The 228,374-nt window shown below is 65.9% G+C and carries 204 protein-coding genes, 2 tRNA genes and 5 pseudogenes (2 of these 211 cut by a window edge); 113 read left to right on the top strand and 98 right to left on the bottom strand.

Features of this window, described 5'->3' with window-relative positions; genetic code table 11:
• Positions 1–400, top strand: the 3' end of a protein-coding gene (locus J0A91_RS03920) for a LysR family transcriptional regulator (RefSeq protein WP_069203815.1). Its footprint begins 467 nt before the window's first position; only the last 400 of its 867 coding nucleotides appear in the window; the start codon falls outside the window, past its left edge; it ends in the stop codon at positions 398–400.
• 200 nt (positions 401–600) lie between these two features.
• Here the strand turns inward: J0A91_RS03920 and J0A91_RS03915 are convergent, their stop codons facing one another.
• Complete coding sequence (locus J0A91_RS03915; RefSeq protein WP_240502188.1) at positions 601–1,005, bottom strand: winged helix-turn-helix transcriptional regulator; 405 nt, start codon at positions 1,003–1,005, stop codon at positions 601–603.
• An 82-nt stretch (positions 1,006–1,087) separates the two neighbouring features.
• Here J0A91_RS03915 and J0A91_RS03910 point away from each other — a divergent pair, with 82 nt between their 5' ends.
• Positions 1,088–1,822, top strand: coding sequence for an SDR family NAD(P)-dependent oxidoreductase (locus tag J0A91_RS03910; protein ID WP_069203813.1), 735 nt, complete (start codon positions 1,088–1,090; stop codon positions 1,820–1,822).
• Between the two features lie 520 nt (positions 1,823–2,342).
• Here the strand turns inward: J0A91_RS03910 and J0A91_RS03905 are convergent.
• The 4 genes from J0A91_RS03905 to J0A91_RS03890 all read right to left on the bottom strand — a co-directional run bounded on the left by J0A91_RS03905 (position 2,343) and on the right by J0A91_RS03890 (position 8,633).
• The gene (locus tag J0A91_RS03905) at positions 2,343–2,861 is read right to left on the bottom strand and encodes a GNAT family N-acetyltransferase (protein WP_206364983.1); all 519 of its coding nucleotides are present in this window, start codon (positions 2,859–2,861) and stop codon (positions 2,343–2,345) included.
• Between the two features lie 84 nt (positions 2,862–2,945).
• Positions 2,946–4,376 carry an efflux transporter outer membrane subunit gene (locus J0A91_RS03900; RefSeq protein WP_069203812.1) on the bottom strand — a complete coding sequence of 477 codons (1,431 nt, stop codon included), beginning with the start codon at positions 4,374–4,376 and terminating at the stop codon, positions 2,946–2,948.
• Complete coding sequence (locus J0A91_RS03895) at positions 4,373–7,486, bottom strand: multidrug efflux RND transporter permease subunit (RefSeq protein WP_069203811.1); 3,114 nt, start codon at positions 7,484–7,486, stop codon at positions 4,373–4,375. Before J0A91_RS03895 ends, J0A91_RS03900 begins: the two co-directional genes overlap by 4 nt.
• Before the next feature lie 10 nt (positions 7,487–7,496).
• Entirely contained in the window at positions 7,497–8,633 is a 1,137-nt protein-coding gene (locus J0A91_RS03890) for an efflux RND transporter periplasmic adaptor subunit (protein WP_069203810.1), read from the bottom strand.
• Between the two features lie 103 nt (positions 8,634–8,736).
• Here J0A91_RS03890 and J0A91_RS03885 point away from each other — a divergent pair, with 103 nt between their 5' ends.
• Together J0A91_RS03885 and J0A91_RS03880 are read left to right on the top strand one after the other, a co-directional pair.
• On the top strand, positions 8,737–9,438 hold the full coding sequence (locus J0A91_RS03885) for a response regulator (protein ID WP_069203809.1): 702 nt from the start codon (positions 8,737–8,739) through the stop codon (positions 9,436–9,438).
• A complete protein-coding gene (locus J0A91_RS03880) occupies positions 9,435–10,484 on the top strand; it encodes an ATP-binding protein (RefSeq protein ID WP_206364981.1) in 1,050 nt (349 codons plus the stop codon). The genes J0A91_RS03885 and J0A91_RS03880 overlap by 4 nt, the downstream gene beginning before the upstream one ends.
• Positions 10,485–10,649: 165 nt before the next feature.
• Here J0A91_RS03880 and J0A91_RS03875 read toward each other — a convergent pair whose 3' ends face one another.
• Both J0A91_RS03875 and J0A91_RS03870 read right to left on the bottom strand, forming a co-directional pair.
• Complete coding sequence (locus tag J0A91_RS03875) at positions 10,650–10,778, bottom strand: acyl-CoA dehydrogenase C-terminal domain-containing protein (RefSeq protein ID WP_240502187.1); 129 nt, start codon at positions 10,776–10,778, stop codon at positions 10,650–10,652.
• An 88-nt stretch (positions 10,779–10,866) separates the two neighbouring features.
• Positions 10,867–11,459 (bottom strand): annotated as a pseudogene (locus J0A91_RS03870) (TetR/AcrR family transcriptional regulator).
• 189 nt (positions 11,460–11,648) lie between these two features.
• Between J0A91_RS03870 and J0A91_RS25180 the strand changes: the two are divergent.
• Complete coding sequence (locus J0A91_RS25180; protein ID WP_069203807.1) at positions 11,649–11,912, top strand: hypothetical protein; 264 nt, start codon at positions 11,649–11,651, stop codon at positions 11,910–11,912.
• Positions 11,913–12,092: 180 nt separating this feature from the next.
• On the opposite strand, the gene J0A91_RS03860 is transcribed toward J0A91_RS25180, so the two are convergent.
• A complete protein-coding gene (locus tag J0A91_RS03860) occupies positions 12,093–14,417 on the bottom strand; it encodes a TonB-dependent receptor (RefSeq protein ID WP_083224491.1) in 2,325 nt (774 codons plus the stop codon).
• A gap of 111 nt (positions 14,418–14,528) precedes the next feature.
• Positions 14,529–16,106, bottom strand: coding sequence for a carboxylesterase/lipase family protein (locus tag J0A91_RS03855; protein WP_206364980.1), 1,578 nt, complete (start codon positions 16,104–16,106; stop codon positions 14,529–14,531).
• Between the two features lie 152 nt (positions 16,107–16,258).
• Between J0A91_RS03855 and J0A91_RS03850 the strand changes: the two genes are divergently transcribed.
• Positions 16,259–16,939 (top strand): TetR/AcrR family transcriptional regulator, encoded by a 681-nt coding sequence (locus tag J0A91_RS03850; protein ID WP_069203805.1) that lies wholly within the window; start codon positions 16,259–16,261, stop codon positions 16,937–16,939.
• A 197-nt stretch (positions 16,940–17,136) separates the two neighbouring features.
• Positions 17,137–17,289, top strand: a complete 153-nt coding sequence (locus J0A91_RS03845; protein ID WP_169833081.1) for a hypothetical protein — start codon at positions 17,137–17,139, stop codon at positions 17,287–17,289.
• Positions 17,290–17,444: 155 nt separating this feature from the next.
• Here J0A91_RS03845 and cueR read toward each other — a convergent pair whose 3' ends face one another.
• From cueR to J0A91_RS03785, 13 genes are all read right to left on the bottom strand, one after another.
• Positions 17,445–17,828 carry a Cu(I)-responsive transcriptional regulator gene (gene cueR, locus J0A91_RS03840; RefSeq protein WP_069203804.1) on the bottom strand — a complete coding sequence of 128 codons (384 nt, stop codon included), beginning with the start codon at positions 17,826–17,828 and terminating at the stop codon, positions 17,445–17,447.
• The gene (locus J0A91_RS03835) at positions 17,825–20,101 is read right to left on the bottom strand and encodes a heavy metal translocating P-type ATPase (protein ID WP_083224489.1); all 2,277 of its coding nucleotides are present in this window, start codon (positions 20,099–20,101) and stop codon (positions 17,825–17,827) included. Before J0A91_RS03835 ends, cueR begins: the two co-directional genes overlap by 4 nt.
• A gap of 1,157 nt (positions 20,102–21,258) precedes the next feature.
• Positions 21,259–22,521 carry a PepSY-associated TM helix domain-containing protein gene (locus J0A91_RS03830; RefSeq protein ID WP_069203803.1) on the bottom strand — a complete coding sequence of 421 codons (1,263 nt, stop codon included), beginning with the start codon at positions 22,519–22,521 and terminating at the stop codon, positions 21,259–21,261.
• A gap of 19 nt (positions 22,522–22,540) precedes the next feature.
• On the bottom strand, positions 22,541–24,889 hold the full coding sequence (locus J0A91_RS03825; RefSeq protein ID WP_206364978.1) for a TonB-dependent siderophore receptor: 2,349 nt from the start codon (positions 24,887–24,889) through the stop codon (positions 22,541–22,543).
• 78 nt (positions 24,890–24,967) lie between these two features.
• Complete coding sequence (locus J0A91_RS03820; RefSeq protein ID WP_069203802.1) at positions 24,968–25,927, bottom strand: FecR family protein; 960 nt, start codon at positions 25,925–25,927, stop codon at positions 24,968–24,970.
• Entirely contained in the window at positions 25,911–26,366 is a 456-nt protein-coding gene (locus tag J0A91_RS03815; protein WP_206364977.1) for a sigma-70 family RNA polymerase sigma factor, read from the bottom strand. Before J0A91_RS03815 ends, J0A91_RS03820 begins: the two co-directional genes overlap by 17 nt.
• Before the next feature lie 560 nt (positions 26,367–26,926).
• Positions 26,927–27,346 (bottom strand): c-type cytochrome, encoded by a 420-nt coding sequence (locus J0A91_RS03810; RefSeq protein WP_069203800.1) that lies wholly within the window; start codon positions 27,344–27,346, stop codon positions 26,927–26,929.
• On the bottom strand, positions 27,336–28,232 hold the full coding sequence (locus J0A91_RS03805; RefSeq protein WP_169833079.1) for a cytochrome c oxidase assembly protein: 897 nt from the start codon (positions 28,230–28,232) through the stop codon (positions 27,336–27,338). The genes J0A91_RS03810 and J0A91_RS03805 overlap by 11 nt, the downstream gene beginning before the upstream one ends.
• Positions 28,229–28,519, bottom strand: coding sequence for a hypothetical protein (locus J0A91_RS03800; protein WP_169833078.1), 291 nt, complete (start codon positions 28,517–28,519; stop codon positions 28,229–28,231). The genes J0A91_RS03805 and J0A91_RS03800 overlap by 4 nt, the downstream gene beginning before the upstream one ends.
• A gap of 47 nt (positions 28,520–28,566) precedes the next feature.
• Positions 28,567–29,181, bottom strand: coding sequence for a cytochrome c oxidase subunit 3 (locus J0A91_RS03795; protein WP_069207003.1), 615 nt, complete (start codon positions 29,179–29,181; stop codon positions 28,567–28,569).
• Positions 29,178–31,049 (bottom strand): cbb3-type cytochrome c oxidase subunit I, encoded by a 1,872-nt coding sequence (locus J0A91_RS03790; protein ID WP_069203798.1) that lies wholly within the window; start codon positions 31,047–31,049, stop codon positions 29,178–29,180. The genes J0A91_RS03795 and J0A91_RS03790 overlap by 4 nt, the downstream gene beginning before the upstream one ends.
• Positions 31,046–32,029 carry a cytochrome c oxidase subunit II gene (locus J0A91_RS24780; RefSeq protein WP_069207002.1) on the bottom strand — a complete coding sequence of 328 codons (984 nt, stop codon included), beginning with the start codon at positions 32,027–32,029 and terminating at the stop codon, positions 31,046–31,048. Before J0A91_RS24780 ends, J0A91_RS03790 begins: the two co-directional genes overlap by 4 nt.
• Complete coding sequence (locus J0A91_RS03785; protein ID WP_150126821.1) at positions 32,026–32,466, bottom strand: c-type cytochrome; 441 nt, start codon at positions 32,464–32,466, stop codon at positions 32,026–32,028. The genes J0A91_RS24780 and J0A91_RS03785 overlap by 4 nt, the downstream gene beginning before the upstream one ends.
• Before the next feature lie 394 nt (positions 32,467–32,860).
• Here J0A91_RS03785 and J0A91_RS03780 point away from each other — a divergent pair, with 394 nt between their 5' ends.
• Positions 32,861–33,376 carry a host attachment family protein gene (locus J0A91_RS03780; RefSeq protein ID WP_069203796.1) on the top strand — a complete coding sequence of 172 codons (516 nt, stop codon included), beginning with the start codon at positions 32,861–32,863 and terminating at the stop codon, positions 33,374–33,376.
• A gap of 115 nt (positions 33,377–33,491) precedes the next feature.
• Here J0A91_RS03780 and J0A91_RS03775 read toward each other — a convergent pair whose 3' ends face one another.
• Entirely contained in the window at positions 33,492–33,872 is a 381-nt protein-coding gene (locus J0A91_RS03775) for a response regulator (RefSeq protein ID WP_069203795.1), read from the bottom strand.
• Positions 33,865–35,277: a sensor histidine kinase gene (locus J0A91_RS03770; RefSeq protein ID WP_069203794.1), complete on the bottom strand. Its 1,413-nt coding sequence runs from the start codon at positions 35,275–35,277 to the stop codon at positions 33,865–33,867. The genes J0A91_RS03775 and J0A91_RS03770 overlap by 8 nt, the downstream gene beginning before the upstream one ends.
• Here J0A91_RS03770 and J0A91_RS03765 point away from each other — a divergent pair.
• The gene (locus J0A91_RS03765; protein WP_150126820.1) at positions 35,276–36,397 is read left to right on the top strand and encodes a chemotaxis protein CheB; all 1,122 of its coding nucleotides are present in this window, start codon (positions 35,276–35,278) and stop codon (positions 36,395–36,397) included. The genes J0A91_RS03770 and J0A91_RS03765 overlap by 2 nt on opposite strands.
• 12 nt (positions 36,398–36,409) lie before the next feature.
• On the opposite strand, the gene J0A91_RS03760 is transcribed toward J0A91_RS03765, so the two are convergent.
• Both J0A91_RS03760 and J0A91_RS03755 read right to left on the bottom strand, forming a co-directional pair.
• Positions 36,410–36,574, bottom strand: a complete 165-nt coding sequence (locus J0A91_RS03760; RefSeq protein WP_169833077.1) for a hypothetical protein — start codon at positions 36,572–36,574, stop codon at positions 36,410–36,412.
• 103 nt (positions 36,575–36,677) lie between these two features.
• Positions 36,678–38,918 carry a CheR family methyltransferase gene (locus tag J0A91_RS03755; RefSeq protein ID WP_069203792.1) on the bottom strand — a complete coding sequence of 747 codons (2,241 nt, stop codon included), beginning with the start codon at positions 38,916–38,918 and terminating at the stop codon, positions 36,678–36,680.
• A 126-nt stretch (positions 38,919–39,044) separates the two neighbouring features.
• Between J0A91_RS03755 and J0A91_RS03750 the strand changes: the two genes are divergently transcribed.
• Positions 39,045–39,776: a sensor histidine kinase gene (locus tag J0A91_RS03750; protein ID WP_240502272.1), complete on the top strand. Its 732-nt coding sequence runs from the start codon at positions 39,045–39,047 to the stop codon at positions 39,774–39,776.
• Positions 39,777–39,861: 85 nt separating this feature from the next.
• Positions 39,862–40,527, top strand: a complete 666-nt coding sequence (locus J0A91_RS03745) for a Crp/Fnr family transcriptional regulator (RefSeq protein WP_169833075.1) — start codon at positions 39,862–39,864, stop codon at positions 40,525–40,527.
• Positions 40,528–40,748: 221 nt separating this feature from the next.
• On the opposite strand, the gene J0A91_RS03740 is transcribed toward J0A91_RS03745, so the two are convergent.
• Positions 40,749–41,285, bottom strand: coding sequence for a superoxide dismutase family protein (locus J0A91_RS03740; protein ID WP_069203789.1), 537 nt, complete (start codon positions 41,283–41,285; stop codon positions 40,749–40,751).
• A gap of 71 nt (positions 41,286–41,356) precedes the next feature.
• Positions 41,357–43,906 (bottom strand): TonB-dependent receptor, encoded by a 2,550-nt coding sequence (locus J0A91_RS03735; protein WP_069207001.1) that lies wholly within the window; start codon positions 43,904–43,906, stop codon positions 41,357–41,359.
• A gap of 148 nt (positions 43,907–44,054) precedes the next feature.
• Here J0A91_RS03735 and ku point away from each other — a divergent pair, with 148 nt between their 5' ends.
• The 10 genes from ku to J0A91_RS03685 all read left to right on the top strand — a co-directional run bounded on the left by ku (position 44,055) and on the right by J0A91_RS03685 (position 55,782).
• A complete protein-coding gene (ku, locus tag J0A91_RS03730) occupies positions 44,055–44,912 on the top strand; it encodes a non-homologous end joining protein Ku (protein ID WP_069207000.1) in 858 nt (285 codons plus the stop codon).
• Positions 44,913–45,041: 129 nt separating this feature from the next.
• Positions 45,042–47,492, top strand: a complete 2,451-nt coding sequence (gene ligD / locus J0A91_RS03725) for a DNA ligase D (RefSeq protein ID WP_069203788.1) — start codon at positions 45,042–45,044, stop codon at positions 47,490–47,492.
• 90 nt (positions 47,493–47,582) lie between these two features.
• A complete protein-coding gene (locus J0A91_RS03720; protein WP_069206999.1) occupies positions 47,583–50,057 on the top strand; it encodes a circularly permuted type 2 ATP-grasp protein in 2,475 nt (824 codons plus the stop codon).
• A 10-nt stretch (positions 50,058–50,067) separates the two neighbouring features.
• Positions 50,068–50,961: a transglutaminase family protein gene (locus tag J0A91_RS03715; protein WP_069203787.1), complete on the top strand. Its 894-nt coding sequence runs from the start codon at positions 50,068–50,070 to the stop codon at positions 50,959–50,961.
• Positions 50,962–51,118: 157 nt separating this feature from the next.
• Complete coding sequence (locus tag J0A91_RS03710; protein ID WP_206364976.1) at positions 51,119–52,036, top strand: DnaJ C-terminal domain-containing protein; 918 nt, start codon at positions 51,119–51,121, stop codon at positions 52,034–52,036.
• A gap of 6 nt (positions 52,037–52,042) precedes the next feature.
• The gene (locus J0A91_RS03705; protein WP_069203786.1) at positions 52,043–52,996 is read left to right on the top strand and encodes a YihY/virulence factor BrkB family protein; all 954 of its coding nucleotides are present in this window, start codon (positions 52,043–52,045) and stop codon (positions 52,994–52,996) included.
• Positions 52,997–53,015: 19 nt separating this feature from the next.
• Positions 53,016–53,819 carry an enoyl-ACP reductase FabI gene (gene fabI / locus J0A91_RS03700; protein ID WP_150126819.1) on the top strand — a complete coding sequence of 268 codons (804 nt, stop codon included), beginning with the start codon at positions 53,016–53,018 and terminating at the stop codon, positions 53,817–53,819.
• 65 nt (positions 53,820–53,884) lie between these two features.
• Entirely contained in the window at positions 53,885–54,307 is a 423-nt protein-coding gene (locus J0A91_RS03695; protein WP_150126818.1) for an endonuclease domain-containing protein, read from the top strand.
• Positions 54,304–55,383, top strand: coding sequence for a chorismate synthase (gene aroC, locus J0A91_RS03690; protein WP_069203784.1), 1,080 nt, complete (start codon positions 54,304–54,306; stop codon positions 55,381–55,383). The genes J0A91_RS03695 and aroC overlap by 4 nt, the downstream gene beginning before the upstream one ends.
• Positions 55,384–55,476: 93 nt before the next feature.
• Positions 55,477–55,782, top strand: coding sequence for a hypothetical protein (locus J0A91_RS03685; protein WP_150126817.1), 306 nt, complete (start codon positions 55,477–55,479; stop codon positions 55,780–55,782).
• Positions 55,783–55,915: 133 nt separating this feature from the next.
• On the opposite strand, the gene J0A91_RS03680 is transcribed toward J0A91_RS03685, so the two are convergent.
• From J0A91_RS03680 to J0A91_RS03670, 3 genes are all read right to left on the bottom strand, one after another.
• Positions 55,916–57,205, bottom strand: a complete 1,290-nt coding sequence (locus tag J0A91_RS03680; protein ID WP_069203782.1) for an adenylosuccinate synthase — start codon at positions 57,203–57,205, stop codon at positions 55,916–55,918.
• A gap of 76 nt (positions 57,206–57,281) precedes the next feature.
• On the bottom strand, positions 57,282–57,683 hold the full coding sequence (locus tag J0A91_RS03675; protein WP_240502271.1) for a DoxX family protein: 402 nt from the start codon (positions 57,681–57,683) through the stop codon (positions 57,282–57,284).
• Between the two features lie 44 nt (positions 57,684–57,727).
• A complete protein-coding gene (locus J0A91_RS03670; protein WP_069203780.1) occupies positions 57,728–58,603 on the bottom strand; it encodes a DUF1134 domain-containing protein in 876 nt (291 codons plus the stop codon).
• A 159-nt stretch (positions 58,604–58,762) separates the two neighbouring features.
• Between J0A91_RS03670 and J0A91_RS03665 the strand changes: the two genes are divergently transcribed.
• The 9 genes and pseudogenes from J0A91_RS03665 (at position 58,763) to J0A91_RS03620 (ending at position 64,618) form a co-directional block, all read left to right on the top strand.
• Positions 58,763–58,852, top strand: a tRNA-Ser gene (locus J0A91_RS03665).
• 50 nt (positions 58,853–58,902) lie between these two features.
• A complete protein-coding gene (locus J0A91_RS03660) occupies positions 58,903–59,409 on the top strand; it encodes a type I restriction enzyme HsdR N-terminal domain-containing protein (RefSeq protein ID WP_150126816.1) in 507 nt (168 codons plus the stop codon).
• A 67-nt stretch (positions 59,410–59,476) separates the two neighbouring features.
• Positions 59,477–60,576 (top strand): annotated as a pseudogene (locus tag J0A91_RS03655) (IS5 family transposase).
• Positions 60,576–60,914, top strand: a complete 339-nt coding sequence (locus tag J0A91_RS03650; RefSeq protein ID WP_069203779.1) for a hypothetical protein — start codon at positions 60,576–60,578, stop codon at positions 60,912–60,914. The pseudogene J0A91_RS03655 and the gene J0A91_RS03650 overlap by 1 nt, the downstream one beginning before the upstream one ends.
• 88 nt (positions 60,915–61,002) lie before the next feature.
• Positions 61,003–61,682 (top strand): annotated as a pseudogene (locus tag J0A91_RS24775) (IS5 family transposase); the annotation flags it as partial.
• Between the two features lie 126 nt (positions 61,683–61,808).
• Complete coding sequence (gene tnpA, locus J0A91_RS03635; RefSeq protein ID WP_069203776.1) at positions 61,809–62,195, top strand: IS66-like element accessory protein TnpA; 387 nt, start codon at positions 61,809–61,811, stop codon at positions 62,193–62,195.
• Entirely contained in the window at positions 62,192–62,539 is a 348-nt protein-coding gene (gene tnpB / locus J0A91_RS03630; protein ID WP_069203775.1) for an IS66 family insertion sequence element accessory protein TnpB, read from the top strand. Before tnpA ends, tnpB begins: the two co-directional genes overlap by 4 nt.
• A gap of 61 nt (positions 62,540–62,600) precedes the next feature.
• Complete coding sequence (gene tnpC, locus J0A91_RS03625; protein ID WP_083224481.1) at positions 62,601–64,154, top strand: IS66 family transposase; 1,554 nt, start codon at positions 62,601–62,603, stop codon at positions 64,152–64,154.
• A gap of 98 nt (positions 64,155–64,252) precedes the next feature.
• Positions 64,253–64,618: a hypothetical protein gene (locus J0A91_RS03620; RefSeq protein ID WP_069203773.1), complete on the top strand. Its 366-nt coding sequence runs from the start codon at positions 64,253–64,255 to the stop codon at positions 64,616–64,618.
• Positions 64,619–64,815: 197 nt separating this feature from the next.
• Here J0A91_RS03620 and J0A91_RS03615 read toward each other — a convergent pair whose 3' ends face one another.
• The 12 genes from J0A91_RS03615 to phhA form a co-directional block, all read right to left on the bottom strand.
• Positions 64,816–66,111 (bottom strand): metal-dependent hydrolase family protein, encoded by a 1,296-nt coding sequence (locus tag J0A91_RS03615; RefSeq protein ID WP_169833074.1) that lies wholly within the window; start codon positions 66,109–66,111, stop codon positions 64,816–64,818.
• Positions 66,112–66,170: 59 nt separating this feature from the next.
• Positions 66,171–68,606, bottom strand: a complete 2,436-nt coding sequence (locus tag J0A91_RS03610; protein ID WP_169833073.1) for a TonB-dependent receptor — start codon at positions 68,604–68,606, stop codon at positions 66,171–66,173.
• Positions 68,607–68,721: 115 nt separating this feature from the next.
• On the bottom strand, positions 68,722–69,741 hold the full coding sequence (locus J0A91_RS03605) for a FecR family protein (protein WP_069203771.1): 1,020 nt from the start codon (positions 69,739–69,741) through the stop codon (positions 68,722–68,724).
• Positions 69,725–70,249: an RNA polymerase sigma factor gene (locus J0A91_RS03600; protein WP_169833072.1), complete on the bottom strand. Its 525-nt coding sequence runs from the start codon at positions 70,247–70,249 to the stop codon at positions 69,725–69,727. The genes J0A91_RS03605 and J0A91_RS03600 overlap by 17 nt, the downstream gene beginning before the upstream one ends.
• A gap of 351 nt (positions 70,250–70,600) precedes the next feature.
• Positions 70,601–71,980, bottom strand: a complete 1,380-nt coding sequence (locus J0A91_RS03595) for an L-serine ammonia-lyase (RefSeq protein WP_069203769.1) — start codon at positions 71,978–71,980, stop codon at positions 70,601–70,603.
• Positions 71,981–72,191: 211 nt separating this feature from the next.
• A complete protein-coding gene (locus tag J0A91_RS03590; protein ID WP_338056959.1) occupies positions 72,192–72,512 on the bottom strand; it encodes a 4a-hydroxytetrahydrobiopterin dehydratase in 321 nt (106 codons plus the stop codon).
• Complete coding sequence (locus J0A91_RS03585; RefSeq protein WP_069203768.1) at positions 72,505–73,170, bottom strand: SDR family oxidoreductase; 666 nt, start codon at positions 73,168–73,170, stop codon at positions 72,505–72,507. The genes J0A91_RS03590 and J0A91_RS03585 overlap by 8 nt, the downstream gene beginning before the upstream one ends.
• On the bottom strand, positions 73,167–73,556 hold the full coding sequence (locus tag J0A91_RS03580) for a Rieske (2Fe-2S) protein (protein ID WP_069203767.1): 390 nt from the start codon (positions 73,554–73,556) through the stop codon (positions 73,167–73,169). Before J0A91_RS03580 ends, J0A91_RS03585 begins: the two co-directional genes overlap by 4 nt.
• On the bottom strand, positions 73,553–74,203 hold the full coding sequence (maiA, locus tag J0A91_RS03575; RefSeq protein ID WP_069203766.1) for a maleylacetoacetate isomerase: 651 nt from the start codon (positions 74,201–74,203) through the stop codon (positions 73,553–73,555). The genes J0A91_RS03580 and maiA overlap by 4 nt, the downstream gene beginning before the upstream one ends.
• Complete coding sequence (gene fahA / locus J0A91_RS03570) at positions 74,200–75,501, bottom strand: fumarylacetoacetase (RefSeq protein ID WP_069203765.1); 1,302 nt, start codon at positions 75,499–75,501, stop codon at positions 74,200–74,202. The genes maiA and fahA overlap by 4 nt, the downstream gene beginning before the upstream one ends.
• A 128-nt stretch (positions 75,502–75,629) precedes the next feature.
• Positions 75,630–76,850, bottom strand: a complete 1,221-nt coding sequence (locus J0A91_RS03565) for an amino acid aminotransferase (RefSeq protein WP_069203764.1) — start codon at positions 76,848–76,850, stop codon at positions 75,630–75,632.
• Entirely contained in the window at positions 76,847–77,713 is an 867-nt protein-coding gene (phhA, locus tag J0A91_RS03560) for a phenylalanine 4-monooxygenase (RefSeq protein WP_069203763.1), read from the bottom strand. Before phhA ends, J0A91_RS03565 begins: the two co-directional genes overlap by 4 nt.
• Before the next feature lie 94 nt (positions 77,714–77,807).
• Between phhA and J0A91_RS03555 the strand changes: the two genes are divergently transcribed.
• The 3 genes from J0A91_RS03555 (at position 77,808) to J0A91_RS03545 (ending at position 78,927) form a co-directional block, all read left to right on the top strand.
• Complete coding sequence (locus tag J0A91_RS03555; RefSeq protein ID WP_069203762.1) at positions 77,808–78,281, top strand: Lrp/AsnC family transcriptional regulator; 474 nt, start codon at positions 77,808–77,810, stop codon at positions 78,279–78,281.
• Positions 78,282–78,460: 179 nt separating this feature from the next.
• A complete protein-coding gene (locus J0A91_RS03550) occupies positions 78,461–78,730 on the top strand; it encodes a hypothetical protein (protein WP_150126814.1) in 270 nt (89 codons plus the stop codon).
• A complete protein-coding gene (locus J0A91_RS03545; RefSeq protein WP_150126813.1) occupies positions 78,727–78,927 on the top strand; it encodes a hypothetical protein in 201 nt (66 codons plus the stop codon). Before J0A91_RS03550 ends, J0A91_RS03545 begins: the two co-directional genes overlap by 4 nt.
• Before the next feature lie 165 nt (positions 78,928–79,092).
• On the opposite strand, the gene J0A91_RS03540 is transcribed toward J0A91_RS03545, so the two are convergent.
• A complete protein-coding gene (locus tag J0A91_RS03540; protein ID WP_069203760.1) occupies positions 79,093–79,728 on the bottom strand; it encodes a TetR/AcrR family transcriptional regulator in 636 nt (211 codons plus the stop codon).
• 80 nt (positions 79,729–79,808) lie between these two features.
• On the opposite strand from J0A91_RS03540, the gene J0A91_RS03535 reads away from it, so the two are divergent.
• The 10 genes and pseudogenes from J0A91_RS03535 (at position 79,809) to J0A91_RS24770 (ending at position 87,541) form a co-directional block, all read left to right on the top strand.
• Entirely contained in the window at positions 79,809–80,936 is a 1,128-nt protein-coding gene (locus tag J0A91_RS03535) for an acyl-CoA dehydrogenase family protein (protein ID WP_069203759.1), read from the top strand.
• A 9-nt stretch (positions 80,937–80,945) separates the two neighbouring features.
• Positions 80,946–82,130: an acetyl-CoA C-acyltransferase gene (locus J0A91_RS03530; protein ID WP_069203758.1), complete on the top strand. Its 1,185-nt coding sequence runs from the start codon at positions 80,946–80,948 to the stop codon at positions 82,128–82,130.
• 14 nt (positions 82,131–82,144) lie between these two features.
• The gene (locus tag J0A91_RS03525; protein ID WP_069203757.1) at positions 82,145–82,906 is read left to right on the top strand and encodes an SDR family NAD(P)-dependent oxidoreductase; all 762 of its coding nucleotides are present in this window, start codon (positions 82,145–82,147) and stop codon (positions 82,904–82,906) included.
• Positions 82,903–83,085, top strand: coding sequence for a hypothetical protein (locus J0A91_RS03520; RefSeq protein ID WP_069203756.1), 183 nt, complete (start codon positions 82,903–82,905; stop codon positions 83,083–83,085). Before J0A91_RS03525 ends, J0A91_RS03520 begins: the two co-directional genes overlap by 4 nt.
• 40 nt (positions 83,086–83,125) lie before the next feature.
• Positions 83,126–83,518: pseudogene (locus J0A91_RS03515) on the top strand (phosphotransferase); the annotation flags it as partial.
• Entirely contained in the window at positions 83,509–84,306 is a 798-nt protein-coding gene (locus J0A91_RS03510; protein WP_420852812.1) for an enoyl-CoA hydratase/isomerase family protein, read from the top strand. The pseudogene J0A91_RS03515 and the gene J0A91_RS03510, both read left to right, overlap by 10 nt.
• Positions 84,306–85,466 (top strand): acetyl-CoA C-acetyltransferase, encoded by a 1,161-nt coding sequence (locus J0A91_RS03505; RefSeq protein ID WP_069203754.1) that lies wholly within the window; start codon positions 84,306–84,308, stop codon positions 85,464–85,466. Before J0A91_RS03510 ends, J0A91_RS03505 begins: the two co-directional genes overlap by 1 nt.
• Positions 85,466–86,470: an NAD(P)H-dependent flavin oxidoreductase gene (locus J0A91_RS03500; RefSeq protein WP_069203753.1), complete on the top strand. Its 1,005-nt coding sequence runs from the start codon at positions 85,466–85,468 to the stop codon at positions 86,468–86,470. Before J0A91_RS03505 ends, J0A91_RS03500 begins: the two co-directional genes overlap by 1 nt.
• On the top strand, positions 86,467–87,243 hold the full coding sequence (locus tag J0A91_RS03495; protein ID WP_069203752.1) for an enoyl-CoA hydratase-related protein: 777 nt from the start codon (positions 86,467–86,469) through the stop codon (positions 87,241–87,243). The genes J0A91_RS03500 and J0A91_RS03495 overlap by 4 nt, the downstream gene beginning before the upstream one ends.
• Before the next feature lie 55 nt (positions 87,244–87,298).
• Positions 87,299–87,541 carry a hypothetical protein gene (locus J0A91_RS24770; protein ID WP_069203751.1) on the top strand — a complete coding sequence of 81 codons (243 nt, stop codon included), beginning with the start codon at positions 87,299–87,301 and terminating at the stop codon, positions 87,539–87,541.
• 81 nt (positions 87,542–87,622) lie between these two features.
• Here J0A91_RS24770 and J0A91_RS25175 read toward each other — a convergent pair.
• The 3 genes and pseudogenes from J0A91_RS25175 to J0A91_RS03480 form a co-directional block, all read right to left on the bottom strand.
• Positions 87,623–87,745: pseudogene (locus tag J0A91_RS25175) on the bottom strand (energy transducer TonB); the annotation flags it as partial.
• Positions 87,746–87,822: 77 nt separating this feature from the next.
• Entirely contained in the window at positions 87,823–88,290 is a 468-nt protein-coding gene (locus J0A91_RS03485) for a cupin domain-containing protein (RefSeq protein WP_069203750.1), read from the bottom strand.
• Complete coding sequence (locus tag J0A91_RS03480) at positions 88,287–89,216, bottom strand: alpha/beta fold hydrolase (RefSeq protein ID WP_069206995.1); 930 nt, start codon at positions 89,214–89,216, stop codon at positions 88,287–88,289. Before J0A91_RS03480 ends, J0A91_RS03485 begins: the two co-directional genes overlap by 4 nt.
• 110 nt (positions 89,217–89,326) lie before the next feature.
• Here J0A91_RS03480 and J0A91_RS03475 point away from each other — a divergent pair, with 110 nt between their 5' ends.
• On the top strand, positions 89,327–90,214 hold the full coding sequence (locus tag J0A91_RS03475) for a LysR family transcriptional regulator (protein WP_069203749.1): 888 nt from the start codon (positions 89,327–89,329) through the stop codon (positions 90,212–90,214).
• A gap of 475 nt (positions 90,215–90,689) precedes the next feature.
• On the opposite strand, the gene J0A91_RS03470 is transcribed toward J0A91_RS03475, so the two are convergent.
• Genes J0A91_RS03470 through J0A91_RS03455 form a run of 4 tightly spaced genes read right to left on the bottom strand, consistent with a single transcriptional unit; the run spans position 90,690 to position 96,268 of the window.
• Positions 90,690–91,769, bottom strand: coding sequence for an AI-2E family transporter (locus tag J0A91_RS03470; RefSeq protein ID WP_069203748.1), 1,080 nt, complete (start codon positions 91,767–91,769; stop codon positions 90,690–90,692).
• A complete protein-coding gene (locus J0A91_RS03465; RefSeq protein ID WP_069203747.1) occupies positions 91,766–94,336 on the bottom strand; it encodes a cation-translocating P-type ATPase in 2,571 nt (856 codons plus the stop codon). Before J0A91_RS03465 ends, J0A91_RS03470 begins: the two co-directional genes overlap by 4 nt.
• A 25-nt stretch (positions 94,337–94,361) precedes the next feature.
• Positions 94,362–95,063 carry a VIT1/CCC1 transporter family protein gene (locus J0A91_RS03460; RefSeq protein ID WP_069203746.1) on the bottom strand — a complete coding sequence of 234 codons (702 nt, stop codon included), beginning with the start codon at positions 95,061–95,063 and terminating at the stop codon, positions 94,362–94,364.
• Positions 95,060–96,268, bottom strand: coding sequence for a L,D-transpeptidase family protein (locus J0A91_RS03455; protein WP_069203745.1), 1,209 nt, complete (start codon positions 96,266–96,268; stop codon positions 95,060–95,062). The genes J0A91_RS03460 and J0A91_RS03455 overlap by 4 nt, the downstream gene beginning before the upstream one ends.
• Before the next feature lie 184 nt (positions 96,269–96,452).
• Here J0A91_RS03455 and J0A91_RS03450 point away from each other — a divergent pair, with 184 nt between their 5' ends.
• Positions 96,453–97,844: an NAD-dependent succinate-semialdehyde dehydrogenase gene (locus J0A91_RS03450; RefSeq protein ID WP_069206994.1), complete on the top strand. Its 1,392-nt coding sequence runs from the start codon at positions 96,453–96,455 to the stop codon at positions 97,842–97,844.
• Between the two features lie 15 nt (positions 97,845–97,859).
• Positions 97,860–98,891 carry an alcohol dehydrogenase AdhP gene (gene adhP / locus J0A91_RS03445; protein ID WP_069203744.1) on the top strand — a complete coding sequence of 344 codons (1,032 nt, stop codon included), beginning with the start codon at positions 97,860–97,862 and terminating at the stop codon, positions 98,889–98,891.
• Positions 98,892–99,118: 227 nt separating this feature from the next.
• Here adhP and J0A91_RS03440 read toward each other — a convergent pair whose 3' ends face one another.
• From J0A91_RS03440 to J0A91_RS03410, 7 genes are all read right to left on the bottom strand, one after another.
• Positions 99,119–99,754 carry an NAD(P)H-dependent oxidoreductase gene (locus J0A91_RS03440; RefSeq protein ID WP_069203743.1) on the bottom strand — a complete coding sequence of 212 codons (636 nt, stop codon included), beginning with the start codon at positions 99,752–99,754 and terminating at the stop codon, positions 99,119–99,121.
• Between the two features lie 13 nt (positions 99,755–99,767).
• Entirely contained in the window at positions 99,768–100,556 is a 789-nt protein-coding gene (locus tag J0A91_RS03435) for a universal stress protein (RefSeq protein WP_069203742.1), read from the bottom strand.
• A 48-nt stretch (positions 100,557–100,604) separates the two neighbouring features.
• On the bottom strand, positions 100,605–100,985 hold the full coding sequence (locus tag J0A91_RS03430) for a phasin family protein (protein WP_069203741.1): 381 nt from the start codon (positions 100,983–100,985) through the stop codon (positions 100,605–100,607).
• A 74-nt stretch (positions 100,986–101,059) separates the two neighbouring features.
• On the bottom strand, positions 101,060–101,323 hold the full coding sequence (locus J0A91_RS03425; protein ID WP_069203740.1) for a response regulator transcription factor: 264 nt from the start codon (positions 101,321–101,323) through the stop codon (positions 101,060–101,062).
• Positions 101,323–101,646: a response regulator gene (locus J0A91_RS03420; protein WP_240502186.1), complete on the bottom strand. Its 324-nt coding sequence runs from the start codon at positions 101,644–101,646 to the stop codon at positions 101,323–101,325. The genes J0A91_RS03425 and J0A91_RS03420 overlap by 1 nt, the downstream gene beginning before the upstream one ends.
• Before the next feature lie 153 nt (positions 101,647–101,799).
• A complete protein-coding gene (locus tag J0A91_RS03415; RefSeq protein ID WP_069203738.1) occupies positions 101,800–102,414 on the bottom strand; it encodes a response regulator transcription factor in 615 nt (204 codons plus the stop codon).
• Positions 102,404–104,257, bottom strand: coding sequence for a PAS domain S-box protein (locus J0A91_RS03410; protein WP_083224478.1), 1,854 nt, complete (start codon positions 104,255–104,257; stop codon positions 102,404–102,406). The genes J0A91_RS03415 and J0A91_RS03410 overlap by 11 nt, the downstream gene beginning before the upstream one ends.
• Positions 104,258–104,504: 247 nt before the next feature.
• Between J0A91_RS03410 and J0A91_RS03405 the strand changes: the two genes are divergently transcribed.
• From J0A91_RS03405 to J0A91_RS03395, 3 genes are read left to right on the top strand one after another with little or no spacing between them, the layout of a single operon-like run.
• Entirely contained in the window at positions 104,505–107,186 is a 2,682-nt protein-coding gene (locus J0A91_RS03405) for a bifunctional acetate--CoA ligase family protein/GNAT family N-acetyltransferase (RefSeq protein WP_069203737.1), read from the top strand.
• Positions 107,183–107,764 carry an NAD(P)H-dependent oxidoreductase gene (locus J0A91_RS03400; RefSeq protein WP_069203736.1) on the top strand — a complete coding sequence of 194 codons (582 nt, stop codon included), beginning with the start codon at positions 107,183–107,185 and terminating at the stop codon, positions 107,762–107,764. Before J0A91_RS03405 ends, J0A91_RS03400 begins: the two co-directional genes overlap by 4 nt.
• A gap of 35 nt (positions 107,765–107,799) precedes the next feature.
• Positions 107,800–108,450 (top strand): NAD(P)H-dependent oxidoreductase, encoded by a 651-nt coding sequence (locus J0A91_RS03395; RefSeq protein WP_069203735.1) that lies wholly within the window; start codon positions 107,800–107,802, stop codon positions 108,448–108,450.
• Between the two features lie 25 nt (positions 108,451–108,475).
• On the opposite strand, the gene J0A91_RS03390 is transcribed toward J0A91_RS03395, so the two are convergent.
• Together J0A91_RS03390 and J0A91_RS03385 are read right to left on the bottom strand one after the other, a co-directional pair.
• Complete coding sequence (locus tag J0A91_RS03390) at positions 108,476–109,480, bottom strand: lysylphosphatidylglycerol synthase transmembrane domain-containing protein (RefSeq protein ID WP_069203734.1); 1,005 nt, start codon at positions 109,478–109,480, stop codon at positions 108,476–108,478.
• Positions 109,464–111,245: a PHA/PHB synthase family protein gene (locus J0A91_RS03385; RefSeq protein WP_240502185.1), complete on the bottom strand. Its 1,782-nt coding sequence runs from the start codon at positions 111,243–111,245 to the stop codon at positions 109,464–109,466. Before J0A91_RS03385 ends, J0A91_RS03390 begins: the two co-directional genes overlap by 17 nt.
• Positions 111,246–111,427: 182 nt before the next feature.
• Between J0A91_RS03385 and J0A91_RS03380 the strand changes: the two genes are divergently transcribed.
• Together J0A91_RS03380 and mgtA are read left to right on the top strand one after the other, a co-directional pair.
• Positions 111,428–112,099 (top strand): Bax inhibitor-1/YccA family protein, encoded by a 672-nt coding sequence (locus tag J0A91_RS03380; protein WP_169833071.1) that lies wholly within the window; start codon positions 111,428–111,430, stop codon positions 112,097–112,099.
• Positions 112,096–114,609, top strand: coding sequence for a magnesium-translocating P-type ATPase (gene mgtA, locus J0A91_RS03375; RefSeq protein ID WP_069203732.1), 2,514 nt, complete (start codon positions 112,096–112,098; stop codon positions 114,607–114,609). The genes J0A91_RS03380 and mgtA overlap by 4 nt, the downstream gene beginning before the upstream one ends.
• A 37-nt stretch (positions 114,610–114,646) precedes the next feature.
• Here the strand turns inward: mgtA and J0A91_RS03370 are convergent, their stop codons facing one another.
• The 5 genes from J0A91_RS03370 to J0A91_RS03350 all read right to left on the bottom strand — a co-directional run bounded on the left by J0A91_RS03370 (position 114,647) and on the right by J0A91_RS03350 (position 118,706).
• A complete protein-coding gene (locus tag J0A91_RS03370; protein ID WP_069203731.1) occupies positions 114,647–115,444 on the bottom strand; it encodes a universal stress protein in 798 nt (265 codons plus the stop codon).
• A 124-nt stretch (positions 115,445–115,568) separates the two neighbouring features.
• Positions 115,569–116,225: a BON domain-containing protein gene (locus tag J0A91_RS03365; protein WP_069203730.1), complete on the bottom strand. Its 657-nt coding sequence runs from the start codon at positions 116,223–116,225 to the stop codon at positions 115,569–115,571.
• Positions 116,194–116,784 carry a histidine kinase gene (locus tag J0A91_RS03360; RefSeq protein WP_150126809.1) on the bottom strand — a complete coding sequence of 197 codons (591 nt, stop codon included), beginning with the start codon at positions 116,782–116,784 and terminating at the stop codon, positions 116,194–116,196. The genes J0A91_RS03365 and J0A91_RS03360 overlap by 32 nt, the downstream gene beginning before the upstream one ends.
• Positions 116,785–116,866: 82 nt before the next feature.
• Positions 116,867–117,601 carry an acetoacetyl-CoA reductase gene (phbB, locus tag J0A91_RS03355; protein ID WP_069203728.1) on the bottom strand — a complete coding sequence of 245 codons (735 nt, stop codon included), beginning with the start codon at positions 117,599–117,601 and terminating at the stop codon, positions 116,867–116,869.
• Between the two features lie 67 nt (positions 117,602–117,668).
• Entirely contained in the window at positions 117,669–118,706 is a 1,038-nt protein-coding gene (locus J0A91_RS03350) for a zinc-dependent alcohol dehydrogenase family protein (RefSeq protein ID WP_069206991.1), read from the bottom strand.
• A gap of 231 nt (positions 118,707–118,937) precedes the next feature.
• Here J0A91_RS03350 and J0A91_RS03345 point away from each other — a divergent pair, with 231 nt between their 5' ends.
• From J0A91_RS03345 to J0A91_RS03325, 5 genes are all read left to right on the top strand, one after another.
• A complete protein-coding gene (locus J0A91_RS03345; RefSeq protein WP_069206990.1) occupies positions 118,938–119,924 on the top strand; it encodes a zinc-dependent alcohol dehydrogenase family protein in 987 nt (328 codons plus the stop codon).
• Positions 119,925–119,994: 70 nt separating this feature from the next.
• The gene (locus J0A91_RS03340; RefSeq protein WP_069203727.1) at positions 119,995–120,225 is read left to right on the top strand and encodes a hypothetical protein; all 231 of its coding nucleotides are present in this window, start codon (positions 119,995–119,997) and stop codon (positions 120,223–120,225) included.
• A gap of 35 nt (positions 120,226–120,260) precedes the next feature.
• Complete coding sequence (locus J0A91_RS03335; RefSeq protein ID WP_083224476.1) at positions 120,261–120,740, top strand: Hsp20/alpha crystallin family protein; 480 nt, start codon at positions 120,261–120,263, stop codon at positions 120,738–120,740.
• Positions 120,741–120,743: 3 nt separating this feature from the next.
• Entirely contained in the window at positions 120,744–122,291 is a 1,548-nt protein-coding gene (locus J0A91_RS03330; RefSeq protein ID WP_069203726.1) for a bifunctional aminoglycoside phosphotransferase/ATP-binding protein, read from the top strand.
• Positions 122,292–122,535: 244 nt separating this feature from the next.
• The gene (locus J0A91_RS03325; RefSeq protein ID WP_150126808.1) at positions 122,536–122,748 is read left to right on the top strand and encodes a hypothetical protein; all 213 of its coding nucleotides are present in this window, start codon (positions 122,536–122,538) and stop codon (positions 122,746–122,748) included.
• 295 nt (positions 122,749–123,043) lie between these two features.
• Here J0A91_RS03325 and J0A91_RS03320 read toward each other — a convergent pair whose 3' ends face one another.
• Positions 123,044–124,663 carry an oleate hydratase gene (locus J0A91_RS03320; RefSeq protein ID WP_069203725.1) on the bottom strand — a complete coding sequence of 540 codons (1,620 nt, stop codon included), beginning with the start codon at positions 124,661–124,663 and terminating at the stop codon, positions 123,044–123,046.
• A 170-nt stretch (positions 124,664–124,833) separates the two neighbouring features.
• Between J0A91_RS03320 and J0A91_RS03315 the strand changes: the two genes are divergently transcribed.
• A complete protein-coding gene (locus J0A91_RS03315; protein WP_069203724.1) occupies positions 124,834–125,406 on the top strand; it encodes an HdeD family acid-resistance protein in 573 nt (190 codons plus the stop codon).
• Between the two features lie 57 nt (positions 125,407–125,463).
• Positions 125,464–126,789 carry an acetyl-CoA hydrolase/transferase family protein gene (locus J0A91_RS03310; RefSeq protein WP_069203723.1) on the top strand — a complete coding sequence of 442 codons (1,326 nt, stop codon included), beginning with the start codon at positions 125,464–125,466 and terminating at the stop codon, positions 126,787–126,789.
• Here J0A91_RS03310 and J0A91_RS03305 read toward each other — a convergent pair.
• From J0A91_RS03305 to J0A91_RS03295, 3 genes are read right to left on the bottom strand one after another with little or no spacing between them, the layout of a single operon-like run.
• Positions 126,786–127,235, bottom strand: a complete 450-nt coding sequence (locus J0A91_RS03305; protein ID WP_069203722.1) for a DUF4424 family protein — start codon at positions 127,233–127,235, stop codon at positions 126,786–126,788. The genes J0A91_RS03310 and J0A91_RS03305 overlap by 4 nt on opposite strands.
• A gap of 12 nt (positions 127,236–127,247) precedes the next feature.
• Positions 127,248–127,877 (bottom strand): class GN sortase, encoded by a 630-nt coding sequence (locus J0A91_RS03300; protein WP_083224475.1) that lies wholly within the window; start codon positions 127,875–127,877, stop codon positions 127,248–127,250.
• Positions 127,874–130,006 (bottom strand): marine proteobacterial sortase target protein, encoded by a 2,133-nt coding sequence (locus J0A91_RS03295; protein ID WP_069203721.1) that lies wholly within the window; start codon positions 130,004–130,006, stop codon positions 127,874–127,876. The genes J0A91_RS03300 and J0A91_RS03295 overlap by 4 nt, the downstream gene beginning before the upstream one ends.
• Positions 130,007–130,164: 158 nt before the next feature.
• Between J0A91_RS03295 and J0A91_RS03290 the strand changes: the two genes are divergently transcribed.
• Positions 130,165–130,947 (top strand): helix-turn-helix domain-containing protein, encoded by a 783-nt coding sequence (locus J0A91_RS03290; RefSeq protein ID WP_069203720.1) that lies wholly within the window; start codon positions 130,165–130,167, stop codon positions 130,945–130,947.
• 142 nt (positions 130,948–131,089) lie between these two features.
• Here J0A91_RS03290 and J0A91_RS03285 read toward each other — a convergent pair whose 3' ends face one another.
• The 8 genes from J0A91_RS03285 to J0A91_RS03250 all read right to left on the bottom strand — a co-directional run bounded on the left by J0A91_RS03285 (position 131,090) and on the right by J0A91_RS03250 (position 141,852).
• Entirely contained in the window at positions 131,090–132,289 is a 1,200-nt protein-coding gene (locus J0A91_RS03285) for an MFS transporter (RefSeq protein WP_069203719.1), read from the bottom strand.
• 12 nt (positions 132,290–132,301) lie between these two features.
• A complete protein-coding gene (locus tag J0A91_RS03280) occupies positions 132,302–132,832 on the bottom strand; it encodes a DUF3237 family protein (protein ID WP_083224474.1) in 531 nt (176 codons plus the stop codon).
• Between the two features lie 64 nt (positions 132,833–132,896).
• Positions 132,897–135,278: a TonB-dependent receptor gene (locus J0A91_RS03275; protein WP_169833070.1), complete on the bottom strand. Its 2,382-nt coding sequence runs from the start codon at positions 135,276–135,278 to the stop codon at positions 132,897–132,899.
• 70 nt (positions 135,279–135,348) lie between these two features.
• Positions 135,349–136,599: an SGNH/GDSL hydrolase family protein gene (locus J0A91_RS03270; RefSeq protein ID WP_083224472.1), complete on the bottom strand. Its 1,251-nt coding sequence runs from the start codon at positions 136,597–136,599 to the stop codon at positions 135,349–135,351.
• Entirely contained in the window at positions 136,587–138,332 is a 1,746-nt protein-coding gene (locus tag J0A91_RS03265; protein WP_069203717.1) for a tannase/feruloyl esterase family alpha/beta hydrolase, read from the bottom strand. Before J0A91_RS03265 ends, J0A91_RS03270 begins: the two co-directional genes overlap by 13 nt.
• A gap of 79 nt (positions 138,333–138,411) precedes the next feature.
• Positions 138,412–139,536 (bottom strand): glycoside hydrolase family 68 protein, encoded by a 1,125-nt coding sequence (locus J0A91_RS03260; protein ID WP_069203716.1) that lies wholly within the window; start codon positions 139,534–139,536, stop codon positions 138,412–138,414.
• 244 nt (positions 139,537–139,780) lie between these two features.
• Positions 139,781–140,785, bottom strand: a complete 1,005-nt coding sequence (locus J0A91_RS03255; RefSeq protein ID WP_069203715.1) for a LacI family DNA-binding transcriptional regulator — start codon at positions 140,783–140,785, stop codon at positions 139,781–139,783.
• Complete coding sequence (locus J0A91_RS03250; protein ID WP_069203714.1) at positions 140,782–141,852, bottom strand: substrate-binding domain-containing protein; 1,071 nt, start codon at positions 141,850–141,852, stop codon at positions 140,782–140,784. The genes J0A91_RS03255 and J0A91_RS03250 overlap by 4 nt, the downstream gene beginning before the upstream one ends.
• A 122-nt stretch (positions 141,853–141,974) precedes the next feature.
• Between J0A91_RS03250 and J0A91_RS03245 the strand changes: the two genes are divergently transcribed.
• From J0A91_RS03245 to J0A91_RS03230, 4 genes are read left to right on the top strand one after another with little or no spacing between them, the layout of a single operon-like run.
• Positions 141,975–144,017, top strand: a complete 2,043-nt coding sequence (locus J0A91_RS03245) for a glycoside hydrolase family 31 protein (RefSeq protein ID WP_069203713.1) — start codon at positions 141,975–141,977, stop codon at positions 144,015–144,017.
• Positions 144,018–144,066: 49 nt separating this feature from the next.
• Positions 144,067–145,458, top strand: coding sequence for an MFS transporter (locus J0A91_RS03240; protein WP_069203712.1), 1,392 nt, complete (start codon positions 144,067–144,069; stop codon positions 145,456–145,458).
• Positions 145,455–148,133 carry a carbohydrate-binding protein gene (locus tag J0A91_RS03235; protein ID WP_240502184.1) on the top strand — a complete coding sequence of 893 codons (2,679 nt, stop codon included), beginning with the start codon at positions 145,455–145,457 and terminating at the stop codon, positions 148,131–148,133. The genes J0A91_RS03240 and J0A91_RS03235 overlap by 4 nt, the downstream gene beginning before the upstream one ends.
• Positions 148,134–148,162: 29 nt before the next feature.
• Complete coding sequence (locus J0A91_RS03230) at positions 148,163–150,922, top strand: TonB-dependent receptor (protein ID WP_069203710.1); 2,760 nt, start codon at positions 148,163–148,165, stop codon at positions 150,920–150,922.
• Between the two features lie 199 nt (positions 150,923–151,121).
• On the opposite strand, the gene J0A91_RS03225 is transcribed toward J0A91_RS03230, so the two are convergent.
• Positions 151,122–151,727, bottom strand: coding sequence for a TetR/AcrR family transcriptional regulator (locus tag J0A91_RS03225; RefSeq protein ID WP_083224470.1), 606 nt, complete (start codon positions 151,725–151,727; stop codon positions 151,122–151,124).
• Positions 151,728–151,827: 100 nt separating this feature from the next.
• On the opposite strand from J0A91_RS03225, the gene J0A91_RS03220 reads away from it, so the two are divergent.
• The 8 genes from J0A91_RS03220 to J0A91_RS03185 all read left to right on the top strand — a co-directional run bounded on the left by J0A91_RS03220 (position 151,828) and on the right by J0A91_RS03185 (position 161,499).
• Complete coding sequence (locus tag J0A91_RS03220; RefSeq protein ID WP_069203709.1) at positions 151,828–153,012, top strand: efflux RND transporter periplasmic adaptor subunit; 1,185 nt, start codon at positions 151,828–151,830, stop codon at positions 153,010–153,012.
• 6 nt (positions 153,013–153,018) lie between these two features.
• Positions 153,019–156,222, top strand: coding sequence for an efflux RND transporter permease subunit (locus J0A91_RS03215; protein WP_069203708.1), 3,204 nt, complete (start codon positions 153,019–153,021; stop codon positions 156,220–156,222).
• Between the two features lie 6 nt (positions 156,223–156,228).
• Complete coding sequence (locus J0A91_RS03210; RefSeq protein WP_206365027.1) at positions 156,229–157,737, top strand: efflux transporter outer membrane subunit; 1,509 nt, start codon at positions 156,229–156,231, stop codon at positions 157,735–157,737.
• Between the two features lie 125 nt (positions 157,738–157,862).
• On the top strand, positions 157,863–158,168 hold the full coding sequence (locus tag J0A91_RS03205; protein ID WP_069203706.1) for a hypothetical protein: 306 nt from the start codon (positions 157,863–157,865) through the stop codon (positions 158,166–158,168).
• Positions 158,169–158,320: 152 nt separating this feature from the next.
• Complete coding sequence (locus J0A91_RS03200; protein ID WP_069203705.1) at positions 158,321–159,355, top strand: aldo/keto reductase; 1,035 nt, start codon at positions 158,321–158,323, stop codon at positions 159,353–159,355.
• A gap of 8 nt (positions 159,356–159,363) precedes the next feature.
• Complete coding sequence (locus J0A91_RS03195; RefSeq protein WP_069203704.1) at positions 159,364–160,347, top strand: 2-hydroxyacid dehydrogenase; 984 nt, start codon at positions 159,364–159,366, stop codon at positions 160,345–160,347.
• On the top strand, positions 160,304–161,158 hold the full coding sequence (locus tag J0A91_RS03190) for an AAA family ATPase (RefSeq protein ID WP_069203703.1): 855 nt from the start codon (positions 160,304–160,306) through the stop codon (positions 161,156–161,158). The genes J0A91_RS03195 and J0A91_RS03190 overlap by 44 nt, the downstream gene beginning before the upstream one ends.
• Positions 161,155–161,499 carry an L-rhamnose mutarotase gene (locus J0A91_RS03185; RefSeq protein ID WP_069203702.1) on the top strand — a complete coding sequence of 115 codons (345 nt, stop codon included), beginning with the start codon at positions 161,155–161,157 and terminating at the stop codon, positions 161,497–161,499. The genes J0A91_RS03190 and J0A91_RS03185 overlap by 4 nt, the downstream gene beginning before the upstream one ends.
• A 9-nt stretch (positions 161,500–161,508) precedes the next feature.
• On the opposite strand, the gene J0A91_RS03180 is transcribed toward J0A91_RS03185, so the two are convergent.
• The gene (locus J0A91_RS03180; protein WP_069203701.1) at positions 161,509–162,228 is read right to left on the bottom strand and encodes a GntR family transcriptional regulator; all 720 of its coding nucleotides are present in this window, start codon (positions 162,226–162,228) and stop codon (positions 161,509–161,511) included.
• A gap of 260 nt (positions 162,229–162,488) precedes the next feature.
• Here J0A91_RS03180 and J0A91_RS03175 point away from each other — a divergent pair, with 260 nt between their 5' ends.
• The 12 genes from J0A91_RS03175 (at position 162,489) to J0A91_RS03120 (ending at position 177,520) form a co-directional block, all read left to right on the top strand.
• Positions 162,489–165,371, top strand: coding sequence for a TonB-dependent receptor (locus J0A91_RS03175; RefSeq protein WP_069203700.1), 2,883 nt, complete (start codon positions 162,489–162,491; stop codon positions 165,369–165,371).
• 83 nt (positions 165,372–165,454) lie between these two features.
• Positions 165,455–166,564, top strand: coding sequence for a mandelate racemase/muconate lactonizing enzyme family protein (locus tag J0A91_RS03170; protein ID WP_069203699.1), 1,110 nt, complete (start codon positions 165,455–165,457; stop codon positions 166,562–166,564).
• Positions 166,561–167,844 (top strand): MFS transporter, encoded by a 1,284-nt coding sequence (locus J0A91_RS03165; RefSeq protein WP_069203698.1) that lies wholly within the window; start codon positions 166,561–166,563, stop codon positions 167,842–167,844. Before J0A91_RS03170 ends, J0A91_RS03165 begins: the two co-directional genes overlap by 4 nt.
• Complete coding sequence (locus J0A91_RS03160) at positions 167,811–168,683, top strand: amidohydrolase family protein (protein ID WP_240502183.1); 873 nt, start codon at positions 167,811–167,813, stop codon at positions 168,681–168,683. Before J0A91_RS03165 ends, J0A91_RS03160 begins: the two co-directional genes overlap by 34 nt.
• Complete coding sequence (locus J0A91_RS03155) at positions 168,673–170,760, top strand: pectate lyase (protein ID WP_069203697.1); 2,088 nt, start codon at positions 168,673–168,675, stop codon at positions 170,758–170,760. The genes J0A91_RS03160 and J0A91_RS03155 overlap by 11 nt, the downstream gene beginning before the upstream one ends.
• A gap of 36 nt (positions 170,761–170,796) precedes the next feature.
• Entirely contained in the window at positions 170,797–171,528 is a 732-nt protein-coding gene (locus J0A91_RS03150) for an SDR family oxidoreductase (protein WP_069206983.1), read from the top strand.
• Positions 171,529–171,538: 10 nt separating this feature from the next.
• Positions 171,539–172,708: an FMN-dependent L-lactate dehydrogenase LldD gene (lldD, locus tag J0A91_RS03145; RefSeq protein WP_069203696.1), complete on the top strand. Its 1,170-nt coding sequence runs from the start codon at positions 171,539–171,541 to the stop codon at positions 172,706–172,708.
• Between the two features lies 1 nt (position 172,709).
• Positions 172,710–173,567, top strand: a complete 858-nt coding sequence (locus J0A91_RS03140; protein ID WP_069203695.1) for a fumarylacetoacetate hydrolase family protein — start codon at positions 172,710–172,712, stop codon at positions 173,565–173,567.
• Between the two features lie 245 nt (positions 173,568–173,812).
• Positions 173,813–174,088: a hypothetical protein gene (locus J0A91_RS03135; RefSeq protein ID WP_069203694.1), complete on the top strand. Its 276-nt coding sequence runs from the start codon at positions 173,813–173,815 to the stop codon at positions 174,086–174,088.
• 59 nt (positions 174,089–174,147) lie between these two features.
• The gene (locus J0A91_RS03130) at positions 174,148–174,966 is read left to right on the top strand and encodes a L,D-transpeptidase (RefSeq protein ID WP_069206982.1); all 819 of its coding nucleotides are present in this window, start codon (positions 174,148–174,150) and stop codon (positions 174,964–174,966) included.
• Positions 174,967–175,015: 49 nt separating this feature from the next.
• Positions 175,016–176,371, top strand: coding sequence for a glycosyltransferase (locus tag J0A91_RS03125; protein WP_240502182.1), 1,356 nt, complete (start codon positions 175,016–175,018; stop codon positions 176,369–176,371).
• 9 nt (positions 176,372–176,380) lie between these two features.
• On the top strand, positions 176,381–177,520 hold the full coding sequence (locus J0A91_RS03120) for a GNAT family N-acetyltransferase (RefSeq protein WP_069203692.1): 1,140 nt from the start codon (positions 176,381–176,383) through the stop codon (positions 177,518–177,520).
• 113 nt (positions 177,521–177,633) lie between these two features.
• Here the strand turns inward: J0A91_RS03120 and J0A91_RS03115 are convergent, their stop codons facing one another.
• Entirely contained in the window at positions 177,634–179,697 is a 2,064-nt protein-coding gene (locus tag J0A91_RS03115) for a S9 family peptidase (protein ID WP_069203691.1), read from the bottom strand.
• A 116-nt stretch (positions 179,698–179,813) separates the two neighbouring features.
• On the opposite strand from J0A91_RS03115, the gene J0A91_RS03110 reads away from it, so the two are divergent.
• On the top strand, positions 179,814–181,610 hold the full coding sequence (locus J0A91_RS03110; protein WP_069203690.1) for an aminopeptidase P family protein: 1,797 nt from the start codon (positions 179,814–179,816) through the stop codon (positions 181,608–181,610).
• Here J0A91_RS03110 and J0A91_RS25040 read toward each other — a convergent pair.
• Positions 181,600–181,731, bottom strand: a complete 132-nt coding sequence (locus J0A91_RS25040; protein ID WP_276204604.1) for a hypothetical protein — start codon at positions 181,729–181,731, stop codon at positions 181,600–181,602. The genes J0A91_RS03110 and J0A91_RS25040 overlap by 11 nt on opposite strands.
• 63 nt (positions 181,732–181,794) lie before the next feature.
• On the opposite strand from J0A91_RS25040, the gene J0A91_RS03105 reads away from it, so the two are divergent.
• The 3 genes from J0A91_RS03105 to J0A91_RS03095 all read left to right on the top strand — a co-directional run bounded on the left by J0A91_RS03105 (position 181,795) and on the right by J0A91_RS03095 (position 183,217).
• Positions 181,795–181,869, top strand: a tRNA-Thr gene (locus tag J0A91_RS03105).
• 239 nt (positions 181,870–182,108) lie between these two features.
• Positions 182,109–182,825, top strand: coding sequence for a polyamine aminopropyltransferase (locus J0A91_RS03100; RefSeq protein WP_069203689.1), 717 nt, complete (start codon positions 182,109–182,111; stop codon positions 182,823–182,825).
• Between the two features lie 185 nt (positions 182,826–183,010).
• On the top strand, positions 183,011–183,217 hold the full coding sequence (locus J0A91_RS03095) for a cold-shock protein (protein WP_069203688.1): 207 nt from the start codon (positions 183,011–183,013) through the stop codon (positions 183,215–183,217).
• Between the two features lie 138 nt (positions 183,218–183,355).
• Here J0A91_RS03095 and J0A91_RS03090 read toward each other — a convergent pair whose 3' ends face one another.
• Complete coding sequence (locus J0A91_RS03090) at positions 183,356–184,429, bottom strand: DUF2252 family protein (RefSeq protein ID WP_069203687.1); 1,074 nt, start codon at positions 184,427–184,429, stop codon at positions 183,356–183,358.
• Between the two features lie 28 nt (positions 184,430–184,457).
• Positions 184,458–186,107, bottom strand: a complete 1,650-nt coding sequence (locus J0A91_RS03085; protein WP_069203686.1) for an alkaline phosphatase D family protein — start codon at positions 186,105–186,107, stop codon at positions 184,458–184,460.
• Between the two features lie 79 nt (positions 186,108–186,186).
• Between J0A91_RS03085 and J0A91_RS03080 the strand changes: the two genes are divergently transcribed.
• Entirely contained in the window at positions 186,187–187,629 is a 1,443-nt protein-coding gene (locus J0A91_RS03080) for a glycosyltransferase 87 family protein (RefSeq protein ID WP_069203685.1), read from the top strand.
• Here the strand turns inward: J0A91_RS03080 and J0A91_RS03075 are convergent.
• The 3 genes from J0A91_RS03075 to J0A91_RS03065 are packed head-to-tail and all read right to left on the bottom strand — an operon-like array spanning position 187,616 to position 190,288.
• Positions 187,616–188,806 (bottom strand): glycosyltransferase, encoded by a 1,191-nt coding sequence (locus J0A91_RS03075; RefSeq protein WP_069203684.1) that lies wholly within the window; start codon positions 188,804–188,806, stop codon positions 187,616–187,618. The two genes, J0A91_RS03080 and J0A91_RS03075, sit on opposite strands and share 14 nt — an antisense overlap.
• A 5-nt stretch (positions 188,807–188,811) precedes the next feature.
• Positions 188,812–189,348: a DUF2141 domain-containing protein gene (locus tag J0A91_RS03070; RefSeq protein ID WP_069203683.1), complete on the bottom strand. Its 537-nt coding sequence runs from the start codon at positions 189,346–189,348 to the stop codon at positions 188,812–188,814.
• On the bottom strand, positions 189,335–190,288 hold the full coding sequence (locus J0A91_RS03065; RefSeq protein ID WP_240502181.1) for a hypothetical protein: 954 nt from the start codon (positions 190,286–190,288) through the stop codon (positions 189,335–189,337). The genes J0A91_RS03070 and J0A91_RS03065 overlap by 14 nt, the downstream gene beginning before the upstream one ends.
• Positions 190,289–190,487: 199 nt before the next feature.
• Here J0A91_RS03065 and J0A91_RS03060 point away from each other — a divergent pair, with 199 nt between their 5' ends.
• The gene (locus tag J0A91_RS03060; protein WP_069203682.1) at positions 190,488–191,663 is read left to right on the top strand and encodes a glycosyltransferase; all 1,176 of its coding nucleotides are present in this window, start codon (positions 190,488–190,490) and stop codon (positions 191,661–191,663) included.
• Between the two features lie 39 nt (positions 191,664–191,702).
• Here J0A91_RS03060 and J0A91_RS03055 read toward each other — a convergent pair whose 3' ends face one another.
• The 5 genes from J0A91_RS03055 to pyrE form a co-directional block, all read right to left on the bottom strand.
• Positions 191,703–192,782, bottom strand: a complete 1,080-nt coding sequence (locus tag J0A91_RS03055; RefSeq protein ID WP_420852811.1) for an AI-2E family transporter — start codon at positions 192,780–192,782, stop codon at positions 191,703–191,705.
• On the bottom strand, positions 192,779–193,660 hold the full coding sequence (gene lepB, locus J0A91_RS03050) for a signal peptidase I (protein ID WP_069203680.1): 882 nt from the start codon (positions 193,658–193,660) through the stop codon (positions 192,779–192,781). The genes J0A91_RS03055 and lepB overlap by 4 nt, the downstream gene beginning before the upstream one ends.
• A gap of 4 nt (positions 193,661–193,664) precedes the next feature.
• Positions 193,665–194,075 carry a holo-ACP synthase gene (gene acpS, locus J0A91_RS03045; RefSeq protein ID WP_069203679.1) on the bottom strand — a complete coding sequence of 137 codons (411 nt, stop codon included), beginning with the start codon at positions 194,073–194,075 and terminating at the stop codon, positions 193,665–193,667.
• A 43-nt stretch (positions 194,076–194,118) separates the two neighbouring features.
• Positions 194,119–194,847 carry a pyridoxine 5'-phosphate synthase gene (locus tag J0A91_RS03040; protein WP_069203678.1) on the bottom strand — a complete coding sequence of 243 codons (729 nt, stop codon included), beginning with the start codon at positions 194,845–194,847 and terminating at the stop codon, positions 194,119–194,121.
• Positions 194,848–194,974: 127 nt separating this feature from the next.
• Positions 194,975–195,559: an orotate phosphoribosyltransferase gene (gene pyrE / locus J0A91_RS03035; protein WP_069203677.1), complete on the bottom strand. Its 585-nt coding sequence runs from the start codon at positions 195,557–195,559 to the stop codon at positions 194,975–194,977.
• 213 nt (positions 195,560–195,772) lie between these two features.
• On the opposite strand from pyrE, the gene coxB reads away from it, so the two are divergent.
• The 10 genes from coxB (at position 195,773) to J0A91_RS02990 (ending at position 204,786) form a co-directional block, all read left to right on the top strand.
• Positions 195,773–196,879, top strand: coding sequence for a cytochrome c oxidase subunit II (coxB, locus tag J0A91_RS03030; RefSeq protein ID WP_069203676.1), 1,107 nt, complete (start codon positions 195,773–195,775; stop codon positions 196,877–196,879).
• A gap of 3 nt (positions 196,880–196,882) precedes the next feature.
• A complete protein-coding gene (gene ctaD / locus J0A91_RS03025; protein WP_069203675.1) occupies positions 196,883–198,574 on the top strand; it encodes a cytochrome c oxidase subunit I in 1,692 nt (563 codons plus the stop codon).
• A gap of 84 nt (positions 198,575–198,658) precedes the next feature.
• The gene (locus tag J0A91_RS03020; RefSeq protein WP_069203674.1) at positions 198,659–199,564 is read left to right on the top strand and encodes a heme o synthase; all 906 of its coding nucleotides are present in this window, start codon (positions 198,659–198,661) and stop codon (positions 199,562–199,564) included.
• Entirely contained in the window at positions 199,564–199,698 is a 135-nt protein-coding gene (locus J0A91_RS25035; protein ID WP_276204603.1) for a hypothetical protein, read from the top strand. Before J0A91_RS03020 ends, J0A91_RS25035 begins: the two co-directional genes overlap by 1 nt.
• 47 nt (positions 199,699–199,745) lie before the next feature.
• Positions 199,746–200,228, top strand: coding sequence for a cytochrome c oxidase assembly protein (locus J0A91_RS03015; RefSeq protein WP_240502269.1), 483 nt, complete (start codon positions 199,746–199,748; stop codon positions 200,226–200,228).
• A 34-nt stretch (positions 200,229–200,262) separates the two neighbouring features.
• The gene (locus tag J0A91_RS03010; protein WP_069203672.1) at positions 200,263–201,177 is read left to right on the top strand and encodes a cytochrome c oxidase subunit 3; all 915 of its coding nucleotides are present in this window, start codon (positions 200,263–200,265) and stop codon (positions 201,175–201,177) included.
• A 10-nt stretch (positions 201,178–201,187) separates the two neighbouring features.
• Entirely contained in the window at positions 201,188–201,586 is a 399-nt protein-coding gene (locus J0A91_RS03005) for a DUF983 domain-containing protein (RefSeq protein ID WP_240502180.1), read from the top strand.
• A 53-nt stretch (positions 201,587–201,639) separates the two neighbouring features.
• Positions 201,640–202,194, top strand: a complete 555-nt coding sequence (locus tag J0A91_RS03000; RefSeq protein ID WP_069206980.1) for an SURF1 family protein — start codon at positions 201,640–201,642, stop codon at positions 202,192–202,194.
• A 200-nt stretch (positions 202,195–202,394) separates the two neighbouring features.
• Positions 202,395–203,798 carry a threonine synthase gene (thrC, locus tag J0A91_RS02995; protein WP_069203670.1) on the top strand — a complete coding sequence of 468 codons (1,404 nt, stop codon included), beginning with the start codon at positions 202,395–202,397 and terminating at the stop codon, positions 203,796–203,798.
• Between the two features lie 106 nt (positions 203,799–203,904).
• Positions 203,905–204,786: a class I SAM-dependent methyltransferase gene (locus J0A91_RS02990; RefSeq protein WP_069206979.1), complete on the top strand. Its 882-nt coding sequence runs from the start codon at positions 203,905–203,907 to the stop codon at positions 204,784–204,786.
• A gap of 70 nt (positions 204,787–204,856) precedes the next feature.
• Here the strand turns inward: J0A91_RS02990 and J0A91_RS02985 are convergent, their stop codons facing one another.
• Together J0A91_RS02985 and ccmA are read right to left on the bottom strand one after the other, a co-directional pair.
• Positions 204,857–205,492, bottom strand: coding sequence for a heme exporter protein CcmB (locus J0A91_RS02985; protein ID WP_069203669.1), 636 nt, complete (start codon positions 205,490–205,492; stop codon positions 204,857–204,859).
• Between the two features lie 5 nt (positions 205,493–205,497).
• Positions 205,498–206,088 (bottom strand): heme ABC exporter ATP-binding protein CcmA, encoded by a 591-nt coding sequence (gene ccmA / locus J0A91_RS02980; RefSeq protein WP_069203668.1) that lies wholly within the window; start codon positions 206,086–206,088, stop codon positions 205,498–205,500.
• A gap of 55 nt (positions 206,089–206,143) precedes the next feature.
• Here ccmA and J0A91_RS02975 point away from each other — a divergent pair, with 55 nt between their 5' ends.
• Together J0A91_RS02975 and hisN are read left to right on the top strand one after the other, a co-directional pair.
• Positions 206,144–206,434: a 4a-hydroxytetrahydrobiopterin dehydratase gene (locus J0A91_RS02975; protein WP_069203667.1), complete on the top strand. Its 291-nt coding sequence runs from the start codon at positions 206,144–206,146 to the stop codon at positions 206,432–206,434.
• Positions 206,435–207,057: 623 nt separating this feature from the next.
• Positions 207,058–207,840, top strand: a complete 783-nt coding sequence (gene hisN, locus J0A91_RS02970) for a histidinol-phosphatase (protein ID WP_069206978.1) — start codon at positions 207,058–207,060, stop codon at positions 207,838–207,840.
• A gap of 107 nt (positions 207,841–207,947) precedes the next feature.
• On the opposite strand, the gene J0A91_RS02965 is transcribed toward hisN, so the two are convergent.
• Entirely contained in the window at positions 207,948–210,083 is a 2,136-nt protein-coding gene (locus J0A91_RS02965) for an AsmA family protein (RefSeq protein WP_069203666.1), read from the bottom strand.
• Between the two features lie 158 nt (positions 210,084–210,241).
• On the opposite strand from J0A91_RS02965, the gene rpmI reads away from it, so the two are divergent.
• The 9 genes from rpmI to J0A91_RS02920 all read left to right on the top strand — a co-directional run bounded on the left by rpmI (position 210,242) and on the right by J0A91_RS02920 (position 218,912).
• On the top strand, positions 210,242–210,445 hold the full coding sequence (gene rpmI / locus J0A91_RS02960) for a 50S ribosomal protein L35 (protein ID WP_069203665.1): 204 nt from the start codon (positions 210,242–210,244) through the stop codon (positions 210,443–210,445).
• An 18-nt stretch (positions 210,446–210,463) separates the two neighbouring features.
• Complete coding sequence (gene rplT, locus J0A91_RS02955) at positions 210,464–210,829, top strand: 50S ribosomal protein L20 (protein WP_069203664.1); 366 nt, start codon at positions 210,464–210,466, stop codon at positions 210,827–210,829.
• A 163-nt stretch (positions 210,830–210,992) separates the two neighbouring features.
• Complete coding sequence (locus J0A91_RS02950; RefSeq protein WP_069203663.1) at positions 210,993–211,613, top strand: LysE family translocator; 621 nt, start codon at positions 210,993–210,995, stop codon at positions 211,611–211,613.
• A 54-nt stretch (positions 211,614–211,667) separates the two neighbouring features.
• Positions 211,668–212,753: a phenylalanine--tRNA ligase subunit alpha gene (gene pheS / locus J0A91_RS02945; protein ID WP_150126807.1), complete on the top strand. Its 1,086-nt coding sequence runs from the start codon at positions 211,668–211,670 to the stop codon at positions 212,751–212,753.
• Between the two features lie 106 nt (positions 212,754–212,859).
• Complete coding sequence (gene pheT, locus J0A91_RS02940) at positions 212,860–215,235, top strand: phenylalanine--tRNA ligase subunit beta (protein WP_069203662.1); 2,376 nt, start codon at positions 212,860–212,862, stop codon at positions 215,233–215,235.
• Positions 215,236–215,413: 178 nt separating this feature from the next.
• Positions 215,414–216,802: a pyridoxal phosphate-dependent decarboxylase family protein gene (locus tag J0A91_RS02935; RefSeq protein ID WP_069203661.1), complete on the top strand. Its 1,389-nt coding sequence runs from the start codon at positions 215,414–215,416 to the stop codon at positions 216,800–216,802.
• A complete protein-coding gene (locus tag J0A91_RS02930) occupies positions 216,795–217,664 on the top strand; it encodes an aldose 1-epimerase family protein (RefSeq protein WP_069203660.1) in 870 nt (289 codons plus the stop codon). Before J0A91_RS02935 ends, J0A91_RS02930 begins: the two co-directional genes overlap by 8 nt.
• Positions 217,665–217,756: 92 nt before the next feature.
• Complete coding sequence (gene ypfJ / locus J0A91_RS02925) at positions 217,757–218,671, top strand: KPN_02809 family neutral zinc metallopeptidase (protein WP_069203659.1); 915 nt, start codon at positions 217,757–217,759, stop codon at positions 218,669–218,671.
• 94 nt (positions 218,672–218,765) lie between these two features.
• Positions 218,766–218,912, top strand: coding sequence for a lmo0937 family membrane protein (locus J0A91_RS02920; protein ID WP_130155495.1), 147 nt, complete (start codon positions 218,766–218,768; stop codon positions 218,910–218,912).
• 129 nt (positions 218,913–219,041) lie between these two features.
• Here J0A91_RS02920 and J0A91_RS02915 read toward each other — a convergent pair whose 3' ends face one another.
• The 4 genes from J0A91_RS02915 to J0A91_RS02900 all read right to left on the bottom strand — a co-directional run bounded on the left by J0A91_RS02915 (position 219,042) and on the right by J0A91_RS02900 (position 224,128).
• On the bottom strand, positions 219,042–220,370 hold the full coding sequence (locus tag J0A91_RS02915) for a dihydrolipoamide acetyltransferase family protein (RefSeq protein WP_069203658.1): 1,329 nt from the start codon (positions 220,368–220,370) through the stop codon (positions 219,042–219,044).
• Between the two features lies 1 nt (position 220,371).
• Positions 220,372–221,376 carry an alpha-ketoacid dehydrogenase subunit beta gene (locus J0A91_RS02910; RefSeq protein WP_069203657.1) on the bottom strand — a complete coding sequence of 335 codons (1,005 nt, stop codon included), beginning with the start codon at positions 221,374–221,376 and terminating at the stop codon, positions 220,372–220,374.
• A gap of 238 nt (positions 221,377–221,614) precedes the next feature.
• Complete coding sequence (locus J0A91_RS02905; RefSeq protein WP_069203656.1) at positions 221,615–222,901, bottom strand: 3-methyl-2-oxobutanoate dehydrogenase (2-methylpropanoyl-transferring) subunit alpha; 1,287 nt, start codon at positions 222,899–222,901, stop codon at positions 221,615–221,617.
• A 123-nt stretch (positions 222,902–223,024) separates the two neighbouring features.
• Positions 223,025–224,128, bottom strand: coding sequence for an ISAs1 family transposase (locus tag J0A91_RS02900; RefSeq protein WP_069203655.1), 1,104 nt, complete (start codon positions 224,126–224,128; stop codon positions 223,025–223,027).
• Positions 224,129–224,297: 169 nt separating this feature from the next.
• Between J0A91_RS02900 and J0A91_RS02895 the strand changes: the two genes are divergently transcribed.
• The 3 genes in view from J0A91_RS02895 to J0A91_RS02885 are tightly spaced (at most 25 nt apart) and all read left to right on the top strand, a layout consistent with a single transcriptional unit that may run on beyond the window.
• Positions 224,298–225,053: an ImuA family protein gene (locus J0A91_RS02895; protein WP_420852810.1), complete on the top strand. Its 756-nt coding sequence runs from the start codon at positions 224,298–224,300 to the stop codon at positions 225,051–225,053.
• Positions 224,959–227,064 (top strand): Y-family DNA polymerase, encoded by a 2,106-nt coding sequence (locus J0A91_RS02890; RefSeq protein ID WP_150126806.1) that lies wholly within the window; start codon positions 224,959–224,961, stop codon positions 227,062–227,064. The genes J0A91_RS02895 and J0A91_RS02890 overlap by 95 nt, the downstream gene beginning before the upstream one ends.
• 25 nt (positions 227,065–227,089) lie before the next feature.
• Positions 227,090–228,374, top strand: the beginning of a protein-coding gene (locus tag J0A91_RS02885; protein ID WP_069203653.1) for an error-prone DNA polymerase. It continues 2,174 nt past the right edge of the window; 1,285 of the gene's 3,459 nt are visible here — the first part of the coding sequence; its start codon is at positions 227,090–227,092; the stop codon falls past the right edge of the window.

Below are 228,374 nucleotides of genomic sequence, written 5' to 3'. Positions count from 1 at the left end.
TGCCGAACCGATCCTCAACGCACCGCTGTCGCCCTTGTGCGCGCCTGCCGTGGCGGATCGCCTGACGATGCCCGAGGCGCTGGCTCGCGAGACGTTGTTCCGCTCCTACCGCCCCGACGAATGGCCGTCCTGGTTCGCAGCGGCCGGCGTGGCACCGCCGCCAATCCGCGGGCTGGTGTTCGACACATCGCTGCTGATGGTTGCGGCCGCGAAGGCGGGGCTCGGCGTCGCCATGGCGCCGCCCGCGATGTTCGCGGACGAGTTGACGGCTGGGCGCCTTGTCCAGCCCTTCGCGATCGAAATCACGACCGGGCGCTATTGGCTGACTCGATTGATGTCGCGGCAAGACACGCCGGCGATGCGGGCATTTCGGGAGTGGCTGATGGGGGCGGCGGGTTGAGCCCCATCCAGCTCGCGAGCCGGAAAGGTGCGCCGACGACGATATCGGCGGGCAGATGATGGTGCCGCACCCTATGCCGTTCATGACGCCTTCCGAAGCGTCGGAACTGCAGTCCAAAACTGACGCTGGGCCAACGCCAGATCCGGCCTTCAGCTCGGCTCCGACACACCCGACCTGGATTCATCGCCAGCGAACGGCAGTTATGCCTGCTTCTGGCGAATCCAGCTATCGCGCTCGGCGAAAATTTTCTGCATTTCCGTCATGTTTTCGGTCCCCCAGATGCATAATGGCTCAAGTGCCTGGGCCAGGCTCTCGCCAAGCGGCGTCAGCGTGTAATCGACGCGTGGCGGCACCTCCTTATAATCGTTCCTGCGCAATACGCCGTCCGCCTCCAGCTCCTTCAAATGCTGGGTTAGCATCTTGTCGCTGACGTCGCGCACGGCGCGCTTGAGTTCACCGTAGCGCGTCGGTCCGCGCAGCAGGAAATACAGGATGAGCGGTTTCCATTTACCGGAAATGACCTTGAGGGTCGCGTCGAGGCCGCAGGTGAAGGCGGGCGCAACCGGAAGGGGATCTGCCATAGCGGGTCGGACCTCGTCGGACATTTAATATACTTACCAAAAGGTGCATACTTGCTGATAGGTATGTCGCGGGCCAGCTACATGCAACCAAGAACTGGAGGCATGTATGAACCGACTGGCAGGCAAGACTGCGATCATCACCGGCGGCGGCACGGGCATTGGCCTGGCTTCGGCGAGACGCTTCATCGAGGAAGGGGCGTTCGTCTACATCTTCGGCCGAAGGCAGGAGAAGCTGGACGCAGCCGTGGCCACGCTCGGGGCGAATGCGCGTGCGGTGGTGGGATCGGTCACCGATGCCGGCGATCTCGACCGGCTGTTCGATACGGTGAAGCAGGAACGCGGTACGCTCGATATCCTGTTCGCCAATGCCGGTACGGGCGCGCTGGCGCCGCTTACCGAAATCACGTCCGAACATTATGACGAGACTTTCGACATCAATGTGAAGGGCACGATCTTCACGGTGCAGAAAGGCCTGAAGCTGATGGGCGAGGGTGGTTCGGTCATCCTTACCGGCTCGACCACCGGCGTGATGGGAACGCCGGCGTTCAGCATCTACAGCGCTTCGAAGGCTGCTGTTCGCAACCTCGCGCGCAGTTGGGCGCAGGATCTGCGCGGTACGGGCATTCGCGTCAACGTCCTGTCGCCTGGACCAACGCTTACCGAACTGGCGGCTGAGGTCGTCGGTCGCGACGCGATGATCGAGATGGGGTCTACCACGCCGATCGGGCATGTCGGCGACCCGTCGGAAGTTGCCGCGGCCGCTGCGTTCCTCGCATCGCCGGATAGCAGCTTCATGACAGGCAGCGAGCTGTTCACCGACGGGGGCCTGGCCCAAATCTGACGAACGAAGTCAGCGGGCGAAAAACGTCCGCTGACTTCGAATGCGGTACTGGCCAAATCCACAAACCCGAACGCGCGGCGTACTCACCCCGCGTCAGGCCTAACGCGATCTTGGCGCGCGATGAACGAGCCGCTGGAGTTCGTGCTGCGGCCCAAGAGTCCGGTTGGTACTGATTGCGTCATTTTATGAATACCACTGCCCGGCTTTGACAGCTTCGTGCCGCACGGCGCGGTGCTGGGCACCGCCGTGTTGCTTTCGCTGCTCGCCTGGAGCCTATCTCGCAAAGAGCGCCGCGGCCGAGGTTGCGGAACTCGAGCCGATCGTCGCTTGCCCGGAGCCCGGCGAAAAGCCGCTCCTGGCGGCGTCTCGGTCACGCTTGGCCGAAGCTACGCGCGCTTGGTTCTTTCGCCGCCGCCGTAGTTGCGGTCGGAAGCGCATTCGAATTCGTTCGCCGATGCGACAACCTCGGAAATCCGCGCACCACCTCACAAAGAGGCTCCCGATACCCGTCCGAAGCTGCCTACCTATATTTCTCGAATCGAAACATTCCTCCAAGCAGGTCGGCGAGACCGGGTTTGGCTGGTTCCGGATGGTGGCGGTTGAAGAACTCGACGATCCTGAAGCCGCACTTGTTGACGTAGAAATGGATGTTCCGCCTGTCGAAATACGGTGTGTGGGTTTGCCAGCACACGGTATCCGGGAAGCGCAGCTCAATCGCCGACCAGGCCTTAAACCCTAACCCACGACCATGTACGCCGGGCACGATAAAGAGGAGATCAAGAGAATTGTGATGCCGGTGGCCATCGATTGTCACGACGGCACCGCCAACGTTTCGGCCATCACTCGCGATGTGCAGGACGACCGCTCCCGGTGCCCCGATCGAGCGGTCGAGATCGGCGTCCGAAGGAATGGCGCCGTCGGCGAGGCCACCGAATTGCTCGATCACGGGCGCGCTAAACGCCTCCTGCAATGCCTGTTTGAAGGCAGGCAGATCAGCGGGGCGAGCGACTTCAAGCGTGACGTTGGCTTGCGACATCATATCTGCTTTCGAGTGTTGATTTTAAGAACGGTCGTTTCCCGGATGCGCGGTCGGACCGCACGGTCGCGAGTGGCCGGTGTTTGGTCACGGAGATGGCGCCAAGCGGGAGACCCCGCCGCCGAGCGCACGGTACAATGCGGTGGCGCTGGCCAGTTCCTCCCGGCGGACGGCCAGCGCGGCTTGCCGGGCGCCATAGCCGCTACGCTGCGCATCGAGCAGTTCGAGCCGGCCGGTCATTCCGGCGCGGTAGGCCAGCAAGGCCAGCGCTTCGCGCCGCTCGGCGTGTCGCGCGACTTCGCGCTGCTCGGCCGACTGCGTCGCGTAGGTGGCGCGTGCGGCAAGGCCATCGAGGACTTCGCGAAAGGCGGTCTGGATCGTCTTTTCATAGGTGGCGACGGCGACCGAGGTCCGCAGGCGAGCGAGGTCGAGATTGCCGCGCAACTCCCCGCCACGAAAGATCGGTGCGGACAGCGATGGCGAGAAGGACCATGTCTGGTTGGCACCATTGAACAATCCGCTCAGGCCGGCGCTGGCGACGCCGAATGCCGCCGTAAGCGAGAGTCGCGGGAAGAACGCCGCGCGCGCCGCACCGATATCGGCGTTGGCGGCACGCAGTTCGTGTTCGGCCTGAAGAATGTCGGGCCGTCGCGTCAGCAGGTCCGACGGCGTGCCGGCCGCGAGCGCGGTCGGGATCGGTTGATCCATCAGCCCGATCGGCGACGGCAGGTCCGCAGGGAACGCCGCGCCGACGGCGAGCGTCAGCGCATTGGTTGCCAGCGCCAACTCACGCTGGCGCTGGGCGAGGTCTGCCTGCACCTGCCGCACCTGCCCTTCGGCCTGAGCCAGATCTACGCCGCTCGCCTGACCCGCCGCCTTCAGCCGGCGCGCGATATCGAGCGCGGCCCGCCAGTTTTCCAGCGTGGCCGTGGTCAGCCGCAACTGCCCCTCCGCCAGCCGCTCGGCAAAATAGGTGTCCGCGACCACCCCGATCACGGTCAGCCTGACCGCGAGACGCCCCTCCTCGGAGCCGAGCCAACGCTGGAGCGCAGCCTCGTTCATCGCACGCAACCGACCGAACAGGTCGATCTCGAACGCGGTGAGCGCCGCCTGCACGGTGAACTGGCCGAATTCGATTCCGCGTGCTCCGCCGGTTATCGGCGTCAAACCAACGCCTGCGCCCGCGACATTCGACGGCTGGCGCTGGCGGGTATAGCCGCTCTCGCCCCCCACGCTTGGCAGAGACTGAGCGCGCTGCACGCGGATCTGTGCGCGGGCGGCCTCGGCGTTGCGTGCGGCGATCCGCAGGTCGCGGTTTTCGGCGAGTGCGAGCGTTATCAGACGTTGCAGGCGCGGATCGCCGAACATCGCGCGCCAGTCGGGTACGGCGAACACCGTGCCCGCGGCGGCGGCCGGGTAAACGGCAGCCACTGGCGGCGGCGGCAGAGTCAGGGCCGGCGTCATCGAACACGCCGTGCCCGCGAGCGTCAGGGCGGGGAACAGGGAGCGGAACCTCATGCCCCGCGCCTCGCCCCGCGTAACCGCAAGCGTTCGGCCAACCCGACGACGGCCACGAAGAACACCGGCACGAACACCAGCGCCAGCACCGTGCCCGTCACCATGCCACCGAACACACCGGTGCCGATCGCGTGCTGCGTCTCCGCGCTCGCGCCGCCCGCCAACATCAGCGGCGTTACGCCAAGCGTGAAGGCAAGGCTGGTCATCACGATCGGACGCAGCCGGACGCCCGCGGCGCGGAGCGCGGCTTCGGCCAGCCCCATTCCCGCTTCGCGATATTGCTTGGCAAACTCCACGATCAGGATCGCGTTCTTCGCACTCAGGCCGATGATGGTGATGAGGCCGACCTTGAAGAACACGTCGTTCGGCAACCCGCGCAGTGTCACCGCCGCCACCGCCCCGATCAGCCCGAGCGGCACGACCAGCATCACTGCCACCGGGATCGACCAGCTCTCATACAGCGCCGCCAGCACCAGGAACACGACGAGCATGGACAAGGCGAACAGCATCGGCGCCTGCACACCTGCCTCACGCTCCTGCAGGGACTGTCCGGTCCACTCGATCGCGAAGCCGGGCGGCAATTGTGCAGCCAACCGCTCCATCTCCTGCATTGCCATGCCGCTCGACGTGCCGGGTGCGGCGGAGCCGGTGATGCTGATCGCGGGATAGCCGTTGTAGTTGGAAAGTTGCTGCGGCGCCCGGTTCCACACTGGCGTCACCAATTCCGTCAGCGGCACGCTGCCCCCCGCCGCATTGCGGACACGCAGCGCGAGCAGATCGTCCAGGTTCATGCGGAACGCGGCATCGGCCTGCACGATCACCTGTTGTAGCCGGCCGTTGTTTGCAAAATCGTTGACATAGCTGGACCCCAATGCCGTGCCGATCATCTCACCGAGTGCCGCGAAGGAGACGCCGAGCGCGCGCGCCTTCGCCCGGTCGATGTCGAGCCGGACATTGACGCCAGCCGGCAAGCCGTCCGGGTAGACGCCGGTCAACGCCTTGCTGCTCTGGGCGAGCGTAATCAGCCGGTCGCGCGCGGCGAACAGCGCCGGGCGGCCCTTGCCGGCGCGATCTTCCAGCCGCAGTGCGAAGCCGGACGAGGTGCCGAGTTCATCGATCGCGGGCGGCATCACGTTCATGATCGTGCCTTCATGAACGGACTTCGTGATTGCCGCGCCGGCCGCAGCGATCTCGCGCCGTACATCGGTGCCGCCGCGCGCACCCCAATCCTTGAGGATCGTGTAGATCATCGCCGTATTGGGCCCCGATCCTGAAAAGCCGAAGCCGAGGATCGATTCGGTCGTCTCGATACCCGGGCGGGTGGCGGCGTGACGCTCGAACGCCTTGACCGCCTCCAGCGTGCGAGCGCTAGTCGCATCGGCGGGCAACTGGAAACTCGTCATGAAGAAGCCCTGATCCTCGTCGGGCATGAAGGAAGACGGCAAGTTGACGAACGCCAGGCCGAGCAGCCCGACGAGCAGGACGAAGGCCAGCATCACCCGGCCGACGCGTTTCAACAGCGCGCGCACGCATCTCTGGTAGCCGCCCGCCATCCGCTCGAACTGCCGGTCGAACAGGGCAAAGAAGCGATTTTTGCGCCGCTCCACCGACACGGGCTTCAGAAGCGTCACGCACAGCGCCGGCGTCAGCGAAAGCGCCAGGAAGGCGGAGATCAGGATCGACACCGCCATCGATATCGTGAACTGGCGATAGATCGTGCCGACCGACCCGGGCGCCAGCGCCATCGGGATGAAGACGGCGGATAGCACGAGCGTGATACCGATGATCGCGGGCGTGATCTCCTTCATCGCCTGTCGCGTCGCGTCGCGAGGACTCCGGCCGTCCTCGTGCATCAGCCGTTCGACATTCTCGACGACGACGATCGCATCATCGACGATGATGCCGATCGCCAGCACCATTCCGAACATGGTCAGCGCGTTGATCGAAAATCCCGCCGCCAGCATCACCGCGATTGTGCCGAGCAGCGCGATCGGCGCGACGATGGCGGGGATCACCGTATACCGGATCTTCTGGAGGAACAGGTACATCACCAGGAAGACCAGGATCATCGCCTCGATCAGCGCGTGCAGCACCTTTTCAATCGAAACGCGGACAAACGGGGCGGTATCGAACGGTGCTGTCCAACTGACCCCGGCGGGCAGCGCGCGTGCCAGCTCCGTCATCCGCGCGCGCACCGCGCGCGACGTGGCGACCGCGTTCGCGCCGGGAGACAGTTGGATCGCGGCGGAGGCGGCGATCTTGCCGTGTTCGCGCGTGGCATTGCCGAAATTCTGACGACCGAGTTCGATACGCGCGACCTTGTCGAGCGTGACGCTCGAACCATCGGCGTTCGCCTTCAGGATCACCTTCGCAAAATCTTCCGGGGTCTTGAGTTGGCCGTCCGCCGTCAGCGGCACGAGGACGCGCTGCCCCTCCGTCGTCGGCTCCGCACCCAAAGCACCCGGCGCGATCTGGATATTTTGCTCGGTGATGGCGGCGGTGACGTCGCTGGTGGTCAAGCCATAGCCCGCCAGCTTCATGGGATCGATCCAGACGCGCATCGCGCGCTCGGTCGAAAAATTCTGCACTCGCCCGACACCGGGCACGCGCTTCAGCTCATTGACGAGGTTCCGCGTCAGGTAATCGGCCAGCGCGACTTCGTTGGTGCGCCCGTCGTCGGACAACAGGCTGACGATCATCAGAAAACCCGACGAAGCCGATTCCACCGTGACGCCGGTCTGACGAACCACCTGCGGGAGCCGCGGCTCGACGGCCTTCAATCGGTTTTGCACATCGACCTGCGCCAACTCCGGGTTGGTGCCTGGCCGGAAGGTGGCGGTGATCGTCGCCGCACCGGATGTGTCGGTGGAACTCTCGAAATAGAGCAGGTTCTTCACGCTTGAAAGTTCGCGCTCGATCAAGCCGACGACGCCTTCGTTCAGTGTCTGCGGCGTCGCGCCGGGGTAACTGGCATAGATACTGACGCTCGGGGGCGCGACGCTGGGGAAACGTGCGACCGGCATCTGCGGGATGGCGATGACGCCCATCAGCACGATGGCGATCGCAATCACCCAGGCGAAGATCGGACGATCGATGAAAAAATGTGACATGATCGCTGGCCTAGTGGGTCACGCGCGAGCGCCACGGGCGCTGCTTCACGGGCGTGGCAGGCTGTACGCGGTCCTGGCCCTCGACGATCACGGTCTCGCCGGCGGAAAGCCCCGACAGAATGATATAGCGGCCGTGGTCCACCCCGCCGAGCACGACGCGACGGAGATGGACCCGATCCGCCGAATCGACGATGCTGACCTGCGCCGCACCATCGGCATCGCGCGTCACCGCCTGCTGCGGCACGGTCAGCGCCGCCGGTGTCGCGGCGCGCGGCAGACGGGCGCGGACGAACATGCCGGGGAGCAACCGCTCGCTCCGATTATCGACCTCGACGCGCACCAGGGCATCGCCGGTGCCCGGATCGACGGTGATCCCGGAGAAGAGGATACGCCCTTTGACGGACTGGCCTTGGCCCGATCCCGCCACGATCTCGACCGGCGCTGACGCATCGGACGACGCACGCAGCGCGGCGAAACGCTCCGCAGGCTGGCGAACATCGACATAGACGCGGTCGATCTGTTGTACGATCGCGAGCGGATTGGCGTCGCCGGTGGCGACCAGCGCGCCTTCGGTGACGTTGGCCGCCCCAATCCGCCCGGCGATCGGCGCGGTTACCCGCGAGAAGCCGAGATCGAGCTGTCGGCGCCGCAGCGTGGCGCGCGCCTCCGCCACCTCGGCCAACGCCTGATCGCGTGCCGCGACCGCATCGTCATAACTTTGCCTGCTGATCGCGTCGGCCACGACCAGCGGCCTCATCCGGTCGACCTGGGTCCGCGCACGAGCATAGGCGGCGGACGCCTTTTGCAGCGTAGCGCGCGCGGTGTCGGCTTCGGCGCGAAACGGCGCCGGGCTGATCTGGAACAGCGATTGCCCGGTACGCACCAAGGCGCCTTGGTCGAACAGCCTATGCTGGATAATGCCGCTGACCTGCGCACGGATCTCCGCAGTTCGGAAGGCGACGACACGGCCCGGCAATTCGTCCGCGATCGTAACGGGTTCCGGCACGACGATCGTCGTAAGCACCTCGATCGCCGTTGGTGATGCCGCCGGCGGCGCGTCCGCCGAACACCCCGCCAACACCCATGCGAGGACGATCACCATGGGCGCGGCGGTGTAGCGGACCTTGAAGGCAGTTGTTTTGACCATGCCGGGCGTGTCCGCCCGGCGGGTTGCGAAATTGTGGAGATTGTGTGGAGCTTATGTGGAGACGGGCTGGCGACCGGCATCGCCGGGCTGCTACGAGAGGACCATGAATATCGACTCGACCAACTCCCTGACGCCGCTCGCCCTGATCGCCGAAGATGACAAGGATATCGCCGACATCATCCGCGCCTATCTGGAACGCGAGGGCTTTCGCACCGTCCAGGCGAGCGACGGACGTACCGCGCTCGACGTCCATCTCGCGCTCAGGCCGGATATCCTGCTGCTCGATATCTCCATGCCGCTGGTCGACGGCTGGGAGGTATTGTCCGAGGTGCGTCGGCGTGGCGCGACGCCCGTGATCGTCATTACCGCTCTGGATCAGGATATCGACACGCTTCAGGCGCTGCGCGTTGGCGCAGACGATTATGTCGTGAAGCCATTCAATCCGGTCGAGGTGGTGGCACGGGTCAAGGCGGTGCTGCGCCGCGGGCGCGGCGTCGGGGCTAGCGGTGTACTGCGTATCGGCCCGGTAGAGATCGACATCACCGACCATATCGTTCGAACCGACTGCGGCGACGTGGCGCTGACTCTCACCGAGTTTCGGCTGCTTGCGCACATGGCACGCAGCCCGACCCGCGTTTTCACCCGCGGCGAACTGGTCGATGCTTGTATGCCTGGCTCTGACGCCCTTGACCGCACAGTCGATAGCCATATCAGCAAGTTGCGGCGCAAGCTGGAGCAGGCCGGCGCGCCCGGCATGCCGGAGGGCGTTCGTGGCGTGGGGTATCGGCTGGCGGCGCGCGCGTGAGCGGGGGGATCAGCCTTGCCCGGCAGTTGACGGCAGCGATGACCGCCCTCGCGATCGCTGTCGTCGTCGCCAACACTGCGGCTTTCTACCTTGTCTATGCAGCGCTGGAGCGGCTGAAGTTCGTCACCTTGCCGCCCGATGACTATTCGACCGTGGGCTGGGATCTCGGCATCACGCTGGCGCTCTGCCTGACCGGGTCGCTGCTCGCTCTGTGGATCGCATTGAGGCTCGCCCGGCGGATCGCTCGGCCGCTCGGTGCGGTCGCCGTCGCCGCACGACGGATCGCCGCGGGCGATCTGTCCACGCGCGTGGAAACGCTTGGCGATGTGTCGGGCGAAACCGCGCTCCTCATCGCCGATTTCAACACGATGGCCAATCGGTTGCAGCGCATGGCGGAAGACGTGACTTTGTGGAACGCGAAGATTGCGCATGAGCTCCGCACGCCCCTTACCATCCTGCAAGGACGGTTGCAGGGCGCAAAGGACAGCGTGTTTCCTGTCGACGCTCGGCTCGTGGACGGGCTGCTGACGCAGGTCGAGGGACTCGCGCGGCTGGTCGAGGATCTGCGCAGCGTCAGTCTGGCAGACAGCGGGCGGTTGGACCTGATCCTGGAGGACGTCGATCTTGCCGTCGAGGTGGAGGCGATGGCTCCGACCTTGCGTTCGATGCTCGAGCCGGCGGGTTTCTCCTTGGAGTTGGATCTCAAGCCAGCACCGGTTCGCGCCGATCCCGCGCGCATCCGTCAGGCAGTACTCGCCCTGATCGACAATGCGCGGCGCCACGCCGATCCGTGTTCGCTCCGCATCGCCACGTCGTTCGCTGCAGACAAAGCCACCTTGGTCGTCACTGACTGCGGGCCTGGCCTTGACCAGGATTTGGAGGAAGAGGCGTTCCATCAATTCGTGCGCGGTGCGCGTACCACCGGCGGATCAGGGCTGGGCCTCGCCATCGTCCGGGGCATCGTTAGCGCGCACGGCGGAGAAATACGCTACCGTCGCTTACCCGGCCGCTCCGCCTTCGAGGTGACGTTGCCGCCCGTCACGTGACACCCAGGCGTGACCGGAGAGCTGACCACTGTCTGGGCCAAGCGGGTGCTTTTTCCGCAGCTCCGCAGCAGCCTGCAGACTTCACCGCCGCATATGGCGTGGTTGAAGGGGTGGCGCGGTGCCCGATCCATCCTCGCCGCGTCGCATAGCTCGCCTGCTGCTCGCTCAAAATGCGGCGGCGTCGAGCGCCATGATCGATGCCTTGCCGGCGGCGACGCTCGCCGCGAGGCTGCGCGCCTGCGGCAGCACGCGCTGTGCGAAGAAATTGGCGACGATCGGTTTCGCGCGGTGCAACGGCGATCCTCCACGTCGATGACAGCGCGCGTATACCAAACATCTGTTACAATCAACGATATGAGCGAGGAGACGCTCCGCCCCTCCGTCAGTCGTGCGTGAAGATAGTCAGGATCTGCGTTGCGATCTCATCTCGCGACAGCCGACCCGGGCGATACCAATCGGCGGGGAATTGAGCTGCGTGAGCAGCAGGTTGCGATAGATCGAGCGGTCGATTTCGGGCGAGAGCGGTAGCGCGTCCACAAGCTGTCGGAACTGGTTCTCGAACGCATCGCGGCGGGCGACAAGCTGTTGGCGAACCGCTGGCGGCACCGCTCGAAAGTCGTTCATCATTGGCAGCGTCAGCGATTGCGGATCTAGCTGAATCTCGAGCAACGCCGCGCATGCCGCGCGCAGCCTCTCCCACGGATCGCTGTACGCCGCCACGTCTTGCTCGATCCGGCCGGCCGCATCGTCGAGCGCGGCATTGTGTAGTTCAACGAACAACGCGTCTTTCGAGCGGATGTGGTGGTAGAGCGACCCGCCCAGAACCCCGGCCTGCTCGCCAATGTCCCGCATCGACGTACCGCGATATCCCTTTGCGGCGAATAAGCGGGCCGCAATTTCCAGTATCTGGCGACGGCGGGGACGCGTCGCGTCATCAAGCAATGGGGCATGTTGATCGGAAGGAACGTCGTTCATCGCTTTGGGCTAACACAAGCGGGCAACCGTCGAAACGCTTGTCGCCCTCCAGGCGCATGGGAAGGGCGCCTTCAACGCATTCCCGAACTGGTCGCGTCGGAGCGACCGTCGGATGGGGCCGCTCATAAATTCCGGACAGCTTTCCGAGGCGATGCACGCGCATCCCGAGCAGAAGGATATGACCGTCTGGTGCTTGCGCATCCGCCAACCGCCGACTGTGCCCGCTACGACAGCCGCGAGGTGGCCGTGCAGCGGCATGAGATGATCGACGCCCCCTGTGACGTTCTTGGGCGCGCGCTCGGCCGCAAGGGCATGTCCGGAGCGTTCGACGAGGCGGTCACCACCAGCGTGCAGCACCAGCGCACGACACCTGAGATCCTGATCGATCTGCTGCGCGCCGAAGCTGCGCACCGGCATGCCGCCTGGCGCGTGGCCTCGGCCGGGGAACGCTAGCCGCTACAAGCTTCATCGCAGCGCTGACCTTGTCAGCGTCCAGAGGCTGGCGTCCAGGTAGCTTGCCCTTCGCTCACGCGGCCGCGATCCCATCCCGGGTACGCTCGGAGACCAGACACTTGGTGGCGCCCGGTGCTTCGTCGCGCGACACCCAGAGGGTGGCGCGCGATCAATGCTCGCTCAGAAGTGCGCGTCGAACTGGAAGCCGACCACGCGGCGCGAATTCGGATCGATCAACTGCCACAACCCGCCCTGCGCGAACGCGTCGCTCGGATAGATTTGCACCGGGTAGATCCTGTTGGTCAGGTTGCGGGCGAACAGTGCAGCCGACCATGTGTCGCCCGCCTTCAGGCTGACGCGGGCATTCAGGAGCGTCTGTGATGGAACGACGTACTTCGGATTGGCCGAGAGGTACATCGACTGCTTGGCGCGCGTGGTTGCGTCCCCGCCGACGAGCAAGGTGTAACGATCCGTCAGCGGAATGGCCTGTTCAACGGAAACCGTCGCCTTGAGCCGCGGTGCATAGTTGAGCTGTTGCCCGGCCAAGTCGCTGAAATCGGCGCCTTTGAACCCAGCCGGATATTTGGCATCGTTGAAAATGCCGGACAGGTTCACGGTCGTGTGTTCCAGGAGTCGGCCGAACACCTCGAACTCCAGTCCCTTGCTGATGACCTTCGGCACGGTGATGTTCGAGCACAGGATGCCGGTCGGTGCCGACACGCACGACTGGGTCTGGAAGTTGCGCGCCTTGGTGTAGAATCCGTCAAACGCCGCGTACAGCCGGTTGGGGATCAGCGTCTGCTTCACGCCGATCTCGAAGCTGATCGGGCGTTCGGCCTTGATCGGCGTGAGGAAGCGCGCGGTGGGGCTCAGCGCGTCGCTGATCTGCGGTGCCTTGTAGCCGGTCGAGACCGTCGCATAGACCATCGTGCCGCGGCTGAAATCATGCTGGACGCCAGCGCGCCAAGTCAGCGCGTCGGCGGTTGTGCGGGCATAGAAAGTATCCGGCACGCCGGCGTTGATGGGATCGGAGATATGCTCGGCCACCCGCGAGTGGGTGAAGCGTGCGCCCGCGATGACTCGGGTCGCGTCGCCCAGATATACGGTCACGTTGCCGAACGCGGCGTAATCCTCGGCATCCGAACGAGACAGTTTCACGGCGTCCGCTAACGTGATGTCCATGCCCAGGAACGACGGGTGCGCGATCAACACGCCGCGCTGCTTGTTGTCGAAGGTCGCGCGCTGGAAATACCCGCCGACGACCCATTCGAACCGATGGTTCTGGTCGGAGGCGAGCCGGAGTTCCTGGGTAATCAGCGAACGGCTGGTCCGCTCGGGATCGCCGGGCGCGCCGCTCGTCAAAGAGACGACTGGGTTGCAGACGACGAAATCACAGTTCTGGAGATATTGGCGGGCGATCGCCGGATTGATGCTGATGATGTCGGCGAAGTTGGTTTGGCCCACCGCCCGATACGAACTGATCGAGGTCAGGGTGGTGGTGCCCAGCTTCAGATCGAATTGGGCGGAGACACCCCCGATCTCGCTTGAACTGGTGTTCGGAAAACCGGCGCAATTGTCGATATTGTCCGGGCCGGGCGTTATACCGCAGGCGTCCAGCGCCTGCGCAAGCAGCGAGCCGGCGGGGGCTGCACGCCAGATGAAGCCGCTGCCGTTGTTCGACTGGCTGTGGTTGTAATCGCCGATCAGGTTGAAGGTGAGCGTATCGCCGATCTCCCACCGATAGCGGCCGCGGAAGCCGAAATTGGTCTGGTCGGTCGCGTTTCCGGTACTGCGATCGACCGACACACCGTTATTGTTGTAGAAATATCCCGACAGTCGCAGCGCCGACGTGTCGTTGATCGGCAGGTTGAGCGCGCCACGCAACGCGCTGCGCGAATATTGCGCGCCGAGCCCACGGATCGCGAACTCCGACGAGACGTAAGCCGAGGTCTCGCCGATCTGCGGCGCTTTGGTCGTGATGTTGAGCACGCCGGCCGACACCGAACTGCCGAACAAGGTGCCCTGCGGCCCTTTGAGCACTTCGACGCGCTCGATATCGAACAGGTCGCTGATGTTGGCGTTGCCGAGCACGACGCCGTCGAGCACGACCGCGACCGACGATGCCGCGGTAGCGTTGCCGACCTGGTTGGTGCCGATGCCGCGCACGAATGCGCCGCCGCCTGGTGCGGCACCCGGCGAGGTGAACTCGAGCGAGGCGCTGGCCTGGGACAGATCCTGAATGTTCTGCACGCCGCGCCGCGCGAGCTGGTCGGCCGAAACAACCGTCACTGCGATCGGCACCTCCTGCACATTCTCGCTGCGCTTCTGCGCGGTGACGATGATGTCCTGCTGTATCTCGACGGCCGGCGGGGCGGCTGGATCTGCTGATCGCGCCTCTCCGGCAGCCACTCCGTCGCGTGCGACTTGAGCCCGCGCCGCGCCCGACCAGGCAAGAGCGAGCAAGGCGCTAGATGCAACTATGCTGGATTTAAGAGCCGATTTCATGATCCATCCCCTTTGATGATGCTTTTTGTTGGCTGTCTTGCGAACCACGGACGATTGATTGTCCCTGTGGTCGGTGGCGCCAAGCCGTGCGGGCGCGTAGTGGCGTCGGCGTCAGAACAGCGAGAGTTGGCCTCCCGCCGCGACGTAGGCCCGGAACACATCGAGCCGGGTCTTGTCCGACACGGGCCAAGAGATTCCGGGATTGTCGCCAAGGTGCATGATCTTGCCCGGGCCTTCGCGCCATGACGTCCAGTGCGGGGTATCCGGCACGTTCGGATCGCCGCCTGTCATGAACGCAACCCAGCGATCCTCCATCTGGCGCGAGACCTGATGATCGGTGTCGGTGAAGGGGATTCCGGCGATATCGAGCGCGCCCAGCACATAGGGCACCTCGGCGGTGTGAAACGCGCCGAAGCGCTTCGCATCCAGCCCGGGATAGCTGTGATCGAACTGATACAGGTACAGCGGTTGCTGTTCCGCGGCGACATGCCGTTCGGCCCAAAGGATGAGCTGCGCCATGTATCGATCGCGGCCCATCTCATCCATTGAGCGCGACGCCTCTTCCGTGGTCGCATGCGGATACAGCGCCAAGAAGCGATCGGTGAAGTTGCCGTAGCGCGTCTTCACATACTCGACAAAGGCGTCGGGCGTCACGTGCGGAACGCCGAAGATGAAAGCCTCGTCCTTGTTGAACCCGGCCATCACCGGCACGTCGGAAACAGCTCGGCCATCGGCTGATTCCGGGTTCATGGCGACGATCTTACCGTCCAGGTTGGGCGCCATCAGGATGCGCGGTACGGCGTTCTTGCTTGGCGGTGGCGACGCGGTCGCGGCGACGATCGCGTCAGAGGCGACTGCGCGCAGTTGCGCTATACTCTGGGCGTTCAGCTTGCGCGCCACGTCGAGCCCCGTCTGTTCGGCTTGGTCTAGCGTAAGCATATTCACGCCGAGCCCGGGGCCGCTCTGGATGATGGTGCGCGCGAACAAACCCTTGGCTTGCGGCGAGACGAGCAGATCGCTGACTGCCGCCGCGCCAGCGGACTGGCCCGAGATCGTCACGTTCTGCGGATCGCCACCGAACTGAGCGATGTTGGCCTTCACCCAGCGAAGCGCGGCGATCATATCGAGAATGCCGTAATTGCCCGACGATTTGAGCGGGGATTCAGCGGTGAGCGCCGGATGGGCAAGGAAGCCGAATGCGCCGAGGCGATAGTTGATCGTCACGACGATCACGCCGCGACGCGCGAGGCCTGCGCCAGTATACACGGGCACGGCAGTCGATCCGCTGCCGAAGCCGCCGCCGTGGATGAACACCAGGACCGGCAACGCCTTGGCCGGCTTGGCGGGCGCCCAGACGTTCAGGTAAAGGCAGTCTTCCGAGCGACGCCCAACCTCCACGAACTCGCGCGTGAACGGGCCGAACGGCTTGCCCTCGGTCTGATAACACGATGCCGAGAAGCTTGTGGTCGGCCGAACAGCGGTCCAGTGCGGCAGCGGCTCCGGCGCACGCCACCGTAGCTCCCCGACCGGCGGCTTCGCATAGGGAATGCCGAGGAAGACGTTCAGATCATGATCGGCTTTGCCTTCGATCGCACCGCTGTCGAGTTCGACGCGCGGTGCGGCACTCGCGGCGGTCGCAAGCGCCGCTGCCAGCAAAGCAAACGCATGCACGATAGGTCGCTTACCCACAGCTCTCTCCCAGTATCCGAACGCTCATGCGCCCTGCTTATAAGAACCAATATTCTAAAAATGGTTTTTATGTCAACCTTGCTCTTGGGTCGAGCGGGTGTCACCAGCGTGCGGATGGCCGTGGCCGAAACCCGCCATTTGGAACGAAGTGCATGAAGGCGTCTGATCAGCCGGAATTCGAGCCCGCCTCTCGCATTGAAGCCGCCGAAATATCGTCGGCATACGTCCGCCCGCCGCAGCAGAGCAGGAGCCTCGCCGCCTACAAGCGGATAACAAGCGCTGCCCGAGACATCCTGATCGAGAACGGCCTGGACGGTTTTGCGTTACAGGAGGTCGCGGCCAGAGCGGGCGTTTCCAACGGTGCTCTACAATATCGCTTCGCCAGCAAAGAGCGGCTGCTGAAAACCGTCATCACGATATCTTTGGAAGACGTCGTCGAGAAAGAGCGTGACATGCATCACGACCTACGGAAAACCTGCGCATCGATCGGTGAGTTCATGCCCGCTTACATCTCCAGATATTGGCAGATCATGGCGGCATTTCATCCAATTTTCTCGAGCAGTATCGATGTCATATCCGGCGATGCGTACCTATCGGCTCTCGGCCGGTCGATCGGCATGCGGAATGAAGTTATGGCGAAAAACACCATGCTCAGTTATTTTAGCCATCCGACCGAGGCGCTGATCGGATCCGTCGACGCCGTGTATCACCTGGTGTTTTCGTATATCCTGAGGGAGATTCATTTTCCGAGCGGAGATCCTGGATCCGCAGACGTTCTTCGTCGCACGCGTGCTTTGGCAGAAATGTGCGAGGCACGTCTTACGTCCATTTAACCGGGTTTTGCCGCGTCGGCGCGTCCTCGACCGCTCGGCGCAACGCTGCCATCCCTCATCTTTTCATCTGGGCGGTCTTGTGCAGGAATAGTCGTGGAATGCCGTCAGCTCTAACCTCAATCGTAGATCGGCCGCAGTTCGTTATCGAGATGGCATCGGGTCAGCATCATGGATGCGAGAAGGTCCGGCGAGCTATCATGTTCGACTGGCATCCAGTCTTTGAACTGGTGCTGCTTGAGAAGGCGGCAAAGGCCCTTGAGATCGAGTTCGCCCAAACCGGCTCCCAAAACCAATCGATGCCATCGTTAGCCATCTCGGGAGCTTGGGCACAGCGCACACTTTCAGGTTGATGCGCGGACGCTATCCCTGAGGTGAAAGGTGCTGATCCAATCATGGCAGTCTTTGTAGAATGCCAGCCTCTTCGCGGCGTCGGCGGCGGCGCGCGAAGCAATGACGGCATTTGTTGATTTTGACCCGAACGGTCGGTAACTTTTAGCCATCGGCGCTATTCGGCCAAATGCTCGATGATAGGGCAATCGGGGCGATCATCCCCGTGACAGGATTGCGCAAGTTCAGTGAGGGATCGGCGCATGGCTTCCAAGGCGCGGACCTTCCGGCCCAGTTCGGCAGCGCGCGATTGCGCCAAGGCCTTTACATCGGCACTCGACCGCGTGCGATCTGACCAGAGTCCCAGCAGCGTGCGGATTTCCTCGATCGGGAACCCGAGGTCGCGCGCGTTGGCGATGAAGCGCAGCCGATGAACGTCGGCGTCCGAATAGTCCCGGTAGCTCCCGCGCCGCGGCGGCGCGGGCACCAAACCGATTTTCTCATAATGGCGGATCATGCGTTGCGAGACGCTGCTGGCGTCGGACGCCGCGCCGATGTTCATAGCTTCACCGCGTTCAGCCGCAGCGCGTTGAGGACCACGGTCAGGGACGAGAGCGCCATCGCCGCGCCAGCCAGCATCGGCGACAGCAGAATGCCCGCCACGGGGTAGAGCAGCCCGGCCGCGACGGGCACGCCGATCCCGTTGAACAGGAACGAGAAGAACAGGTTCTGACGGATATTCCGCATCGTCGCACGGGCGAGCTTGCGCGCACGCACGATGGCCGAGAGATCGCCGCGCGTGAGAGTCATGCCGGCGCTTTCGATCGCCACGTCTGTTCCCGTGCCCATTGCAAGGCCCACGTCCGCAGCCGCCAGCGCTGGAGCATCATTGATGCCGTCGCCCGCCATCGCGACCTTGGCGCCACTCGCCTTCAGCTCGCCGATGATACGCGCCTTGTCCTCCGGCCGCAGACCGGCGCGCACGTCGTCGAGGCCGCCGACCGCGCGCGCGACCGCATCGGCGGTCGTTTGATTGTCACCCGTAAGCATGATGACGCGGAGCCCCTGTTGGCGAAGTGCGGCGATGGCCTCCCCGGCATTGGCACGCACCGGATCGGCGACCGCGAGCAGGCCGGCAAGAGCGCCGTCGATCGCCACCAGAATGACGCCTGCACCATCGCCGCGATGACGATTGGCGGCTTCATCTAGCGGCTTGGGATCAACGCCGACCCGGCTCATTTGTGCGGCGTTCCCGATCACGACCGAGCGGCCACCCACCGTGGCGCTGACTCCCAAACCGGTTTGTGACGCGAAATCGGCGACGGTCCCGAGCTGTAATTCTCGATCCTTGGCGGCAACGACGATCGCGTGGGCGAGCGGGTGTTCGGATTGTCCTTCGACGGCCGCGGCAAGCGCTAGCATGTCGTTCTCTCCTACCGCGCCGACCGTCTGGACCGCGATGAGCTTAGGCTTTCCGGCCGTCAGCGTCCCCGTCTTGTCGATGACCAGTGTATCGACCTTCTCCAGCCCTTGTAGCGCTTCCGCGTTTTTCACCAGCACGCCGGCTGTCGCGCCACGTCCTGTGCTGACCATGATCGACATGGGCGTGGCAAGCCCGAGCGCGCAGGGGCAGGCAATGACGAGGACGGCAATGGCATTGAGTAGCGCATGGCCCATGCGCGGTTCCGGGCCGAACAGCGACCACACCACGAATGTCGCGATCGATATGAGCACGACCAGCGGCACGAACCAGCCCGACACCCGGTCGGCGATCGCCTGGATCGGAGCACGGCTACGTTGCGCGTCCGCAACCATACGGACGATGCGCGCGAGCATCGTATCCGACCCGACCGCGCGCGCTTCCATGATAAGGCTTCCCGTGCCGTTGACCGTTCCCCCGGTGACGGCCGCCTCAACCTCCTTGAGAACGGGCGCGGGCTCGCCGGTGAGCATGGACTCATCGACCGAGGAGCGTCCTTCGACTATCACGCCATCGACGGGGATCGCCTCGCCAGGGCGAACACGCAGCCGATCGCCGGTTGCCACGTCAGCAAGGCTGACTTCCTCCTCCGAGCCGTCCGATCGCACCCGACGCGTTGTCTTGGGGGCAAGATCCATGAGGGCGCGGATGGCGCGTCCCGTCGCCGCTCTGGCGCGCAGTTCAAGAATCTGTCCGAGCAGCACTAAGGCCACCACGACCCCGGCCGCCTCATAATAGACCGGGACCACGCCCCCGTGCATTCGGAAGGCCGGCGGGAAGATGCCGGGCGCGACCGTCGCGACAAGGCTGTAGAGGAAGGCCGCACCGACCCCGATCGAGATCAGCGTGAACATATTGAGATGGCGGGTACGAAGCGAGGTCCATCCACGCTGGAAAAACGGCAAGCCCGCCCACAGTACGATCGGCGCGGTGAGTGCGAGCTGTACCCAAGGCGATGTGGCAGGACTGATCACATGGACGCCAAGCATATCGGCGACCATCGAGATCGCCAGCAGCGGCACAGCGAGCACGCCCGCCACCCAAAGCCGGCGTGTGAAATCGACCAGTTCCGGGTTTGGCCCGTCGTCGGACGACGGTTCTTCCGGTTCGAGCGCCATGCCGCAGATCGGGCACGTTCCCGGTCCTTCCCGACGGATTTGCGGGTGCATGGGGCATGTCCAGATCGCCCCCGGTGTGGTCGGCAAAGCCTTTCGCTTGTCGCCGAGATAGGTGTCAGGGTTGCCGACGAACTTGGTCCGGCACCCGGCGCTGCAAAAATGATAGACGTGTCCCGCGTGCTCGGCACGGTGCGCCGTCATCGCCGGATCGACTGTCATCCCGCAAACCGGGTCCACGACCGTTGCCGTGCCTTCGTCGACATTGCCGCCAGAGCAGCAGCCCCCAGGCTTGGCATTGTTCGTAGCTTGCTCGACGGTTGCGGGAGCCTCGCCAGCCGCTTTACCCGAGCCGCAGGACGCATGCGTTACGGCTGGCCCTACGGAGGCAGGCTCAGCTTCGCTCTTTCCAGAGCAGCCGCAGCGCTTGGATTGAGGGTCGTGGGAGTGAGGGGCGTTCATGGCGTGAGACTCCTTCTACCCGGAAGTATGTAGGGTCTGACATCATGTCAGGGTCAAGACCGGATCGATAATCGCGTCAGTCATCGGAATCTACGCGCCGTGGACGGATTGCCCTCAGGTCGCCGGGGGTGGGGCGCGAGCGTGCCCAGCGAGGCAGAATGAACACGATGCAGGCGGTTTGCACGCCGAAGCTTCTTCGCAGCGCGCCGAGTGCGCCCGCATGATAGCCGTCGGCAATGGATCGCTTAAATGCCGGCGCGAGCAGGAGGCGGCTACGGTATCGGCAACCAGAGGTGCCGATGATCGCCATGGCCCAGAACCGACAGGCGATTCGCCCGTGCAGCAATGGCTGGTCTTGGAAAACGCGGTGTTCACTCGTCAGCTGCGGAATGACTTGGGTTGGCCGGGAGCGGCCGATGCGGAGCTCTCAAAAGGGATGACTTCACGAGCAAGATCGTCCTTCCGCGGTCTTAGCCGCTAAATTCGAGCAGCCGTCACGCTTGGCGGTGCGGCTTTCTCGATCAACCGTTGCTACCCGCTGCAGCTACGAGCCGCCTGCGGTTGAGCTTTTTCGTAAAGAAACGCGCCACCTCCACATCACAGCGGGCATAAAATGCCGTGCGGTCGAACCCCCGCGCGCTGGGGCGTAGCTGTGGCATGGACGCGGGATCGGCACGGGGGCCAGGAAGTCGAAGTGCCCTGCGCCGGGTACGGTATGGAATTCAGGCTTGTTCGGCAGCGTTGCGCGAACCGCATCCGAATAGAAGGAAGCGGGAAGAATCCGATCGTCATCGGCGCGCCAGAGTTGCACGCGGACGCGGACATCCGCCAGTCCTGGACGGACACGATGTGATCGAATGCATTCGCCTTCTGCGTCCGTCTTTGCCTTTCCGTCTTCATAGATCGAGACTTCCCTGGGTGAGGCCAATCACAAATCACGATCTCGCCGCCCGCAAGGCATGCCGTGTTCGCGAGATTCTTCGGGCTGCCCGCTTTCGCACCCAGAGCAGCGCGCCCGTCACCGAAAGGCCCGTCACCATCAGGCCGACGGCGGCGGTGGCGATGCGCCAGGGGAGGCCCCCGACGTCTGCCATATGGATCGCCGTGATCCATTCGGTGAACGCGTAGGCACCGCTCTGACCTTGCGGCACCACGGTTTTGAGCGGCCTTCCGGTGTCGCTATCGAAAATCGTCACGGTTCGGCCCCCTGTCGCACGCATGTCGGCGGACGAGCTGAAGATGTACGCGTAGACCCCGGCATCGGGGCGGTGCAGCAGGCCGCTGTCGCGTGTCGAGTCGATAGTGAAGCCGAGCCGAGCGGCCTCGCTGCGCGCGATGGCGCGCCCCAACCGCTCGGCCGCGCGGAAATCGAGCTTGGGGTGATAGCGCGGGTCGGCCAGTGGGACGATACCGTCCTGCAGCCTCTGATAGCCGAACACTCGCATCACCGGCTCATAAACGACCGCCAGGTTGAACGACACGCCGGACCAGGCGAAGACCAGCAGCAGCGGCCATAACCAAAGCCCGCCGGCACGATGCAGATCGAAATTCAGCCTGTGCTTCCCCCCGTGCCATCGGACTCGCCAGGCCGGCTTCCACCGAGCCGACCACTTGGGTGCGCGCCGACCAGCGGAAGCGTGATCCCGCCGCCACGAAACCGGAAGCGTCAGATAGAAACCGACGAAGCAATCGAGCGTCCACACCAGCGCCGCGACGCCGAAGGCCAACAGCCCCCACGGGCCAAGCGCCAACGAATAGTGCAGGCGGTAGATGAAGGGCATGAGATTGACCAAGCCCTCAGAAATGTCGCCCCATGTGCGATGCCCCAGAGTCCGGCCGCTGTAGGGATCGACGAAAAGCTCGTCCCATCGGCTTGACCAGGGCACGCTTGCGCCGGTGCGTTGATCGATACGGTTCACGCGCAGGACCACGCTCCGGCCGGTCGCGAAACGAAGCGGCAGATAGTCGATCATCCCACCCGGGTGACGTGCGAGCACGACGCCGCGCAGCCTCTGGGGATCGAGCATCGCCGCGCCGGGGCGCGGTGGCGCGACCCGGTGAAGCCGCGGTGCGGACCATGTCTCGAGATCGTCGTTGAACGCGAGCAGGCTTCCCGTCAGGCCTGCGACGATCAGGAACAGGGCGATGGTCAACCCTGCCCAACGATGCACGATCGCCCAGACTGTACGGATACGCATGGCGTCGTCGAGACCGCGATCAGAATTTCGTCGTCAGGTTCACCCGCCACGTTCTCGGCGCGCCGGGCCATACTTCGAACAGGCTGTACGCATTGCTGTAGTAACGCTCGTCGGTGAGATTCTCGAGGCTGGCGCCCAGCTTGACGTTGCGGGTCACCGCATAGCCGATCTGCGCATCGATCCGCCAATAGCTCGGCAGCGAGAAACTGTTCTCGATATCGGCGGCGCGGTCGCCGGTGTAGGTTGCCGAACCGCCGAAGGAGACGCCGACGAGCGGGCCGGTGCGAACGTCATAGTCGCCGCGCAACACCACGCTATGCTCGGGCGTGTTGCGGATACGCTTGCCGATCAGGGCGGCGTCGTTGTCCTCGGTGGTCTTGGCATCCATATAGGCATAGCCCGCATAGAGGGTGAGTCCGTCGATCGGCCGCCCGGTCGCCGACAGTTCGAACCCCTTGGCGACCTGCTCACCGATCGCGACGAGGAAGCCGGGCGAGACCCGGTCCGCCACCGCGACGTCGCCGCGCTTCAAGTGGAAGAGCGATCCGTTGAGCGCGAACGCACCGCCGAGGAGGACAGCCTTGGCGCCGACCTCATATTGCGTTCCGGTCTCGGGTTTCAGGGCTTCGCCGCTCGCCCGGATGCCCTGCACCGGCAGGAACGAGGTGGTGCGATTGGCGAACAGCGAGATCGAAGGCGTTGGCGTGTAGAGAAGGCCGAACTGGGTGGTCCAGGCGGTCTGGCTCTGGTCGCGCGTCAGCGCCGCGGCTCTGCCACGCGTGCTCACCACCGTCTGCCGGTAATCGGACCAGCGGACACCGGCGATCAGCTTTATCTGGTCCGTCAGCGCAACGCGGTCCTGCGCGAACAGGCCCGCGGTGCGCGTGCTTTCATCGTTCGTCGTACTGCGGCTGGGGATCAGCGTGGTCGTTGGCCGCGCCGTCATCTGATGGGTGGGCGCGAAGAGGTCGAGGTCGGGTGCGAGGCTGGTCGCGCCGGTCGTATGTCGGTCGAACCAGGTGTATTCACCACCCGCCACGAGGTCGTGAGAGAATGGCCCGGTTTCGAAACCCACGCCCAGATCGGTATGTGCGGTCCACGTATTGCCGGATGATACCGACGCGAGCACGGCCCGCGACAGCGTGCGTTGGGTGTCGTCGGCCCATCCGAGCAGACCGAGCACGCCCTCCTCGTCGCGATATTCGTGCATCCACGAGAGCGCCGTCCGCCAGCGTATCCGATCGCTGAAGGCATGTTCCACGCGCGCTGTGATGTCGCTGTCGTCGCGGATCGAGGGACGGAACGTGGGGTCGGTCAGTGTCAACGCACGCGCGAACCGGCCGTTCGGGTTGGGCAGCACGGTGCCTTCGGCGGGTAGGCCGTTGAAGAAGCCGTTCAGCCGGTTGCGCGAATACATGCCTTCCAACGTGACGGTCGTCGCGTCGCCGGCATCGACCGCCAGCACCGGCGCGACGAAGACATGGCGGCGGTGCCAATAGTCGATGAAGCTGTCGGCATCGTCATAGGCGCCGGTCACGCGAAACCGGAGGGCACCCCCTTTCGTCACTGGCCCGGTCAGATCGACGGTGCCGCGAAAATCGTCGTAGCGGCCGTAGCTGACGCTGGCGCTTCCCGCCCACTCTCGCTTCGGTTGTTTGGTGACGACATTGACGACCGCGCCGGGCTGAAGCTGGCCGTAGAGGACCGAGGCCGGCCCTTTCAAGACTTCGATCCGTTCGATGCCGATGCTGTCGCGCGGCTGCCGCATCGTGGAAACCGCGATGCCGTTGATGGTCTGGTTCGCGAGGAAGCCGCGGATCAGATAGGTGTCGCCAAACGCATCGAGCGTCGATCCGTCGCGGGACGCGCCTGGTACGAAGCGAAGCGCATCGCCCACCGTGTCGCTGTTGCTGGATTGGATCAACTGGCTGTCTATGACATCGACGGTCTGCGGAATGCTGAGCGCGGTGTCGCGCGTGAGGCGCCCGAACACGAGGATCTCCGCCTGCATGGGATCGACGGTCGCGCTCGCGGCCGGCGATACCGTTTGTTCGGTCCGCACAAGACCGTAACCGCCCCGGCCGTCCGGCCTCGCTTCAAGCCCGGTGCCATGCAGCATCTGATCGAGCGCTGCCTTGGGGTTCAGGTCGCCCTGCACGCTACCGCTCCGCTTGCCCCGCATCAGGCTCGCATCCGCCACGACGATCACGCCGGACGCGCGCGTGAAGCGCACCAGCGCGCGCGCCAGCGGTTCCGTCGGCAGGTCGAAGGCGCGCGCGGCGTTCGGCGTCTGCGCCGCGGCGGGCAGAACCGGAATGACAGCGCAGCAGAGCAGAGCGCTCGCGCAGCGCAGGAAGCGATTGGTCATGATGATCCCCCAGAATCGGTTGTTCGACCTACGGACGGATCAGCGGCGCAGAGGGACAGCGTGACACATCAGAATTTTTCAGCGACGACGAACCGTGATCCGGTCGGACTCTCGCTCCACCATCACGGGCAGCGCGGCACTGATGCTGGCAAGAGCGCGATCGCCATCGGTGATCGGGAAGGCGCCCGACAGGCTGAGTCCTTCCAGCTCCGCAGCCCGGAATCGAATGGGCGTTTTCCGGTATCGGTTGAGCCGGTCGATCACTTGGGCAAGCGGCAGGTCTTCCGCGATCAGCAACCCCTCGCTCCATGCGGCCTCGGCCACAGGATCGACATCGGCGAGCTGGTGCGCGCCCGCACTGTCGAGCCGTGCCACCTGGCCGGGGCTTAGCGTCAGACACCTGCGGGCGCCCTCGTCGGCGCACGCCTTTACGCGGGATTTGATAACGGCGACGATTGTCCCGTCGCCGTCGATCCGCACGGTGAACGCGGTGCCGAGCGCACGCGCCGTCCCCTGCGACGTGCGCACGACGAATTCGCGCGGATCGCCGTGCCTCACCTCGGCCATGACGCCGCCACGCCACAGCCGCACCGAGCGCCGAGATTCGTCCACGTCGATCGCGCTGTCGCTGTCCAGGGTTACGCGATCCGCCGTCGCGAGCCGCACCGATCGCACTTCACCGCGCGCGGTTCGCGCGTCGGCGATGTGAACGCGGACGATCGGGCTTCGCATCGCCGACCAGCCGAGAAGACCCGCCCCGCCAAGCAGCAGGATCGCAAGTAGACCGCCGCGGCGCGGCCGCTTCGTCAACATGGTATCGAGCGCGGTCTGGCTGACCGCGTCCTGTTGCGCGACGCGCCCGGCGATCCGGCTCATCCTGTCGAACGCCACGCGGTGCGACGGATGCGCATTCATCCAGCGATCGAACCGCGCCCGTTCGGCGGCATCGCTCTCTTCATAGCCGAGCCGCGCCTGCCACAGGGCGGCCTCTTCTATGACGGCGCGGGTGGGTTCGACAGGATCAGTCGGGGCATTCATGCGTGACCAGGTAACAATGCGCGAACGCGCGTGCGACATATTGTTTCACCATGCTCACCGAGACGCCGAACTCGGCGCCGATCTCCGCATAGGGGATGCCATCGACCCTGCTCATCAAGAAAGCGCGGCGCACGCGCTCGGGCAACGCGCCGAGCAACTCCGCCAGCGCGGCCAGTTCCTGTACCGCCTGCGCGATCCGGTCGGGCCCGGGCTGCGCCGCATTGCCAGTGTGGAGAGCGAACGCCTCCAGGAAACAGCGTTCCGACGTCTGACGCCGGACATCATCGATCAAAAGCCGTCGCGCGACGGTCGCCAGATAGCGACGCGGATGCGAATGCAGCGCCAGATCACTCTGCGCGGCAAGGCGGCAGAAGGTTTCCTGCACCAGATCGCTGGCACGCGCGTGACATTCCGCACGGCCCGTCAGCCAGTTCAGCAACCAACCGCCATGAGCACGATAGATGGATTCAAGAGAGGTTTGTGCGAGGCCGGACACAAGGCGTCGCTAGCGAGTGTGATAATAGGTCGCAATAGCTATTGTGGTGGGCACTTATCACGGCATGGCGCAAATGGTGCCTGGTCGGCGGCTTCCGCAGGCGCCCGAGGCATGCGCGATTCCCTTACCCGGAAATTCCGGAGTTGCCGGATAAATATCAAGGTTAGCGAATGGCATCGCTACGCGGAAAAGAGGAGCAGTGTTGGGGTTTTCTGGACGTTCGAACCTGTTCGATCGGGCGGTCCGGCCGGATTGTGCGACTCAGCGGACTCGCTGGCGCCTTGCGGATTTCCCAGTCGGACCTGATCTGACGTGCTCCGATTGGCTGGCAATGGGTGCGGCCATCTACTCCACGGTATCCCTTATCAATTTGATTCTACAGGTTTTCGCTGCCGATATTTTTGGCGAAAGTGGTACGGGAGCCGATGTCGGGCGTCTGCCGGACGTTGGCGCCGGCAACAGGTACTCGTCCGGCGTGCGATACGCCCTGCCAGCGAATCAACTCAGTAGGTCGTCTTCCGCAGGGTATACAGATAGGCAGCGATATCGCGCGCGTTGCGCTCGCTCAGCTGCTGGTCGGGCATTGCGTTGCCCGGCACGATCTGCTGCGGATGCCTCAGCCAAAGCACCATCTGATCGGGCTGGTTGGCGAGCCGCCCCGCGATCGTCGCGCGACTGGCGATGCCGGCGAGCGATGGCCCGGCCTGCCCCTGTGCATCGGCGATGCCGGTGATGACATGGCACGCGCCGCAGCCGTAGCGGGACAAAGCGAGCTTGCCGCGATCGACGCTACCTCCGGTCATCTGCTCGGCCTGGGTGCGGGCGTGCGCGACGTCCTGCGCGTGCAGTACCGCGATCGAGGCGATCGCGGCGATCGTGGCCGCCACCAGCAGCGCGGCGATCAGGCGCAGGCTAGTCGGCATAAGCGAGTGTCCCGGGCGAACGGTCCTGCAACAATGCGCGCATCAGCAACACGGCGGCGGCGGCGTGAACAAGGCCGCCTGGCACCCACATGAGCAGCCCGGCGACCTGCTGGTCCTCCGCCGGGGTTAGGCCGAACGGTGCCATGCCGAGTTCCGAATAGCCTGTGTACCAGGGGCTTGCGGACAGTGCCATCAGCGCGCCGAGTGCTCCGGAGATCATCGCGGTCGCGAACAGGCACAGTATCGCGGTGCCACGCTGTGCGGTGTCGTGTCCGCGCAGCATCGCAGTCCAGAACAACAACGCGCTTGCCAAGAAGGACACATGCTGCACGGCGTGCCAGCCCGCGTCCGCAAGCGCGATATCGAACAGCAGCGGCATATGCCAAAGCCACAGCGCCGCCGCCTGCAATGCCGTCGCCAGTATCGGTGCGGTCAGTGCGCGCCAAATCGCGGTAACCGGCTTGGCCGCCCCCGCTCCGCCCAGAACGCGGCGCAGCGGTAGCGGAAACGCCCAGAGCATCACCGCCAGCGGGCGCGAGACCACCAGCAGCGGTGCGGCGACGAGCATCAGCAATTCATGCTCGGCCATGTGCATCGCGAAAGATCGCTCACCCGCCTCGTGCAACGGCGACACCAGCGCACCTGCCAGCACCAGCCAGCCGGCGAGAAAGCAAAGCCCGCGTCGGCGCAGACCCGATGCGCCCTGTCCCGAACGCGCCAGGAGCCGCGCCCACCCGATTGTCGCGACGAGCCCGCTTAGCGCGAGTGGCACCGTGATCCACGTGTCCCACGTCCACCCGACCGATGCGCCCGTTCCGAGGGTATGCGCCCACGCCGCGCCAGGAACCGACAGCGCGACCGGCACGAGACCGCGAGCCGCTCTCACCGGGCGCAACCCGGCACGATCACCGTCGCGGTCGTCTGAAACAGGATCGCCAGAGCGAACACACCCGCGCCGAACATCGCGATCCGGGCCAACCACGGACGCGTCGGCGGATTGCGCGCGGCCTCCGCCCGCGCCGCCGCGCGCGCAATCCATACGGCTGCGCCACACACTGCGAGACTGGCCACCCCCCACAGCGGCCCCGCCCAGCCACCAATCTCCGCGCACGCACCGCGCAGGGACACGCCCGCACCATATTCGAAACAGATCCACGCCAGCGGGGGAAGCATCAAGCCGATCCAGGCGCGCCGCCCGCCGCGATGCCGCCGGGATGCGTTCACATCCATCGCGGCACCCAATAGACCAATACGTAGATCGGCAGCCACGCCATCACCACGAAGGTCCAGTAATTGGAATTGTCCTCGACGTCGGCGAACTGATCGTCGCCGACTTCGTGCGTGAACAGCCATACCGACAGCACGGCCGTATCGCCGAGATCGGTGACGACATGCGTGGTGTGCAGCACCATCAGCAACCACAGCGCCGAGCCATAAGCGTCATGGTCCCAGCGCACCCCGAGATGCTGAAGCTCGAACCACCGCGCCGCCGCCAATGCGATTCCCAGGATCGTCATCAGCGCGGTGCCATAGCGCACCGCCCGCACGTCCTTCGCTTGAGATCGTCTGAGCAACCAAAGGTTCGGGATCTCGCTCGCCAACAGGCCGATCGTGAAGATGCCACTCCACATCAAGGCAGGCGGTATATCGCCAGTCGGTGGCCAGTGCGGCGTCTGGCTCGCCAGATAGAGGTACACGCCGGCCGCCAGCAGGAAGCCGGTGCCTTCGATCAGCATGAAGCCGATATTGCCCCACCAGACGAGGTGGCGCGGCCCCGACGCGCTCTCGGGCAGGCCGGAGAGATCACCGACGCGGCGCTGCGGGCGCGCGCTCATTGTCCGCGCGCCCGCAGCGGCCCGCTGGTGGCGCGCCCGCGCACCGGCCAAAACCACAGGATCAGCCCGATCGCGACCGGCACCATACCCCATACGATCGCCCAGGCGGTGAAGATGCTGCCGACGAACATTGCCGACACCGCCATCGCCGCCGCCAGCGGCCAGATCGAAGGCGCCGGGCTGTGTTGGCGGTAGAGCGGGATCGCATCCACGACCGACGTCACCAGCACCTCGCGCGCATCGTCCTTGAGGCCGGTCATCACCGGCAGATCGTCATGCTCCCACAGCGGCGCGATGCCGGTGACGACGGGGGTATGCTCGAAATTATACGGCGGCGGCGGCGATGGCGCGGCCCATTCGAGCGTCGGCCCGCCCCACGGGTCGGCACCCGCAGGCGCGCCGCGCCAATAGCTGAGCAGTGCATTGCCGACCAGCACCAGCCCGCCGAGTACCGACACGGCAGCGCCGATCGTCGCGAGCAGGTTCAGCCCACCCCAGCCCATCTCCGGGCCATATGTGTAGACCCGTCGCGGCATGCCTTCGAGGCCGAGGATGTGCATCGGGAAGAAGCCGAGATTGAACCCGCCGACGATCAGCCCGAACGCGACGATGCCCCACCGCTCCGACATCATCCGGCCGGTCGCCTTCGGATACCAATAGCAGAACGCCCCGAACAACGGGAACATCGCGCCGCCGACCAGCACATAATGGAAGTGCGCGACGATGAAATACGTGTCGGTCAATTGCAGATCGAGCGGTGCCGAGGCGACCATGATGCCCGACAAGCCGCCGATCACGAAGGTCGCGATGAAACCGACCACCCACAGCATCGGCGTCGCGAAGCGCGGCTGCCCGCTCCAGATCGTCGCGATCCAGCAGAAGATCTGGATGCCCGCAGGCAATGCAATCGCCATGCTCGCGGCGGTGTAGAAATCGTTGCCGAGCCGGGGCAGTCCGACCGCGAACATGTGATGCACCCACAGCCCGAAGGCGAGCACGGAGATCGAGAGCAGCGACAGAACCATCGCGATATGCCCGAACAGCGGACGCCGCGAAAACGCCTCGACGATCGCGGAGACGAACCCGACCGCCGGCACGAAGATGATATACACCTCTGGATGGCCGAAGAACCAGAACAGATGCTGGAACAGCAGCACGTCGCCGCCACCCGCCGGCGTGAAGAACTGGGTGGAGACGAGCCGGTCGGCGATCAGCATGCTCGTCACCAGCATCACCGCGGGCAGCGCGAAGATCGTCATCAGCGACGCGATGAGCATTGCCCACAGGAAGAACGGCATGCGTGCCAGCGTCATGCCGGGTGGTCGCATCTTGAGGATGGTCGCGGCGATGTTCACCGATGCGGACAGCGCGGCGACCTCGGTGAAGGTGATCATCTGCGCCCAGATGTCGGCACGGTGCCCCGGCGCATAGCCTGGCCCCGATAGCGGCGGATATTCGAACCAGCCGAGATCGGGCGTGATGCCGAGCGCATGTGGCACCCACAGCATCAGCACGCCTCCAAAGTACAGCCAGTAGCTGAACGCGGTCAGTCGGGGGAAGGCGAGGTTGCGCGCACCGAGCATCAGCGGCACCAGCCAGATGCCCATCGCCTCCATCACCGGCACCGAGACGAGGAACAGCATGGTCGAACCGTGCAGCGAGAAGCTCTCATCGTAAAGTTGAGGCCCCATCCGCGTGCCGTTCGCGGTGCTGAGTTGCAGCCGCATGTCGAGCGCGAGCATGCCGGCGAGGAACAGCATCGCCACCACGGTCACGATGTAGCGCGCGGCGATGCGCTTGTGGTCGACCGTGGTCAGAAACCCCCACCAACCCGGCCGGTCTGCCCAGGTCTCGTCCAGCCGGCTCACTTGCGCGACTCCAGATAGGCAGCCGTCGCGTCGATCTGCGCGCCCGTCAACGCGACCGCCGGCATCAGCGTGCCGGGTTTGAGTGCCTGCGGTTGCGCGATCCAGCCTTGCAGCGCGCCACGGCTCATCGGCAACGTCCCCGCCGCGACCGAACGGCGGCCACCGACATGCGTGAGATCCGGCCCGGCGCGCCCGCGCGCCGCGGTACCGCGGATCGTGTGGCAAGACGCGCACGGCCCGTTCGTCACCACCATCGCAGCGCCGGCAGGCGGCGTCGCCGGGCTGGCTTGTGTGGCAAGCCATGCGGCGAACTCGGCGGGCGTGTCGACCTTCACATCGAAGGCCATGTGAGCGTGCTGCGCGCCGCAGAACTCCGCGCACTGGCCGCGGAACCAGCCGAGCCGGTGCGGCGTAACGTCGATCGCGTTGGCGCGGCCGGGGATCACGTCCATCTTGCCGGCGACATTCGGCACCCAGAAGCTATGGATCACGTCCACCGAACCCAGTTCAATCCGCGCCGTGCGCCCTGCCGGCAAGTGGAGTTCGTTGGCGGTTTCGATCCAGCCTGTGCCTGCCGGATCGCGATACTGAATGCGCCACCACCATTGCTGCGCGGTGACACGCACCACCAACGCCTCGCGCTTGCGTTCATTGGCGAGTTCACGCTCGACCACGAAGCTGCCGAGGATGAGGATCGTCAGCCCTGCTACGATCATCCCCGCCCATAGCCCGAGCCCCTTGCTCAATCGGCGATCGTCGGGCGACGTCTCTGGCGTACCGGTAAGGCGGCGTCGTCCGCGCCAGATGCTCGCCCCGAGCAGCGCCATCACCAGCGCGTAGACGATGCCGCAGACCCAGAACATGAGCATCAGCAGCCAATGCTGCCACTCCGCCTGAAGCCCGGCTGGCGCGAGCGGACTCTGCGGCCCGGCGCACGCGGCAAGCGGAAAAAGCCAAGCGAACGACCAAGCGCCTCTCATCGCAGCGCCCCCGTCCACGTCTGTCCCTGCGGCTCGCCACGCAGATCATGTACCTGCCGCTGCGCCCGCGCCGCGCCCGTCTGTGGCAGGCTGCGAATGTAACCGGCGATTTGCCAAATCTGCTCCGACGGGATGCGGCTGCCGGAGGTGTGGCCGTGCGCGACCGCAGCGTAGATATGCGCGAGATCGCGCCCGGCGCCCGCCTTGGCCAGATCGCCTGCTCCACCCACCACATGGCAGCGCCCGCACCCGTACCAGGTGAAGTATCGGCCGCCCTGCGATATCTGATAGGCGTTGTTCTCGTAAGCGGCCGCGCGCGGGTCCTGCGGGCCGCGCGGTGATGTCTGCGGCTGGTCGGCCGCGATAACACGCGCTTCTCTCTCGCATGCCGTCAAGGCCAGCAACGCGGCAGGCGCGAAAGATAAAAGGCGCCTCACGGTTCAGCCAATTCTCGCAGTGCAGTGGCCGTCGAGATGTTGAAAACGCTTCCGGGAGGCAGCGCTATCTTCGTCCCGATATGCGCTCCAGGATAAGACGACATTGATGTAGGATAACCTAAATCTCTTCCTTACCTACAGTGAAGGAAGTGACGACGGTATGCAAGGCATCCGCGGTGCAGGCTAAAGGCGCATATCAACTCTGCCGATGAAGCCTCAAGTTGCGCGAGGACGAAACGACTTTGCTCGTCGAACCGCCGGCCGGTCGCCGACCCAAGATTGCAGAGCTTAGGCGGTGGGCCGCCGCAAACCCCGACGGGCGCAGCAAGACTTGGAAACCAGACGGGGCACGTCGCGTTACCACATACACCATTTTCAAAGAGGAGGATCGACCATGCAGATTCCGCACAACACCTTCGTGCTGGTCGCGGACGGCCGCAAGATGCTGTTCTTTCGCAACGAAGGTGACGCCGCGGCGCTGAACTTACAGGTCGAATTGGCCGAGGAGCATGCGGATGCCCCCGACCGCGACCTGAAGAGCGATGCGGCCGGCCGAGCGTCCTCGACGCAGAGCGGCGCCTCCGCACCTGCCGCAGCGCAAGGCGGATCGAACCAAAACATGGGCAGCGGCGGTGGCGCGCAGTTCGCGCCGTCACGCGGCTCCATGGGAGAACCTGATTATCACCAGCAGGAGGAGGAACGCTTTGCTGCGGAAATCGCCGAGATGCTGAAACGCCGTGCTCTGGCCAACGCGTACGATGCGCTCGTCGTGGTTGCGCCGCCGAAAACGCTGGGCGAGTTGCGCAAGCATTATCACAAGGAAGTGATTAGCCGTTTGCACGGCGAGTTGGCCAAGGATCTCACCGGACGCCCGGTGCCTGAGATCGAGAAGGCGCTGGCCGATGCTTGACCAAGCCACGCACGCTTAGCCTACGCACGGGCCTCCAGCGACTGTGAGGCCGTCGTGCTCTCGCCATTGCACCGCCATCAAGAAAGTGCCCTTCAGCGCGGGCAGGTGTCGACGTTCAAGCCAGAGCGGCGGGCATCATCGGCTCAAGAGTTGCGATGATCTGTCGATCCTTGAGCGGCTTCTCGAGCAAAGCGACCGCCTCGAACCGGCTGGGGATCGCCCAGCGATCGTAGCCTGTCGCGAAGGCGAACGGGACACCGCGCGCCGCCAGCGCATCCGCGACCGGAAAGACCGGATCGCCGCGCAGGTTGATGTCGAGCAGCGCCGCGTCGATCCGCGCCTCGTGTGCCACCATCGCCGCCGCCGCTTCCACCGTCGGGCATGGCCCCAAGACCTCCGCGCCCGCCGCGACCAGCGCCGCGCACACGTCGTCGGCGATCAGATACTCGTCTTCGACCACGAGAATGCGGCGCCCAACAAGCCCTTGTTCAGACATTGCTTCTCTCCTTGAGCAATCGCTCACGCGGGATATCGACCTCGATCGTGCATAGCACCCCATCGGGCATAAAGGTAAAACTGGTCCGCGCGCCCAATTGATATGGCAAAGCACGCTCGATCAGTTCGCGGCCGTAGCCACCGCCCTTGGGGGTGGCCTCGGCGGCGGGTACGTCGGGGACGCCGGTCTCGCGCCATTCGACGTGGAGTCGCTCGCCGTCGACGATGTGCCAACGGACCGAGAGGTGCCCGCCCGGACGCGCCAGCGCACCATATTTCACGGCGTTGGTCGCAAGTTCGTGGAGCGCGAGCGCGAGGGTCTGCACCAGCGCGGTTTCGAGCGGCACGCCGTCGGGTCCGCCGATCGACACCTGCGCGCCATTGCCTTGCGCATCGATGTCGACGTGCGCGCACAGTTCGGCGCGCAGCAACGCATCGAAACTGATCCGCTGCCCGCCCCGCCGCGACAACAATCCTTGCACGCGGGTAAGCGCATCGAAGCGGTCGCTGATGCACCGGCGGAATTCTTCGAGCGAGCTGCTTCCCTTGAGTGTGCGCAGCATCACCGCCTGCGCGACGGCCATCAGATTGCGCGTGCGGTGCTGGAGCTCGTCTACCAGCACCGACTGCTGTGCGCGCAGCGTGAGCAGGTCGTCGATATCGGTCGATGTGCCGAGCCATTCAAGCACCACGCCTTCCGGCGTCAGCACCGGACTCGCGCGGGTCTGGAAGTGGCGATAGCAACCGTCCGCGCCGCGACGGATGCGACCTTCGAAGGTGAAGCCGTGCTGTGCATCAACCCGCGCCCAGGCTTGCCGCGCACCCTCCCGATCGTCTGGGTGGAAAGCGTCCAGCCAGCCGATGCCTTGGCTCTTCGCATTGCTGAGTTGCGTGTAATCGGACCATTGTGTGCTCGACCATGTCCAGTCGCCGTGATCGACCGCACGCCACACCAGTTGCGGAATGCCGTTGACGAGCGTGAACAGCCGCGCCTCGGTGCGGCGCAGGACGTGGTTCGCCTCCGTCAGTGCGCGGGTGCGCTCGGCGACGCGGGCCTCCAATTCGCTGTTGAGCCGCTGAAGGCTGTCGTTGGCGACTTCCAGTTCCTCGGTCAGCACCTGAAGCTCTTCGAAAGCGACCCGCAGTTCCTCATCGGATGCAGATGACGCAAGATCGGATGCATTTTCGGTCGTCGCGCGGTCGGCTTGTCTTGCGCGCGCATGCGTCGCGTGCAGTCCCTGCAATTCCCGGCCAAGCGCCGTGACGCGCCCTAGCAACCGGTCACGATCCTCGGTCAGCCGGCTATTCTCCTCGAGAGAGGACTCGAGTGCGGTCCGCAACTGTTCGTTTTCGTCGCGCAGACGCACCAACGTCTCGCCGTCCGGGTTGCTGCCAGTGAAGTGCATGGTCGGCCCTCTGTTCGCGAAACAACGCTCTGGTTCCGAAAAAGCAGCAGATTTTTCCTTGATTATTGTACCCGAGCGCCGCCCTGGATCGTTGGGGTTGCGAGGAGAAACCATGCCTAGCAAGGATATCGTGGTGATCGGCGCGTCCGCCGGCGGTGTCGAAGCATTGCAGAGGCTAAGCGCAAGTCTGCCCCCTGACTTCCCCGCCGCCATCTTCGTTGCGCAGCATCTGTCGCCGAATGGGCGCAGCCTGCTGCCGCTGCTGATCGGGCGTGTCGGGCCGCTGCCGGCCAGTTCGCCGGAAGATGGCGAGGAGATCGTGCCGGGGCGAATCTACGTCGCCGCTCCCGACCAACATATGCTGTTGCGGCCCGGCCGGGTGCTGATGCGGCGCGGCCCCAAGGAGAACCGGACGCGCCCGGCCGTCAATGCGTTGTTCCGCTCCGCCGCAGCAGCTTACGGCGGTCGCGTGATCGGCGTGGTGTTGACCGGGCTGCTCGACGACGGCACCGAGGGGCTGATCGCGATCAAGGCCGCGGGCGGGCTTTCGGTGATCCAGGATCCGGCCGATGCCGCGTGGCCATCGATGCCGCAGAACGCATTGAAGCGCGACCATGTCGATCACCGCGTCGCGCTCGACGGACTTGGCGAACTGCTTGGCCGGCTGGTGCGTGAGCCGGCCGGCGTCAGTGTGCCGCTTCCCGAGGAATATATCATCGAGGACCGCATGGCCGCACAGGATTTTGCCATCATGGAACCAGACTTCGTGACGCCGGGCCAACCCAGCCACTTGTCCTGCCCCGACTGTGGCGGCGTGTTGAACCAGATCGAAATCGAAAACGAACTGCGCTTTCGCTGTCAGGTCGGACACGCGTTCACGCCGCTCGGACTGGCGGCGGCGCAGAATGACGAACTGGAACACGCACTCGCGGTCGCCGCGCGTACGCACCGCGACAGGATGCGCCTCTTCGAGCAGATGCGCGACAGCGCCGAAGCACGCGGTCTGCAGCATGCAGAGGCGCGCTGGAACTCCGCTTCGCAAGAGGCGTCTCAGATGATCGAGGTGCTGGAGCAAGCGATCGCCCGGCTGAGTGCGCCGCTGTCCGACGGTGAAGCCTGAGCGACCCGTCTGTCAGGCGGACCGCGATTCCGCCGAAAGCGCCGCAGCCTTGCGTTCGTATTCTTCAGCGAAATTCCGATGAACCTCGGCTATCGAAGACGCCTGCGCCGTCTGCGCCCGCTCCCGGGATTCCTGCGCACGCCGCTCGAAATACCGCCGGTCGATCTCATCAAACATCGATGCCCCCATTCGCTGGGGCTATTATGCTGATGAGCAACGCCCGCAGCTATAACGTGCGCTATGGAATCCACGTTTTAGACGGCATTCGTATTGATTTCGATCAGCGTCCGGCAATCAACTGTTGCCGCTCGCTGATGTCATGCACGATCGCGACGAGGATCGGCGGGTGTTCATCTGCAAAATATTGCATGCAGATCTCTACCGGATACTCACGGTTCGCGGCGTCCCGCACCAAGGTTTCGAACACGATCTCGGATTTGTCGCCATTCATGAGCGGCGCAAGCAACGCCTTGATGTCACCCGCGCGGATTCCCGCCAACACATCGGTAAGCGTCATAACCGCGAGTTGCTGCTCGCTATAGCCGAGCTTTTTTTGTGCACCTTCGTTGGTGAGCATGAAGGTGAGCGTCGTGGGGTCGAGGAAGTATATCTCATTCAGTGCATGGCCCATGATACGGCCAAGATAGCGGCCATATTCGTCGCGACGGTGCTCGTCCGTGACATCCTGAAACAGCAACACAAGTCCCTGGCTACCGCGATCCTCGTCAAGCAGACCCGAGATCACGATATTGCACAGGATGCGCCGCCCGCGCCGATCGATCCCCTCAACAATGCGTTCGACCTTTTCCTCGCGCCCGGCCCGTACCGCATTCATTGCGTCGCGCAGCAAATGAATCGGCAGGCCGATATCGAGTTCCTCGAAGCTGGTGCCGACCACCTCTTCGGCGCGTAGCCCCCAGGCGTTCTCGCTCCAGCGGTTCCAACTCTGGATCGCGAGCTTGCGATCGAGCACGATGATGCCCCCGTTCATGCTGCGTAGCACCGATTCCAGATAGATCCGGTAATTCGACGCTTGCTCTGCCTGGACGCGCAGTTCCTCGTTGACCGACTCCATTTCCTCGTTGCTCGACCGGGCTTCCTCGTTGAGCGTTTCGAGTTCCTCGTTGGTCGATTGCAACTCCTCGTTGGTGGTCTCCAGTTCTTCGTTGGTCGACTGGAGTTCCTCGTTGGTGGTCTCCAGTTCCTCATTCGCCGACTGGAGTTCCTCGACCGCGTTTTCGAGAGTCTCCTGCGCCGCCTCCAGTTCCATCTGCAGGCTGTGCATCCGGGTGGTATCGAGGAAGCAGAGCAACACCGCGTAGACGCTCCCATCCGCGCGGGAGAGTGGGCGCGCATCGATGGTCAGCCGCATCACGTCGTTCTGCGTCAGGCGGTATTCCTGATCTTCCAGCCGGACGCTGCGATGGCTGCGGAACACTTCCTCCATCGGTCCTCGCAACTCCATCGGCCGGTAGGAGATTGGCAGATCCTGGAACGGACGACCGATATCGTCCTCGCCGACGCCGAGCAGATGCCGCGCGGGATTGTTGACGAATATGACCGAGCCGGCTTCGTCGACCGCGAGCAGCGCCTGCCCGCATTCGTTGAGCACCGCCTCGAGCATCGCCGGGCTGGACTGCGGTGCCTCCGTCCGCGGCGGGCGACTGCCGCCGAAGCCCCCGCCGATCGGCCGCCGCCATTCCTGTGAAACCTTGGTGAAGATGCGCTGCTTCATTTCCACCACCTTGAACAAAGGTGATCGGGCCAGTTGCGTCTCGGCCTTACCGAGGAACAGATATCCATCCGGGTTGAGCGCATAATGGAGCCTTGGCAGCACGATGCCTTGCGTCTCCACCTCCAGGTAGATCAGTAAATTGCGGCAGACGAGCAGATCGATCCGCGAGATCGGCGCGTCACGGACGACGTTGTGGCGCCCGAAAATCACGCATTTGCGCAACTCCCGTTCGAATACGTAGTGATTGTTGGTACGCTCGAAATAGCGTTCGAGCATTTTGGCCGGGACTGCCTCGACATCGCGCGGCAGATATGTCGCGAGCCGCGCCACCTTCAGCGCTTCTTCGTCGAGATCGGTCGCGTAGATCTTCACGCGATTGCAGAAATCGGCCGTGCCGAGCGCCTCGGCGAGCAGCATTGCAATCGAATATGGCTCCTCGCCGGATGCGCAGCCGACGCTCCATACGCGGATCGGTTTGTCGGGTTCGCTGTTGGCAACCAGGCGCGGCACCACCTCGTTCTTCAGCACGTCCCAAGCCTCACCGTCCCGGAAGAACGAGGTGACGTTGATGAGGACGGTATTGAGCAGGTTCTCGAATTCGCCCGGAGCAGCTTCGAGATGCTCCTGATAGGCGACGAACGTTTCGACACCGACCGCCTCCATCCGTAAGGTGATCCGGCGCCGGAGGCTGGCGCGCTTGTAGCCGCGAAAGTCCAGCCCGCGGCTCTCCTGAATGTAATGGAGCAACGCCTCGAATTCGATATCGGGCAGGGGTTTCTCGGTCATGTTGGCCTTCGGTCGCGGATCGGGCGTAGCGTTTGCTCATGCTACGCGCGAGATCGGCACCTCGCCAACAAAACCTTGGTATCGCCTTGGTATCATTTCGGATGGCGCGGCACCGGATTGGCCGGCATGCGTTTTACCGGTGCTGTATCGAGGAGACGTCGCATGCCTGAAGCCGCGCCTGTCGGCGAAAGCAGAGACCAGCTCGATGCGGTTCGCGCCGAACGCGATCGGCTGGCGCGTGACCTCGCGGCGAGCCGCGAACGCGAGGCGGTGTTGGCGAACGAGTTGCAGTATCGGGTACGCAACGCGCTGGCAGTGACCCGGTCGATCTTCTCGCGCACGATCGAGACGGCGGAGTCGGTCGAGGACGTAGCGATGCATTTCTCGGGCAGGCTCGATGCGCTGGCACGATATTATGCCCAATCTACGGCATTTCTGCGGGCGCAGGTTTTCGATCTGGAGGCGATGGTCCGCGACGAACTGACGGTATTCGCATCCAGCGCCGATCCCCGAGTCGCCATCATCGGCCCCGACGTGAAGCTGCGGTCGGCGCAAGCTGGGGTCTTGGGCCTCGCCTTGCACGAATTGACCAGCAATTCCGTGAAGTTCGGTGTCCTGTCGGACCAGCATTCCGGCGGGAGACTCTCGATCGAATGGACGCTGGACGGGGATCGCGTCACGTTCGCGTGGCTAGAAACGGGGGTCGGCATTGTCGCGTCGGCACCCATCGCGAGCGGGTTCGGTCGCGACTATATCGAACAAGCACTGCCCTATCAGATCGGTGCGGACACGCGGTTCGAGGTGTTGCCGGGCGGCGTCCAATGTCGAATAGCTATCATATTGAATACAAATAGTTAAAGGAAACCTTCGCGCGTTCATGCGTTAACTGCGCATGAACGTAGCAACGGCCCCTTCCGATCGCCGATTTCCGGCAATTCAGGCATTGCTCGCCTCGGCGGATATCGACGCTCAGGAACTTGGCGCGCTCGACGCCGCGATGGCAAACTGTTGCACCGTCGCACCGCGCCGGGAGATCGTCACCGAAGGCGCCGCTCCTGACGAACAGTTGTTGCTCCTCGAAGGCTGGGCGTTTCGCGTGCATCTGATGGCGGACGGGCGGCGCCAGATCATTCAGTTTCTCTTGCCGGGTGATCTCATCGTCGGTTTCGCTGGTCTCCCTGCCTCCGCCAGCGTGGTCGCCTTGACGCCGTCGGTGGTGTGCCATGCCCCCGCGCCACGCGGCGTTGAAACCGGTTTGGCGCAAGCCTACGCCGCCGCGCGTGCGCTGGACCAACGATATCTGTTTCGCCAAGTCACGCGCCTCGGCCGGCTCAGCGCGTACGAACGGCTGCTCGACTGGTTTTGCGAGATCCACGAGCGGCTTTCGCGGGTCGGAATCTGCAGCGCAGATACGATGACGCCGCCGATCTCCCAGGAGGTGATCGCGGATGCGCTCGGCCTCACCGCCGTTCACGTCAACCGGACGCTTCAGGTACTGCGTCGCGACGGAGTCATCAAAACCACTGGTCGGACCGTGCGCCTGCTGAACCCGGCGGGCTGTAGCTCGATCGTCGAAAAACGGGCTTCCCGAAGCGCCTGGCGCCTTTGAACTGGCGTTGATGGTGGGGCTGTGCGTCCCGAGACGGCGCGTCGTTCCACTCCCTCCGAAGGTTTTTGCGGCCGCGGCCGCATCATCCGCAAGCTATGGAACGTCGCGAAGCTCGTCGCTCAGTCGCGTGTTGCAGCCAGGCGTCGCATCCGGGGCGTGTCCCCCGACTTCGCTCGGAACGAACGGCCGAGGGGATGCGCTCATCACGCATCCCGATTCATTCAACTCGCCGTAAACACCCCGCATGCGACGCGCCCGCCGCTGTTGCCCGACGGGTCGGTCATCAGGTCGTCGGGCTTGGCGTGCACGACCAGCGCCGAGCCGTCCGCATCGAGCAGTCCCGACATCGTCGCGCCGGGGACGGTCACGCCGATCGTGCCGCGGCCGTCGGCGCCGATGATGAGGTTGGGGAGGTCGCCTTCGTGGGGGCCCTGCGGGTTCATCGAACCGTGCTTCATGCTCGTCGGGTTCCAGTGGCCACCGGCGCTGGCGAAATCGGGGCCGTCGCACTTGCCGGTGGTGTGGACGTGCGCGCCGTGGGTGCCCGGCGGCATCGCCGAAGCATCGACGGTGATGCGCAGGCCGCCGGACACTTCGGTGGCGGTGGCGCGGCCGACGTCGGCGCCGCCGGCGGTGCGCAGCATCGCGACCGCGCGCGCGCCCTGCGGCGTCGGCGTGCCGAGCGCGGGCTTGTCCTCATGGCATGCCGCCAGTGCGAGCGTGGCGGCGAGGCCACCGGCGATGATCGCGATCCGCATGTCCGTTCTCTCCTGTTCGCCCGAGCGTGTGACGCTTAACGCCAACCGTTCCGCATGCAATCCGTTCCGCGTTATTTGCGGCCGGTCTTGAAGCTGATCGCGAGGCCGTAGAAGCGCGGCTCGCCGGCGATGAAGGTCGGCAGGCCGAGCGCGTCGCCGGTGTTGCCGGCATCCTTGATGTATTTCTTGTTCAGCAGGTTGGTGACGAACGCTTCGAGCCGCCACACGCCGCCCTTCGGCTCGATGCCGAGCCGCGCATCGACCAAAGCATAGCCGGTCTGATATTCGTCCTGGATCAGATCGGGCACCAGATTCTTCGCCTGAAGCGCTGGCTTGTCGTTGTCGTCGTCGAAGAAGATGCTCGACTGATAAGTGACGCTCGGCGTGAAATCGAGCGTGACCGGGCCGGCGGGCAGCTTGGCGATGAAGCCGGCCGACAGCGCGGTGTCGGGCGAGAGGCGGAAGCGGTTGCCCTTGCGCGCGCCTTCCTTGAAGCGGCCGTGGCTGTACGCATAGGTGCCGAACACCGTCAGCGCCTTGAATGGCACGTAGCGGATCTGGCCCTCGAAGCCGTAGCTTTCGGCCTTGCCGGCGTTGGTGGTGATGAACTGCGTGCCGACCTGCTGGGTGGTCTGGAAGTTGTTGTATGTATAGTAGAACACCGATCCATCGGCGAACAGGGTGTGGCCGAGCAGCGCGGTCTTGGCGCCGACTTCGAAGCTGTCGACGGTTTCGGCCGGGAGCTGCTTGAAATTGGGCGTGCCATAGGGCGTGCTCGGCGCGGACACGCTCAGCACCTCGGGGCGGCGGCCGTGCGCATAGGTGGCGTAGAGGTTCGCCTCGGGGCTGACGGCATACCGCGCGGTCGCGCGCCAGGTGAGGCCGTCGTCCTTCAGCCCCTGATCGACGCGGTTGCCGTTGCCGGCGGTCGGCTGGCTGCCCAGCCCGAACATTGGCACGGCGCTGGCCGGGAAGGCCGCCTGGGCCGGGTTGGCGAGCGCGGTGAGCAGCGCGGTCGGGTTGCCGCCGGCGGCGGCGATCTGCTGCGCGGCGATCACCCCGCCGAGCACCGAGCGGCTTCCGACCGAGGCGCTGATGCCGCTGATCTTGTCATCGTGCGAATAGCGGATGCCGCCGCCGAGATCGAACCGGTCGGTGACGTGCCAGGTCGCATCGGCGAACACGTCGATGCTGTTGGTGCGTGCGAAGTTGGTGGTGGTTTCGAGGTGGTTGGTCGAAAGGGTGTTGGCGATGCCGGTGGCGAGCGGGGCGGGCAGGCCGAACGCGCGTTGCAGGATCGCGCTCGACAGCGCGGCGCTGTCGATCACCGAGACCGGCGCGGGCGCGTTGGCGGCGCGGCCGGGAATCGCACCGCCGCCGTTGAGCGCATTGGCGAGCCGCGCGAGCAAGGCGCGCTCGTCGAACGATGTCGGCACGCGCTGCGAACCGTCCTCATGGAAATAGGTGCCGCCGACGAAGGCGTCGAACGTCTCGCCCGTGTACGACAGCCTGAGTGTGCCCATCGTCTGGTTGCCGCGCGCGTCCTCGGCGGCGGTGAGCAGCGGCAGCGAGATGCCGTCGGCGTCGAACACTTCCTCACCCGCGAAGCGCCGGTACGAGCCGAGCGCGTTCAGCGACCAATGTTCGTCGAACGCGTAATTGGCGATGCCGGTCGCGCTCCAGACATGGCGTTCGAGGCCGAGCGGCTTGCCCCCCTCGAACCCGCTCGCGGGCGCCAGCGCCGCGCCCGAATTGCGCCCGGTATCGCCGATCACCGCGCCGGTAACGGGATCGGTGGGGAGGTACGCGATCGACTTGAACGCGGTGCCGGTCGCCGAATCCTGCTCGTAATTGCCGATCAGATCGAGCGTGAACTGGCCGGGCGCCCAGTGCAGCGAGCCGCGGATCGCATCGCCCTGGCTCGAATTGTAATCGTCGCTCTTCTCGGTGCTGAGCAGGTTGTCGACATAGCCGTCGCGCTTCTTGCTGCGCGCGGCGATGCGCACCGCGAGATTGTCGGTGAGCGGCACGTTGACGGTCGCGTCGAGCCGATAGGCGTGGTAATTGCCGTAGGAGCCGTAGACATAGCCATAGGGCGCGCTTGGATCGGCCTTGGCGGTGACGATATTGACCGCGCCGATCAATGCGCCGCGACCGTAGAGCGTCGATTGCGGCCCCTTGGCGATCTCGACGCGCTCCAGATCGAACAGTTCGACATAGGAACCGCGCGACTTGGAGATCGAGACGCCGTCCTGGAACACCGACACGCGCGGCTCGACATAGGAGCTGCCGTCGTCCGAGGTGATGCCGCGCATCACGAAGCCGGGGTTGTTGGGCGACTGGTTCTGGACGACGAAGCCCGGCACGTAGCGGGAGAGCTTGTCGAATTCGGTGATGCCGAGATCGTCGAGGAATTCGCCCTTGTAGGCGGTGAGCGCGAAGGGGACGGTCATCGCGCTTTGCGGGGCGAGCTGGGCGGTGACGATGATGTCGTTGCCGGTATCGGCATCCTGCGCGGGTGCGGCTTCGGCGGCGGGTGCTGCCGTCGGCGCGGCGTGCGCGGCGGTTGCGGTGGCGATCGCCGCAAGACTGGCGAGCGCGTGGAATGCGTTGCGGATCATCTTGAAAGGCCCCCCGGTCACTATCGGGTTCGCCCTAGGGACGATCCATGACGCTTTCGTGGCGGTCGATCTCGCCCGCGCCGAAACGCGCACGGAACGACTCCGCGCGCCACACATTGACTCGGCTTCGCTGGTAAAGGGACCGGACATGGCGGCACGCGCATATTGGCAGGGGCAAATCCGCCTCGCGCTCGTCTCGATTCCGGTCGAGATCTACAGCGCGACCAAATCGGGTGCCCAGATCAGCTTCAAGCAGATCCACGAGCCGACCGGCAAGCCGATCCATTATGAGAAGGTCGTCACCGGGGTCGGTCCGGTCGATACCGACGAGATCATGAAGGGGTTCGAGTTCGAGAAGGGCAATTACGTGCTGCTTGAACAAGACGAGATCGATGCGGTGAAGCTCGAATCGAAGAAGACGCTCGAACTGACTCAGTTCGTCGATGCCGACGAGATCGACGTGCTCTATTATGAGAAGCCCTATTTCGTGGTGCCGGCCGACGACCTCGCCGAAGAGGCGTTCATCGTGCTGCGAGAGGCTTTGCGGCGGACCAAGAAGGTCGGGCTGGGGCAGCTTGCGATGCGTGGGCGCGAATATGTCGTCAGCCTGAAACCGTGCGGGCGCGGCATGGTGCTGGAGACGCTGCGTTATGCCGACGAGGTCAACAAGGCGCAGGGCTATTTCCGCGACATTCCCGAAGGCAAGCCCGACGACGATCTGCTCGATCTGGCCGAGACGCTGATCGCGAAGAAGTCCGGGCCGTTCCACCCGCAGGAATTCCATGACCGCTATGTCGATGCGCTCAAGGCGCTGGTCGAGCGCAAGCGCAAGGCCAAGGGCGGCAAGATCATCGAGGATGCCGAGGGCGACGCGCCCAAGAAGGGCGGATCGAACGTGGTCGATCTGATGGCGGCGCTCAGGAAATCGGTCGAGAAGGGTGGTGGTGCGGCTGCACCCGCGAAGAAGGCGCCGGCGCGGAAAGCTCCGGCGAAGAAGCGTGCTTAAGGTTCACCACAGGCGCCAACCTGCTCCCCTCCCTGAAAGGGAGGGGCTGGGGGTGGGTTGCTCGCGTGGGAACGTAGCGTCGGCCCCAAGCCGACCCACCCCCGACCCCTCCCTTCCAGGGAGGGGAGAATGAGCGAGACCGATCCCCTCGCCCGCTACAATGCCAAGCGCGATTTCGCGAAGACCGCCGAGCCCGCCGGCACGCTCGCGCCCGGTCATGGCAACCGCTTCATCGTCCAGAAGCACGATGCGACCCGGCTGCACTGGGACTTCCGGCTCGAAATCGACGGCGTGCTCAAGAGCTGGGCGGTGACGCGCGGGCCGAGCCTCGATCCGAACGAGAAACGGCTGGCGGTGCGGACCGAGGACCATCCGCTGTCCTATGCCGATTTCGAGGGGACGATTCCGGCGGGCGAATATGGCGGCGGCACGGTGATGCTGTGGGACAGCGGCACCTGGGCGCCGATCAAAGGCAAATCGGCGAAGGATCTCGAGAAGGGGCATCTCCACTTCATCCTCGATGGCGAGCGGATGAAGGGCGAGTGGCTGCTGATCCGGCTGAAGCCGAGGGGCAAGGAGAAGGGCGAGAACTGGCTGCTGCGCAAGATCGACGACGCCGAGGCCGGGGCGACCGATGCGCTGGTGGAGGGCGCGCTGACGAGCGTGACGACCGGGCGGACGATGGCGGAGATCGCGGAAGGGGTGAAGCCGAAGGGGTCGGTTCGGGGTGAGCGCAAGGCCAAGCCACGCAGCGGCCCCGGCCTGCGCCGGGGCGACGTCGGGTTTCAGCCGCTCCAGCTTGCCACGCTTGTCGATTCTGTCCCCGCCGGATCGGGCTGGCTGCATGAGGTGAAATACGACGGCTATCGCGCGCTCGTCGCCATATCGGGCGGCACGGCCAAGGTGTTCACCCGCTCGGGGCTCGACTGGACCGACAAGTTCGCCGGCATCGCCGAAGCCGCCGCCGCGCTCGACGTGGAGGATGCGCTGATCGATGGCGAGATCGTCGCGTTCAAGGATGGGCGGCCCGATTTCTCGACGCTCAAGGATGCGATTTCCAGCGGCGGCGACATGACCTTCTTCGCGTTCGACCTACTCGCGCTTGACGGTGAGGATCTCACCGGGCTGCCCAATATCGCGCGCAAGGAACGGCTGCGTCCGCTCGTCAGCGGTGACGATGCGCGGCTCCAGTTCGCCGAGCATATCATCGGCAGCGGCGAGCAACTGTTCGAGACGATGTGCCGCGAGGGGTTCGAGGGCGTCGTGTCGAAGCGCGCCGATGCGCCGTATCGCGGGCGGCGGACGACCGCCTGGCTCAAGACCAAATGCATCCGCCGGCAGGAGTTCGTCATCGTCGGCTGGCTGCCGTCCGACAAGGGGCGGGGGTTCCGCTCGCTGCTGCTCGGGCTGAACGGCGCGGACGGGCTGGTCTATGCCGGCAAGGTCGGCACCGGCTTCAATGCGGCGCTGATCGACTCGCTTTCGGCCAAGCTCGCCCGGCTGGAGCGCAAGACGCCGACCGTCACCGCGCCGCGCGCGGCGGTGCGCGGCGCGCGCTGGGTCAGCCCCAAGCTGGTCGCCGAGGTCGCCTTTGCCGAGGCGACGCCCGACGGCGTGCTGCGGCATTCGAGCTTCATCGGGCTTCGCGAGGACAAGGCGGCGAAGGATGTGGTGGCGGAGGTGCCGGTCGCGGTGGCGGAACCGGATGCGACGCCCGAGATCCACGTCACCGTCAGCAGCCGCGAGCGGCTGATCTTTCCTGAGTCGGACGTGACCAAGGGCGATCTCGCCGACTATTACGCGCAGGTCTCGGGCGTCATGCTGCCGTGGGCGGCGAACCGTCCGGTCAGTCTGGTGCGGTGCCCGCAGGGGCGCGGCAAGGCGTGTTTTTTCCAGAAGCATGACGCTGGCAGCTTCGGCGATCACGTCCATCAGGTGCCGATCCGCGAGAAGGACGGATCGACCGAGAATTATCTCTATATCGACGACGCCGATGGCCTCGTCGCGTGCGTGCAGATGGGCACGATCGAGTTCCACGGCTGGGGATCGTCGGTGGCGACGCTCGAACAGCCCGACCGGATGGTGTTCGATCTCGACCCCGACGAGGGGCTGGGCTTCGATATCGTGCGCAAGGCGGCGGAGGATCTGAAGGACCATCTCGCCGACATCGGCCTCACCAGCTTCGCGATGCTGTCGGGCGGCAAGGGCGTGCATGTCATCGTGCCGCTGACGCCGCAGGCCGAGTGGCCGGCGGTGAAGGATTTCGCCGATCGCTTCTCGCGCGCGCTCAGCGCCGCCGAGCCGGAGCGGTTCGTCGCGACCATGTCCAAGGCCAAGCGCAAGGACCGTATCTTCATCGACTGGCTGCGCAACCAGCGCGGCGCGACGGCCGTGCTGCCCTATGTGGCGCGCGCGCGCGCCGGTGCGCCGGTGGCGGCGCCGGTAAGCTGGGCGGAATTGCGCGAGATCGACCGCGCCAATCGCTGGGGCGTGCGCGACGTGGCGGAACTGATCGACCGCGCCCGATCGCGCGCGCTTGCCGGCTGGGGCTTCGCCGATCAGGTGCTGCCCGATCTGTGAACGCGGTTGCGCAGGCGGCGGCTTTGTGGGACGCCGCGCGGCTATGATGAGGGGCGTGACATTGCCGGCGCGAAAGCCTGAGACGTGGCGATGCTGACCGCGACGACCCTGCTCGATCCGCCGATCCACGCGCGGCGCTGGATCACCGACTATTGCGCCAAGCGCCGCGCCGGCGACGTGCTGTGCGACGCGGGCGAAAGCGCGGCGTGGACGGCGATGTTCGAGGAGATCGCGACCGTCGCCGGCGACGATCTCGGCCAGGCGCGCGAGCGCGTGCAGCATCACGCCGACGATATCGGCACCGGCTTCAGCATCCCCGGCGACACCGAGGAGCGGCCCTGGCCGCTCTCGCCGGTGCCGCTGCTGATCGACAGCGCGGAGTGGGCGCACATCTCGGCGGGCGTCGTCCAGCGCGCCGAATTGCTCGAACATGTCGTCGCCGATCTCTACGGCGATGCCAAACTGGTCGAGAAGGGGCTGATCCCGGCCGCGCTCACCGCCGGCAGCCCCTATTATCTGCGGCCGATGGTGGGGTTGCAGCCGCCGGGCGACCATCACCTCTATTTCGTCGCGTTCGATCTCGGGCGCGGGCCGACCGGCGAGTGGCGCGTGCTCGCCGATCACCTGCGCGCGCCGGCGGGGGCGGGCTATGCGCTGGAGAATCGCCTCGCCATCAGCCGCGCGTTCGGCGGGCTTCAGGCCAAGCTCAACATCGAACGGCACGCACCGTTCTTCGCGGCGTTCCGCGACGGCCTCGCCGCCGCGTGCCGCCGCAGCGAACCGCGCATCGGGCTGCTGACGCCGGGGCGCTACAGCATCTCCTATGCCGAACAGGCGCATCTCGCGCGCTATCTCGGCTTCCTGTTCGTCGAGGGTGCCGATCTCGCCGCGCTGGAGGACAAGCTCTACGTCCGCACGATCGGCGGATTGAAGCGGATCGACGCGATCTGGCACCGGATCGACCCGCGCTTCCTCGATCCGCTCGCGCTCGATTCGCATTCGCAGATCGGCGTGCCGGGCCTCGTCGACGTGATGGCGGCGGGCAATACCGTCGTCGCCAACGCGCCCGGCGCGGGCGTGCCCGAATCGGCGGCGTTCGCGGCGTTCCTGCCGCGCATTTGCGCGCGCGAGACCGGGCGCGACCTGATCCTCCCCAATATCGCGACCTGGTGGTGCGGGCAGGAGCGTGCGCGCGCCACCGTGCTCGAGGATATCGACAATCTGCTGATCGGCCCCGCGTTCGGCGTCAAGCCGCTCGGGCTCGACAGCCTCAGCCCGGTGCCCGGCGCCGAGATCACCGGCGCCGCGCGCGACCGGCTGCTCGCCGACCTCGCGGTGCGCCCGCAGGATTATGTCGGGCAGGAGATCGTGCGGCTCTCGACGATGCCGGTCGTTACCGAGGCCGGGCTGGTGCCGCGCCCGTTCACGCTGCGCGTGTTCGCGGCGCGCGGCGCCGACGGGCACTGGACGGTGATGCCGGGCGGGTTCGCGCGGATCGGCGCCGCGCCGGACGTGCGCGCCTCGGTGATGGGCGAGGGCACCTGGTCCGCCGATGTCGCGATCCACGGGCCGGAGCCGGTCGATGCGGTGTCGCTGCTGCCGCCCGCCGACACCGTCCACATTCGCCGCAACCCCGGCACGCTGCCGAGCCGCGTCGCCGACAATTTCTTCTGGCTGGGCCGCTATCTGGAACGCGGCGAGGCGCTGCTCAACATTATCCGCGTGATGCTCGGCAATTCGATCGACGCCGATGCCGGCGGTGCGCTCGGGCCGGAGACGATCGGGCGGCTGGTCGGGCTTGTCGTCAACGGCGGCGGCGCGACCAAGCCGGCCAGCCTCAAGCGCGCCGATCTGATGCAGTTCGTCCGCACCGCGCTGGAAAGCGAGGAGACTCACAGCGTCCGCGCGATCAACCGGCTCGCGCGCGGCATCGGCAAGGGTTCGCGCGACCGGCTCGCGGCGGATTTCGTGCGGCTGCTCGACGCGCCATACCCCACGCGCGGCGGCATGCTTGACCGCACCGGCTCGCTCCAGCGCCGCTACGCCGCGCTCGCCGGGCTGTCGGCCGAGCATATGGGGCGCACCGCCGCGTGGCGGTTCCACGATCTCGGCCGGCGAATCGAACGCGCGCTGACGATGGCGCGCGCGGTGCCGACCTTCGGCATGGCCGCCACCGGCACCGACGATCTTTCGACGTTGCTCGATCTCGCCGACAGCCAGATCAGCTATCGCCAGCGCTATCTGACCGGAATCGCGCGCGTGCCGGTGGTCGATCTCGTCGCGCTCGATCCGGGCAATCCGCGCAGCCTCGCCTATCAGATCGAGCGGATCGTCGAGCACTTACGCGCGCTGCCGGTGCTCGGCGACGACGGCATGGAGGAGGACCAGCAGGCGCAGGCCAATGTCCTACTCGCCGGGGTGCTGACCGCCAACGCGGCGCGGCTGAGCGAGCCGGTGCTCAAGCAGGTCGAGCGGCGGCTGTACGGCCTGTCCGACGCGATCGCGCGCCGCTATTTCCTGCAGGGCGCCGAGCCGCTGCGCGCGGCGGGGATGACGTTGGCGTGAGGCGGGGGGCATGATCTACGACATCCGCCACATCACCCGCTTCGATTATCAGGGTTCGGTTCGGTTCGCGCGCTGCAATCTGCGATTGAAGCCGATCGGCTGGCCGGGGCAGGAACTGATCGATTACAAGCTGGTGATCTCGCCGTCCGGTCGGACCTTCCCGGCGCGCGCCGAGGCGGGGCTGGCGCATGTCATGCGGCTGGTGGTCGAAGACCCGGTCAAATTCCTGTCGATCGAGAGCATCTCGCGAATCGCCGTCGATCGCCGCGCGCCGGTGCCGTCGCCGGATGACCCGACGCTCGCCGAGGTCGCCGCCGCCGCGCGTGTCAGCCGCGATCCGTCGGCGGCGGGGCCGGCGGCCTATCTGTTCCCGAGCCCACGAATCCCGCTCGACCGCGATATCGGCGACTGGTGTGCGCTCGATCTCCAGCCCGACCGGCCGGTGCTTGAAGCGGGCATGGCGCTGGCGCAGCGAATCCGCCGCGAATTCCAGTTCGATACCGAAGCCACTCTGATCGACACCAGCCCGCATGAAGCCTTCGTCAAGCGCGCGGGCGTCTGCCAGGATCTCGCGCAGATCATGATCACCGGCCTGCGCACCGCCGGGCTGCCCGCCGCATATGCCTCGGGCTATATCCGCACGATCCCGCCGCCCGGCAAGAAGCGGCTGGTCGGCGCCGATGCGACTCACGCCTGGGTGCTGCTGTGGTGCGGTGCGCGGATCGGCTGGGTGGGCCTTGATCCCACCAACGGCATCTGGATGGCGAACGACCATATCATCATGGCGATCGGCCGCGACTACGGCGACATCGCGCCGATCGACGGCATCGTGCTCGGCGCGGGCGCGCAGAAGCTCGACGTGAGCGTGGATGTCGCGCCTGAAATGGAGGAGGCGGCGGCTTAGCGCCCACCCCGCTCGTGCTGAGCCTGTCGAAGCACGTGCCCGGAACACGTGCTTCGACAAGCTCAGCACGAACGGTTGAAAAGACGGCGCTCCGCACGCAATTGCGTTTGGCGCTCCAAGACACCAGATAGAATCGTAGTATCAACCGGGGAAGACCGTGGCCGATCCATATAAGACGCTGGGCGTGGCGCGAGACGCCGGCGAGGCTGACATCAAGAAGGCATATCGCAAACTCGCGAAGGAACTGCATCCCGACCGCAACACGGACAATCCGAAAGCGGCGGAGCGGTTCAGCCAGGTGACGCAGGCCTATGACCTGCTCAACGACAAGGACAAGCGCGCGCGCTTCGATCGTGGCGAGATCGACGGCGACGGCAACCCGACCGCGCCGTTCGGCTTCGGCGGCGGCGGTGGTGCGCCGGGCGGGTTTCGCCCCGGCGAGCAGCCGTTCGATTTCGGCGGCGCCGGCGACGCGAGCGATCTGTTCGAAGGGCTGTTCGGCGGGCGCGCTGGCGGCTTCGGCGGTTTCGGGCGGCGGCAGCAGCCCAAGGGCGCCAACGTGGTCTACAGTCTCGCCGTGCCGTTCGAGGATGCGGCGACGCTCGCGCCGCAGCGGCTGCGGCTCGCCGATGGCAAGACGATCGATCTCAAGCTGCCCGCCAATCTCGAGAATGGCGCGCAGATGCGGCTCGCCGGGCGCGGCCAGCCGGGGCCGGGCGGCGCCGGCGACGGCATCGTCAAGATCGAGATCCAGCCGCACCGTTTCTTCACGCGCGATGGCGACAACGTCCGGCTCGATCTGCCGGTCAGCCTGTCCGAAGCGGTGCTCGGCGCGTCGGTGCGCGTGCCCACGGTCGAGGGCGCGGTGATGCTGACCGTTCCCAAGAACTCGACCTCCGGCAAGACGCTGCGGTTGCGCGGGCGCGGTTTCCACAAGGCGGACGGCAGCGGGCGCGGCGACCAGCTCGTTACGTTGATGGTGGATTTGCCGGTCGGCGACGATGCGCTCATCGACTTCGTGCAGGGCTGGAAAGATCAGGACAAGAGGAACCCGCGCGGCAATCTGGGCGTCTAAGGCCGCATGTCGGAAATCTCGCCCTACTCGCCCGAAGCACGCAGTTTGCACGGCGAGGACGGGATCGGGATGAAACCCGAGGACGTACCGGTCGGCTTCAAACGGCTGGCCTATGCGTGGCTGGTCCTGAAGCGGGTGGCGATCGGGGTGTTCTCGGACGGGTTCATCCATGCCGGCAACCTCGCCTATCTGGCGCTGCTGACGGTGTTTCCGTTCTTCATACTGGCGGCGGTGATCGCCTCGCTGCTCGGCCAGAGCGCCGAGACGCAGCGGGCGGTCGCGTCGTTCCTTCACGTGCTGCCGCCCTCGGTCGCCGATCTGCTGCGCGGCCCGATACAGCACGTGCTGGCGGCGCGCAGCGGCAGTTCGCTCGCCTGGCTGGGTGCGCTCGTCGCGCTGTGGAGCGTCGGCAGCTTCGTCGAGACGATTCGCGACATCTTCCGCCGCGCTTACGGCGTCAAATCGACCAAGCCGTTCTGGCATTACCGGCTGAGTTCGATGGCGGTGATCATCGCCTCGGTGATCCTCGCGGTATTCTCGTTCCTCGTTCAGGGTGTGCTCGTCGCGGCGGAGCAGTTCATCTACACGCTGCTGCCCTTTTCCAAGGATATCGCCGGCTGGGTCGGCCTGTCGCGCGCGATCCCCGGGGTGGTGATGTTCATCGCGCTCTACATGCTGTTCCTGTCGGTCACGCCCTCCAAGTACCGGTTCGGCGGGCGTTCGCCGGAATGGCCCGGCGCGCTGTTCACCACCGCCTGGTGGCTGTCGATCACCGCGCTGCTGCCGATCGTGCTCTCGCGCCTCGCCGATTACGACCTCACCTATGGCAGTCTGGCGGGGGTCATCATCACCTTGCTGTTCTTCTTCCTGGTGGGCCTCGGCATCGTGTTCGGCGCACATCTCAACGCGGCACTGGCGGAACCACCCCTTGCGGGAGTAGAGACACCACAACAAGCGTGACAACAGGGACGGCACAAGCGTGAATGAATTGATGAAGGGCAAACGCGGGCTCATCATGGGGCTGGCCAATGATCGCTCGCTTGCCTGGGGGATCGCCAAGAAGTTGAGCGAAGCCGGCGCCGAACTGGCGTTCAGCTACCAGGGCGAGGCGATGGAGAAGCGGGTGCGTCCGCTCGCCGAACAGTTGGGCGTGGCGCGGCTGTTCGATTGCGACGTAAGCGACATGGCCGCGCTCGACGCGACCTTCGCGGCGCTGGCGGTCGAATGGCCGACGATCGATTTCGTCGTCCATGCGATTGGCTTTTCCGACAAGAACGAGCTGCGCGGCCGCTTCATGGACACCAGCCTCGACAATTTCCTGCTGACCATGAACATCTCGGTCTATTCGTTCGTCGCGGTCGCGCAACGCGCCGCGGCGATGATGCCGAACGGCGGTTCGCTGCTGACGCTCAGCTATTACGGCGCCGAGAAGGTGATCCCGCATTACAACGTGATGGGGGTCGCCAAGGCCGCGCTCGAATCGAGCGTGCAATATCTTGCGGTCGATCTCGGGCGCGACAACATCCGCGTCAACGCGATCTCGGCCGGCCCGATCAAGACTTTGGCGGCGAGCGGGATCGGCGACTTCCGCCTGATCCTCAAGTGGAACGAGCTCAACTCACCGATGAAGCGCAACGTGACGATCGAGGATGTCGGCGGCGCGGGGCTGTACCTGCTCAGCGATTTGGCGAGCGGCGTGACAGGCGAGACTCACCACGTCGACGCCGGCTACAACGTGATCGGCATGAAGGCTGAGGACGCACCGGATATCGCGCTGGTGTAAAGTCCCTCTCCCCTTTGGGGGAGAGGGAGGGGCCCGCCGCGTAAGCGGCGGGAAGGGTGAGGGCCTTGCCGAGAAGCCGCTACAGCGTCGGTGACGGGACGGTCGCCCGGATGCGCGCTTTGCGCCGTGATGCCAGTCCTGCGGAAAGACGGCTGTGGTCGATCCTCCGCGGTAGCGCGCTCGACGGCTTCAAGTTTCGCCACCAGCAGCGGCTTGGGCCATTTTACGGAGACTTCGTCTGTCAGGCTGCGCGTCTCGTGGTCGAAGTGGACGGCCAGACGCATGTGGGTGCGGAGGAATATGATGCAAATCGGACGGCATTTCTGGAACAGGAAGGATATCGCGTGATCCGGTTTGGCAATGCCGAGGTGATGACCAATCTCGAAGGCGTGGCGTATGCGATCCGCGCCGCACTAGTGCCCTCACCCTCCCACTCGGCTTCGCCGAGCGGGCCCCTCCCTCTCCCCCAAGGGGGAGAGGGGGCATGAGCTTCAACACCTTCGGCCGCGTTTTCCGGTTCACCACCTGGGGCGAATCCCACGGCCCCGCGATCGGCGCGGTGGTGGATGGCTGTCCGCCGGGGATCGCGCTGAGCGAAGCCGACGTGCAGCCGTTCCTCGATCGCCGCCGCCCCGGCACCTCGCGCTTCACCACGCAGCGGCAGGAGCCGGATCAGGTCCGCATCCTCTCGGGCGTGTTCGAGGGGCGCACCACCGGCACGCCGATCGCGCTGCATATCGACAATGTCGATCAGCGTTCGAAGGATTATTCGGAGGTCGCGCTCGCCTATCGACCAGGCCACGCCGATTATGCCTATGACGCCAAATACGGCTTCCGCGACTATCGCGGTGGCGGGCGTTCCTCCGCGCGCGAAACTGCGTCGCGGGTGGCGGCGGGTGCGGTGGCGCGGGCGGTGATCCCCGAGGTGACGATCCTCGCCTGGGTCGAGGCGATCGGCGGCGACGCGATCGATTACGCCGCGTTCGACCCCGCCGAGATCGCCAACAATCCGTTCTTCTGCCCGGACGCGAAAGCCGCCGCGCGCTGGGAAACCCTGGTCGATGACGCGCGCAAGGCCGGCTCGTCGCTCGGCGCGGTGGTGGCGTGCGAGGCGGTCGGGGTGCCGGCCGGCTGGGGCGCGCCGCTCTACGCCAAGCTCGACGCGGAGCTTGCCGCCGCGTGCATGAGCATCAATGCCGTCAAAGGCGTCGAGATCGGCGACGGGTTCGCCGCCGCCGCGCTGACCGGCGAGCAGAATGCCGATCCGATGCGGCCAGGGAACGCCGGCCCGATCTTCACCGCCAACCATGCCGGCGGCATCGCCGGCGGGATCGCCACCGGACAGCCGGTGACGCTGCGCGTCGCGTTCAAGCCGACCAGTTCGATCCTCACGCCGATGCCGACGATCACGCGCGACGGCGACGCCACCGAACTTCGCACCAAGGGCCGGCATGATCCCTGTGTAGGCATTCGCGGCGTGCCGGTGGTCGAGGCGATGGTCGCGCTGGTGCTCGCCGACCAGAAACTGCTCCACCGCGCGCAATGCGGTGGCACGGATCGCTGAATCGCCCGAATCGAACGGTGAGGTGAGTTCCAAAAGCCAACGCCGGACGTTTAACCTCCATACCCGGAACAGCCGGGCAATATGGAGAGAGCGATGCGAAAGAGCATGATCTTCGCGGCGGCGGCGTTTGGCCTGTCGACCGCAGCGCTGGCGCAGACCGGCACCGGCCAGACCTCACCCAACGGCTATCCCGCGCCGGGCACGACGACGACCTCGCCGACGGTTCCGGCCAATCCGCCGACGCCATCGGGAACGATGTCGACCACGCCAGCGCCGAGCGACACGACCAGCGCGATGCCGGGCGACACCACGACCCCGAGCGCAACCGCCACACCGAGCACGACGCAACCGGCCGATAGTGCGGCTGACGAAACGACGGCCAAGAAGAAACGCCGCTAAGCGAGCTGCCCTTCCAACCCCCGTTCGTCCTGAGCTTGTCGAAGGACGTGTCGCAAGCGAGACGCTTGGGGCACGCACTTCGACTTCGCTCAGTGCGAACGGGAATGGTATCGCGCCTTAACGCCGTAGCCGATCAGTCCGCGAACGGATCGCGCACGAGGATCGTGTCCTCGCGCTCGGGGCTGGTGGAGACCAGCGCCACCGGGCAGCGGATCAGTTCCTCGATGCGGCGGATATATTTGATCGCCTGAGCCGGCAGTTCCGCCCAACTGCGCGCGCCGGCAGTCGTTTCATTCCAGCCCGGCATCGTTTCGTAGATCGGCTCGACGCGAGCCTGATCGGCGGCATGCGCCGGGAAATAATCGAGCGTCGTGTCGCCGAGCTTGTAGCCGGTGCAGATCTTGATCTCGGCGAACCCGTCGAGAACGTCGATCTTGGTGAGCGCGATGCCGGTGATCCCGCCGACCGCAGCGGACTGGCGCAGCAGCACCGCATCGAACCAGCCGCACCGGCGCTTGCGCCCGGTGACGGTGCCGAATTCGTGCCCGCGCTGGCCGATCAACTCGCCGGTTTCGTCGTTGAGCTCGGTCGGGAACGGTCCCGAGCCGACTCGCGTCGTATAGGCCTTGGCGATGCCCAGCACGAAGCCGACCGCACTCGGCCCGAGCCCCGATCCGCCCGCCGCGGTGCCGGAGATCGTGTTCGACGAGGTGACGAACGGATAGGTGCCGTGATCGACATCGAGCAGCACGCCCTGCGCGCCTTCGAACAGGATGCGGCGGCCGCGCTCGCGCGCGGCGTTGAGATCGCGCCATGCCGGGCGTGCGAACGGCAGTACGAACCCGGCGATCTCGCGCAGTTCGGCCAGCAGCGCCTCGCGGTCGATCGGCGGCTCGCCGAAGCCGGCGCGCAGCGCATCGTGGTGCGCGGTCAGCCGGTCGAGCTGCGGGCCGAGATCGTCGAGATGTGCGAGATCGCACACGCGGATCGCGCGACGGCCGACCTTGTCTTCATAGGCCGGGCCGATGCCGCGCCGGGTGGTGCCGATCTTGCCGGCGCCGCTGGCATCCTCGCGAAGCCCGTCGAGATCGCGGTGCAGCGGCAGGATCAGCGCGCAGGTATCGGCGACCATCAGCGTCTCGGGTGAGATCGCCACGCCTTGCCCACGCAATTTCTCAACCTCGGCCTTGAGCGCCCAGGGATCGAGCACCACGCCGTTGCCGATCACGGAAGGGGTGCCGCGCACGATACCCGATGGCAGCAGCGACAATTTATACACCGCCTCGCCGACGACGAGCGTGTGCCCGGCATTGTGCCCGCCCTGGAAGCGCACGACGACGTCGGCGCGCTCCGCCAGCCAGTCGACGATCTTGCCCTTGCCCTCATCGCCCCACTGGGCGCCGATTACCGCTACGTTCGCCAAGGTCCGTCCCACATTGCCGCAAAGCGCGCATCCCTAATGTGCGTCGGCGCGCCGGTCCACGGTTAATGCCGGATCGTTACCGCAAGAGCGAGGCGCGTGGGTAGCTGTGGCGGCGCAGCGGCCAGTCGACCACGCCGCCCGCGAACAGCGCCCACCACACGATCACCGGCTGCATCAGCAGGCGCGGGACATGATACCACAACGTCAGCCCGCCGCGCCCGAGCGTGATATAGTCGATCGCATGCTTCACATTGGCGGGGAACACGCACAGCGCGTAGAGCGCGAGCAGGATGCCGGCGAGCCGGCGCAGCCGCGGCACCAACATGCCGATCGCGCCGGCGATCTCGCACATGCCCGTCACGGCGATCACGGCGCGCGGATCGGGCACCCAATCGGGCGTGATCGCCAGGAACGGTTCGGGGGAGCGCAGATGCAGCACCCCCGCCAGCAGATACGCCGCCGCCAGCACCCAGCGCAGCCCGGTCCGCCAGCGCTCCGCCCGGCGCGAAAGCGGCGTGCCGTTTATAGCGGGAACCAGTTCTGCTTATGGCCGAACTTCATATAGCCCAGGTTGACGCCCTGCCGCCAGCCGACGCCAAGCCGGATCGGGATCAACACCACCTTGCCCCAGCGCATATAGGTCGCGGCGAATCCGCCGACGAAATAGACGCGGCCTTCGGCGGCGGGGAAGCGGTGGTAGAGTTCCTCGCTGTCGTAGAGATTGTAGACCAGCACGAACACCTTGGCGGCATCACCGCCGAGATCGAACCCGACCGATGGCCCGGTCCAGTACACTGGCCGCTGCCCCTCGACCTTGTGGAACATCGTGCCCTTGCCGTAGCGCAAGCCCAGCACGACCGCGGCCGAAGCCTCGCTGCCGGCGATATAGGCGTTGGGCTGGCCCTGTTCCTTGAGCGTGCGTTCGAGAATGCCCGACAGGCCGGCCGCACCCTTGCCGAACGTGCCCTCCGCTGCGCTCAGCAATTCGCCGGGCGTGAACGTGTCACCGCCGCGGCTGGCCGCGGCCTCGGCCTGCTCGCGCGTGTCGAATCCGCCCTGCGCGGATGCGGGTGGTGGTGGCGATTGGGATGGGGGCGACCCCTGCGGCGACTCGCCCGGCGAATCATAGCGCGCGCCCGAACTCGCCGAACTCGAAACCTGCGGATCTGTCTCCGCCGGCACCGGCGAATCGGGATAGCGCGGCGCGGCGGACGCCTGCGCGCGGGGCGGGCCGCTGGGCTGCGCCATCGTCGGCGTAGAGGGCGAGCGCAGATCGCTGTCGATCGTCTCGTTGGGATCGACCGTGCGCACCTGCGCGAGCCCCGGCGCGACCAGCGGGGTGGCCAGCATCGCCAGCGCGGCTGCCGCCATCGAACATTGCACTATCCGTCTGCGCATCGCGCACTCCCCCGACCTTGATCACGAAGCGTAGCGCCCCGAATGCTTTATCCGCAATGAACCAAGCGGCAAGGCGAGTCGAAATCACGCCGAGGCGGCGTGATACATGCGGTTGATCCGCCGGCAAACCGCCGCTATAGCCCCGCTCTGCCGTGCGCCGGAGACGTGGGTGAGTGGCTGAAACCAACGCTTTGCTAAAGCGTCATACGGGAAACCGTATCGAGGGTTCGAATCCCTCCGTCTCCGCCAGTTTTTCCAAAAATTTCCGCAAAATACAGTCACTTAGTGGCTCGCTCGTGATGCCGGCCAACAATAGAACCAACAATCGTTGCAAGCGGAGGTTGGCTGCATCGCGGATCGGGCACATCGTCCGTCGTTCTGCGGCTCGTTGCATTTTGCACCCTTACGGTGCCATGGCGCGGCATCGCATCCACGATAAACTAGGTTTTTGGTGGCAGAAACAGAAGGTGTTGGCGGCCAAACCGGCGTCGACGGTTAGCAGCCGTATTGTTGGTCCGGGTCTACTTACGTGCCCTGTACGGGGTCCCCTATCCGCCTCGGCGCTCGCGGCCGATAATCTGACGCCAAGTGAAGAGGCTCGTCGGATCGATTTCATCCACTTGCTTATTGATCGTGATTATCCGCCACAAAATATTTCCATCGAAACCGTGATTTTGCAGAAGATTGGTGAGAAGGGGCGGAATAACGTCCGTGCTGATGTCGTCGTATTTGATCGCGCTGCAAGCTTGATGGCAGGTGAAAGTTTAGAGAAGCGGCTAACGCGCGCGACATTAGCAGGCCGCTGAAAAAGGGCTTGGCTATCTCGCTGTGAGATGATTCATCGTGACAGGACGCGATGAACGGGGCCGATGGATGCGTGGGACGGACGAACGATCGGGCAAGCTGTTTTCCTACGTCGACCTGGAACAGCGGGTACCGGCGCGCCACCCGCTTCGGGCGATCCGCGGGCCGGTGAACGAGGCGCTGGCGGACATCGGGCCGGAGCTGGAGGCGGTGTATTCGCGGATCGGGCGGCCGTCGATCGCGCCGGAGAAGCTGTTGCGAGCGTTGCTGTTGCAGCTGTTCCACGGGATTCGCTCGGAGCGGCAGATGATGGAGCGGCTGAACTTCGACCTGTCGTTCCGCTGGTTCGTTGGTCTGGGCATCGACGATCCCGCGTGGGACGCGTCGACGTTTTCGAAGAATCGAGAGCGATTACTGGACGGAGAGATCGCGGCGCACTTCCTGTCGGCGATCCTGGCGCGTCCACAGGTGAAGCGCCTGTTGTCGAGTGAGCATTTCTCCGTGGACGGCACGCTGATCGAGGCATGGTGTAGCATGAAGAGCTTTCGTCCCAAGGATGAGGCCGGAGGGGATGAACCGCCCGCCGACGGCCCGGGCGGTCGCAATGGCGAGGTCGACTTCCGCAGCACCAGGCGCAGCAACGATACCCATGCATCGACCACCGATCCGGACGCGCGCCTGTATCGCAAGAGCCCGGGGGCAGGTGCGAAGCTGTGTTACATGGGGCACGTCCTGATGGAGAACCGCAACAGACTGGCGGTCGATGCCGAGACCACGCGAGTAGCCGGCTTTGTGGAGCGGTGACCGCGGTTGCGATGCTCGATGATGTCGATCGCCCGCATGGCAGCCGGATCACGCTGGCGGCCGATCGCGCGTACGACACCCGCGACTTCGTCGCCGAGCTGCGGGATCGTCGGGTGACACCGCACGTCGCCCAGAATGTGAGTGGCCGGCGCTCCGCCATCGACGGCCGCACGACACGGCATCCAGGCTATCGCGCAAGTATCCGCATCCGCAAACGGATCGAAGAGGTGTTCGGCTGGGTGAAGTCTGCGGCTGGACAGGGAAAGACCCGGTTCCGCGGGCTGGCACGGGTGCGCTTCGCCTTCACCCTGACGATCGCCGCCTACAATCTCGTCAGACTTCCCAAGCTGCTGGAGACGGGGTGATGGTCGCGAGCGCCGCCGTCGTCGGCAAATGGCGGATCGTGGAAAGCGCAACATGGTCGCGCGACCATCTCGATCTGTGCGGCCCCGCTTTCTTGAAGATCGACGCCGACGGCACCGGCGAAATGGCGTTTGGGGCGCTCACCGCTTCGGTGGACGGCGGGTTCACCCCTAGCGGGGTCGACTTCGACTGGAATGGTGCCGATGAAGGCGATCAGGTCACCGGCACCGGATGGGCCGATCTGCGCGACGATGGCTGGCTCGAAGGCGAAATCGCCTACGATAATGGCGACGACACCTCCTTCATCGCCAAACCGTGGCCTTTTTCAGCAGCCTGCTAATGGGAAGCACGATTCCGGATTGAAATACAGATTTGCCTTAGGGCGTGTGGGGATTCACAAACAGGGTTGGATGTGATTCACGCTTTGGATGGATCGAGATATTCTGACGGACGCCCAATGGGCGAAGATCGAGCCCCACTGTCTGGGTAAGCGGAGCGATCCGGGACGTAGTGGAAAGGACAACCGCCTTTTTCTGGAGGCGGTGTTGTGGATCGTTCGCACGGGCAGTCCCTGGCGCGATCTTCCGGAGCGGTTCGGCAACTGGAGCACGGCGTTCCGGCGGTTCCGAGACTGGCGGGAAGCCGATGTTTTCAGGCGCATATTCGATGCGCTGTCGGATGAGCCGGATATGGAATATGCCATGGTCGATGCCACGATCGTCAAGGTCCACCGCCACGGGCAGGGCGCAAAAGGGGGACTCAGAGCCAGGCCATTGGCCGCTCCAAAGGTGGCATGACGACCAAGATCCTGGCGCTCACCGACGCGCTGGGCAATCTGGTGCGGTTCAGACTGATGCCGGGCCAGCGCCACGACAGCGTCGAGGTGCCCCCGCTGATCGACGGCATCGCCTTTGATGGCCTGATCGCCGACAAGGCCTTCGACAGCAACGCGCTCGTCGCCGAACTCAACGATCGTGGCGCATCCGTCGTCATCTCGCAGCACCCCGGGCGCGCGCTCAAGCTCAAAATCGACACCGACATCTACACCTGGCGGCACCTCATCGAGAACTTCTTCTGCAAACTGAAAGAGTTTAAGCGCATCGTAAGCGAGGTCTGAAGGCCGCCTTGCGGGCGGGGCTCTCGACGGGCTGATAGCCGCCCTTTGAGCGGGGCGATGATGTCGGACGAGAGCGGGTCAGCGGGCGATGGAGCGAGCAGTCATACGAGCGGTCGTATGAGTAGTCGGATCGAGATTGTCGGCCGGGTGTCAGGGCGGCGGCACTGGACCGTCGAGCAGAAGCTGGCGATCCTGCGCGATGCCTTTGGGCCCGAAGGCTCGGTCCGCGCGGCCATCGAGCGCCATGAGGTCGGCAGCGGCGCGATCTACACCTGGCGCCGCCAGGCGATGTCGGGGGCGCTGACCGGGATCACCAAGCCAGCGGTGCCGAGCTTTGCCGAGGTCCAGATCAGCGAGCCTGCGGTGATGTTGCCGGCGCCGTCGTCGGCCGCGCCGGGTAGCGGGCAGATCGGGATCGAGCTCCCGTCTGGCGTGCGGCTGACAGTTGACGCATCAGTCGATGCCGAGGCGCTATCGCGGGTGATCGGTGTCCTGGCACGATGATCCCGCTTCCCCCGCTGACACGGATATTTCTGGCGTGCGGCGCGACCGATATGCGCAAAGGGTTCGATGGCCTGGCGGTGCTGGTGCAGCAGGCGCTGGAGCAGAGTCCGCATTCCGGCGCGCTGTTCGCGTTCCGGGGCAAGCGCGGCGATCTGGTCAAGCTGCTCTGGTATGATGGCCAGGGGTTGTGCCTGTTCTCCAAGCGCATGGATCGAGGCCGGTTCATCTGGCCGTCGACCCCAACCGGCACGGTAGCGATGACCGCGGCACAACTTTCAATGCTGTTGGAAGGCATCGACTGGCGGCGGCCGGAGCGCACATTCACACCGTCGCTGGCGGGCTAAAAATGCCCGGATTCCTGCGCTTTTTCTGGCTCTGGAACCCACGATCTGATATATATTCGCGGTGTCGGACGCAGCCCTTTCCGCCCCTGATAAAGACGCTCGGATCGCCGAGCTGGAAGCCGCATTGGCGACCGCCCACGCCGATATTACCGCTCGCGATATCCTGATCGATACGTTGCGCGTGCAGCTTGCCCGCCTCAAGCGCATGCAGTTCGGGAAGGCGTCCGAGAAGCTCAACCACGAGATTTCTCAGCTCGAGCTGGCGCTCGAAGAGCTCGAGGCCGAAGCCGCCACGGTGAGCGCGCGGCGCGTCGATCCTGCCACCCTCGATCGGCACGCGCCGGTTCGAGCGCTCCCGGCCCATCTGCCGCGTGAAGAACAGCGGATCGAGCCCGAGCACGGCAACTGCACCTGCCCCGATTGCGGCGGGCTCTTGCGCCCACTGGGTCAGGATAGCGACGAGATGCTCGACGCCGTGCCGGTCCATTGGCGGGTCGTCCGTACCATCCGGCCCAAGTATAGCTGCCGCGCCTGCGAGAAGGTCGTGCAGGCAGCGGCACCCGTAAAGGCTATCGCGCGCGGCAAGGCGACGTTCGGAACGCTCGCCCATGTCGTGGTCGCCAAGTTCGACCATCACCTGCCACTCTACCGCCAGGCGGAGATGATGGCCGCGCAGGGCATCGATATCGATCGCTCGACGCTCGCCGGCTGGGCCGGTCAGGCATCAGCATTGCTCGATCCGATCGTCAGCCGCATCCGCGAGGTCGGGCTCACCGCAACCAAGATCCATACCGACGACACGCCCGTGCCGATGCTCGATCCCGGGCGCGGCAAGACCGCGACCGGCAGGATCTGGGCCTATGTCGTCGACGATCGCGCCTCGGGCGCCACCACGCCGCCGCTGGTCTGGTATAAGTTCACTCAGGATCGCACCGGCAGTCATCCCCAACAGCAGCTCGCCAGCTTTACCGGGTTCCTGCAGGCCGACGGCTATGCCGGTTACGACAAGCTCTACAGCACCAACCGCGTCACCGAGGTCGCCTGCTGGGCGCATTTCCGGCGCAAGATTTTCGATATCCACGCGACCAAGCCGACGTCGCTCACCACCGACCTGCTGGCCCGTATCACCAACCTCTATCGGATCGAGGACGAGATCCGCGGCCACCCGCCAGACGTTCGTCGACGAGGCCGGCTGGAACGAACCGCACCCTTGGTCGAGGCGTTGCGCATCGCGCTCGACGACGCCTTGCGACGCCTCTCGCCAAAGTCCGAGATGGCCAAGGCGATCGCCTATGGCCGCAAGCGCTGGACCGCGCTCACGCGGTTCCTCGACGACGGCCGGCTGGAGATCGACAACAACATCGCCGAACGTGCGATCCGCAGCATCGCGATCGGCCGCAAGAACTGGCTGTTCGCCGGATCGAAGGCTGGCGGCGAACGCGCTGCCGCGATCTACACGGTCATCGAGACCTGCAAGCTCAACGGTGTCGAGCCGCAGGCCTATATAGCCGACGTCATCGCCAAAATCGCCGGCAACTGGCCTGCCGCGCGCTGGGACGAACTCATGCCGTGGAACTGGCGCCCAGACTTTCAGGCGATCGCCGAAGCCGCATAAGCAATGTCGCAATTCGCCATACACGACCACTAAAAGCAGGTGTGGCCGCCCCGTAAGCAACCGTTGACATTCGACATACTGATCGCTTCTTTTGCACGATGGTCGACGCTTCTGATGTTGCCTTTGTTGCGCCTTGGCGCCCCCTTGAACATGACGTCGAGCGGGAGGGTTTGCCGCGCCAGTTGGCAAAGGAGCTGTCGCCGGATCATCCACTTTGGTCTGCAGGGTGCGAAGTGATCGGCCGTGCTGACAGCAACGACGACATTCTGACTGTTTGCAAGGATGGCCGCTTCGCTATCGTTCATCTCACCTGGGGCCAAGGCCCCGGCAACGCCGAATACCCACACACAGTGATTTACAACAGCGCCAACGAGTTAAACGATGCCCTCTGGCGGGACGCCGTTTGGCAAGGCTTCGTGGACGACTTTGATCCGAACGATCCGAGGCTTCAGGTCAGCGCGTGACAGCCGTAGTCCAAGGCAGTTCTTAGCGATCTCCAGCAACGGCCGGACGGTCGCAACCACCAACTATCACCGTTCCGCGGCCTTCAGGCCACGCTTACAGCGCATCGCCATGCGTGCTTGCAAAACCGACCGCAGCTTCGAGGCCATGATCTACCTTGCCGCTGCCGTCATCAATTCACGATGAATCCCCACACACCCTAGTCTCCCAATTGCGGCGCCACGACTTTCCCGGCCCTCATGACGAAGGAAACCTTTTCCATGGCTTGGATATCACGCGTCGGATCCTGATCGACCGCTATGATGTCTGCTGCCTTGCCCGGGGCGATTGAGCCGATCTCTTTCTCCATGTGCAACGCGGCCGCAGCGTTGATCGTCGCGGCCATCAGCACCTCGCTGGGTGTGAGGCCTGCATCAACCAAGGCGGAAAACTCCAGGCTCTCCCGATCGGCGTAGAGCGGCATCAGATCGGTGCCATAGAGGATCCGCACACCAATTCTCTTCGCTGCGCCAACGCTCGCACGCGCCTCGCCATAATAGTCGCGCGTAATCCCAAGCCGTTTCAGGATCGGAGCGAAATACCGGTAGGTGTCCAGCGTGGGGGTGAAGCTCAGGCCCTTTCGCTTCATCGCCAGGAGAACAGCGTCGCTTTGCGGTCCATGTTCTATGGTGTCGGCCCCCGCATTGACTGCCAACAATGTCTCGCGGTCCACGCCAGACGTGTGCACGGCAACGGTCCGGCCAAGCTGATGCGCCGTCTCCACGATCGCGTTGACCTCATCCTGCGATTCGATGGTCTGAATCCTCGGATCGAGCGCGGCCGTATCGGCAAGCCGCAGCTTGATGACGTCCGCGCCGCGCTGAACCTCCTCGCGGACGGCCCGACGGCAGTCCTCGACGCCGCTGCAAGCCCCGCGGTTGCCGACGAGGGCAACCGCGTCATGCGTCAGGTGAAAGACGTCGTTTGACAGCGCACCACCCGGCAAGGTGAACTGCGGCTCCGAGACGAGCATTCTTGGCCCTTCCACCTTACCGCTCGCGATCGCGTCCCGCAGATCGTACGTCACGCTGGCCGGGTCGCCGACATTCCTGATCGTGGTGAAACCTCGCAACAGAATTTGCCGAACGACCGGAATCGCCTTCAGCGCCGTGATCGACTGTCTCTGCAAGCTCAGGTTGGTGACCCATTGGGATGGTGCCGTCTCGTCGATTTTCTCCATACCCACGACATGGGTGTGCATGTCGATGAGCCCTGGCAGCACGTAGCGCTTCGAAAGGTCGATGATCCGGTCACCGGGGATGAAGCCATCCACGATCGACGTGATTCGCCCATTATCGATCACGATCGACTGGTTTGTCTTTGCCGGCGAGCCCGGTGTCGCGATCAGGGTCCCTGCGTGGATAACAACGGTTTGGGCTTCGGCTATCCCGCAACCGGTCATCAGCACGAGACCGATCAGACTTCGGCGAAGCAGCCGTTTCGTTTTGGAGACCATATTCCACCTTTGATCCATGCGAAGTCAGCCGTCACGTTTCGTGACAAGCCTTCACCGGCTCAGAAATTCTTCGACAGCACCAGACCGATCGTGCGGGGCTGAAGCAGCGATGCGGTCGCATAAGGACCGTACACATATCCGCCCGTATAGCCCCGCTTGTCGGTGACGTTGCGCACGAAAAGGCTTGCTTCGAAGCCGCTCTTATCCACGCCGGCACGCAAGTCGATCGTCTCGTATTTCGGCAGCACATAGCGGGTGCCGCCCGTCCCGGCGAACTCGCCCAGGCGCCTACCGACATAGCGGTAACTGGCGCCGAAGAAAGGTTTCCATCCGTTAGCCAGTTCAAAGCGATACTCGCCACCAATCTGACCTGTCCACTTGGCGGAACTGGGCAGCCGATCGCCCGCGATGGCCGGACCGACGGTATTGCGGAAAGTGGCGTCGGTGTAGGCAATGTTGGCATCGAACGTCAGCCCGGAGACGGGAGCGACCGTGAAGGCCGCCTCGATGCCTTTGCTGCGGGCCTTGCCGGCATTGCCGACGAAGCTCAGAGGCGTCCCACCCGGCCCAATTTTGCTCTGCTGAACCTGAATGTCATCCCAATCGATCAGAAACGCATCCAGGTCGAAGGTCACAAGGCGATCGAGCAGCGTGCCCTTGGTCCCGACCTCATAGCTGAGGACAGTATCAGGCTTGTACGTGGCCGGATCACTGGTGGTGATGTTCGGACCGCCGGGGCGGTAGCCCGATGCGACCCGCCCATAGACCAGAATGTTTGGCGTGACCTTGTAGCTCGGGTTCACCGAGAAGGTGAGCTTGTGATCGGACGCGCTGCCACTGTTGGTGGAGTTGCCCAGGAGGATGCCGCTGAGTGTCTGGCCACTGCTCAGGCGAATGTCGCTGTACCGCAAGCCGCCGGAAAGGCTGAGCTTGGACGTGAAGTTCAACGTCACGTTCCCGAAGCCCGCAATCTCGCGGTAGGTGGCATCGACATCGCCGTTGCCAAGCGGCGGCAGACCAACGCCCGCTGCCGACCCACCTGTCTGCCGGTACAACGGGTTGACCAGTGCAAGAGTATTGGCTTTCTCTCGGGTGTAGAAGCCGCCGATCTGCCACGCGAAAAAGCCCTGTGTGGTCGACTGGAAACGCACTTCCTGAGTCAGCTTTTTCGTCCTGAAGGGCTGAAAGATGGAAGCGCCGAGCGTTCCGCTGGGCTGACCACTGATGGAGTCGAGCAGCCCACCGATGAGTCGGGTGTAGTCGATGTAGGTCCCGCTCTTCTGGATGCCGTAGCTCGTATCGGAAATGACGTCGAAGCCATTCAGGTGCGCGTTGATCGAAAGATCATAGAGCGTGAATCGCTGAGTGAGCGCCGCTGCGCCGCGAGGGCGAGACACCTGCAAATCACCGTAGAGGGGGCGACCTGCAAGATCGGTGTCGATGGTGGTGACGCTGTCGGCGTTAACTGCCTGATACAGGGCAGATCCGATGATCGTGACGTTCTCGACCGGGCGCACTGCGAGAGCGACCCGGCCGCCCCGGGTACGGGTCTCGTTCTCGTTCGATTTGCCGGTCAGGATATTGTCGATGAAGCCTGGGTCGATCCGGTAGAAGCCACTCGCCGATAGCGCGATGTTTTCGCCCAGCGGCGCGTTGATGCGGCCCCGCGCGCCGCCCCCGAGCCCGCCATGGTCGGCACCGGTGAAGGCGAGCTCGGCACGACCGGAGAGCGTATCGAAGTCGGGCTTGCGGGTGACGAACTTGAGGAGACCGCCAAGACTTGCTGCGCCATACAGCGTGCCTTGCGGGCCGCGCAGGAACTCGATCCTCTCGAGATCAGCCGGATCGAAGTCCGGGAAGCTCCCGCCGGCACCCAATTGGGTCGCGGACGTGATCGGGGCGTCGTCTACGTAGACAGCGGCGACGGGGTTCCCGCCGGAGCCTGTCGATATGCCGCGGAAGATGATCTGCGTCTGGACGCCAGCGCCCGTGTTGTTCGATATCGTGACGCCGGGGACACTGGCAGCATAGTCTTCCAGCCGCACAGCCCCGGCGCGCGTCAGCGTGCTCGCCCGAATCGCGCTCACCGGCACCGGGATGTCGATCAGGCGCTCGCTTCGCTTTGTCGCGGTGACGACGATATCTTGCGTCCCGGTGGGATCGGGGGAATTCGTCGCCATTGGAGCGGGATCACTGGCACGCACCTGTGGGCCTTCGGCCAGCGTGATGGTCGTGCCGCTGTCTGCGACGACACGCAGGCGGGTATTCTTCAAGAGCTGCTGCAACGCGGCCCGCACGTCATAGCTCCCGTGCAGCGCGGGGGTCGTCACACCGCGCAAAATCTTGCCCGGAGCGGTGATCTGTACTCGCGCCTGCCTTGCAAATATCGGGATCGAGGTCGTGGCCGGTTGCTTTGCGATGTCGAACCGCTGCTCCTGGGCCTGTGCGGCGGCCGATGCCGTGAATGCCGCCGCGGCGGCGCTCGCATACGCCATGTGGCGCAACCTCGTCGAGACCATAGAATACCCCCATTTAGTGTGCGCATCTTTGCGCATCAGGGGTATGTTGCCCGGCGCTGCCGTAAACCGCCAAGCCGGATAAAAAAAGTTTCTACGGCTTGATGCGCACGGCGTGAGGATAGTTCTGGACCCGCATGCCAAGGCTCAGCGCGGCCGATTGGGCAAAGCCACGCGGATCCCTCGAGTCAAAAAGTCCGGTAATCGTTTGCTGACCGACAGAGGGGTCGGACACCTCGATCGAAATATTACTGTAGCGTGCGAACTCCCGGGCCGCATCGGCGAGAGTTTCGTCCTCGAACGCAAGCAGTCCGTTGCGCCATTCCAATGCGTGGTCCACCGTGTCCTGAGACAAAGGAGTCACGGTATCTTCTGTGCCAGAGGCAGCGATCATGCGCTGGTTTGCCGTCAGATGTATGGCTTTCCCGCTTTGTGTTGTGCGATCCGTAAGGCTTACGTCTCCTGACTGCACCAGCACCTGAAGGGGCATGTCCTGGGTTTTTCTAACGGCGAAACTGCCACCCGTACTGCTGGCTACGCTCGCGCCGGTGTCCACCAACACGCTCGCTCCGCGTCCGCTAACGACCTCAAACAGCGCTTCTCCGTGCTCGAGCACGACATCATGCGACCGACCTCGTGTTTTCACCAGCACGCGACTGTCGGTGTTCAGCGTCATCCGCGCCGCTTCGCCCAGTTGAATGACACGCGTCTCGCCAAGCGCAGTGGCGTATGCCTTGGTGGAGCCGATGGGGGTCAGACCAAATGCAACGAGCCCAACGGCCGCCATTGCGGCAGCCGATCCGCCGAGCGCCATGAAACGGCGTCTAGTCGGCATTAGAGGCCCATCATTGGCGTCCGGCTCTTCTCCGCCAACCGGAAGGCTGTCGGTAGGCCGATGTCGATCGCTGTCGAACGTGCCGACGGCTGCCGCTCTGCGCGAATGGATCAGCCCCGCTTGCGCCCGCGCAAGCGCCCCCCGATGCCGGATGTCCCGTTGCAGCCAAGCCTCGGCTTCAGCGAGATCGGCGCCGGACAGCGATCCAGCATCGAAGCTCACGGCCAGCTCGGCGGCTCGCCGGCTGATGTCGATGCTTGCCTCACGCTCGTTCGTCATGGTTGGCTTTACAAGTTTCGGACTGGAACGGTGTTGCGTGATCAGATGCGTTTCCGCCTCGCCCCAGCAACATCATGAACTGCTCTAGAGCGCGTGCGTGACGTTTTTGCACCGCATTTTCGCTCAGCCCCAATCTGTGGGCAATCTTTGCATAAGGAAGTCCTTCGACAGCACGAAGGAGGAACACCGATCTTGCAGGTTCATCGAGGCTTGCGATCGCTGATGCAAGCAGGTGCAACTGCTGGCGATCGGAGACTTGCGTTTCCGGGCTCGGATCATCTGCGGCGAAGTGGGTCTGAGCCATCTCCTCGAGAGATCGAATGGCGACGATGCGCGCCCGTCGAAGGTGCATCAGGACGACATTCCTGGCGAGGCCTATCATGTACGACCGGGGGCTGCGAATATCGTCGAACGACGCCATTTCGATCAGGCGACCATAGACCTCCTGCACAACATCCTCCTCGTCGATACCCGGAGGGAGAAGCTGGCGCCCCAAGAAACGACGCATCGCGGGCTCATGTGGGAGAATGTTTATGGCGATCCACGCGTTCCTGCCGTGCAGGTCCAGGCTCATCGGGCTTTGACGTGAAAACGGAGGCTCAAAGGATCAGCAAAGCTCGTGCTTTGCGCGCTCGGGTCCGGATCGGCGAGCCGAACAGTCTCCCTACGCGCGCCCGGATCCCATGGCTGGTCCGCGAAACCCAGGCAGGCTGATCTTCTAGTCCACTCCATCTCTGCGCACCACCTTGCCGCGTAAGGCATATTGCTTAGAATCTTGAGGGCGTAAACGAATATACGATCGGGCTAGAATACGCCACGCTGCCTATGTGAGATCGCGCATCGAATATCTCGGAGAGGCTCAGCACTCGACAACGTTCACGGCCAGTCCGCCGAGGCTGGTTTCCTTGTAGCGGCTTTGCATATCCTCGCCGGTCTGGCGCATCGTCTCGATGACGGCATCGAGACTGACGACGTGCCGGCCATCGCCCTGCAATGCCAGATAGGCGGCGTTGATGGCCTTGACCGCGCCCATGGTGTTGCGCTCGATGCAGGGGATCTGAACCAGACCGCCGATAGGATTGCAGGTCAGTCCCAGGTTATGCTCCATGCCGATCTCGGCCGCATTTTCGATCTGGGCGTTCGTACCCCCGAGCACTGCGGCAAGGCCTGCCGCGGCCATCGAGCAGGCGACGCCGACTTCGCCCTGGCATCCCATTTCCGCCGCCGAGATCGAGGCGCGCTTCTTATAGAGAAAGCCGATCGCCGATGCGGTGAGCAGGAAATTTCGCACGCCGGGTGCGTCGGCGCCGGGTACGAAGTCGCGATAGTAGCGGATGACCGCCGGAATCACGCCGGCGGCGCCATTGGTGGGAGCAGTCACCACTCGTCCTCCCGCAGCATTCTCCTCGTTCACGGCTAGCGCGAACAGACTGACCCATTCGAACACGCGGGCATATTGCTGCTCGCGCGGTTGGCCGCGTAGCCTGGCGTGAATGGCGCGAGCACGGCGCTTCACCCTCAGGCCACCCGGCAGGATGCCTTCCTCACCCATGCCGCGCTCAATCGAGGTCATCATCGCTTGGGCGATTCGGTCGAGCAAAGTCTCGGTTTCAGCTCGCGGCCTCCACGCGCCTTCGTTGCGCGCGACGATCTCGCCGATCGAGAGACCGGTTTCCTCGCCCACTGCGAGCAACTCCGCACCGGACGAGAAAGGATGGATCTGGACAATGTTATGTCCGAGCGGCTGCGGAAGTTCACCGAACGCGACGATCGCGCCGCCGCCGATCGAATGGTACTCGCGCGCAATCTCGCTGCCGTCTGCAAGCCTGGCGGTGAAACGGATCGCGTTCGAGTGCCCTTCCAGGAACTCGCCTTTTCGAAACAGCAGGTCGCGAGCTTCAATGAACGGCACTGGCCCGCAAACCGTGCCGATCTCTTCGCTGGCGCGGATCGCAGCGACGATCCCCTGGAGCGCGGCGGGATCGACCTCTTCCGGAGTCTCGCCCGACAGGCCGAGCAGAACCGCGATGTCGGTAGCATGTCCGTGCCCGGTCAGCGCAAGGCTGCCGAACAACTCGGCCCGGATGGCCACCACCGGCTTGGCGACCTTCGCCACCTCGTCCATGAACGCACGGGCGGCGCGCATCGGCCCCACCGTGTGCGAACTCGACGGCCCAATGCCGATCGTGAACAACTCAGCCACACTGATCGCGACGTTGCTGTCGACGGTTCGAGTCAATTTCCGGGCGGCGGAGGATAGGACGTCCACAGGTGCTCAGTCTCCAAGTGCTTTGGACGGGCCGGCGATCGATCGGGGTTGATGCCCTGCTTCGATCATGATCGCCGCCCGCCGGTGCTTCGCCCGCTCATCGGCCAACGCTTGATCAACGTCCCGGCGACCGCCTGTGCGGGACGCATTCGCGCCAAGACAGAGCGCCGCTTGCACAAGGTTACATCCGTTCTTCTGGAAGAAAGCTTTCGATCGTCGATGCAAGATCGACATCGCGAGCCGAGACCTTGTTCCCCGCATCATGCGTCGTCAGCCATATCTGCAGGCGATTGTATACGTTGAGCCACTCCGGATGATGCCCAACCTTTTCGGCCTCGATTGCTATTCGTGCCATGGTGCCGAACGCTTCTGCGAAATCGGCGAATTCCGCATATCGATAGAGAGCATCTTTTGCCTCGTCGAAGCTCCAGGCGGGCAGCTTCGCAAGGGCATCGTGTCGTTCATTTGAAGTCAGGGCTGCAACCATATCGGGGTCATCCATTATGCGTCACCGGGATCAAGGCTCCGGAAATAGCTCGTGATCCTGGCCGAGCGAGGAAGCTGATCGCGTCCGCAACGGACGCGGGGCTTGTCCACGTCGCGGGATCGGCTTCAGGCATATCGGCGCGATTGCGTGGCGTGTCGATGATCGACGGCAACACCGCGTTGGCGCGAATCCCGCGAGGAGCGATCTCCTGCGCAAGCGCCTCGATAAGCCTTCCAACACCAGATTTGGCAGCGCCATAGGCCGCCATCCCGACACCCGCCGGTTGCGCCGAAGCGGCGCCCACTGCGACGATCGACGCGCCCGCGCGCATCGAAGGGAGGCACGCCTTGACGGTCACAAGGGTTGTCTCGACGTTCGCGGTATAGAGCGCGCGCCAGTCAGCGACGCTGCTATCTTCGACCTTCTTCCAGTCGAAGGCACCTGCGACATGAACGAGAGCATCGATCCCGCCCATCCAGGCCAAAGCCTTGTCCACGGCCGAGTTGGTCGCATGCTCGTCGGCGAGATCAGGACACGCGAACCATGCTGCCCCGTCGGCGTCGATTCCCTCACGCCCTATCGCGATGCAGGACACCGTCGCCCCCTCTTTGAGGAAGGCGTCTCGCACAGCCTCGCCCAACACGCCTGCTGCACCGGAGACGATCACTTTCATTCTTCTGATCCTGAAACTGCCGGCACATTGCCGGTCTTGATCCATCCCTCTTCGACGCACACTGGCCAGGCGGTGAGCCTCTGTCCGAGACAAGGACCGCCGACGCAGAGCCCTTCGTCGAGCGTGAAAAGTGCCCCATGCCAGTTGCAGGCGATCAGGCTTCCATCGGGCGTTAGGTAATCATCGAGGACCCGCGCGAGCGGCACACCGGCATGTGGACAGCGATCGACATAGCCGTACATCATCCCGTGTCGCCGAACGACGAAGCCGTGGAAGCGGCCACTGCGGGTCTGCACGACAAAGTTCCGCGCCCGACCTTCGGCAATCTCCTCCGTCCTGCAAAGCTTCACGTTGGGCGGCGTGGCCGCGAGACGGACCTCGTTCACGGGCGGTCGGCGTCGGGCTGCCGATCCGGATGGGCAGCGATGAAGGCGGGAAGCGCCCGCGCCGCTTCGCCCACCGCCACCAACGCCGCATAGGGAGACAGATCGACGCCGAAACGCTCGGCAGAATAGAGCTGGGGCACCAAGGTGCAGTCGGCGAGCGTCGGCGCGGCACCGAAGCTAAATCCTTCTCCGTGCCGCCTGACGAGCTGCTCCAGAGCGGAGAACCCTTCCGTGATCCATCCGGCGATCCAGCGCGCGATCGTGTCCGCGTCGGCACCGAACGTGCCGCGCAACTTGTCGAGCACGCGCAGATTGTTGAGCGGATGAGTGTCGCAGGCGACAATGGCTACCATCGATCGGACGATCGCGCGGGCGTTGATATCGGTGGGTAGCAACGCAGGCCGTGGATGCCGATCCTCAAGCCATTCGAGGATTGCAGGGCTCTGTATGAAAGCGTGACCCTCGCCGATCAGAGCTGGAACAAGGCGATGTGGCGCGATTGCGCGATACTCGGCCGCATGCTGCGCGCCGGTTCGCAGGTCGTGATTGATCTGATCGTAGGCCAATCCCTTGAGATTGAGCGCGATCCGCACGCGGTACGCCGCACTTGATCGCCAATAGCCATGTAGGATGAGGTTCGCGCTCATATCGCTGGCAGCACGATTGCTCTGCATTCTCCGAAGCCGATCGAGACGAATCCCTCCGCTTGCGCCGTTGCGGTCAGCAGGATTTCGTCGCCATCCTCGAGGAAGGTGCGCGCTTCGCCAGATGGCAAGGTGATCGGCGTCTTCCCGCCATTGCTGATCTCAAGCAGGCTACCGTAGCCATCCGCCGTGGGAGCGGAGATCGTGCCCGTCCCTAGCAGGTCGCCCGGGTTCAAATTGCAGCCATTGGAGGCGTGATGGGTCACGATCTGGGCCGGGGTCCAGTACATGTTTGACGCCGGCCCTCCGCTCAGACGGTGTGGCGGCTGGCCGGCCTCGCGCATCTTTGCGGTGGAGATGCGTGCAGACAAGGTAATCGCCAATGCGCCGCCCGCCTGATCGGCGAGATCGAACAGGTAAGGCAGAGGCGCGGGATCGCCGGCTGGGCGCGCGGGCTGGGCAATCCGAAATGGCGCGAGCGCCTCGGCGGTGATGATCCACGGCGAGATCGTAGACTGGAAGTTTTTGGCGAGGAAGGGACCAAGCGGCTGATACTCCCAGGCCTGGAAGTCTCGCGCGGACCAGTCGTTGAGCAGGCAAAAGCCCGTAATATGGCGGCCTGCATCGGCGATCGGAATCGGTTCGCCAAGGGCGTTGCCTTGTCCGATCCATATTCCCAGTTCGACTTCATAGTCGAGCCTGGTGCTAGGCCCCACGATCGGAGTGTCCCCGTCGGGCGCCTTACGCTGGCCCTTGGGGCGGACCAGCGGCACGCCGGAGGGGCGGATCGAGGACGCACGCCCGTGATAGCCGATCGGCACATATTTGTAGTTCGGCAGCAGCGGGTTGTCCGGCCTGAACTGCGCGCCGACATTGCGCGCGTGATGGATGCCGACGTAAAAGTCGGTGTAGTCGCCAATCGCCGCCGGGAGGTGGAGGTCGCAGGCTTCAGCCGGCATGAGATGCGGTGTGGCATGGGCGCGGTGCTGGTCGTTCGTCAACACATCGAACACGGCGTGCCGCAGCGCCAGGCGCTGCGATGGCGGCGCTGCCATCAGCGTGTTGAGACTGGAACCCGTCAGCTGGCTTGCATTCACCCCGGGCAAGAGCCGAGCCCGCGCCGCTCCTGCAAGGTCGAGGATAGAATCGCCGATCGCGACGCCAAGCTGCCGCGCTCCGCCCGCCCGGCTGAACACGCCGAACGGCAGGTTCTGGACTGGGAAGTCGGAATGGCCGTTGGCGCTTGCGACCCAGCTGGTCGCTGAGGGCTTGTGGGTGTGATCGATCTGCGGGAGGCTCATCGGGGTAGTTGCGCTTTCTGAAATGGGACCGCCAATCGTCACAGTCTGGCTGGCAAAGCGTGCCTTCGGCGAAGGAAAATCGTCGAGGCAGGGGGGATGCGCGGTGCCGACGCGGTGAACTTCTCCGTCTAACGCTGCAAATGGGCCGCGATAGCGGCGACGAACCCAGCGATCGTCTCGCTCCGCAGGCCCGCGATGTTGATGCGGCCGGAGTCGGCCATGTAAATGCCGTGGTCTGTACGCAGCGCCAGCACCGCCTCCCGCGACAGCGGTAGCATGGCGAACATGCCACCTTGATCGGCAAGGGCCGCGAGCCGGGGTTCCGCGCGGGCGAGCTCGGCGCGAAGGCCCGCGATCCGCGTGCGCATTTCCTCAAGCTCGTCCTTCCACGCCGCCTCAAGTACGCCATCCTCCAGGATCTCACGCACTGCAGCGGCGCCATGGTCCGGCGGCATCGACCACAGGCTGCGGGCGAGTACGAGCAGATTGTCTCGCACCGCCGCGGTCCTGCCGTCATCGGCGGCCTTGACCCACAGCGCGCCGACACGGTCGCGGTACAGACCAAAGTTCTTGTCGCAGCTGTACGCCACGATCGCTTCGGGCACCGCCTCAAGCAGAGCTCGGGTCGTGGCGGCGTCCGCATCGAGACCGCGACCCAGACCCTGATAGGCCAGGTCGACAAACGGTATCAGCCTCCGCTCCGTGAGCAGCGTGATCAGATCCGTCCACTGTGCTTGGGTAAGCTCGGCTCCGGTGGGGTTATGGCAACATCCATGCAGCAGCACGACATCGCCGACCTTCGCCTGATCGAGCGCGGCGATCATCGCTGCGAAGTCGATCGTCCCGGTCGCCGGATCGAAGAACGGATGCGAGCGCACGGCGAGGCCCGCTTCCCGGAAGATCGGCGCGTGGTTGGGCCAGGTCGGCGTGCCGATCCAGACCGTCGGCCGTCCAGCACCACGCGCCACCAGTTCCGCGCCCAGGCGCAGCGCGCCCGTTCCACCAGGTGTCTGCACGCCCGTAAGACACGGGTCGGCCGCCTTCACTGACCCGAACACGATCGGCGCAAGCAACTCCACGAAGCGTTCATCGCCCTCCGGCCCGAGATAGGCCTTGGTGGCTTGCGTATCGGCAAGCCGATGTTCGGCGGCCTTGATCGCGCGCATGACCGGCGTCTCGCCAGCATCGTTGCGATAAACCCCCACGCCGAGGTCGATCTTGTGAGGCCGCTGGTCCTGCCGGTAGAGACCAATCAGTCGGAGCAGCGCGTCGGCTGGCTGTCGCTCGAGCGCCCCAAACAAGGAACCGGGCGCGGCGGCCGACGTGCGCGTCTGTTCGGTGGTGATCATGCGCGCGCCTGCTCCCGTGCATATGCCTGGGTTCCGCGTGTGTAGACTTTGTCCGTCGGCAAAATCGTCTCGATTTCGATGTCCGGCGCGCCGGCAAGCTCGGCGTAGATCGGACCGAAATCGGTCTCCAGGGTCTGCTTGAGCAGATCCTCGAAACTGTCGATCACGAAATAGTTCTGCTGATAGTCGTCGATCCGGTACTTGGTCCGCATCAGCCGCCGGAGGTCGAACCCGAGCCGGTTCGGCGACGGATCGTCAAGTGAGAACAGCGACTCGCCGTAAGACGACACGATGCCAGCGCCGTAGATCTTCAGGCCATCGGACGCGTCGCGGACCAGACCGAACTCGACGGTGTACCAGTAGAGCCGCGAAAGCCGCTCGATGACGCCGGCGCCCGCCGCGCGCTGCCCGCCGACGCCATACGCCTGCATATAATCGGCGAAGACCGGGTTCGCGAGCAGCGGTACATGACCGAAAACGTCGTGAAAGATGTCCGGCTCCTGGAGATAGTCCAGTTGCTCTGGTGTGCGAATGAAATTGCCCGACGCGAAGCGGCGGTTTGCCAGATGATCGAAGAAGACATCGTCTGGTATCAGGCCGGGCACTGCCACCACCTGCCAGCCTGTCGCTTTCATCAGCCGCTCGGACAGTTCCTCGAAATCCGGAATGCCGGGCTTGGACAAGCGCAGCACGTCGAGGCCGTCCATGAACTCCGGGGCGACGCGTCCGGGCAGCATTTTCGCCTGCCGTTCGAAAAGCCGATCCCACATGGCATGTTCGGCCGCGGTGTAGCGGTCCCACCCCTGCGGAATGGTCCAGTCTTCAGCGGTGCCTGCCGGTCGGTCGATCTGTGCGTTTGCCATGCGTGCATTCTTGCACCTAAAAGCTGAATTTGTTTTTCAATCGATAGCCGGATCGGCGAATTACTGATAAAAATGCCCGAGGAATGGTATTAATATGAAAAGATCGTACAATCTGGATGATATCGATCGACGCATTTTGTGCGCTCTGCAGGCGGATGCCGGGATCGGTAACGGCGATCTCGCCGAGCGCGTCGGCAGCTCGACGGCGTCGGTGTGGCGGCGGATCAAGGCCATGGAAGCAGGCGGCCTGCTCAAACAATCGGTCAGGCTGCTCGATCAGCAAGCCCTTGGCTTCGGCGTTAACGTGCTTTGCAACATCCGTGTCCGCAGCCATGCTCGGGAGGTCCGCGATGCCTTCGAGACCTTCGTCGAAGGCCGTCCGGAGATCCTGGAATGCTTCTCGATGTCCGGCGACTGGGACTATCTGCTCCGCATCGTGGCAGCGGATGTCACCGGCTACGAGCGCTTTTTGATGAACACCCTGTTGGAACACCCGTCAGTTGGAGGGGCATCTTCGCATTTTGCGCTTTCCCTAACCAAGTACACCACGGCCCTACCTTTGCCATGACGGCTTTAAACAGCCGTGGAAGACGCGGGTGGTTTTCCGGGTTCTAGCGGGACAACACCGTCGCTGCGGCGCTGGAGCGCGGCTGAGGAAGCCCGCAGGACAATATCGATCGGTATCTCGACGCGCTTGATCGTACCGACCGCGAGGAAAGCGACATTGCCGAGCCGAAGGCGAAGCGATTGACGGACAAGATCGCCCGACTGCGTGCGCAGATGCGCGATCTTGCCGCGCGTGAAGAGGAAGTTCGCAATGCGCCGGACCAGCAGGTGTCGCTGACCGATCCCGACGCACGCGCCATGACGAGCGCGAGCCGTGGCACGAGCATCGTCGGCTATAATCTTCAGGCAGCAGTCGATGCCGAGCATCACCTCATTGTGGCGCACGAGCTTTTAAATATTGGCAATGACCGCGGCCAGCTTTCTTCCATGGCGCGAAAGCCAAGGACGTGATGGGCGTCGACGCCTCGGATGCCATTGCCGACAAAGGCTACTTCAAAGGCGAGGATATCCAGACCTGGGAGGATATCGGCGTCTCCGCCAGCGGCTGTGCAAAAGGGGCCCGCAGAGGACCGCCGATATCCACTTTTCCTCCTGAAAACCGATGGTTAGCTGACCAGTTCGGCTTCGGCCGTCCATGCTCGCCATAACCTTCCGGCGTTTCGAAGGTACAAAAACGAGGTACGAGCAGGGCGGTTCCTGTTCGACACGCTTATCCAGACGTTTCCACTCGAGCGGATCAACGATGCGATTTCCGCACAGGCGCGGGGAGACTGAGTGAAAGCGGTGTTGATTTCCGTGACGTAAGGCTTCGCTCAAGCCCGAGGTGCTAAGCCTTGGACGAGCACTTCGACCAGCGATGTGGCGATGTCTTCAGCCGAGTTTCCGCCCGCCGGATCATGCCACTTGGCGGGCCAGTTCAGCGCACCCGCCAGCGCGAACGCGGCCATTTTTACGTCGAGCGGTGCGATCGAGCCGTCCGCTACGCCTTGGGCAATCAGGGCACGCATGGCCTTGTCGATCTGCGCCTTGAGCGCGCGAAAATGCGCTCGGCCGTCCGGTGACAAGGCCGTGTCGTCGGTGCGAATCACGCATCGTCCGAAATCATCCATATTGATTTCCGCATAGCGGCGCAGAAAGCGCGTCAGTCGATTGAGGCCCGACCCGCTCTCGGCCTGCGCGTCGGTCGCCGCCGTCCGCAGCATTTCCAGGCCACGGGTCACGCATTCGAGCAGCACCTGTTCCTTGTTGCCGAGATAGCGGTAGATCGTCGGCTTGCTGATGCGGAGGTTCGCCGCAACCTCGTCGAGCGAGGCCGCCTGGAACCCGCGGAGATTGAAGGTCCGCACCGCAGACCGCAGCACGGCCTCGCGTTTCTGGTCCTTTTCGCGCGCCCTGTCTTCCGAGGAGCGGAATGGCGAAATTTCGAAATCATCGATCTGACTGGTCATGTTCCCTCGCTTCCACCCATTGACAAGAAACTCACCATTCTGCAACGTACTTGCGAGTACGTACTAAACTTGGAAGTTTCATGATTCTCTCGGAGACCCAGATTGCGATCCGCGATACCGTTCGCGCATTCGCGCAGGATCGCATCAGGCCCCTCTCCGAGCGGTTCGAGCGCGACGGTGGCTTTGCCCCATGGGTGTTCGAGAGCCTCGCCGATCTTGGCTTGCTTGGGATGCTCGCGCCGGAGGAATTTGGCGGCGCCGCCAGCGATTATGTTTCTTACGCGCTGGCGCTGATCGAAATCGCGGCGGCCGATGGCGCGCTATCGACGATCGTGTCGATCCAGAATTCGATCATGGTCGCCGGTCTGTTGAAGGATGGTACTGACGCGCAGAAGGCGCGGTTCCTGCCCGACCTTATCGCCGGCAAGGTGATCGGCGCTTTCGCGCTGACCGAGACCGATGCCGGCTCCGATGCTTCGGCGATCCGTACCAAGGCGACCAAGGTCGAAGGTGGCTGGGTGCTCGACGGCGCGAAGCAGTTCATCACGTCCGGCAAGATCGCCGGGCTCGCCATCGTGATCGCGGTCACGGCCCCTGCGGCCGGCAAGAGGGGTTTGACGGCGTTCCTCGTTCCGACCGATCGAAACGGGTATGTCGTCGAGAAAGTCGAGCACAAGCTGGGGCAGGGAGCCTCCGACACCTGTGCGCTTCGTTTCGAAAAGCTGTTCGTCGAAGATCACCTGGTCCTGGGCCCGGTCGGCCACGGATACCGTATCGCGCTGTCAAACCTCGAAACCGGCCGGATCGGCATTGCCGCGCAATGTATCGGCATGGCGCAGGCGGCGCTCGAGATCGCGGTCGCCTATGCCAAGGACCGGAGGTCGATGGGCAAGCCGATCATCGAGCATCAGGCGGTCGGGTTCAGGCTCGCGGATCTCGCGACGCGACTGGAAGCCGCGCGCCAGCTCGTGCTGTCGGCGGCATCGCTCCGGGACGCCGATCAACCTGCGCTGACGCGAGCGTCGATGGCAAAGGTCTTCGCCTCCGAAACCGCCGAGGCGGTTGTGTCCGGCGCGATCCAGACGCTCGGCGGATACGGGTATCTCGAGGAATTCGGTGTCGCCAAGCTCTACCGCGATGTGCGGGTCTGCCAGATCTACGAGGGCACGTCCGACATCCAGCGCATGGTCATCGCGCGCGCTTTGTGAGGAAGCATCATGTCGGCTGATCCCGTAGTCATCCTAAGCTACGCCCGCACCCCGATGGGCGGATTCCAGGGCGCGCTTTCCCCGCTGAAAGCCACCGAACTCGGGTCCGTCGCCGTGAAGGCGGCGGTCGAGCGGGCCGGTATCGACGGTTCCAGGATCGAACGTATCTACATGGGGTGCGTCCTGCCGGCGGCGCTTGGCCAGGCGCCGGCGCGACAGGCGGCGTTGGGCGCCGGCCTGCCCGAGAGCGTGCAGGCGACGACCGTAAACAAGATGTGTGGATCGGGCATGCAAGCGTCGATCATGGCGGTCGAGGCGCTACAAGCGGGCGCGATCGACGTGGCCGTCGCGGGTGGCATGGAGAGCATGACCAACGCGCCGTATGCGATGGGGAAACACCGGGGCGGCGCGCGCATCGGCCACGACCGCATCATCGACACGATGATGATGGACGGCCTCGAGGATGCCTATACCCCCGGGAAACCGATGGGCGCGTTCGCGCAGGACACCGCGAACGATTACCGATTCACCCGCGACATGCAGGACGCCTTTGCCGTGCGTTCGCTCGAACGCGCGCGGGCCGCGATTGCGTCGGGCGCCTTCATCGACGAGATCGTGGCGGTCGAGATCAAGACGCGGGCCGGCTCGGTCACGATCGACACCGATGAGCAGCCGAGCCAGGCGAAGCCCGACAAAATCCCCACCCTCAGGCCCGCCTTCGCGGCGGATGGCACCATCACCGCCGCCAGTTCGGCGTCGATCTCGGACGGTGCGGCCGCGCTCGTGTTGACGCGCGAGAGCGTCGCTGGGCAGCTCGGCCTGAAGCCGATTGCTCGGGTGGTGGGGAGTGCGGCGCATGCGCACGCGCCGGCGCTGTTCACGACCGCGCCCGTCAAGGCGATCGAGACGTTGCTGGGCAAAATCGGCTGGTCGGTCGAGGACGTCGATCTGTTCGAAGTGAACGAGGCGTTCGCCGTGGTCGCGATGATCGCCGCCAAGGATCTGCATATCCCCGACGAGAAGATCAACGTGAATGGCGGCGCGACCGCGCTCGGCCACCCGATCGGTGCATCGGGTGCCCGCATCATCGCGACATTGCTGTCCGCGCTGGAGCGTCGCGGCGGCCGTCGCGGCATCGCCAGCCTCTGCATCGGTGGCGGCGAAGCGACGGCGATGGCTTTCGAACTGATTTAGGAAGGACGAAGCATATGAAAATTGAAGGCGTAGCAGCGATCGTCACCGGCGGGGCATCGGGCCTGGGCGCTGGGACGGCGAAACGGCTTGCCGCCGCCGGCGCCAAGGTCTCGATCTTCGACCTCAATATCGAACTCGGCAAGGCGGTGGCCGAGGACATTGGCGGTCATGCCATCGCGGTCAACGTGACTGATGAAGCTGCCGTCCAGGCGGCGATCGAAGAAGCCGAGGGCCTTCACGGCAAGGCGCGCATCCTGGTGAACTGCGCCGGCATCGGCCCGCCCGCCAAGGTGATCGACCGCGATGGCAAGGCGATCGCGCTTGCGGATTTCTCGAAGATCGTCACGATCAACCTGATCGGCAGCTTTAACGTCCTGTCGAAATTCGCCGCGCGCATCCACGATGCCGATCCACTGGGCGAAGAGCGGGGCGTCATCATCAACACCGCATCGGTAGCCGCCTATGACGGTCAGATCGGCCAGGCTGCCTATGCGGCATCCAAGGGCGGCATCGTCGGCATGACCCTGCCGGTGGCGCGCGAATTCGCCCGCTACGGCATTCGCGTGATGACGATCGCGCCGGGCATCTTCTGGACGCCGCTGCTCGCGACGCTTCCGCAGGAGGCGCAGGATTCGCTTGGCAAGCAGGTGCCGTTCCCCAGCCGTCTCGGGCAGCCGGACGAATATGCGCAGTTGGTCGAGAGCATCGTCACCAATCCGATGCTCAACGGCGAGACGATCCGCCTCGACGGCGCGATCCGGATGGCGCCGAAATGAGCGACGGACCCGCGATCGGGGTCGGGCGGGAAAAAGCCGCGGACATCGCGGCGAAGGTGGAAGCCTTCGTCCGCGAGGTGAACGGCCGCACGGCGTTCATCACCGGTGCGGACGGCGCGCAGGTCGGCTTCATGCGGGCGGAAAAAACGGGATCGACCTGCGTCGGGCCGAACTCATGATCGCCGGGTGCGCGGGCGTCCTCGAGGATGGCGGGGCGGGCACCCGGCCGAGCCACGCGTGCTGGCGGTATTGGACTGGGAACTCTCGACCCTCGGGCATCCGCTCGCCGATTTCGCTTATCACGCGATGATGTTCCGAATGCCGCCAGATATCGTGGCGGGACTTGGCGGCGCGGATATTGCCGCATTCGGCATACCCACGGAGGCCGACTATCTCGCCGCCTATTGCGAGCGGATGGCACGTCCGCTGATCGCCCAAGCGGACTATGATTTTTACGTAGCCTTCAATTTCTTCCGGCTTACCGCGATCTTTCACGGCATCAAGGGGAGGGTTGTCCGAGGCACCGCCGCATCCGCTCATGCCAAGGAGCGGGCGGCCAGCCTTCCCCGGCTGATCGCGCTGGCGTGCGAAAGCATGGAGGCGTGCCTGTGAGCGATTCCCCTCTCCTGATCGACGTGATCGATGAGGTCGCCTGGTTGACGCTGAACCGGCCCGAGGCCGGTAACGCCATCGACCTGCCGATGGCGCGCGCGTTGGTCGAGGCTTCGATCCGTTGCCAGACCGACGCATCGATCCGGTGTGTCGTGCTTACAGGCTCTGGCCGGCTGTTTTGCACCGGCGGGGATGTCGGCCTCTTCGCGTCCGCTGGCGATCAGGTGTCGGCGCTGCTGAGCGAACTTGCCGGCACGCTGCACATGGCGCTCGCGCGCTTTGCCCGGATGGCCAAGCCCCTGCTGGTTCTGGTCAACGGTCCGGCGGCGGGGGCGGGGCTCAGCCTCGCGATCTGCGGTGATGTGGTGCTGGCATCGCGATCGGCGCATTTCACCGCCGCCTACGGCACGCTTGGCCTGACCCCCGACGGGGGTGTGAGCTGGGTGCTTCCGCGTCTGGTGGGTCTGCGCAAGGCGCAGGAGATCCTCCTCACCAATCGCAGGATAAAGGCCGACGAGGCCGAGGCGATCGGACTGGTCACGCGCCTCGTGGACGGCGGCGATTTGCTGGAGGAAGGGCGCGCTACGGCGGAACAGCTCGCCGGTTCCGCGGTGGCGGCCGTTGGGGCAGCGCGTGCGCTCCTGCAAGACAGTTTTTCAAGCGGCTATGAAACCCAGCTCGAGCGCGAAGCTCGCGCGATCAGCGCCGCTGGCGGCGGCTTGGAATGTCGCGAAGGCCTTGCCGCCTTTTTCGACAAACGCGTCCCCGATTTCAAAGGAGCCCGATGATGGCCGAAGCCTATATCGTTGAAGCAGTTCGCACCCCCGGCGGCAAACGCAACGGACAATTCGCGGGCTGGCACCCCGCCGACATGGCGGCGGAAGTTCTGAACGGATTGATCGATCGAACCGGTATCGACCCGGCAGTGGTCGAGGATGTGATCCTCGGCTGCGTGACTCAGGCTGGCGAGCAGGCCTTCGCATTCGCGCGCAATGCCGTTCTTGCGTCGAAGCTGCCGCAAAGCGTCCCGGCCGTCACGATCGATCGCCAATGCGGTAGTTCGCAGCAGGCGGTACAGTTCGCCGCGCAGGCGGTGATGTCGGGAACGCAGGATGTCGTGATCGCGGCTGGCGCCGAGAGCATGACCCGCGTCCCGATGTTCACGAACCTGTCGTTCCATGCGAAGGAAGGCGTCGGTGTCGGGCCGCTCAGCGACCGCATCAAGGCGCGCTACGGCGTCGAAGAGTTCAGCCAGTTCGGCGGTGCCGAGATGATCGCCCGCAAATATGGCTTCGACCGCGATACGCTGGATCGCTTCGCGCTCGAAAGCCATCGCCGCGCGGCAGCTGCAACGGCCGCCGGCGCTTTCGCGAACGAGATCATCCCGCTGAACGTCGATGGAACGCCGCGCACGGCCGACGAGGGCATACGTTTCGACGCGACGCTTGAGGGCATCGGATCGGTAAAGCTGCTCCAGGAGGGCGGCGTGATTTCGGCCGCCAATGCCAGCCAGATTTGCGACGGCGCGTCAGGCGCGCTGATCGTTTCGGAGCGTGCGCTGAAGCAATACGGGCTTACCCCGATCGCGCGCATCGTGAACATGACGGTAACCGCCGGCGACCCGGTCATCATGCTGGAGGAGCCGATCCCGGCGACCCGGAAAGCCCTGGCGCGCGCCGGAATGACGATCGAGGACATCGATCTCTACGAGGTCAACGAAGCGTTCGCGCCTGTGCCACTGGCATGGCTGCAAGCGATTGGCGGCGATCCTGCGAAGCTCAACGTGAATGGCGGCGCGATCGCTCTCGGTCATCCGCTGGGTGCAAGCGGAACGAAGCTGATGGCGACCTTGATCCATGCGCTGAAGGTGCGGGGCAAGCGCTACGGCCTCCAGACGATGTGCGAAGGTGGCGGTATCGCCAACGTCACGATCCTCGAGGCACTGTGATGGCACTCAAGACACGCTTCACCGAGCTGCTCGGGATCGAAAAGCCGATCGTCCAGGGCGGCATGATGTGGGTTGGCCGGGCCGAACTTGCCGCCGCCGTCTCCGATGCGGGCGGACTTGGCATCCTGACGGCGCTCACCCAGCCGACACCGGATGACCTGCGGCGCGAAATCGACCGGTGTCGGGCGATGACGGACAAGCCGTTCGGGGTGAACCTGACGATCCTGCCGTCGGTCTCGCCGCCACCCTATGCGGATTATCGCCGCGCGATCATCGAGAGCGGGGTCAAGATCGTCGAGACCGCGGGCCACAAGCCCCACGAACATGTCGAGGACTTCAAGGCGAATGGCATCATCGTTCTGCACAAATGCACCGCGGTTCGCCACGCCCTGTCGGCCGAGCGCATGGGTGTCGATGTCATCTCGATCGACGGTTTCGAATGTGCCGGGCACCCGGGTGAGGACGACATTCCCGGCCTCGTGCTGATCCCGGCCACCGCCGACAAGGTGAAGATACCGATCATCGCCAGCGGCGGCTTCGGTGACGGGCGTGGGCTGGCTGCCGCACTTGCGCTCGGCGCCGAGGGGATCAACATGGGAACACGCTTCTGCGCTACGCAAGAGGCGCCCATTCATGATGCCGTGAAGCAGTTCATCGTCGCCAATGACGAGCGCGCGACCAACCTGATCTTCCGCCGCTTCCACAATACCGGCCGGGTTGCGAAAAACAGCGTCTCCGATCGCGTCGTCGAAATCTCGAAACAGCCCGATGCCGTATTTGAGGACATCAGGCCGCTGGTCGGGGGGGCGCTCGGGCGCAAGGCGCTGGAGACGGGCGACCTTGACGCCGGCCTGGTTTGGGCCGGGCAGATCCAGGGCCTGATCCATGACGTGCCGACATGCCGGGCGCTGCTCGATCGCATCGTCAGCGATGCCGAAGCGATCATCCGCAGCCGGCTTCGCTCGATGATCACGGAATCGCCGCAGGAGACAGTGGCAGCATGAGCTACGAATTCGTCGAGGTCGCGCACGAAGGCGCACTGACCATCGTCACGATCAACCGCCCGGCATCGCACAACGCGCTGCATAGCGCGGCACAGAAGGAATTGGCCGCCGTCTTCGACGCTTTCGCGTCCGACGATAGCCAGTGGGTCGCTATCATCACCGGAGCGGGGCCGAAGGCCTTTTGCGCCGGGCACGATATTCGTGCCGAACCGGTGATCTCGGCCGCGATGGCGCAGCCCCCGGGCTTCGGCGGATTGGCCTCGCGCTTCGATCTCGCCAAGCCGGTGATCGCGGCCGTTAACGGTGTCGCGATGGGCGGTGGTTTCGAGATCGTGCTGGCGTGCGATCTGGCCGTCGCGTCCGCGAACGCTGTCTTTGCGCTCCCGGAGCCGCGCGTAGGGCTCGCGGCGCTAGCGGGTGGCATTCAGCGCCTGCCGCACATGACCGGGTTGAAGCGTGCAATGGACCTGCTCCTTACGGGACGCCGGATTTCAGCGCGGGAGGCGTTCGAACTTGGTCTCATAAACGAAGTTGTCGAAGACGATGTTTTAGGCGCGGCGAAAAGATGGGCCGCCGATATCCTGGCGTGCAGCCCGATGTCTGTCAGAGCCACCAAGGAAGCGACCTTGCGCGGCCTTGCGACGTCGGTTGAAGACGGTCTGCTGTCCGGCTGGGGATATCCGGCGATGGAAGCGATGCTGGGCTCGGCTGACGCGGTGGAAGGGCCGCTCGCCTTCGCGGAAAAGCGCGCGCCAGTGTGGAAAGGACGCTGAGACCGGTTCGGGCGGCCTGCGGAATCATGCGACTTCCTTGCCGCGAGATCCGCTCATGCGGCGATCAGCGCTGACGGAAGGCCCCAAATTCGGGATCGAACGCTTGGCCGGCGGCGCCCGCGACATCACGCTCCCGGACGGCGTGACCGGCTGGTTCGTGCCCGTCACGGGGTCGGGCGTAGCCGACGGCGTCGCCTGGAAAGCCGGCGAATGCCTGACGCTGACCGGCACCTGCCACATCGACGCGGCGGCGGGTAGCGACGTGTTGTTCGCGTATCCGGGCGACACGCGGATTTAAGGCCGGGGCGTCAGTCGCCCGGACCCCACACCATAGGGATATCGTCGAGCTAATGGCCGGCGCGCCGCTCGCATCATGTGCGGGCGGATAGCGAACGCGGTCGGCGACCTCACACGTCTTCGCGTCGAGCGCCGCGTTGCCTGCGCTTCCAACGATCCGGCAGGCCGGGACCTTGCCGGTTTCGTCGATCGTTACCAGTGGCATAGTCTTCCCGGACGCCATGTAGCGGGTCGATGCCTCACCAAGCGCCAAGTCCGGAATGCCGGAAGGGCAGTCTTCGATCAGTGAGGGGTGCCGAGGTACCGCGTGTCGGACGGGCCGATACCCGTGATGTAAACGGTCGCGCCTTCGGACCCCGTCCAGGCGAAATGCGGGTCTCCCGCCGGCTCGGTATAGAAGCTGCCGGGCGCGAGCGATCGGGTCGCATCCTCCTTTGCGACCGGGCCGTACCCGAAGTGCCAGAGACCCGCGACAACCGTCGCCGTGCGATCGTCGCGGTGGGTGTGAGCGGCGATCTTTGTGTTGGGCGGCACCGTGATCGAAATGGTGTAAAGGCCGGGGCGGGCCGGATCGCCCTTGAGGACCCGCGTCGCGATCGCATGGAGGCCGGACGTGCCGGCACCCGCCGCGACGACCGGGAGCGCGCGCGCCTCCTCCGGGTTCAGCCGCCGCTGCAGATCATCCGGCGACGCCGCCGCGACCAGCAGCAACGCGACCGAAGCGAGGGCGCCCGAACGGCGCGCGATCATTTGGCCGCATCCAGGAAGGCGCGGATCATCTTTACCGTTGCATCGGGCTGTTCTTCCATCAGCCAGTGGCCCGAATTCGGGACGACGCCTTCGGTCACGTCGGTCGCCGCGAAACGCATCACCGCCGCCATCTGCGGGCCAAACGATTTCTCACCGCCGATCGCCAGGACGGGCATCGCCAGCTTGCCCTCGGCGAGGAAAGCCTTGTCGTCGATCGCATCCTGATCGAATGCTGCGAATTGCGAGAAGCCGGCGTGCATGGCGCCGGGCGCGGCGTAGAGCTTGGCATAATGCTCACGCGAGGCTTCGCTGAACCGGGCGGGGGTGGCAGAGAACTCGTTCCAGAAACGATCGAGGTAAATCCGCTCGCGTCCCGCGACCAGACGCTCCATGTCGGGACCGCCAAATCGAAAGTGCCAGAGGAGCGGGTTCTTCAGGATCTCTTCCCACGGCCCCACGCCCGGCAGCGGCGCGTCCATCAGCACGAAGCGTTTGACGCGATCGCGATGCTCGGCAGCGAAGGCATAACCGACCATATTGCCGATATCGTGCGTCACGAGATCGACCTTGCCGATTTTGAGCGCGTCGAGCACGCCCGCCATGTCCATGCCCTGCGTCTTCTTGTCGTAGCCGACCGCCGGTTTCGCCGAGAGCCCCATGCCGCGCAGGTCAGGCACGATCACGGTATGGTCGCGCATCAGGTCGCGGGCGAGCGGCGCCCACATGTCACCCGTCTCGCCATATCCGTGGAGCAGCAGCACGGCTGGCCCCTTCCCGCCGATACGGACATGCAGCGAGGTGCCGTTGGTCACGATCTCCTGCGTGTGGAACGCCGGGGAGAAATCGAAATCCTGGGCCCACGCAGCGACTGGAGCGAAGAGCAGCGCCATCGCCGCCAGCGATGCCGAAACGTCGAGTGCCTTCATCATCTGACCCCTAATTCGCTGGTTTCAATCGATACGGACGACGTATGATCGCCAGCGTAACGTTCTGACAGGTCGGAAATGCCGAACCGACATTCCGGGAATCGCGAACCATGAAGCTTGACGGGATTATCGCCTTCGTCGCGGTCGCGGATTGCGGATCGATCAACGAGGCCGCGCGCCAGCTCCGGCTTTCGAAATCGACGGTCAGTGAGAGGCTGACCGAGCTGGAACATGCGCTCGGCGCAAAGCTCTTGAATCGGAATAGCCGCCAGCCGGCCCTGACCGACGACGGCACCGCGCTGCTTGCACGTGCGCGGCGGATCATTGCCGAGACCAATGCCGCGCATGAAGATTTGGCGCGACAGCGCGACGAGGTTGCTGGATCGCTGCGAATCGCCGTCCCGCGCGCGTTCGGCGACCTGCATCTCGGGCCGATCCTCTACACGTTCATGGATCGCTATCCAGACGTCGTCGTGACAGCAGATTTCGACGACCGAATCAGCCACCTGAGCCAAGGCTTCGATGCGGTGGTACGGATCGCGCCCGAAATCCTGCCAAAGGTTGCAACCGAACAGCTTACCATCAGCCGCCGCACGCTCGTCGCCGCGCCGTCCTACCTCGAGCGTCACGGACGGCCCGACACCGTAGAAGACCTTGAGCACCACAAGGCGATCCATTACATGGAACGCGGCCCCGACGACTGGACCTTCAAGGCCGAGATCGAGCGCGTCGTCGCCCGGGTCGCGCCGCGGCTGCGCATCACCTCCTGCTACGCCATGCGCGACGCCGCCATCGCCGGTCTAGGCATCGCGTGGTTGCCGACGTTCCACAGCCAGCAAGCGGTCCGGGCCGGCCTCTTGGAGGTGCTTGATCTCGGCTTGGCCCCCGACATCACGCCGATCACGATCGCCTACCGACATGACCCGCCGGCGAGGCTCCGGGCATTGATCGACCATCTGAAGGCCGCGTTCGGCGATCCGCCGTATTGGGACACTTAACGGGTGAAGAGCGGACCGGAAGCGGATCAAGAGAACGTCACTGTTCCCGAAGACCGCTGATGGCGAATGTCGATTACCGCGCGCTCTCCGCAATCCGCCTCGAGCATTGCCCGGTCTTCCTGCTCGCGCGCCGGCATTGCCGTCTGCCCGTACCGCCGCAGTTCTGGCTGACGATCCTTGATCAGATGCGCCCGAGTGGCTGTATCCCACGCGTCTTAGCCGCAGCGCCATTGCCAGGTTCGAGCGCGCAGCGCCGTCAACGACAAAGATGAGATCCGCCGGTGCCGGAGCCTCTGGTTCAAAATCTGCAAGACCGTCACGACTACACCGGCGGAGGGGGGATCACATCCTCGGCGCCTTCTGGTCCGGGGTTCTGTGGAGGATCGCTGCGCCCTTCGGCGGCGACCCGTGGCGCGCATACGATACATTCGTCACGATGAAGCGCGGCATCACGAGCGATGCGATTTCAGCGCCTTCATGTTTTGGTGACCGGGTCAACGGAGGGCGGTTCACTGAAAATGCCCCAGACCGCCATGAACAGCGCCGCGATAACCGGCCCGATCACGAAGCCATTGAACCCCATAAGCTCGAACCCGCCGAGCGTGGCGATCAAGACGACATAGTCCGGCATGCGGGCATCGCGCCCCACCAGAATCGGCCGCACGACATTATCAACGCTGCTAATGATGAAGAAGCCGCAGCTTCCCAGCGCGATAGCCTGCCAGATCGCGCCGGTGGCGAACAGATAGACCGTGACGGGAACCCAGACGAGACCGGTTCCGATCGCGGGGAACAAGGAGAAGACACCCATTGCGACACCCCACAGCAAGGCGCCGGGCAGCCCCAAGGCCCAGAACACGAGTCCGCCGGTGGTACCCTGAAGGATAGCGACGATCAGGCTGCCCTTGATGGTCGCGCGGATCACCGCGACGAACTTGCCGATCAACACGGCACGCTGCTCGTGAGTGAGCGGAATGGCGCGCTCTATCCGCGCGGCCAGCGCATGCCCGTCGCGCAGCAGGAAAAAGGTCAGGTAGAGCATCACGCCAAGCGCGACAAAGAACCCGAGCGTGCCCTGGCCGATGCTCAGAACCTGCGCGGCCACCGTCTGAAAGCTGCTCGCGAAGCCTCGACCGAGTTTGACACGCAGCCCATCCACGTCTCCCATCCCGACGTCGGTAAGCCAAGCTCTCAGCCAGCCGGGCAGATGCGTCTGCGTTTCGACGAACAGCCGACCGAGATCGATCTCTCCGCCGCGCACGCGGCTGTAGAATGCCGTCGCTTCGCGCAGGAGCGCTGCGGCAAGCAGCATCGCTGGAACCACGACCACGACCACGATGATGAGCAAGGTTATCAGTGCCGCGCCACTGCGATGCCGCGGCATCGCACCGAGTATGCGCGCATTGAGCGGCTCGAACAGCACCGCCGCGATCACCGCCCATAGGATCGCGCCTGAAAACGGTGCGATCAACCAGAGAAAGGCCACCGTCGCGGCGGCAACCAGGGACGGCAGGAAGATGCGCGCCTGCGTTTTGTCTGCCGGGTGTCCGGTCATGCCGGCAGGACGCGGCTGCGCCGGCTCGCCGCATTGCCGGCGAGACGGTGGTGGACGAATGGCTTGCAGCCTTCGAGCAATATCAGAACGATCACGCCCAGGCTGGCTGCGAGCGCCATGTCGCGCCAGCGGATCGACCCGAATTGAAGCAGGGCCTGAGACTGTGGCAGGAACAGGATCACCGCGGTCACGCTCGCGATGGCGCCAAGGACATATCGCAGCGCCGCGTTGGGCCGCGCGACCGCCTGGCCGAGCGAGGTACTGAACGCGCGGTTGACCAGAATCAGCGCGACGATCTCCGCGACCAGCGCGAAGAAGACGACCGCGCGCAGTTCGTCTTCGGACATTCCCGACCATCGCTCGACCAGGAACACCAGTGCCAGCATCGCGAACGCGGTACCGCCTTGGAACACGCTCCACACGATCATCGGCACGGAGAACAGTGGCTCGGCGGGATCACGAGGGCGCCGCCGCATGATGTCGTCCTCCGCGCGTTCAGCCTCGAACACCAGCGCGCAGACCGGGTCGATCACCATTTCGAGCAGTGCGATGTGGATCGGGCCGAACAACACCGGCAATCCGAAGAACAGCGGCAGCAGTGCCAATCCGGCGATCGGCACATGAACAGCGAAAATGAAGGACATCGCCTTGCGGATATTGTCGTAGATCCGCCGCCCGAGCCGGACCGCTTGCACGATCGCCCCGAAATCGTCGTCGGTCAGGACCATCGCGGAGGCCTCCCGTGCGACATCGGTGCCGCGCTTCCCCATTGCGATGCCGATGTGCGCGGCCTTGAGCGAGGGCGCATCGTTGACGCCATCGCCGGTCATCGCGACGATTTCGCCATCGGCCTTGAATGCCTGCACGATGCGCAACTTCTGCTCGGGCATGATACGCGCGAAGACGGTGACGCTCTTCAACCGCTCGACGAGCTGTGCGTCGTCCAGCGCGGCGAGATCGCCGCCGGTAAGGACATCGCCGGTGGCGATCCCGGCCTGATCCGCGATCGACCGTGCCGTGGCGGCATAGTCGCCGGTGATCATGACGACTCGAATGCCCGCGCGGCGACATTCGGCGACGGCACCCGGCACGCTGGGGCGGATGGGGTCGGCCAACCCGATGAGGCCGCTCAGCGTATACTCATAGCCCTGTTGCGTTTCGCACCAGTCGCGGTCGCGGGGCGTCGCCGTGGCAACGGCGAGGACGCGCATCCCGCGCACCGCCATCGCCTCGATGGCTGTGGTCATTTCGGCCAAAGCCTTCTGGGGCAGGTGACAAAGGCCGGCAATCGCCTCCGGGGCGCCTTTGGCGGCGATCGTCAGGGCTGCGCCGTCATCCCAGATATTCGACATTGCGAGCAGCTCCGGGCGCAGCGCATAGGCCTGAACCAGCGCGCGCTTCGGCGCCGCCGATCCCGGGGCGGCACCGACCGCGGCGTGAAGAGCGATCTCCATCGGATCGGTCGGCTCCACCGCGCTGGCGAGCGCGGCGGTTTCGATCAGGCCGCGATAGGCTTCGGGGATGCCTGCCCCCGGTGCGAGTGCGAGCGTCTCCCCCGATGCGAGCCAGAGTTCGGCGACCGACATGCGGTTCTCGGTCAGCGTGCCGGTCTTGTCCGTACACAGCACGGTTGCCGAACCAAGCGTTTCGATCGCCGCCGCGCGACGCGTGAGCACGCCGACCCTGCCGATCCGCCAAGCGCCCATCGCGAGGAATACCGTCAGGACGACCGGAAATTCCTCAGGCAGCATCGACATGCCGATCGCGATGCCGGCGAGGACCGCCTTGATCCAGCCAACGCCCGATAGCCCGGTGAGCAGTACGACCAGCAGTGCGACCGCGGCGCCGCCAACCGCGCACCACGTGACGATCCGTGTCGTTTCGCGGTGCAGACGCGGCGCTTCGGTGTCGAGCGTGACGAGCGCCTGGCCGATCCGGCCGATTTCGCTGCGTGGCCCCGTCGCCACGACGCGGGCAATGCCGGTGCCGCGTGTGACGAGCGACCCGGAAAACACGAAAGGTTGCCCTTCGCCACCAGCGCGGCGGGTGTCGACTGCGATGTTCGCGGCGGCGACCGTCTTGCCGACCGGCAGCGATTCCCCGGTGAGCAGCGATTCGTCCGTCTGGAGATCCGCCGCTTCCACCAAGATGGCATCGGCGGCCACCCGGTCGCCCTGTTCCAGAACCAGCAGATCGTCCCGGACGACATCGTGCCCGGCGACGCGCACGCGCGTGCCGTCCCGGATCACCAGCGCGCGCGGAGCCGACAGATCGCGCAGCGCGTCCAGGACATGTTCCGTGCGAGCTTCCTGGATGACGGTGACGGCGACCGAGAAGGTCGCGAAGACGAGCAGGATCAATGCCTCGGCCCGGTCGCCGAGCAGCAGATAGGCGAAGCCGCCCGCCAAAAGCAGCAAAAGCATCGGTTCGCGCAGCACGTCGAATATGATCCGCGTCGTGGAGCGTCGGCGCGCCTGGGCCAATACGTTCGCGCCTTCGACGGTCAGACGCTCCGCCGCCGTCGCGGCGGTCAGACCTTTGAGCCGATCGCGCCCAGCCGCCGTCATGCGTCGCACCGATGCGCGGCGGGGATCATACCGCCGTGCCGACGACCATACCGATCCCGGCGGTCAACGCCATTGCCAGCGCCCCCCAGAAGGTCACGCGCAAGGTCGCGGTCCAGATCGGAGCGCCTCCGGCGCGCGCGCCGATACCGCCCAACAGCGCGAGGAACAGGAGTGAGCCGGTGGCTTCACCCAGCGCGAGCCATCGGCCGGGGACGATGAATATGATCGCCAGCGGCAGCGCGGCGCCGGTGGTGAAGGTGGCGGCGGACGTGAAGGCCGCCTGGATCGGGCGTGCGGCCGTGATGCGCGAGATGCCGAGTTCGTCACGGGCATGGGCTGCGAGGGCATCCTTCGCCATCAGTTGGCGCGCGACGACCTGGGCGGTCGCCGGATCCACGCCGCGTTCGACATAGATGCCGGCAAGCTCGTTCACCTCGGCGGCGATATCTCCCGCCAATTCGCCGCGTTCGCGCGCGAGGTCGGCCTGTTCGGTGTCCGATTGCGAGCTGACCGAAACATATTCGCCCGCCGCCATCGACATCGCCCCGGCGACCAGCCCGGCGGCGCCCGCAACCAGGATATCCCCCGGTTTCGCGGCGGCGGCGGCCACGCCGATGATGAGACTCGCAGTCGAGACGATCCCGTCGTTGGCGCCGAGCACGGCGGCACGAAGCCATCCGATCCGGGAGACGAGGTGTCGTTCGCGATGAACGGGCAGTCTGGTCATTGCGGTTCCAGTCCTTGGGGCACTTTGTCAGCATCTGGTCCGGCTGGCTTGCCGATCAGCGGTTGGGCGCGGTCGGTCGCTGCCTTCGCGCCGGTATCACGATGATAGATATCAGGCAGGTAGCGGATGCCGCCGATGTCGTCGGGCTCGGCCGTGAAATACGCGACATAGACCGGGATCGGCGCGGCCAGAGCGATGGTGCGCGTCCGGCCGGTGGCGACCGCCGCTTCCACGTCGGTGCGACTCCAGCCGGGCTGCTTCGCGAGGAGCGCGGTGACGAGGCCAAGCGCGTCCCCGACCCGGACGCAGCCGTGGCTATAGGCCCGAACGTCTTCGGCGAAGAGGTTCTGGTCGGGCGTGTCGTGCAGATACACGCTGAACCCGTTCGGCATGATCAGCTTCATCCGGCCGAGGGCATTGTGCGGGCCTGGGCGCTGGCGATAACGCCCGCCTTGCAGGACATAGCCTTTCCCGGCCGCTTGGGCCGGATGGTTGCGCAGCAGCGCGGCGGTGCTTTCTCGTGCGATCGAGGACGGAATCTCCCACCAGGGATTGAGGATCACACCCGCGACGTTCGCGGCGAATACGGGCGTTGGCGATGCTCTCTTCCCGACCACCACTTTCCATCGCCCGATCATGTGTCCGCCGTCCCAAAGCGTCGCTTCGAAGGCTGCCGTATTGACGAGCAGGTAGCGTGGCCCGAGCGCGCGCGGCATCCAGCGCCATCGATCCATATTGGCGGCAAGCGTGGCGCGGCGTGCCGAGTCGCTTTCCCGGTGATAGGCTGTGCGAAGCGCCGTATAGAACGGGTGGGCGGGACGCGCGGATTCGAAAAGCGCGTCGATCCGGTCCGTCGCCACGGCCTGTTCCACGCGCTTCGCGGCGTCGGGCTGATCGGTCGTATCGGCGATATGCCAGCCGGTTCGAAGCGCGGCGTTGCAGCAGCCATGCCGGTACGCTTCGAGCAGATGCGTGGCGGTGCTCGACGCGGCGGCATCGAGAGCGGCTGGTTCGCCCGCATCCATCGCGGCCTGGACGATGCTCGCTTGTGAGCTGACAGGCTCGAGTCCGTCGTCAGCGGCCGCATTGAGCCATCCGATGAGGCGGGTGGCCTGTGGTCGCGTCCAATGCGGCTGACCGCCATCGGCGGCTGGGGCAGCGGAAATCAACAGCGGAATGCAGCAGAGGAGAAGGATACGTACCATCCCGGTCTCATCAGCGGATGGGCGCGGCGTGCCTATAGGGATTTGTACGAAGCGCGGACCTCTGGGGGGCGGAAAGCCGGCACTACGTAGCAATCCGTATTGGGTCGGTGTCGGCATGCGAACAAAGCTGCCCGTGGTCAGCCCCGATCGGTGGGCGTTTCGCATCGATAACAAGGACCGCGCAATGGCTTATGCGACTGTAAATCCCTATTCGGGCGAGGTTCTTCAGACCTTTCCCGAAACGAGCGACGTCGAGGTTCAACAGGCTATCGCGCAGGGCGACCTTGCGTTCAAGGCGTGGCGCCAGACGACGTTCGCGCATCGCGCCGCCGTGATGCGCAGCGCCGCGACGCTGCTGCGGGGCGACGCGGACCGCTTCGCGCGATTGCTGACGCTCGAGATGGGCAAGCTGTTGAGCGAGGCGATGGCGGAGGTGGAACTCTCCGCCGCGATCTTCGACTATTACGCCGACAATGCCGAGCGTCTGCTCGCCCCCGAGCGGCTTCCGGTCGCCGACCCGGCCGAAGGCGAAGCGACGCTGGTCTGTGAGCCGCTCGGGCTGCTGCTCGCGATCGAGCCGTGGAATTTCCCCTATTATCAGATCGCGCGCATCATCGCGCCGCAGCTTTCCGCCGGCAACACCATCCTCCTCAAACACGCCGCCAACGTGCCGCAATGCGCGGCCGCGTTCGAAGCGCTGATGCGCGATGCCGGGCTGATCGCGGGCGGGTTCCAGAACCTGTACGCCAACCACGACCAGATCGAGGCGATCATCAACGATCCGCGCGTCCACGGCGTCGCGCTGACGGGATCGGAAACCGCAGGTGCGGTGGTGGCCGCGCAGGCGGGCCGCGCACTCAAGAAATCGACGATGGAACTGGGCGGCGCAGATGCGTTCGTCGTGCTCGCCGACGCCGATCTCGAAAAGACCGTGCCGTGGGCGGTGTTCGGCCGCCACTGGAACGGCGGACAGGTCTGCGTGTCGTCCAAGCGCATGATCGTCGTCGATCCGGTCTACGACGCGTTCCTAGACCGTTATACCAAGGGCGTTGCCGCGCTGCGCATGGGCGATCCGCTCGATCCCGGAACCACGCTCGCGCCGCTGTCGTCGCAAAAGGCGGCGGACGATCTCAAGGCGATGGTCGCGAAAGCGGTCGAACATGGCGCCACCGCCACGCCGGTCGGCCCCGAGGCACCCAACCGCGGCGCATTCGTGCAGCCGGTGATCCTCACCGACATCGGCGAGGACAATCCCGCGCGGCATTGGGAGTTTTTCGGCCCGGTATCGATGCTGTTCCGCGCGAAGGACGAGGACGATGCCGTGCGCATCGCCAATGATTCACCGTTCGGGCTGGGAGGATCGGTGTTCACGTCGGATACGAAGCACGGCGCCGAGGTGGCCGCGCGGATTTCGACCGGGATGGTGTTCGTCAACCATCCGACGATGGTGAAGGCCGACCTGCCGTTCGGCGGCGTCCGCCGGTCGGGCTATGGCCGCGAACTGCTCGGCCTCGGCCTCAAGGAATTCGTCAACCACAAGCTGATCGATGTCGTCGACATCGACGCACCGTTCTGAACGAGGGCAGGGATCATGGAAAAGACAATGAAAGCGGCGGTCGTCCGCGAATTCGGCAAGCCTCTGGTCATCGAGGAGGTGGCCGTGCGGATGCCGGGTCCGGGCCAGATCCTCGTCAAGATCGCGGCGACGGGTGTGTGTCACACCGATCTGCACGCGGCGGAAGGCGACTGGCCGGTCAAACCCAACCCGCCGTTCATTCCCGGCCATGAAGGCGTCGGCCATGTCGTCGCGGTCGGCGCGGGCGTCACCCATGTCAAGGAAGGCGACCGCGTCGGCGTGCCGTGGCTCTACACCGCCTGCGGGCATTGCGTGCATTGCCTCGGCGGCTGGGAGACATTGTGCGAGGACCAGCAGAACACCGGCTATTCGGTCAACGGCAGCTTCGCCGAATATGTCATCGCCGATCCCAATTACGTCGGACATCTCCCCGCCAACGTCGGCTTCGTCGAGATCGCGCCGGTGCTGTGCGCGGGCGTGACGGTCTACAAGGGCCTCAAGGTCACCGACACCAAGCCGGGGGACTGGATGGCGATCTCGGGCATCGGCGGGCTGGGCCATATGGCGGTGCAATATGCCAAGGCGATGGGATTGAACGTCGTCGCGGTCGATATCGACGACGCCAAGCTGCGGCTGGCCGAGGAGCTCGGCGCGACGCTGACGGTGAACGCGCGCAACACCGATCCCGCCGCGTTCATCAAGAAGGAGATCGGCGGCGCGCAGGGCGTGCTGGTGACGGCGGTCTCGCCGATCGCCTTCGCGCAGGCGATGGGTATGGTGCGTCGCGGCGGGACGGTCGCGCTCAATGGCCTGCCGCCGGGCGATTTCCCGCTGTCGATCTTCGATACCGTGCTCAACGGCATCACCGTGCGCGGTTCGATCGTGGGAACACGGCTCGACCTTCAGGAAGCGCTCGATTTCGCGGGTGACGGCAAGGTCCGCGCGACCGTGGCCACCGATACGCTTGAGAATATCAACGATATCTTCGGGCGGATGCATCGCGGCGAGATCGAGGGACGGATCGTGATCGACTTCGAGAAAGGGTGAAGCGCCCGGCGCAAGGCCACCGACTCGTCATGCGCCGGCCTGCCGTGCTGTCCTTCAGCACGGCAGGCCGGTTGATTCGTGGAGGGGAGCGCGTTGCGCGAAGGCTGCGGAGCCGGGACCGGTGGTTGAAAAATCGCGGTTTGAGCATCGCGACGGGGCGCGACCGGGGAGACCGACGGAGGCCACGCCAACCCGGCGCAGATGATCGTGCGCCGGGTTGGGTCGCTTCAACCCAGAATGCGCGACACTTCCTTGCGATGCGCCGCATGGAGCGCTTTCGCACAGATCTCCGTGGCCGCCTCGCGAACCCGCTCGAGCTGTTGTTCGGCATAAAGCTTGTCGAGACCTTCGACGACCGCATCGATGTGCAGATGCCGGGTGCTCGCCATCTGGAAGATCGTGCCGAGATAGTGATCGAAGCCTTCGCGAAGTGCGATCAATTGCCCCTGCTCGGCGAGCCACGCATCGGTCGAGGCCGATGTCGTGATGCCGAGCATATGGACTCCGGCGAGCAACGGCTTGGCCACGCGGGGATGGTCGCGATCCGGCTTGAACCCGCCGCCGAGGACGCGATCGACATAGCCCTTGATCATCGCCGGCGGGAGGCCGAACCAGATCGGGTAGATGAAGGTGAGTACGTCGCACCGCCGGATTTCGCGCAGATCATCGAGCGTCGCGAGCTGAGGCCCTTCGCCGATATATTCGAGGATCGGATCGAAGCGGACGGCGTAGAGATCGCGCAGGCACGCGACCTGGCCGCACGCCCGCACGGTTTCGCAATAGGTGGCGGCGATCTGGTGATTGAAACTGTCGCTGCGTGGATGGCACAGCACCACGAGATGCCGGATCGGTTCGATGGTCACGCAGGTGCCTCCTTCAATGTTTGATGAAGAGCGGGATCGGGCAATCGTCCAGCAAGCGCTCGGTCACGCCCCCGAACAGACCTTCGATAAGGCGCGCGTGGCTGTAGCCACCCATCACGACATAGGCGGGTTTGAGCGTGTCGATCCATTCGAGGATCAGGAAACCGGCCTTCTCGCCGAACGCCAACTCTTGATGCACATGATTGGCGATGCCGCGTTCCGACAGATACTCGGTCGCCTTCAGCGCGGGCAGGCCGAGCGAACCGTCGTCGATCTCCAGCACGGTGACCGACGCGGCATGACATAGCAACGGCATCGCCGCGAGCATCGCCTCGTTCGCGCCCGGTGATCCGTCCCAGAGGAGAAGGACGTCGCCGTGAACATGCATCCCAGCCGGCGTACCCGGCACCGCGAGAACCGGCTTGTTCGCGCGCACCAAGGTATCGCCGATGGCTTTGTGCATGGCGGGAAAGAGCAAGTCCCGTGGCGAACTCAGCACGACAAGGTCGGCGAGCGGCGCGACACGGGCGAGTTCGGTCGCCAGTTCGCCGCGACGCTCGATCCAGTCGTATCGGAGACCGCTGCGGTCGAGTTCGGCGCGGGCGGCGACGACCGCCTGCGTGGCGGTTTCCGGCTCCAGCACCATCGGCCCGAACAGCGGGTCGGCGCCAACCGACGCGATCGGAACGGTGAGGTCGAGGCAGAGCAACGTGCCGTCCAACGCGCGGGCGACATCGAGGGCGGCCTCCAGCCGCGATGCGAGGCCGGCGTCATCATGGACGAGCAAAAGGATCTTGTTCATTCTCCGGTCCCTCGGCTTCGGGTGATGGTCGTGCCGACCACCACGGTATCAGGCGGCGCGCCGCATCGACGTTGCTGCCGCCTCGCGCTGCGCGGTCTGCAAGGCTTCCATCGTTTGACGGCCGATTTCGCCGGCGTGTTCCGCAACGTGTTTGAAGCCGGTCTGGACGAAAGCGGTCCAGGCCTCCAACGCGTCGGTTGGAGAGGACGCGTCGGAGATCGCCTCGGCGAGCTTGAGGCCGTCCGCCGTGCGTTGATTCAGAAGCGCGAGCGCCTGGCGCTGGCGATCGATCACGGTCTTGAGCATGGTGGCCTGAAGACGTGGCCCCATCACCAGCAGCTTGCCGATTTCCGGGATGGCCTGCGTGACGGACGTCTCGCTCGTGGAATCGGATTGAGTCGATGCCGGCGCGTGCTGATCTTCACTCATGTCGATCTCCCGTCGAATGATCCAACGATGACGCCGATGTGCATCTTCGACGCCGCGCCCCGCTATACGGGATGTTACGCGGTATCGGTTGGCGGCGCGCCACCGGCCGATGGTGCCATGGCAAGAAGATCGGCCGCCGTGCCGACGTGGAGTTTGCGCATCAGGCGGCCGCGATGGTTCTCGACCGTGCGATGGCTGATCCCCAGTTCGATGCCGATCTGTTTGTTGGTCAAACCGCGCACGACCCCGTCGAGCACATCGCGCTCGCGGCGGGAAAGGCTCTCGAGCGTTGCCGGGCGGTGGCCCGCCGGCCGGAGCGATCCCGGCGCTGCCGACATCAGCCGATCCCCGGCCGCCGGGTGAGGCGCGCGACGGCATCGACCAGCGCATATTCACGCAGCGGCTTTTCGAACACGGCGGCGAAACCCGCGTCCCGTGCGTCACGCTCCAGCTCGGCCGACGCATAGGCCGAGACGAGGATCGCGGGGCCATCCCATTCCAGCGCCCGCATGGCCTTGAGGACGGCGATGCCGGTCTGGTCGTCGAGACGATAGTCTGCGACCAGGCAATCCGGCCTTCGCAGCGCGACATCGGCGAGTAGCGGCTGCCCCCCCGGATATGCCCTGACATCGAACCCCCGTGCCTGGAGGAGCAACTGCATGGAGCGACGCACCCCCGCATCATTTTCGACGATCAGGACTCTTGGCCGATGGCCCGCAGTTGATCCCGTAACAGCCTTCATTCGATGACCCTTGGCAAACGCCGCTATGTTGCGCGGCGCCAGGGTCCGGTCGTTACGTAAAGCTCCTAAGGATCACGCGCCCATACCTGCCGCGAAGGCGATTCTGAGCGCGTCCGAGAGGCTCCGCACATCGAGCTTGGTCATCACGTTCGCGCGGTGAACTTCGACCGTTCGCGGGGAGATGCCGAGATCATAAGCGATCGTCTTGTTGGGCAAACCCTGAGCGAGGCCGTCCAGCACCTCACGCTCCCGCGCCGTCAGACTGGCGAGTATGACCTCGGCTTCGGCGGCGCGCGCCGTCGCACCGTCGGTCGCGGCGATGCGTTCGAACGCGTCTTCGATGGCGGCGAGCAGCGCCGCCTTTTCAAACGGCTTCTCGAGGAAATCGACCGCACCCGCCTTCATCGCGCGGACCGCGATGCCGATGTCGCCGTGTCCGGTCATGATGACGATCGGCATCGTCACCCCGCGCTCGGCGAGCATGCGCTGAACGCCCAGCCCGTCGATGTCCGGCATCCGGACATCGAGCAGAATGCAGCCATATTCGACATGGCGAACCTCCTTGAGAAAGGCCGTGCCGGATTGCCAGGTTTCCACCACATAACCCGAGGTCTTGAGCATATACCCGGCCGAACGCCGGATCGCGTCTTCGTCATCGACGATGTGAACGTGTTTCTTATCGATCATTGTCGTCCTCCATACAGGCGCGAACCAACGTGAAATGGAAGTCGCTGCCGCCGCTCTCGCGCGGCTCCATCCAAATACGACCGCCATTGGCTTCGACGATCGTGCGGCATATCGAGAGACCAAGGCCCATCCCCTCGGCCTTGGTGCTGACGAAGGCGGTGAAAAGCTGAGCGGCGATCGCTGGCGAAACCCCCGCGCCGGTGTCCGATACCGTCACCCGCACCATTTCGGCAGCTTCCGCGCGGGTCGAGACGACGAGACGCCGTGTGTCGCTCCCGCGCATCGCTTCGCAGGCGTTGCGGATGAGGTTGATCAACACTTGTTGGATCTGGACGCGATCGACCAGTACCGGCGAGGCGTAGGGATCGAGATCGAACGCCGGTTCGATCCCCTGTTCGCGCGCGCCCATCAGGCCGAGGACGGACGCCTCGTTGATGAGGCTCGGCAACGGTTCGACGGTTTTTTCGACTTCGCCGCGCGACACGAAATCGCGCAGGCGCCGGACGATACGCCCTGCGCGCAGCGCTTCCTTCGCGGTATCGTCGAGGGCCTCGCGGATCATCGGAAAGTCGTCGGGATCGGGTTCGGCGAGCTGATCGCGAACCGCCTCGACATAATTGGCGATCGCGGTGATCGGCTGGTTGAGTTCGTGCGCCAGAGTCGACGCCATCGTCCCCATCGCGCTGACCCGGGAGACGTGGATGAGTTCCGACTGGAGCGTTTCCAGCCGCGCTTCGGTCTGCCGACGCTCGGTGAGGTCGCGGATGAATCCGGTGAAGATGCGCTGGCCACCCCCTGCCGCCTCGCCGATCGCCAATTCCATCGGGAAGGTGGTCCCGTCACGGCGCGCGCCGAACACCACGCGGCCGATGCCGATGATTCGCCGCTCCCCGGTTTCCAGATATCGACGGATATACCCATCGTGACGTTCCCGATCGGGCGATGGCATCAAGACACTCACGTTCTGCCCGACCACGTCGTCTTCGCTGTGCCCGAACAGCGTCTGGGCGGCGGTGCTGAACGACAGGATGATGCCCGCCGCGTCGATCACCACCATCGCGTTAGGGACGGTCGAGAGGATCGAACTCAAGTGACTTTCGCGCGAGCGCATCAAGTCCTCGGCGGCGCGGCGTTCGGTGATATCGGACACGATTTTCGCAAAGCCGCGCAACGCGCCGCCCTCGTCACGAAGCGCCGTGATCGACACCGCCGCCAAAAATTCGGACCCGTCCTTTCGCAGGCGCCAGTCCTCTTCTTCGAAACGCCCTTCGGCCGCCGCCCGCGCCAGGCCGATTTCCAACTTGTTCGCGGCGATGGCGTCGGGCGGATAGAACAACGCGGTATGTTGCCCGATCACCTCGGCCTCGCTCCAACCCTTGAGGCGTTCGGCGCCTTCGTTCCAGATCGTGACGTGCCCGCCGGGATCGAGCATGTAGATGGCGTGGCCGTGCGCGCCATCGATCAACAGATTGAGTTCCTCTGCGACGATCGTGGCGCGGCGATCGCTTCGGATCGCGGCGCGGCGCGCGCGATTCAGCACGCCGCCCGCCAAAATGATACCGGCGGCAGTCAGGACGAAGGCGATGGCTTCAACCAGATCGGCGGTGCCGAAGGCGCGCGCGCCCGAAAAATAGCACCCGAACGCGAGCGACAGCACGGCCGCCGCGGTTGCCTCGGCGGTTCCGCTCCAGATCACGGTCATCAGGATCGCAAACGAGAAGGGAAGAAAAGCGTCGCGCTCGCCCAACACCGGCTGCAACGCCCATCGCGCGGCGGCCGTCAGCAGTACCGTCAGGACAGCGAAGCCGTAGCGTGCGAGGGCGGGGCGCCGATCGGGCGGCATCAGTCTGTTTCTCGCGTCGACATCGCCTCGCGGACCTCGGCTGTTATCGGCATCGCAGCCGCCGCCGCGCCTATACACGTTTCTGAAGCGCATCGAAATACTTGAAAAAGCCTGTTTCCGTCCAGCCCTCATGCCATGTTGCATTGCGACAGGTTGCTTTCGGTCGACATGCGGGAAACTACGCATGGCCGGTGCATATCGTCAGGAGCAAGGTCGGTCTCGCAGTTCCCAACGGGTGAGATACACGATGACGATCCGCAACCTATCCCCTCTGCTGCGACCCACCAGCGTCGCGTTGATCGGCGCATCGGCCCGTGCCGGCGCGATCGGGGCGGTCGTGCTCGAGACCATGCGCTCCGCAGGGTTCGCTGGCACGATCTATGCGGTCAATCCGCATCCCGTGACACAGGATGGTGCGGTTTGGGTTCCGTCCATCGCGGCACTCGGCAGCGCGCCAGACCTTGCGATCATCATGACGCCGGCGCCGACGGTTCCGGACATCATCGCCGAACTCGGCCGCATCGGCACGCGCTGCGCGGTGGTGATCTCGGCCGGGATCACCGAGGCCAACGGCCTTCGCCAGAAGATGCTCGACGCGGCCAAGCCGCACGGCCTTCGCATCGTCGGCCCCAATTGTCTCGGCATCGTGGCGCCGCACGCGCGGCTGAACGCAACCTTCGCACGCAGCCCGGCGACTCCTGGGCGGCTGGCGTTCATCTCGCAGAGCGGCGCGCTCGTCACCGCGATGCTCGGGTGGGCGCAGACCCGCGATATCGGATTCTCCGGCATCGTCTCGGCGGGTGACATGGCGGATGTCGATCTCGGCGATCTGATCGACCTGTTCGCGGTCGATCCGCATACCGATGCGATCCTGATGTACGTCGAAGGTGTCACGGACGCCGCCAAGTTCATGGCGGCCGCGCGCGCGGCGGCGCGGATCAAGCCGGTGATCGCGATCAAGGCCGGCCGATCGCCCGAGGCCGCCAAAGCGACACTCTCCCATACCGGGGCTTTGGCCGGATCTTACGAGGTCTACCGCGCCGCGTTCGACCGTGCCGGCATCGTCACGGTGGAGACGCTGTCCGAACTGTTCGACGCGGCGGAAATCCTGACGGCCGGGCCGGCGGGAGCCGGTGAGCGGCTCGGCATCGTCACCAACGGCGGCGGCGCCGGTATTCTTGCCGTCGATGCGCTGCCCGACGCGGGCGCGTCGCTTGCGACGCTGTCAAGCGAGACGATCGCCACGCTCGACGGCGCACTGCCCGAGGGTTGGTCGCGGAGCAATCCCGTCGATGTCATCGGCGATGCCGGGCCGGAGCGGTATCGGGTGGCGGTGAAGGCGCTGTTGGCCGACCCCGCGGTCGACGCGTTGTTGATCATGAACTGCCCTACCGCCCAAAACGACGCCGCCGCGATCGCAGCGGTCATCGCCGACGAGGTCGCCGGCGCGCGTGCCAAGGCGATCGACAAACCCGTTCTCGTGAGCTGGCTCGGCGACATGAACACGAAGCCGGTGCGCGACGCGATGAACCGTGCGCGGATACCCGCTTATGCGACACCGGATGATGCCGTCCGCGGGTTCGGATATCTCCTCGCCGCCGCGCGCGCCCGACATGCGCTGACGGATGCGCCCGCCGCGACGCGCGAGACCACGGTCGACATCGCAGCCGCCCGGCATGTCATCGCCGAGGTCAGGGGGGCGAAGCGCACGGTCCTGAACGAAGTCGAGGCCAAGGCACTGTTGGACGCCTTCGGCATTCCCACGGTCCCGACCCGGCTGGCGCGATCCGTCGGAGAGGTCGGCGAGATGTGTGGTTTCCTAACCCCGCCCTTCGCGGTCAAGGTGGTTTCGCCCGAGCTCAGCCATAAGTCGGACGTCGGCGGCGTCGCGCTCGACCTTCACGACCGGAAGGCCGCCGAGGCGGCGGCGGCGGCGATGGAAACGCGGATCACGCGCGAGCATCCCGAGGCGTGGATCGAGGGATATTCCGTCCAGGAGATGGTCGTGCGCCCGCATGCCCATGAGCTCATCGCCGGGATCGCGACGGACCCGACGTTCGGGCCGCTGGTGATGGTCGGCGCCGGCGGAACCGGCGTCCAGATTATCGACGACACCGCGCTCGATCTCGTGCCGATCGACCATGCGCAGGCGCATGCCCTGATCGGACGGACGCGCATCTCGAAGCTTCTCGCCGGCTACAGAAACGTGCCCGCCGCGGATACCGATGCGGTCGCGGGCGTGCTCGATGCGTTGTCGGCGCTGTGCGTCGCGCTTCCCGACGTCATCGAACTCGACATCAATCCGCTGATCGTCGATCAGCATGGGGTGATCGCGCTCGACGCGCGCGTTCGGATCACGGCGTCCGCGGACACGCAGCCGCACCTCGCCATCGCGCCGACGCCGCTACACTGGGCAGCGGAGCTTGAGACGCGGAGCGGCTTGCACATCTTCGTGCGCCCGGTGCGCGCCGACGACGAAGCGCTGCTTGCCGAATTTTTCGAGCATGTCACGCCGGAGGATCTGCGGTTTCGCTTCCTGAGCAGCGTCGATCACGTCGGCCATGATCGTCTCGCGATGATGACGCGGGTCGATTATCGCCGGACGATCAGCTTCCTGGCGTTCGACCAGACGCGGACGTCGGTCATCGCGACCGCGATGCTCGCGACCGATCCCGACCGGACCCATGCCGAGGTCGCGCTGGTGACACGGGCGGACATGAAGGGGCGAGGCGTAAGCTGGTCGCTGTTCGCGCACGTGCTGCGCTATGCCCGCGCCGAGCGGATCGGAACGGTCGAGGCGATCGAATGCGCGGATCATGAAGCCGCAATCCGAATGGAGCGTGAAATGGGCTTCGTCGCGGAGGCCGACGCCGATGATCCGAGCATGCGTATCGTCCGTCGGCTGTTCTCAATGGAGGAGGCGGTGTGAAGAAGCGTCTTCTCGTCATTGACGGGCATCCGGACGCTGATCCGGCGCGGTTCGTTCACGCGCTCGCCAAGCGATACAGCGACGGGGCCGAGCAGGGTGGCCACGAGGTTCGGACGATCAAGGTCGCGGAGCTTGGCTTTCCGCTGGTTGCCTCGCGCGTCGATTGGGAAAGCGGCGATCTTCCGCCCGACATTCGAGACGCGCAGGACGCGATCGCCTGGGCCGACCATCTGACCATTTTATATCCCTTGTGGCTCGGTGACATGCCCGCGCTGCTGAAAGGGTTTCTGGAGCAGGTGATGCGGCCCGGCTTCGCGTTCGTCGCGCGCGAAGGCAAGCTGCCCGAGAAGCGGCTGAAGTCGCGCACGGCGCGCCTGGTCGTGACGATGGGAATGCCGGCTCTGTTCTACCGCGCTTATTATGGCGCGCACAGCGTGAAGAGTTTCGAGCGCAACATCCTGAGGTTCGTGGGTATCCGGCCGTTCGCGCATGTCCTGATCGGCAATGTCGAGGGCAACGCCTCGGCGCGGGCGGGGTGGCTCGATGATCTTTTCGATTTCGGCGAGGCCGGAATCTGATCGTCCCGCGCACAGTGTTTCAGATGGAGGCAGGAATGACACATACCGATCCCAAGGCAGCTCCGCTGCACGTCGTCATTCTCTGCCATCCCGATGACAGCAGTTTCAACGCGTCGGTCGCCCACGCATATTGCGATGCCGTGCGCGCCAAAGGGCACCGGGCGATCCTGCGAGACTTGTATGCGATGGGCTTTCACCCCGTCCTCAAGGGCGAGGAACGGCCGGGGCCGACATTCCGTCTGTTCCCCGACGTGGCGGACGAACTCGCGATCCTTGAGGACGCCGTCGCATTCGTCTTGGTCTATCCAATCTGGTTCGGGACACCGCCGGCGATGCTCAAAGGCTATGTCGAGCGTGTGCTGGGTTCGGGCGCGACAGTGCAGGACGTACAGGCCGGGGCGGCGAAAAGCGTGCTGACCGGCAAGGTGATGGTCAGCTTCACGTCCTCGGCCATGCGCGAAGTCTGGCTGAGCCTGCAGGGGCAGGTCGAGGGGCTGCGGAGCTGTTTCGACCATTACATCAAACACGCCTTCGGGCTGAGGACGGCGCGTCACGTCCATTTCGAGCAGATCGCCCCGGGCATGGATGCGCGCTTCGTGCGCCTGTGTCTCAACGATGTGCGTCTCGAAGCCGACAAGGTGATCCGCGAGCTTGGCGAAGCGCCGGCGGGTGTCGGGATGGAATGACTAGACCGAACGAAGACGCGGGGCGTCAGCCGTGATGATGTTTCGCGGCGTGCGGCCGAACGGCTGACCGGATCAACGCCATTCCGGGTATCAGCGGCAACCACAAGGTCAACACGCGCAGCACGATGGTCGCCGCGACCGCGGTTTCGAAGGGTATGCCGAGCAGGCGCAGCGTCCCGATGCAGGTCGCCTCGAAGCTGCCGAGGCCGAGCGGCACGGGCCCCAGCGTGACGACGATCGAGGCCATGATCAGCGCGATGAAGGCGGTGCCGAACGGCACGGTCGCGCCCAGGCCGCGCAGGCAGGCATAGAGTGTCGCCGCGTCTGCGACGAAGATCAGCGCGTTGAAGCCGGCCACACGCGCCAGCAGCGCGCGGTCGCGCAACAGGTCGCCCGGTGCCGCCGCGACGGTATCGAGCAGCGAGCGCACCACGGCGATGCGTTCAAGTCGCGGCGGGAGCGGCGCGCTGCCGCGGTGGCGCAACCATAATGCGAGGCCGGGAATCGCGATCGCGACGAGCAGGAACATCGTTACCAGACCTGCCATCAACGGCGTGGCGCGATCGTGCAGCCACAGCAGCACCAGCATCGCCAGCGCGAACAGCGCATACGCGGCGTAATAGCCGATCATCGAGACGAGCAGCGCGGCGATCGCCGTTCCGCGCGCCACGCCGATCGCGCGAAGCTGATCGACCAGCAGAACGTTGCCGCCCATGCCCGCACTCGGCAGCGCCTGATCGGCGAAGAGTTTGGTCACCGCGATCCGCATCAGCCGGCGCAGCGGCCGGGGTGTTCCAGCGCGTCGCAACACCGCCGACCAGCCGGCCGCGACGCTCGCATAGGTCGAGATCTGAAACAGGATCGCGGCCAGCAGCCAGGCCGGCTCGACCCGCTTCAGCAGGTCGCCGAAGCGTTCGATCTCGCCCCAGTGCAGCACCGCGCCGACGAGCGCGCCGGCCAGGACCAGCCCGAAGAACCAGCGGCGCCAGCCCATACCTTTGGCGGGAACCGTGTCAGCGCGAGAGGACATAGCCGCCGGGTGCAGGCCCGAGCGGCGCGTAGCCCGCCTCCGCCTTTCCCACGCCCGGCGGCGGGGCGGGCTGGCCTGAGCGCTCGTCGAGCCATGCGGCCCAGGCCGGCCACCAACTGCCGTCCTGCTCGCGCGCCGACGCCTGCCACTCTTCGGGATCGAGATGCCCGCGCGTCGCCGGATGCGTCATGATGCGGAAATGCCGCCCCGGGTGTCCGGGTTCCGAGACGATGCCGGCATTGTGGCCGCCGCTGGTGAGCAGGAACGTCACCTCGGTATCAGTCAGCAGGTGGATCTTGAACACCGACCGCCACGGCGCGACATGATCCCATTCGGTTCCCACCGCGAAGATCGGCACGCGGATGTCGCCCAGCGCGATCGTCTTGCCATCGACCCGGTAACGGCCCTCGGCGAGATCATCGTCGAGAAAGAGCTGTCGCAGATATTGGCTGTGCATCGCCTGCGGAAGTCTGGTTCCGTCGGCGTTCCACGCCATCAGATCGTTCATCGGCACGGGCTCGCCCATCAGATAGCCGTGGATGACGCGCGACCAGAGCAGATCGTTCGATCGCAGCATCTGGAAGGCGCCGCCCATCTGGCGGCTGTCGAGATAGCCTTGTGCCCACATCATGTTCTCGAGGAAATGCACTTGCGCGGCGTCGATGAACAGCCCGAGCTCGCCCGGTTCGCTGAACTCCGTTTGCGCGGCGAACAGGGTCATCGTGGCGAGCCGCGCGTCGCCATCGCGCGCCATCGTCGCCGCGGTGATCGCGAGCAAGGTGCCGCCAAGACAGTAGCCGGCGGCATGAACGGTGTCGTGGCCGGTGATCGCCGTGACGGCGTCGAGCGCTTTCATCACGCCAAGTCGGCGATAGTCGTCGAAGCCGATGTCGCGGTCTTCGCGGCCGGGATTGCGCCAACTGATCATGAACACGGTGAAGCCTTGCCCGACCAGCCAGCGCACCAGCGAATTCTCCGGGCTGAGATCGAGAATATAATATTTCATGATCCAGGCCGGGACGATCAGGATCGGCTCCGGCCGGACCGTCGCGGTCGTCGGGCTATACTGGATCAGTTCGATCAGATGGTTGCGGTAGACGACCTCGCCGGGCGTGACCGCGACCTCCACCCCCGGCCGGTAGGCGTCGGCACCGGCCGGCCGGTCGTAGGACCATGTGCGGCGGAGATCCTCGACGAAATTGGCGGCGCCGTCGATCAGGCACTGGCCGCCCGTCGCCGCGATGCGCCGCTGCACCACCGGATTGGTGGCGATGAAGTTCGACGGTGCCATCACGTCGAGCAGTTGGCGCATGGTGAAGCGCACCATATCCTCGTGGCGTGGCGTCACACCGCCGACGGCGCTGGCGCTCCGGTCGCACCATTGCTGGCCGAGCAGAAACCCCTGTTCGATCAGGTTGAACGGCCATGCCTGCCAGTCCGGGTCGGTGAAGCGTCGATCCTGCGGTAGCGGATCGATCGCCGCCTTGACCGGTGCAGATGCGATGGCGACGTTGCACGCATGATCGAGGAAACGCAGCATCTGGCGCTCGGCCTTCGCGGCAAGCTGAAGCTGTCGGCCCGGCGAGATCGCGAGATGGGTGAGCCAGTCGAGAAACGCCGCGCCGAGCGACGCCGGGGACAGGCCCCCCGTCAGCCGCGCCAGCGCGGCGCCGGTCGCGCGGTCGATAACGTCGGCGACGCCGTCGAGCGGATCTTCGCTCGCCGGGCCGCTACTGCCGTACATGTCCACATTCTTGATTGCCATTGCCGGCCACTCCGCAGGTCGTCGATCCGGTGCCTACCGGGCGGGCGGTTCGCGCGAACTTGGGAGAGCTACGTAGCTTACCGGATTCGGTCGCGGTGCGGCCCGGTTCACGAGCCACCATCATGACGATGAGGATGCGAGCGATGAATCGATATCCGATTGGAGCGACCGGGCGAGGCGCGATGCGCGAAGACAGCCTGCACGGCTTTCTGACCGCCGTGTTCGTGCAGATGGCCGGCAGTGTCGCGGTCTCCGCCGCCGCGGCGTTGCTGGTCGAGCGCAATGCGATCCTGCAATCGGCGTTGGTCGGGCCGGATGGCATGACTGTCGCGGGGTGGATCGTGCTGCTGGCGCCGCTCGCCCTCGTCATCATTCTCGGAGCGGGCGTCGAGCGGCTCTCCGGCCCTGCCGCGCGTCTGCTTCTCTTCGTCTATGCGACGCTCGTCGGGCTGTCCCTCGGCACGATGCTGCTCGGCATCTCCGATGCGGCCGTGCTCACCAGCTTTGGCGCGGCTGCCGCCGGCTTCGCGGCGCTCGCGCTGGTGGGTGGCCGGGCCGGGCGCGATCTATCCGGGCTTGGCAGCTTCCTGACGGTCGGGCTGGTCGGCCTGCTCGTCGCCTTGCTCGCCAATCTGCTCCTGCGTTCGACCGGACTCGATCTCGTGCTGGCGGCGCTCGGGGTGTTGCTCTTCGCCGGGCTGACCGCCTATGATACGCAGCGTTTGAAGCGGCTTTATCTGGACACCCAGCCGAGCGCCGATGGCAGCGTCGCCGTGCTGGGCGCGCTCACCCTCTATCTCGATTTCCTGAACCTGTTCGTCTCGCTGCTGCGGCTGAGCGGGCGTCGGCGGTGATCGCGGACTTCTGGCAACGGCCACTCGCCGAGACGCTCGACGCGCTCCAGACCGACGGCAAAGGGCTGAGCACCGATGACGCCACGCGCCGCCGTTCCGAAGTCGGCTCGAACGAAGTCCAGGCCACACGCCGACGCCACCTGCTCGTCGATCTCGGCCGTCGGCTCGCCAATCCGCTGATCGCGATCCTGCTGGTGGCGTCCGGCGTTGCCGGACTGACCGGCGATGTGGCCAGCTTCGTCATCATCGTCTCGATGGTGCTGCTGTCGACGATCCTCGACATCGTTCAGGAGCGCCGCGCGGAGGCGACGGCGGCGGCGCTCAAGCGTTCGATCGCGCTGACCGCCAGGGTCATCCGAGACGGGAACGAGGACGAGCGGCCGGTGAGCGACCTTGTGCCGGGCGATGTCGTGCTGCTTGCCGCCGGCGATCTGGTGCCCGCCGACGGACTGGTGATTGCCGCCAATGCCGCGCAGGTCAATCAGGCCGCTTTGACCGGCGAAGCATATCCGGTCGAAAAGCGCGCAGACGGCAAACCCGGTGACGCCGTCGGCGACGCGGCCAATCTTCTCCTCCAGGGCAGTTCGATGATCGGCGGCGCGGCGACGATGCTCGTCGTCGAAACCGGCGCGCGGACCCGGTTCGGCCAGATCGCGGTCTCGCTGGAGGCGAGCCAGCCGCCCACCGCGTTCGAGCGCGGGATTCACAAGCTTGGCGTGCTGATCGTCCGGCTTACGGTGTTCCTCGTGCTGTTCGTGCTGCTCGCGCACCTGGCGCTCGGCCGGCCACCGCTCCAGGCGTTTCTGTTCGCGATGGCGCTCGCGGTCGGGCTGACGCCCGAGCTGCTGCCGATGATCGTGACCGTCGCGCTCGCACGCGGCGCGCAGCGCATGGCGGCGGCGAAAGTGGTGGTGAAGCGGCTGTCCGCGATTCACGATCTCGGCCAGATGGACGTGCTGTGCACCGACAAGACCGGCACGCTCACCGAGGCACGGATCGCGATGATCGCCCATCCCGGCATCGACGGCCATGACAGCGACCGCGTCGCCGAGCTTGCCGCGGTCAACGCGCGGTTCGAGACCGGACTCAAGAGCCCGCTCGACGAAGCGCTCCTTCTGCATGGCGCCGGGCGTGCGCTCGATGGCTGGATCAAGCTCGACGAACGCCCCTTCGATTTCGAGCGGCGGCGGGTGTCCGTGCTCGCCGAGCAAGACGGGCGTCGCCTCGAAATCGTCAAGGGGGCGCCCGAGACGCTGCTCGCTTTGTGCGACCGCGCCGAGGCTGCCGACGGGACGCTTATACCGTTGGATGCCGTACTGCGCGAGCAGATCATGGCGCTCCACGATGGCCATGCGGCGCAGGGCCTGCGTATGCTCGCGGTCGCCTGGAAGGACGCCGGCAGCCGGACGCGAATCGAGACCGACGACGATGCCGGTCTCGTCTTCGCCGGGCTATGCGTCTTCATCGATCCGCCCAAGCAAAGCGCGACCACCGCCGTCGCGCGGCTCGAAGCCGCCGGCGTGCGGATCAAGGTGATCTCGGGCGATGCGGCAGCGGTCGTCGAGCATCTCGTCAAGACGCTCGCGTTGCCGATCGAGGGGGTGCTCACCGGCGAGGACGTCGCGCGGCTCGGCGATGACGCGCTTGCGGCGCGCGTTGAGCAGGTCGATCTGTTCGCGCGCGTCAGCCCAGACCAGAAGCTCCGCATCGTGCGTGCGCTCCAGGCGCGCGGGCGGACGGTCGGCTTCCTCGGCGACGGGATCAACGACGCACCCGCGATCCGCGCCGCGGATGTCGGACTGTCGGTCGACGGCGCGACTGATGTGGCGCGCGAGGCCGCCGACATGATCCTGCTCGCGCCCGATCTCAACGTGCTGGTCGATGGGGTCCGCGAGGGGCGGCGCACCTATGCGAACATCATGAAATACATCCGCATGGGGACGAGTTCGAACTTCGGGAACATGCTGACGATGGCGCTCGCGTCGCTGGTGCTGCCGTTCCTGCCGCTGACGGCGGTTCAGGTGCTGCTCAACAACATGCTGTACGATCTGTCGCAAACCGGCATTCCGTTCGACCGGGCCGATGCGCGTGACGTCGCCGCGCCGCGCGGATGGGACATGCCCGCGCTGGTGCGCTTCACCTTGATTATGGGGCCGCTGTCATCGGTGTTCGATATCGCCACGTTCGTCGCGCTCGAACGTGTCTTCCACGTCGATGTCGCGACGTTTCGCGCGGCGTGGTTCGCCGAATCGATGGCGACGCAGATCCTCGTCGTGTTCGTGATCCGGACGGCCGCGCCGTTCTGGAAGGACCGTGCCCATCCCGGTTTGGTGATGACCACGTTGGCGTGTCTCGCCGTGGCGCTGGCGTTGCCGTTCCTGCCGATCGCCGCGACGCTTGGGTTCGCCGCGCCGAGCCTCGCGGTGATGGCGACGCTGGCCGGACTCGTCGCGCTGTATCTCGTCAGTGCCGAGGCGCTCAAGCGGGCCGCGATCCCCGAGCGGGGGTGACCCCCGCACCGCGTGCGGGGGCCGAAGATGTCACGTTTCAGTGGCCCAGAATCAGGGGAAGCGTGCTGTTGGACAGCATGCGTTTGGTCACGCCGCCGAACGTTTCCCGCAGCCTGCCGTGCCCATAGGCGCCCATCAGCACATAGTCGGCATGCCAGCGCGTGGCTTCGTCCTCGATAAGCTGGTCCGGCGCGTGATGCCGTTCATCGACGACGCGGACCGTGGCGTGGACATCGTGGCGCGACAGATATTCGGCCGCTTCCGTCGGCTCGACGCCTTCGCCGCCGCTTCGGGCCATGAAGATCTCGACATCCTTCGCGCGCTTCAGCAGCGGCAGGCAGGCACGCATGGTCGCGGCCGCGGACCCCCGGCCATCCCAGGCGACGAGCGCACGGTCGAGGCGCATGCTCTTGAGCGTTTCGGGAACCGCGAGGATGGGCGCGCGCGCGTGCATGACGAGATCGCTCACGATGTCGCGCATGTCGGGGCCGGCGACGTCCAACTTGCGGTTGAGCACGATGAGATCGGCGAGCGTCGCTTTGTCCTGCAGACATTTTCCGATCGACCCGGTGGAATCGCACCAGTCCCAGGGCACGTCCTCATTCGCCAGCCGGGCTTCGAGCGCGGCCTTGTTATGAGTTTCGCGCTCGCATTCGTCGGCGAAGAGGATCGCTTCCGCTTCGGCACCGCCGTAATAATCGCCGACGAGGACAGGGAGTACCGACACGTCGACGCAGGACAGATGCCCCTCGAACGCCCGGGTGACGTCGAGCGCCGCCTGCAGGCGCGCCTCCTGTCCGCTGTCGTCATGCACCAGCAAGAGAATGTTCTTCATAGCCACCTCCAATGTTCCGGCGATGACGATAGGAAAGCCGACGGGGGCGCCGATATTCGGGATGATACGGATACGAAAGCGGCCGCCCGGGACGGACGGCCGCTTGAGGGAATTCGCGGTGGCGTCAGAAAGCGACGACGATGTCGTCCTGGACCGCGGTGACGCCGGGCGCGGCCCATGCCGCCTGCTCGGCCAGACCGCGCTCGCTCCATGCCCTGACCTTGCCGCTCAGTTTGACCTTGCCGCCCTCGGTCGCGACCGACACCGTGGTGGCGTCCAGGTTGGCCTGCCGTTTGAACGCGGCCATGATGCGGTCCTTGATGTCGGCGGGCACCGGCAATTGCTTGACGGTGATGAGGTTGACCACGCCGAGAACCCCGGACACGCGGCCCGCCGCCCTGCGCGCTTCCTCGCTTTGATAGTGTTTGTCGACCGTTCCGGACAGCGTCACCCAGCCACGTTCGACCTTCACGCTCAAACGCTTATCGGGGATCGACACGTTCCACGCGAACAGATCGACGACGCGTTTGGCGATCTCATGATCGGCGGTCTTCGGTTCGGAGGCGAGACGGACCTTGATCTCTTCCGCGATCGCCCGGACCCCGGCCACGCGGCGCGCCGCCTCTTCGGCAGCGAACTTTTCGGGATAGGTCTTCACGTAGCCCGACAAGGTGACGACGCCGTCGTTGACCGCCACGCCGATGTCGGCATGGTCGACACGGGGTTCCCATTCGAGTTCAGCGATGACGTCATGCTGCAACTGGCTGTCGGTCTTTCGCATTGCTCTTCTCCTTCTTCGAGGTGAGGCGCCCGATCCGGGCGCCGGGCTCGCAGGCGGCGAGAGTGAGAACCGCCGGCAAGATCACGGAAATCGCGGTGCCACGCTGAGGCCTGCTGTGAATCCGCAGCCGGCCATGCGCGGCGTGGACGAAGGCGCGTGTGCGGGTGAGCTCGGACCGGGGCGTCGCGCCGCCAGTGTCGGCCACCAGAAGCCAGATGCGCTGGCCCACCCGGCGCGCCCGTATGACGATAGCGTCCGCGCCCGCCGCGCAGGCCTGCGCCACGAGGTCTCGCATCGCCGCATCGAAATCTGTCGGAACGACCCGCACCTGTAGGGCCTGGTCGCCAGCCTCCAGGGTGACCTTCGTGCGTGCCCCCGCGAGCCGGTCCAGTACCGGAGCGAGCGTGGCGAACTGCCGTCCGATCTCGATCGTGCTTGCTTGCGGTGGAGCGACCCGCTGCGTGGGCGCGTTGGCCCCGAACAGATCGAAACGGGCGGGTGTCGCCTCGTTCCACCGGAAGGCCGGCATTTGGCGTGTCGTGATCTGTTCGGTCTGCATCTCGCGCTCCCGTGGTATCGCGGTCTTTTTTAAGAGGGTATGTGCGCTCTCCAATGCGCAGATTCCCTTAGGTGTCGGGGCGTCAGCCCATGCGCTGGCCACCGTTCACGTCGAGCGTCGCGCCGGTGATGAAACCGGAGTCTTCGGCGACGAGGAACGTGATGCACCGGGCGATCTCCGCCGGCATGGCAAGCCGGCCGACCGGGATGCGGGCGACGATACCAGCCAGGACGTCGGGCGGTACGGCCTGGACCATATCGGTGTCGGTGTAGCCAGGCGCGACCGCGTTCACCGTGACGCCGTCCCGGGCCCCCTCGAGCGCGAGCGCGCGCGTGAACCCCAGGATGCCGGCTTTGGAGGCGGCGTAGTTGGTCTGGCCGAATTGTCCGGTTTCGCCGTTGATCGAGGAGATGCTGACGATCCGACCCCATTTGCGCGCGCGCATGTCGGCGAACACGGCATGCGCCATGTTGAAGCAGCCGGAAAGATTGGTGTCGATCACATCCCGCCAAGCCTCCGGCGCCATCTTGGCGAGGCTGGCGTCACGCGTGATACCAGCGTTGTTGACGAGGATGTCGATCGGCCCGAGCGCCGCCTCGACGGTGCGAACGCCGGTGCGGCAGGCGTCGTGATCTGCGATCGACCATTGCCACGTGGGGACGCCGGTTCGATTGGTGAAGTCGCGGGCGCGATCCGCATTGCCGCAGAAATTGGCCGCTACGGTGTATCCGGCTGCGGCCAGCGCCGCGCAGGTCGCGGCTCCGATACCCGTCGTGCCGCCGGTCACCAGCGCGACGCGCTGTCGTTGTGTCGCCATTGTTTTCTCCTGTGTGTGGCGCGAAGATGGATGTTGCGCACGGCCCCGCTGACGGCAGCCATGTGGCTTATGTCGCGATCAGCACTTTCAGCGCCTGGGTCTCGGCCGCGCGCCCGAATGTGTCATAGGCGTCGAGTATGTCGTCGAGCGTGAAGCGGTGCGTGATGAGGTGATCCGGGGCGAGTTTGCCCGCCAGCACCGTTTTCATCAGCATCGGGGTCGTGGTGGTATCGACGAGCCGGGTCGTGATGGCGATGTTGCGTGCCCATAGGGTTTCAAGGTGCAGATCGACCTTGCAGCCATGTACGCCGACATTGGCGATGACGCCGCCGGCCGCGACCAGTTCCTGACACAGTTCGAACGTCGCTGGCACGCCGACCGCTTCGATCACCGTGTCGGCGCCAAGACCGCCCGTGATGGTCCGCACCGCCGCCACCGGGTCTTCGTGCGCGCTGTTGACGACATGCGTCGCGCCGAACCGTTGCGCGGTCGCCAGCCGGTGCGCGTCGAGATCGATCACCACGATCTCGGCCGGCGTGTAGAATTGCGCGGTCAGCAAGGCGGCGAGCCCGATCGGACCCGCACCGACGATCGCGACGCTGCAACCCGGTTGCACCCGGCCGTTCAGGACACCGCATTCGAAGCCGGTCGGCAGGATGTCGCTCAGCATCACCAGCGCTTCCTCGTCGGCACCGGCCGGCACGGGATAGAGGCTGGTATCGGCATGCGGCACGCGCACATAGTCCGCCTGCGTGCCATCGATCGTGTTGCCGAGAATCCAGCCGCCCGAGGTGCAGTGCGAATACATGCCCTTGCGGCAGAACGCGCACCTGCCGCACGACGTGATGCACGAGATGAGGACGTGATCGCCGGGCTTGAACGTGGCGACGCCGGCGCCGACCGCCTCGACGATGCCGACACCCTCATGGCCGAGCACGCGCCCCGGCGCGCAGGTCGGCACGTCGCCTTTGAGGATGTGCAGATCGGTGCCGCAGATCGTGGTGTGCGTCACCCGCACGATCGCGTCGCCGGGGTCGGCGAGCACCGGCATCGGGCGTTCGTCCAGGCTTTTGCTGCCAGGGCCGTGATAGACCAGTGCTTTCATCGCCATGTCTCCATTCCGCGCCCCGCCGCCGAACGTCGGCGACCGCTCGGGTCGGCTCATGACGCCCGGACCGCGCCCGGCCCATTCGTAGATTCCCGGACGGCGCGGCGGCGGGTGATCGGCCTACAGACTCGCGTGATCCGCCAATCGGGTGGGAAGGAGCGAGCCGATGATGACGATGCGATCCCGCGATGCTCTGGTGCGGGGCGGGGGTGATGCCGGATGGGGCGCATGATCGCGATGCAGTTCGATGCGCCCGGCACGCGCCTTCGGCGAGTCGAGCGCGCGCTTCCGGCGGCGGGACCGGGCGAAATCCTCGTCGAAGTCGCCGCATGCGGGGTGTGCCGGACCGACCTCCATGTGCAGGACGGCGAGGTCGCCGCGCGGTATCCGATCATTCCCGGCCATGAAATCGTCGGCCGCGTCGCGGCGCTTGGCGCGGGGGTCGACACATTCGCGATCGGCCAGCGGGTCGGGGTTCCCTGGCTCGGGCACACCTGCGGGCAATGTTCGTACTGCCGGACGGGACGCGAGAATCTCTGCGACGCGCCACTCTTCACCGGCGCGACGCGCGACGGCGGGTTCGCCAGCCACGCGCTCGCTGACGCGCAATATTGTTTCGCGCTGCCGGAGCGTTTCACCGATGCCGCGGCGGCGCCGCTGCTGTGCGCCGGGCTGATCGGCTGGCGCGCGTTGCGGCTGGCCGGCGCGGGCGACAGGATCGGACTGTTCGGGTTCGGCGCCGCCGCCCATATCCTCGCGCAAGTCGCGCGCTGGCAGGGGCGCCAGGTCTACGCCTTCACCACGCCCGGCGATGAACCTGGCCAGGCGTTCGCGCGCTCGCTCGGCTGTGTGTGGGCCGGTGCGTCCACCGAGGCGCCACCCGATCTCCTCGATGCGGCGTTGATCTTCGCCCCCGTCGGCGCGCTCGTACCCGCTGCGCTCAAGGTGCTTCGCAAAGGGGGCAGGGTGGTGTGCGCGGGCATCCACATGAGTGATATCCCGAGCTTCCCCTATGCGGATCTCTGGGAGGAGCGGCAGATCGTGTCGGTGGCGAACCTGACGCGGGAGGACGGTACGTCGTTCTTCGAGGCCGTCGAAGCATCTGGCCTGCATACCGTCACGACCACCTACCGGCTGGAAGATGCCAACGATGCGCTCGACGACGTGCGCGCCGGGCGGCTGGAGGGGGCGGCGGTGCTGGTGCCGGGCACCTAAGTAGCATCACCGATTCATCGCGGTTTCGCGCGATCCTATCCCGCTGATGCCAGGATGAAGGAGACGAGCCATGACCGAACCGGCTACGACACCGTTCGATGAACCCGTTCCCGAGCTGCTTTGGTCGGCTTGCGAGCGCGCCTGGGAGGTGCCGATGATCGTCGCCACGGGATGGTGGAACGCGGCTGTTGGTGCCGTCTGGCCGCCCCATTGCCATCACACGATCTCCCACGATCGCCATGAGCAACTGGTCGTGCCCGAGCCGATCGCGGTCGATACCGAGCCCAGCCTGTTCGCCTGATCCTGCGTGCCGCAACCGCAAATGGAGAGCTTCCCATGAACGAGATGAGCAAAACCCCCGCCGCGCGGACGTTGCCCGCGGATACCGGCCCGATCGGCTGGCTGCGCGGTGAATTCGACCGTTTGTTCGACGACAATGGCCAGCCGGGGCGAACCTTCTTCGATATCGCGAAACGCGTGGCCGTGCCGGTGCCGGCGATCGAATTCAACGATGCGGGCGACGTCTATCGGCTGACGGCGGAGCTTCCCGGCCTGACCGACAAGGACGTTTCGGTCGAGGTGACCGAGGGGCGTCTCGTCATCGCCGGTGAAAAGCACGCGGCGGAAGAGCACAAGGATGCGGGGCGGCTGATCAGCGAACGCCGATATGGCGCGTTTCGCCGGGAGATATCACTGCCGGGCGACGTCGATCCCGAGGGGATCACGGCCAGGTTCGAGAGCGGCGTACTGACCGTCGACATCACCAAGGATCGCAACGCCCAGCCGCGATCACGAAAGATCGCGATCGCGGCATAGGACATGGTGGCGACATCGGCAGCATGTGCGTCCCCGCGCGATGTCGATGTCGCGGCCTGGCTCGCGCGCGGTGGCCCGTTCGGGGCCACCGCGCGCGTGGAGATCGTCGAAACCCATGCCGCGACGATCTATTTGTCGGGTGATCGCGCGTGGAAGCTCAAGCGCGCGGTGGCGTTCGGCTATCTCGATTTCACGACGCCGGAGCGCCGCCGCGCCGCGCTGGACGCGGAACTCCACCTCAATCGCCGAACAGCGCCGAGCCTGTATCTGAACCTGCATTCCATAACCGTCGAGAAGGACGGCACGCTGGCGCTCGACGGGCGCGGCGCGGCTATCGACTGGCTGCTCGAAATGCGTCGCTTCCCCGACGAGGCGTTGCTGGCGAAAATGGTCGGCAGGATGACGCTTGACGACGCGTTGCTGATGCGGCTCGCCGATGCGGTGGTCGCCTTCCACGCCACCGCCGGGATCGCCCCGGGGCAGGACGGCGCCGAGCGTATCCGCAGGGTGGTCGACGGCAATACGGCCAGCATGGCCGAATATCCGGACACGCTCGATCCGCAGACAGCGACTGCGCTCACCGACCGGCTCAAGGCATGGATCGCACGGCACAGCCGATTGCTCGACGCCCGCGCGCGGGCCGGCCGGATCAGGCATTGCCACGGCGACCTCCACCTCGCCAACATCGTCCTGCTCGATGGCGTGCCGACACCGTTTGATTGCCTCGAATTCGATGCCGAACTGGCGACCATCGATGTCCTGTACGACCTCGCTTTCCTGTTGATGGATTTCTGGGCGCGGGGTTTGCGCCGCGAGGCGGGCATCGTCGCCAATCGCTATCTCGATCTGTCGGCTGCCGATGAAAGCGGGATTGCGCTGGTGCCGTTCTACATGAGCGTCCGCGCCTCGATCCGCGCGCACGTGCTCGCGGCGCAGGCGGCGCGTACCGGCGCGGCGGACGATTTCGACCAAGCCCGGCGCTACCTCGCGCTCGCGCGGGATATGCTCGTCGCGGTGCCACCGCGGCTCGTGGCGATCGGTGGCCTTTCGGGATCGGGCAAATCGACGCTCGCCCGCTCCGTTGGCGGGGAGATCGGCGTCGCGCCCGGCGCGCGGGTGTTGCGCAGTGATGTCGTGCGCAAGCGGCTCGCCGGAGTCGGCCCCGAACAGCGGCTCGACCCGGCACAATATACCGAGGAGTCCAGTCGGCTGGTCTATGCCGAGCTGAGGCGGCTTGCGGGCGAGGCGCTTGGCGCGGGCCAGTCGGTGATCGTTGACGCGGTGTTTTCGGACCCAGCGGAAAGAGAGGCCATCGCTGACGTGGCGGCGCTGTGTGGCGTTGGCTTTCACGGCTTCTGGCTGGACGTGCCGGAGGCGGAGCGCGTGCGGCGTATCGAAGCGCGCGGACCGGACGCATCGGACGCGAACGGCGATGTCGCGCGGCGGCAGAGCACCCTTCCGGTCGTTAGCGGCGGCTGGATCGTACTGGCGGCCGGGCAGGATTTACCGTCGTTGCACCGCGCTTTGGAGCGTCACCTGCGCGCACCCTAAGTAGCTTTACCAATACGCGCCGACCGAATGTTGGCGCACTTTCGCCCTCGTAATAGAAGACGGGGATGCGAGGATGTTGACGAAAATATATGGATCGGACGTGGTCTCAGCGGCAGACGCAAAGCTGAGGCTTCAAGTCGCCACGGTGCTGCTTGTTGCGATCATAATCCTCGAAGCATTCTCCGCTTACGGGATGATCCCATAACATTTCAACATTCCTGTCTAGATCTTGAAAGGTGGTGTCATGGCTGAGAGGTATTTCCTGTTTTTGGTGATCGTCGCCATGGGTACTTTCTTATGCATGATGGTGCTCGTCAACATCGAAGATACCCTGCTGGAACGCCGCATGAGAGCGAAAGACGGGGTCGATCCTCAGATCGAGCAAGACCGGCCCGAATCGGCCAGCGCCGATGCGCGGCGGGATGCCAACGATCTCGCCGGTCGGTTCGCCGCCTAACCGCGCGGCCCGTCATGCCCGCCAAGTTCCGCGCGGCAGGCGACTAAGAGGCCCGCCAGAAAAGGCGGGCACGGCCCAGACATCCTCTGGCGATAGCATCGTCTTGAACGGCGGCATCGACGTTCCGAAAGGCGTGCCGCCCCGGCGATTGTCCCCAATCCCCGTATCTGCAGGAGTCGACGCCCGCCGCGATGCGCTTTCCGGGTGTGCCGACCGCTCCACATCTGCTGTCCTCGCACACTCCGTACCGGCCGGAAGCGGCGGCGATCTCGTCGCCGCCGCTTCCGGTCAGGTGTCAGGCGTCCATGTCGTGCAGCGCGCGAAACGCCTGATAGAGCACGCGCGGATCATATTGCCCCTTGAAGACGGCCGGCGGCGCGCGGTCGAGGCCGAGCAGGCGATAGGCGGCGGTCTGCGCGGAGCGCACCGAATATTCGACGGTGAACACCACATCGTCCGGCTGTTCGCAATATTGGCCGGTGAAGGCGAGATTGGTCCAGCCTGCGGGAATCACCTGCGGGCGGTCGCCATGGTCGCGGCGCAGGAACTGGCTGGTGATGAACGGCATCATGCAGGGAATGCAGTTTGCGGTCGCGAGCAGCGCGTCGGTCCGCGTGGCGGCGCCGAGATGGCCGATGATCTCGGTCATGATCTCCCGGCCGCTGCACTGGGCCATCGGCTTGGGCACGAAGTTGCCGGGGGTATCGATGAACAGCCCATAGCCCCACAGCACCTGAACGCCCTCGGGCTGGCCGATGAAATGGGGCTGGTGCGGCAGCACGATCGACGCCAGCCAGTTCGATTGCGGGAAGGTGATCAGGCCGCCTTCGCCCGGCACGTTGCCGGTGAGATCGCGGACGAGATCGAAGAAGTCCGGGCTGTGCAGCGTCGTGGTGAACGACAGCCATTTGGATTCATCGACATGATCGGCGAAGACCGCCGGGCTGCCGAATTCGGGGCGCCCCTCGGCGAGCTTCTCCCACAAGGTCCAGGCGCCGCCGTCCCGCTTTGTGCCGAGCGTGGCTGCGCGGTCGGTGGCGCCGAGATTCGACCCCTCGGTCATCGAGCCGAGCGTCACGATCACCTTGTCGGTTTCCTTAAGCAATATCTCGGCGTCGACGCCGCCGCGCCGGCATAGGATTCGCTCGACACGCTTGCCTTCTGGCCCTTCGCCCGTGGCGAGATCGGTGACCTCCACGCCCAGCTCGAACTTGACGCCGCGCGCCTTGAGCCACTTGTCGAGCGGGCGAACCATCGAATCATACTGGTTGTAGACCGTTCGCATGATGCCATGCAGACAATTGAAGCCCGAAACCATATGGGCAAACCGCACCAGATAGCGTTTGAACTCGACCGCGCTGTGCCAGGGCTGGAAGGCGAAGGTGGTGCACCACATCAGCCAGAAATCGGTCTTGAAGAAGGACGCATCGAACTGTTCGGCGATGCTGGTCCGTCCGAGCATGGCCTCGGGCTCGATCGCCAGCCGTTCCAGCGTCAGGATCTGCCGTTCGCTCAATCCGAATGCGGGCGCATCGTCGCGATGGCCATCGCGGAACAGGCGGGATTTGGACGAGGTCTTCATCGTCTCGTTCCACGCGAAGATTTCCTGCGTGACCGTGCGGCTCTCGTCGAGCGTCGGAATCGAGGAGAAGAGATCATAGGTGCACAGATATTTGCTCTCGAGCATCCGGCCGCCGCGCAGAACATAGCCCTGTTCGGGCGTGCCGGCGCCATCGAGGCTCCCACCGAGCCGGTCGGATTCCTCAAGGATGGTGATGTCGTGGCCAGGAACGTCGCCATCGCGAATCAGGAACGCCGCCGCCGCCAGCGAGGCGATACCGCCGCCGACCAGGTAGAATTTCGTTCCGGAACCGCCGTCGCTCATCGAACGCCAGTGTGCTGCTGATCTTGTCATGTTTCCTCCGACGTCGCCTGATCGCCATTCGTGCGGCCCAGGCGCGATGGATGCCCTGCGCGCACGACATATGAACGCCAATCGGTATAGTTACGGACTGCTGCCCGCGCCGGCACCGTCTACGTCACGTGACCGCGGCAGTGACGCCTGCAACGGCACGGAGAGATATCATGGCACAGTTCGCCACATCCCGATTTGGCATTGGAAACGACCCGCTGGGTCTTCGCAACGCGCGGGGCTGGCTGTTTGCGCTCGGCCTCGCACTCCTGCTGCTCGGGCTGTGCGCCTCCGCCAATTTGGTTCTCGCGACGGTCGCGACCATCTATTATGTCGGGGCGATGATGCTGATTGGCGGCGTGCTTCAGATCGTCCACGCTTTCGGCACACGCCAATGGGGGAGCGCCGGCCTGTGGCTGCTGAGTGGAATCCTCTATCTGCTGGCAGGCCTTGTCGCTTTCTCCAATCCGCTTTTGGCGGCAGCGATGCTGACGCTGCTTCTCGCCGTGTCCCTCGCGACGTCGGGCGTGCTGCGGCTCTGGGTTGGGATCAGCGTCGTCGCCATCGGTCGGGGGTGGCTCGTGGTCTCCGGGCTTGCCAGCATCGCTGCCGCGGTGATCATCGGCTTCCAGTGGCCGGTCAACGCGCTGTGGATTCTGGGCATGGTGCTGGCGGTCGATCTCATCGTCCAGGGCATTGCGTTGCTTGCGGCGGGATTTTCGATCAAGATCCTGCGCACGGTGTGACGCGCCGGGCCTCGACGCCAGCCAACCCCACCGCCTCTCATACCGGGATCTTCGAACATGTCCTCTGACGCCGCATTGTATCGTTCGCGGATCATGACCGCCGATCAGGCCGTGGCGCTGATCCCGTCGGGCGCGAAGATCGCGATGGGCCTGGGTGTTTCGCAGCCGCCCGCCATTCTGCGCGCGCTGGCCGATCGCGCGGCGGCGGGTGCGGTCTCGGATCTGCGCCTCTATTACCTGCTCTCGACCGCGATCGCCGGGGAGACGGTGCTGCGCTACGACTTGCGCGAGCGGATCAGGCCGGTCTCCCTGTTCCACAGCGCGATCGAACGCGCGCTCGATGCCCGCGCCGCTGCCGACGGCCTGCCGCCGGTCGAGGTGATCCCGACCGCGTTCAGTCAAGCGCCGCGTGTCTTGTGCGAGCAGGTGGGGGTGGACACGCTGCTGATCACCGTCTCGCCGATGGACGAGGACGGCAATTTCAGCTTCGGCACCAACACCGATTATGCGCTGGCCGTCTCGCGCACCGCCGCGCGCGTGATCCTTGAGGTCAATCCGCACATGCCGCGCGTGCGGGGGGACTGCACGGTGCACGTCTCCCGCGTGAGCGCGCTGGTCGAGCATACGGCGCCGCTGCTCGAAGTGCCGCGCGCATCGCTCCGACCCCAGGACATCGCGATCGGGGACATCATCGCCGGGCTCGTCGAGGATGGCGCCTGCCTCCAGATGGGGATCGGCGCACTGCCGGATGCGGTATGCGCGGCGCTGCGGGGCCATCGCCATCTCGGCATCCATACCGAGCTGATGACGCCGGGACTCGCCGAGCTGATGCGTTGCGGCGTGGTCGACAACAGCCGCAAGCAGATCGACGTGGGGCAGACCGTCTTCACCTTCGCAATGGGTGACCGGGCGCTCTATGATTTCATCGATGGCAACCCGCGGATGAGCGCCTACCCGGTCGATCATGTCAACGATCCGGCGGTGATCGCCCGCAACGCGCGCATGGTTTCGGTGAATGCCACGCTCCAGATCGATCTCGATGGCGCGTGCAATTCCGAATGTATGAGCGGGCGGCAATATAGCGCCGCCGGGGGGCAGCTCGATTTCGTGCGCGGCGCCTACGCGTCGAAAGGCGGGCGCTCGATCATCGCTTGCCATTCCACGGCCGCCAACGGCACCGTCTCACGCATCGTCCCCGCGCTCGATGGCCCGGTCACGACCCCGCGCAACGATACGCATATCGTCGTCACCGAACATGGCTGGGCCGATCTCAAGGGGAAAACCGCGGACGAGCGCGCCCGCGCGCTGATCGATCTCGCGCATCCGGCGTTTCGCGAGATGCTGGAGCGCGCTGCCCATGCGAAGGGGCTTGCTCGCCGCTAGAGGCGCGGCTTGATGATGAGAATGTCCGGGTCGCGCGTCGGCCGCCAGTTCCTGTGTCGCACCTCGAAGCGCGTGGGTGAGATCTTGCGGGCACCATCAGCGCAAAAGCTGACCGGATTCTCCGGCGCGGCCTTGTCGACGGCCAGCCTGAAACTGCCGATCGGCGCTCGCCAATTGGCGCCCGTTGTCAGCACATATTGGACGCGGACTTCCGGAAGGGTCGCATCGGCAGATCCGGCCGCCCGCACGAACCTGTCGATACCGGCGAGGAAAGCCGCGTCGGTGCAGTAGCGGGCGAGGTACGCCTTGCCCGCCGGATCGTTGCGGAAACCCGGCGTGGTAAGCTGCGTGCCGATACTGCCTCCGGTGCCGGGCGCGTAGCTATGCTCGATGGGCAGGTCGCGCCCCGCAGGGAAAAGCTGCGTCCAGTGATAGGTTCGGCGCACGGTCCAGGCCCCTCAGGCGCCGTCGCGATGGGTCGTCACACCTTCGGTATGGACGACATAGCGCAACGGTCCGCGCTGGATGGCGTCGAAGGGAAAGCACGTCACGAGGTCCAGCCGCTCACCCATCACGGCGTCAGGCGCGGCATAGCGATTCCAGCGCACGACGCTGGTGCCGGTTACGCGATAGCGCCGGTTCAGACCCTGGCGGGTCTGCACGGTAACGATATCGCCGGCGTGCAGCTCGCGCAGGAAGCGGAAATGGGTGTCGCGGTGGGCGGCGATGACGGCGGTTCCGCGCGCTCCGATCGATGCCGCACCGGGCAGCAGCGTCGGGCCGAATGCGAGGGCCTGGCCGGAACCGCTGTCCAATATCACCCGCGACACACCCAGACGCGGCACCGAGAGCCGGGCGAGCGGGGTCATGTCCGCCCATGGCCACGGCTTGAGCGGCTGGTGGGCCGCAAGGCTGCGGTCAAACGCGCGCTCCAGCAACATTTGCGCGACGGCGGCCTTGGCCGGAATATACAGCCCCCGGCCGATCTCCACCACGCCTGCAAGGCACAGCCCCAACAGCAGCAGCATCAGGAGGCCGCGTCCCCGCGCGGCCTCCTTCATGCGTGCGGGCGGAAGTGCCCGGATCATGCCGCCCTGCGGCGCAGCAGGAGCGCAAGACCGGTCATGCCGACCAGCAGCAGCGCCAGCCCCTGAGCGACCAGGCCAGCGAAGCCGGTGGCGGTCTGCGGAAGGTCGAGGCTCTGGCTCTGCATCGCGGCGGCGTCACCGGGGGCATCGGCGCGCTGCGCGACGCTCCCGGCACTTTGCCCGAACAAGGTGCCGAAGTCCCAGCCGGCGGGCAGATTGATCGGCAAGTCCTCTTTCGTAAGCGGCGTGCCTTGCGGGCGCGACGGCGTCTGGTCCACGGCGACGAGACTGGTGCGGCTGGTGACGATCCCGCTCTCCATCCCGATCCGCTCGACTTCGGCATCGGCCTTGGCGTCGTCCAGCTTGCCGAGCGCCCTGTCCGCCTCGACATCGGTGATCAGCCGGCGCGCCCACAGCTTTTCCACCGCCGGGCTGGGCTGGGCGCGCGTCAGGTCGACTCGCTTTTCCCAGCGCTTGTTGCCGATCATACCGCTGACGGTGAGGGTTCCGGCGAGATGCGCGGTTCGCCCGACCAGCACCAGCGGGCGACCGGCATAGACGTCCGGCAGGCGCGAGGGCGTAAGGTCGAGCGCGCCGCCATCGACCCGTACCGACAGATTCCGCACCGCCGGATGGCTGAGCACGTCGAGCAGCGGCATCATCTTGGCCGCGACTTCGCCCGGCGCGCCGACATGGGTGTAGACCCCGCCGCCGATGGTGGACATCCGCTCCATCAGATAGTCGTTGGGGGCGGAGCCGATGCCGACCATGAAGACGTGGCTGCGCCCGCCATCCGCGTCGATCGCGGCCATCATCTCGCGCTCGTTCGAGATTTCGCCATCAGTCAGGAAAACGATCTGGCGCAGTGTCTCGGGATCATCGCCGCCCCCGATCGCGGCATCGGCCAGCGCGGCTTTGAGCGCGGGCAGCATCTCGGTGCCGCCTTGCGCTTCGAGAGACCCGGCGAAGCGCCTGGCCAGGTCCACCTGATCGGGGGTGGCGGCGACACTGTGGTCGAACAGGCGGGTCATGGTGTCGTCGAAGCGGATCACGTTGAAGTGATCCTGCGGCCGCAAGGTGCCGAGCGCGTGGATCAGGCTGGACTTGGCTTCTTCCATCGACTCCCCGCCCATCGATCCGCTGTTGTCGATCACGAACACCATCTCGCGCGGCGGCGTCGGCAGGCGGGACAAATCGGCGGGCGGGGTCACCGATGCCATGACATAGTCGCCCGTGTCGGTGTGCTGCGCGAACAGCCCCAGCGTCGGGTCGGCCGCGGCGGAGCGCCATTCGAGCACGAAGTCGCGGTCCGCCGGCACGCTTTCGTCGAGCCGGATGGTGCGGTCGTCGAGCGGGCCGGAAACGGTCACCTTGTGGTAGCGGCTGACGAGGTTGGCGACGTCGAAGCCGGGGGCGAGCCGCACCGCGATCGACGTGGGGTTGAGCTTCACCCCCAGCGCGGGATCGAGAACGGGTGCTGACGTAACCGCTTGGGCATCCCGGGCTGCGCCTGGTCCGGTCAATGTGTGGGGCGGCACGTAGCGCGGGCCGACCACCAGCGGCAGGCGTAGCGAGAAGGTGCCGTTGGCCTGAACCACCGGCGCCTGATACTCGATCGAGATCAGGACCGTCTCTCCGGGGCCGACATTGGCAACGAGCGTGGAGAACATGTTGGGGCGCTGCTGCTCCACCAACGACGCCTTGGTGCCACGTCGCTTCGCCGCCTCGTACGTCGCGAGCGCCTTCTCGCGGGGCTGGATCTGGCCCACGATCACGCGCTGGCCCACCACCATCTTGAGCGAATCCACCGCGCCATCCTGCGGCAAGGGATAGAGATAGCTGGCCTCCACCCACGTGTTCGACGTGTTGCGGAACGCCTGGGTGACGCGCACGCGCGCCACTTGGCCGGTCACCGTCACCGCCATGTCGGTGCCCAGCCGAACGGCTGGCAATGCCTGGGACATACCTTTGGCTTTCAACAACAAGACCCCGGCGGCAGGGCCATCGTCGGGCGCCGCCTCGTCAGCGGCGGCTGCGGAACTGGCGTTGAGCGCCAACGTGGCGGGAGCACCCACAGCCAGCACGATGGCAGGGATCAGGGCGCGGCGGATAGCGAGGGGGTGCGGCATGTCAGGGCTCCATCGAAAGATCGGAGCCATCCCTCTATGCGCACAACGGCACGCACAGCCACGAGCAGTTTCGGCCTGTTACCGCCAGTCGATGTGCGCAACCCCGCACGCCGGCGCGACGATTGACGGAATGTCCGGGTTTGTGCGCATATGTGCGGATGACCACGATCCTGCGCGACGACACGCCCGATACTGACCTGATCGAGTCCGGGCTGGAAAGCGTCGAGATCGCCCGCCACGTCCGCGAGGAAATCGCCCGCCGCCGTATCTCGCGCCAGGCTTTGGCGGACATGGCCCGCATCAGCTTGTCGACTCTGGAGAAGGCGCTGGCCGGAAAGCGTGCCTTCACGCTGGCGACGCTTCTGCGCATCGAGGAGGCGTTGGGCGTGAGCCTGCGCGGCGATACGACCAGCTCGCCGCCCGCCGGAGGAGACGTCGCGCCCGATGCTCTGGGCGCCTATTCGCGCTCAGCCGTGACCTGGCTGGAAGGCCGCTATCTGACCGTCAGGCCCAGCTTCGCCACATCCGGCGGCGTGTTCGCGTACCTGACGACGATCCGCTGGGTGCCTGAGAAAGCCTGCCTCGGCTTTGCCGAAACGGGCCGCGCCGATCCCCGTTTCGAACAGATCGGGCAGGTTTCGTTGCCCAACCTCTCCGGCCACATCTATTTGGTGACCAACGAGCAAGGCCAATACCGCCTCGCGATCCTGTCGCGCCCGACGATCGATGGCGGCCTGTTCGGCATATTGACCACGCTGGAGGTCGGAAAGGGATCGCAACTCATGCCGGCAGCGGCCCCGCTGGCGCTGCGCAAACTGGCGGAGGGAGAGACCGCGGACCTCGGCCTCGTTACCGCCGACATGCCGCACTATGCGGCGTATCGGGCGATGTTGGACCGTTCGATCGAAGGCGATTTCGCAAGGCTGCATGTCTTGGCCTAGATGGCACTCACACAGGGGTTTCCGGCCAGACAGCATCGGAGTCCGGGCGGCTTTCGGGTGTTGGTGCCTGAAGCGCTCAATGGCAGCGGCGGCGGCGCGCCTGCGGCATGATGCCAGCCGCCGGCACCGTACCAAGGGATGGCTAAACCGCGTAATCGAGGTCGCCACGCCGTCTCAGCTCGGCGCTGGCGGGGTCGAAAATCCTGTTGAGGATGAGGCCTGCCGCCAGGACGGCTGCGAACGCCGTAGCAAGATAGAAGCCGTAGATCGCATCACCCAGATATTCGCCGATCAACCCCATCGCCAGCGGCGCCAGCACCGCGCTGACGCAGGTGAAGAAGAGGATGACGCCGGAGATCGCGCCATGCTGCGGCTTGGGAAAGCAACTGATGCCCTTGGAGTTCAAGGTGGGATAGATGATCGACATGAACAGGCCTGACACCGGCAGCGCGACCACCGCGAAGGGCCGGCCGCCGATGATCGCGCAGACGAAGCACAGCAGGATGGCCACGCCGCACAATGCCATGACACTGGTCCAGTCATAGCGCTCCAGCAGCCAGAAGCCGCCAAACCGGCCGATCACGCGCAGGATGAAGAAGATCGACAGCGCATAGACGGCCCATCGCCACCCGGGGCCGCTATAGCCCGCAAGCAGCGTTGGCATCCAGACATAGATGGCGGTTTCGATCCCGACATAGAGCATGATCCCCGTGCTGAACGCGAGAGCGTAGCGATTGTGCAGCATCGCGAGCATGTCCGCGAGCGGCGCGCCATTCGGGGCGGCGGCGCGCGTTTGCGGATACGGGACGCGCCAGGCGACAATCATGAGCAGACCGCAGAAGATCGCCGCGATCAGGTAAAGCCATTTCCACGATGCATCATGCGACAGCAGATAGGCGACGATAGCCGGGCCGATGATCGCGCCGATCCCGAAAAAACCCTCCACCACATTCATCGTCGCGGTATGGGCGCGGGTCGATGTCGAGATGTCGCCTATCAGCGCCAGCGCCGCGGTCTTGAATATGCCGACGGCAATGCCGCCGATGAACAGCAGGACGAGGAAAAGCCCGAAACTGCTGATCCAGGCGAACATCGCGGCGCTGATGCCGAACAGCCCGAGACCGATCAGGATCGTCACCTTGCGTCCCGCGCGATCGGCCAGCGAGCCGAGCAACACGCCGCCCAGTGCGATGCCGCTCATCGTCGCATAGTGGAACGCGCCGCCAGCGGCCATGCCGAGGTGGAATTCGCGGATCACCGACGGGATGATGACCCCGACCGATTCCGACGTCATCGCGAACATCAGGAACATCAGGTATGTCAGCCAGCGAATGCGCGCCATCGCCCTGCGGTCCTAAACCAGCTTGTACATGCGAATGCGGACGGCGGGCGTCTTCATTTCGGGAACCGGGCCGACGGTGCCGGTGAACACGGCTTCGTTGAGCCAGCCATGCGGGCCATTCGGTACTTCGAACGTCGCGGTCGTTTTGGCATAGCCTTTTCCGGCCAGCCCCCGGTTCTGGATATGGATGACGGTGCCGTCGGCTTCGCGCATCAGATAGGAGGCTTCGAGTTCGGTGAATCCATCGGCGCGGACCAGTTGCCAGTCCATGCCTTCGGGGAAGATCGTACCGCTGATGCGTGGCCCCTTGAACGTGCCGCCGGTGATGGGGATGCGCACGCGCTTGCCGTGCGGGGTCATGCCCACATCCTCGGGCGGCCCCAGCGTGACGATCGCTTCATAGACGAACTCCGCCCGTGGCGTGTCGTCGGTTTTTGACTGGGCCGCCATGCCCGGCGCGTCGATCAGGCCGGTGGCCAATGTTCCCGCCGCCAGCAGCAGCCCCCTGCGCGATGGCAGAGTGTCGTGTCGTTCGCCCGCCATACCGATACCCTCTCCAGAGGATGGAGCGCTGTCTTGCGAAGGCGCGCTCCATCCGAGTCACGTGTCAGAAGTGCATGCCCAGACGCACGCCATAGGTGCGCGGCGGATCATAATTGGCCGTGGTCGAACTCCACACCGTTACCAGATTGTTGGCCACCCGCTTGTTTTCCAGATTGTTGACGAAGCCGGTGACCGACAGGTGCGCGTCATTGGTCTCGTACCGCAGGTTGAGATCGGTCTTGGTATAGGATGCCCGGCGGCTCTGCGCATAATTCTGGATGTCGCTGAACGTGCGCGACTGGACGTAGAAGTCCACGCTCGGCGTCAGGCTGCCCGCGCCGCCCAGATCGAAGATATGCGCATAGCTGGCGCGCGCGCTCCATTTGGGGGCGTTGGGCAGCTCGTTGCCGGACACGTCGCGGATGACGGTGCCGGGCAACGGCCGGTTGCCGAATGCGGTCGTGAGCGCGTTGTAGTTGCCGCTGGCCGAGTTGAGATTGTCCGACGCGGTCGGGAAAGAGCGGATCTTCGCGTCAAGATAGGAGACGAAGCCGCTAATCCGGTCGGCGCGTGTCGGGCGGAAGACGGTTTCCAGTTCGATACCACGCAGGCGCGCGGTCGCGGCATTGGTCGTCACCGCCGACACCTGGTTGGTCAGCGGATTGAGGACGATGCTGGATACCTGAAGATCCTTATAGTCCATGTTGAAGGCAGTGGCCGACAGATAGAGCTTGCCGCCCATCAGCGAACTGCGCGCGCCGAGTTCGTAATTGGTCACGGTTTCCGGCTGATACTGACGATATTGCGGCGCGTTGCCGCTGGCTTCCAGACCGCCGCCACGGAAACCGGTGCCGACGCTGGCATAGACCAGGGTTTCAGGCGTCACTTCGTAATTCACGCCCGCCTTCCAGCTGATGTTCGAGAATTTCGCTTCCGGCCGGTTGGTGTCGTCGGACAGGGCATAGACGAACGGGATGCCGGGGCAGGTCGTGGGCGTGATGTTCGCCAGCGTGACCGTGTCGCCGGGGCAGACCAGTTCGATGTTGCGCTGGTTGACCTGTTCCCATGTCGAGCGTGCACCACCCAGGATTTTCAGGCCCGGCGCGATTTCGAACGTACCCTGACCGAAGACGGCCTGTGACTTGGTGCCCTGACCCCGGTAGGAGGTGACGACATCGACGCCACTGATCGTCGAGATATTGGTGCCGGTGCCGGCGACCTTGGCAATGCCGGCGGCGTTGAAGATGCCGTTGAACGGGGCGGGGGCGGTGTCGCCTGCGTGCAGCAGACGGGTGCCGGACGGCTGCTTGTCCTGATAGAGATAGCCGCCCACAACGAGGTTGAACGCGCCGGATTCGAAGTTCGCGTCCAGTTCATGCGAATGTGTTTCGACGCGGCGGTCGATATTCTGCTGGGTGAAGACGCCCGTGGCGGAATCCACGCCGTTGTTCTTCAGCAGCGAGTAGCCGGCCAGATAGGTGAAGGACAGGGAGTCGCTCGCCTCCCATGTCAGACGCGAGCGGGCGGCGTAATATTGGAGGTCCATCTGGTTGTCGACGACCAGATCCTGCCCGGGGTTGATGCTTTCGCTGTAGATCGTCTGCATTGGGCCAAACGTGCCCGCCGCGATATTCGCATTGGGGTAGACGTTGCGGCTGCGCATATAGGTGAGCGGGATCGTGCCCTTGTTCTCCCCGTAGTTGAGCGACAAGCGCCACGTCAGCCTGTCGCCCAGATGCAGGATCGAGTTGACGCGCAAACCGGCCTGATCGGTCTTGTTGTAATTCTGGCGCGCGCCGTAATTGCCCTCGAACCCGTCATCCACCTGCCGATAGGCGGAGATGCGCAGGGCGAAGGCGTCGCTGATCGGCAGATCGACGGCGGCGCGAGCGCGGACTTCGTTGAAGCGGCCATATTGGATGTCGGCGTTGAAGCCCAGCTTCTTGCCCGGATCGGCGGTGTTGATGTTGACGACGCCTGCGGTCGCGTTGCGCCCGTAGACGGTGCCCTGCGGCCCGCGCAGAACCTCGACCGATCCGAGATCGAACAGGCCGAGTGTCAGGACGGCGGCGGACGGATCGTAGATCCCGTCGATCTGGGTGGCGACGGTAGAATAGCCGCTGAAGCTGTTGTTGCTGCCGATGCCGCGGATGGCGAAGCCGTTCTGGCTGGATTGCAGACCGGGGACGGTGGTGGTGAGTGCGGCGGCGGAATCGACGCCCTGCCGGGTGAGGCTGTCCTGCGTCACAACGCTGACCGCGACGGGGGCCTTGGACAGTCTCTCGGATGTTTTCTGTGCGGTGACGACGATGTCGCCGGTATAGTCTTCCGGCGCGGCCGTGTTCGTTTGCACGGGCGAGGCTTCCTGCGCGGCGGCGGGGCAGGCCAGGGCGACGACGCTCGCGCCGATGCTGGCGCTTGCGAAAAGAAGTGACAGTCTGTTCACGATACTCTCCCCTTTTTTCTTGCCCGACCAGTTTGTTTTGCGGTTCGGGCCATTGCTGGTGTGGCTGTGTTCAGAAGTGGAAATGGTCCCGCGCGGCCCTGGCCAGGGCGGCATAGCCCGCGTCGGATGGATGGAGTTTGTCGCCGCAATCATAGGCGGCGAGGATATGGTCGGGCGTGGACGGGTCGCGCACGACCGCGTCGAAATCGATCACGCCGTCAAATTCGCCGCTCGTGCGAATCCACTGGTTGATGGCCTGACGGATTTTTTCCTTTTCGGGCGTGGCGTAGCCGGGGAAGGTCGAACCCAGGAACGGCGTCAGCGTCGCGCCGTGGACCTTGATGCCGCGCGACCGCGCGCGCTGGATGAGCTGGCGATAACCTGCGATCAGGTCTTGCGCGCCGATGATGGGATGGTTGCCTTCGGCGCGGGGGTTTTTGAGGCCGCTCAGGCCCAGATCGTTGATCCCCTCCAGTAGGACGATGTCGGTGACGCCCGGCACCGCGAGCGCGTCGCGGTCAAACCGGGCGAGGCCGCTTAGCCCAACTTCCTCGCGCAGCACGCGGTTGCCGCCGATGCCGGCATTGGCGATTCCCACATTGGCAATCCCCTTTTCGGTCAACATGCGCGCCAGCTGGCCCGGCCATCCGCGCAGCAGCGGGTCTTTCGCGCCGAAGCCATCGGTGATGGAATCGCCGAAGGCGACGATCGTGCGCGCGTTCTGGTCGGACTGGACGAGCACGGACGAGACGATTTCGCGCGCGGAGACCGAGGTCGTGTTCGACAGCGTCGCGGATGCGGTCTGGTCAGCGCCCACCGCCCATTCCGCGACATGATTGGGGTCGGACTGGGGCAAGGTTACCTTGGCGGGAAGATAGACGCTGACGATCGCGACGGACCCGGCCTTCACCGTAAGCGCGAGCGGATCGGACAGGAGCGGCGCGCCCATCGGCAAGCGGACCGAGCGTGCGCCCGAAAAGGTCAGCGGGCGGATGGTGGCGGCGTCGATACGGCCCTGCGCATCCGCCAGCGCAATGGTCGCGCTGCCGATCGTTACGTCCTGCAACTGGGTTTCGCCCGACAGGCGGACCTGCACCTTCGTGCCGCCTGCGCTGAGACGCAGATGGTAGCGGACGGTGCCCTGCACGTCCGGCGCGGGTTGCCAGAAATCATACGGGAGTTTCGCGGTGGGCAGCGACGGGCTGGACGCCCAACTGGCCACCCAGCGGCCATTGTCCGCCGCGAAAGCCTGTATCGGCAGCAGCCCGGCATGAAGCGCGACGACTGCGAGGGTGAACGTGGCTGACCTCATCTTGCGCATTCGAAGCTATCCTCTCTCTCGATGTCGCCCGTGCCCTTGTACCGGGCATATTCGGGATATTTGCAGATGGGCCGGGTGCGGCCGGGCCAGGGGCTGGCCGCCGGCGCGACGCCGTGGAGCCGATCGGGCGCGCGGCCCTGTTCGACCCAGGCGACCATCGCGGCGAAAGCGTCATAATGGTCGGTGGCCGGGCCGCCCTCGCAATGGTTCATGCCAGGCACGGGAAATACGCGGGCGGTGTCGGCCGCCGCGCCATGATAGCGGGCGTCCATCTCGCGATACCATTGCAGCGTGTCGTTCAGCGAGAATACCGGATCGGCCGCGCCATGCGGGACGATCAGCTTGCCGCCGGCGGCGCGAAAGGCGTCGATGTCGGGCGATCGCGCCGACATCATGCCCCAGCCGGATTCGGTGAAGGGCGCGGCGGTGCGATAGATCGCGTCGGCGTCCCGATCGAAATCAAAGGCCATCTGCCATTGTAGCAAGCGTTGCGGATCGACGGACGCCAGCACGGGCGGGGTTTGAAAGATGGTCGGCAGAGCGGACCCGCCGACCAGGATGTTGAGCGGTGGCACGCCTTCCTTCGCCAGCCCCAGTTTCCACACCGCCCAGCCGGGCGCGCCGATGCCGCCATCCCAGGGGAAGCTGGCGTAAAGGGGAGCGCCGTCGCGCCTGCGTGGGCCGGACAGGGACTGCGCCAGCGCGTCGATCTGTGCGCGCGACAGGCACTGGCCATTGCGGTCCCCCGTGCAGGTGGAGGCGCGCAGCACCGGCAGGACGTCTGCGGTGGTGCATTGGTCGGCGCGCATGACCAGCCCGTCGACCAGTCCATCCTTGCCATCGCAGGCCTTCAGGACGGCGCGGCGCACGATGCCGAGTTCAGCGGGGGAATAGAGGCTGGAGAACTGCCCGAACGGGCGCACGCCGCTGGCGTCGGGTTGGAGCAGCCGCGCGAAAGTCTGTGTGTCCCATGTCTGGGCAAGCCCGGCGCGGGGCAGCGACATGCCCGGTGCGGCGGCGACGATGCCGTTGAAGGCGTTGGGGTAGCGATGGGCCAGCGCCAGCCCCTCCTGACCGCCTTTCGAACAGCCCGCAAAATAAGAATAGCGCAGTGCCCGGCCGTAGAAGGTGGTGATGGCGGCCTTGGCGGCTTTGGTGACGGCGTAGAGCGAGGCGTAAGCGTAATTGCGGCGCGCTTCCGGGTCGAAGCCGAAGGCGACCGCGCCGCCCCTGGCCGGGTCGCTGTTGACGGCGTTGTCGTGGCCCGAATCCTGGCTGACGACCGCATAGCCCTGCGCAAGGGCCGGTGTGACGAGGCCTACGCCCGCCGCCGCGCCCAGCGCATCGCCGACGTCGCCATTGGTGCCGCCGCCGCCCTGAAACAGAAAGCGGCCGTTCCAGTCGCGCGGCAGGCGCAGATGAAATTTGATGGCGTAGCTTTGCCCGTCCACGCCCTTGCGTTCGGCCATGACGGCGCGAATGTCGCAATGGGCCTTGAGCGGCGTCACGGCATCATATTGGAAGCCGCGCGGGTCGGGCTTGGGCGCTGGGCCGTATTCCACGAAGGCGGCGCGGGTGACGCGCGTTGAGGCGTCGGGCCAATGGCCGCGCAGCGTCTTGGCGAAGGCGGCGCAGCGGGCGCTGTAGGGCGTGGCCGCCGACGCGGGCGCGGATGCGGCCATAAGGGCGGCGAGGGCGGATGCCGTGAGCCAATAATGCGCGCGAAGGGTCATGCCTGTGCCTCCAACAATGCGTTCCGGACGAGGACGATCGCGCCCGACGCCATAGCGCCGACAAGGGGATGGCGGTCGGTCAGGCCAGCCATGCGCGGTCTCCGTCCAGCATGATCCGAAGTTCGGGGGCGGGGGTGCCGCCGAAATGTGCCCGGGCTTGCGCGACATCACGGGCCGGTTCCGTCAGCCCGACCAGATCGACGAAACTCTGCACGCACAGGTCCGGCAGGACCAGCCAGCTATAGGCCTGATAGGGAGCATCGGGCGGATTGCCGAAGACGAGGCCGGAACGGTTGAGCGGACGCCACGGGCCGAACAGAGCGTCGGCGACCATGCCATAGAGACCGGTCGGGCCAGTGGGACCGGACGGCGCGAACACCTTGGTCTGGGTGGACCAGAAGAGATAGTAGAGGCCGTTCCACACGATGACATGCGGGCGTTCGAGTTCGTTGTTCAGGCCATCGGCATCGATCAGCGGCGGCAGGATCTGCCACTCGCCATCCGTCTCGCGCCGGGCGATGCCGACCGCGCCGTTCCAGGCGGATCGGGACTGGGCGAGCGATGCGGCGAAAAGGAGGTATTCCGCGCCGTCGGCGGGATCGCGAAAGAAAGCGGGATCGCGAAACGCCTTGATCGAACCGATCGCGCCGCCGCCCGTCATCTCGCTGGTATAATGGATGTCGTCGGGCACGACGCATTCGCTTGGCGCCGTCCAGCGCGACACGGTTACGGCATGTTTTGCCACCGACAGGGTTCCGCTGGTCTGGAACAGCCTCTGGATGAAGCTGGTTTGCGCTTCATCGCGAAGACCGGCAGCGGTGTAATACAGGGTGATCGTCCGGTCGTCGGACAACACTATCGCGGAGCCGGACCATTCCCGGCTGCCGGGGGACAGGCCGTCGGGGAGCAGCGGCCCCAGATCATGCCAGTCCGCGCCCACGCGATGCAGCAGGCGCATGCGGGCGACGGCGTGGCGGGCGTCCGGATCGGGCAGGATGGGCGCGGACAAGGCGATGAACAGCGTGCCGCCGGCGATCTCCGCAGGATGGCCGTCGGTTCGCTGGACCGGCCAATAGTCCCACAGATCGAGCGTATCGATCACGCGCCGTTGCGGGGTGATGAGGGGCGCGTGGGATGCCGACGCCGCGTCGATCCGCGCCACGTCGTCGGGCGTCCAGCGGGTAGAGATGATGCTGTCGCTCATGCCGATACGCGTCCGGGCGTCACGCGAAACATACGCTCGCCGGTGGACGTGCAATTGGCGCCTCGACCATCGCGCTGCCGCTTCGTCGATGAAGCAAGCCGTGTCAAAAGCTGCGCCCGCACGATCATCCCCTAAGTATCGTCTTTTTCGTTGCTGCATTGTTATAGCTGATAACAAACGTTTGCAAGAGAAAATGCAAACGTTAGCATTCAGGTTTTACGGGGCAGGGCGTAATCGCCGCCGATCAGGCGGAAGCGCGTAACACCAGAGTGGGGGGCAAGGAGATAGACGCCGTATCTTCCCCGGCCATGCGCTGGAACAGCAGGTCGATCATCATGCGTGCGCCGAGCGCGACATCCTGCCGAATCGTGGTGAGCGACGGCGTCGTCTGGCTGGCGATGAAGGCATCGTCATAGCCGATCACGGCAATGTCTTCGGGCACCCGCAGGCCGTGATCGGCGATCGCGCGAAGCGCGCTCAGGGCGATCACGTCGGACGCCGCGAAAATCCCGTCGGGGGCGGGGTGATCGCGCATATAGTCGCGGATCGTGGCATAGGCGGCGTCCGGCGTGACATGGGTAGGCACGACGAAGCCCGGCGGCGCATGCTCCTGCGCGATGGCATGGTTGAACCCGGCGAAGCGGGCTTCGAATTCCGGGACGTCCGGGTTGCCGAGGAAGGTCAGCGTCTTGCGGCCAGTGGACAGGAGGTGGTGGGCGGCCATGCGCCCGCCTTCGAAATTGTCCGAACCCACGGTCAATTGGGAGTAACCGCTGACCGATGCACCCCATACCACCAGCGGATCATAGGTGGCGGATACCTGCTCGATCGCGTCGATCTGGTTCGATTGTCCGACGATGATGACGCCGTCGACCTTGCCCGAATCGACGAAGGCCTGAAGCCAGCGATCGTTTGACGGAATGACGCGCGAGAGCAGCAGGTCGTAATGGCGATCGGCCAGCGTGTCGGCGAGCGAGGCGATCAGGCTCATGAAAAACGGATCGGTCAGATGCTGTTCGGTTTCATGCCCCAGCGGCAGCACCACGCCGACCGCGCCGGTGCGCCCGAGCCGGAAATTGCGCGCGGCGACGTTGATCTGGAAATCATGGTCGCGCGCGAGCTGCTTGATCCGGTCCCTGGTTGTCTTTGCGACCAGAGGACTGTCTGCCAAGGATCGGGAAACCGTAGAGATGGATACCCCGGCAAGTACGGAAAGTTCGGCGAGGCTGGCGGCTTTCTGGCGGGTCATCTGTCGGTTCCAACGCGGATATCGTGCAGCGATGGTCCCTCGATTGAGCGGACACCGTGACTCGCGCCGATGCGTGGCACCATTGGCCATCGCCGTTGCAGATGTGGCACGTGTACCTTGTCGTGATCCGCCAAAGTCTCGGCAACCGCCTCGGCAAGCGCCAGCCCGAGCGCTTCCAGATCCAGAGTGAAGCATGTGAGCTGCGGTACAAGGCCACGACAGGCGGGATTGTCCCGCAGCCCGATCACCGCGATGTCCTGCCCGGGTTCCAGCCCCAGCGCGCGCAGCGCGCGATAGGCGCCCACCGGCGCGGTCTCGCCCATCAGCAGCAGCGCCGATGGCGGATCGGGCAACATCATCAACTCGCGCGCGGCGAACTCGCCGTCGTTTTCATCGGTTTCGCCGTTGTGAATGAGCGCGGGATCATAGGCTATGCCCGCCGCGTCGAGCGCCGCTTTGTAACAGTCGATGACGATCTGGCTGTTGTTGATCGTGGCGGGCGGCGCGACCAGGCCGATGCGGCGATGCCCGGCGGCGGCGAACAGCGCGACGGCATCCGCGACGACGGTTTCGAAGTCGAGATCGATCCAGGCGAACGGGCGCTCCGTCTCGGATCGGCCGAGCGCGACGAACGGGATGTTCCGGCCTTGCAGGAACGCGATCCGCTCGTCGTGAACCTGAGTCGCGGAGAGCAGCCACGCATCCGCGGTGCCGCGCGAGACGTGCCGGCGCAGGAAGGTGAGGCCGTCCTCGCCCTTGCGCGCCAGCAGGATGACAAGATCGAGGCCGTGTCCGGTGAGGCCGGTCTGAACGCCTTCCCACAGCGCCATGAAGAACGGTTCGCCATACACCGCGCTGTCATGCTCGAGCGTCAGCATGAATCCGACCGTGCCCGTGCGGCCGCTGCGCAGCGTCCGGCCCGACTGGTTCGGCGTGTAGCCCAACGCGCTCGCGGCTTCGATGACGCGCTGGCGCGTCTGTGCGTTGACGTCCTTGCGGTCGTTCAGCGCACGCGAAACCGTGCCGATCGATAAGCCGAGATGATTGGCCAGAGCACGGATGTCCATGTGCCCTCATTTCAGCCTGCGCCGGAAATACGCAAGCGGATTGACATACCGAGCGGGAGCAATCAAAGCCAACACCGGAAACGTTTACGGTCGCACGCAAGACGACTCGAGGGGATGGCCGTTTGGATACGCTAATTCTGGAATCGCGCGCTATCGCCTGGTCGTATGATGGCGCCTGGCTGCGTATCGAGGCGCATGGCCAGGATGGCTTGCGGCTTCGCGCCTCCGCGCATGCCGAGCGTCCGGCAAGCCCAGGCGCGCTGCTCGACGTCGCCACGCCCGCTCCCGTCGTCAGCCGTGAGGGCGCGGTCGCCCGCATCGAGAACGGCCGGATCGTCGCGGAAGTGGATCTTCAGGGCAGGGTGCGGTTCCTGAACTCCGACGGGCGGCTGCTGCTCGAGGAAAAGTGGCGGCAGCGCGACACGGTGACGAAATTCTGGACGGTCGGAAAGGACGACGTGCGCACGATCAGCGCGCTCGGTATCGCCGGCCGCGAGTTCAAACCGCTGTCGGGCGAGGCATCGCGCATCACCGTCCGGTTCGAGCCCAAGCCAGGCGAGCGGCTGTTCGGGATGGGCCAATATCAGCAGGCCAACCTGGATCTGGCTGGCTGCCTGCTCGAACTGGCGCAGCGCAACTCGCAGGCAAGCGTGCCCTATGTCGTTTCCAGCGAAGGCTACGGCCTGTTGTGGAACAGCCCTGCGATCGGCGACGTGCATTTCGCCGCGAACGGCGCGACCTGGACATCGCGCGCCGCGCGCGAGGTGGATTATTGGATCACCGCCGCCGATACGCCCGCCGGGCTGGTGCGCAATTATGCGGCGGTGACCGGCACCGTGCCGAACATGCCGGACTTCGCGCTCGGCCTGTGGCAGAGCAAACTGCGCTACCGCACGCAGGACGAACTGCTCGAGGTCGCGCGCGAGTATCGGCGGCGCGGCATCCCGCTCGCGGTGATCGTCGCGGATTTCTTCCATTGGCCGGTGCAGGGCGATTGGCGGTTCGATCCGCGCGAATGGCCCGACCCCGCCGCGATGGCCGCCGAGTTGAAGGCGATGGGCACCGAGTTGCTGGTGTCGGTGTGGCCGACGGTCGATCCGCGGTCGGAGAACTACGCGGAGATGGCCGAGAAGGGCTATCTCGTGCGCGCCAACCGTGGCGTCGACGTGCAGCAGGAATTTCTCGGCAACACGCGTTTCATCGACACCACGCATCCGGGTGCGCGCGCGTTCCTGTGGGATCGGTTGAAGCGCAACTATCGGGACAATGGCGTCGCGCTGTTCTGGCTCGACGAGGCCGAGCCCGAATATGGCGCGTATGATTTCGACAATTACCGCTATCACAGCGGCGAGGTGCTCGCGGTCGGCAATGCCTATCCGCTGCATTATGCGCAGGCGGTGGCGGATGGTCTGCGCGACGAGGGCGAGCGCGAGGTCGTCAGCCTCATCCGCTGCGCGTGGGCGGGCAGCCAACGCTATGGCGCTCTGGTATGGTCGGGCGACATCCACAGTTCGTTCGAGGCGATGCGCAACCAGCTGAGCGCCGGCCTGAACATGGGGATGGCCGGCATCCCGTGGTGGACCACCGATGTCGGCGGCTTCCACGGCGGCGATGTCGAAGATCCCGCTTTCCACGAGCTGATGGTGCGCTGGTTCCAGTGGGCGGTGTTCACGCCGGTCCTGCGCATGCACGGCCACCGCGACCCGATCACGCCGCCGGCGGAACCGTTCCGCGACGGCGTGGCGCAGTGCGACACGGGGGCCGGCAACGAATTGTGGAGCTTCGGCGAGCCCGTCTATCAGATCCTGCGCCGCTACGCCGGCTTGCGCGAGCGGCTGCGCCCGTATGTGGCGGGGTTGATGGCGGCGGCGCACGAACAGGGCGACCCGCTGATGCGGCCGATGTTCTACGATTATCCGGGCGACGAACGCTGCTGGGCGCTCGACGACCAATATATGTTCGGGCCTGACCTGCTGGTCGCGCCGATCCTTGCCGCCGGCATTACCGAGCGCGACGTCTGGTTGCCGGCCGGCGACTGGGTGGACGCATGGACCGGCGAAGCGCGCGCGGGCGGTGCGAGCGTGCGGTGCGCCGCGCCGATCGATCGCATCCCGGTGTTCATGCGCGCCGGCGCGGCGGTGGCGACGGCTTTCATCGACGATTGAGACGGAGCGGACACGCAAAGCGGCCGCATACACGAGAGGAAGATCGGTCATGGCAGCCATAGCGCAGCAAGGCGATGCAGGGGGAATCACCGCGCCCGCCACCGTGCGGGTGGGCCGCGTGCCGTTCATCGAGAAGGTCTGCTATGGCTTCGGCGACGCCGGCGGCACGATCATCACCGGGTTGATCGCCAATTTCCTGACCTTTTATTATACCGACGTGTTCGGACTGGCGCCGGGCATCGTCGGCATTCTCTTCCTGTCGCTGCGCGTGTTCGATGCGGTGTCCGATCCGCTGATCGGCATCATGGCGGACCGCACGCGCACACGCTGGGGCAAGTTCCGACCCTATCTGTTGTGGACGGCGATTCCGGTCGGGTTGAGCTGCTTCCTCACCTTCCAGTCGCCGAACTTCGGCTATGACGGCAAGGTCGCCTATGCGGCGGCGACATACTTCCTGCTGGCGTTTTTCTATTCGCTCAACAACGTGCCGTATTGCGCGCTCATCACGCGCATGACGGACAGCGCTCGCGAGGGCGTGGCGTGCCAGTCGGTCCGCTTCGCGATGGTGGCGGTCGCATCGTTCACGGTTTCGGTCGGCCTGCCGATCATGGTGCGGCAGCTCGGCGGCGCGGACGTCTCGCGCGGATACCGTGACGGGGTGGCGATCCTCAGCCTCGCGGCGGTGGCGATGTTCCTGATCTGCTTCCTGTTCGTGCGCGAGCGGGTGCCGGAGACCGGCGCGGAAGAGCCGCCGCTGCGCGTCGCGATCGCCAACACGCTCAAGAACGACCAGCTTCGGCTGACCTTCCTGATGACGTTGCTGCTGATCGGCATCTTCAACACCAAGGGCGGCGCCGCGCTGTATTTCATCACCTATGTGCTGAACGGCGGCCCGACCTATCAGGCACTGTTCTTCGGCACCGCGACGGCGGGCGGTCTGCTCGGCTCGATCGTGGTGCAGGTCTTCACCCGCCGCTTCGACGTGAAAACGGTGTACGTCTGGGTGAACCTGCTGCTCGTCGCCGGGCATTTCGGCGCGTATTTCGTGCCCGGCGGCTATCCGATGCTGTGGCTGGTGCTGGTCGGGATGTGCTGCATCGTGCTCGGCTGCACGCTGCCGCTGCACTTCACGCTGATCCAGTTGGCCGATCAATATGGCGAGTGGAAGCTCGGTATGCGCTCCTCGGGCATGAGTTTCGCGTTCAACCAGTTCTTCGTGAAGCTGGCCTGGGCGCTGGCGGGGGCGCTCATCAGCGGGGTTCTGGTGATCGTGTCGTACAAGGCGGGCGCGGGCAACCAGACGCCGCTGTCGCTCGCCGGCATCCGTCTGCTCTCCACCGTGATTCCCGGCTTGCTGCACCTCGCGCTGGCGGTGACCGCCAGCCGCCTGATCCTCAATCGCGCGACGATCGACCGCATGACGGCGGATCGCGCGGCATGACCCATTCCTCCCGCACACTGGACCTCCCCGACATGCGAACCTCGCACCCCGGCACCGCCGCGAAACTGCTGGTCGCCGTTCTGCTCGGCTCCTGCGCGCTGCCCGCCGTCGCGCAGACGCCGCCCGAACGGCTGACGGTTGATCTCGGCAGCGATACCGGGCCGTTCCACGGCGGCGCGTCGGGCACGCTCTACGGCCTGTACGATGCGCGCCTGCCGCACCCGAACCTGATCGAGGGGATAGCCTTACGCACCGTCTCGACCAAGGCGCAGGACGGGCCGCAACATCCCGGCGCCGACGCGCTCGAAGTGTCGACGCTGCTCACCGATGCGTCGGGCGGCGACACGTTCATCTACATGACCGACATCACCCGTGAGTTCCCGTACAATTGGAAGACGGGGGACTGCGCGCAATCGGTGACCGCATACCTCGAAAAACTGCGGAAGCAGGCCGAACAGGTGCGCGGCATGCCGGCGCGCTACCGCGACCACATCGTCTTCGCGCCGTTCAACGAACCCGAAGGCAACATGTTCGGCGACGGGCCGAAGAGCTGCAACGGCGTGAAGTGGCAGACCAACCCCGCCGTGTTCTTCGATGCGTGGGACCGCGCGTATCGGCTGATCCGCCAGATGCTGCCCACCGCGCGCATCGCCGGGCCGAACACCAGCATCCTGTTTGACGAGGTCGAGGGGTTCCTGAAGCATACGGTCACGCAAGGCACCGTGCCGGACGTGGTGACGTGGCACGAACTGAGCAACCCCGCCACCGTTCGCACCAGCGTGCGCCGCTATCGCGGTTGGGAGGACACGGTGTTCGCCGGCACGCGCTGGCAGGGGCGGCACCTGCCGATCAACATCAACGAATATGCCTATAATTATCACACCTCGGTGCCCGGCCAGATGGTGCAGTGGATCGCCGCGATCGAGGATTCCAAGATCGACGCGGACATCGCCTATTGGAACATCGACGGCAATCTCAGCGATTCCGCCGTGCAGGCCAATCGCGGCAATGGCCAGTGGTGGCTGCTGAACAGCTATGCGACGATGAGCGGGCACAGCCTCGCCGTCACGCCGCCCCACCCGGACCAGAGCTATACGCTGCAAGGCGTCGCCACCCTCGATCCCGCACGACGGCAGATGCGGTTGTTGTTCGGCGGCAGGACCGGCGCGGCCAGCGTTGCGCTCGCGCGGGTGCCGGCGTGGTTCGGTGCGACGGCGCGCGTGCGGGTGCGCGAAATCGGCTGGACCGGGCAACTCGGCGATTCGACGCCGCCGACGCTTGTCGCCGACCAAGCCGTTACGGTGCGCGACGGCACGGTCGCGCTCGCGTTCGGTGACGGCAGCCTCCCCGCGTTGCGTGAGGAAGCCGCATATGAGGTGGTGCTCACCCCCGCTGGCGCCGACGTGCCGGCTGGCGCGCCGATGGCACAGTGGCGGCAGGACTATGAGGCGGAAGCGGCGGTCCGTCGTGGTGCCGGGTTGAAGGTGCGCGGGCCGGAAGGCTCGCCCGAGGCGGTCGACCGGTTCTACACCTCTGGCGGCTATTCGGTGGAAGGGTTCGCGACCGGCAGCGATGCCGCGCTCGACGTCGCGGTCGATGTGCCGGCGGACGGGCGCTACGCGGTGCGTGTCCTCGCCAGTACGTTCAACAAAGACCCCAAGGCCGAGGCGCAGGGGCCGACCAACGTGTTCCTGCGGATCGACGGCAAGACGGCGAGCGAGACCGAACTGTTCCTGCCGCTCGGCTACAAGCCCGCGGTGCTCGACCATGTCGATACGGTGGTGCCGCTTGCGCGCGGGCGCCACGTGCTGACGCTGGCGACGCGAAGCCTCGACGGGCGGCGGCGCACGATCGGCAACGCGCTGGTTGACCGGATCACGCTATCGCCCGCGCCGGCTGCAGCGCAGCCGGCGATCTACGACGCGGCGGACGCGATGACGAAGGATGGGCGGACCATTTTCTGGGTCTACGCCGCGCACGACGGGCTGGCTCGGCTCACGCTGGAGGATGGCGCGGGCAGTGCGGTACTGCATGTCAACGGGCGCGACCTGGCCGCCGGCACGGCGGCGGACGCGTTCCTGCTCGCCGGCATCAACAAGGTGGCGGTGAGCGGCGCGACGCGCTTGCGGCGGCTGCGTGTGGCGGACCTGCCGGCCGGCAGCGGCCGCACCTACGAGGCGGAGGCGGCGCAGGTCGCCGGTACGGCCCGCATCGCCGCGGCGTCGCTGGCGAGCGGCGGACGCGCGGTGTTCGACATCGGCGGCGCGCCGGGCAACGGCAACACGTTGACCTTCCCCGCAGTCACGGTCGCGCGGGCGGGCGATTACGCGCTGACGATCCGCTTCTCGAACGACGAGCAATCCAAGGCGACGCACTATAACCCGGATCCGCTCGCGCGTGTCGCGCGGATCGCGGTGAACGGCGCCGCGCCGCTACTGGCGACCTTCCCGAACAGCTTCCACCGCAACAACTGGTGGGAGATGACGGTGCCGGTAACGCTGCGTGCGGGCGCCAACACGATCCGCATCGCGGGCGAGGAACAGCCCGACTGGGATGGCAAGACCTACGCCTCGCAGGCGTGGTCGCAGGTGCTGCTGCGTTCGAAATACGCGCCCAATATCGACCGGATCACCGTCACGCCTTTGCCGGGAACGGCCGCGACCACCGCCAAGTGAAGTAACAAAAACCGAGGGGAAGAATGACAATGAATACGAACACGATCGCACGCCTGCTGGCATCCGCCGCGACAGGGTTGGTGCTGGCTTTTGCCGCACCGGCCACCGCGCAACAGGCACCCGCGCAATCCGATGCGGAGACGGATGCCAACACGACACCATCGGCGACGACGGCGGCCACCACGGCGCCCGCGAACGATATCGTCGTCACCGGCATCCGCCAGAGCCTGAGCAGCGCGCAGAACCTCAAGCGCAATTCCGACGCGATCGTCGATGCGCTGGTCGCCGAGGATATCGGCAAGTTCCCGGACAACAACGCCTCCGAGGCGATCGCCCGCATCACCGGCGTGCAGGTGACGCGCTATCTCGACGAAGCCAATGGCGTGCTGATCCGCGGCCTGCCCAACGTGCAGACGACGGTGCAGGGTCGCGAGATCTTCACCGCCGACGGCCGCTCCGTCTCGATCTCGGATTTCCCGGCGCAGGCGCTGTCGCGCGTCGAAGTCTACAAGGCGACCACCGCCGACAATCTCGAAGGCGGCATCGCCGGGCTGATCGACGTCGGGCTGCGCCGTCCGTTCGACTTCAAGGGCTTCGAACTCGCTGGCGCGGCGCGCGGTGTCTACAACACCGAATCGCGCAAGCTTGATCCAATCGGCAGCCTGCTCGTCAGCAATCGCTGGCAGACCGGGATCGGCGAGATCGGCGCGCTGGTCAACGTGTCCTTCACCCAGACGCGCTACCTCAACTCGGTCCGCTATCAGGGGTTTCAGGACAATGTGCCCGCCGCGCAGCAGATCCTGCCCGCCTCGGTCGGCCGCAACTTCACCTTCCCGCAGGATATCGGCCTGTTCTATGGCCGGGGCACGCGCCAGCGTCCCTCCGTCAACGGCTCGTTGGAGTGGAGGCCCGCAGACAATCTGACGGTTTACGCAGACGGCCTGTGGCTGGCCTATCGCAACAAGAACGCCAATGATTTCTTCGGCGTACCGATCCAGTCCAGCACGACCGGCGGCAATCCGCCGACGATCCGCAACGCGGTGCTGACGCCGGACGGTACGACGTTGGCCTCGTTCGATACCGATCTCGGCATCGTCAACGGCCCGACCAAGCAGTCAGGGCGTAACAGTTCCGATACGTTCCAGGGTGCGCTCGGCGCGAAGTGGGAGATCGGCAACGCCGTGGTCACGTCCGACCTCGCCTATACCAAGTCGATTTCGGACAACACCTATTACGAATTCCAGACGCAACTCGCCAATCCGCTGTCGCTGGCAGTGCGGCTGAACTCGGGGCGTGGTGTCGACTTCACGCCGAGCGGCGTCAATTTCGCCGATCCGGCCAGCTACTACATGCGCGGCCTGTATGAGAATCGTCAGCGTTCGGAAGGGCAGCAGTGGCAGTGGCAGGGCAACATCGCGCTCGACACCGGATCGCCGCTGTTCCCGAAGTTCCAGTTCGGCGTGCGCTATGCCGATCGCACCGCCAACTCGGTCTATGGTGATCGCAACGCCTCACTCGCCAGCCTGCGCGATCCAATCTCGCGCGTGCCCGGCGTGTCGGACGGTGCCGTCATCGAACCCGGCTTCCACAATGATGACGTGCAGCAGTTCCGTTCGTGGTTCGCCCCCAATTCGAACATCCTGAACGATCGCATCAACGACGTGCGAGGGTACGTCCGGGACGCGCTGGTCCGCGCCGGCGCCGATACCGCGACGCGGCAGGCGTGGGCGTCGGATCGACCGCTGCTCAACCCGCTCTCCGCGTTCAAGGCGCGCGAACAGGTGTTCACCAGCTACGCTCAGGTGAAATATGCGTTCAACGTCGGTTTCCCGATCGACGGCGCGATCGGTGCGCGTGTCATTGTCACCCGCAACAAGCTGAACGGCACCAATTCGATCCCCACCGCGAACGGCACGGCGCTGGTGCCGATCGATTCCTCGCAGCAATATGTCGATATCCTGCCCAACATCAGCGCGCAGTTGCACTTCACCGACCGGTTGAAACTGCGCCTGTCGCGTACCCAGGCGTTGAGCCGGCCGGGGTTCAACCAGATCAACCCGACATTGACCGTGCAGCAGGGCACGATCGGCGGCAATCTCTCCTATACCGGCAATGGCGGCAACCCCGATCTGCAGCCGATCCGTTCCAGCAACTACGATGCCTCGCTGGAATATTATTTCTCGCGCACGGGATCGGTGTCGGTCGCGGGCTTCTACCGGGAGATCGACGGCTTCATCAATTCGCTGCCGCAGGTGGTGAACACGCCGCCGTTCGGCGACATCCTGGTGTATCGTCCGTCGAACGCGGGGTCGGGCAAGATCAAGGGCATCGAAGCCGCCGCGACGACCTTCTTCGATTTCCTGCCGGGGCCGCTGCGCGGGTTGGGCGCGCAGGCGAACTTCACCTATATCGATGGCGAGCAGACGCTTCAGTCGGCAGCGAACTTCACGGGCGGCAAAAACACGTTGCCGGGCGTGTCTAAGTACAGCTTCAACATCATCGGCCTGTACGAACTCGGGCCGACGAGTATCCGGCTGGCGTATAACTATCGCAGCGCCAACGTCGACGGCTTCGGCGCGCCGGGCGTGTACACCACGGTCTATTCGGATGCGGTCGGCCGGCTTGATCTTTCGGCGAGCTACAATCTCACGCAGAAGATCACGCTGACGGTGGATGCGACCAACCTGTTGCGAACGCCATATCACAGCTACGTGAAGTCGCCGGAATATCCGCGCGACGTGCGGTGGGAAGCCAGCCTGATTTCCGCAGGCGTTCGTTTCCGCTTCTAACCGACGATGATCAGGAGGGCGGCAGCCCCGCCCTCCTGATCGCCTCCCGATCATAAAGACCGCGCTTCCGGATCACCGCACCGGCGCCCACCGGACAACGGCCGCCCCCCGCCGTCGCCGATCGAGGTGGCTCCGCCTCCCGGACGCGCCGGCGAACCCGGCGCCCGCTTCGGGCACGCCACGCCTCGCAAAAAATGCGCTACCTGTCGGGTTCAGCTTGGAACCCATCGATAAGACAGGAGATCAGTTTCGTGCCGGCGGCATGCGTATCGGCCTGATGCAAAGCGCGCGTGCAGGCCGAACCGACCGTCACGATCATAAAAGCCTCCGATAGCAGGCGATGCTCGTCTTGCACGGTCTCGCTTCCGGCCAGTCCGGCGAAGGCTCTGCTGATGTTGTCCGACATCGTGCGTCTGACGTCGGAAAAAATAGAGTGGATGCGTTCGTTGCGGGATGCCTCGGCTGCGATCTCGAGAAACAGAATATCATTTTCTTTATCTTTTCGGCAGGTCGCCGATTCGAGCCAGTTTCGAAGCGCCTCGCGATCATCTTCGGCAAGCGCAGAATTGAGCGTGGCAAGGTCTGCGAACCTGTCACAATCTTCTGCGACGATCGCCGCGATAATGTCTTCTTTCGAAGGAAAATCCCGGTATAATTGCTGAACGGCAACGCCCGATAGCTTCGCGATCAAGGCGATTCCCGTCGCGTGAAACCCGCGCTCGATGAAGAGCTGTCTGGCGACCTGTTTGACATTATTCCGGCGCAACTCGGCACGCGATGGGGGCGGACATATGGCAACCGGCAATTCACGACTCTCCTTGAGTGTGTTGACGCATTCGAGCGCCGGGTCTAACGCCCGATCTGTGAGTGATCGCTCTCTTTCTTTTTTTCAAGCGGGAAATTCTATGGTCTCCAAGCGGCTGATGCGCGGTGTGTTGGCATCCAGCGCCTTGCTCGCCCTGACGGCGTGCGGTGGTGGGCAGCAGCAGCAGGCTCCGCAGGCCCCGCCGGTCGGCTATGTCGTCGTGCGCGAGCAGCCGGTGACGTTAACGACGGAGCTGCCCGGCCGCACCACCGCGTTCGAAACGTCCGAGGTTCGCCCCCAGGTCAACGGCCTCGTGCTCGAGCGGTTGTTCGTCGAGGGCGACGTCGTTCACAAGGGGCAGCCGCTGTACCGGATCGATCCAGCGCCTTACGAAGCGCAGGTCGCCAGCGCCCGCGCCGCGCTGACCCGGGCGCGCTCCAGCATCGCATCGAGCGCCGCGCTGGCCCGCCGCTACGGCGAACTGGTCAAGATCAACGCGATCGCCCGCCAGGAATATGAGAACGCGCAGACCACCGCCGCGCAGGCGCAGGCGGATGTCGCCGCGCAGCAGGCTGCGCTGCGTACCGCGCAGATCGATCTCGCCCGTACCACCATCCGCGCGCCGATCACGGGGCGAATCGGCCGGTCGCTGTTCACCACCGGCGCGCTCGTATCCGCGTCGCAGGCGAATGCGCTCGCAACGATCCAGCGGATCGATCCGGTCTATGTCGACATTCAGGAGTCGAGCGCCGACCTGCTGAAACTGCGCCAGCAAATCCTGAGCGGGCGACTGACCCGCGACGGCAACGCGCATGTGAAGCTGAAGCTCGAAGACGGCAGCGAATATGGCGCGCAAGGCACGATGCGCTTCGCCGACGTCACGGTCGATCCCACCACCGGTTCGCAGGTCATCCGGGCCTTGTTCCCCAATCCCAACGGGCTGCTGCTGCCGGGCATGTTCGTTCGCGCCTCGCTCGTCGAGGGCACGCAAGCCAAGGCGATGCTGGTGCCGCAGCGCGCGGTCAGCCGCGACGAGAAGGGGCAGCCGACCGTGCTGGTGATCGGCGCCGGCAACAAGGTCGAGCCGCGCACGCTCGTCTCCAACCGGACCGATGGCGACAACTGGATCGTGACGGGCGGGCTCAAGCCCGGTGACAAGGTCATCGTCGAAGGCGCCATGATGCTGCGTCCCGGCATGCCGGTGCAAGGCTCGCCGTGGAACCCCAATGCCAAGCCCGCCGGCGAGCAGCCGAAGCCGGGCCAGGCAAAGACACAGGCGAAGTAACCAGCCATGTCACGCTATTTCATCGATCGCCCGATTTTCGCCTATGTGCTGGCGGTCATGGTCGTCATCGCCGGCCTTTTGGCGGTGCGGACGCTGCCGATCGCGCAGTTCCCGGCGATCGCGCCGCCGGCGGTGTCGATCACCGCGACCTACCCCGGCGCGGACGCGCAGACGCTCGAAAATACGACCACGCAGATCATCGAGCAGCAGTTGAAGGGGATCGATCACCTTCGTTACTTCTCGGCCTCGTCCTCGTCGGCCGGTACGGTCACGATCACGCTGACCTTTGAGCAGGGCACCGACCCGGACATCGCTCAGGTTCAGGTACAGAACAAATTGCAGGCGGCGACTCCGCTGCTGCCGCAGGAAGTGCAGCGCCAGGGCATTCTGGTGGCGAAGGCGACTCAGAACATCCTGTTGTTCGTCGGCCTGTATTCGGACAACGCCTCGCACGACGCCGACGATCTCGCCGACATCGTCGCCTCCAAGATCCAGGACCCGCTATCGCGTGTGGAGGGTGTCGGCGACACGCAGATCTTTGGGTCGCAATATGCGATGCGAATCTGGGTCGATCCGCTCAAGCTCAACAATTTCGCCCTCACCATCGCCGATGTCACCAACGCGGTGACCGCGCAGAACGCGCAGGTTTCGGCCGGGCAGATCGGCGCGCAGCCCGCGCCCAAGGAGCAGATGCTCAACGCGACGGTGTCCGTCTCGTCGCGGCTGACCTCGCCTGAAGAGTTCGCGAAGATCCGCCTGAAGAGCAACGCCGACGGGTCGATCGTGCGGCTGGGCGATGTCGCGCGCGTCGCGATCGGGGCCGAGAATTACGGCTTCTCGGCCGAGTGGAACGGCAAGCCCGCCTCGGGCATCGCCGTCAAGCTGGCGCCGGGTTCCAACGCGCTGAACACCGTGGAAGCGGTCAAGTCGCGGGTGACCGAAATCGCCAAGCAATTCCCGCCCGACGTCAAGGTCATCTTCCCTTACGATACGTCGCCGTTCGTCCGCCTGTCGATCGAACAGGTGGTCGAGACGCTGGTCGAGGCGGTCGTCCTCGTCTTCCTCGTGATGTTCCTGTTCCTGCAGAATTTCCGCGCGACGCTGATCCCGACGATCGCGGTGCCGGTGGTGCTGACGGGGACGTTCGCGGTGCTGGCGGCGTTCGGCTATTCGATCAACACGCTGACCCTGTTCGGCATGGTGCTGGCGATCGGCCTGCTCGTCGACGACGCGATCGTCGTCGTCGAGAACGTCGAGCGGCTGATCACCACCGAGCATCTGACGCCGAAGGAAGCGGCGCGCAAATCGATGGACGAGATCACTGGCGCGCTGATCGGCATCGCGCTGGTGCTGTCGGCGGTGTTCCTGCCGATGGCGTTCTTCGGCGGATCGACCGGCGTCATCTACCGCCAGTTCTCGATCACGATCGTGTCGGCGATGGTGCTGTCGATCGCGGTCGCGCTGATCCTGACGCCGGCGCTGTGCGCGTCGATCCTCAAACCGCACGACCCGCAGAAGAACGAGGGCAACGGTCTGTTCGCGCGGTTCTTCCGCTGGTTCAACGACAAGTTCGACCGCGGACGCGCACGCTACGAGAGCGGTGTGCGCTCGACCACGCGCCGCTGGGGCCGCTCGCTGGTTGCTTACGCGTTGATCGTCGCTGGCATGGTGTTCCTGTTCACGCGCCTGCCGACTGGATTCCTCCCCGACGAGGATCAGGGCGTCATGATCGCGCTGGTGCAGGGGCCGGCCGGGTCCACCACCGCGCGCACCCAGAAGGGGCTGGACCTGGTGCGCGACCATTTCCTGAGCGATGCGGGCGATGCGATCCGGGGCGTCTATACGATCAACGGCTTCAGCTTCTCGGGCACCGGCCAGAACACCGGTATCGCCTTCATGCCAATGAAGGAGTGGAAGGATCGGCCGGGCGCGAAGAACAAGGCGCAGGCGATTGTCGCGCGGGCAATGGGCGTGTTCGCTGGTTATAAGGACGGGCTGATCTTCGCCGTCATCCCGCCGGCGGTGCAGGAACTCGGCAATGCGACCGGCTTCGACCTCCAGTTGGTCGACGAGGGCGGGCTTGGCCATGAAAAGCTGCTCGCCGCGCGCAACCAGTTGCTTGGCATGGCGTCGCAGAACAAGGCGCTGGTCGGGGTTCGTCCCAATGCGCTGGACGATGCGCCGCAGCTCAAGGTCGAGGTCGATCAGGACAAGGCGGGCGCGCTCGGGCTCGATCTGGCGACGGTGAACAGCACCATCGCGACCGCCTGGGGCGGTGCCTACGTCAATGACTTCATCGATCGTGGCCGCGTCAAACGCGTCTACATCCAGGCCGATGCGCCGTATCGCCTCGCGCCCGAAGATATCGGTGATCTGTACGTGCGCGGCGCGAGCGGCAACATGGCGCCGTTCACCGCCTTCTCCAACATATCCTGGCACCAGGGGCCGATGCAGCTGACCCGCTACAACGGCCTGCCGTCGATGGAGATTTTGGGCCAGCCGGCACCCGGCGTCTCGTCCGGCGCGGCGTTGAAGGCGATGCAGGACATGCAGGCCAAGCTGCCGCCGGGGACTCGGCTCGACTGGACCGGCCTCAGCTACGAAGAGCAGCTTTCGGGCGGGCAGGCACCGGCGCTATACGGGCTGTCGCTGCTGATCGTGTTCCTGTGCCTGGCGGCGCTGTACGAAAGCTGGTCGGTGCCGCTGTCGGTGATGCTGGTCGTGCCGCTCGGCGTGGTGGGGGCGCTGCTGGCGGCGCGCCTTACCGGCCTGAACAACGACATCTATCTTCAGGTCGGTCTCATCACCACGATCGGCGTGTCGGCGAAGAACGCGATTCTGATCGTCGAGTTCGCCGAGGAGAAGATGCGCGCGGGGTTCGCGCCTTTCGACGCCGCGATCGAAGCCGCGAAGCTGCGGCTCCGGCCGATCCTGATGACCAGCCTCGCGTTCATCTTCGGCGTGTTCCCGCTGGCGATCGCCAACGGCGCGGGCGCGGGCGGCCAGAATGCGATCGGGCGTGCCGTGGTCGGCGGCATGTTCTCGGCGACGGTCCTCGCGATCTTCTTCGTGCCGATGTTCTTCGTGGTCGTGCTGCGCCTGTTCAGCCGTGGCGATGAGACGCAGCACGAAGGGGACGAGCACCCGCATGATGATGGACGGCGTGATGACGGCGCGCGCGGGGACACCCCCGCGCCGCAGGGAGCCTGAGTGGTGATGAATAGCAAAAACGTCCTGGTCCTGCTTGCGGCCACCGCGCTCGCCGGCTGCAACCTCGCGCCGAAATATGTGCGTCCCGTCGGCGCGGTGCCGGCGGCGCTGCCCGCCGGGGGTGTTTATCCCGCCGCCGCGACCGACGCGCCAGACGTCACCAGGATCGGCTGGCGCACGTTCTTCACCGACGATCGGCTCCGCAGCCTCATCGCGCTGGGGCTGGAGAACAACCGCGATCTGCGCATCGCCGCAGCGAACGTGCTTCAGGCGCGCGCGCAATATCGCGTCCAGCGGGCTGATCTGCTGCCGACGGTGCGGCTTTCGGGATCGGCGACCTATACCAACAACATCCAGGGCGCGGGCGGCGGTGTGGGCGGCGGCACGGGCACGGGCACGGGCACAGGCGGCGGTGTCGGCGTTGGCGCCGGGGGCGGCGCTGGCTCGAGCGACCTCGAATTCTATTCGCTCAACGCCGGCGTCTCGGCCTTCGAGGTCGATCTGTTCGGGCGCGTCCGCAACCTCAGCCGCGCGGCGCTGGAACAATATTTCGCCACCGAGGAAGCGCAGCGCTCGACTCGCATCAGCCTCATCGCGGAAATCGCGACGGCGTGGCTGACGCTCGCGTCGGACCAGGATCAGTTGCGGATCTCACAGGATTCGCTGAAGTCGTTCGAACAGTCGCTGGAACTCACCCGGGCGCAGTTCCGCATCGGCGTTGCCTCAGAACTGGAGGCGCGGCAGGCGGAAAGCACCTATCAGGGCGCGCGCAACGACATCGCCGTGCTCAGGACTCGGCTGGCGCAGGACAAGAACGCGCTCGACCTGCTCGTCGGCGCACCGGTTGCGCCGGCGATGCTCCCGCAAGGGCTCGGCAACGGCGATGCAGCCTTGCAGGTTCTGCCGACGGGGATCTCCTCGGAGGTTTTGCTGCGCCGGCCCGACGTGCTTCAGGCCGAGCACCAGTTGATCGCACAAAACGCCAATATCGGCGCGGCGCGCGCGGCGCTGTTTCCGAACATCTCGCTCACCGCGACGGTCGGGACGATCAGCACCGCGCTGAGCGGGCTCTTCTCCGGTGGCAGCTTCACCTACACCGCGGCGCCGTCGATCGCGCTTCCCATCTTCGATGGCGGGCGGTTGCGCGGCAATCTTCGCTCGGCGGAGGCGCAGCAACAGGCTGCGGTCTCGACCTATGAGAAGGCGGTGCAAACCGCATTCCGCGAGGTCGCCGATGCCTTGGCGCAGCGCGGCACCATCGACGAGCAGGTTTCGGCGCAAACGGCGCGCGTGAACGCTGCGGCGGCTGCGCTGCGGATTTCCGACGCGCGGTACCGGGCCGGCGTCGAATCGTTCCTGACGACGCTCGATTCGCAGCGAACCGCCTATGCGGCGCAGCAACAGTTGGTCACGACCCGGCTGAACCGCGAGAGCAATCTGGTCGAGCTGTACCGCTCGCTTGGCGGCGGGCTGACAGGCGAAGATCGTACCGGTGAGGATGCCGTGCGCCGATAACCGGCTTGTCCCGCTGGCGGGCGCTCGAACGGTATCGAGCCTCCGCTGGGGGCGGTCGGACGGTTCTAAGTGCTGGCGCGCATCTGATTCGGCGGGTACGATCCGCGTCGGAGAGGAACGGCGGAATGACGAAGCCATACGACCAACAAAAAAGGCTCCACTGGGAGCTGACGAACGTGGAACTGAGGGCCCAGGCGACTGCGGTTGGTCTGGTACAGCTCTGCATCGAGCTGCGCCGCGCGAACGTGCTTGCCGAACCAGCGCTCGAACGGATCAAGGACGCGATCGCCGACGAAGTCGCGGTGGCCGCGCCGCGCGTGACCGCGTCCAAGAACTACCGAAAAGACGTCAGGAGTCGGTTGGACCGGATATTCGCCGGCGATCAGGACGTCGGTTCGGCGGACGCCCTGGCGCTGACGCCGCACCCCTGAGACTGGAACGATGCCGATCGCCCGATCTTTCGGGCGAAAGGCCGCGTTTGAAGACTTCGCCCCTGCCCCGGCGGGCGTACCGGCGGCTTGCGCTGGCGCCGATTTGTGATCATAGATAGCAGATCGGTTCATCTGATATCTCAGAGGCAAGCATGATTAGAACGCGCGGTGTCGGGAGCACTGGAATCTCGGTCACCGAACTCGGCTTCGGGTCGAGCACGTTCGGCAACCTCTATCGTCCGATCGCGGACCAAGCCGCGCGCGCGGCAGTCGATCTGGCGGTGGAGTCGGGAATCGGCTTTTACGACACAGCGCCATTTTATGGCTTCGGCCTGAGCGAGCGCCGGCTCGGTGATTCGCTGCGCGGACGCGAGGGCATGGTCGTGTCGAGCAAGGTTGGCCGCCTGCTTGTCGCCGATGCGTCGCTCGACACGGGCGTGATGCGTGACGGCTTTGTGTCGCCGATGCCGTTCCGGCCGGTGTATGATTATAGCTACGACGGCATCCTGCGGTCGCACGCGGCGAGCCTTCAGCGGCTCGGGCTGGCGCGGATCGACCTGTTGCTCGTCCACGATATCGGCCGCGCCAATCATGGTGACGCCAATACGCTGTATTGGGAGCAACTTACCCGGGGCGGCGGGTTCCGCGCGCTGGAGCAGCTTCGCGATGACGGCACGATCGCCGGTTTCGGGCTGGGGGTGAACGAGGCGGCGGTTTGCCTGGATGCGCTGAACGAAACGCGTCTCGACGTCGTGCTGCTCGCCGGGCGCTACACCTTGCTCGAACAGGATGCGCTCGATGCTTTCCTGCCGGCGTGTGAGGCGCAGCGCGTGTCGGTGCTGGTCGGCGGCCCGTATAACAGCGGCATCCTCGCAACCGGCACGAAGGGCGGCGGGCCGCTGCATTACAATTACGATCTCGCGCCGCCGCAAATCGTCGAGCGGGTGCGCCGGATCGAAGCGGTGGCGGACGCGCATGGCGTTCCGCTCGCGGCGGCGGCCTTGCAGTTTCCGCTGTCGCATCCGGCGGTGGCGTGCGTGCTGCCCGGCCTCGCCGGCGCCGAGCAGGTCGAGCGCACGCTGGAGCTCTACCGCACCGCTATCCCAACCGGCTTCTGGCGCGATCTGCGGCAGGCCGGGCTGCTGCGCGCCGATGCGCCCGCACCCGACATGACCGTCGCGGGCTGAGGGCGACCATGACCGGCAACACCGCTCCACGCCCCCGCGTCCGCGTGACGCGCCGCCTGCCCGAAGCGGTCGAAGCGCGCCTCGCTGCGGGCTATGACGTGGTCTTCAACGTCGAGGACCGTGCGCTCACCGCACACGAATTGCGCAGCGCGCTCACCGACTTCGACGCGGTCGTGCCGACGATCACCGACCGCATCGACGCGGCCTTGATCGCGACCGAAGGGTGCCGCGCCCGCATCCTCGCCAATTACGGCGCGGGGGTCGAGCATATCGACCTCGCCGCCGCGCGTGCGGCAGGCGTCGCGGTCAGCAACACGCCCGGCGCGCTGACCGAGGCGACCGCCGAACTCGCGATACTGCTGATGCTGATGGCGGCGCGGCGGGCGGGGGAGGGCGAGCGCGAACTGCGCGCTGGCGACTGGACCGGCTGGCGGCCGACTCATCTCGTCGGTCAGTCGCTGGTCGGGCGCACGCTCGGGCTGATCGGCTTCGGGCGGATCGCGCAGCGCACCGCCGCGCGGGCGCTGGGGCTGGGCATGACCATCCGCTATTTCTCGCGCAGCGCCGCCGCGCCGGAGATCGAGGCGAGCCTCGCCGCCACCCGTATCGCCTCCGCCGAGGCGCTGGTCGAGAGCGCGGACGTCATCTCGCTGCACATCCCCGGCGGCGCGGACACGCACCATTTCGTCGATGCCGACCTGCTCGCCAGGGCGAAACCGACCGCGATTCTCGTCAACACCGCACGCGGATCGGTGATCGACGAGGCGGCGCTGGTCGCGGCGCTGGCCGAAGGGCGGATCGCGGCGGTCGGGCTCGACGTTTACGAGCGCGAGCCGGCGGTCAGTTCGGGGCTGCTCGACAGTCCGCGCGCGGTGCTGCTGCCGCATCTCGGCAGCGCGACGCTCGACGCGCGCACCGCGATGGGGATGCAGGCGATCGACAATCTCGATGCGTTCTTCGCCGGCGGCGAAATGCCCGATCGTGTCGTCTGAAGCGATCCTCGCCGACGCGATCGAGCGCGCGCTGGCACGTCCGCGCAAGCGGCCATTGGTCATCGGTCTGTGCGGCGCGCAGGGTAGCGGCAAATCGACTGTCGCGGCCGCACTCGCCGGTCGCTTCGCGGACACCGTGGTCCTGTCGCTCGACGATCTCTACAAGACGCACGACGCGCGCGCGGCGCTGGCGCGCGATGTCCATCCACTGTTCGCGACGCGCGGCGTGCCGGGTACGCACGACGTCGATCTCGGTCTGGCGACCTTCGCGGGGCTCGACGGCGGGCACGCGACGCCGCTGCCGCGCTTCGACAAGGCACGCGACGATCGCGTCGATCCGGCGGCGTGGCCGGTCGCGCCCGCGCGCCCGGCGCTGGTGATCTTCGAAGGCTGGTGTGTCGGCGCGGCGCCACAGGACGCGGCGGCGCTGGTGGCGCCCGTCAACGCGCTCGAACGCGAGCGCGACCCGGATGGCGTGTGGCGGCGCCACGCCAACGCGGCCCTCGCGGGCGCGTACCAGTGGCTGTTCGCGCGGATCGACTGGCTGGCGATGCTGCGCGCGCCGAGCTGGGATCGGGTGCTGGGCTGGCGGCTCGAACAGGAACAGGCGCTGCGCGCGTCGGGCGCACGCGGCGCTGGCGTGATGTCCGATGCCGAGGTGACGACGTTCGTCAGCCATTACGAGCGGCTGACGCGGCATATCCTCGACGATATGCCCGGCTATGCCGATCTGGTGCTGCAACTCGACGACATGCGCGGCTGCGTTGCTGTGCGGGGTACCGACCCGACGACGGATGGAGGAATGCGATGAGGCATGTGCTCGTTCTGGACCTTCAGGATGATCCCGAGGCAATCGCCGCCTATCGGCATTGGCACCGCCCGGGCGGGCCGCCCGAAGCGGTCACGCGGGCGATCCGCGCGGGCGGGGTGGCGGCGCTCGACATCTGGCAGGTCGGCGATCGGCTGGTCATGCTGATGGAGACCACGCCCGAGTTCGATCCGGTCGCGAACGCAGCGCGCGAAGCCGCCGATCCCGAGGTGCAGGCCTGGGAAGTGTTGATGGACCGCTTCCAGCGCCGCCTGCCGTTCGCGCGCGAGGGCGAGAAATGGATCGAAGCCGAGCAGATCTACAGCCTCGACGATCAGCCGTGACGGTAGCGCTTATTCCATCCCGATGAGGCGTTGCAGCGCGAGCTGAAAATGCGCGACCAGCGCGGCCTCGGCGGCGTCCGCGTCGCGCGCCACGCAGGCGTTGAGGATCTCGAGATGCTCGCGCAGCGTGCGGATCGCGAGCGGGCGTGTGGTGAGCCAGTCGAGGCGTACCAAAGTGACGTAATTCTTGAGCCGTCGCGCCGTATTCTCGATCAACTCGTTGCGCAGCGCGGAGATGAGCGCGCCATGCAGCCGTTCTTCGAGCAGATCGAGCGCGACATTTTCCTCCGCGCTCCAGGCCGAACTCTCCAGTCGTGCGATCAAGGCGTGATGATCGTCGACCAGCGCCTGTATCTCGGCAGCATCGCCGCGCTCCGCGAGGATGCGCGCGCCGCCACGCTCGATCAACGTGCGAAACTGATATGTCGACCGCGACAATTCGAGGTCCGCGCGCACGAACCGGATGCAGGAGCGCGCGTGGATCGTCACCAGCCCCTCGGTTTCCAGCCGGCGCAGCGCGTCGCGCAGCGGTTGCACCGTCATGCCGAGCAGCCGGATCAGATCGGCTTGCGAGAGTTCCGCGCCTGACGGGATCGAGCGGTCGAACAATCCCCTGAGGATCGCCGCATAGGCCTTGTCGGCGAGGCTCGCGTCGTCGTCCGTGCCCGCCGGATCGGAAAAGGCCGTCCCTGGTGGTTCCCGCGTTGCCTTCAGCGTTGCTGCGCGCATTCGAAATATCCTGTGCGAGACGCGCCGGCCCGGTGGGTGAACAGCGCATCCTGTATCGCCGTAACCTAAACCGAAGACGGAAAAAAACACCAGCGATAGCGGAGCATCGTGGCCGAAGCATCCAAGCGGGTAGCGATACCGGGCAATATCAACCGCGTCCGCACACACGACCGAAACCGCAGATACAATCCAGCAACATGCGTTGACATATTTCAGTATGGCGGTATTGATATATTCAATAAAAACACAGGGAGAGTAGGATGCGAACTGATCGACGGTTTTGCGCTGGCGTTGCGACGACGACGTTGGCGGTGTTGCTGGCGTCTGCGGCACAGGCCCAGTCTTCGGCTCCGCTGAGCGGCGGATCGACGCCGCCGGGGAACACCGGCCCATCGCAACCGAGCGCGCCTGCCCAGGCGTCGGCCGATACGGTCAGCGACGCTGCGCAGGACATCATCGTCTCGGGCATCCGCGCCAGCCAGCGGCAATCGATCGACATCAAGCGCAACGCGGTCAACTCGGTCGATGCGATCGCGAGCGAGGATCTCGGCAAGATGCCGGACCAGAACGTCGCGGAATCGCTTCAGCGCGTGCCCGGCATCACGATCGATCGCAATCGCGGGGTCGGCAACGGCGTCACGGTCCGCGGGCTGGGGCCGCAGTTCAACACGGTCACGGTCAACGGCCGCGTCATCGCCACCGACACCGCCGGGCGCGAGTTCAACTTCGACATTCTGCCGTCCGAACTGATCGCCGGCGCGAATGTCTTCAAGAGTCCGCAGGCCAATCTCAATGGCGCGAGCATCGGTGCGACGGTCGATATCCACACGCTACGACCACTCGAGCAGCGCACCGGCTTCTACGGCGGCGGATCGTTGCGCGCGAACATCGACGAACTCGGCGGCAAGACGACTCCGTCGGGTGCGGCCTATGTCACGTGGAAGAACGAGTCGGGCACCTTGGGTATCTCGCTCGTGGGTTCGTATGACGAACGCAACGAGCGCACCGACAATTTCTCGGTGGGCGCGAGCTCCTATCCGCGCAGTTTCGACGATGGCTATTATGGCTCGGTCGGCGCCAGCGGCGGCGGGCTGTGTGTCGGTGCGGTGACCGCCGGCGCCTGCGCGCCGCGCATCGACACCAGCAAGGTGGCGCTGTTCCGCAACGTCGACATGTACCACAATTTCGGCAACACGGTGGAATTCTCGCATCGCAAGCGTATCGGCGTGGACGGAACCGTCCAGTTCAAACCGACCAGCAATCTCGTTCTCACCCTCGACGGCCTCTATTCGCACGATGACGAGCATTATCATGGCTCGGGCATCTCGCCCGACTTCAGCGGGGGGACGCTCGTCAATCAAATCGTGTCGGGCGGGTCCAATACGACGGAGTTGGTGAATGGGCAGAGCCGCACGGTTCATGTCGGCGGCACCGCCACATCGGAAACCTTCCACGACGGTACCGTCGATATGATCGTGGAGGACCGGCCGGCCAAGTCCACCACCTATCTGTTCGGCTTCAACGCGAAATGGGGCAGCGGGCCGTTCACGCTCGCGCTGGATGTCGATACCACCAAGGCCAAGTACGACAATGCGGCGGGGCTGTTCACCACGGTGCGGCTCAAGCACATGGATTACACCTATGACCGCAACACCGGGTCGCCATTGGCGAGCTTCACGGTCAGCAATCCGGGTTACGCCAACGCCGCGACCGACGTGAACCACCGGCTCGCGCATTATATGGCGTCGGAAGGCCAGAACCTCGAAGACACGATCAACGAGGCGCATCTCGACGGCTCCTATGACGGCGGTCAGATCACGGTGTACGGCGGGGTGGGCTATTCGTCGCGCACCAAGAACACGACCGGGTTCACCGAGCCGAACGCCTGTGCCTATTGCGGCAGCGACGTGCTGTTGCCGTCGAGCGTGTTCACGCCGACTACGTATAACTTCTTCGACGGCGCGGCCGGCGGCAATACTTCGAACTGGGTGGACTATAACGCGGCCAACCTGTTCCAGACGATGATCGGCCTGAACAGTACCGCCGATCCAAAGTTGCACAGCGGCAGCCTGTTGCCGATCGTCCGCGATCCCGCCGCCAGCTCCTCGGTGAAGGAGAAGGTCGCGCTCGGCTACCTGATGGCCGAGTTCAAGGGCGATCTCGGCAACCTGCCGATCGCGATCAACACCGGCGTGCGGATCGAGGATACCGACTTCAGTTCGGCGGGTACTGGGCAGACGGTGCTGAGCGCCAAGCCCAATGGCACCGGGCAGAACGTCATCCTGCTGTCGGGGCTGACTCCGCTCAGCTTCAAGGGGCATTACACCGATATCCTACCCTCGGTGAACGCGCGGCTGAACATCACGCCGACGCTGGTCTTCCGCACGGCCGCCTCGCGCGTCATCTCGCGTCCGACGCTGACCGATCTTTCGCCAGCGCAGTCCATCACCAGCAATCCCGGCAACGAACGTATCTCGCGTGGCAACCCCAATCTGCAGCCGTTCCGCGCATCTCAGGCGGAGGCCGGGCTGGAATGGTATTATAATCTCGACTCGCTGCTGTCGGCGACGTTCTTCTACAAATCGATCGACTCGTTCATCACGCGCGGGGTCAGCACCCAAAAGGTCGATCAGGTGACGTTCGTCATCGACCAGCCGGTCAACGGCAAAGGCGCGACCGTGAAGGGCGTCGAACTCAGCTACCGCACCTTGTTCAAGTTCCTGCCCGGCGTGCTCAGCGGGCTCGGCACGCAATTGAGCTACACCTACACCGACAGCGACGCGAGCTATACCAACGCGGCGAAAGCCTCGACGTCCTATTCGCTGGCGGGGCTTTCGAAGAATTCCTTCACCGCCGTCGCCTTCTACGAGAAAGGGCCGATCCAGCTTCGGGCCTCCTATACCCGGCGCGACGGCTATCTCGTCACCCCGCAGACTCAGACGGGCGTCCCCGAATTCAGCGACAGCTACGATCAGCTCGATGCCGGTCTGCAAATCTCGCTGACGAAGAACTTTATCCTAACGGCCAATGCGACGAATCTTACCGATTCGAAGGAGTTCCACTACGCCAACGTGATAGAGAACACGCAGGAATATCGCCGGACCGGGCGGCGGTACAACGCCGGCGTGCGTGTGAAATTCTGAAACCGGCCGCGTCGGTGCGGTAGGGCTTGCCTCCGCACCGACGTTGCACCACAGACGGTGATATATCACAGAGGAACGTAGAAATGTCGTCAACGCCGATCGTCGCGTATCGTCTGACTCGCCTTGCTTTCGAGCGCGACCGGACGATCGGTGATTCCCAGGTTCGTGCCACCAGCGTGCAACTCGTCGCGGTCGAGCTGATCGATGCGAAGGGGAATGTCGGCCTCGGGTTCGCGCAGTCGCTGTTCACCCCGCTGCCCGATTCGGCCGAGATCGACCGCATCTTCGCGGCGGAAGCCTGGCCGGGTCTCGAAGGGCGCCACCCGGCTGCGCTCGCGATCGCGGTCAGGCGCGTGCGCGGCGGCAATGTGCGGCGCATGGGGCTGCCGTTCGAGGAATCGCTCCAGCACGCGATCTGGGATCTGTTCGCCAAGCAATCCGGGCTGCCGCTGTGGCGGATGCTCGGGGCGGAGCGCAGCGCGGTGGGCGTCTATGCCAGCGGGCTCGACTATCATCTGTCGGATCATGATTTCAGCGAACTGTTCGGCAACGCCCGCGAGCGCGGCTTTCTCGGCTACAAGATCAAGGTCGGCCACCCCGATCTCGAACGCGATGTCCACCGGCTCGATCTGTTGCGCAAGGCGGTCGGCAGCGATCGTCCCGTCATGATCGACGCCAACGAGGCGTGGACCGCACAGGAGACGATCCAGGCGCTGCGTCGCTTCGAACGCGCCGGGCACAGCATCTACTGGCTCGAAGACCCGATCCCGCGCGACGATTTCGATGGATTGAAGATGCTTCGCCGGCTCGGCGTCAGCCGGATCAACGCCGGCGAATATCTCGACCTGACCGGCAAGCGCAAACTGGTCGAGGCGCGCGCGTGCGACATGCTCAACGTCCACGGCCAGGTCTCGGACGTGATGCGCGCCGGCTGGCTCGCCAACGAGGCGAATGTCGAGGTCACGCTCGGCAACACCTTCCTGGAAATCGGCGTCAACATGGCGCTCGCACTGCCGGGGGTGCGCTGGCTCGAATACAGCTTCCAGAATTTCGATCATCTCGTCGACGAACCCTATGCGATGGCCGATGGTCTGATCCACGGCCGCGAGGCGCCCGGCCACGGCCTCGTCCTCAGCGCCGATGCGCGCGCGCGCGGCGGCGCTCTCCCGAACGCGACGAGCGCGGCTGCGTGACCACGCGCGCCGGGCTCGATGCGGAACCGCTCGCCACCCCCGTCGAAGGGGGGCGCAAGTGGCGGCTGATCGTCAGCCTCGGCTTCGTCTTCTTCGTTCTGCTCACGCTGTACGCGTCGATCCTCGGCGTCCTGCTGCCCAACCAGATCGAGAATCTCGATCCGGCGGGCAAGATGGCGACGCTCGGTGTGGTGTATGCGATCACCTCGGTGTTCAGCACGATCACCACGCCGGTATCGGGCGCGCTGTCCGACCGGACGCGGTCGCGGTTCGGCAGACGCACGCCGTGGATCGTTCTCGGCGGCGTCATCGGCGGCGTGGCGACGATCCTGATTCCGTTCGGTGGCGGCATCGTCGGTGTCACCGCTTTGTGGCTGGTCGCCACGGTCAGCCTCAATTCGATGCAGCCGTCGATCACGACGATCGTCGCCGATCGCTTTCTGCCCAGCGAGCGCGGCATGGTATCGGGCGTGGTCGGCGCGAGCATGACCGCGGGCGTGTCGGCTGGCACGATCTTCGGCGGGCTGCTCGCGGGGCATCTGTTCCTGGCGTATGCGATCGTCGGCGGCGGGATCATCGTCGCCTGCCTCGTCTTCGTGGCGCTCAACCCCGAGCCGCCGCTACCCGCGACGCTGGCCGCGCCAGCGCCGTTCCGCATCACCGCGTTCCTGCGCAGTTTCTGGATCGATCCGCGCGCCAACCCCGATTTCGCCTGGGCATTGTTCGGGCGGTTCTCGATCTACATGGGCTATCAGGCGATCCTGACCTATCTGCTCTACATTCTCGAAGGGCATATCGGCCTGACCCAGAGCGCCGCCAATCTGACGATCGCGCGGATGTCGTCGCTGACGTTCGTCGCGCTGGTGATATCGGGGCTGCTGTCGGGCTGGCTGTCCGACCGGCTCGGCCGGCTGAAGCCGCTGGTGTTCATCGCCGGTCTCGTCATGGCGCTGGCGGAGATCGCGCCGCTGCTGTCGCCCGATCTGCGCGGGATGTTCCTCTATGCGGGGCTGATCGGGATTGGCTACGGTGCGTTCATGTCGGTCGATCTCGCCTTGATGACTCATGTCCTGCCGCCCGCCACGCCGGGCGAGGATTCCACCGGCAAGGATCTCGGCATCCTGACGACGGCGATCAACGTGCCGCAGATCCTCAGCCCGGTAATGGCGGCGGCGTTGCTGCACGCGACCGGCAACAATTATCCGCTGCTGTTCGTCGTCTCCGCCGTGTTCGTGGTGTTCGGCGCGTGTCTCGTCCTGCCGATCCGGTCGGTGCGATGATGACGCTGATCGACGCACACCAGCATTTCTGGTCGCTCGCGACGGCGGGCCACGAATGGCCGACCGCCGCCGAGGCCGAAATCCACCGCGACTTCGGCGCCGATGACCTGATCACCGCCGCTGCGGGATTGCCGCTCAGTGGCAGCGTGCTCGTCCAGTCGCAGCCGACCGACGCGGATACCGACTGGATGCTCTCGCTGGCGGAGCGCACGCCGCTGGTGTGCGCGGTGGTCGGCTGGGTCGATCTGGCAAGCCCGGACGCACCCGATCGCATCCGCGCGCTGGCCAAGCGGCCCAAGCTGCGCGGGCTGCGGCCGATGCTGCAATCGATCGCCGACACCGACTGGCTGTTGCAGGACGCGCTCGTGCCAGCATTGGAAGCGATGCAGGCGGCGGGGTTGCGGCTCGACGCGCTGGTCCAGCCGCGCCACCTGCCGATGCTCGCGCGCTTCGCCGAACGTTGGCCCGATCTTCCGATCGTGATCGATCATGCCGCGAAACCCTATGCCGCCACCGCGACGCTCGATCCGTGGCGGGACGAGATCGCGGCGCTGGCAAGCCTCGGCCTGCACTGCAAGCTTTCGGGATTGCGCACCGAACAGGCGCCCGGCCAGCCGGCCGAGGCACTGATGCCGTATGTCGAGCATCTCGTGCGCGCGTTCGGCTCACGGCTGATGTGGGGCAGCGACTGGCCGGTGCTGCTGCTGTCCGGCGATGGCTGGCGGCAATGGCATGAGGATGCGCTGCGCTTCGCCGGACGCGCAGGGGCCGACATCGAACGGCTGTTCGGCGGCGCTGCCATCGATTTCTATGCCTTGGAGACCGTGGATGCGGCGTAATCGTGTTCTGCTCGTCGCGTCGCTGACGCTCGCCGTCGCTCCCGCCACGGCGCAGCTCAAGCCTGCCTCCGATATTCCGACCTATGTGCCGCCGGCCGCCAGCAAGGCGCATACGGCGGGTGCCATCCATATCTCGCGCCGGCCCGATCCGGTGCCGATCGTCCTGTCGGTGTCGCCGCGAGGCTCGGATGAGGGCGACGGCAGCGCGGCGCACCCGTTCGCCACGTTCGCGCGCGCACAGGCGGCGGTGCGCCGGCTGAACGGCGATCACGACGTGACCGTGCGGGTGGCGGACGGCGTCTACCGGCTCAGCGCGCCGTTGCGCTTCACCGCCGCCGACGGCGGGCAGGGCGGCTATACGGTGCGCTGGGAAGCCGCGCCGGGCGCGCATCCGATCGTGTCGGGCGGTACGCCGGTCACCGGCTGGACGCTCGCGGACGCCAGCCGCGGCATCTGGTCGGCCGATATCCCGCGCGGCATCGATCCGCGCCAGTTATGGGTTGGCGGGCACATGGCGCCGCGCGCCTCGGTGCGTGCGCCGCGCACCGCCTTCCGGTTCGACAAGACCGGCATCGAGATCACCGACCCCGCCTGGCGCTCGCTGGCACATTTGCCCGACCAGAGCCGTATCGAGGTCGAGGCGACCGGCTGGTTCACCGATCGTCACGCGATGGTCGAGCGGATCGAGGGCGACCGTATCGTCATGCAACAGCCCGGCTGGCGCAACAATCTGGTCGGCTATGATACGTTCGCGCGGTCGGTCTGGGGCGACAAAGCCGGGCTGTTCTTCGTCAATTCGCTCAGCTTCCTGCGCGAAGCCGGGCAATATTATGCCGATCCGGACGCGGGCAAGCTCTACTACAAGCCGGCTGCGGGCGAGGACATGAAGCGGATCGAGGTGGTGCTGCCGCGCCTCGAACTCCTGCTTTCGATCTCGGGCAGCTATGACGAGACGATCAAGGATCTTCAGTTCCGGGGTCTGAGTTTCCGCCACACCAGTTGGCTGCTGCCATCGGGACCGGAGGGCTATGCCAGCCAGCAGAGCGGATCGTTCCTGGCCGGCGAATGGGCCGGTTATCCGGGCGATCCGATCCGCGACTGTTCATGGGGGTGCTGGCCGTTCGAGGCGATGCGCAACCGCTGGCGGCAGCAGCCCGCCGCCGTGCAGGTCGCGGCGGCGACGCGAATCGTGTTCGATCACGATGAATTCACCCAGCTCGGCCAGATCGCGCTCGGCATCGGCAACAACCCGGACGCCAATGACAGCGGCATCGGCCTCGGTGTCAGCGCGATCGACGTGCGCCGGTCACGCTTCACCGATCTCGCCGGCGGGGCGATCATGGTCGGCGGGGTGCGGCCCGACGCGCATCACCCGTCGCGCCCGGAAATGAGCGTGCGCGACATCCTCATCAGCAACAACCTCGTGCGAACGGTCTCGCAGCATTACCGCGAGCAGGCGGCGATCCTCGTCACCTATGCGAGCGGCGCGGTGATCTGGCACAACGACGTCTCGGGCACGCCGTATGACGGGATCGATATCGGTTGGGGCTGGGGCGTCAACGATCCGGGCGGCAGCGCCGCCTACCTCACCGCCAATCGCGGCTATTACAGCCAGCCCGGCAACCTGATGTACGATACGCCGACGACGTTGCGCGACAGCGTGGTGGTCGGCAACCGCGTGCATGACGTGAAGCAATGGTTCCCGGATGGCGGCGCTATCTACCATCTGTCGGCGGATCCCGGCGCGCTGATCGCGGAGAATTACATTTATGACGTGAAGGACGGCATCGCGATGTATCTCGACGAAGGCTCGCGCTACGTCACGCTGCGCAACAATGTGGTCAGCAATGTCGGCGTGTGGCTGAACCTCAATTCGCAGCTCGACATCGCGCCCCGCCGCACCGCGATGGACAACACCGCGATCGGCAACTGGCACGATTCGGGGCGACGCACCGGATTGTGGACGCCGTATGTGAACAACCGCGATATCGACACCCTTGCGGTGGCGCCGGGCGCGTGGCCGGATGCGGCGAAGGACGTGATCGCCCACGCCGGGATCGAACCCGAGAAACCCTGACCCGACATTCCCGAAACCATGAAGGACATCGAAACCATGCCACGTCTCGCCGGAAAGCGCGTGCTCGTCACCGGAGCCGCGCAGGGGATCGGCCGCGCCATCGCCGAATTGTTCGCGCAGGAAGGCGCGGCGGTGATCGCGCTCGACCTCAAGGCCGAGGCGCTGGCGACGCTCAGCGGCGCCGAGACTCTCGTCGTCGATCTGCTCGATCCGGCGGCGGTCGCGGCGGCCGGTGCGGCGGCGGGGACGGTCGATGTGCTGGTCAATTGCGCTGGCTATGTCGATGCCGGCGATCTGCTCAGCGTCACCGAGCGCGGGCTGGATCTCTCGTTCGATCTCAATGTCCGCGCGACGATCCGCATGACTCAGGCGGTGCTGCCGGCGATGCTGGCGGCGGGGCGGGGCGCGATCGTCAACATCGCCTCGGTCGCCGGCGCGATGATCGGCGTGCCCAACCGGCTCGCCTATTGCGCGTCGAAAGGCGCGGTGGTCGGGCTGACCCGCTCGATCGCGCTCGATTACGTCGGGCAGGGAATCCGCTGCAACGCGATCTGCCCCGGCACGGTGCAGTCGCCCTCGCTCGACGAGCGCCTCGCCGCGACCGGGGATGCCGATGCGGCGCGCGCCGCCTTCATCTCGCGCCAGCCGATGGGGCGGATCGGCACCGCAGAGGAGATCGCGCAGCTCGCGCTGTACCTCTCAAGCGACGAGAGCGGCTATATCACCGGCAGCGCCATCGCGATCGACGGCGGCTGGACGATGGCGTGAGTAGGCCCGCATGACGATCATCGCCGCGATCGACGATTTCCGTGAGGCCGCGCGGCGCCGGCTGCCACGCTTCCTGTTCGATTATGCCGATGGCGGCGCGGGTGCCGAGCATACGATGCGGCGCAACCTCGCCGATCTCGCCGACATCGCGCTTCGCCAGCGCGTGTTGCAGGATGTGGCGACGGTTGATCTTTCGGCCGAGTGGTTCGGCCGCCGCATGCCGCTGCCGGTCGCGCTCGGGCCGATCGGCATCGGCGGCATGTTCCGCCGGCGCGGCGAGGTGCAGGCGGCGCGCGCGGCGGCGCGGCACGGCGTCCCCTTCACGCTCTCGACCGTGGCGATCTGCCCGCTCGCCGAACTGCGCGCCGGGGCGCCCGACGTCGATCTGTGGTTCCAGCTCTACGTCGTGCGCGATCGCGGCTTCATGCGGGATTTGATCGCGCAGGCCAGGGAGCAGGGTGCGACGACTCTCGTCTTCACCGTCGACATGCCGACCCCGGGAATCCGCCACCGTGATCTCCACTCGGGCATGTCGGGCGCGAACGGGCCGCTGCGGCGCGCGCTTCAGACGATCGGCAAGCCGGGCTGGGCGTGGGACGTCGGGCTGAACGGGCGCCCGCACCAGCTCGGCAATCTCGTGCCGGTGCTGGGCAAGGACAGCGGCATGAACGATTACATCGGCTGGCTTGCCGCCAATTTCGATCCCGGCATTCGCTGGAAGGATCTCGACTGGCTGCGCGACGCGTGGGACGGCCCGCTCGTCATCAAGGGCATCCTCGATCCAGACGACGCGCGCGATGCGGCGGCTTACGGCGCGCAGGGGCTGGTCGTGTCCAATCACGGCGGTCGGCAGCTTGATGGCGTGCTGTCGGTCGCGCGCGCTTTGCCCGCCATCGCCGATGCGGTGGGGGATCGGATGACGATCCTCGCCGATGGCGGGGTCCGCTCCGGGCTCGACGTCGTCCGCATGCTCGCGCTCGGCGCGCGCGGTGTGCTGCTCGGCCGCGCCTGGCTGTGGGCGCTCGCCGCCGGGGGCGAGGCCGGGGTCGATCGCATGCTGGCGATGCTGGAGAAGGAGATGCGCGTGGTCATGACGCTCGCCGGCTGCAACCGCATCGACTCGCTCGATCGCAACATTCTCGCCGATTATCCCTCCGATCCGACCAGAAGGAATTCCTGATATGAAGCTTTGCCGATTTGGGCCGGCCGGCGCCGAGCAGCCGGGCATCGTCGATGCCGAGGGCCGCATCCGCGATCTCTCCGGCGTGGTCGCCGACCTCGACGCCGCTGCGATCTCCGCCGAGGGACTGGCGCGTCTGCGCGCGGTGCAGGTCGAGACGCTGCCGCTCGCCGCCGAAGGTGCGCGCTACGGCGTGCCGGTCGCGGGCACGCGCAAGTTCATCGCGATCGGGCTGAACTATGCCGATCACGCCGCCGAATCGAACCTGCCGATCCCGTCCGAGCCGGTGGTGTTCAACAAATGGGTGAGCTGCCTGCAAGGGCCGAACGATCCCGTCACCATCCCGCGCGATTCGACCAAGACCGATTGGGAGGTCGAACTCGGCGTCGTCATCGGCACGGCGGCGCACGATATCGACGAAGCGGACGCGCTTGCGCATGTCGCCGGCTATTGCGTCGTCAACGACGTGTCCGAACGCGAATGGCAGACCGAGCGTGGCCCGACGTGGGACAAGGGCAAGGGCTTCCCCTCCTTCGGCCCGGTCGGCCCCTGGCTGGTGACGACGGACGAGGTGAGCGATCCGCAGGCGCTCGGCCTGTGGCTCGAGGTGAACGGCAAGCGCCTCCAGAACGGCAACACCGCGACGATGATCTTCTCGGTCGCCGAGATCGTCGCGTATTGCTCGCGCTTCATGACGCTCGAGCCGGGCGACATCATCACCACCGGCACGCCGCCGGGCGTCGGGCTGGGGCAGAAGCCGCAGCCCTGGTATCTTAAGGCCGGCGACACGATCCGCCTCGGCATCGATGGTCTCGGTGAGCAGCGCCAGGCATGCGTCGCGGCGGCGCCAAGGGGCTGACCGGTTACCGAAGGAAGAATCGGGGGCTGCTGTGATGTGGCCCCCGTTCACCCGCTCTTGCCGGCCTCCACCGCGCTCCAGAGGCAGTCAATCTTGACGTCGATCAATCTTTCCATCGCGTTCGGAGCACATTTCACCCATTTGAAATTGCCAAGCCCGGAGGTCTGAGCTTGGCTTGCGCACCCCAACCTTCGCGTAGAGGTGCGTACATGCTTTCATTGCCTTCGAAGACTTCAGCCGCCGCCATGATCCTGCTCGGATCGGTCGGCCTTGGTGGCTGCGCCACCAAGGGATATGTGAATAGCCAGATCGCCACCGTGAACACGCGGATCGATGGCATCGACGGGCGTTTGCACACTGTCGAAGGCACCGCCGGCCAGGCACTCACGCAGGCGCAGGCCGCAGCGGGCCAGGCGCAGCAGAACGGCCAGCGCATCGACCAGCTCCAGGGCCGTGTCGATGGTCTCGATCAGCAGATGCAGCAACAGCAGCAGCGCCGTCAGCGCAAGCCGCGCGGTTGATCGCGGTAACGCGCTAAACACTGTTGCATTTGCGAACGGCTCTGTTGAACAAGGCCATCATGTTCACAGAGCCGTTTCGTATCGTTCGCCGCATGGGCCTGGTCCCGGCGGCAGTGCTCGGGTTGCTGGTGTCGCCCGTCGTGGCAGCACCGACGGCCTCAGCGCCTCAGCAAAAAACCGCGTCTTCGGCAAAGAAGGCCAAGACACCGAAAAAGGCCGGCGCGCCGAAAAAAGGCGCCGCCAAGCCATCGGCTGCGGCCAAGCGCAAGGGCGCCAAAGCCGGCGAAGCACCCAAGCCGGTGGAGATCACTCCGTCCGAATCGGTCAGCCGCGTGCTGGGCTGGGTTTCGGCCGAGCATGACAATGGCTCGCTCCCCTACATCGTCATCGACAAGCAGGCGGCGATGCTGTTCCTGTTCAAGGCGAATGGCGAAGTCGTCGGCCAGACGCCGGTGCTGATCGGCGTGGGCGTGGGTGACGATTCCACACCCGGCGTCGGCACCAAGAAGAACCTGTCCGAGATCGGCCCGGCCGAACGGACCACGCCAGCGGGCCGGTTCGTTGCCAAATTCGGCAGGGCGTTCGGGCATACGCGCGTGCTCTGGGTCGATTACGCCAATTCGGTCGCGCTTCACGCGGTCATCACCACCAACAAGAAGGAGCACCGTGTCGCGCGGCTGCTCTCGCCGACGCCCGACGACAATCGCATCAGCTTCGGCTGCATCAATGTCGGCACCAGCTTCTACACCAAGCATGTGAGCCCGCTGTTTCGGAAAGCCGGCGGCGTTGTCTACATCCTGCCCGACACCAAGCCGCTCGACGATGTGTTCCCGCGCGTCCGCCTGCTGCCCTATCTGAGTGGCGATCGTTCCGAATAGTCCGGGCGTTCGGCGTATGAGCGCGGGGCGATCCCCATTGCGATTCGGGATGCGCGCGGCGCTGGCTTTGCTGTTCCTCTATGCTCTGGCGTCGCTGCCGGGGTTTGGCGCGCGCTGGGGCTGGTCGGCGGGCGGCATGCTGCTGTTCGTTGGCTGGGCAGGCGCGGCGGCGGCGGGGGTGCGCGCGCTCACGCGCCGGCCGGGGCCGGCGAGCCTGATCGGCATGGCGCTCGTCATCGTCGCTTTGCGCTTCGGATCGGCGCTCGTCGCCGCGGGCCGGATTTCGCCGGGCGATCCGCACGCTTATGTCGAACTCGCGCGCAATCTCGTGCTGCACGGCGATTTCGGCGTCTATGAGAGCTATCTGAACCTCTATTGCCGCGCCTTCTACCCGCCGCTGTATCCGCTGCTGCTGGCGGGATGGGGCGCGGTGCTGGGCTTTTCGACATGGTCCTTGCTGGTGTTCGGTACGCTGATCGACGGCGCGGCAGCGATGTTGATCGCATTGCTCGGCGCCCGGCTCGGCAGCGGTGCGGCCGGGTGCCGCGCGGCGTGGCTGTATCTGGTGTGGCCGTCGGTGGTGTTCTCCGCCCCGCTCGCCGCCAAGGAAGGATTTTGCGCATTGCTCGTGCTGGCGCTCGCGCTGGCGTGGCTGAGTGAGCGTCGGGGTTGGCGCGGTGCGATCGTGCTCGGCGGGATCGCCGGGCTGCTCGCGCTCACGCAGCCGGGGCAGGCGCCGCTCGCGGCTTTGATGGGGCTGGTGCTGTGGCGGCGGATCGGGTTCGCCGCCGTCCTCCGGCGCGGGTTGATGGCGGTTCCCGTCGCGGTGCTGGTGATGCTGCCATGGTGGCTTCGCAACGCGCTGGTGTTCGGCACGTTCGTGCCGCTGACCAGCGCGGGCGGGCTGAGCCTGTGGGTCGGCAACAACGCGCACGCGACCGGCAACTGGATGGAATATCCGCCCGAACTGCGCGACCTGCCCGAGATCACCGTCGGCAAGCGCGCCGGCGCGCTGGCGGTGGAGTGGATCGGGCGCGATCCGCTCGGCTTCGCGCGGCTGACGCTCACCAAATTCGTGCGGGCCTGCGCGGTGAGCGTCTTCGGTGTGGTGCGGCTGGAGGCGATGAGCCCGACCATCGGCGGATCGCTCGCCGCGTTGCTGTGGCCGCTGTCGTACCTCAGCCACGCCGGTCTGCTCGCGCTCGCGGCGTGGCGCGCGTGCGGGCGGGCGGTGCCGGGCACGCTGCTGCTGCTGATCGCGGCCTGCGTCCTCCAGCTCGCGCTGTTCGGCATCTGGTTCGAGTTCGGCGAGCGCCATCGCGATTTCGTCACGCCGTTCCTGCTGCTGCTGCTGTGCTGGCCACTCGCGCAGACGGCGGTTGGAAAAGCCGCGCCTACCCCCTAGCTTGGGCGCGTGAGCAAAACCGACGTCACCGCCAGATTAGCCGACGGTGTCTCGTCGGTGCCCGCCGCCGACTGGGACGCCTGCGCGGGCGAGGACAACCCCTTCCTCAGCCATGCCTTCCTGTCGATCCTCGAAGACTCGGGCAGCGCGACGCCGCAGACCGGGTGGCAACCGGTGCCGGTGCTGATCGAGGGCAAGGACGGCAAGCCCGTCGCGATCGCCCCCGCTTATGCCAAGAGCCACAGCCAGGGCGAATATGTCTTCGATCATGCCTGGGCCGATGCGTACCAGCGGGCGGGCGGGGACTATTACCCCAAACTCCAGATCGCGGTGCCGTTCACGCCAGCGCCGGGGCCGCGCCTGCTGCTGCGCGATTCCGCACACGCGCCTGCGCTGATCGCCGCGCTCGAATCGGTCACCGACCGGCACGGCCTGTCCTCGGCGCACGCGACCTTCGTCGCGCCCGATCAGGTGCCGCTGTTCGAGGCGGCGGGCTGGCTGATCCGCGAGGGCACGCAGTTCCACTGGCACAATGACGGCTATGCCAGCTTCGACGAGTTCCTGGGCGCGCTCTCCAGCCGCAAACGCAAGGCGATCCGCAAGGAACGCGCCGGCGCGCTGGAGGGCGGCATCACCGTCCGCCACCTGACCGGACGTGACCTCACCGAAGCGGCGTGGGATGCGTTCTGGGTGTTCTATCAGGATACCGGCTCGCGCAAATGGGGGCGACCGTACCTGACGCGCGACTTCTTCTCACTGCTCGGCGCGCGGATGGGGGACAAGGTGCTGCTGATGCTCGCGGAACGCGACGGCCGGCCGATCGCCGGCGCGCTCAACCTGATCGGCAAGGATACGCTCTACGGCCGCTATTGGGGCTGTACCGAGGAGGTGCCGTTCCTCCACTTCGAACTGTGCTATTATCAGGCGATCGACGCCGCCATCGCGCTCGGCAAGACCGTGGTCGAGGCGGGCGCGCAGGGCGAACACAAGCTCGCGCGCGGCTATGCGCCGGTGCCGACCTGGTCGGCGCATTACATCCCCGACCCCAATTTCCGCCGCGCCATCGCCGACTTCCTGGTGCGCGAGCGCGCCTCGGTGGAGCACGATCAGGAATATCTGGCCGAGCTTACGCCGTTTCGGAAGGCTTAGTTCCCCGCATCCGTTCGTGCTGAGCGCAGTCGAAGCACGTGCCCCAAAGTGTGGCGCTGCTTGGCACGCACTTCGACACGCTCAGTGCGAACGGGAGAGGGGTAGGGTTCCGTCTAACCCTCGATACCCAATTGCCACAGCACGAAGGCATGTTCCTCGGCCGCTTCGCGCAAGGACTCGAACCGGCCCGACTTGCCGCCATGGCCCGCGCCCATGTTGGTCTTGAGGAACAGCACGTTGTCGTCGGTCTTGGTCGCGCGCAGCTTCGCCGCCCATTTGGCCGGCTCCCAATAGGTCACGCGCGGATCGTTGAGGCCGCCCGAGATGAACAGCGGCGGATAGGCGTGCGCGGACACCTGATCGTAAGGCGAATAGCTGTGGATCAGCTCGAACGCCGCCTTGTCCTCGATCGGATTGCCCCATTCGGGCCATTCGCCCGGCGTCAGCGGCAGGCTGTCGTCGAGCATCGTGTTGAGCACGTCGACGAACGGCACGTCGGCGATCACCGCGCCCCATAGCTCGGGATCGGAATTGACCACCGCGCCCATCAGCTCGCCGCCCGCCGAGCGGCCCGCGATGGCGATCTTGCCCGCGCTGGTCCAGCCTTGCCCGATCAGCCCCTTCGCGACATCGACGAAATCGTTGAACGTGTTGGTGCGCTTTTCGAGCTTGCCGTCGTGATACCATTGCTGGCCGAGATCGTCGCCACCCCGGATATGCGCGATGGCATAAGCGAAGCCGCGATCGAGCAGCGACAGCCGCCCGGTCGAGAAGCCCGGCGGGATGGCGTGGCCATAGGCGCCATAGGCGTAGAGGAAGAGCGGCGCCGATCCGTCCTTCGGGAAATCCTTGGGGTAGACGATCGACACCGGCACCTCGATGCCGTCGCGCGCGATGATCTTGAGCCGCTCCGTGCGGTACTTCGCCGCGTCGTAGCCGGAGGGGATCTCCTGCACCTTGAGCACGGTCATCTCGCCGCTGGCGACATCATAGTCGTAGACCGTCCCCGGCGTGACCATCGATTCGTAGCCGAGCCGAAGCACGTCCATCGCATATTCGGGATTGTCGCCGAGGCCGGCGTCGTAGCTCGCCTCGGGAAAGACGATGCGCTGGGGTGCGATCGCCGGATCGTAGCGGTGGATTTCGACCTGATCGAGACCGTCCTCGCGGCCATCGACGATGAAGAAGTCGCGGAAACAGGCCACGCCGGTCATGTAGAAATGCGGGGAGGGGGCGATCAGCTCGGACCATTCGCCGGGCGCGTCGATGGTCGCGGTGCAGAGCCGCCACATCGGATCGATGTCGTTGGTGTGGATGAACAGCGTACCGTCATGCTCGTCGACATCATATTCGCGCCCCGGCTGCCGCGCCGAGACCAGCAGCGGCTTGGCCAGCGGATCGTTGGCGGGGAGCAGATACACTTCGCTGGTGACATGATCGCCGGTGCCGATGATGATCCAGTTGCGCGCGCTCGTTTCCGAAATGCCGACGCGGTAGCCTTCGTCCGCCTCGCGGAACAGTTCGATATCGTTCTTCGGATCGGTGCCGAGCCAGTGCAGCCGGGCGTTGTCGGTGCGCCATTGCTCGTTGGCGAGGCCGTAGAGAAAGCCCTTGTCGTCGGCGGTCCAGACGATCTCGGAGAGTGTGCCGGGGATCACGTCGGGCAGATGCTCGCCGGTTTCGAGGTTCTTGACGCGCAGCTCGAACCGCTCCGAGCCATTGTCGTCGATTGCATAGGCGAGCAGCTTCCCGTCGTTGCTGACGGAGAGCGTGCCGAGCCGGAAATATTCCTTGCCCTTCGCCAGCGCCGGCTCGTCGAGGATCAACTGGTCGTCCCCGCCCGCGACGGGCTTGCGCCACCACAAGCGATATTCGCCGCCGGTCTCGAACGCGGTCCAGTACAGCCAGTCGCCGTCCTTCTGCGGCACCGAGGATTCGTCCTCCTTGATGCGGCCCTTCATCTCTTCGTAGAGCCGGTCGACCAGCGGGCGGTGCGGCGCCATCATGCTTTCGAAATAGGCATTCTCGGCGTCGAGATAGGCGAGCACGTCCTTGTCGGTGACATCGGGATAGCCCGCGTCCTTGAGCCAGGCATACGGGTCTTCGATCGTGATGCCGTGCAGTGTGAAGCTGTGCGGGCGACGCGCCGCGATCGGCGGCTTGGGCGTTTCGGTCATGCGCGCAGACCTAGGGTGCGGGTGGCCCGGCGGCAATGGCCGGGTGAAAGGCCTCGCGTCGTCACGCGCCGCCGCATACACTGCTCGCATTCGCACGCCATCCGCAGGACCGTCTCATGTCGACCTATTCCGCTCGCCTCGCCGCCCTCCGCGAACAGCTCGCCCGCGACCGGCTCGACGGTTTCGTCGTGCCGCTCACCGACGAGCATATGAGCGAATATGTCGGCGAATATGCGCAGCGACTTGCGTGGCTGACCGGGTTTCAGGGATCGGCCGGCACGGCGGTGGTGCTGCCGCAGGAAGCGGCGATCTTCACCGACGGGCGCTATACCTTGCAGGTGCGCGAGCAGGTTTCCGCGGAGGACTGGCAGTTCGTCGGCGTGCCTGCGACCAGCGTCGCCACGTGGCTCGGCGCGCATGCCGCCGAGGGTGGGCGGATCGGCTATGATCCGTGGCTTCATACCAGCGCGTGGGTGGCGGAGGCGAGCCGCACGCTCGCCGAGCGCGGCGCGGCGCTGGTGCCGGTCGATACCAATCCCGTGGACTCCGTCTGGCCCGACCACCCCGCGCCCTCGAACGCGCGGCTGGTGGTGCAGGACGATGCCGTCGCTGGTGCGTCGTCGGCGGAGAAGCGGGCGTTGATCGCCGACTGGCTGGCCGAGCGCAAGGCCGATGCGGTGGTGCTGAGCGCGCTCGATTCGATCGCCTGGGTGCTCAACGTGCGCGGACGCGATGTCGAGCATACGCCGGTCGCGCTCGCCTATGCGGTCGTCGATGCCGATGGCACCGCCGAGCTGTTCGTCGCGCCCGAGAAGATCGACGACGCGGTGCGCCAGCATCTCGGCAATGCGGTGCGGCTGCGCGACCGCGCCGATTTCGCGTCCGCGCTGGCGGGCTTCGCGGGCAAGCGAGTCGCCGCCGACCCCGAACGCGCGGTCGCGGCGATCTTCGATTCGCTGAAGGCGGGCGGGGCGACCGTGCTCCCTTTACGCGACCCCGCCGTACTCGCGAAGGCGACCAAGAACCCCGCCGAGATCGCTGGCCACCGTGCCGCCTCGGCGCGCGACGGCGCCGCGCTGGCGCGCTTCCTGCGCTGGGCCGAGACCGCGCTTCCGGCGGGCGGCGAGACCGAACTCTCCGCGGCGGCGAGGTTGCAGGCGTTCCGCGAAGCGACCGGCGTGTGGCTCGACAGTTCGTTCGATACGATTTCCGCCACCGGCGCACACGGTGCCAGCCCGCATTACAAGGTGACGGAAGAATCCAACGCGCCGATCGAGCCGGGCCAGCTCTACCTCGTCGATTCGGGCGGCCAGTATCGCGACGGCACCACCGACGTGACTCGCGTGATTCCGGTCGGCACCCCCAGCGAGGAAATGCGCGACCGCTTCACGCGCGTATTGAAGGGCCATATCGCGCTCGCCACCGCGATCTTCCCGCCCGGCACCACCGGCGGCCAGCTCGACGGCTTCGCGCGCCGCCCGCTTTGGGAAGCTGGGCTCGACTACGCGCATGGCACCGGCCACGGCGTCGGCGCCTATCTGTCGGTGCATGAAGGCCCGCAACGGATCGCGCAGCCCTTCTACCCCGGCGGCGGCCCGTCCGAGCCGCTGCGCGCTGGTATGATCCTCTCCAACGAGCCGGGCTATTACAAGGCCGGCGAATACGGCATCCGCATCGAGAATCTGATTCTGGTCGAGCCGCGCGAGATCGCCGGCGGCGAACAGGCGATGCTCGGCTTCGAGACGCTCACGTTCTGCCCGATCGAACGCGCGTTGATCGTCGCGGAGATGCTCAGCCCCGCCGAGCGCGCGTGGCTCGACGCCTATCACGCGCGCGTGGTCGCGGTGCTGGCACCGCAGATGGACGAGGCCGAGCGGGCGTGGCTGACCGCGAAATGCGCGCCTATCGCTTAGGCGCGTCGGTATCCGCGATCGGATCGGCCTCGGCACCGCGCGCACGCGCCTTGCGGCGGCGCAAATTCTCGCGAAGCGCCGCCGCGAGCCGCTCTTCGCGTGTTTCCTTGGTCTCACTCATCGCATCAGCCTTGACAACGTCGTCCGGCTCGTCTCTTAGGCGCGCTCCGCGATAACCGGAAATGCTGCCGTAGCTCAGTGGTAGAGCGCATCCTTGGTAAGGCTGAGGTCGTGAGTTCAATCCTCACCGGCAGCACCATTTTCCCCGATCGGTTTGGATAGATACCCCCTCAGGGGGCCGGCAACGCGCCGGCGAATCTTCGCGGTGGACGTTGGCGGCGGACTCGCTCATGGACGCGCCTCCGGCGTGCCGGAGAGACTTGGAGCGTTCGGCGGGTTCGGCCCCGCCGATGAGGGCGTCGCGTATGGCGCCGGAAGATCGCGGCGTGGCGCAGCAAAGCCTTCACCCGCGAAGACCTGTTCGATCGGATTGAAGCCATGAAACCCATCGAACGAATCGACGCGGCCGACATTCCCGGCGGCGGCCAATTGTGGCTGATGCAGTGCGGCTCCGATTTCTCGATCCAGTTCGGCGAAGACGAGCTGATGGGCAGCCAGGACTTCGATTCCGAGAAGGCGCTAGCCTCGCTCGCGATCGGACGGATGGGGCCGCGGCGTGACCGAATCCTGATCGGCGGGCTCGGCATGGGGTTCACGCTCGGCGCCGCCTTGGCCGCGCTACCGGACAGCACCGCGATCGTCGTGGCGGAACTCGTGCCGACCGTGGTGACCTGGGCGACTGGCCCGCTGGCGCATCTGTTCGGCGGGCATCTCGCCGATCCGCGCGTCTCGCTGGCGATCCGCGATGTCCACGACGTCATCATCGATTCGCCCGAGGGCTTCGATGCCATCCTGCTCGATGTCGATAACGGCCCCGACGGGTTCATTCGCCCTGCCAACGACCGACTCTATTGCAACTGGGGCCTGCGCTCCACCTATGCCGCATTGCGCCCGGGCGGCGTGCTCGCGATCTGGTCGGCCTATGACGACGACGGTTTCGTCGATCGGCTGGTCGGGGCAGGTTTTACCGTGGATAGCGCGCGGATCGACGCGGTCGGCAGCCGTGAACCCAAACATTATACGATCTGGCTTGCGATCAAACCGGACGTCGTCGTCGCCGGAAACGCCGATAGTCGGTCCTTATCGGCAGCGTGACACAGGCTCGTCGGAATATATCTTGGTCGCGCCGGTTGATTTATCCGGGTATATTTGTATAGCGGTCTGGCTATTGTCGCCTGCGGCGGAAAATCAACGCTTCCGGGCTGAGTCTTCCCTTTCACGCTTCTGGCCCCGTGCGCTTTCACGCGCGGGTCTCCCCACCTTGCGAAAGGAACGCTCTCATGCCGATCGGCAAAGTAAAATTCTTCAATAACGACAAGGGCTATGGCTTCATTGCGCCGGAAGACGGCGGCAGCGACAGCTTCGTCCACATCACCGCTGTCGAGCGCGCCGGCATGTCGACGCTCGAGACCGATCAGCGCGTCTCGTATGACATCGAGAATGACAAGCGCGGCAAGGCGTCTGCGGTAAACCTGCAGAACGCCTGAGCCGACAGGCTTTGGTGCCGGGGCGGATGTGGGAAACCCCGTTCGCCCCGGTTCCAGCAAATCTACCGGCGTGCTTGTGATGACGCCGACCGTGCTGCCCAACGGCGCACCCTAGCTCCCAACACCTTCCAGGCCGATTCAGGCGAACGCCTTGTAATCGTGCTTCACCGCCTTCGCGGCGGCGCGGGCATGGCCGCGCAACCAACCCGAAGTGCGCTGCGCCGCATCGGCGCGAACCGCGTCGCGCCTAAGGGCATCGCCGGCATGGCAGGTCGCGATCTCGCGCCCCATCAGCCGCAGCATTTCCGCCGACATCAGCACCGCGCCCGCGTCCTTGACCTCGATCTTGCGGCTGTTGGGCGAAAGCCGCCGCACCACCAGACCGTCCTCGACCCGGTAGTGCGGATCGACCGCACGAGTCTCGGCATGCGCGATCGTACCGGCGCGGATCGTAGCGTCGCTGCCGGGTCCGAACACCGCCCAGGCCGAGGGCAGGATCGTCTTCACCTCCCGCACCACCGGGCCGCCGAGCCATGCGATCTGCGCGGTGTAGCGCGGCTTGCCGAGACTGCCGGTGCCGGCGGTGCGCGCGAAGATCGGCAATTCGGAACCCGATGCCGCAACCGGCAACGCCGCCGCCAGCGCCGCGTGAAAGCGCTCGGGCGCCGCCGCGCCGGCCTTGCGCGCCTTGCCGCCGGGCGCGAGCTTGCGCCACCAGTCGGCGCGCTCCTTCTCCGGCAGCATCATCTCGCGGCGCAGCCAGCGATGCTCGCGTTCGAGGATCAGCGGGTGCGGCCTGGCGAGGCCGGCGAGATAGCCGTCCCAAAGCGCGTCGCATATATCCTCCGCCGATTCGCCGCCGGCCAGCAACGCCGACGCGGCGAGGCGGACGAGGTCGAGCGGCCAAGGCATCACCGCCGCATCGTCGAAATCGTTCGCGCCCCACACCAGCCGGCCCTCGGCATCGCGCCACGTCCCGAAGTTTTCGAGATGCGTGTCGCCGATCGCCAGCACCGGCGGGGCGTCGGCGAGATCGGGGCAGACCGCCAGGATCGTCTCGGCCCAGCGCCAATAGGTCGCGCGCAGGAACACGAAGGCGGTCTTCGCCATCTTCGCACGCTTGCGCACCAGATCCTTCTCGATGATGTCGTCGCCGAGTTGCGCGCGTAGCCAGCCTTCGTAGCGCTGGATCGACTCGTGGATATCGCTCATCCGCCGACCCTAGGCCGAGCGTGACGCGTTACGCCATCACGTTGCGTCCGCGCGCGACTTTGGCGGTATGTCCGATGCTTGCCTTGGTCGAGTGCGCCTTGATCGTATCGACCATGATCCAGTCGTTGGTCGCGCTGTCGGGGGTGAGCGTCAGCGCCATATAGCCGCGACGGCTGGTGTCGCACCATTTGAGTTCGGGATTGCCAGAGACCAGCGCCGCCGCGACCGTCTTGGGGTCGATGCCCATCTGCGATTCGTAGCCGGGCGAGGTCACGCTGTGCCCGGCGAACTCGACGCCGGCGGGCTTGCCGTCCTGCGCGAGATCATAGGCCCAGGCATTGTGGCTGTCGCCCGACAGGACGAGCAGGTTGGCGCCCATCGTCTGCGCCGAGCGCAGGAAGCGCGCGCGCGCCGCCGGGTAGCCGCCCCAATTGTCGTAGTTGAACGGCAGGCCGAGCTTGGCCGCAGCGATGCCGGCCGTCACATAGGCCTTCGCGCGCGCAGGCCCCGTCGGCGAGAGCCAGCTCGCGGCGATCTCGGGCATCACCGTCTGCCCGAGGATCGTGCCGAAGCCGACCATTTGCCAACGCTGCCCCTGCTTGACCGAGGCGCGCATTGCGTGCGCCAGCCAGCTTTCCTGCTGCGATCCCATCATCGTCTTGGCCGGGTCCATCCACGCGCCATCGCGGAACGCCTTGAGCGCGGCGATTGGATCGGCCTGTTTGAACAGTGGCGCGATATCGGGCTGCTGGGTGCGGGCGAGCAGCCGGGTCTCGGTGCGGAACAGCGTCGCGAGATCGCCGATGTCATAGGCTTTCCACGGTTCGTCCGAAACCGGCATCCACTCTCGATAGGCCTGGATCGACGCGATCTTGCGCAGCGTCCAGTTGCCTTCATTGGCCTGATGGTTCTCGGCGCCGCCCTCCCAGCTATCGTTCGCCGATTCGTGATCGTCCCACTGCGCGATCATCGGCTGGAGCTGGTGGAGCCGCTGGAGATCGGGGTCGCTGCGATAGCTGGCGTAGCGCAGCCGGTAATCGGTGAGGTGGATCAGCTCGCTCGCCGGCTCGGGCACGCGCCCGCCGACCGCCTCCGCCGGGGTGGGATAATGGTTGCGGTCATATTCGTAGAGATAGTCGCCGAGATGGACGACGAGATCGAGATCGTCGCGCGCGGCGGCATGGCCGTATGCGTTGAAATAGCCATAGGGCATGTTCGAGCAGGAGAAGATCGCCGCGCGGAAATTGGACACCGGCCCCTCGGGCAAGGTGCGCGTGCGGCCCACGGCGGAGAAGGCGCCGTCGGGCGCGATGAAGCGGTAGTGATAGGTCGTGCCGGGCTTCAGCCCGTCGAGCGTGATCTTGGCGGTATGGTCTCGCCACGGGCCGGTGATCTGCGCGCCGCTGGCGACCACGCGGGTAAAGTCGGGCGTCTCGGCGATCTCGACGCGAAGCTCGACCGCGTCGCCGCTGGCGGGCACGTAGCGCGTCCACAGCAGCATCGAATCTGGCCCCGGCTCGCCGCTCGCCACCGCGTGGGTGAAGCCGCGCCCGCTCGTGACGTTCGGCGTCTGCGCGAAGCCGGGCACCGCGAAAGCGCCCAGCCCGAGCGAGCCGGTCAGCAGGAAGGAACGACGATCGAGCCGGGCGGCGGCGGGGCGGGGGGTGTGATCGGTCATGACGGCGACATCCTTATGGCGTTGCGCGCGCTCTGCCTGCGGGTTGTTTCGCCGTCGTGACACGTTACAGCCTTGCGCGATGAAGCTCTCGGTTCGCGGCGCGTCCGCCTGGTTCGCGCTGGCCGTCCTCCTCGTGCTGCTCGCGCTGTTGCGCCCGCTCGATCATGACGAGAGCCAATATGTCGCGGCGGCAACGCTGAGCGCGCACGGCAGCCTGCCATATCGCGACTATCTCTATCTACAGGCGCCCCTCCAGCCGTTGCTGTTCGCGCCGGTCGCCTGGCTCGCGGGGTACTGGGCGTGGCCGGTGTTGCGCATCGTCAACGCGCTGCTCGGCGTGATCGCGCTCGGCGGTGTGTACCGGGCGGCGCGGATCGCCGGGGTGCGGCCGCGCGCAGCCGTCACTGCGACGGCGCTGTTCGGCTGCTGCGATATCCTGCTGTTCAGCATCGGCACCGCGCGCAACGACGCGCTGCCGCTGGCGCTGTTCGCCGCCGCGCTGCCGGCGCTGGTGCGCGGTAGCATGGGCCGGGCGACACCCGGCTCGGCGCTGCTCGCCGGATGTCTGCTTGCGGCCGCGGCGGCGGCGAAAGTGTCTTACGCGGTGCCGGCACTGGTCTACGGCATGCTCACGCTTGCCGACCGGCGGCATCGGCCGCTGTTGGTGGCGCTGGGTGCCGCGCCCGCCGCGCTGCTGGTCGGCTGGTTCTACCGCCTCGATCCGGCGGCGTTCCTGTTCGGCGTGCTCGCGTTCCCGACTCGCGCGCCGGCCGAATATTACGTCGCGGACGGGCGCGGGTGGAAGCTCGGGCTGGCGACCAAGTTCGTCGACACGCTCAAATTCCTCGCGCTCGGCCCCGCATTGGTGGCGATCGTCGCGGTCGCGCGCGAACGGCGGCGCGATCCGACCCGGCTGCTGCTCGACGTGCTGCTGATCGCCGCGTTCGTCGCCGCACTGATGCCCGCGCCGACGTGGCGGCAATATCTCGCGCCGGTGCTGCCGCCGCTGTTCGTGCGATTCGCGCTGGCGATCGAAGCGCGACCACCGGGGCGGACCGCGCGGCGCGTGACCGGAATGTTCGTGCTCGCCGGCGTCGCGCCGAGCCTCATCGCTTTGGCCGGGGTGGCGGCGGGCGTGCCGATCCTCATGGCGATGCGCCAGTCGGCGGCGATCGGCGCGCGGCTGGATCGGGCCGGGGTGGCCGGTCCGGTCGTGACGCTATCGCCGCAATTCCTGGCGGGGGCGGGGCGTCTGGTCGATCCGCGCTTCGCGGCCGGGCCATTCTATTTTCGCAGCCACGCGTTGCTGTCGCCGCAGCAGGAGCCGGCGCTGCACGCGCTCTCGGGCGATCGTCTCGACGCGCTCGGCACGCCGGGCGCGATCCTGCTCGGCGGGGAAGGCGCGTGGACCAGCGGCGACGCCGCGCTGGAGCGCCCGCTCGAACGCTGGGCGCGGGCACATGGCTATCGGGCGGACGCCGTGCCGGGCGCGCGCTTCCGCCTTTATCTCAGGCCGCGTTGAGCAGCTTGCCGTCGCGCTTGGCGCGGACCAGTCCCTCGTAATACGCCATCAGTTCGACAGTATGCTCGCGGTCGCTGCGGACCTTGCCCGCGGCGACGCATGCGGCGCGGCGCAGCAGCGTCTGGTCGCGCGCGAACAGCCGGGCGATCGCCAGCGCGGCCGAGCCGGCATCGCGCGCGGTGTACAGTTCCGACGTGCGCGGATCGGCGACTTCGGCGCAGCCGCCGGTGTCGGGCACGATCAGCGGCAGCCCCGCCGCCATCGCCTCGGACGCGACGAGCCCGAACGGCTCGGCTTCCGAGCCGTGGATCAGCGCGTCGCAGCTCGCCATGATCCGCGCCAGCCGCTCGCGATCATAAACCGGGCGGAACAGGCGGATATGCGGGCTGCCCGCGACACGCTTCTCGATCTTCTGGGTCTCGACGCCGGCGCCGAGCAGGATCAGCCCGACCGGCAGATCGGCCCCCGCGCGCTCGACCGCGTCGATCACCAGCCGCCAGCGCTTCTCGGGATGATGCCGCCCCAGCCCGAGCAGCAAGTGCCCGTGCGGGGGCAGCCCGCACTGCGCGAGCAACGCCGCGCGCAGCCGCTCGTCGCGCAGATCTGGCGAAAAATGGCCGATCTCGATGCCGAGCGGCATCGACGCGTCGATCCGCACGCCGCGCGCCTTGAGGCGCTTCTCCAGCGCCGGACCGTTGGTGACGACCGCGTCGAAACGGTCGAGGAAGCCGGTCATGTAGCGGCTGTACCAGAGGAACGCGCGCTCAATCCGCTCGATCGGCGCGAGATGCTCGAACCAGCGCAGCGCATAAGCGGCGACATTGTCGTTGTGCATGAAGAAGGTCTTCACCGCATCGCCCTGCCAGCCGCCGACGATCCACGGCGGCCGCCACGGCGACGACGTCTCGACCAGATCGGGCTGGAGCCGGTCGAGCGCATGGGTGATCGGCGCCGGATCCCAGAACAGGCCATAGTTGCGGTCGAACGGCAGCCGCCCGGCCTTGATGTACACCACGCGCCCGCCGCCGGGGCGCTCCTCGATCTCGTTCTTCTCGCCCGGTGCGATCACGATCAGTTCGTGGCCGAGATCGGACATGATGCCCATCTTGCGATCGATATAGGTGCGGACCCCGCCGCCGGTGGGGGAATAGAATTCGTTGACGTCGACGATCCGCATCGCGCTCAGCTCCCGTTGGCCATCGGGCCGAAGCCGCCGAGGCCGCGCAGATATTGCGCATGGATGTCCGTGGTCACGACGCCTTCGGGCACGGTGATGGTCGCCATGTCGAGCCTGGGCCGCGCCCGGCCGAGTCTCACGTTGCTCGGGAAGCCGGCGCCATCGGACCAGAAGTTGAACTTGTTCTTGCCGTCGCGGTTGTGGGTGAACAGCAACGCGTATTTGCCCGGCGTCGGCGCCTTGATACACAGCGAGATCGCCCCGGTCGCGGGCGTCGGCACGCGGACGCGGCGGAAGAACTTGCCTTCCTTGATGAGATCGCGATCGTCCTTGAGGAAATCGGCATCGTTGGCGGGATAGAGTTCGAGCTTCAGCTCGCCGATCCGGTCCTTGAGTCCGTCGACGTTGACCCGGATCGCCGGGCCGCCGCCGCCCATGCAGGCGGCGCTGTCGCTGCCGAGCACGCCGGCCTGCGCCGCCGCGGGGGTGCCGCCGACGGCGACGAGGACGGCGGCGAGCGCCGCCAGACTACGAACCTGCATTTTTCTTCCTCAACAGCCCGGACAGGCTGAACAGCGCGAGCAGCACCACATGCATGACGAGCGTAAGGCCCGCCGTCAGAGCGACAAGATTCCTAACCTCGTCACTCTGACCGATAAGGGGAGTGGATAAGGCGAAAAAAAGGTCTTTGTTTGGCACGAGCGGCAGCCGCGACACGATCATCCGAAGCGCTGCGAGCAGCAGCCACATGCCGATCGTCTCGCTCGGCATGCCGAAATGCCAGGTCAGCGCGACCAGCACCGATCCGGCGATGAGCCGCAGGACATGCACGCCGAAGATCCACCACAAGGTCCGCCGCGCCAGCGAGAAGACGCGCTTGGAGAAGATCAGGAACGGCAACGACATGAAGAACACGATCACGGTCGATCCGATCGCGATGTGCTGTTGGTGCGGCGTGAGCAGGCCGAGGTAGAGCGACAGTGCGATCACCGTGATGCCCAGCGTGACGGCGTTGCCGGCGATCGCGGAGAGGATGCTGACATCCTTCACCGCGCCGAACGGGGCGGCCACCAGCGACGTGCGCTGCCGCGCCCAGGTGTAGAAATACGCCTCGCCCGAATAATTGAGCATGTCGTTGGCGATTCGCTTCTTCGCCAGCGCCACGAAGCCCTCTGGCGGGATCTTCCATAATTTCCGGAAGATGACATAGTCCCCCGTCACCGACGAGAAATAGAGCATCACGAAGAAAACATAGAACCACGGGCTGTCGGGAAGCGCGTCCACCAGCCCGGCGAGGCCGGTCGCCAGCAATTGCCGTCCGAGCAGCAGCACCATCACCACCGTCACCGCCGCGCCCAGATAGGAGGGCCAGCGGCGCTTGAGGGTCTGTACCGGTTCGAGGCCGGCGAGATCGGGGGGGATGGGAACCGGAGAGTCGACGGCACGAGTCGGTGCCGCCGCCCCGGAAGGAAATGTGTCCACCTGGGATAGTCCGTAACCGCTCGATCGCGTCGAGCACCTGCGGCGCTTAGCCGTATATCGTGCGATCAGCAAACCGCATGCAGTGAGCACGGCAGGTAACAATGGTCGATTGCCGGTTCTGGTTCCCGGCCTATCGCACCGCAACATTTTCCGTCGCAGTTGCGAAACTTTTGCGACAATCGTAGGTTACCGCCTCCTTATGCTCAGCCCGCGCGCCCCGTCCGCTCATATCCTTACATATGCGCAGACGCTCAAAGGCGGGGGCGTCGAAGACGCGTTGCTGCGGCTGTCGGCGGGCTGGGTTGCGCTTGGCCGGCGCGTGACGCTGGTGATCGGCGATGCCAGCGGGCCGCTCGTGGCGAAGCTGCCGATCGGCGTTGATGTGATCGAACTGGGCGACGCGAGCTATCTCGGCATGGCCAGCGTGGCGGAGATCGCGGCGCGGCTCGGGCCGGATCTGATCTTCTGCCCCGGCAACCATTATACCGCAGTCGCCGCCTGGGTCCGGCTGCGGCTCGGCACGGGTTGTCCGCCGATCGTCGCCAAGGTCTCGAACGCGCTCGATCGCCACGATCAGGGCTGGCCGCTCACCCCTGCCTACCGGGTGTGGCTCGGCTGGCATCGCCATTTCGTCGACCATCTCGTCGCGATGACACCGGCGATGAAAATCGAGGCGGTTCGCACCACCGGCCTGCCCGCGGCGAAGCTGAGCGTCATCCCCAACCCGCCGGTTGAGCGTATTGCCGGTGCCGCGCGCTCACCGGTGCCCGCCGGGCGCTTCCTGCTCGGGGTGGGGCGCCTTGCACCGCAAAAGCGCTGGGACCGGCTGATCGAATCGTTCGCGCGGCTCGCCGATCGCGATGTCAGCCTGATGATCCTCGGCGAAGGCGAGGCGCGCGGCGCGCTGGAGGCGCAGGTCGCCGCTTTGGGGCTGGGCGAGCGCGTGATGCTGCCCGGCCATGTCGCCGATCCGACCTTCGCGATCGAACATGCGGCGGCGATGGCGCTGGTCTCCGATTTCGAAGGCGTGCCCGGCGTGCTGCGCGAAGCGCTGGCGGCCGGCACCCCGGTGGTCGCCACCGAATCGAGCGTGGCGGTGCGCGAGATCATCGCGTCGCCCGCGCTCGGCACGATTGTCGACGCGAACGACTCGGCGGGGCTGGTCGCTGCGCTCGACCATTGGCTCGCTCCGGGCCGCCAGCGCCCCGCGCCCGTGCCGCAACCCGGCGCCGGGTCGGCAAGCGCCTATCTCGCGCTGTTCGATGATCTGGTGCTCGCGCGTCGCGCCGGCATCCGCGCGCCGGCCACCGTTCCGGCATCGGCGCTGCCGATCTGCGCGTCGTTCCTGCGCCCGCCGGTTCGCGAGCGCGCCTGAACCTGACGTTCCCGCGAAACGTCAGGTCACGATTACAGCCTAAGCGTCGTCCGCCGCATCGGCGTCCTTGCGCGCCGCGCGTTCGGAATTGCGCTCCAGCGCGACCTTGATCATCGCCGTCATTGGATCGGCGAGCGCCAGGCCGAGCACACCGAACAGCGTGCCGGTAAGGATCTGCGCCGACAGCGTCAGCGCCGGCGGCAGGTCGACCGTCTTGCGCGCGACCATCGGTATGACGACATAGCCGTCGAACGTCTGGATCACGAAATAGATGACGATCGCCAGCACGCCGGTATGCAGGCCCGCGCTGAAACCGACCGCGACCATCATCAGCCCGCTCACGATCGCGCCGATATTGGGGATGAAAGCCAGCACGCCGGTGATGATGCCGAGCACCAGCGCCATCGGCACGCCCGCGAAGGCGAGCGCGATCCCCGTCATCACGCCTTCCAGCGCCATGCCGAGCAACCGCCCGGCGAGCAGGCTCCGCATCGTCTTGGCCATGCGTTCGATCGTGATGGCGAATTCGCGGCGCGTGTCGGTCGGCAGCATCCATTGCAGCCCGGCCTCGTAGAGGCGCGGTTCCATCGCGATGAACAGGCCGATCACCATCACCATCACCAGGCTGGTGAGCGCACCGATCGCGGTGCCGACCCAGGAGGTGAGCTTGCCGAAAGACCCGAGCGCCTGCTGGATCATGCTGTTGATATCGGCCTTGCCCGGCATCAGCCCGATGCTCGACAGCCACTCGATCAGCCGCATCGCCTGCGCCATCAGCGTGGCGCGCAACTGCTCGAACTGCGCGGCGACCTGCATCCCGGTCAGATAGCCGGTGCCGATGATGAAGATCACCGTCAGCACCACGACGATCACCAGCCGCCAGACCCGCGGGATCGGCAGCACCTTGCCGAGCAGGCGAACGCCGCCGTCGAGCATCGCCGCGAACACCAGCCCGCCGAAGATGATGAGCAGCGGCTGGATCAGCAGCACGACCAAAGCGATCGCGCCGCCCATGCCGAACCACACTGCGGCGCGCTTCATCTCCTTGCGCACGAACGGATCGCGCATTTCATTGGGGCCGGGTTCGGCCGAGATTGCCAGGGGTGCGTGCTCGCTCACTGCGGGGTGCGCGCAGGATGAAGCGAGGTGCCCGCGCGACCGCTGCGGAACGATTGCCCCCAGGTCAGCGGGTTCCACGTCCCGTCACCGCTCTTCGAGAAGGTGATGAATTCCGCGCGCCCGCCGAGATATTCCCACGGCACCGGCCCGCCCAGGCCGAGGTCGGGCGCGGCGAGGGGGAAGCGGCTGTCGGAGCTGCGGTCGCGGTTGTCGCCCATCAGGAAGACGTGGTTGGCCGGGATCTTGACCGGGCCGTAATCGTCGCCGCGGCTGTAACCGAGCTCGACCGTGTCGTAATGGCGGCCGTTGGGCAAAGTCTCGGTGACGAGCGGCAGCCGGCAATAGGCCTTGCCGTCGGCGCCGGTTTCGAGCGCGCCCGGATAGACGTCGTCGCTGCACTTGGTGTTGGTGTCGACCGGGATCAGCGCATCGTGGATCGGGCCGCGCTGCAGCGCCACGCCGTTGATGAACACCACGCCGCCCTTCACCTGCAACGTTTCGCCCGGCAGGCCGATCACGCGCTTGATGTAATCGGTCTCGGTGCCCGGCGGCGTGACGATCACGACGTCACCACGCTCGGGCAGGTGGCCGAACACCCGGCCGTGCATGAACGGCAGCAGGTGGAAGGTCGGCGAGATGAACGACCAGCCGTAGGGGAATTTGCTCACCACCAGTTGATCGCCGATCTCCAGCCCCGGCAGCATCGATTCCGAGGGGATGTAGAACGGCTTGGCGATGAAGGTGTGGAAGCCGAGTACGGCGAGGACCAGCCACACGATGCCGCGGACCTCCGCCCACCAGTCGGTCCGGCGCGCCGGCGCGGGGCGGGCGGTCTCGACCGGTTCCTGTGCGGGGTCCAACGCTACGTCCTCACTCATGCAGTCAACTTCCTGTACGCGCTACGGCTTCGATAATGACGAACGCCTGTGCCCAGGGGTGATCGTCCGTCAGTGTCAGATGCACGATCGCGACGTGGCCTTCGGGGGTGATCGCGTCAAGCCTCGCGCGCGCGCCGCCGGTCAGCGCCAGCGTTGGCGCGCCCGAGGGTGCGTTGACGACGCCGATGTCCTTCATGAACACGCCAGCGCGGAATCCCGTTCCCACCGCCTTCGAAAAGGCTTCCTTCGCGGCGAAGCGCTTGGCGAGCGTGCCCGCCTTGGTGAGCGGTCGCCGGGCGGCCTTGCGCTGTTCGAGATCGGTGAACACGCGCTGTTCGAAGCGATCACCGAAGCGATCGAGCGAGTTCTGGATACGCTCGATATTGCACAGGTCCGAGCCAAGGCCGATGATCATTTTCCCTCTCCCCGTTCGGGGAGAGGGAAAAGCTGGGTGCCACTCACCGCGCCGCGTCCATCGCGTCGCGCATCCGGCGGACGCTTTCGCCAAGCCCCAGGAAGATCGCCTCGCCGATCAGGAAGTGGCCGATGTTGAGCTCGCGCACCTGCGGGATCGCGGCGATCGGTGCGACATTGTCATAGGTCAGGCCGTGGCCGGCGTGGACCTCGATGCCGTTCTTCGCCGCCAGCGCGGCGGCGTCGGCGATCCGCCGCAGTTCCGCCGTCTGATCCGCACCGGCAAGCTCGCAATAGCGGCCGGTGTGCAGTTCGACGACCGGCGAGCCGAGTCGCACCGCCGCGTCGATCTGTGCGGCGGACGGCTCGATGAACAGCGACACGCGGATGCCGGCGGCCGTGAGGTCGGCGACCAGCGGCGCGAGCTGCGCGAACTGGCCAGCCGCGTCCAGCCCGCCCTCGGTGGTGCGCTCCTCGCGCTTTTCGGGGACGATGCAGGCCGCGTGCGGACGGTATTTCAGCGCGATGTCGCGCATCTCGTCGGTGGCGGCCATTTCGAAGTTGAGCGGGATGGTCAGCTCGGCCGAGAGCCGGGCGATATCGTCGTCGGTGATGTGGCGACGGTCTTCGCGCAGATGCGCGGTGATGCCGTCCGCGCCCGCTTCCGCCGCGACCAGCGCCGCGCGTACCGGATCGGGATAGCCCGCCCCGCGCGCGTTGCGCACCGTCGCGACGTGATCGATGTTGACGCCGAGGCGGAGACGATCGTTCATATGCAAACCCTCAAACCGTTCGCACTGAGCGTGTCAAAGTGCGTGCCAGGAGCGCTGACGCTTGGGGCACGTCCTTCGGCTTCGCTCAGGACGAACGGGGGGCAGGGGGCCGCGCGCATAGCGACCGTCATGCCGCCGCCCGGCTGCCGGGCTTGATCGCCGGGATCGCGGCCAACTCGGGCGGGAGCGCGTCGGGGGCGTAGGTCGGCACGTCGATCCGCACCAGCGGGAAGAACGGCACGCCGAGATCGGCGGTCCCGTTCGAGCGATCGACCAGCGAGGCCGCCGCGACGGTCACGCCGCCCGCGCGCCCGATCGCTGCGATCGCCTCGCGCGACGAAAGGCCCGTCGTCACGACGTCCTCCATCATCAGCACGCGCGTACCGGGCGCAAGGCGGAAACCCCGGCGCAGTTCGAACACGCCTTCGGGCCGTTCGAGGAACATCGCCTCGACGCCGAGCGCGCGGCCCATCTCATGCCCTGCGATCACCCCGCCCATGGCCGGGGACACGACCGCCTGGATGCTGTCGCGGATTTCCGCGGGCAGGCTGGCGGCGAGCGCCTCGGCCAGCCGCGCGCCGCGTCGCGGGTCCATCAGCACGCGCGCACATTGCAGGTAGCGCGGGCTGCGCAGCCCCGAGGACAGGATGAAATGCCCTTCCAGCAGCGCGTCGGCGGCGCGAAATTCGGCAAGGACTTGGTCTTCGGTCATCGGCGCTGGCTCGGCAGGTTGGGCGGAGAGGGTGCGCCTGATTAGGAGGCGCACCCGCGCCGCGCAACGCCCGCGACGAGCGGCGTCGCCAAATAAACACGGCTTCGTGCTTGAGGGCGGCGGATCGCTTGCGTATAGGTCGGAAAAATTGGGCGTAATCTCGCCCGGCGTCGCAGCAGGACTCGGCGTATTCTACAGGGGCGAGGATACGGGATGCGGATCATGGGCTTGAAGGGCATCGTACTCGCGGCGGGCCTCGCGCTTGCCGGCTTGGGGCAGGCCGTGGCCGCCCCCGCCGCACCACCGGCTGCGCCGGCTGCGGCTCCAGCCGCCGCTGCCCCCGCCAAGACCGATCCCATGCTTGCGATGGACGGAGCACCGGCGATGCTGCCGGTCGCCGGAATCGGCATGCCGGTCGATGGCAAGATCACGATCCAGCCGCAGGTGACGCCGAATGGCCGCCGCGCCTTGTGGTTCCACGATGTCATCCTGTTCCCGCTCATCACGATCATCTGCGTGTTCGTGCTGATCCTGCTCGCCTGGGTGGTGGTGCGCTATCGCCGCGCCGCGCAGCCGGTGGCGACCAAGACCTCGCACAATACCGTGCTCGAAGTGCTGTGGACCGGGCTGCCGGTGCTGATCCTGCTCGGCATCGCGCTGCCCTCGATCGGGCTGCTCAATGCGCAGTACAAGCCGGCACCCGACAATGCCGTGACGCTCAAGGCGATCGGCAACCAATGGTATTGGTCGTATCAATATCCCGACAATGGCGGCTTCGAGATCACCGCCAACATGTTGAAAGAGAAGAACGAGGTCGGCAAGGGCGAACGCGCCCGTACCGATGCCGACGGCCCGCGCCTGCTCGCCACCGACAACCGCGTCGTGCTGCCCTACGGCGTGCCGATCCGCCTCATCACCACCTCGAATGACGTGATCCATAGCTGGGCGATCCCCGCGTTCTGGATCAAGCTCGATGCGGTGCCGGGGCGCCTCAACGAGACCAGCTTCACGATCGAGAAGCCCGGCGTCTATTTCGGCGTCTGTTCGGAACTGTGCGGCGCACGCCACGGCTATATGCCGATCACGGTCGAGGCGGTGTCGCCGGCCGTGTTCGCGCAGTGGGTGAAGGCGAAGGGCGGCACGATGCCGAGCGCCAAGCCAGCCGCCGCGATCGCCGCCAGCCAGCCGCTGCCTGAAACCGGCGCGGCCTTCGAAGCGGGCAATTCGACTGCTCCCGTCGACAATGCGACGGAACAGGCTCCTACAGTCACTCAAGGCGCGACGGCCAATCCCGCCGGCGCCGGCAATGCGGGACAATAAGGCATGACCGACACCGCGCTCCATCCGTCCGCCTTCGAGGCGCATGGCGATCACGGCCACGGCCACGCCGACCATGACGCACACCACGCGCCGGGGTTCTTCGCGCGCTGGTTCATGTCGACCAACCACAAGGATATCGGTACGCTGTATCTGATCTTCGCGATCTGCGCGGGGATCATCGGTGGTGCGATTTCGGGGCTGATGCGCGCCGAACTGTCGCAGCCGGGCATCCAGTATCTCAACCTGTGGGCGGCGTATCTGCCGGGCGGCGAGCAGGGCCTCGATCATTCGCTCCACCTGTGGAACGTGCTCATCACCGCGCATGGCCTCATCATGGTGTTCTTCATGGTGATGCCGGCGATGATCGGCGGGTTCGGCAACTGGTTCGTGCCGATCATGATCGGCGCGCCCGACATGGCGTTCCCGCGCATGAACAACATCAGCTTCTGGCTGCTGATCCCGAGCTTCACGCTGCTGCTCGCCTCGCCGTTCTTCGGCGGTGCCGGCACCGGCTGGACGGTGTACGCGCCGCTCTCCACCTATGGCGAGCCCGGGCCGAGCGTCGACATGGCGATCCTGTCGCTGCATCTCGCCGGCGCGTCGTCGATCCTCGGCGCGATCAACTTCATCACCACCATCTTCAACATGCGCGCGCCGGGCATGACGCTCCACAAGATGCCGCTGTTCGTCTGGTCGGTGCTGGTCACCGCGTTCCTGCTGCTGCTGTCGCTGCCGGTGCTCGCCGCCGCCATCACCATGCTGCTGACCGACCGCAATTTCGGCACGACCTTCTTCGATCCGGCGGGCGGCGGCGATCCGATCCTGTACCAGCATCTGTTCTGGTTCTTCGGCCACCCCGAAGTGTACATCATGATCCTGCCGGGCTTCGGCATCGTCAGCCACGTCATCTCGACCTTCTCGAAGAAGCCGATCTTCGGCTATCTCGGCATGGCCTATGCGATGGTCGCGATCGGCGTGGTCGGTTTCGTGGTGTGGGCGCACCACATGTTCACCACGGGCTTGAGCGTCAACACCAAGATGTACTTCACCGCCGCGACGATGGTGATCGCGGTGCCGACCGGCATCAAAATCTTCTCGTGGATCGCGACGATGTGGGGCGGCAGCATGACGTTCAAGACGCCGATGCTGTGGGCGATCGGCTTCATCTTCATGTTCACCGTCGGCGGCGTGACCGGCGTGGTGCTCGCCAACGGCGGCATCGACGATTACATGCAGGACAGCTATTACGTCGTCGCGCACTTCCACTACGTGCTGTCGCTCGGCGCGGTGTTCTCGCTGTTCGCTGGCTTCTATTACTGGTTCCCCAAGATGTCGGGGCGGATGTACAACGAAGCGCTCGGCGTGATCCACTTCGTGATCTTCTTCATCGGCGTGAACATGCTGTTCTTCCCGATGCACTTCCTCGGCCTCCAGAACATGCAGCGCCGCGTGCCGGATTACACCGACGCGCTCCAATATTGGAACCACTTCGCCACGATCGGCTATATGGTCATGGCGTTCTCGATGATCTTCTTCTTCGTCAACATCATCTGGTCTCTGTTCGCGGGCAAGCCGGCGGGCGACAGCCCGTGGGGTGATGGCGCGACGACGCTCGAATGGACACTGTCGAGCCCGCCGCCCTACCACCAGTTCGAGACGCTGCCGGTGATCGACGGCGGCGATGGCCATCACTGATGCGGCACTGACGGAAAAGGCCGCGATCGTTTCGGGTCGCGGCCTTTCCGCAAGGGTCGTGCGCCTGTATGGCGCGGTTCCATCATGACCGTCACCACCGCTCCTTCACCCACTGTCCCGGCGCACGCGCGCGATTTCCTCGCGCTGACCAAGCCGCGCGTGATGACCCTCGTCGTTTTCACCGGCCTGTGCGGGATGCTCGCCGCGCCGGTGCGGATCGATCCCGTGCTCGGCTTCACCGCGATCCTGTGCATCGCGCTCGGCGCCGGCGCGGCGGGGGCACTCAACCAATGGTATGAGGCCGATCTCGACGCCAAGATGCGCCGCACCGAGCGCCGCCCGCTCCCCGCCGGGCGGATGGACCGCGAGACCGCGCTCCAGTTCGGCGTCGGCCTGTCGGCGTTCTCGGTGATCCTGATGGGGTTGGCGGTGAACCTCGTCGCCGCCGCGATCCTGACCGTCTCGATCCTGTTCTACGTGCTGGTCTACACCGTCTGGCTCAAGCGCCGCACCCCGCAGAACATCGTCATCGGCGGTGCCGCCGGCGCGTTCCCGCCGCTGATCGGCTGGGCGGCGGCGACCGGCAGCGTCGCGCCGCTGCCGCTGCTGCTGTTCGCGCTCGTCTTCTTGTGGACACCTCCGCATTTCTGGGCGCTCGCTTTGTTCATGCGCAGCGATTACGGCGCGGCGGGCATCCCGATGCTGCCGGTCGTGGCGGGCGAGCGCGTCACCCGCCGGCAGATCGGCCTCTATACGATCCCGATGGCGCTGACCGCGCTCGCGCCCTGGGCGTTGGGGCTGAGCGGATTGCTCTACGGCGTGGTGGCGCTGGTCACGACCGGGGTGTTCGCCGGGCTCGTCGTCCATGTCGCCACGCGCACCACCGGGCCTGACGATCGCATGGTGCCCGAAAAGCGGCTGTTCGCCTGGTCGATCCTGTATCTGTTCATCGTGTTCGGCGCGGTCGTCGCCGACAAGTGGCTCGTCTGATGGCCAAGCGCGACGACGAGATCCGGGCGCGGCAACGGTCTCGCGCGCTGGTGCTGGGGTTGATCCTCGGCGCCTTCGTGGTGCTGGTGTTCGCGATCACCATCGCCAAGATCAAAGCGGGGATGGCGCATTGACCCGCAACACCCGCACGGCCTTGCTCGCCCTGCTGGGTGTGTGCTTCATGACTGGCCTCGGCTGGGCGAGCGTGCCGCTGTACCGGATGTTCTGTCAAGCGACCGGCCTCAACGGCACCACGCAGCGCGGCACGGTCGCGCCCGGTGCGGTCGATCACCAGATCCGCATCGATTTCGACACCAATGTCGCGCCGCACATGCCCTGGACGTTCGAACCCGAGGCGCGCAGCGACACCGTTGCGGTCGGCGCGCGCGACATGGCGTTCTTCCGCGCCACCAACACCTCGGATCACGCGATCACCGGCACCGCGACCTTCAACGTCACGCCGGCGCAGGCGGGCAAATATTTCACCAAGATCCAGTGCTTCTGCTTCACCCAGCAGACGCTCAAACCCGGTGAGACCGCGCGCATGCCGGTGATCTTCTTTGTCGATCCCAAGATCCTCACCGATCCCGATGCGAGCGACGTTCAGACGATCACGCTCAGTTACACATTTTACCCGGTGGATTCCGCCAAGACCAAGGGCTAGGGTGCCACCAAACCGATAAACGGGGACGAGAGAGATGGCCGGCGCGAAGAACCACGCATATCATATCCTGCCGCCGGACATCGCGCCGATCATGGGCGCGTTCGCCGGGGGCGTGATGGCGGTCGGCGGCATCATGTGGATGCACTCGGCGGCCTATGGCGGCGCGGTGTTCTTCCTCGGCGTGGCGCTTGTCATCGCGACGATGTTCCTGTGGTGGGGCAAGGTCATCACCGAGGCGCATGCCGGTGACCATACCCCTGTCGTCCAGCTTCACCTGCGCTACGGCATGGTGCTGTTCATCGCCTCGGAGGTGATGTTCTTCGTCGGCTGGTTCTGGGCGTTCTTCGATTTCTCGCTGTTCCCGCGCCCGTTGATCTACGACGCGGTGAGCCGAACCGTCAGCCTCGCCACCGATGCTGCGGCGGCGAACGCGGTGTGGCCGCCCAAGGGGCTGGAGGTGATCGACGCCTTCCGCTTCCCGCTGCTCAACACGCTGATCCTGCTGCTCTCGGGCACGACGCTGACCTGGTCGCACCACGCGCTGATCCACAACCAGCGCGGCGGCGCGCTGAAGGGGCTGTGGGGCCTGATCGGCGTCGGCGAGCAGGACAGCGTCAAGAAGGGGCTGTGGCTGACGATCGTGCTCGGCATCATCTTCAGCTCGATCCAGGCCTATGAATATTCGGAGGCACCGTTCCCGTTCAAGGGGATCAACTACACCTCAGCGTTCTTCATGGCGACCGGGTTCCACGGCTTCCACGTCATCATCGGCACGATCTTCCTGATCGTGAACCTGGTGCGCGTCTATCGTGGCGACTTCACCCCGCGCCAGCATTTCGGCTTCGAGGCGGCGGCGTGGTACTGGCATTTCGTCGATGTCGTGTGGCTGTTCCTGTTCGCCGCCATCTATGTGTGGGGCGGCTGGGGAGCACCGGTCCACGCGGGTTGAGCGCGCGCGGGTGACGGCTCCCGAACCCGTGGCGCCGACACCGGCTGGCGCCGCCCCACCGACTCTCGTCGAGGCGTCGCTCAAGGGGCTGTGCCCGCGCTGCGGTTCGCCGACGCTGTTCCGCGGCTGGACGGCCTTCTCCGACAAGTGCCGCGTATGCGGGCTCGATATCGCCGGCTTCAACGTCGGTGACGGGCCGGCGGCGTTCCTGATCCTGATCCTCGGCGCGATCGTCGTCGGCTTGGCGATCTGGCTGCAACTCGCGCTCGCGCCGCCGTTCTGGGTTCAGGCGCTGATATGGATTCCGGTCACGATCGGCGGCACGATGTGGTCGCTGCGCATCACCAAGGCGGCGCTGCTCGTCAGCGAATATCGCAATGCCGCGCGCGAGGGGCGAATCACGCCTTGAAGCGGCGCGTGCCCGTCGTCGCCACATTGCTCGTCGCGCTCGCGGTCGCGGCGATGATCGGGCTCGGCGTGTGGCAGCTCCAGCGCAGGGCCGAGAAGGAAGCGCTGCTCGCGCGGCTCGCGGCGAACCGCGACCTGCCCGCGATCACCTTCCCGCGCGTGCCGCTCGGCGACGACCTGCTGTTCCGGCGCGCCGGCGCATTCTGCCTGCAACCGACCGGCTGGAGCAGCGAAGGCGGGCACGACGCACGCGGCAAACCCGGCTGGCGCCAGATCGCGCACTGCCGCACCGGCGCCGAAGGACCGGGCTTCGCGGTGCAGATCGGCGTGAGCGGCGCGCCCAACACCAAACCGACATGGCATGGCGGCGCGGTGCAGGGCTATCTCGCCTATGCGCCCGATCACCAGCCGGTGATCGCCGGCGCGTTCGGGCGCGCGCCCAGAACGCTGATGATCGTCGCCGATCCGCCGCTCGCCGGACTGGCGGCGAACCCGCCGGCCGATCTGTCGTCGGTGCCCAACAACCATCTCGCCTATGCGGTGCAATGGTTCGTGTTCGCGGGGGTGGCGGGGATTATCTATATACTGGCGTTGCGCAAGCGGGGCTAACCCCGATCGTCACCCCAGCGTAAGCTGGGGTCTTTCGCGGCTCTTGTTACGCGCTCTTCCAAGAGACCCCAGCTTGCGCTGGGGTGACGTGTAACGGGCCGCTGGGGCACGTGCTTCGACAGGCTCAGCACGAACGGCGGAGCGGACACCGCGAACCGTAGGTTGCGATGACCCGCGCACGTCGCTAACCCGACCGGCCTATGCGCTACATCAGCACGCGCGGGGATGCGCCCGCCCTCGATTTCGAACAGGTCACGCTCGCGGGCCTCGCCAGCGATGGTGGCCTGTATCTGCCCGAAACCTGGCCGAGCCTGTCGACCGAGGAGATCGCGGCTCTGCGCGGCGCATCCTATGTCGATACCGCCGTCGCGGTGATGGCGCCGTTCGTCGAAGGCACGCTCTCGCGCGAGGATCTGCGGAGCTTGTGCGAGCAAGCGTATGGCCGCTTCGCGCACGCCGCCGTCACCCCGCTGGTCCAGCTCGATCACCAGCATTGGCTGCTCGAACTGTTCCACGGCCCGACGCTCGCGTTCAAGGATGTCGCGCTGCAATTGCTCGGGCTGCTGTTCGAACGGTTCCTCGCCGGCTCGCAGCATCACGTCACCGTGATCGGCGCGACCTCGGGCGACACCGGCTCGGCAGCGATCGATGCGCTTGCGGGTCGCGCCGGCGTCGATATCTTCATGCTCCACCCCAAGGGCCGCGTGTCCGAGGTGCAGCGCCGCCAGATGACGACGGTGCTCGCCCCCAACGTCCACAATCTCGCGCTGGAGAACGCCAGTTTCGACGATTGTCAGGCGCTGGTGAAGGCGATGTTCAACGATCCTCATTTTTCGGGCACGTTCGCGCTGTCGGCGGTCAATTCGATCAACTGGGCACGGCTGATGGCGCAGGTGGTCTATTATTTCTACGCCGCCGTCCGGCTCGGCGCGCCCGAGCGCCCGGTCGCGTTCGCGGTGCCGACCGGCAATTTCGGCGACGTGTTCGCCGGCTATGTCGCCGCCAAGATGGGGTTGCCGGTCGCCAAGCTGATCGTCGCGACCAACGTCAACGACATCCTCCACCGCGCGCTCAGCGCCGGCGATTATTCGCAAGGCACCGTCGTGCCGACGCCGAGCCCGTCGATGGATATCCAGGTGTCGAGCAATTTCGAGCGATTGCTGTTCGATCTCGGCGGGCGGGACGGCCACGCGCTCGCCGCGCAGATGCAGGGGTTCGAGGCGAGCAAGGCGATGCGGCTCACCAATGCGCAGGCCGGTGGCGCGTCGGCGCTGTTCGCGAGCGACCGCGTCGATCTCGACGACATGGCGCTGGCGATGCGCTGGGCGAGCGAGGATGCGGGCCAAGTGATCGACCCGCACACCGCGATCGGCCTCGCCGCCGCGCGCCGTGCCGGGTTGCCGGCGGACGTGCCCGTGGTGACGCTGGCCACCGCGCATCCCGCGAAGTTCGGCGACGCGGTCGAACGCGCGATCGGCATGCGTCCCGGTCTGCCCGCCCGCGTCGGCGATCTGTTCGATCGCGAGGAGCGCTATGCGACTCTGCCCGGCACGTTCGAGGCGGTGACCGCGTATATCGCCGAACGTGCGGTGGCTCGGGCGTGAGCGCGCGCGTCACCCTCACCCTTCCCACCCGGCTGCGCCGGGGGGGCCCCTTCCCTCTCCCATTGGGAGAGGGAGGGAGGAGCGAAGCGACGGAAGGGTGAGGGTGATGCAACTTCAAACCCTCATCGCCGAACCGTGGGCCGATTACGGGCTGATCGACTCAGGCAACGGCCGCAAGCTCGAACGCTACGGCCGCTTCCGCTTCATCCGCCCCGAACCGCAGGCGATGTGGGCGCCCGCGTCGGAAAGCTGGGAGGCCGATGGCGATTTCATCGGTGCGTCGGATGAAGAGGGCGGCGGGCGTTGGCATCTGTCGCGCGACGTGCCGCGCGGCGGCTGGCATGTGCGCTGGGAAGAGCTTCTGTTCACCGCGCAGAACACGCCGTTCCGCCATCTCGCGTTCTTCCCGGACATGGCGCCGCAATGGGCGTGGATGCGCGAACAGGTTGCGGAGGGCGACCAGGTGCTCAACCTGTTCGGCTATACCGGCGTCGGCACGCTCGCGCTGGCGGCGAAGGGCGCTGGCGTCACGCATGTCGATGCTTCGAAAAAGTCGGTCGAGGCCGGCAAGGCCAATGCCTTCCTGTCCGATCTCGCCGATCGCCCGATCCGCTGGATGGTCGATGATGCGACCAAGTTCGCCGCACGCGAGGTCCGGCGCGGCAAGCGCTACGACGGCATCTTCCTCGATCCGCCCAAGTTCGGGCGCGGCCCCGATGGCGAGGTGTGGCGGCTCGAAGAAGGGCTACCCGGCCTGATCGCCGATTGCCGCCGGCTGCTCGACGCGGACAGCAAGTTCCTCGTGCTGACGGTCTATGCGGTGCGGATGTCGGCACTCGCGATCGGCGAGGTGGTGCGTCAGGCGCTCGGTGATCTTGGCGGCACGGTCGAGGTCGGCGAGATGGCGGTGCGCGAGGAAGCGCGCGGGTTGCTGCTGCCGACCGCGATTTTCGCGCGCTGGCGCGGTGACGGCGGCAAGTCGGCTTGATCCCGTTACCGCGCCCGGCCGGCGGAGCGTAGCTCCGTCCGACGACGCGGCTTTGCCGCGTCGCGCCGGCCTATTCCATCGCCACACGCATCGCCGCGCCCGCGACGAACGGCGCGCCGGCGACCAGCACGAGGCTGACCGCGCCGAGCAGTTTCAGCGCGCCCGCGCCGCCATCGAGCGCACCCGCGCCGAAGATCAGCAGCGGCACCGCGAGCGGCAGCATCAGCAGCCCGGCGAGCGCACCCGCGCCGCCCATCCCCGCGATCAGTGCCGAGGTCGCCACCGCCAGCGCGGCGAGGCCGGGCGTGCCGATCAGCAGCCCGATCTCGACCCGGCCGAGCGTCACCGCCGGCAGCCCGAGCAGTCCGGCCGCGACCACCGCCGCCAGCATCAGCGGCGGAGCAAAACTCAGCCAGTGCGCCAAGATCTTGGCGGCGGCGACCCCCGCCATCGAAAAGCCGCGCACGCCGAGCTGATCGAACACGCCCGCCTCGGCATCGGGGCCGACCAGCCGCTCGACCGGCAGCAACGCGGCCAGCAAGGCGGCGGCCCAGATCACCCCGCCGCCGATGCGCGCGAGCAGCACGGTATCGGGGCCGACCGCGAACGGGAACAGGATCGCGACGAGCAGGAAGAACGCGACGGGGTTGACCATGCCGCCGCCCGCCCAGGCGAGCCGCAGGTCGCGGGCGATGAGGCGAGCCATGCCGCTCACAGCGCGATGCCCAGCGCGCCCGGCAGCGCGATGTCGGTATGAGTCGCCACCAGCGCGATGCCGCCGCGCGCGCGATGGTCTGCGACCAGCGTTTCGAGTGTCGTCACGCTCGCGGCATCGAGGCCGTTGACGGGTTCGTCGAGCAGCCAGAGCGGGGCTTCGCTCGCTACCACCCGCGCGAGCGCGGCGCGGCGGCGCTGTCCGGTCGAGAGCAGCCGCACCGGCACGTGCGCCAGCGCCGCCAGCCCGGTCGCAGTCATCGCGTCGGTGACGCGCCGCGCCGGCTCGGGTGCGGCGTCGAGCGCCGCCCAGAAGCGCAGCGCATCTTCGAGCGTTTGCCCGGAATCGAGCGCGGCGGCTTCCGCCATCAGCGCGCAGCGCGGCGTCTCGACGCGGCCTTCGGCTGGGGCGAGCAGCCCGGCGGCGATGCGCAAAAGAGTCGATTTGCCGACGCCGTTCGCACCCGTCACCAGCGCCGCGTCGCCGGGTGCGAGGGTGAAGCTCAGCCCCGCGAACAGCCTGCGCCCGCCGCGCACGCCCGTGACGCCGTGAAAGGCGAGGCGGGGCGGTTGATCGGGGTCGGCCATCGGCTATGCCTTAGGCGAGAAGGCGCACTCCGCGCCAGCCACGAGGATTCACGCGATGGTGGAGCAACTGAACGACATCGAACGCGCCGACGCACTCGATGAACTCGACGAATGGGATTATGACGAGGCGCGCGACGCGATTACGCGCACTTTCACCTTTGCGGATTTCTCGGCGGCGTTCGGCTTCATGGCGCGCGTGGCGTTGCTCGCCGAAAAGGCCGATCACCATCCCGAATGGAGCAATGTCTGGAACCGGGTCGACATCCTGCTGACGACGCATGATGCGGCCGGGCTGTCGTACCGCGATATCGATCTCGCGCGCGCGATCGAGGGGCTGTTGGGTTAGATCCGCGACGGTTTTTAGGCCCGTTCGCAGTGAGCGTGTCGAAGGGCGTGCCAAGAGCGCCGCGTCCGTCGCACGTCCTTCGACAGGCTCAGAACGAACGGTGCGGGTAGCGTGCCAATCGCCGGGCCTCAGAGCAGCCCGGCGATCCTGAACTGGGCGAGCAGCATCAGGCTGGTCAGCACGAACGAAACGACGGCGAAAGCGACGGGCCGAACCATCGGACGCTCCCGAACTGGAATGTCCCCGATCATGCGATCGGGGCGATGGAGACGGCGGTGCTGACCAGCACGACGGTGACGAACAAGGCGCCGACAAGCGAAGCGGCGATCTGCTGGAGCGATTCGATACGAGCGTTCATGAGGATATTCCCTGTGGAAGCGGCGCGGCGGACCATCCGACGACCGATGCCAGAGGGTTTGCAGAGAGCGTGCCAAGTCGTGAAACGCGTTGTTTTACAAGGAGATGGGGAAATTGCGTCGCGCTGGGTTCGATTTTGTGCGGTGCAACGCGCCAAGTCTTGGTGAAAAATCCCAAGGCTGGAGGAAAAGTTTCGTCCGGCGTCTTTTGATCCCCTCGGCCTTGTGGCGCTGGCGGATCGCGCGCGGCACGGCTAGGCGGAAATGATGCGTGTCACTGCCGCCGATCTCGATCTCGCCACTGCCCTCGCCGAAGCGGCGGGTGCGGCGATCCGCCCTTATTACCGCAAGCCCGCCGGGCTTGAGGCGAAGGACGATGCCTCGCCCGTCACGCTTGCCGATCGCGCGGCGGAAGCGGCGATGCGCACACTCATCGAACAGCGCTTTCCCGACGATGCGATCATCGGCGAGGAATATGGCGTGCGCGAGGGGACGAGCGGGCGCGCCTGGGTACTCGATCCGATCGACGGCACGCGCGCGTTCATCTCGGGGCGGCCGATCTTCGGTACGCTGATCGCATTGGTCGCGGATGGCTGGCCGGTGCTCGGCGTGCTCGACCAGCCGATCCTGAACGAGCGCTGGGTCGGCACGATCGGGCGGCCGACCCTGTTCAACGGCCAGCCGGCGGAAACGCGGCGCTGCCCCGATCTGGCGAAGGCGCTGCTCGGCACCACCTCGCCGGCGCTGTTCGACGACGGCCAGTTGCATGCCTTCGAACATCTCGATGGCGCGGTGATGAGCACGGTGCTGGGCGGCGATTGCTACAATTACGGCTGCGTCGCGAGCGGCTGGCTCGACGTTGTCGTCGAGGCGGGGCTGAAGCTTCACGATTTCGCCGCGCTGGTGCCGATCGTCGAAGGCGCCGGCGGGCGGATGTGCGACTGGCAGGGCGATCCGCTCACCGCCGACAGCATCGGCGAGGTGATCGCGGCGGGCGATCCCGCGCGGATCGACGATATCCTCGAGGCGATGGGCTGCCGGGGGCACTGATCCCCTTCCGCCGTTCGTCCCCGATCGCCCTGCCGTTCGTGCCGAGCGAAGTCGAGGCACCTGCGCTCTTTCCTGGTCCCTCGACTACGCTCGGGACGAACGGAGCGTCAGAAAATCCCCAGAAACTTCTTGCGCTGCTCGCGCTTCTCGCCCGGCGCGGACTTGCCGTTTTCGGATTTGGCGGTGGTGCCGTTGCCGACATCGTCGCGCGGCTTGCCGCCCTTCGTGCGCTGCGCCGAGGCGGGTGCGCCGGCGAGCACCGGCCCGCACTTCGCCGCCTTGGCGTCTCCGATATCGACGAACGCCAGCACCGTCGCGAGCGGCGTGCCGACGATGCCGAGCGCCAAACCGGCGCCGGCGCGCTCGATCAGGTCGCCGCTGATCGGGTTGATGCCGGGCTTGGCGAAGGTGCCCTGAATGCCGACCGGCGATTGCCCGGAGATCAGGCTGAACTTCTTGCCGTCGGCACGGAACGCCAGGTCGAGCGCCTCGTTGCGGAAGCTGAAGCCGCCCCGGCCGAGCATCACGTTCTTGGTGGTGTCGATCAGGATCGGGTCCGCCGCCGCGACCCCGTTCCGCACTGTAAAGCCGATCAGCCCGCAGTTGATATGGACGGGCTCCTTGAGCTTCCCTTGCAGCATCTTCTGCGCGAACGTGCCGATATCGAGTTCGGCGATCTGCACGTTGCGCGTCCAGAACGTGCCCTCCGGCATGATGAAGGCGATGCGGCCATGCGCGTTCGACAGCGACTGGTGCAGCGTATCGCCGACCCCGGCAAGCTGGATGCGGCCCTTGACCACGCCGGTCGTCCCAGCCTCATCGACGCCATAGCCGGCGAGCAATTTGCCCATCGGCGTGGGTGCGAGGCGAATGTCATAATCGGTGTGCATCGGCGCGCGCCGTTCATCCATGACGATGTCGGCCGCGACATTGCCGCGCGCCATCGAGAAGGTGAGCGGCGACAGCTTGAGCAGCCGGTCGACCAGCGAGACGGTGAGATCGATATGCGAGATCGGCACGTTGCGCGACCGCACCACGCCGACCGTCCAATGCGCATCGGCATCGAAATTGCGGATCGCATCGACTCGCAGATTGGCATCCGGCAGCACGCGCGCCGGGGCGGCGCCGGTCTCGGCGGCGGCGGCGATCGCGCCCTTGGTAGCGACGGTATCGGGGTTGTAGCCGATGAACGGCGCGGCATCGACGATGTCGAGCGAGCGAGTCGCCAGCGCGGCGTCGATCTTGAGGCGCGGGCGGATGTTGCGGATCGTGAACTTGCCCGAAAGGTCGCTCGCGCCGAACCGGCCGACGAGGCGGGTGAAGGCATATTCGTCGCCGGTCTTCACCAGTTGCGCACGCGCGGTGTAGGTGCGCGTGCGCGGAATGACGACGCCGATGATGTCGAGCAGTTCGGCGGCGTTGCGTCCGCGCGCCTTCACGTCGAGCGGGACGCCCTCGATGTCGGTGAGGCCGGGCAATGTGCCCGACACGTCGATGCGGTTGTGCGCGGCATATGCGGTGGCCTGTAATGCGTTCTTGCCGCGCCGCACCGTATCGTTGGGCGACAGCAAAGCGCCGGTCAGCGTGAACGGCGTATCGCGCACCACGCCGTCACCACTGAAGCGGATCGCCTGGGTGATGCTGGTGCCCTGCGACCGGATCGGTTCGAACGCCAGATCGGCGGTCAGCCGCATGCGCGGGTCGCGGTAGCGCAGCGTCGTCTTCGCGACGAGCGCACGCTGGATCAGCGGCAGCACGAACGGCTTGGCATCGTCCTTGGACTCGTCGAACGTCCAGCTATTGCGGGTATGCGCGGCGTTCCATTCGAGATCGATCGCGCCCTGGTTCAGATCGAGGAAGTGCAGCCGCTTGCGCCCCCAGATCAGCGACAGCGGCGCGATCCGCGTGTCGATTCGCTGTGCCTCGAACAGATTGGGCTTGCTCGCCCAGGCCGGGTTGGAGACGGTCATGCCTTCGGCGACGAACTTGATCGTGATCGGATCGAAATAGAGCTGGAAATCGCCACGCACTTTCACGTCGCGGTGGATCAGCCCGGCAACGATCCGCTCGAACGGATGTTTGAGGAAACGGCCCTTGGTGATGTACAGCACCAGCCACACGAGGAAGATCGCGGCGACGATGCCGAGCAGCACGTTGCGCGCGATTCGCCAGCCCCGCCCGAGCCGGCGGCGGGGCGCGGGCGAATCGTCGAGGGCAGACGGCGTGCGGTCGGCGGTTTCCATGTGGCGTCCAACCCCCGGCCGCATAAAGCGGTTCCGGCGGTTGCATTTGCGCCGGCGAATCGCTAAGCGCCCCGCTTCCCGCGAGTAAGAGGAACTGCCCGGCCGGTATGGGCTGCCGTGGCCGTTCATAGATCGTCGCGAAAACGAAAGGACGAGAAATGCCCAAACTCAAGACCAAGAGCGGCGTTAAGAAGCGCTTCAAGTTCACCGCCACCGGCCTGTTGAAGCACGGCGTCGCCGGCAAGCGCCACCGCCTGTTGCACCACAACGGCAAGTACATCCGCCAGAACCGCGGCACCAAGGTTCTCGCCAAGGCGGATACCGCAGCGGTTAAGGCCTGGGCGCCTTACGGCCTGCGTTGAGCGGAAGGATATAGATAGATGGCACGCGTAAAACGGGGTGTTACCACCCGCGCCAAGCACAACCGGATTCTCGATCAGGCGAAGGGCTATTATGGCCGTCGCAAGAACACGATCCGCATCGCCCGTCAGGCCGTCGAGAAGGCCGGCCAATATGCGTATCGCGACCGCAAGGTTAAGAAGCGCAACTTCCGCGCTTTGTGGATTCAGCGCATCAACGCCGCCGTGCGCGTCGAAGGGTTGACCTATGCCACCTTCATGCACGGCGTGAAGCTCGCCGGTATCGAACTCGACCGCAAGGTTCTGGCCGACATCGCGATGCACGAAGGCGCGGCGTTTAGCGCGATCATCGCGCAAGCGAAGGCGGCTCTGCCCCAGGCCGCGTAAGCGGACTGTAGCGTCAAGCGACATGGGGCGTCGGTGGGCAACCACCGGCGCCCTTTTCGCATATGAGGCTTCTCCCCGTTCGTGCTGAGCCTGTCGAAGCACGAGCCCCCACACACGCTCAGGGCGAACGGAATATGGTCGGTCCTTGGTGTAGGAACCCGTCATGGCGCTGAACACCTGGTGGCTGTACGTCACCGTCGTCTTCCTGGTCTCGGGCACGCCCGGCCCGAACATGCTGCATGTGATGGTGCAGAGCATCCAGCACGGCACGGCCCGCGCGCTCGCGTCGATGGCGGGGCTGATGAGTGCGGTGCTGCTGTGCCTGCTCGCCTCGGCGGCGGGGCTGGGTGCGCTGCTCAAGGCGTCGCCTTTGCTCTATGACATCATCCGCTATGTCGGCGTCGCCTATCTGGTGTGGCTCGGCGTCAAGGCGTGGCGCGCGCCGGTCGGCAGCGCGGACGAAGGCGAAGCGACGCCGCAGCGCTCGCTGCGGGCCTTGTACCTGACCGGGCTCGGCACCGGCCTTTCGAATCCCAAGCTCATCATCTTCGCCGCCGCGCTGTTCCCGCAATTTCTCGACCTGCACCGTCCGTTCGCGCCGCAGCTCGGCATTCTGGTCGCCAGCTTCGTGGTGATCGAGAGCGGCTGGTACTGCGTCTATGCGCTCGGTGGGCGCTCACTCGCGGCATGGCTCGCGCCCGCCAACCGCCGGCGGCTGTTCAACCGCGGATCGGGGCTGATCTTCATCGGTTTCGGCGCCGCGCTGCTCGGCAGCCGCGTCTGACCGCTTGACCTGAGCCGCGCGCTCGGCTTCGACGCCCGCGTACCCAAGGAATCCATGATGGCTGATCTCGACCACCTCCATACCGACCTGATCGCGCAGGTTCACGCCGCCGACAGCCTCGACGCGCTCGATGCGGTGCGCGTCGCCGCGCTCGGCAAGCAGGGTGCGGTGACGGCGCTGCTCAAGACGCTCGGCGGCATGTCGCCCGACGAGCGCCAGCAGCAAGGCCCGCGCATCCAGGCGCTGCGCGAGGGCGTCACCGCCGCGATCGCCGCGAAAAAGGCCGCGCTCGACCGCGCCGAGCTCGACGCGAAGCTCGCCCGCGAGACGCTCGACATGACCCTGCCCGCCGAGGCCGCGCCGGTCGGGAGCATCCACCCGGTTTCGCAGGTGATGGACGAGCTGGCGGAAATCTTCGCCGATCTCGGCTTCGCGGTCGCGACCGGCCCCGAGATCGAGACGCAATGGTATAATTTCACCGCGCTTAACATGCCCGAGACGCATCCGGCGCGGGCGATGCACGATACCTTCTACCTCAACGCCAGGGATGGCGAGGAAGCGCGCGTGCTGCGTACCCATACGTCGCCCGTCCAGATCCGCGCGATGCAGGCGGCGGGCGGCACCAAGCCGATCCGAATCATCGCGCCAGGCCGCACCTATCGCAGCGACAGCGACGCCACCCACACGCCGATGTTCCATCAGGTCGAGGGGCTGGTGATCGACAAGGGGATCACGCTCGGCCACCTCAAATGGACGCTGGAGACCTTCCTCAAGGCGTTCTTCGAGCGGGACGACATCGTGCTGCGGCTGCGCCCGAGCTACTTCCCCTTCACCGAGCCTTCGGCGGAGGTCGATGTCGGCTTCTCGGTCGTGAACGGCAAGCGCGTGATCGGCGGCTCGGATGGCTGGATGGAAGTGCTGGGCAGCGGCATGGTCCACCGCAGCGTGATCGAAGCGGGCGGCTATGATCCGAACGAATGGCAGGGCTTCGCATTCGGCTGCGGCATCGACCGGCTGGCGATGCTCAAATACGGCATGGACGATCTGCGCGCCTTCTTCGACGGCGACGCGCGCTGGCTCAAGCATTACGGTTTCTCCGCGCTCGACGTGCCGACCCTGAGCGGCGGGGTGGGGGCGTGACCCTCTTTGATCGTCACCCCAGCGCAAGCTGGGGTCTCCCCGTGGCGGGCGGTGCCGCCAACCTACAGAAAGACCCCAGCTTGCGCTGGGGTGACGGACGGATCGCATGAAATTCACCCTCTCCTGGCTCCACGACCATCTCGACACCAGCGCGTCGCTCGACGAGATCGTCGACACGCTCACCCGCATCGGTCTCGAGGTCGAGAGCGTCGATAACCCCGGCGCCAAGCTCGCCGCGTTCCGCGTCGCCAAGGTGCTCACTGCCGAGCGCCATCCGCAGGCTGACAAGCTGCAAGTCCTCTCGGTCGATGCCGGTGAGGGGCCGATGCAGGTCGTGTGCGGCGCGCCAAACGCGCGCGCGGGTCTCGTCGGCGTGTTCGGCATGCCCGGCGCGACCGTGCCGGCCAACGGCATGGTGCTCAAGGTCGCGGAGATTCGCGGCGTCGTGTCGAACGGGATGATGTGCTCGACGCGCGAATTGGAACTCGGCGACGATCACGACGGCATCATCGAGCTGCCCGCAGACGCGCCGGTCGGCACCGCATATCCTGAGTATGCGGGCTTGAACGATCCGGTGATCGACGTTGCGATCACCCCCAACAAGCAGGATTGCATGGGCGTGCGCGGCATCGCGCGCGATCTCGCCGCCGCCGGGCTGGGCCGGCTCAAGTCGCTTGCGGTGCCGGGCACGACCGCCGCGCCGGCGCCCGTCGCGGGCGAGGGCGCCGGGCCGGACATCCGCATCGAGGACAGCGTCGGTTGCCCGGCTTTCTACGGCCAGGCCGTCGCGGGCGTCACCAACGGCACCGCGCCCGAGTGGATGACGCGGCGCCTCAAGGCGATCGGGCAGAAGCCGATCTCGGCGCTGGTCGACATCACCAACTATGTCTCGTTCGATCTCGGGCGGCCGCTCCACGTCTATGACCGCGCCAAACTGTCGGGCGGCCTCGTCGCGCGCAAGGCGACGCCCGGCGAGCACCTGCTCGCGCTCAACGGCAAGACCTACACGCTTGACGAAACCATGACGGTCATCGCCGATGACGCGCAAGCGCTCGGCATCGCCGGCATCATCGGCGGCGAGGACTCGGGGTGCAGCGACACGACCACCGACGTGCTGATCGAATGCGCCTATTTCGACCCCGAGAGCATCGCCCGCACCGGCCAGAAGCTCAGCGTCACCAGCGACGCGCGCCAGCGCTTCGAACGCGGCGTCGATCCGGCCTTCGTCGAGGACGGCCTCGCCATCGCGACGGCTTTGGTGCTGAACCTGTGCGGCGGTACGCCCGGCGGCATCACCCGCGCCGGCACGCCGCCGGTGCCCGCCACCGTGATCGCCTATGATCCGGCGCGCGCCGAGACGCTCGGTGGCCTCGCGGTCGCGCCCGAGCGCCAGCAGGCGATCCTCGAAAGCCTCGGCTTCACGGTCTCGGCCGATTGGCACGTGAGCGTGCCGAGCTGGCGCCGCGATGTCGAGGGCGTGCCCGATCTGGTCGAGGAGGTGATCCGAATCGAGGGGATCGACCATGTCCCGCCGGTGCCGCTGCCGCGCATTCCCGGCGTCGCCACGCCGACCGCGACGCCTGAGCAGAAGGTCGAACGCCGCGTCCGCCGCGCCGCCGCCGCGCGTGGGCTGAACGAGGCGGTGACGTGGAGCTTCCTCTCCGAAGCCGAAGCAGCGCCGTTTGGGGGCGGCGCCTGGACCCTCGCCAACCCGATCAGCGAAGACCTCAAGGTGATGCGGCCCTCGCTGTTGCCGGGGCTGCTCTCCGCCGCCGCGCGCAACCTCAAGCGCGGTGCGGACGGCGTGCGGCTGTTCGAAATCGGCCGCCGCTACCTCGCCGATGCCGAGCGACCCACTCTGGGCATCGTCCTCACCGGCGAGAAGCGCGCGCGCGGCTGGCAGGCCGGCAAGGCGCAGGGTTTCGACGCGTTCGACGCCAAGGCCGAGGCGGTCGCGTTGCTCGCCGCCGCTGGCGCTCCGGTCGAGAATCTGCAGATCTTCGGAGACGCGGGCGAGCATTGGCATCCCGGCCAGTCGGGCACGCTTCGGCTCGGGCCGAAGACGGTGCTGGCGGCGTTCGGCATCGTTCACCCGCTTACCGCCCGCGCGTTCGATCTCGACGGCACGGTCGCTGCGGTCGAACTGTATCTCGATGCGATCCCCGCCAAGCGCGGCGGAACCGGCTTCATGCGCCCCGCCTATGCGCCGCCCGCGCTCCAGCCGGTGCGCCGCGACTTCGCCTTCACGGTGCCTCAGGGCCTCGCCGCCGACGCGCTGGTGCGCGCGGTGAAGGGCGCCGACAAGGCGACGATCACGGCGGCGCGACTGTTCGACCTGTTCGAACGCGACGGTGTGCGATCGATGGCGATCGAAGTGACGCTGCAACCCGCCGACAAGAGCTTCACCGACGAAGCGTTGAAGGCGATCGCCGACAAGGTGGTGGCGGCGGCGGCGAAGCAGGGCGCGGTGCTGCGGGGATAACGCCAGGATTGGTGGCCGCCACCGACCTCCGTTCGTCCCGAGCGAAGTCGAGGGACATGCGCCAGCGCAGCGCAGGTGTCTCGACTTCGCTCGACACGAACGGTTATGTTTGGCGGCACGATTCAGGATGCGTGGTCGTGCGCGCCGGGCAATAGACGTCGCATCAAGGGGACGCGCAATGACCGACGGCTACACAGCAATGCACCACGCGGCCGAGGCGGCGATCGCCTATCGCCGCGACATCGCCACCGCGCACACCACCCCGGTCGCCAGCTATGCCGACATCTTCGCCGCGTTCGACGCGCCAGTCCCCGAAACCGGCGGCGACCCGCAAGCGATCCTCGCCGAGCTGATCGACCGCGCCACCCCCGGTATCCGTGCGCAAACCAGCCCACGTTTCTTCGGCTGGGTGATCGGCAATTCGCACCCGACCGGCGTCGCCGCCGATTGGCTTGCCGCCGCCTGGGGGCAGAACGCCGCCAACGTAAGCTCCGCGCCCGCCGCCTCGGCGGTGGAGGCGGTCGCGGTGGCGTGGCTGCTCGATCTGCTCGGCCTGCCACGCGAGGCTTCGGTCGGGGTGGTCACCGGCGCGACCGTCGCCAATTTCGTCTGCCTCGCCGCCGCACGCAGCGCGGTGCTGGCGCGGCTGGGCTGGGATGTCGAGGCGGACGGTCTGTTCGGTGCACCGCCGGTCGAGGTGCTCATCGGCGCGGATGCGCATGCCACCGTGTTCTCGGCGCTCAAATATCTCGGCCTCGGCGCGAAGCGGGTGCGCACCATCGCCACCGATGATCTTGGCCGGATGCTGCCGTCCGCGTTCGAGGCGGCGCTCAAAGCGTGCGCCGGTCCGGCCATCGCGATCGGTCAGGCCGGGCAGATCTGCACCGGCGCGAGCGATCCGTTCGCCGAGATCGCGCCACTCGCCCGCAATGCCGGCGCGTGGCTGCATGTCGATGGCGCGTTCGGCCTGTGGGCGCAGGCCGCGCCCGCGCGGGCGGCGCAGACCGCCGGAGTCGAACTCGCCGATAGCTGGGCCACCGACGGCCATAAATGGCTCCAGACGCCCTATGATTGCGGCTTCGCGATCGTCCGTGATGCGGAGGCGCATGCCCGCGCTATGTCGGTGTCGGCGAGCTATCTGCCGCCCGCCGCAGGGCCGGAGCGCGACCCGTCGACCTATGTGCCCGAACTGTCGCGGCGTGCGCGCGGCTTCGCGGTCTGGGCGATGATCCGCCAGCTTGGGCGCGACGGCATCGCCGAGATGGTCGAGCGCAATTGTCAGGTGGCCGCGCATATGGGCGAGACGCTCGCGCGCGAGCCGGGCATCACGCTTGTCGCCGAAGTGCCACTCAACCAGTTCATGGTGCGGTTCGGCGATGACGACGCGACCACGCTTGCGGTGATCGCACAGGTGCAGGAGGATGCGGTGCTGTACGCTGGCGCCTCGCAATGGCGCGGGGCATGGGTGATGCGCGCGTCGGTCTGTTCGGTCGCGACGACGATGGACGAAGCGGACGTGGCGATCGCGGCGATCATCGCGGCATGGAGGACGGTGAAACATGGCTGATCTGGTCGAGATTGCGGGTGCGGGGCTGTCGGCGGCGATCAATCCGTTCGGGGCGGAACTGACGCATCTGCGCGACGCCCAGGGCCGCGAGCTGATGACCGATGCCGATCCGGCATTCTGGACCGGCCATGCGCCGCTGCTGTTCCCCTTCGTCGGGCGGCTGAGCGGCGACGTGCTTCGGCTCGACGGCGCCGAATATCCGATGAAGCAGCACGGCTTCGCCCGCCGAAGCGCCTTCGCGCTGGTCGAACACGGCGAATCGCACGTGCGCTTCCGGCTGGAGGACGATGCGGAGACGCGCGCGGTCTACCCGTTCGCCTTCGCGCTCGACGCGGCCTACGCGATCGAGGATGCCACGCTGACGATCGCGATCACCATCGCCAATCGCGGCGATGCGCCGATGCCGGCAAGCTTCGGATTCCACCCGGCGTTCGCCTGGCCGCTCCCTTATGGCGAGCCTCGCGCCGACCACCGCATCGTGTTCGACTCGGACGAACCGGGTACGCTGGTCGCGCTCCAGAATGGCCTCACCGCGCCGGGCGAACGCCCGTCGCCGCTCGACGGGCGCGTGCTGCATCTGTCGGACGTGCTGTTCGCCGAGGATGCGCTGATCTGGGACGGCCTCGACTCGCGCCGCGTCCGTTACGGCGCGGCCAGCGGCCCGCAGCTTGAGATCGCCTTTCCAGACACCGACAAGCTCGGCATCTGGACCAAACCCGGTGCGGCGTTCGTCTGCATCGAGCCGTGGCATGGCATCGCCGACTCACAGGGCTATGCCGGCGATTTCCGCGACAAGCCCGGCGTGTTCGAGATCGCGTCGGGGGGCACATGGACGTGCCGGATGGAGATCGCGCTGCGCTGAGGCGGATATCGCCGCCAAATCGTCACGCCCTTGCAACGTCCTGCTGGCTTGCGCATTCAGGTCAGCGACAACGACCGTGAAAGGCCAGCGCGATGCGTCTCGACGATTTCGATCCCAACATCAATGTCGAGGATCAGCGCGGCCAGGGCGGCGGCCTCGGGTTCGGCGGCGGCGGTGGCGGCGGGATGCTGCTCGGGCTGTTGCCGATGGTGTTCAGTCGCTTCGGCTGCGGCGGCGTCGTGGTGCTGCTGATCGCGCTCGTGGTGTTCGGCGGGCTGGGCAACCTCGGCGGTGGCAGCGGCGTGCGCACCAGCGCGCCGACCGAGCAGACCGCCGGCGCGGGCCGCGGCACCGATGCCAAATCGAGCTGCACGATCGATGCCGCCAGCAAGGTCGCCTGCAACGCGTTCAGTTCGGCCGACAAGACCTGGGCGGCGATCTTCCAGCAGTCCGGCGAAAAGTTCGTCGCGCCCAAACTGGTGTTCTACTCGGGCAGCGGCCGTTCGGGCTGCGGCGCCGCGCAAAGCGCGATGGGGCCGTTCTACTGCCCGCAGGATCAGGGCGTCTATCTCGACACCAGCTTCTTCGACGAACTCGGCAACCGCTTCGGCGCAAAGGGCGATTTCGCGCAGGATTATGTGATCGCGCATGAATTCGGCCATCACATCCAGAATCTGCTCGGCACCTCCGCGAAGGTCGCGCAGGCCGAGCGCAGCGGCAGCGAGGCCGAGGGCAACAAGATGTCGGTACGGCTCGAACTCCAGGCCGATTGCTATGCGGGCGTGTGGGCCGCGCAGAACCGCGACCGGCTCGATCCGGGCGACATCCAGGAAGGCATGACCGCCGCGCACGCGATCGGCGACGATACGCTCCAGAAGCAGGCGCAGGGCCGCGTCGTTCCCGACAGCTTCACCCACGGCACCTCGGCGCAGCGCGAGCATTGGCTCAAGACCGGCCTCGACAGCGGTGATCCCGCGCAATGCGACACGTTTTCGGGGGCGATCTGAACACGCGCGGCAGCAATCAGCAACGTTTTGTCACGGGGGCGGAACGCCTTTGCCCCAAGCGACGTTCAGCACTCAAGCAAGAGGAGCCTGAACCATGCTGTATACTATCGCCGTCATCCTCGTCGTCCTGTGGCTGCTCGGCTTCGCCGTGCATATCGGCGGTGGCTTGATCCATTTGCTGCTGGTGATCGCCGTGATCGTCGTGGTGATCCAGCTCATCACCGGCCGCCGCGCGCTATAACGATCGGGCGAATATAACCCGCTCGTCCTGAGCGAAGTCGAAGGACGTGTCCGAGGCGTTTCGCTTTCGGCACGTCCTTCGACACGCTCAGGACGATCGGGTTTTACGGATTCTTCTCTGCGCGACTGTTCAATTCGCGAACAACAATACCGGCGTTTCCAGATAGCGCTTGAGCGCCTGAACGAAACTCGCCGCGTCCCAGCCATCGACGACACGGTGGTCGCAACTGATCGACAGGTTCATCAGCTTGGCGCGGACGATATCGTCGCCCCGGAAGACGGGCCGTTCGACGATCTTGTTCGGTCCGATGATCGCCACTTCGGGGCGGTTGATGACCGGCGTGGTCGCGATCCCGCCGAGCGGCCCCAGCGACGTCACCGTCAGCGTCGATCCCGACAGTTCCGAACTGCTCGCCTTGCCGGTCCGCGCCGCCTCGGCAAGCCGCGCGATCTCGGCCGCCAATTGCCAAACATTGCGATCCTGCGCGTCGCGGATCACCGGCACCATCAGCCCGGCGTCGGTCTGAGTCGCCATGCCGAGATGCACCGCACCGTGGCGGGTGACGACACCCGCCTCGTCGTCATACCGCGCGTTGAGCATCGGGAAGGCGGGGATCGTCTTGCAGATCGCCGCGATCAACAGCGGCAGCATCGTCAGTTTGGGCCGGTCGCCGCGATGGGCGTTGAGATCGGCACGCATGTCCTCGATCGCGGTGACATCGATCTCGTCGACATAGGTGAAATGCGGGATCGCGCGCTTCGACGCCGCCATGTTCTCCGCGATGCGGCGGCGCATGCCGATGACCTTGATCGCCTCATCCGGGCGGGCGTGCGACGCGTGCGGCGTGTGATAGCCCTGCGCGCTGCCGTAGCGGAGATAGGCGTCGAGATCGGCATGGCGGATGCGCTCGCCCTCGGCTGGCTTAACGTGCGCGAGGTCGATGCCGAGATCCGCCGCGCGGGCGCGGACGGCAGGGGAAGCGAGAGTCTTTGCATCTTCTCCCCTCCCCGGAAGGGAGGGGGCGGGGGTGGGTTGGCTGGTGACGGGCGCGTGATCGGCCTCGGGCCGACCCACCCCTAGCCCCTCCCTTACAGGGAGGGGAACAGGGTGCGCGATCTCCTCAACCCCCGGATTCTCCGCCTCGAACGCCTGTTCGACCGGCGCGGGCAGATCGACCGGCCGCAGCGCCGGCGCCTCTTCGGCATCCATGTCGACCGCATCGGTCTCGATCACCACCAGCGCCGCGCCGATCGACACCTGTTCGCCGACCTCGCCGGCCAGCGCGATCACCGTGCCGGACACGGGCGATTCCATTTCGACGGTCGCCTTGTCGGTCATCATGTCGGCGACGCGCTGGTCTTCCTCGACACGGTCGCCCACCGCCACGTGCCACGCGACGATCTCGGCCTCGGAAATGCCCTCACCGATGTCGGGGAGTTTGAAGGTAAAGCGGGCCATATCAGTCCTTCATCACTTTCTTGAGCGCCTCGCCGATCCGCACCGGGCCGGGGAAATAGGCCCATTCGAGGCTGTGCGGGTAGGGCGTGTCGAAGCCGGTCACGCGTTCGATCGGCGCTTCGAGATGGTAGAAGCAGCGCTCCTGCACCAGCGCCGACAGTTCCGCGCCGAACCCGCCGGTGCGTGTCGCTTCGTGGATGATCATGCAGCGCCCGGTCTTCTTCACCGATGCCTCGATCGTCTCGATATCGAGCGGCACGAGCGTGCGCAGGTCGATGATCTCGGCATCGACGCCCGCATCCGCCACCACCGCGCTCGCGACATGCACCATCGTGCCGTAGACGAGGATGGTCAGCGCCTCGCCTTCGCGCACCACGTTCGCCTTGCCGAGCGGGATCTTGTAATAGCCTTCCGGCACCGCGCCGGCGGGATGCTGCGACCAGTTCTGCGTCGGCCGGTCCCAATGCCCGTCGAACGGGCCGTTGTAGATCCGCTTTGGCTCGAAGAAGAGCGTAGGATCGTTATCCTCGATCGCCGCGATCAGCAGACCCTTGGCGTCATAGGGCGTCGACGGGATCACCGTCTTGATGCCCGAGACATGCGTGAAGATGCCTTCGGGCGATTGCGAATGCGTCTGCCCGCCGAAGATGCCCCCGCCGAACGGCGAGCGCACCGTGATCGGCGCGATGAACTCACCCGCCGAGCGATAGCGCAGCCGCGCCGCCTCGCTCACCAACTGGTCGAGCGCTGGGTAGATGTAATCGGCGAACTGGATCTCGGGCACCGGCCGCAAGCCATATGCGCCCATCCCGACCGCGACGCCGATGATGCCGCATTCGGTGATCGGCGTGTCGAACACGCGGGTCTTGCCGTATTTCGCCTGCAACCCCGCGGTCGCGCGGAACACGCCGCCGAAATAGCCGACATCCTCGCCCATCACGATGACGGCGGGATCGCGATCCATCATCACGTCCATCGCCGAGTTGATCGCCTGGATCATGTTCATGCGGGTGGTTGGGGTGTCGGTCATGTTCTCGCTCATAGCCCCTCTCCCCTTGTGGGAGAGGGAGGGGCCCGCTCGACGCAGTCGAGTGGGAGGGTGAGGGGGAAAGGGATGAAGACACACTCCCCCTCATCCGACTTCGCTGCGCTCGGCCACCAGTTCGAGGTAAACGATGCCCCGCATCGTTTAGGCCATGCCGGGGGCATGGCCGACCTCGAACTCCCACCGGGGGAGAAGGAACTCACTTGCGCGCCCACGGGCGACCGCTCGCGGTTTCTTCCGCCAGCATTTGTGCCTGCTGCTCGCGCAAATGCCACGGCATTTCCTCGAATACGCCGTCGAACAGGCTGTCGAGCGGCTGGTGCAGACCGTGGCCGAGGATGCCGTTGGCCTCGGCTTCCTTCTGCGCGGCACGCACCATTTCGGCGATCTCCTTGTCCTGCGCGATGTGGCGCTCCTCGTCCCATTCGCCGATCGCGATGAGGTGATCCTTCAACCGCGTGACCGGGTCGCCGAGCGGCCACGCGCTCGCTTCGCCGGCCGAGCGATATTGCCCGGGATCGTCCGAGGTCGAATGGCCTTCGACGCGGTAGGTGAAATGCTCGATCAGCGTCGGCCCCTGGTTGGTGCGCGCGCGCTCGGCGGCCCAGGCGGTCGCGGCGTACACCGCGAGCGCATCGTTGCCATCGACCCGCAGTCCGGCAATGCCATAGCCGATCGCGCGCGCCGCGAAGGTGGTGGCCTCGGCACCGGCGAACCCCGAGAAGCTCGAAATCGCCCATTGGTTGTTGACGACGTTGAAGATCACCGGCGCGCGGTAGACGCTCGCGAAGGTGCAGGCCGAGTGGAAGTCGCCCTCGGCGGTCGATCCCTCGCCGCACCAGGCGGCGGCGATCCGCGTGTCGCCCTTGGCGGCGCTCGCCATCGCCCAGCCCACGGCTTGCGGATATTGCGTGGTGAGGTTGCCCGAGATCGAGAAGAAGCTCGCGTCGCGCACCGAATACATGATCGGGAGCTGCTTGCCCTGCAGCCGGTCGCCCTTGTTCGAATAGATCTGGTTCATCATGTCGACCAGACTCCACCCGCGCGCGATCAGCAGGCCCTGCTGGCGGTACGAGGGGAAGCACATGTCGTCGCGGTCGAGCGCGAAGGCGGCGGACACCGCCACCGCTTCCTCGCCGGTGCACTTCATATAGAAGCTGGTCTTGCCCTGCCGCTGCGCGCGGAACATGCGCTCGTCGAACGCGCGCACCGTCACCATGCTGCGCAGCATGGCGCGCAGCGTATCGGGCGAAAGCCGCGGATTCCACGGGCCGACCGCCTGGCCGTCCGCATCGAGAACGCGAACGAGATCATAGGCGAGATCGGTGAACGCGGAGGCGGGTTCGGCGGTGTCGGGCCTGCGCGCCTGCCCGGCGGGCGGCACGGGAACCTCGGTGAAATCCACCGTATCGCCCGGCCGGAAGCGCGGCTCCGGCACGTACAGGGACAGGGGAGGAAGATTGGCGCCGGGACGGTCGCTTGGCATCACTACTCCGCAATTCGCATCGGCACGCTCGTTGAAACGCCCGAAATCATCTTATGCGCCGTTGTTATTAAATTTCAACGGTCTTGGCTAGGCCCTCTGCTTCTCCCCTCCCTGGAAGCAGGGCTATCGCATTTGGCGGAGGAGGGTTGCGAGGTAGTGGTCATCCCATCCGGCGCGTTTGATTTTGGCGCGGATGGAAAGCTTTCTTGGATCGTGCTGGAGAAGGTTGAGGGCGAGCCTTCGCAGGAGGGCGAGGTTTTCGGCGCAGTGATCGGATCGGGTGTGGATGCGATCTTCGCCGAAGGCGACATCGAGCAGCCAGTGTTGCTGATTCTCGATCGTCCAGTGTGCCCTGATCACCCGAAGCGCCTCGCGCGGCGGCAGGAAGCGGGAGAGGATGGCATAGCGGGTGTCGGTTTGCTCCTCGCCTTTGACGCGGCGCAGACTGTCGATCCGCACGATGGCGCCCAGACCCTCGAAGCCATATCGATCGGCCCAGTCGGCGGGCGCGGGGACGACCCATGCCCGCCGCTCTTCGTATCTGCCATGCGCGGTCTCGCTGGTGCTGGCAGCCTGTGCGGCGTCGGGATCGGCGAGCAGATCCCGGATCGCGGCGTGCAGCGGTCCGCGATTGCCTTTGATGATCAGAGCATAGTCGCCACCGCGCGCCCGTATCGCCGAGACCGTCCGGCGGCTGGCATGCAGCGCATCGGCGGTAACCGTACAGCCGGTCAGGTCGAGCAGGGCGATGATCTCGCGGGCCGCGGTGACTTCGCTGCGATTATGCGCGCGGCACTGGCTCAGCACCAGCCGATGATCGGCCGCCCAGGCGCTCACCAGATGCAAAGGCATGGTGCGGCGCGCGCTATCGACGGCCCCCCGCAACGACTTGCCGTCGATGGCAATGATTGGCCCGGCGATCCCCTGGCGCTCCAGCGTTGCGGCAAAAGCACTGACGAAGCGCTGAAACGCCCGCTCGAACGACGGCGGATCGAGCGTGCGAAAGACCCGGCTGAACGTGTCGTGGCTCGGCGTTCCATGATCCAGCTTCAGGAACTGGCCAAGACAGTCCCGCTTCGCCTCGCCGAACTCGGCGATATCGACGCATGTCTCGGCCCCACACAGCAGCGCGGCGAACGCGATCAGCAAGATATCCGGCAAAGCATGGCTGCTGTTCGAACGTCGTGGGTCCGGCACGACATCGAACACCTCACGGAACCCGCGCATACCAATCTCCCCGGCAACCCAGGAGAGACTACAGAATCCAATCTATCAAACTTGGATAGCCCTCTCATCGCCAAATGCGATTCCCCTGCCCTTCCAGGGAGGGGAGAAGGCCATTGACTCAGGCACGCTAAACGGAACAAAATAGGAACACTTAGCAGCGAGTCGAATCGTGTCGTCAGCCACCATAGCAGAATTGCGCGAAAGCCTGCGGGCGATTCAGGGCGACGGGCTCAAGCGTCGCCCGGTGCTGCCGTTCGGCGTGGCCGCGCTCGACGGACGAATCGCGAGCGGCGGCTTGCGGCTCGATTCGCTCCACGAAGTCGCCGCCGCCAGCCCCGATCCGAGCGACGATGCCGCCGCGACCTTGTTCATGGCGGGTGCCGCCGCACGGGCGTGGGGGCCGGTGTTGTGGGTGGTGCGCCGCCGCGACCTGTTCGCGCCGGGGCTGTACCAGGCCGGGCTCGATCCCGAGCGCGTGCTGTATGCGGAGGCGGCGGATGATGCCGAAGTGCTCGCGCTGATGGAGGAGGGGCTGCGCCACCGTGGTCTCGGCGCGGTGATCGGCGAGGTCAAGCGCGCCGCCATGCCCAACACCCGCCGCCTGCAACTCGCCGCCGAGGGCGGCAAGACGATCGCGCTGCTGCTCAAACGGCATGCGCGCGAAGGGGGGAACCCGCTCCATGTGCCCTCCGCCGCGATCACCCGCTGGCGGATCGGCAGCGCGCCATCGGAGCCGCTGCCGGTCGAGGGGGTCGGGCGCGCCTGCTGGCGCGTCGCGCTGGTCCGCCAGCGTGGCGGCGAGCCTTTCGAAACCATCATGGAGGCATGCGATGAAACGGGTCGCCTCGCTCTACCTGCCCGACTGGCCGATCGAACGGCTGCGGCGGATGGAGCGGACCGCTACAGCTACGTGGAAGCTGCGTGACGTAGTCGCGAGACGAAATAGCGATGCTATTTCGCCCAGCGACACGTCCAGCCGGCGCCGCGAAGCGCCGTCCGACGACTCGGGCTTCGCCCGAATCGCGGCCCCGCTCGCCGAAGCCGCCGCCGCCGAGCACGCTGTCGCCTGCTCGGTGCCACGCGGCGGCGGCTGGCGTCCTGGTGCGAAATGGGCACGCGAGGATACCGCCGCGCGCATGAGCGGGCATGTCGATGGAAAGGCGAACGTCGCCGCGCAGATCGCGGCACTCCCCGCCCACCAGCGCCCGCCACAGCGCGAGCTTGGCCGCCGCAGCGAAGCCGCGGCGTCGCCGTTCCGCGCGATGCCGCCCGACGAGGTGACCGGCGGCCAGCCGTTCCGGCCGCCCGGCGCGCTGCCGAAATCGCTCGGCCCGAGCCAATCCGCTCCCCCGCACAAGCGGGGGTCCAGAGCCACAAGCGATCCCGCCCGCGATTCTGGACCCCAGCTTTCGCGGGGGGACGGGGAAGTGCGTCCCCTCGTCACCAGCCTCAAACACGGCAGCCGCCTCGTCATCGCCGCCGCCTGCCCGGCGGCGCGTGCGCTCGGCCTCACCCCCGGCATGGCGATCACCCAGGCGCGCGCGCTGGTGCCGGGTCTCGACATCCGCGATGCCGATCCGACCGGCGACGCCGCCGATCTGCTGCGCCTCGCCACGACGGCGGCACGCCGCTGGACGCCGATCGCCGCAGTGTCGGGCGCGGACGGATTGTTGCTCGATATCACCGGCACCGCGCATCTGTTCGGCGGCGAGGCGACGATGGCCCGCCGGATCGTGCGGCTGCTCGCCCGGCTCGGCTACACCGCCCGAGTCGCGGTGGCGGACACTGCCGGCGCGGCATGGGCGATGGCGCGATTCCAGGATCGTCGCCCCGGCGACGGGGTCGTCATCGTTCCGCCGGCCCAACACGCCGAAGCCCTCGCCCCGCTTCCCCTCGCGGCGCTCCGCCTCGATCCCGCTGCCATCGACGCGCTCGTCCATCTCGGCGTCGAAACGGTCGGTCAGCTCGCCGCGATGCCGCGTGGCCCCCTCGTCCGCCGCTTCGGTGATGCGCTCGTCACCCGGCTCGATCAGGCGAGCGGCCGAATCGCCGAGCCGCTCGATCCCGTCATCCCGCCCGAGCCGATCGCGGTGGTACAGCGTTTCGCCGAACCGATCGCCACCGCCGAAGCGATCGAACATTGGCTGGGCACGCTCATGCGGCACCTCGTCACCGCGCTCACGCAGGCCGGCAAGGGCGCGCGGATGATCGAACTGGTTGCCGACCGGATCGACGGCGTGCCCCAGCATCTCCGCATCGGCCTCGCCCGGCCGAGCCGCGATGCTGCACATATGCTGTGCCTCATCACCCGCCGCATCGAGGAGATCGCACCCGGCTACGGCATCGATACGCTCGCCCTCCACGTCCGCCGGGCCGATCCGCTTGGCGCGCAGCCGTTCGAGGAACGGCTCGAGGAAACCTCCGCCGATATCGCGCCCCTGGTCGATGCGCTCGCCAACCGGATCGGCGATGCCCGGCTGTGGCGAATCCAGCCGGTGGAGAGCGATGTGCCCGAACGCTCGCTCGCGTCCGCGCCGCCGCTCGCCGACGCGACGCGCCCGGCCGCGCGGCTCAAACCGGACGATGTCCGCAGGCTCGACCGCGGTGTCGATCTCCACCCCTGGCATCCGCGCTGGCCGCGCCCGGCACGGTTGCTGCGCCGGCCCGAACGGCTCGACCATGTCATCGCCGAACTGCCCGATCAGCCGCCGCGCCGCTTCACGTGGCGCGGCCAGACTCACCGCATCATCTGCGCCGATGGGCCGGAACGAATCCTCGGCGAATGGTGGCAACGCACCGCCGAGGCGGATTCGGTACGTGACTATTTCCGCGTCGAGGACGAGGCCGGCCACCGCTTCTGGCTGTTCCGCCGCGGCGACGGCGAGCGCCCGGAAACCGGCGATCTCGCCTGGTTCATCCACGGCGCGTTCGGATGAGGCCCGTTCGGATGAGGTCGGGCAGGTGACGTACTGCGAACTTCAGGTCACGACGCATTATTCGTTCCTGCGCGGCGCGTCGTCACCCGAGCAACTGTTCGAGGCTGCGGCGCTTGCCGGAATGCCCGCGCTCGGCATCGTCGATCGCAACTCGGTCGGCGGGATTGTGCGCGGTCTTGTGGCTGCTGAAGAGATCACCGCGCGAGGCGTGCCGATCCGCCTCGTGCCCGGCTGCCGGCTCGATCTGGTCGATGGCGCGTCGCTACTGGTCTGGCCCGAAGACCGCGCGGCGTGGAGCCGGCTCACGCGCTTGCTGACACTCGGCAAGGGGCGCGCCCATGCGCAAAAGGGCGAGAAAGGGCGATGCTTCCTGCATTGGGAAGACGTGGCCGCGCATGCGCAAGGGCTGGTCGCCGCGCTCGTTCCCGGCCTCGCCGACACCGGAGACATGCACCAACTGCGCTGGATGGCGGATATCTTCGATCGCGAGCGCGGCCATTTGTGCCTGACCCAGCATCGTCGCCCCGGCGAGGCCCGGCGACTGCACGCCCTTGCCGACAGCGCGCGCCGCTTCGGTCTTTCGCCGATCGTGACCGGGGACGTGCTTTACGACCTGCCCGAGCGCCGCATGTTGCAGGACGTCGTCACCGCGATCCGTGAGAAATGCACGATCGACGAACTTGGTTTCCGTCGCGAACGCAGCGCCGACCGGCATCTCAAAAGCCCCGAGGAGATGGCGCGCCGCTTCCGCCACCACCGCCACGCGCTCGCCGCCGTCGAGGCGGTCGTCGAGCGCTGCACTTTCTCCCCGCGCGATCTCGATTATCAATATCCCGATGAGGTCGTGCTCAGCGGACGCTCGCCGCAGGCCGCGCTCGAACATCTCGCCCGCACGGCACTCGCGCGGAAATTCGATGGAAATCCGCCACGCGCCTATACCGAATTGCTCGAACACGAACTCGGGCTGGTCGGCGAGATGGGCTACGCGCCCTATTTCCTGACCGTGAATTCGATCATGGCCTATGCCCGCGCTCAGCGCATTTTGTGTCAGGGGCGCGGTTCGGCCGCGAATTCGGTGATCTGCTATGTCTTGAACATCACCTCGATCGACCCGGTCGAGCGCAAGCTGCTGTTCGAACGCTTCATCAACAAGGATCGCCACGAGCCGCCCGATATCGATGTCGATTTCGAGCATGAGCAGCGCGAGCGCGTCATTCAGTGGATTTACGAGACCTATGGTGCGCAGCATGCCGCACTGACCGCCGTGGTCAGCCGCTTCCGCTCGCGCGGCAGCATCCGCGAGGTCGGCA

This window comes from Sphingomonas panacis, from assembly GCF_001717955.1.
Classification (GTDB): domain Bacteria; phylum Pseudomonadota; class Alphaproteobacteria; order Sphingomonadales; family Sphingomonadaceae; genus Sphingomonas; species Sphingomonas panacis.
This window is presented reverse-complemented; position numbering and strand designations above follow the sequence as displayed.

What these genes read in the sequence shown, in the direction of transcription:
- J0A91_RS03915 (WP_240502188.1), bottom strand. Translation starts at nt 1,005, where the DNA reads ATGTCCGACGAGGTCCGACCCGCTATGGCAGATCCCCTTCCGGTTGCG.
- J0A91_RS03910 (WP_069203813.1), top strand. Translation starts at nt 1,088, where the DNA reads ATGAACCGACTGGCAGGCAAGACTGCGATCATCACCGGCGGCGGCACG.
- J0A91_RS03905 (WP_206364983.1), bottom strand. Translation starts at nt 2,861, where the DNA reads ATGATGTCGCAAGCCAACGTCACGCTTGAAGTCGCTCGCCCCGCTGAT.
- J0A91_RS03900 (WP_069203812.1), bottom strand. Translation starts at nt 4,376, where the DNA reads ATGAGGTTCCGCTCCCTGTTCCCCGCCCTGACGCTCGCGGGCACGGCG.
- J0A91_RS03895 (WP_069203811.1), bottom strand. Translation starts at nt 7,486, where the DNA reads ATGTCACATTTTTTCATCGATCGTCCGATCTTCGCCTGGGTGATTGCG.
- J0A91_RS03890 (WP_069203810.1), bottom strand. Translation starts at nt 8,633, where the DNA reads ATGGTCAAAACAACTGCCTTCAAGGTCCGCTACACCGCCGCGCCCATG.
- J0A91_RS03885 (WP_069203809.1), top strand. Translation starts at nt 8,737, where the DNA reads ATGAATATCGACTCGACCAACTCCCTGACGCCGCTCGCCCTGATCGCC.
- J0A91_RS03860 (WP_083224491.1), bottom strand. Translation starts at nt 14,417, where the DNA reads ATGAAATCGGCTCTTAAATCCAGCATAGTTGCATCTAGCGCCTTGCTC.
- J0A91_RS03850 (WP_069203805.1), top strand. Translation starts at nt 16,259, where the DNA reads ATGAAGGCGTCTGATCAGCCGGAATTCGAGCCCGCCTCTCGCATTGAA.
- J0A91_RS03845 (WP_169833081.1), top strand. Translation starts at nt 17,137, where the DNA reads ATGTTCGACTGGCATCCAGTCTTTGAACTGGTGCTGCTTGAGAAGGCG.
- cueR (WP_069203804.1), bottom strand. Translation starts at nt 17,828, where the DNA reads ATGAACATCGGCGCGGCGTCCGACGCCAGCAGCGTCTCGCAACGCATG.
- J0A91_RS03830 (WP_069203803.1), bottom strand. Translation starts at nt 22,521, where the DNA reads ATGCGTATCCGTACAGTCTGGGCGATCGTGCATCGTTGGGCAGGGTTG.
- J0A91_RS03825 (WP_206364978.1), bottom strand. Translation starts at nt 24,889, where the DNA reads ATGACCAATCGCTTCCTGCGCTGCGCGAGCGCTCTGCTCTGCTGCGCT.
- J0A91_RS03820 (WP_069203802.1), bottom strand. Translation starts at nt 25,927, where the DNA reads ATGAATGCCCCGACTGATCCTGTCGAACCCACCCGCGCCGTCATAGAA.
- J0A91_RS03810 (WP_069203800.1), bottom strand. Translation starts at nt 27,346, where the DNA reads ATGCCGACTAGCCTGCGCCTGATCGCCGCGCTGCTGGTGGCGGCCACG.
- J0A91_RS03800 (WP_169833078.1), bottom strand. Translation starts at nt 28,519, where the DNA reads ATGCTTCCCCCGCTGGCGTGGATCTGTTTCGAATATGGTGCGGGCGTG.
- J0A91_RS03795 (WP_069207003.1), bottom strand. Translation starts at nt 29,181, where the DNA reads ATGAGCGCGCGCCCGCAGCGCCGCGTCGGTGATCTCTCCGGCCTGCCC.
- J0A91_RS24780 (WP_069207002.1), bottom strand. Translation starts at nt 32,029, where the DNA reads ATGAGAGGCGCTTGGTCGTTCGCTTGGCTTTTTCCGCTTGCCGCGTGC.
- J0A91_RS03780 (WP_069203796.1), top strand. Translation starts at nt 32,861, where the DNA reads ATGCAGATTCCGCACAACACCTTCGTGCTGGTCGCGGACGGCCGCAAG.
- J0A91_RS03775 (WP_069203795.1), bottom strand. Translation starts at nt 33,872, where the DNA reads ATGTCTGAACAAGGGCTTGTTGGGCGCCGCATTCTCGTGGTCGAAGAC.
- J0A91_RS03765 (WP_150126820.1), top strand. Translation starts at nt 35,276, where the DNA reads ATGGTCGGCCCTCTGTTCGCGAAACAACGCTCTGGTTCCGAAAAAGCA.
- J0A91_RS03770 (WP_069203794.1), bottom strand. Translation starts at nt 35,277, where the DNA reads ATGCACTTCACTGGCAGCAACCCGGACGGCGAGACGTTGGTGCGTCTG.
- J0A91_RS03760 (WP_169833077.1), bottom strand. Translation starts at nt 36,574, where the DNA reads ATGTTTGATGAGATCGACCGGCGGTATTTCGAGCGGCGTGCGCAGGAA.
- J0A91_RS03755 (WP_069203792.1), bottom strand. Translation starts at nt 38,918, where the DNA reads ATGACCGAGAAACCCCTGCCCGATATCGAATTCGAGGCGTTGCTCCAT.
- J0A91_RS03750 (WP_240502272.1), top strand. Translation starts at nt 39,045, where the DNA reads ATGCGTTTTACCGGTGCTGTATCGAGGAGACGTCGCATGCCTGAAGCC.
- J0A91_RS03740 (WP_069203789.1), bottom strand. Translation starts at nt 41,285, where the DNA reads ATGCGGATCGCGATCATCGCCGGTGGCCTCGCCGCCACGCTCGCACTG.
- J0A91_RS03735 (WP_069207001.1), bottom strand. Translation starts at nt 43,906, where the DNA reads ATGATCCGCAACGCATTCCACGCGCTCGCCAGTCTTGCGGCGATCGCC.
- ku (WP_069207000.1), top strand. Translation starts at nt 44,055, where the DNA reads ATGGCGGCACGCGCATATTGGCAGGGGCAAATCCGCCTCGCGCTCGTC.
- ligD (WP_069203788.1), top strand. Translation starts at nt 45,042, where the DNA reads ATGAGCGAGACCGATCCCCTCGCCCGCTACAATGCCAAGCGCGATTTC.
- J0A91_RS03720 (WP_069206999.1), top strand. Translation starts at nt 47,583, where the DNA reads ATGCTGACCGCGACGACCCTGCTCGATCCGCCGATCCACGCGCGGCGC.
- J0A91_RS03715 (WP_069203787.1), top strand. Translation starts at nt 50,068, where the DNA reads ATGATCTACGACATCCGCCACATCACCCGCTTCGATTATCAGGGTTCG.
- J0A91_RS03705 (WP_069203786.1), top strand. Translation starts at nt 52,043, where the DNA reads ATGTCGGAAATCTCGCCCTACTCGCCCGAAGCACGCAGTTTGCACGGC.
- aroC (WP_069203784.1), top strand. Translation starts at nt 54,304, where the DNA reads ATGAGCTTCAACACCTTCGGCCGCGTTTTCCGGTTCACCACCTGGGGC.
- J0A91_RS03685 (WP_150126817.1), top strand. Translation starts at nt 55,477, where the DNA reads ATGCGAAAGAGCATGATCTTCGCGGCGGCGGCGTTTGGCCTGTCGACC.
- J0A91_RS03670 (WP_069203780.1), bottom strand. Translation starts at nt 58,603, where the DNA reads ATGCGCAGACGGATAGTGCAATGTTCGATGGCGGCAGCCGCGCTGGCG.
- J0A91_RS03660 (WP_150126816.1), top strand. Translation starts at nt 58,903, where the DNA reads ATGCCGGCCAACAATAGAACCAACAATCGTTGCAAGCGGAGGTTGGCT.
- J0A91_RS03650 (WP_069203779.1), top strand. Translation starts at nt 60,576, where the DNA reads ATGGTCGCGAGCGCCGCCGTCGTCGGCAAATGGCGGATCGTGGAAAGC.
- tnpA (WP_069203776.1), top strand. Translation starts at nt 61,809, where the DNA reads ATGAGTAGTCGGATCGAGATTGTCGGCCGGGTGTCAGGGCGGCGGCAC.
- tnpB (WP_069203775.1), top strand. Translation starts at nt 62,192, where the DNA reads ATGATCCCGCTTCCCCCGCTGACACGGATATTTCTGGCGTGCGGCGCG.
- J0A91_RS03620 (WP_069203773.1), top strand. Translation starts at nt 64,253, where the DNA reads ATGGTCGACGCTTCTGATGTTGCCTTTGTTGCGCCTTGGCGCCCCCTT.
- J0A91_RS03615 (WP_169833074.1), bottom strand. Translation starts at nt 66,111, where the DNA reads ATGGTCTCCAAAACGAAACGGCTGCTTCGCCGAAGTCTGATCGGTCTC.
- J0A91_RS03610 (WP_169833073.1), bottom strand. Translation starts at nt 68,606, where the DNA reads ATGGCGTATGCGAGCGCCGCCGCGGCGGCATTCACGGCATCGGCCGCC.
- J0A91_RS03605 (WP_069203771.1), bottom strand. Translation starts at nt 69,741, where the DNA reads ATGACGAACGAGCGTGAGGCAAGCATCGACATCAGCCGGCGAGCCGCC.
- J0A91_RS03600 (WP_169833072.1), bottom strand. Translation starts at nt 70,249, where the DNA reads ATGCGTCGTTTCTTGGGGCGCCAGCTTCTCCCTCCGGGTATCGACGAG.
- J0A91_RS03590 (WP_338056959.1), bottom strand. Translation starts at nt 72,512, where the DNA reads ATGGATGACCCCGATATGGTTGCAGCCCTGACTTCAAATGAACGACAC.
- J0A91_RS03585 (WP_069203768.1), bottom strand. Translation starts at nt 73,170, where the DNA reads ATGAAAGTGATCGTCTCCGGTGCAGCAGGCGTGTTGGGCGAGGCTGTG.
- maiA (WP_069203766.1), bottom strand. Translation starts at nt 74,203, where the DNA reads ATGAGCGCGAACCTCATCCTACATGGCTATTGGCGATCAAGTGCGGCG.
- fahA (WP_069203765.1), bottom strand. Translation starts at nt 75,501, where the DNA reads ATGAGCCTCCCGCAGATCGATCACACCCACAAGCCCTCAGCGACCAGC.
- J0A91_RS03565 (WP_069203764.1), bottom strand. Translation starts at nt 76,850, where the DNA reads ATGATCACCACCGAACAGACGCGCACGTCGGCCGCCGCGCCCGGTTCC.
- phhA (WP_069203763.1), bottom strand. Translation starts at nt 77,713, where the DNA reads ATGGCAAACGCACAGATCGACCGACCGGCAGGCACCGCTGAAGACTGG.
- J0A91_RS03555 (WP_069203762.1), top strand. Translation starts at nt 77,808, where the DNA reads ATGAAAAGATCGTACAATCTGGATGATATCGATCGACGCATTTTGTGC.
- J0A91_RS03540 (WP_069203760.1), bottom strand. Translation starts at nt 79,728, where the DNA reads ATGACCAGTCAGATCGATGATTTCGAAATTTCGCCATTCCGCTCCTCG.
- J0A91_RS03535 (WP_069203759.1), top strand. Translation starts at nt 79,809, where the DNA reads ATGATTCTCTCGGAGACCCAGATTGCGATCCGCGATACCGTTCGCGCA.
- J0A91_RS03530 (WP_069203758.1), top strand. Translation starts at nt 80,946, where the DNA reads ATGTCGGCTGATCCCGTAGTCATCCTAAGCTACGCCCGCACCCCGATG.
- J0A91_RS03525 (WP_069203757.1), top strand. Translation starts at nt 82,145, where the DNA reads ATGAAAATTGAAGGCGTAGCAGCGATCGTCACCGGCGGGGCATCGGGC.
- J0A91_RS03520 (WP_069203756.1), top strand. Translation starts at nt 82,903, where the DNA reads ATGAGCGACGGACCCGCGATCGGGGTCGGGCGGGAAAAAGCCGCGGAC.
- J0A91_RS03505 (WP_069203754.1), top strand. Translation starts at nt 84,306, where the DNA reads ATGGCCGAAGCCTATATCGTTGAAGCAGTTCGCACCCCCGGCGGCAAA.
- J0A91_RS03500 (WP_069203753.1), top strand. Translation starts at nt 85,466, where the DNA reads ATGGCACTCAAGACACGCTTCACCGAGCTGCTCGGGATCGAAAAGCCG.
- J0A91_RS03495 (WP_069203752.1), top strand. Translation starts at nt 86,467, where the DNA reads ATGAGCTACGAATTCGTCGAGGTCGCGCACGAAGGCGCACTGACCATC.
- J0A91_RS24770 (WP_069203751.1), top strand. Translation starts at nt 87,299, where the DNA reads ATGCGGCGATCAGCGCTGACGGAAGGCCCCAAATTCGGGATCGAACGC.
- J0A91_RS03485 (WP_069203750.1), bottom strand. Translation starts at nt 88,290, where the DNA reads ATGATCGCGCGCCGTTCGGGCGCCCTCGCTTCGGTCGCGTTGCTGCTG.
- J0A91_RS03480 (WP_069206995.1), bottom strand. Translation starts at nt 89,216, where the DNA reads ATGAAGGCACTCGACGTTTCGGCATCGCTGGCGGCGATGGCGCTGCTC.
- J0A91_RS03475 (WP_069203749.1), top strand. Translation starts at nt 89,327, where the DNA reads ATGAAGCTTGACGGGATTATCGCCTTCGTCGCGGTCGCGGATTGCGGA.
- J0A91_RS03470 (WP_069203748.1), bottom strand. Translation starts at nt 91,769, where the DNA reads ATGACCGGACACCCGGCAGACAAAACGCAGGCGCGCATCTTCCTGCCG.
- J0A91_RS03465 (WP_069203747.1), bottom strand. Translation starts at nt 94,336, where the DNA reads ATGACGGCGGCTGGGCGCGATCGGCTCAAAGGTCTGACCGCCGCGACG.
- J0A91_RS03460 (WP_069203746.1), bottom strand. Translation starts at nt 95,063, where the DNA reads ATGACCAGACTGCCCGTTCATCGCGAACGACACCTCGTCTCCCGGATC.
- J0A91_RS03455 (WP_069203745.1), bottom strand. Translation starts at nt 96,268, where the DNA reads ATGGTACGTATCCTTCTCCTCTGCTGCATTCCGCTGTTGATTTCCGCT.
- J0A91_RS03450 (WP_069206994.1), top strand. Translation starts at nt 96,453, where the DNA reads ATGGCTTATGCGACTGTAAATCCCTATTCGGGCGAGGTTCTTCAGACC.
- adhP (WP_069203744.1), top strand. Translation starts at nt 97,860, where the DNA reads ATGGAAAAGACAATGAAAGCGGCGGTCGTCCGCGAATTCGGCAAGCCT.
- J0A91_RS03435 (WP_069203742.1), bottom strand. Translation starts at nt 100,556, where the DNA reads ATGAACAAGATCCTTTTGCTCGTCCATGATGACGCCGGCCTCGCATCG.
- J0A91_RS03430 (WP_069203741.1), bottom strand. Translation starts at nt 100,985, where the DNA reads ATGAGTGAAGATCAGCACGCGCCGGCATCGACTCAATCCGATTCCACG.
- J0A91_RS03425 (WP_069203740.1), bottom strand. Translation starts at nt 101,323, where the DNA reads ATGTCGGCAGCGCCGGGATCGCTCCGGCCGGCGGGCCACCGCCCGGCA.
- J0A91_RS03420 (WP_240502186.1), bottom strand. Translation starts at nt 101,646, where the DNA reads ATGCAGTTGCTCCTCCAGGCACGGGGGTTCGATGTCAGGGCATATCCG.
- J0A91_RS03415 (WP_069203738.1), bottom strand. Translation starts at nt 102,414, where the DNA reads ATGATCGATAAGAAACACGTTCACATCGTCGATGACGAAGACGCGATC.
- J0A91_RS03410 (WP_083224478.1), bottom strand. Translation starts at nt 104,257, where the DNA reads ATGCCGCCCGATCGGCGCCCCGCCCTCGCACGCTACGGCTTCGCTGTC.
- J0A91_RS03405 (WP_069203737.1), top strand. Translation starts at nt 104,505, where the DNA reads ATGACGATCCGCAACCTATCCCCTCTGCTGCGACCCACCAGCGTCGCG.
- J0A91_RS03395 (WP_069203735.1), top strand. Translation starts at nt 107,800, where the DNA reads ATGACACATACCGATCCCAAGGCAGCTCCGCTGCACGTCGTCATTCTC.
- J0A91_RS03390 (WP_069203734.1), bottom strand. Translation starts at nt 109,480, where the DNA reads ATGTCCTCTCGCGCTGACACGGTTCCCGCCAAAGGTATGGGCTGGCGC.
- J0A91_RS03385 (WP_240502185.1), bottom strand. Translation starts at nt 111,245, where the DNA reads ATGGCAATCAAGAATGTGGACATGTACGGCAGTAGCGGCCCGGCGAGC.
- J0A91_RS03380 (WP_169833071.1), top strand. Translation starts at nt 111,428, where the DNA reads ATGCGCGAAGACAGCCTGCACGGCTTTCTGACCGCCGTGTTCGTGCAG.
- J0A91_RS03370 (WP_069203731.1), bottom strand. Translation starts at nt 115,444, where the DNA reads ATGAAGAACATTCTCTTGCTGGTGCATGACGACAGCGGACAGGAGGCG.
- J0A91_RS03365 (WP_069203730.1), bottom strand. Translation starts at nt 116,225, where the DNA reads ATGCGAAAGACCGACAGCCAGTTGCAGCATGACGTCATCGCTGAACTC.
- J0A91_RS03360 (WP_150126809.1), bottom strand. Translation starts at nt 116,784, where the DNA reads ATGCAGACCGAACAGATCACGACACGCCAAATGCCGGCCTTCCGGTGG.
- phbB (WP_069203728.1), bottom strand. Translation starts at nt 117,601, where the DNA reads ATGGCGACACAACGACAGCGCGTCGCGCTGGTGACCGGCGGCACGACG.
- J0A91_RS03350 (WP_069206991.1), bottom strand. Translation starts at nt 118,706, where the DNA reads ATGAAAGCACTGGTCTATCACGGCCCTGGCAGCAAAAGCCTGGACGAA.
- J0A91_RS03345 (WP_069206990.1), top strand. Translation starts at nt 118,938, where the DNA reads ATGATCGCGATGCAGTTCGATGCGCCCGGCACGCGCCTTCGGCGAGTC.
- J0A91_RS03340 (WP_069203727.1), top strand. Translation starts at nt 119,995, where the DNA reads ATGACCGAACCGGCTACGACACCGTTCGATGAACCCGTTCCCGAGCTG.
- J0A91_RS03335 (WP_083224476.1), top strand. Translation starts at nt 120,261, where the DNA reads ATGAACGAGATGAGCAAAACCCCCGCCGCGCGGACGTTGCCCGCGGAT.
- J0A91_RS03330 (WP_069203726.1), top strand. Translation starts at nt 120,744, where the DNA reads ATGGTGGCGACATCGGCAGCATGTGCGTCCCCGCGCGATGTCGATGTC.
- J0A91_RS03325 (WP_150126808.1), top strand. Translation starts at nt 122,536, where the DNA reads ATGGCTGAGAGGTATTTCCTGTTTTTGGTGATCGTCGCCATGGGTACT.
- J0A91_RS03320 (WP_069203725.1), bottom strand. Translation starts at nt 124,663, where the DNA reads ATGACAAGATCAGCAGCACACTGGCGTTCGATGAGCGACGGCGGTTCC.
- J0A91_RS03315 (WP_069203724.1), top strand. Translation starts at nt 124,834, where the DNA reads ATGGCACAGTTCGCCACATCCCGATTTGGCATTGGAAACGACCCGCTG.
- J0A91_RS03310 (WP_069203723.1), top strand. Translation starts at nt 125,464, where the DNA reads ATGTCCTCTGACGCCGCATTGTATCGTTCGCGGATCATGACCGCCGAT.
- J0A91_RS03300 (WP_083224475.1), bottom strand. Translation starts at nt 127,877, where the DNA reads ATGATCCGGGCACTTCCGCCCGCACGCATGAAGGAGGCCGCGCGGGGA.
- J0A91_RS03295 (WP_069203721.1), bottom strand. Translation starts at nt 130,006, where the DNA reads ATGCCGCACCCCCTCGCTATCCGCCGCGCCCTGATCCCTGCCATCGTG.
- J0A91_RS03290 (WP_069203720.1), top strand. Translation starts at nt 130,165, where the DNA reads ATGACCACGATCCTGCGCGACGACACGCCCGATACTGACCTGATCGAG.
- J0A91_RS03285 (WP_069203719.1), bottom strand. Translation starts at nt 132,289, where the DNA reads ATGGCGCGCATTCGCTGGCTGACATACCTGATGTTCCTGATGTTCGCG.
- J0A91_RS03280 (WP_083224474.1), bottom strand. Translation starts at nt 132,832, where the DNA reads ATGGCGGGCGAACGACACGACACTCTGCCATCGCGCAGGGGGCTGCTG.
- J0A91_RS03270 (WP_083224472.1), bottom strand. Translation starts at nt 136,599, where the DNA reads ATGCGCAAGATGAGGTCAGCCACGTTCACCCTCGCAGTCGTCGCGCTT.
- J0A91_RS03265 (WP_069203717.1), bottom strand. Translation starts at nt 138,332, where the DNA reads ATGACCCTTCGCGCGCATTATTGGCTCACGGCATCCGCCCTCGCCGCC.
- J0A91_RS03260 (WP_069203716.1), bottom strand. Translation starts at nt 139,536, where the DNA reads ATGAGCGACAGCATCATCTCTACCCGCTGGACGCCCGACGACGTGGCG.
- J0A91_RS03255 (WP_069203715.1), bottom strand. Translation starts at nt 140,785, where the DNA reads ATGACCCGCCAGAAAGCCGCCAGCCTCGCCGAACTTTCCGTACTTGCC.
- J0A91_RS03250 (WP_069203714.1), bottom strand. Translation starts at nt 141,852, where the DNA reads ATGGACATCCGTGCTCTGGCCAATCATCTCGGCTTATCGATCGGCACG.
- J0A91_RS03240 (WP_069203712.1), top strand. Translation starts at nt 144,067, where the DNA reads ATGGCAGCCATAGCGCAGCAAGGCGATGCAGGGGGAATCACCGCGCCC.
- J0A91_RS03235 (WP_240502184.1), top strand. Translation starts at nt 145,455, where the DNA reads ATGACCCATTCCTCCCGCACACTGGACCTCCCCGACATGCGAACCTCG.
- J0A91_RS03230 (WP_069203710.1), top strand. Translation starts at nt 148,163, where the DNA reads ATGAATACGAACACGATCGCACGCCTGCTGGCATCCGCCGCGACAGGG.
- J0A91_RS03220 (WP_069203709.1), top strand. Translation starts at nt 151,828, where the DNA reads ATGGTCTCCAAGCGGCTGATGCGCGGTGTGTTGGCATCCAGCGCCTTG.
- J0A91_RS03215 (WP_069203708.1), top strand. Translation starts at nt 153,019, where the DNA reads ATGTCACGCTATTTCATCGATCGCCCGATTTTCGCCTATGTGCTGGCG.
- J0A91_RS03210 (WP_206365027.1), top strand. Translation starts at nt 156,229, where the DNA reads ATGAATAGCAAAAACGTCCTGGTCCTGCTTGCGGCCACCGCGCTCGCC.
- J0A91_RS03205 (WP_069203706.1), top strand. Translation starts at nt 157,863, where the DNA reads ATGACGAAGCCATACGACCAACAAAAAAGGCTCCACTGGGAGCTGACG.
- J0A91_RS03200 (WP_069203705.1), top strand. Translation starts at nt 158,321, where the DNA reads ATGATTAGAACGCGCGGTGTCGGGAGCACTGGAATCTCGGTCACCGAA.
- J0A91_RS03195 (WP_069203704.1), top strand. Translation starts at nt 159,364, where the DNA reads ATGACCGGCAACACCGCTCCACGCCCCCGCGTCCGCGTGACGCGCCGC.
- J0A91_RS03190 (WP_069203703.1), top strand. Translation starts at nt 160,304, where the DNA reads ATGCGTTCTTCGCCGGCGGCGAAATGCCCGATCGTGTCGTCTGAAGCG.
- J0A91_RS03185 (WP_069203702.1), top strand. Translation starts at nt 161,155, where the DNA reads ATGAGGCATGTGCTCGTTCTGGACCTTCAGGATGATCCCGAGGCAATC.
- J0A91_RS03180 (WP_069203701.1), bottom strand. Translation starts at nt 162,228, where the DNA reads ATGCGCGCAGCAACGCTGAAGGCAACGCGGGAACCACCAGGGACGGCC.
- J0A91_RS03175 (WP_069203700.1), top strand. Translation starts at nt 162,489, where the DNA reads ATGCGAACTGATCGACGGTTTTGCGCTGGCGTTGCGACGACGACGTTG.
- J0A91_RS03170 (WP_069203699.1), top strand. Translation starts at nt 165,455, where the DNA reads ATGTCGTCAACGCCGATCGTCGCGTATCGTCTGACTCGCCTTGCTTTC.
- J0A91_RS03155 (WP_069203697.1), top strand. Translation starts at nt 168,673, where the DNA reads ATGCGGCGTAATCGTGTTCTGCTCGTCGCGTCGCTGACGCTCGCCGTC.
- J0A91_RS03150 (WP_069206983.1), top strand. Translation starts at nt 170,797, where the DNA reads ATGCCACGTCTCGCCGGAAAGCGCGTGCTCGTCACCGGAGCCGCGCAG.
- lldD (WP_069203696.1), top strand. Translation starts at nt 171,539, where the DNA reads ATGACGATCATCGCCGCGATCGACGATTTCCGTGAGGCCGCGCGGCGC.
- J0A91_RS03140 (WP_069203695.1), top strand. Translation starts at nt 172,710, where the DNA reads ATGAAGCTTTGCCGATTTGGGCCGGCCGGCGCCGAGCAGCCGGGCATC.
- J0A91_RS03135 (WP_069203694.1), top strand. Translation starts at nt 173,813, where the DNA reads ATGATCCTGCTCGGATCGGTCGGCCTTGGTGGCTGCGCCACCAAGGGA.
- J0A91_RS03130 (WP_069206982.1), top strand. Translation starts at nt 174,148, where the DNA reads ATGTTCACAGAGCCGTTTCGTATCGTTCGCCGCATGGGCCTGGTCCCG.
- J0A91_RS03125 (WP_240502182.1), top strand. Translation starts at nt 175,016, where the DNA reads ATGCGCGCGGCGCTGGCTTTGCTGTTCCTCTATGCTCTGGCGTCGCTG.
- J0A91_RS03115 (WP_069203691.1), bottom strand. Translation starts at nt 179,697, where the DNA reads ATGACCGAAACGCCCAAGCCGCCGATCGCGGCGCGTCGCCCGCACAGC.
- J0A91_RS03110 (WP_069203690.1), top strand. Translation starts at nt 179,814, where the DNA reads ATGTCGACCTATTCCGCTCGCCTCGCCGCCCTCCGCGAACAGCTCGCC.
- J0A91_RS25040 (WP_276204604.1), bottom strand. Translation starts at nt 181,731, where the DNA reads ATGAGTGAGACCAAGGAAACACGCGAAGAGCGGCTCGCGGCGGCGCTT.
- J0A91_RS03100 (WP_069203689.1), top strand. Translation starts at nt 182,109, where the DNA reads ATGAAACCCATCGAACGAATCGACGCGGCCGACATTCCCGGCGGCGGC.
- J0A91_RS03095 (WP_069203688.1), top strand. Translation starts at nt 183,011, where the DNA reads ATGCCGATCGGCAAAGTAAAATTCTTCAATAACGACAAGGGCTATGGC.
- J0A91_RS03090 (WP_069203687.1), bottom strand. Translation starts at nt 184,429, where the DNA reads ATGAGCGATATCCACGAGTCGATCCAGCGCTACGAAGGCTGGCTACGC.
- J0A91_RS03085 (WP_069203686.1), bottom strand. Translation starts at nt 186,107, where the DNA reads ATGACCGATCACACCCCCCGCCCCGCCGCCGCCCGGCTCGATCGTCGT.
- J0A91_RS03080 (WP_069203685.1), top strand. Translation starts at nt 186,187, where the DNA reads ATGAAGCTCTCGGTTCGCGGCGCGTCCGCCTGGTTCGCGCTGGCCGTC.
- J0A91_RS03075 (WP_069203684.1), bottom strand. Translation starts at nt 188,806, where the DNA reads ATGCGGATCGTCGACGTCAACGAATTCTATTCCCCCACCGGCGGCGGG.
- J0A91_RS03070 (WP_069203683.1), bottom strand. Translation starts at nt 189,348, where the DNA reads ATGCAGGTTCGTAGTCTGGCGGCGCTCGCCGCCGTCCTCGTCGCCGTC.
- J0A91_RS03060 (WP_069203682.1), top strand. Translation starts at nt 190,488, where the DNA reads ATGCTCAGCCCGCGCGCCCCGTCCGCTCATATCCTTACATATGCGCAG.
- lepB (WP_069203680.1), bottom strand. Translation starts at nt 193,660, where the DNA reads ATGAGTGAGGACGTAGCGTTGGACCCCGCACAGGAACCGGTCGAGACC.
- acpS (WP_069203679.1), bottom strand. Translation starts at nt 194,075, where the DNA reads ATGATCATCGGCCTTGGCTCGGACCTGTGCAATATCGAGCGTATCCAG.
- J0A91_RS03040 (WP_069203678.1), bottom strand. Translation starts at nt 194,847, where the DNA reads ATGAACGATCGTCTCCGCCTCGGCGTCAACATCGATCACGTCGCGACG.
- pyrE (WP_069203677.1), bottom strand. Translation starts at nt 195,559, where the DNA reads ATGACCGAAGACCAAGTCCTTGCCGAATTTCGCGCCGCCGACGCGCTG.
- coxB (WP_069203676.1), top strand. Translation starts at nt 195,773, where the DNA reads ATGCGGATCATGGGCTTGAAGGGCATCGTACTCGCGGCGGGCCTCGCG.
- ctaD (WP_069203675.1), top strand. Translation starts at nt 196,883, where the DNA reads ATGACCGACACCGCGCTCCATCCGTCCGCCTTCGAGGCGCATGGCGAT.
- J0A91_RS03020 (WP_069203674.1), top strand. Translation starts at nt 198,659, where the DNA reads ATGACCGTCACCACCGCTCCTTCACCCACTGTCCCGGCGCACGCGCGC.
- J0A91_RS25035 (WP_276204603.1), top strand. Translation starts at nt 199,564, where the DNA reads ATGGCCAAGCGCGACGACGAGATCCGGGCGCGGCAACGGTCTCGCGCG.
- J0A91_RS03015 (WP_240502269.1), top strand. Translation starts at nt 199,746, where the DNA reads ATGACTGGCCTCGGCTGGGCGAGCGTGCCGCTGTACCGGATGTTCTGT.
- J0A91_RS03010 (WP_069203672.1), top strand. Translation starts at nt 200,263, where the DNA reads ATGGCCGGCGCGAAGAACCACGCATATCATATCCTGCCGCCGGACATC.
- J0A91_RS03000 (WP_069206980.1), top strand. Translation starts at nt 201,640, where the DNA reads ATGATCGGGCTCGGCGTGTGGCAGCTCCAGCGCAGGGCCGAGAAGGAA.
- thrC (WP_069203670.1), top strand. Translation starts at nt 202,395, where the DNA reads ATGCGCTACATCAGCACGCGCGGGGATGCGCCCGCCCTCGATTTCGAA.
- J0A91_RS02990 (WP_069206979.1), top strand. Translation starts at nt 203,905, where the DNA reads ATGCAACTTCAAACCCTCATCGCCGAACCGTGGGCCGATTACGGGCTG.
- J0A91_RS02985 (WP_069203669.1), bottom strand. Translation starts at nt 205,492, where the DNA reads ATGGCTCGCCTCATCGCCCGCGACCTGCGGCTCGCCTGGGCGGGCGGC.
- ccmA (WP_069203668.1), bottom strand. Translation starts at nt 206,088, where the DNA reads ATGGCCGACCCCGATCAACCGCCCCGCCTCGCCTTTCACGGCGTCACG.
- J0A91_RS02975 (WP_069203667.1), top strand. Translation starts at nt 206,144, where the DNA reads ATGGTGGAGCAACTGAACGACATCGAACGCGCCGACGCACTCGATGAA.
- hisN (WP_069206978.1), top strand. Translation starts at nt 207,058, where the DNA reads ATGCGTGTCACTGCCGCCGATCTCGATCTCGCCACTGCCCTCGCCGAA.
- J0A91_RS02965 (WP_069203666.1), bottom strand. Translation starts at nt 210,083, where the DNA reads ATGGAAACCGCCGACCGCACGCCGTCTGCCCTCGACGATTCGCCCGCG.
- rpmI (WP_069203665.1), top strand. Translation starts at nt 210,242, where the DNA reads ATGCCCAAACTCAAGACCAAGAGCGGCGTTAAGAAGCGCTTCAAGTTC.
- rplT (WP_069203664.1), top strand. Translation starts at nt 210,464, where the DNA reads ATGGCACGCGTAAAACGGGGTGTTACCACCCGCGCCAAGCACAACCGG.
- J0A91_RS02950 (WP_069203663.1), top strand. Translation starts at nt 210,993, where the DNA reads ATGGCGCTGAACACCTGGTGGCTGTACGTCACCGTCGTCTTCCTGGTC.
- pheS (WP_150126807.1), top strand. Translation starts at nt 211,668, where the DNA reads ATGATGGCTGATCTCGACCACCTCCATACCGACCTGATCGCGCAGGTT.
- pheT (WP_069203662.1), top strand. Translation starts at nt 212,860, where the DNA reads ATGAAATTCACCCTCTCCTGGCTCCACGACCATCTCGACACCAGCGCG.
- J0A91_RS02935 (WP_069203661.1), top strand. Translation starts at nt 215,414, where the DNA reads ATGACCGACGGCTACACAGCAATGCACCACGCGGCCGAGGCGGCGATC.
- J0A91_RS02930 (WP_069203660.1), top strand. Translation starts at nt 216,795, where the DNA reads ATGGCTGATCTGGTCGAGATTGCGGGTGCGGGGCTGTCGGCGGCGATC.
- ypfJ (WP_069203659.1), top strand. Translation starts at nt 217,757, where the DNA reads ATGCGTCTCGACGATTTCGATCCCAACATCAATGTCGAGGATCAGCGC.
- J0A91_RS02920 (WP_130155495.1), top strand. Translation starts at nt 218,766, where the DNA reads ATGCTGTATACTATCGCCGTCATCCTCGTCGTCCTGTGGCTGCTCGGC.
- J0A91_RS02915 (WP_069203658.1), bottom strand. Translation starts at nt 220,370, where the DNA reads ATGGCCCGCTTTACCTTCAAACTCCCCGACATCGGTGAGGGCATTTCC.
- J0A91_RS02910 (WP_069203657.1), bottom strand. Translation starts at nt 221,376, where the DNA reads ATGAACATGATCCAGGCGATCAACTCGGCGATGGACGTGATGATGGAT.
- J0A91_RS02905 (WP_069203656.1), bottom strand. Translation starts at nt 222,901, where the DNA reads ATGCCAAGCGACCGTCCCGGCGCCAATCTTCCTCCCCTGTCCCTGTAC.
- J0A91_RS02900 (WP_069203655.1), bottom strand. Translation starts at nt 224,128, where the DNA reads ATGCGCGGGTTCCGTGAGGTGTTCGATGTCGTGCCGGACCCACGACGT.
- J0A91_RS02890 (WP_150126806.1), top strand. Translation starts at nt 224,959, where the DNA reads ATGAAACGGGTCGCCTCGCTCTACCTGCCCGACTGGCCGATCGAACGG.